The 226,562-nt window shown below is 59.3% G+C and carries 213 protein-coding genes, 8 tRNA genes, 3 rRNA genes and 3 pseudogenes (2 of these 227 cut by a window edge); 106 read left to right on the forward strand and 121 right to left on the reverse strand.

Translation table 11 applies throughout. The annotated features are described in order from the left end of the window. On the reverse strand, positions 1-339 hold the 5' portion of the coding sequence (locus JN756_RS03205) for an adenosine deaminase (protein ID WP_017849634.1). Its footprint begins 615 nt before the window's first position; the window shows 339 of its 954 coding nt (coding positions 1-339); the start codon lies at positions 337-339; its stop codon lies off the left edge, out of view. A gap of 192 nt (positions 340-531) precedes the next feature. Here JN756_RS03205 and JN756_RS03210 point away from each other — a divergent pair, with 192 nt between their 5' ends. Continuing rightward, the gene (locus JN756_RS03210; RefSeq protein WP_126589087.1) at positions 532-1,620 is read left to right on the forward strand and encodes a calcium:cation antiporter; all 1,089 of its coding nucleotides are present in this window, start codon (positions 532-534) and stop codon (positions 1,618-1,620) included. Between the two features lie 89 nt (positions 1,621-1,709). On the opposite strand, the gene JN756_RS03215 is transcribed toward JN756_RS03210, so the two are convergent. From JN756_RS03215 to JN756_RS03240, 6 genes are all read right to left on the reverse strand, one after another. Next, a complete protein-coding gene (locus tag JN756_RS03215) occupies positions 1,710-3,068 on the reverse strand; it encodes an 8-oxoguanine deaminase (RefSeq protein ID WP_017849632.1) in 1,359 nt (452 codons plus the stop codon). Between the two features lie 172 nt (positions 3,069-3,240). Continuing rightward, positions 3,241-3,927 carry an SDR family oxidoreductase gene (locus JN756_RS03220; protein ID WP_079442758.1) on the reverse strand — a complete coding sequence of 229 codons (687 nt, stop codon included), beginning with the start codon at positions 3,925-3,927 and terminating at the stop codon, positions 3,241-3,243. Positions 3,928-3,983: 56 nt separating this feature from the next. Continuing rightward, positions 3,984-4,565, reverse strand: coding sequence for an IMPACT family protein (locus JN756_RS03225; protein ID WP_017849630.1), 582 nt, complete (start codon positions 4,563-4,565; stop codon positions 3,984-3,986). A gap of 12 nt (positions 4,566-4,577) precedes the next feature. Further along, on the reverse strand, positions 4,578-5,237 hold the full coding sequence (locus JN756_RS03230) for a TetR/AcrR family transcriptional regulator (RefSeq protein WP_017849629.1): 660 nt from the start codon (positions 5,235-5,237) through the stop codon (positions 4,578-4,580). An 87-nt stretch (positions 5,238-5,324) separates the two neighbouring features. Continuing rightward, positions 5,325-6,716 carry a uracil-xanthine permease family protein gene (locus JN756_RS03235; RefSeq protein ID WP_046384831.1) on the reverse strand — a complete coding sequence of 464 codons (1,392 nt, stop codon included), beginning with the start codon at positions 6,714-6,716 and terminating at the stop codon, positions 5,325-5,327. Positions 6,717-6,804: 88 nt separating this feature from the next. Continuing rightward, a complete protein-coding gene (locus JN756_RS03240; RefSeq protein WP_017849627.1) occupies positions 6,805-7,725 on the reverse strand; it encodes a LysR family transcriptional regulator in 921 nt (306 codons plus the stop codon). A 125-nt stretch (positions 7,726-7,850) separates the two neighbouring features. On the opposite strand from JN756_RS03240, the gene aptA reads away from it, so the two are divergent. The 10 genes from aptA to JN756_RS03290 all read left to right on the forward strand — a co-directional run bounded on the left by aptA (position 7,851) and on the right by JN756_RS03290 (position 20,301). After that, positions 7,851-9,200, forward strand: a complete 1,350-nt coding sequence (gene aptA / locus JN756_RS03245) for an omega-aminotransferase AptA (protein ID WP_017849626.1) — start codon at positions 7,851-7,853, stop codon at positions 9,198-9,200. Positions 9,201-9,239: 39 nt separating this feature from the next. Next, positions 9,240-10,733, forward strand: a complete 1,494-nt coding sequence (locus JN756_RS03250) for a CoA-acylating methylmalonate-semialdehyde dehydrogenase (RefSeq protein WP_017849625.1) — start codon at positions 9,240-9,242, stop codon at positions 10,731-10,733. Positions 10,734-11,356: 623 nt separating this feature from the next. Beyond that, positions 11,357-12,893: ribosomal RNA gene (locus JN756_RS03255) — 16S ribosomal RNA — on the forward strand. Positions 12,894-12,975: 82 nt separating this feature from the next. After that, a tRNA-Ile gene (locus tag JN756_RS03260) sits at positions 12,976-13,052 on the forward strand. A gap of 27 nt (positions 13,053-13,079) precedes the next feature. Further along, positions 13,080-13,155, forward strand: a tRNA-Ala gene (locus JN756_RS03265). Between the two features lie 247 nt (positions 13,156-13,402). Next, positions 13,403-16,294, forward strand: a 23S ribosomal RNA gene (locus JN756_RS03270). A 156-nt stretch (positions 16,295-16,450) separates the two neighbouring features. Beyond that, positions 16,451-16,566: ribosomal RNA gene (gene rrf / locus JN756_RS03275) — 5S ribosomal RNA — on the forward strand. The 16S, 23S and 5S rRNA genes sit together here with 2 tRNA genes alongside, the layout of an rRNA operon. A gap of 169 nt (positions 16,567-16,735) precedes the next feature. After that, the gene (locus tag JN756_RS03280; RefSeq protein ID WP_017844516.1) at positions 16,736-17,395 is read left to right on the forward strand and encodes a paraquat-inducible protein A; all 660 of its coding nucleotides are present in this window, start codon (positions 16,736-16,738) and stop codon (positions 17,393-17,395) included. Next, positions 17,382-18,005: a paraquat-inducible protein A gene (locus JN756_RS03285; protein ID WP_046384829.1), complete on the forward strand. Its 624-nt coding sequence runs from the start codon at positions 17,382-17,384 to the stop codon at positions 18,003-18,005. Before JN756_RS03280 ends, JN756_RS03285 begins: the two co-directional genes overlap by 14 nt. Then, positions 17,998-20,301: a PqiB family protein gene (locus JN756_RS03290; RefSeq protein ID WP_057005632.1), complete on the forward strand. Its 2,304-nt coding sequence runs from the start codon at positions 17,998-18,000 to the stop codon at positions 20,299-20,301. Before JN756_RS03285 ends, JN756_RS03290 begins: the two co-directional genes overlap by 8 nt. A gap of 186 nt (positions 20,302-20,487) precedes the next feature. On the opposite strand, the gene mksF is transcribed toward JN756_RS03290, so the two are convergent. Genes mksF through mksB form a run of 3 tightly spaced genes read right to left on the reverse strand, consistent with a single transcriptional unit; the run spans position 20,488 to position 25,299 of the window. Beyond that, positions 20,488-23,328 (reverse strand): Mks condensin complex protein MksF, encoded by a 2,841-nt coding sequence (gene mksF, locus JN756_RS03295; protein ID WP_017844513.1) that lies wholly within the window; start codon positions 23,326-23,328, stop codon positions 20,488-20,490. Beyond that, positions 23,325-24,032, reverse strand: coding sequence for an Mks condensin complex protein MksE (gene mksE / locus JN756_RS03300; RefSeq protein ID WP_046384827.1), 708 nt, complete (start codon positions 24,030-24,032; stop codon positions 23,325-23,327). The genes mksF and mksE overlap by 4 nt, the downstream gene beginning before the upstream one ends. Next, the gene (gene mksB / locus JN756_RS03305; RefSeq protein WP_017844511.1) at positions 24,022-25,299 is read right to left on the reverse strand and encodes an Mks condensin complex protein MksB; all 1,278 of its coding nucleotides are present in this window, start codon (positions 25,297-25,299) and stop codon (positions 24,022-24,024) included. Before mksB ends, mksE begins: the two co-directional genes overlap by 11 nt. 187 nt (positions 25,300-25,486) lie before the next feature. Here mksB and JN756_RS03310 point away from each other — a divergent pair, with 187 nt between their 5' ends. Together JN756_RS03310 and rimI are read left to right on the forward strand one after the other, a co-directional pair. Beyond that, the gene (locus JN756_RS03310; protein WP_017844510.1) at positions 25,487-26,230 is read left to right on the forward strand and encodes a hypothetical protein; all 744 of its coding nucleotides are present in this window, start codon (positions 25,487-25,489) and stop codon (positions 26,228-26,230) included. Beyond that, positions 26,223-26,675 (forward strand): ribosomal protein S18-alanine N-acetyltransferase, encoded by a 453-nt coding sequence (gene rimI / locus JN756_RS03315; protein WP_046384825.1) that lies wholly within the window; start codon positions 26,223-26,225, stop codon positions 26,673-26,675. The genes JN756_RS03310 and rimI overlap by 8 nt, the downstream gene beginning before the upstream one ends. Before the next feature lie 53 nt (positions 26,676-26,728). Here the strand turns inward: rimI and JN756_RS03320 are convergent, their stop codons facing one another. Next, positions 26,729-27,103 (reverse strand): hypothetical protein, encoded by a 375-nt coding sequence (locus tag JN756_RS03320; RefSeq protein WP_046384824.1) that lies wholly within the window; start codon positions 27,101-27,103, stop codon positions 26,729-26,731. A 151-nt stretch (positions 27,104-27,254) separates the two neighbouring features. On the opposite strand from JN756_RS03320, the gene can reads away from it, so the two are divergent. Beyond that, complete coding sequence (gene can, locus JN756_RS03325) at positions 27,255-27,899, forward strand: carbonate dehydratase (protein WP_017844507.1); 645 nt, start codon at positions 27,255-27,257, stop codon at positions 27,897-27,899. Here can and JN756_RS03330 read toward each other — a convergent pair. From JN756_RS03330 to JN756_RS03345, 4 genes are all read right to left on the reverse strand, one after another. Next, positions 27,896-28,420, reverse strand: coding sequence for an SET domain-containing protein (locus JN756_RS03330; protein ID WP_201021771.1), 525 nt, complete (start codon positions 28,418-28,420; stop codon positions 27,896-27,898). The genes can and JN756_RS03330 overlap by 4 nt on opposite strands. Before the next feature lie 147 nt (positions 28,421-28,567). Further along, positions 28,568-29,737 (reverse strand): hypothetical protein, encoded by a 1,170-nt coding sequence (locus JN756_RS03335; protein ID WP_057005635.1) that lies wholly within the window; start codon positions 29,735-29,737, stop codon positions 28,568-28,570. 122 nt (positions 29,738-29,859) lie between these two features. Continuing rightward, on the reverse strand, positions 29,860-31,560 hold the full coding sequence (locus JN756_RS03340) for an acid phosphatase (RefSeq protein ID WP_017844504.1): 1,701 nt from the start codon (positions 31,558-31,560) through the stop codon (positions 29,860-29,862). Between the two features lie 141 nt (positions 31,561-31,701). Further along, positions 31,702-33,120 (reverse strand): short-chain fatty acid transporter, encoded by a 1,419-nt coding sequence (locus JN756_RS03345; protein WP_201021772.1) that lies wholly within the window; start codon positions 33,118-33,120, stop codon positions 31,702-31,704. Positions 33,121-33,305: 185 nt separating this feature from the next. Between JN756_RS03345 and JN756_RS03350 the strand changes: the two genes are divergently transcribed. The 7 genes from JN756_RS03350 to JN756_RS03380 all read left to right on the forward strand — a co-directional run bounded on the left by JN756_RS03350 (position 33,306) and on the right by JN756_RS03380 (position 42,978). Continuing rightward, positions 33,306-34,610, forward strand: coding sequence for an MFS transporter (locus JN756_RS03350; RefSeq protein WP_046384821.1), 1,305 nt, complete (start codon positions 33,306-33,308; stop codon positions 34,608-34,610). A 72-nt stretch (positions 34,611-34,682) separates the two neighbouring features. Then, complete coding sequence (locus tag JN756_RS03355; protein ID WP_046384820.1) at positions 34,683-35,819, forward strand: XRE family transcriptional regulator; 1,137 nt, start codon at positions 34,683-34,685, stop codon at positions 35,817-35,819. Continuing rightward, entirely contained in the window at positions 35,816-36,313 is a 498-nt protein-coding gene (locus JN756_RS03360; protein WP_017844499.1) for a DUF4411 family protein, read from the forward strand. The genes JN756_RS03355 and JN756_RS03360 overlap by 4 nt, the downstream gene beginning before the upstream one ends. Before the next feature lie 137 nt (positions 36,314-36,450). Continuing rightward, positions 36,451-37,356 (forward strand): cation diffusion facilitator family transporter, encoded by a 906-nt coding sequence (locus tag JN756_RS03365; protein WP_046384819.1) that lies wholly within the window; start codon positions 36,451-36,453, stop codon positions 37,354-37,356. Between the two features lie 109 nt (positions 37,357-37,465). Next, on the forward strand, positions 37,466-38,689 hold the full coding sequence (locus JN756_RS03370) for a TolC family protein (RefSeq protein WP_164886998.1): 1,224 nt from the start codon (positions 37,466-37,468) through the stop codon (positions 38,687-38,689). A 17-nt stretch (positions 38,690-38,706) separates the two neighbouring features. After that, the gene (locus tag JN756_RS03375) at positions 38,707-39,813 is read left to right on the forward strand and encodes an efflux RND transporter periplasmic adaptor subunit (RefSeq protein ID WP_201021773.1); all 1,107 of its coding nucleotides are present in this window, start codon (positions 38,707-38,709) and stop codon (positions 39,811-39,813) included. Positions 39,814-39,831: 18 nt separating this feature from the next. Then, positions 39,832-42,978, forward strand: a complete 3,147-nt coding sequence (locus tag JN756_RS03380; RefSeq protein WP_201021774.1) for a CusA/CzcA family heavy metal efflux RND transporter — start codon at positions 39,832-39,834, stop codon at positions 42,976-42,978. Here JN756_RS03380 and JN756_RS03385 read toward each other — a convergent pair. The 3 genes from JN756_RS03385 to JN756_RS03395 form a co-directional block, all read right to left on the reverse strand. Beyond that, on the reverse strand, positions 42,902-44,338 hold the full coding sequence (locus JN756_RS03385; RefSeq protein ID WP_046384815.1) for a heavy metal sensor histidine kinase: 1,437 nt from the start codon (positions 44,336-44,338) through the stop codon (positions 42,902-42,904). The genes JN756_RS03380 and JN756_RS03385 overlap by 77 nt on opposite strands. Then, a complete protein-coding gene (locus JN756_RS03390; RefSeq protein WP_046384814.1) occupies positions 44,335-45,009 on the reverse strand; it encodes a heavy metal response regulator transcription factor in 675 nt (224 codons plus the stop codon). The genes JN756_RS03385 and JN756_RS03390 overlap by 4 nt, the downstream gene beginning before the upstream one ends. A 343-nt stretch (positions 45,010-45,352) precedes the next feature. Next, on the reverse strand, positions 45,353-46,672 hold the full coding sequence (locus JN756_RS03395; RefSeq protein WP_177031396.1) for an OprD family porin: 1,320 nt from the start codon (positions 46,670-46,672) through the stop codon (positions 45,353-45,355). Between the two features lie 225 nt (positions 46,673-46,897). Here JN756_RS03395 and JN756_RS03400 point away from each other — a divergent pair, with 225 nt between their 5' ends. The 3 genes and pseudogenes from JN756_RS03400 to JN756_RS03410 all read left to right on the forward strand — a co-directional run bounded on the left by JN756_RS03400 (position 46,898) and on the right by JN756_RS03410 (position 48,185). Continuing rightward, a complete protein-coding gene (locus tag JN756_RS03400; RefSeq protein ID WP_126588931.1) occupies positions 46,898-47,230 on the forward strand; it encodes a DUF2790 domain-containing protein in 333 nt (110 codons plus the stop codon). Between the two features lie 157 nt (positions 47,231-47,387). Next, a pseudogene (locus tag JN756_RS03405) lies at positions 47,388-47,537 on the forward strand (chemotaxis protein); the annotation flags it as partial. 60 nt (positions 47,538-47,597) lie between these two features. Next, positions 47,598-48,185, forward strand: a complete 588-nt coding sequence (locus tag JN756_RS03410) for a flavin reductase family protein (protein ID WP_201021775.1) — start codon at positions 47,598-47,600, stop codon at positions 48,183-48,185. A 6-nt stretch (positions 48,186-48,191) separates the two neighbouring features. On the opposite strand, the gene JN756_RS03415 is transcribed toward JN756_RS03410, so the two are convergent. After that, positions 48,192-49,001 carry an AraC family transcriptional regulator gene (locus tag JN756_RS03415; RefSeq protein WP_201021776.1) on the reverse strand — a complete coding sequence of 270 codons (810 nt, stop codon included), beginning with the start codon at positions 48,999-49,001 and terminating at the stop codon, positions 48,192-48,194. Positions 49,002-49,141: 140 nt separating this feature from the next. On the opposite strand from JN756_RS03415, the gene JN756_RS03420 reads away from it, so the two are divergent. Both JN756_RS03420 and ddlA read left to right on the forward strand, forming a co-directional pair. Beyond that, positions 49,142-49,780, forward strand: a complete 639-nt coding sequence (locus JN756_RS03420; RefSeq protein ID WP_079442770.1) for a LysE family transporter — start codon at positions 49,142-49,144, stop codon at positions 49,778-49,780. A 44-nt stretch (positions 49,781-49,824) separates the two neighbouring features. Next, positions 49,825-50,919 carry a D-alanine--D-alanine ligase gene (gene ddlA / locus JN756_RS03425; protein WP_017844486.1) on the forward strand — a complete coding sequence of 365 codons (1,095 nt, stop codon included), beginning with the start codon at positions 49,825-49,827 and terminating at the stop codon, positions 50,917-50,919. A gap of 27 nt (positions 50,920-50,946) precedes the next feature. Here the strand turns inward: ddlA and JN756_RS03430 are convergent, their stop codons facing one another. The 10 genes from JN756_RS03430 to ssuD form a co-directional block, all read right to left on the reverse strand. After that, entirely contained in the window at positions 50,947-51,261 is a 315-nt protein-coding gene (locus JN756_RS03430; protein WP_046487461.1) for a helix-turn-helix domain-containing protein, read from the reverse strand. Further along, on the reverse strand, positions 51,248-51,490 hold the full coding sequence (locus JN756_RS03435) for a hypothetical protein (protein ID WP_236255074.1): 243 nt from the start codon (positions 51,488-51,490) through the stop codon (positions 51,248-51,250). Before JN756_RS03435 ends, JN756_RS03430 begins: the two co-directional genes overlap by 14 nt. 245 nt (positions 51,491-51,735) lie before the next feature. Further along, positions 51,736-52,458 carry a peptidoglycan editing factor PgeF gene (gene pgeF / locus JN756_RS03440; protein ID WP_057005643.1) on the reverse strand — a complete coding sequence of 241 codons (723 nt, stop codon included), beginning with the start codon at positions 52,456-52,458 and terminating at the stop codon, positions 51,736-51,738. A gap of 25 nt (positions 52,459-52,483) precedes the next feature. Then, positions 52,484-54,313, reverse strand: coding sequence for a gamma-glutamyltransferase (ggt, locus tag JN756_RS03445; protein ID WP_201021778.1), 1,830 nt, complete (start codon positions 54,311-54,313; stop codon positions 52,484-52,486). A 34-nt stretch (positions 54,314-54,347) separates the two neighbouring features. After that, positions 54,348-55,127 carry a PhzF family phenazine biosynthesis protein gene (locus JN756_RS03450; protein ID WP_108525196.1) on the reverse strand — a complete coding sequence of 260 codons (780 nt, stop codon included), beginning with the start codon at positions 55,125-55,127 and terminating at the stop codon, positions 54,348-54,350. 193 nt (positions 55,128-55,320) lie between these two features. Further along, positions 55,321-56,571: an acyl-CoA dehydrogenase family protein gene (locus JN756_RS03455; RefSeq protein WP_046384805.1), complete on the reverse strand. Its 1,251-nt coding sequence runs from the start codon at positions 56,569-56,571 to the stop codon at positions 55,321-55,323. Positions 56,572-56,602: 31 nt separating this feature from the next. Then, positions 56,603-58,030: an LLM class flavin-dependent oxidoreductase gene (locus JN756_RS03460; protein ID WP_126588926.1), complete on the reverse strand. Its 1,428-nt coding sequence runs from the start codon at positions 58,028-58,030 to the stop codon at positions 56,603-56,605. Positions 58,031-58,230: 200 nt separating this feature from the next. Beyond that, on the reverse strand, positions 58,231-59,403 hold the full coding sequence (locus JN756_RS03465) for an acyl-CoA dehydrogenase family protein (protein ID WP_057005646.1): 1,173 nt from the start codon (positions 59,401-59,403) through the stop codon (positions 58,231-58,233). Between the two features lie 78 nt (positions 59,404-59,481). After that, positions 59,482-60,327 (reverse strand): amidohydrolase family protein, encoded by an 846-nt coding sequence (locus tag JN756_RS03470; protein WP_201021779.1) that lies wholly within the window; start codon positions 60,325-60,327, stop codon positions 59,482-59,484. Next, entirely contained in the window at positions 60,324-61,469 is a 1,146-nt protein-coding gene (ssuD, locus tag JN756_RS03475; protein WP_108525204.1) for an FMNH2-dependent alkanesulfonate monooxygenase, read from the reverse strand. The genes JN756_RS03470 and ssuD overlap by 4 nt, the downstream gene beginning before the upstream one ends. A 433-nt stretch (positions 61,470-61,902) precedes the next feature. Here ssuD and JN756_RS03480 point away from each other — a divergent pair, with 433 nt between their 5' ends. The 6 genes from JN756_RS03480 (at position 61,903) to JN756_RS03505 (ending at position 68,860) form a co-directional block, all read left to right on the forward strand. Further along, positions 61,903-62,994, forward strand: a complete 1,092-nt coding sequence (locus JN756_RS03480) for an AMP-binding protein (protein WP_201021780.1) — start codon at positions 61,903-61,905, stop codon at positions 62,992-62,994. An 8-nt stretch (positions 62,995-63,002) separates the two neighbouring features. Beyond that, a complete protein-coding gene (locus tag JN756_RS03485) occupies positions 63,003-63,803 on the forward strand; it encodes an ABC transporter ATP-binding protein (RefSeq protein WP_201021781.1) in 801 nt (266 codons plus the stop codon). 2 nt (positions 63,804-63,805) lie between these two features. Then, positions 63,806-64,687, forward strand: coding sequence for a branched-chain amino acid ABC transporter permease (locus JN756_RS03490; RefSeq protein ID WP_201021782.1), 882 nt, complete (start codon positions 63,806-63,808; stop codon positions 64,685-64,687). 22 nt (positions 64,688-64,709) lie between these two features. Further along, positions 64,710-65,777, forward strand: a complete 1,068-nt coding sequence (locus JN756_RS03495; RefSeq protein WP_046384797.1) for a branched-chain amino acid ABC transporter permease — start codon at positions 64,710-64,712, stop codon at positions 65,775-65,777. 48 nt (positions 65,778-65,825) lie between these two features. Then, positions 65,826-67,157: an ABC transporter substrate-binding protein gene (locus JN756_RS03500; RefSeq protein WP_079442781.1), complete on the forward strand. Its 1,332-nt coding sequence runs from the start codon at positions 65,826-65,828 to the stop codon at positions 67,155-67,157. A gap of 350 nt (positions 67,158-67,507) precedes the next feature. After that, the gene (locus JN756_RS03505) at positions 67,508-68,860 is read left to right on the forward strand and encodes an OprD family porin (RefSeq protein ID WP_046384795.1); all 1,353 of its coding nucleotides are present in this window, start codon (positions 67,508-67,510) and stop codon (positions 68,858-68,860) included. A gap of 104 nt (positions 68,861-68,964) precedes the next feature. On the opposite strand, the gene JN756_RS32305 is transcribed toward JN756_RS03505, so the two are convergent. From JN756_RS32305 to JN756_RS03520, 4 genes and pseudogenes are all read right to left on the reverse strand, one after another. Further along, the gene (locus tag JN756_RS32305; RefSeq protein ID WP_390896568.1) at positions 68,965-69,759 is read right to left on the reverse strand and encodes a methyl-accepting chemotaxis protein; all 795 of its coding nucleotides are present in this window, start codon (positions 69,757-69,759) and stop codon (positions 68,965-68,967) included. A 63-nt stretch (positions 69,760-69,822) separates the two neighbouring features. Then, positions 69,823-70,839, reverse strand: a pseudogene (locus tag JN756_RS32310) (HAMP domain-containing protein); the annotation flags it as partial. A gap of 228 nt (positions 70,840-71,067) precedes the next feature. Further along, positions 71,068-72,222 (reverse strand): Fic family protein, encoded by a 1,155-nt coding sequence (locus JN756_RS03515; protein WP_108525214.1) that lies wholly within the window; start codon positions 72,220-72,222, stop codon positions 71,068-71,070. A 306-nt stretch (positions 72,223-72,528) separates the two neighbouring features. After that, complete coding sequence (locus JN756_RS03520; protein WP_017844477.1) at positions 72,529-73,047, reverse strand: carboxymuconolactone decarboxylase family protein; 519 nt, start codon at positions 73,045-73,047, stop codon at positions 72,529-72,531. Between the two features lie 129 nt (positions 73,048-73,176). Here JN756_RS03520 and JN756_RS03525 point away from each other — a divergent pair, with 129 nt between their 5' ends. After that, positions 73,177-74,001, forward strand: coding sequence for an AraC family transcriptional regulator (locus tag JN756_RS03525; RefSeq protein ID WP_201021783.1), 825 nt, complete (start codon positions 73,177-73,179; stop codon positions 73,999-74,001). Positions 74,002-74,065: 64 nt separating this feature from the next. Here the strand turns inward: JN756_RS03525 and JN756_RS03530 are convergent, their stop codons facing one another. Beyond that, positions 74,066-74,944 (reverse strand): LysR family transcriptional regulator, encoded by an 879-nt coding sequence (locus tag JN756_RS03530; RefSeq protein ID WP_201021784.1) that lies wholly within the window; start codon positions 74,942-74,944, stop codon positions 74,066-74,068. Positions 74,945-75,053: 109 nt separating this feature from the next. On the opposite strand from JN756_RS03530, the gene JN756_RS03535 reads away from it, so the two are divergent. Together JN756_RS03535 and JN756_RS03540 are read left to right on the forward strand one after the other, a co-directional pair. Beyond that, positions 75,054-76,055 (forward strand): zinc-dependent alcohol dehydrogenase family protein, encoded by a 1,002-nt coding sequence (locus JN756_RS03535; protein ID WP_201021785.1) that lies wholly within the window; start codon positions 75,054-75,056, stop codon positions 76,053-76,055. A 431-nt stretch (positions 76,056-76,486) separates the two neighbouring features. Further along, positions 76,487-77,428 (forward strand): DHH family phosphoesterase, encoded by a 942-nt coding sequence (locus JN756_RS03540; RefSeq protein WP_201021786.1) that lies wholly within the window; start codon positions 76,487-76,489, stop codon positions 77,426-77,428. 150 nt (positions 77,429-77,578) lie between these two features. Here the strand turns inward: JN756_RS03540 and JN756_RS03545 are convergent, their stop codons facing one another. The 6 genes from JN756_RS03545 to JN756_RS03570 all read right to left on the reverse strand — a co-directional run bounded on the left by JN756_RS03545 (position 77,579) and on the right by JN756_RS03570 (position 83,666). Beyond that, entirely contained in the window at positions 77,579-78,067 is a 489-nt protein-coding gene (locus tag JN756_RS03545; RefSeq protein ID WP_017844471.1) for a DUF8788 domain-containing protein, read from the reverse strand. A 15-nt stretch (positions 78,068-78,082) separates the two neighbouring features. Continuing rightward, positions 78,083-78,499 carry a DUF8788 domain-containing protein gene (locus JN756_RS03550; protein WP_017844470.1) on the reverse strand — a complete coding sequence of 139 codons (417 nt, stop codon included), beginning with the start codon at positions 78,497-78,499 and terminating at the stop codon, positions 78,083-78,085. Positions 78,500-79,038: 539 nt separating this feature from the next. Further along, positions 79,039-79,425: a hypothetical protein gene (locus tag JN756_RS03555; RefSeq protein WP_177030224.1), complete on the reverse strand. Its 387-nt coding sequence runs from the start codon at positions 79,423-79,425 to the stop codon at positions 79,039-79,041. Between the two features lie 253 nt (positions 79,426-79,678). Beyond that, positions 79,679-82,102, reverse strand: coding sequence for a TonB-dependent siderophore receptor (locus JN756_RS03560; protein ID WP_128191640.1), 2,424 nt, complete (start codon positions 82,100-82,102; stop codon positions 79,679-79,681). Positions 82,103-82,200: 98 nt separating this feature from the next. Then, positions 82,201-83,163: a FecR domain-containing protein gene (locus JN756_RS03565; protein ID WP_128191639.1), complete on the reverse strand. Its 963-nt coding sequence runs from the start codon at positions 83,161-83,163 to the stop codon at positions 82,201-82,203. Then, complete coding sequence (locus JN756_RS03570) at positions 83,160-83,666, reverse strand: sigma-70 family RNA polymerase sigma factor (RefSeq protein WP_010170977.1); 507 nt, start codon at positions 83,664-83,666, stop codon at positions 83,160-83,162. Before JN756_RS03570 ends, JN756_RS03565 begins: the two co-directional genes overlap by 4 nt. A gap of 361 nt (positions 83,667-84,027) precedes the next feature. Between JN756_RS03570 and JN756_RS03575 the strand changes: the two genes are divergently transcribed. Beyond that, positions 84,028-85,242, forward strand: a complete 1,215-nt coding sequence (locus JN756_RS03575; RefSeq protein WP_057005660.1) for an aldose 1-epimerase family protein — start codon at positions 84,028-84,030, stop codon at positions 85,240-85,242. Positions 85,243-85,251: 9 nt separating this feature from the next. Here the strand turns inward: JN756_RS03575 and JN756_RS32315 are convergent. After that, positions 85,252-85,370 (reverse strand): annotated as a pseudogene (locus JN756_RS32315) (magnesium chelatase subunit ChlI family protein); the annotation flags it as partial. A 122-nt stretch (positions 85,371-85,492) separates the two neighbouring features. Here JN756_RS32315 and JN756_RS03580 point away from each other — a divergent pair. Continuing rightward, positions 85,493-85,906, forward strand: a complete 414-nt coding sequence (locus JN756_RS03580; RefSeq protein ID WP_079442793.1) for a hypothetical protein — start codon at positions 85,493-85,495, stop codon at positions 85,904-85,906. Positions 85,907-86,059: 153 nt separating this feature from the next. Here JN756_RS03580 and JN756_RS03585 read toward each other — a convergent pair whose 3' ends face one another. Then, positions 86,060-86,959 (reverse strand): LysR family transcriptional regulator, encoded by a 900-nt coding sequence (locus tag JN756_RS03585; protein ID WP_057005666.1) that lies wholly within the window; start codon positions 86,957-86,959, stop codon positions 86,060-86,062. Between the two features lie 92 nt (positions 86,960-87,051). On the opposite strand from JN756_RS03585, the gene JN756_RS03590 reads away from it, so the two are divergent. Next, positions 87,052-88,062, forward strand: a complete 1,011-nt coding sequence (locus JN756_RS03590) for an aldo/keto reductase (RefSeq protein WP_057005667.1) — start codon at positions 87,052-87,054, stop codon at positions 88,060-88,062. A 162-nt stretch (positions 88,063-88,224) separates the two neighbouring features. Here the strand turns inward: JN756_RS03590 and JN756_RS03595 are convergent, their stop codons facing one another. Together JN756_RS03595 and JN756_RS03600 are read right to left on the reverse strand one after the other, a co-directional pair. Then, the gene (locus JN756_RS03595; protein WP_057005668.1) at positions 88,225-88,692 is read right to left on the reverse strand and encodes a DUF1203 domain-containing protein; all 468 of its coding nucleotides are present in this window, start codon (positions 88,690-88,692) and stop codon (positions 88,225-88,227) included. Positions 88,693-88,910: 218 nt separating this feature from the next. After that, positions 88,911-89,540 carry a LysE family translocator gene (locus tag JN756_RS03600; RefSeq protein ID WP_108525230.1) on the reverse strand — a complete coding sequence of 210 codons (630 nt, stop codon included), beginning with the start codon at positions 89,538-89,540 and terminating at the stop codon, positions 88,911-88,913. 211 nt (positions 89,541-89,751) lie between these two features. On the opposite strand from JN756_RS03600, the gene JN756_RS03605 reads away from it, so the two are divergent. Beyond that, on the forward strand, positions 89,752-90,270 hold the full coding sequence (locus JN756_RS03605; RefSeq protein ID WP_201021787.1) for a hypothetical protein: 519 nt from the start codon (positions 89,752-89,754) through the stop codon (positions 90,268-90,270). A 169-nt stretch (positions 90,271-90,439) separates the two neighbouring features. Here the strand turns inward: JN756_RS03605 and JN756_RS03610 are convergent, their stop codons facing one another. Beyond that, entirely contained in the window at positions 90,440-90,913 is a 474-nt protein-coding gene (locus JN756_RS03610; RefSeq protein WP_227778773.1) for a hypothetical protein, read from the reverse strand. Between the two features lie 553 nt (positions 90,914-91,466). Here JN756_RS03610 and sseB point away from each other — a divergent pair. The 3 genes from sseB to JN756_RS03625 all read left to right on the forward strand — a co-directional run bounded on the left by sseB (position 91,467) and on the right by JN756_RS03625 (position 93,236). Beyond that, positions 91,467-92,267: an enhanced serine sensitivity protein SseB gene (sseB, locus tag JN756_RS03615; RefSeq protein WP_079442799.1), complete on the forward strand. Its 801-nt coding sequence runs from the start codon at positions 91,467-91,469 to the stop codon at positions 92,265-92,267. Further along, positions 92,264-92,872, forward strand: coding sequence for a hypothetical protein (locus tag JN756_RS03620; protein WP_079442800.1), 609 nt, complete (start codon positions 92,264-92,266; stop codon positions 92,870-92,872). The genes sseB and JN756_RS03620 overlap by 4 nt, the downstream gene beginning before the upstream one ends. A 64-nt stretch (positions 92,873-92,936) precedes the next feature. Further along, a complete protein-coding gene (locus JN756_RS03625) occupies positions 92,937-93,236 on the forward strand; it encodes a hypothetical protein (protein ID WP_079442801.1) in 300 nt (99 codons plus the stop codon). A 449-nt stretch (positions 93,237-93,685) separates the two neighbouring features. Here JN756_RS03625 and JN756_RS03630 read toward each other — a convergent pair whose 3' ends face one another. The 4 genes from JN756_RS03630 to JN756_RS03645 form a co-directional block, all read right to left on the reverse strand. Continuing rightward, complete coding sequence (locus JN756_RS03630) at positions 93,686-93,976, reverse strand: hypothetical protein (RefSeq protein ID WP_079442802.1); 291 nt, start codon at positions 93,974-93,976, stop codon at positions 93,686-93,688. After that, a complete protein-coding gene (locus JN756_RS03635; protein ID WP_102618059.1) occupies positions 93,957-95,981 on the reverse strand; it encodes a phosphotransferase in 2,025 nt (674 codons plus the stop codon). The genes JN756_RS03630 and JN756_RS03635 overlap by 20 nt, the downstream gene beginning before the upstream one ends. A 780-nt stretch (positions 95,982-96,761) precedes the next feature. Next, positions 96,762-96,838 (reverse strand) — tRNA-Met (locus JN756_RS03640). 172 nt (positions 96,839-97,010) lie between these two features. Continuing rightward, on the reverse strand, positions 97,011-97,250 hold the full coding sequence (locus JN756_RS03645; RefSeq protein WP_201021788.1) for a hypothetical protein: 240 nt from the start codon (positions 97,248-97,250) through the stop codon (positions 97,011-97,013). Between the two features lie 410 nt (positions 97,251-97,660). Here JN756_RS03645 and JN756_RS03650 point away from each other — a divergent pair, with 410 nt between their 5' ends. After that, positions 97,661-98,857: an MFS transporter gene (locus JN756_RS03650; protein ID WP_046384781.1), complete on the forward strand. Its 1,197-nt coding sequence runs from the start codon at positions 97,661-97,663 to the stop codon at positions 98,855-98,857. 50 nt (positions 98,858-98,907) lie between these two features. Here the strand turns inward: JN756_RS03650 and JN756_RS03655 are convergent, their stop codons facing one another. Together JN756_RS03655 and JN756_RS03660 are read right to left on the reverse strand one after the other, a co-directional pair. Continuing rightward, entirely contained in the window at positions 98,908-99,459 is a 552-nt protein-coding gene (locus JN756_RS03655; RefSeq protein ID WP_026139726.1) for an RNA polymerase sigma factor, read from the reverse strand. Further along, complete coding sequence (locus JN756_RS03660; RefSeq protein WP_236255076.1) at positions 99,435-99,944, reverse strand: hypothetical protein; 510 nt, start codon at positions 99,942-99,944, stop codon at positions 99,435-99,437. Before JN756_RS03660 ends, JN756_RS03655 begins: the two co-directional genes overlap by 25 nt. Here JN756_RS03660 and JN756_RS03665 point away from each other — a divergent pair. From JN756_RS03665 to sctU, 11 genes are read left to right on the forward strand one after another with little or no spacing between them, the layout of a single operon-like run. After that, a complete protein-coding gene (locus JN756_RS03665; protein WP_231589991.1) occupies positions 99,918-100,781 on the forward strand; it encodes a TyeA family type III secretion system gatekeeper subunit in 864 nt (287 codons plus the stop codon). The two genes, JN756_RS03660 and JN756_RS03665, sit on opposite strands and share 27 nt — an antisense overlap. Continuing rightward, positions 100,778-102,871, forward strand: coding sequence for a type III secretion system export apparatus subunit SctV (gene sctV, locus JN756_RS03670; protein WP_017844429.1), 2,094 nt, complete (start codon positions 100,778-100,780; stop codon positions 102,869-102,871). The genes JN756_RS03665 and sctV overlap by 4 nt, the downstream gene beginning before the upstream one ends. Before the next feature lie 37 nt (positions 102,872-102,908). After that, on the forward strand, positions 102,909-103,811 hold the full coding sequence (locus JN756_RS03675; protein WP_128191615.1) for an FHA domain-containing protein: 903 nt from the start codon (positions 102,909-102,911) through the stop codon (positions 103,809-103,811). Beyond that, entirely contained in the window at positions 103,808-105,166 is a 1,359-nt protein-coding gene (locus JN756_RS03680) for a FliI/YscN family ATPase (RefSeq protein ID WP_046384778.1), read from the forward strand. The genes JN756_RS03675 and JN756_RS03680 overlap by 4 nt, the downstream gene beginning before the upstream one ends. Next, entirely contained in the window at positions 105,153-105,581 is a 429-nt protein-coding gene (gene sctO / locus JN756_RS03685; RefSeq protein WP_201021789.1) for a type III secretion system stalk subunit SctO, read from the forward strand. Before JN756_RS03680 ends, sctO begins: the two co-directional genes overlap by 14 nt. Next, positions 105,578-106,033 carry a type III secretion system HrpP C-terminal domain-containing protein gene (locus JN756_RS03690; RefSeq protein ID WP_046384776.1) on the forward strand — a complete coding sequence of 152 codons (456 nt, stop codon included), beginning with the start codon at positions 105,578-105,580 and terminating at the stop codon, positions 106,031-106,033. Before sctO ends, JN756_RS03690 begins: the two co-directional genes overlap by 4 nt. Beyond that, positions 106,030-107,043: a FliM/FliN family flagellar motor switch protein gene (locus JN756_RS03695; protein WP_126588919.1), complete on the forward strand. Its 1,014-nt coding sequence runs from the start codon at positions 106,030-106,032 to the stop codon at positions 107,041-107,043. Before JN756_RS03690 ends, JN756_RS03695 begins: the two co-directional genes overlap by 4 nt. Then, on the forward strand, positions 107,040-107,693 hold the full coding sequence (sctR, locus tag JN756_RS03700; protein ID WP_046384774.1) for a type III secretion system export apparatus subunit SctR: 654 nt from the start codon (positions 107,040-107,042) through the stop codon (positions 107,691-107,693). Before JN756_RS03695 ends, sctR begins: the two co-directional genes overlap by 4 nt. A 7-nt stretch (positions 107,694-107,700) precedes the next feature. Beyond that, positions 107,701-107,964 (forward strand): type III secretion system export apparatus subunit SctS, encoded by a 264-nt coding sequence (gene sctS, locus JN756_RS03705; protein WP_017844422.1) that lies wholly within the window; start codon positions 107,701-107,703, stop codon positions 107,962-107,964. Between the two features lie 9 nt (positions 107,965-107,973). Then, complete coding sequence (gene sctT, locus JN756_RS03710; RefSeq protein WP_017844421.1) at positions 107,974-108,762, forward strand: type III secretion system export apparatus subunit SctT; 789 nt, start codon at positions 107,974-107,976, stop codon at positions 108,760-108,762. After that, positions 108,759-109,856: a type III secretion system export apparatus subunit SctU gene (gene sctU / locus JN756_RS03715; protein ID WP_017844420.1), complete on the forward strand. Its 1,098-nt coding sequence runs from the start codon at positions 108,759-108,761 to the stop codon at positions 109,854-109,856. Before sctT ends, sctU begins: the two co-directional genes overlap by 4 nt. Here sctU and JN756_RS03720 read toward each other — a convergent pair whose 3' ends face one another. From JN756_RS03720 to JN756_RS03770, 11 genes are all read right to left on the reverse strand, one after another. Next, positions 109,857-110,228 (reverse strand): hypothetical protein, encoded by a 372-nt coding sequence (locus JN756_RS03720; RefSeq protein ID WP_017844419.1) that lies wholly within the window; start codon positions 110,226-110,228, stop codon positions 109,857-109,859. After that, positions 110,225-110,428 (reverse strand): HrpT family type III secretion system protein, encoded by a 204-nt coding sequence (hrpT, locus tag JN756_RS03725; protein ID WP_108525284.1) that lies wholly within the window; start codon positions 110,426-110,428, stop codon positions 110,225-110,227. Before hrpT ends, JN756_RS03720 begins: the two co-directional genes overlap by 4 nt. Beyond that, positions 110,425-112,566, reverse strand: a complete 2,142-nt coding sequence (gene sctC / locus JN756_RS03730) for a type III secretion system outer membrane ring subunit SctC (RefSeq protein WP_201021790.1) — start codon at positions 112,564-112,566, stop codon at positions 110,425-110,427. Before sctC ends, hrpT begins: the two co-directional genes overlap by 4 nt. A gap of 14 nt (positions 112,567-112,580) precedes the next feature. Next, positions 112,581-112,928, reverse strand: a complete 348-nt coding sequence (locus JN756_RS03735) for a type III secretion protein (RefSeq protein ID WP_250690868.1) — start codon at positions 112,926-112,928, stop codon at positions 112,581-112,583. A gap of 46 nt (positions 112,929-112,974) precedes the next feature. Beyond that, the gene (locus tag JN756_RS03740; protein WP_026139725.1) at positions 112,975-113,193 is read right to left on the reverse strand and encodes a hypothetical protein; all 219 of its coding nucleotides are present in this window, start codon (positions 113,191-113,193) and stop codon (positions 112,975-112,977) included. 86 nt (positions 113,194-113,279) lie between these two features. Further along, on the reverse strand, positions 113,280-113,876 hold the full coding sequence (gene sctL / locus JN756_RS03745) for a type III secretion system stator protein SctL (protein WP_201021791.1): 597 nt from the start codon (positions 113,874-113,876) through the stop codon (positions 113,280-113,282). A 2-nt stretch (positions 113,877-113,878) separates the two neighbouring features. Further along, positions 113,879-114,436 carry a hypothetical protein gene (locus tag JN756_RS03750; RefSeq protein ID WP_046488039.1) on the reverse strand — a complete coding sequence of 186 codons (558 nt, stop codon included), beginning with the start codon at positions 114,434-114,436 and terminating at the stop codon, positions 113,879-113,881. Continuing rightward, positions 114,429-115,235 (reverse strand): type III secretion system inner membrane ring lipoprotein SctJ, encoded by an 807-nt coding sequence (gene sctJ, locus JN756_RS03755; RefSeq protein ID WP_046384769.1) that lies wholly within the window; start codon positions 115,233-115,235, stop codon positions 114,429-114,431. The genes JN756_RS03750 and sctJ overlap by 8 nt, the downstream gene beginning before the upstream one ends. Before the next feature lie 6 nt (positions 115,236-115,241). Further along, the gene (locus tag JN756_RS03760; protein ID WP_232925850.1) at positions 115,242-115,604 is read right to left on the reverse strand and encodes a hypothetical protein; all 363 of its coding nucleotides are present in this window, start codon (positions 115,602-115,604) and stop codon (positions 115,242-115,244) included. A gap of 111 nt (positions 115,605-115,715) precedes the next feature. Then, complete coding sequence (locus JN756_RS03765; RefSeq protein WP_017844410.1) at positions 115,716-115,919, reverse strand: hypothetical protein; 204 nt, start codon at positions 115,917-115,919, stop codon at positions 115,716-115,718. 180 nt (positions 115,920-116,099) lie between these two features. Next, a complete protein-coding gene (locus tag JN756_RS03770; protein ID WP_017844409.1) occupies positions 116,100-117,026 on the reverse strand; it encodes a sigma 54-interacting transcriptional regulator in 927 nt (308 codons plus the stop codon). A 561-nt stretch (positions 117,027-117,587) separates the two neighbouring features. On the opposite strand from JN756_RS03770, the gene JN756_RS03775 reads away from it, so the two are divergent. The 7 genes from JN756_RS03775 to JN756_RS03805 all read left to right on the forward strand — a co-directional run bounded on the left by JN756_RS03775 (position 117,588) and on the right by JN756_RS03805 (position 125,888). Next, a complete protein-coding gene (locus JN756_RS03775; RefSeq protein WP_201021792.1) occupies positions 117,588-118,865 on the forward strand; it encodes a cystathionine gamma-synthase family protein in 1,278 nt (425 codons plus the stop codon). A 151-nt stretch (positions 118,866-119,016) separates the two neighbouring features. Next, on the forward strand, positions 119,017-120,447 hold the full coding sequence (locus JN756_RS03780; RefSeq protein WP_046384766.1) for an amino acid permease: 1,431 nt from the start codon (positions 119,017-119,019) through the stop codon (positions 120,445-120,447). A 51-nt stretch (positions 120,448-120,498) separates the two neighbouring features. Then, complete coding sequence (locus JN756_RS03785; RefSeq protein WP_046384765.1) at positions 120,499-121,389, forward strand: LysR substrate-binding domain-containing protein; 891 nt, start codon at positions 120,499-120,501, stop codon at positions 121,387-121,389. Between the two features lie 16 nt (positions 121,390-121,405). Then, positions 121,406-122,785, forward strand: a complete 1,380-nt coding sequence (gene thrC / locus JN756_RS03790) for a threonine synthase (RefSeq protein ID WP_046384764.1) — start codon at positions 121,406-121,408, stop codon at positions 122,783-122,785. 22 nt (positions 122,786-122,807) lie between these two features. After that, a complete protein-coding gene (locus tag JN756_RS03795) occupies positions 122,808-123,245 on the forward strand; it encodes an Lrp/AsnC family transcriptional regulator (RefSeq protein ID WP_046384763.1) in 438 nt (145 codons plus the stop codon). Between the two features lie 176 nt (positions 123,246-123,421). Continuing rightward, a complete protein-coding gene (locus JN756_RS03800) occupies positions 123,422-124,465 on the forward strand; it encodes a homoserine dehydrogenase (protein WP_046384762.1) in 1,044 nt (347 codons plus the stop codon). Positions 124,466-124,475: 10 nt separating this feature from the next. Beyond that, on the forward strand, positions 124,476-125,888 hold the full coding sequence (locus JN756_RS03805; RefSeq protein WP_046384761.1) for an aldehyde dehydrogenase family protein: 1,413 nt from the start codon (positions 124,476-124,478) through the stop codon (positions 125,886-125,888). 183 nt (positions 125,889-126,071) lie between these two features. On the opposite strand, the gene ychF is transcribed toward JN756_RS03805, so the two are convergent. From ychF to JN756_RS03845, 8 genes are all read right to left on the reverse strand, one after another. Beyond that, on the reverse strand, positions 126,072-127,172 hold the full coding sequence (gene ychF, locus JN756_RS03810; protein WP_046384760.1) for a redox-regulated ATPase YchF: 1,101 nt from the start codon (positions 127,170-127,172) through the stop codon (positions 126,072-126,074). 22 nt (positions 127,173-127,194) lie between these two features. Continuing rightward, positions 127,195-127,779, reverse strand: coding sequence for an aminoacyl-tRNA hydrolase (pth, locus tag JN756_RS03815; protein WP_017844407.1), 585 nt, complete (start codon positions 127,777-127,779; stop codon positions 127,195-127,197). Between the two features lie 166 nt (positions 127,780-127,945). Continuing rightward, complete coding sequence (locus JN756_RS03820; RefSeq protein ID WP_017844406.1) at positions 127,946-128,545, reverse strand: 50S ribosomal protein L25/general stress protein Ctc; 600 nt, start codon at positions 128,543-128,545, stop codon at positions 127,946-127,948. 138 nt (positions 128,546-128,683) lie between these two features. After that, on the reverse strand, positions 128,684-129,625 hold the full coding sequence (locus JN756_RS03825) for a ribose-phosphate pyrophosphokinase (protein WP_017844405.1): 942 nt from the start codon (positions 129,623-129,625) through the stop codon (positions 128,684-128,686). Between the two features lie 46 nt (positions 129,626-129,671). Beyond that, positions 129,672-129,746, reverse strand: a tRNA-Gln gene (locus JN756_RS03830). Between the two features lie 37 nt (positions 129,747-129,783). Further along, positions 129,784-130,587 (reverse strand): 4-(cytidine 5'-diphospho)-2-C-methyl-D-erythritol kinase, encoded by an 804-nt coding sequence (gene ispE, locus JN756_RS03835; protein WP_236255127.1) that lies wholly within the window; start codon positions 130,585-130,587, stop codon positions 129,784-129,786. 49 nt (positions 130,588-130,636) lie between these two features. Then, a complete protein-coding gene (gene lolB / locus JN756_RS03840; RefSeq protein ID WP_046488043.1) occupies positions 130,637-131,254 on the reverse strand; it encodes a lipoprotein insertase outer membrane protein LolB in 618 nt (205 codons plus the stop codon). 4 nt (positions 131,255-131,258) lie between these two features. Further along, on the reverse strand, positions 131,259-132,983 hold the full coding sequence (locus tag JN756_RS03845; RefSeq protein WP_201021794.1) for a tetratricopeptide repeat protein: 1,725 nt from the start codon (positions 132,981-132,983) through the stop codon (positions 131,259-131,261). Positions 132,984-133,165: 182 nt separating this feature from the next. Here JN756_RS03845 and hemA point away from each other — a divergent pair, with 182 nt between their 5' ends. The 6 genes from hemA (at position 133,166) to JN756_RS03875 (ending at position 138,533) form a co-directional block, all read left to right on the forward strand. Next, on the forward strand, positions 133,166-134,452 hold the full coding sequence (gene hemA, locus JN756_RS03850; RefSeq protein ID WP_017844401.1) for a glutamyl-tRNA reductase: 1,287 nt from the start codon (positions 133,166-133,168) through the stop codon (positions 134,450-134,452). Next, on the forward strand, positions 134,452-135,534 hold the full coding sequence (gene prfA / locus JN756_RS03855) for a peptide chain release factor 1 (RefSeq protein ID WP_017844400.1): 1,083 nt from the start codon (positions 134,452-134,454) through the stop codon (positions 135,532-135,534). The genes hemA and prfA overlap by 1 nt, the downstream gene beginning before the upstream one ends. After that, positions 135,535-136,365, forward strand: a complete 831-nt coding sequence (gene prmC, locus JN756_RS03860) for a peptide chain release factor N(5)-glutamine methyltransferase (protein WP_128191611.1) — start codon at positions 135,535-135,537, stop codon at positions 136,363-136,365. Continuing rightward, entirely contained in the window at positions 136,359-137,114 is a 756-nt protein-coding gene (locus JN756_RS03865) for a molybdopterin-synthase adenylyltransferase MoeB (protein ID WP_057005742.1), read from the forward strand. Before prmC ends, JN756_RS03865 begins: the two co-directional genes overlap by 7 nt. Then, positions 137,107-137,901, forward strand: a complete 795-nt coding sequence (gene murI, locus JN756_RS03870) for a glutamate racemase (RefSeq protein ID WP_201021795.1) — start codon at positions 137,107-137,109, stop codon at positions 137,899-137,901. Before JN756_RS03865 ends, murI begins: the two co-directional genes overlap by 8 nt. 113 nt (positions 137,902-138,014) lie before the next feature. Next, on the forward strand, positions 138,015-138,533 hold the full coding sequence (locus tag JN756_RS03875) for an acyloxyacyl hydrolase (RefSeq protein WP_046384755.1): 519 nt from the start codon (positions 138,015-138,017) through the stop codon (positions 138,531-138,533). 255 nt (positions 138,534-138,788) lie between these two features. Here JN756_RS03875 and JN756_RS03880 read toward each other — a convergent pair whose 3' ends face one another. The 11 genes from JN756_RS03880 to JN756_RS03930 all read right to left on the reverse strand — a co-directional run bounded on the left by JN756_RS03880 (position 138,789) and on the right by JN756_RS03930 (position 148,339). Beyond that, on the reverse strand, positions 138,789-139,094 hold the full coding sequence (locus JN756_RS03880; RefSeq protein WP_026139835.1) for a YkgJ family cysteine cluster protein: 306 nt from the start codon (positions 139,092-139,094) through the stop codon (positions 138,789-138,791). Positions 139,095-139,169: 75 nt separating this feature from the next. After that, positions 139,170-140,441, reverse strand: coding sequence for an SAM-dependent methyltransferase (locus JN756_RS03885; RefSeq protein WP_017845512.1), 1,272 nt, complete (start codon positions 140,439-140,441; stop codon positions 139,170-139,172). Next, positions 140,428-141,237: a DUF1365 domain-containing protein gene (locus tag JN756_RS03890; RefSeq protein ID WP_201021796.1), complete on the reverse strand. Its 810-nt coding sequence runs from the start codon at positions 141,235-141,237 to the stop codon at positions 140,428-140,430. The genes JN756_RS03885 and JN756_RS03890 overlap by 14 nt, the downstream gene beginning before the upstream one ends. Continuing rightward, positions 141,234-142,481: an NAD(P)/FAD-dependent oxidoreductase gene (locus JN756_RS03895; RefSeq protein ID WP_104903970.1), complete on the reverse strand. Its 1,248-nt coding sequence runs from the start codon at positions 142,479-142,481 to the stop codon at positions 141,234-141,236. Before JN756_RS03895 ends, JN756_RS03890 begins: the two co-directional genes overlap by 4 nt. Beyond that, complete coding sequence (locus JN756_RS03900; RefSeq protein ID WP_201021797.1) at positions 142,478-143,260, reverse strand: SDR family NAD(P)-dependent oxidoreductase; 783 nt, start codon at positions 143,258-143,260, stop codon at positions 142,478-142,480. Before JN756_RS03900 ends, JN756_RS03895 begins: the two co-directional genes overlap by 4 nt. Beyond that, a complete protein-coding gene (locus JN756_RS03905; RefSeq protein ID WP_057005763.1) occupies positions 143,257-143,679 on the reverse strand; it encodes a nuclear transport factor 2 family protein in 423 nt (140 codons plus the stop codon). Before JN756_RS03905 ends, JN756_RS03900 begins: the two co-directional genes overlap by 4 nt. Next, on the reverse strand, positions 143,672-145,117 hold the full coding sequence (gene phrB / locus JN756_RS03910; protein ID WP_057005762.1) for a deoxyribodipyrimidine photo-lyase: 1,446 nt from the start codon (positions 145,115-145,117) through the stop codon (positions 143,672-143,674). The genes JN756_RS03905 and phrB overlap by 8 nt, the downstream gene beginning before the upstream one ends. Then, entirely contained in the window at positions 145,118-146,047 is a 930-nt protein-coding gene (locus JN756_RS03915) for a MerR family transcriptional regulator (RefSeq protein ID WP_201021798.1), read from the reverse strand. It lies immediately after the preceding gene. Positions 146,048-146,062: 15 nt separating this feature from the next. Further along, positions 146,063-147,028, reverse strand: coding sequence for a YbgA family protein (locus JN756_RS03920; RefSeq protein WP_201021799.1), 966 nt, complete (start codon positions 147,026-147,028; stop codon positions 146,063-146,065). Between the two features lie 112 nt (positions 147,029-147,140). After that, positions 147,141-147,356, reverse strand: a complete 216-nt coding sequence (locus tag JN756_RS03925) for a TIGR02450 family Trp-rich protein (protein ID WP_169881239.1) — start codon at positions 147,354-147,356, stop codon at positions 147,141-147,143. Beyond that, positions 147,356-148,339, reverse strand: a complete 984-nt coding sequence (locus JN756_RS03930; protein ID WP_057005761.1) for an NAD(P)/FAD-dependent oxidoreductase — start codon at positions 148,337-148,339, stop codon at positions 147,356-147,358. Before JN756_RS03930 ends, JN756_RS03925 begins: the two co-directional genes overlap by 1 nt. Positions 148,340-148,550: 211 nt before the next feature. Here JN756_RS03930 and JN756_RS03935 point away from each other — a divergent pair, with 211 nt between their 5' ends. After that, positions 148,551-149,450: a TIGR01777 family oxidoreductase gene (locus tag JN756_RS03935; protein ID WP_201021800.1), complete on the forward strand. Its 900-nt coding sequence runs from the start codon at positions 148,551-148,553 to the stop codon at positions 149,448-149,450. 14 nt (positions 149,451-149,464) lie between these two features. Then, positions 149,465-150,490: a ferrochelatase gene (gene hemH, locus JN756_RS03940; RefSeq protein WP_079442826.1), complete on the forward strand. Its 1,026-nt coding sequence runs from the start codon at positions 149,465-149,467 to the stop codon at positions 150,488-150,490. A gap of 102 nt (positions 150,491-150,592) precedes the next feature. Here the strand turns inward: hemH and JN756_RS03945 are convergent, their stop codons facing one another. After that, positions 150,593-152,689 (reverse strand): TonB-dependent siderophore receptor, encoded by a 2,097-nt coding sequence (locus JN756_RS03945; RefSeq protein WP_201021801.1) that lies wholly within the window; start codon positions 152,687-152,689, stop codon positions 150,593-150,595. 114 nt (positions 152,690-152,803) lie between these two features. Continuing rightward, a complete protein-coding gene (algW, locus tag JN756_RS03950) occupies positions 152,804-153,958 on the reverse strand; it encodes a Do family serine endopeptidase AlgW (RefSeq protein ID WP_017845499.1) in 1,155 nt (384 codons plus the stop codon). A gap of 102 nt (positions 153,959-154,060) precedes the next feature. Between algW and JN756_RS03955 the strand changes: the two genes are divergently transcribed. From JN756_RS03955 to cysN, 3 genes are all read left to right on the forward strand, one after another. Continuing rightward, positions 154,061-154,819, forward strand: a complete 759-nt coding sequence (locus JN756_RS03955; RefSeq protein WP_128191605.1) for a Nif3-like dinuclear metal center hexameric protein — start codon at positions 154,061-154,063, stop codon at positions 154,817-154,819. A 180-nt stretch (positions 154,820-154,999) separates the two neighbouring features. After that, entirely contained in the window at positions 155,000-155,917 is a 918-nt protein-coding gene (gene cysD / locus JN756_RS03960) for a sulfate adenylyltransferase subunit CysD (protein ID WP_010565604.1), read from the forward strand. Between the two features lie 9 nt (positions 155,918-155,926). Next, on the forward strand, positions 155,927-157,825 hold the full coding sequence (cysN, locus tag JN756_RS03965; RefSeq protein WP_046488067.1) for a sulfate adenylyltransferase subunit CysN: 1,899 nt from the start codon (positions 155,927-155,929) through the stop codon (positions 157,823-157,825). A gap of 176 nt (positions 157,826-158,001) precedes the next feature. Here cysN and yihG read toward each other — a convergent pair whose 3' ends face one another. The 3 genes from yihG to JN756_RS03980 form a co-directional block, all read right to left on the reverse strand. Continuing rightward, positions 158,002-158,901 (reverse strand): 1-acylglycerol-3-phosphate O-acyltransferase, YihG family, encoded by a 900-nt coding sequence (gene yihG / locus JN756_RS03970; protein ID WP_046384745.1) that lies wholly within the window; start codon positions 158,899-158,901, stop codon positions 158,002-158,004. Continuing rightward, the gene (gene pta, locus JN756_RS03975) at positions 158,902-161,001 is read right to left on the reverse strand and encodes a phosphate acetyltransferase (RefSeq protein ID WP_046384744.1); all 2,100 of its coding nucleotides are present in this window, start codon (positions 160,999-161,001) and stop codon (positions 158,902-158,904) included. Positions 161,002-161,080: 79 nt separating this feature from the next. Next, on the reverse strand, positions 161,081-161,371 hold the full coding sequence (locus tag JN756_RS03980) for a DUF3565 domain-containing protein (RefSeq protein WP_046384743.1): 291 nt from the start codon (positions 161,369-161,371) through the stop codon (positions 161,081-161,083). Here JN756_RS03980 and JN756_RS03985 point away from each other — a divergent pair. Continuing rightward, positions 161,370-161,855: an FKBP-type peptidyl-prolyl cis-trans isomerase gene (locus JN756_RS03985; protein ID WP_017845493.1), complete on the forward strand. Its 486-nt coding sequence runs from the start codon at positions 161,370-161,372 to the stop codon at positions 161,853-161,855. The two genes, JN756_RS03980 and JN756_RS03985, sit on opposite strands and share 2 nt — an antisense overlap. 164 nt (positions 161,856-162,019) lie before the next feature. Here the strand turns inward: JN756_RS03985 and rpsT are convergent, their stop codons facing one another. Further along, a complete protein-coding gene (rpsT, locus tag JN756_RS03990) occupies positions 162,020-162,298 on the reverse strand; it encodes a 30S ribosomal protein S20 (protein WP_003215870.1) in 279 nt (92 codons plus the stop codon). A gap of 253 nt (positions 162,299-162,551) precedes the next feature. Between rpsT and murJ the strand changes: the two genes are divergently transcribed. The 6 genes from murJ (at position 162,552) to ispH (ending at position 170,027) form a co-directional block, all read left to right on the forward strand. Then, positions 162,552-164,090, forward strand: a complete 1,539-nt coding sequence (murJ, locus tag JN756_RS03995; RefSeq protein WP_169865178.1) for a murein biosynthesis integral membrane protein MurJ — start codon at positions 162,552-162,554, stop codon at positions 164,088-164,090. 120 nt (positions 164,091-164,210) lie between these two features. Further along, positions 164,211-165,149: a bifunctional riboflavin kinase/FAD synthetase gene (gene ribF / locus JN756_RS04000; protein ID WP_017845491.1), complete on the forward strand. Its 939-nt coding sequence runs from the start codon at positions 164,211-164,213 to the stop codon at positions 165,147-165,149. A gap of 14 nt (positions 165,150-165,163) precedes the next feature. After that, entirely contained in the window at positions 165,164-167,995 is a 2,832-nt protein-coding gene (gene ileS, locus JN756_RS04005; RefSeq protein ID WP_201021802.1) for an isoleucine--tRNA ligase, read from the forward strand. Next, complete coding sequence (lspA, locus tag JN756_RS04010) at positions 167,988-168,497, forward strand: signal peptidase II (protein WP_017845489.1); 510 nt, start codon at positions 167,988-167,990, stop codon at positions 168,495-168,497. Before ileS ends, lspA begins: the two co-directional genes overlap by 8 nt. Positions 168,498-168,504: 7 nt before the next feature. Beyond that, entirely contained in the window at positions 168,505-168,942 is a 438-nt protein-coding gene (fkpB, locus tag JN756_RS04015) for an FKBP-type peptidyl-prolyl cis-trans isomerase (protein WP_169850802.1), read from the forward strand. A gap of 137 nt (positions 168,943-169,079) precedes the next feature. Continuing rightward, on the forward strand, positions 169,080-170,027 hold the full coding sequence (ispH, locus tag JN756_RS04020; RefSeq protein ID WP_017845487.1) for a 4-hydroxy-3-methylbut-2-enyl diphosphate reductase: 948 nt from the start codon (positions 169,080-169,082) through the stop codon (positions 170,025-170,027). Here the strand turns inward: ispH and JN756_RS04025 are convergent. Next, on the reverse strand, positions 169,981-170,562 hold the full coding sequence (locus tag JN756_RS04025) for a GspH/FimT family pseudopilin (protein ID WP_201021803.1): 582 nt from the start codon (positions 170,560-170,562) through the stop codon (positions 169,981-169,983). The genes ispH and JN756_RS04025 overlap by 47 nt on opposite strands. Before the next feature lie 204 nt (positions 170,563-170,766). Between JN756_RS04025 and pilV the strand changes: the two genes are divergently transcribed. The 5 genes from pilV (at position 170,767) to thiO (ending at position 174,079) form a co-directional block, all read left to right on the forward strand. Then, entirely contained in the window at positions 170,767-171,252 is a 486-nt protein-coding gene (gene pilV / locus JN756_RS04030; protein WP_032804232.1) for a type IV pilus modification protein PilV, read from the forward strand. Next, on the forward strand, positions 171,249-171,956 hold the full coding sequence (locus tag JN756_RS04035; protein WP_046384737.1) for a PilW family protein: 708 nt from the start codon (positions 171,249-171,251) through the stop codon (positions 171,954-171,956). Before pilV ends, JN756_RS04035 begins: the two co-directional genes overlap by 4 nt. A gap of 46 nt (positions 171,957-172,002) precedes the next feature. Then, a complete protein-coding gene (locus tag JN756_RS04040; RefSeq protein WP_233098929.1) occupies positions 172,003-172,494 on the forward strand; it encodes a pilus assembly PilX family protein in 492 nt (163 codons plus the stop codon). Between the two features lie 11 nt (positions 172,495-172,505). Then, complete coding sequence (locus JN756_RS04045) at positions 172,506-172,907, forward strand: type IV pilin protein (protein ID WP_017845482.1); 402 nt, start codon at positions 172,506-172,508, stop codon at positions 172,905-172,907. Positions 172,908-172,969: 62 nt separating this feature from the next. Then, complete coding sequence (thiO, locus tag JN756_RS04050; protein WP_169865165.1) at positions 172,970-174,079, forward strand: glycine oxidase ThiO; 1,110 nt, start codon at positions 172,970-172,972, stop codon at positions 174,077-174,079. Here the strand turns inward: thiO and JN756_RS04055 are convergent. Both JN756_RS04055 and JN756_RS04060 read right to left on the reverse strand, forming a co-directional pair. Next, on the reverse strand, positions 174,066-174,299 hold the full coding sequence (locus JN756_RS04055) for a PP0621 family protein (protein WP_026139830.1): 234 nt from the start codon (positions 174,297-174,299) through the stop codon (positions 174,066-174,068). The two genes, thiO and JN756_RS04055, sit on opposite strands and share 14 nt — an antisense overlap. A gap of 125 nt (positions 174,300-174,424) precedes the next feature. Next, positions 174,425-175,450: an outer membrane protein assembly factor BamD gene (locus tag JN756_RS04060; protein ID WP_017845480.1), complete on the reverse strand. Its 1,026-nt coding sequence runs from the start codon at positions 175,448-175,450 to the stop codon at positions 174,425-174,427. Positions 175,451-175,599: 149 nt separating this feature from the next. Here JN756_RS04060 and rluD point away from each other — a divergent pair, with 149 nt between their 5' ends. The 7 genes from rluD (at position 175,600) to JN756_RS04095 (ending at position 180,793) form a co-directional block, all read left to right on the forward strand. After that, positions 175,600-176,562 carry a 23S rRNA pseudouridine(1911/1915/1917) synthase RluD gene (rluD, locus tag JN756_RS04065; protein ID WP_017845479.1) on the forward strand — a complete coding sequence of 321 codons (963 nt, stop codon included), beginning with the start codon at positions 175,600-175,602 and terminating at the stop codon, positions 176,560-176,562. After that, the gene (gene pgeF / locus JN756_RS04070) at positions 176,559-177,284 is read left to right on the forward strand and encodes a peptidoglycan editing factor PgeF (protein ID WP_017845478.1); all 726 of its coding nucleotides are present in this window, start codon (positions 176,559-176,561) and stop codon (positions 177,282-177,284) included. The genes rluD and pgeF (JN756_RS04070) overlap by 4 nt, the downstream gene beginning before the upstream one ends. A 131-nt stretch (positions 177,285-177,415) precedes the next feature. Then, positions 177,416-179,980, forward strand: coding sequence for an ATP-dependent chaperone ClpB (clpB, locus tag JN756_RS04075; protein WP_017845477.1), 2,565 nt, complete (start codon positions 177,416-177,418; stop codon positions 179,978-179,980). Positions 179,981-180,284: 304 nt separating this feature from the next. Then, positions 180,285-180,360 (forward strand) — tRNA-Asn (locus JN756_RS04080). A gap of 10 nt (positions 180,361-180,370) precedes the next feature. Further along, a tRNA-Pro gene (locus JN756_RS04085) sits at positions 180,371-180,447 on the forward strand. A gap of 5 nt (positions 180,448-180,452) precedes the next feature. Continuing rightward, positions 180,453-180,528: transfer RNA gene (locus JN756_RS04090), tRNA-Lys, on the forward strand. A 188-nt stretch (positions 180,529-180,716) separates the two neighbouring features. Further along, positions 180,717-180,793: transfer RNA gene (locus tag JN756_RS04095), tRNA-Pro, on the forward strand. Between the two features lie 172 nt (positions 180,794-180,965). On the opposite strand, the gene JN756_RS04100 is transcribed toward JN756_RS04095, so the two are convergent. Together JN756_RS04100 and mobH are read right to left on the reverse strand one after the other, a co-directional pair. After that, positions 180,966-182,294, reverse strand: coding sequence for a site-specific integrase (locus tag JN756_RS04100; protein WP_236255128.1), 1,329 nt, complete (start codon positions 182,292-182,294; stop codon positions 180,966-180,968). Then, a complete protein-coding gene (gene mobH, locus JN756_RS04105) occupies positions 182,294-184,180 on the reverse strand; it encodes a MobH family relaxase (protein ID WP_201021805.1) in 1,887 nt (628 codons plus the stop codon). The genes JN756_RS04100 and mobH overlap by 1 nt, the downstream gene beginning before the upstream one ends. Before the next feature lie 405 nt (positions 184,181-184,585). Here mobH and JN756_RS04110 point away from each other — a divergent pair, with 405 nt between their 5' ends. Further along, entirely contained in the window at positions 184,586-184,900 is a 315-nt protein-coding gene (locus JN756_RS04110; protein WP_201021806.1) for a hypothetical protein, read from the forward strand. Between the two features lie 29 nt (positions 184,901-184,929). On the opposite strand, the gene JN756_RS04115 is transcribed toward JN756_RS04110, so the two are convergent. The 6 genes from JN756_RS04115 to JN756_RS04140 form a co-directional block, all read right to left on the reverse strand. Beyond that, complete coding sequence (locus tag JN756_RS04115; RefSeq protein ID WP_201021807.1) at positions 184,930-186,447, reverse strand: conjugal transfer protein TraG N-terminal domain-containing protein; 1,518 nt, start codon at positions 186,445-186,447, stop codon at positions 184,930-184,932. After that, the gene (locus JN756_RS04120) at positions 186,444-186,824 is read right to left on the reverse strand and encodes a hypothetical protein (protein WP_201021808.1); all 381 of its coding nucleotides are present in this window, start codon (positions 186,822-186,824) and stop codon (positions 186,444-186,446) included. Before JN756_RS04120 ends, JN756_RS04115 begins: the two co-directional genes overlap by 4 nt. Before the next feature lie 10 nt (positions 186,825-186,834). After that, positions 186,835-188,196, reverse strand: a complete 1,362-nt coding sequence (locus JN756_RS04125) for an integrating conjugative element protein (protein ID WP_201021809.1) — start codon at positions 188,194-188,196, stop codon at positions 186,835-186,837. Between the two features lie 20 nt (positions 188,197-188,216). After that, positions 188,217-189,158 (reverse strand): TIGR03756 family integrating conjugative element protein, encoded by a 942-nt coding sequence (locus tag JN756_RS04130; protein ID WP_201021810.1) that lies wholly within the window; start codon positions 189,156-189,158, stop codon positions 188,217-188,219. After that, entirely contained in the window at positions 189,155-189,583 is a 429-nt protein-coding gene (locus JN756_RS04135; RefSeq protein WP_201021811.1) for a TIGR03757 family integrating conjugative element protein, read from the reverse strand. Before JN756_RS04135 ends, JN756_RS04130 begins: the two co-directional genes overlap by 4 nt. A gap of 602 nt (positions 189,584-190,185) precedes the next feature. After that, positions 190,186-191,376, reverse strand: a complete 1,191-nt coding sequence (locus JN756_RS04140) for an MFS transporter (protein WP_201021812.1) — start codon at positions 191,374-191,376, stop codon at positions 190,186-190,188. 261 nt (positions 191,377-191,637) lie between these two features. Between JN756_RS04140 and JN756_RS04145 the strand changes: the two genes are divergently transcribed. Continuing rightward, positions 191,638-191,841: a co-regulatory protein PtrA N-terminal domain-containing protein gene (locus tag JN756_RS04145; RefSeq protein ID WP_201021813.1), complete on the forward strand. Its 204-nt coding sequence runs from the start codon at positions 191,638-191,640 to the stop codon at positions 191,839-191,841. Between the two features lie 270 nt (positions 191,842-192,111). On the opposite strand, the gene JN756_RS04150 is transcribed toward JN756_RS04145, so the two are convergent. Beyond that, positions 192,112-192,816, reverse strand: a complete 705-nt coding sequence (locus tag JN756_RS04150) for a response regulator transcription factor (protein WP_201021814.1) — start codon at positions 192,814-192,816, stop codon at positions 192,112-192,114. Between the two features lie 146 nt (positions 192,817-192,962). On the opposite strand from JN756_RS04150, the gene JN756_RS04155 reads away from it, so the two are divergent. The 3 genes from JN756_RS04155 to JN756_RS04165 all read left to right on the forward strand — a co-directional run bounded on the left by JN756_RS04155 (position 192,963) and on the right by JN756_RS04165 (position 196,289). Continuing rightward, entirely contained in the window at positions 192,963-193,655 is a 693-nt protein-coding gene (locus JN756_RS04155; protein ID WP_017850090.1) for a response regulator transcription factor, read from the forward strand. After that, positions 193,633-195,000 carry a sensor histidine kinase gene (locus tag JN756_RS04160; RefSeq protein WP_250690869.1) on the forward strand — a complete coding sequence of 456 codons (1,368 nt, stop codon included), beginning with the start codon at positions 193,633-193,635 and terminating at the stop codon, positions 194,998-195,000. The genes JN756_RS04155 and JN756_RS04160 overlap by 23 nt, the downstream gene beginning before the upstream one ends. A gap of 503 nt (positions 195,001-195,503) precedes the next feature. Next, entirely contained in the window at positions 195,504-196,289 is a 786-nt protein-coding gene (locus JN756_RS04165) for a glycosyltransferase family protein (protein ID WP_201021815.1), read from the forward strand. A gap of 513 nt (positions 196,290-196,802) precedes the next feature. Here JN756_RS04165 and JN756_RS32180 read toward each other — a convergent pair. Further along, positions 196,803-196,997 (reverse strand): hypothetical protein, encoded by a 195-nt coding sequence (locus tag JN756_RS32180; RefSeq protein ID WP_201021816.1) that lies wholly within the window; start codon positions 196,995-196,997, stop codon positions 196,803-196,805. A 327-nt stretch (positions 196,998-197,324) separates the two neighbouring features. Here JN756_RS32180 and JN756_RS04175 point away from each other — a divergent pair, with 327 nt between their 5' ends. The 8 genes from JN756_RS04175 (at position 197,325) to JN756_RS04210 (ending at position 205,066) form a co-directional block, all read left to right on the forward strand. Next, positions 197,325-198,338, forward strand: coding sequence for an iron ABC transporter substrate-binding protein (locus tag JN756_RS04175; RefSeq protein ID WP_201021817.1), 1,014 nt, complete (start codon positions 197,325-197,327; stop codon positions 198,336-198,338). 18 nt (positions 198,339-198,356) lie between these two features. Beyond that, positions 198,357-199,931 carry an ABC transporter permease gene (locus JN756_RS04180; protein WP_082643911.1) on the forward strand — a complete coding sequence of 525 codons (1,575 nt, stop codon included), beginning with the start codon at positions 198,357-198,359 and terminating at the stop codon, positions 199,929-199,931. Continuing rightward, positions 199,928-200,995, forward strand: a complete 1,068-nt coding sequence (locus JN756_RS04185; RefSeq protein ID WP_057005915.1) for an ABC transporter ATP-binding protein — start codon at positions 199,928-199,930, stop codon at positions 200,993-200,995. Before JN756_RS04180 ends, JN756_RS04185 begins: the two co-directional genes overlap by 4 nt. Positions 200,996-201,052: 57 nt before the next feature. Beyond that, the gene (locus JN756_RS04190) at positions 201,053-201,817 is read left to right on the forward strand and encodes a COG4705 family protein (RefSeq protein ID WP_057005916.1); all 765 of its coding nucleotides are present in this window, start codon (positions 201,053-201,055) and stop codon (positions 201,815-201,817) included. 23 nt (positions 201,818-201,840) lie between these two features. Next, entirely contained in the window at positions 201,841-202,263 is a 423-nt protein-coding gene (locus tag JN756_RS04195; RefSeq protein ID WP_201021818.1) for a hypothetical protein, read from the forward strand. A gap of 79 nt (positions 202,264-202,342) precedes the next feature. After that, on the forward strand, positions 202,343-203,008 hold the full coding sequence (locus JN756_RS04200; RefSeq protein ID WP_057005918.1) for a response regulator transcription factor: 666 nt from the start codon (positions 202,343-202,345) through the stop codon (positions 203,006-203,008). Next, complete coding sequence (locus JN756_RS04205; protein WP_201021819.1) at positions 202,984-204,330, forward strand: ATP-binding protein; 1,347 nt, start codon at positions 202,984-202,986, stop codon at positions 204,328-204,330. Before JN756_RS04200 ends, JN756_RS04205 begins: the two co-directional genes overlap by 25 nt. 550 nt (positions 204,331-204,880) lie before the next feature. Beyond that, entirely contained in the window at positions 204,881-205,066 is a 186-nt protein-coding gene (locus JN756_RS04210; RefSeq protein WP_201021820.1) for a DUF3606 domain-containing protein, read from the forward strand. Between the two features lie 831 nt (positions 205,067-205,897). Here the strand turns inward: JN756_RS04210 and JN756_RS04215 are convergent. Beyond that, the gene (locus JN756_RS04215) at positions 205,898-206,563 is read right to left on the reverse strand and encodes a DsbA family protein (RefSeq protein ID WP_201021821.1); all 666 of its coding nucleotides are present in this window, start codon (positions 206,561-206,563) and stop codon (positions 205,898-205,900) included. Between the two features lie 342 nt (positions 206,564-206,905). Between JN756_RS04215 and JN756_RS04220 the strand changes: the two genes are divergently transcribed. Both JN756_RS04220 and JN756_RS04225 read left to right on the forward strand, forming a co-directional pair. Further along, complete coding sequence (locus JN756_RS04220) at positions 206,906-207,883, forward strand: IS5 family transposase (RefSeq protein WP_033902000.1); 978 nt, start codon at positions 206,906-206,908, stop codon at positions 207,881-207,883. 366 nt (positions 207,884-208,249) lie between these two features. After that, positions 208,250-209,020, forward strand: a complete 771-nt coding sequence (locus JN756_RS04225) for a hypothetical protein (RefSeq protein ID WP_201021822.1) — start codon at positions 208,250-208,252, stop codon at positions 209,018-209,020. A gap of 11 nt (positions 209,021-209,031) precedes the next feature. On the opposite strand, the gene JN756_RS04230 is transcribed toward JN756_RS04225, so the two are convergent. From JN756_RS04230 to JN756_RS04325, 20 genes are all read right to left on the reverse strand, one after another. Beyond that, positions 209,032-209,415, reverse strand: coding sequence for a hypothetical protein (locus tag JN756_RS04230; protein WP_201021823.1), 384 nt, complete (start codon positions 209,413-209,415; stop codon positions 209,032-209,034). 92 nt (positions 209,416-209,507) lie between these two features. After that, complete coding sequence (locus JN756_RS04235) at positions 209,508-209,807, reverse strand: hypothetical protein (protein WP_201021824.1); 300 nt, start codon at positions 209,805-209,807, stop codon at positions 209,508-209,510. Further along, entirely contained in the window at positions 209,804-212,614 is a 2,811-nt protein-coding gene (locus JN756_RS04240) for a conjugative transfer ATPase (protein ID WP_442966387.1), read from the reverse strand. Before JN756_RS04240 ends, JN756_RS04235 begins: the two co-directional genes overlap by 4 nt. A 155-nt stretch (positions 212,615-212,769) precedes the next feature. Next, the gene (locus tag JN756_RS04245) at positions 212,770-213,213 is read right to left on the reverse strand and encodes a TIGR03751 family conjugal transfer lipoprotein (RefSeq protein ID WP_201021826.1); all 444 of its coding nucleotides are present in this window, start codon (positions 213,211-213,213) and stop codon (positions 212,770-212,772) included. After that, positions 213,191-214,678, reverse strand: coding sequence for a TIGR03752 family integrating conjugative element protein (locus JN756_RS04250; RefSeq protein ID WP_201021827.1), 1,488 nt, complete (start codon positions 214,676-214,678; stop codon positions 213,191-213,193). Before JN756_RS04250 ends, JN756_RS04245 begins: the two co-directional genes overlap by 23 nt. Beyond that, the gene (locus tag JN756_RS04255) at positions 214,668-215,567 is read right to left on the reverse strand and encodes a TIGR03749 family integrating conjugative element protein (RefSeq protein WP_201021828.1); all 900 of its coding nucleotides are present in this window, start codon (positions 215,565-215,567) and stop codon (positions 214,668-214,670) included. The genes JN756_RS04250 and JN756_RS04255 overlap by 11 nt, the downstream gene beginning before the upstream one ends. Then, on the reverse strand, positions 215,567-216,220 hold the full coding sequence (locus JN756_RS04260) for a PFL_4703 family integrating conjugative element protein (RefSeq protein WP_201021829.1): 654 nt from the start codon (positions 216,218-216,220) through the stop codon (positions 215,567-215,569). Before JN756_RS04260 ends, JN756_RS04255 begins: the two co-directional genes overlap by 1 nt. Beyond that, positions 216,217-216,597, reverse strand: a complete 381-nt coding sequence (locus JN756_RS04265; RefSeq protein ID WP_201021830.1) for a TIGR03750 family conjugal transfer protein — start codon at positions 216,595-216,597, stop codon at positions 216,217-216,219. Before JN756_RS04265 ends, JN756_RS04260 begins: the two co-directional genes overlap by 4 nt. A 12-nt stretch (positions 216,598-216,609) precedes the next feature. Continuing rightward, on the reverse strand, positions 216,610-216,948 hold the full coding sequence (locus JN756_RS04270; RefSeq protein ID WP_201021831.1) for a TIGR03745 family integrating conjugative element membrane protein: 339 nt from the start codon (positions 216,946-216,948) through the stop codon (positions 216,610-216,612). 18 nt (positions 216,949-216,966) lie between these two features. After that, positions 216,967-217,206 carry a TIGR03758 family integrating conjugative element protein gene (locus tag JN756_RS04275; RefSeq protein WP_201021832.1) on the reverse strand — a complete coding sequence of 80 codons (240 nt, stop codon included), beginning with the start codon at positions 217,204-217,206 and terminating at the stop codon, positions 216,967-216,969. Next, a complete protein-coding gene (locus tag JN756_RS04280; protein ID WP_236255132.1) occupies positions 217,203-217,511 on the reverse strand; it encodes an integrative conjugative element protein, RAQPRD family in 309 nt (102 codons plus the stop codon). The genes JN756_RS04275 and JN756_RS04280 overlap by 4 nt, the downstream gene beginning before the upstream one ends. A 158-nt stretch (positions 217,512-217,669) precedes the next feature. Further along, on the reverse strand, positions 217,670-217,981 hold the full coding sequence (locus JN756_RS04285) for a hypothetical protein (RefSeq protein ID WP_201021834.1): 312 nt from the start codon (positions 217,979-217,981) through the stop codon (positions 217,670-217,672). A 75-nt stretch (positions 217,982-218,056) separates the two neighbouring features. Further along, positions 218,057-219,532: a UvrD-helicase domain-containing protein gene (locus JN756_RS04290; RefSeq protein ID WP_201021836.1), complete on the reverse strand. Its 1,476-nt coding sequence runs from the start codon at positions 219,530-219,532 to the stop codon at positions 218,057-218,059. 82 nt (positions 219,533-219,614) lie between these two features. Then, entirely contained in the window at positions 219,615-221,324 is a 1,710-nt protein-coding gene (ltrA, locus tag JN756_RS04295; protein WP_201021837.1) for a group II intron reverse transcriptase/maturase, read from the reverse strand. Positions 221,325-222,001: 677 nt separating this feature from the next. After that, complete coding sequence (locus JN756_RS04300; RefSeq protein ID WP_201021839.1) at positions 222,002-222,757, reverse strand: TIGR03747 family integrating conjugative element membrane protein; 756 nt, start codon at positions 222,755-222,757, stop codon at positions 222,002-222,004. Between the two features lie 18 nt (positions 222,758-222,775). Beyond that, positions 222,776-225,004 carry a type IV conjugative transfer system coupling protein TraD gene (traD, locus tag JN756_RS04305; RefSeq protein ID WP_201021840.1) on the reverse strand — a complete coding sequence of 743 codons (2,229 nt, stop codon included), beginning with the start codon at positions 225,002-225,004 and terminating at the stop codon, positions 222,776-222,778. A 12-nt stretch (positions 225,005-225,016) separates the two neighbouring features. Then, positions 225,017-225,259, reverse strand: coding sequence for a hypothetical protein (locus tag JN756_RS04310; protein ID WP_201021842.1), 243 nt, complete (start codon positions 225,257-225,259; stop codon positions 225,017-225,019). Between the two features lie 9 nt (positions 225,260-225,268). Then, the gene (locus JN756_RS04315; RefSeq protein ID WP_201021843.1) at positions 225,269-225,772 is read right to left on the reverse strand and encodes an integrating conjugative element protein; all 504 of its coding nucleotides are present in this window, start codon (positions 225,770-225,772) and stop codon (positions 225,269-225,271) included. Then, on the reverse strand, positions 225,769-226,326 hold the full coding sequence (locus tag JN756_RS04320) for a lytic transglycosylase domain-containing protein (protein WP_201021844.1): 558 nt from the start codon (positions 226,324-226,326) through the stop codon (positions 225,769-225,771). The genes JN756_RS04315 and JN756_RS04320 overlap by 4 nt, the downstream gene beginning before the upstream one ends. Then, positions 226,311-226,562, reverse strand: partial view of a TIGR03759 family integrating conjugative element protein gene (locus JN756_RS04325; RefSeq protein WP_201021846.1) — the final stretch only. It continues 537 nt past the right edge of the window; 252 of the gene's 789 nt are visible here — the last part of the coding sequence; its start codon lies off the right edge, out of view; the stop codon is at positions 226,311-226,313. Before JN756_RS04325 ends, JN756_RS04320 begins: the two co-directional genes overlap by 16 nt.

The following is a 226,562-nucleotide window of genomic DNA, read 5'->3' on the forward strand; positions in this document are numbered from 1 at the left end:
GAGCACCACTTCAAACGGCACGCCACGGTCGGTGTGGGTTTGCGGGTCGAAGAAGGGTTCGGTGTGGATCACGTTCTGCGCTTTGCAGCGCAGCAGGTAGGCCCAGGTCAGGTCGTAGAAATCCTGGGAGGTGCGCAGTACATCGGCGCCCTGGTAATACAGGTCGAGAAACTCTTGCAGGTTGTTGAAGGCGTAGGCCTTGCGCAGGGTGTCGACGTCGTTCCATGGCAGCGCAATCTTGTTGCGCTCGGCCAGGGCGAACAGCAGCTCAGGCTCCAGCGAGCCTTCCAGGTGCAGGTGCAGTTCAGCCTTGGGCAGGGCGTTGAGCCAATCGTACATGTCTAAAATCTCATCGGGTGCAATGGCGGCATTCTACAGGCCATGACTGAAATAATCGGCAAAACCTGACCAAGAGGAGAGTATTGGTTCTATTCGCGCAGGGGCGCTGCGAACTAAGATGTAACGAAACGTTAGCGATGTACTGCAGTCTGTACCCCGTCAATGACTGATTTGCCGCACAAAAGGCCCGCAATGCTCACCTCTCTCAAGCAAGAAAAATTCATGCTGCTGGCGCTGATCGCCGCCGTCGCCGCGTACCCGCTGGAGCACTGGATGCTCCACAACGGGCAAATGGTCGCGCTGCTGGCCGGCCTGGCGCTGATCGGCTTTATCGTGGTGGCGTCGATGCGCGTCGCTCACCATGCCGAGCAGTTGGCGGAAAAGGTCGGCGACCCCTACGGCACCATGATCCTGACCCTGGCCGCCGTGCTGGTGGAAGTGGTGATCCTGGCGATCATGATGAGCAACGAACCGTCGCCGACCCTGGTGCGCGACACCATCTACTCGGCGGTGATGCTCGATATCAACGGCATCCTCGGCCTGGCCGCGCTGATGGGGGGCATCAAGCACGGCGAACAGTCCTACAATGACGATTCGGCGCGCACCTACAGCGTGATGATCCTCACCGCCATGGGCGTGTCGATGGTGGTGCCGGAATTCATCCCCGAAGCGGACTGGAAAATTTACTCGGCCTTCACCATTGGCGCGATGGTGGTGCTCTACACCCTGTTCCTGCGCATGCAGGTGGGCCCGCACAGTTATTTCTTCAGCTACAGCTACCCGGAAAAACGCCGCAAGACGTTGCCGGAAGAACAGGCGCCGCCGGTGAACCTGGCATTTTCCATCGGTACGCTGGTGTTCGGGGTGATTGTGATTGGCGCGCTGGCCGAGGTGATGTCCAAGACCCTCGACCTGGGCCTGGAAGGCACGGGCGCACCGCCGGTGATGACGGCGATTGTGGTCGCGGCCATCTCGGCGGCACCGGAGATTCTGACCGCCTTGCGCGCCGCCCTGGCCAACCGCATGCAGTCGGTGGTGAACATTGCACTGGGCGCATCGTTGTCGACGGTGATCCTGACGGTGCCGGTGATGGAGGCGATGGCGCTCTACACCGGCCAGCCGTTCCAGATGGCGATGACGCCGGTGCAAAGCGTGATGGTGTTGATCACGCTGATCGTCAGTGCGATCAACCTCAACGATGGCGAAACCAACGCCATCGAAGGGATGACCCACTTTGTGTTGTTTGCGACCTTTATCATGTTGTCGCTGTTAGGGGTGTAGGCGTGAGCTTGCTCGCGAACAATCTGAGAGCGCCGTGTGAATCAGAACACCTGCGTTAGCGTTGACGTTTTTCGCGAGCGAGCTCGCTCCTACAAGGGATTGATCAGGTTACGGGCGGCCTGGCTGTGATCGGCAATCAAGCCTTTGAGGTCGAGGCCCTCGACCTGGCCGTCGATCACCCGCCATTGCCCGCCGATCATCACCCGGTCGGCCCGGTCGGCGCCGCACAACAGCAACGCCGAAATCGGATCGTGACTGCCGGAGAAGCGCAGTTCGTCCAGCTTGAACAGCGCCAGATCGGCCTGCTTTCCTACGGCTAACTCACCGATATCCGAACGACCGAGCAACTGCGCCGAGCCTTTGGTCGCCCAGCCCAGCACGCCTTGCGGGGTGATTTTTTCCGCGCCATAACGCAGGCGCTGGATGTACAGCGCCTGGCGGGCTTCGAGGATCATGTTCGACGCATCGTTGGAGGCCGAACCGTCCACGCCCAGGCCGATCGGGGCACCGGCGGCGAGCAGGTCCAGGGTCGGGCAGATGCCGGAGGCCAGGCGCATGTTCGAGCTTGGGCAATGGCAGATCCCGGTGCCGGCGGCGCCCAGGCGGGCGATTTCATCCGGGTTGAAGTGAATGCCGTGGGCCAGCCAGGTGCGCGGGCCGAGCCAGCCGACGCTGTCGAGGTAGTCCACGGTGCGTAGGCCGAAGCGTTGCAGGCAGAAGTCTTCCTCGTCGAGGGTTTCCGCCAGGTGCGTGTGCAGGCGCACGTCGAGGCTCGCGGCCAGTTCGGCGCTGGCTTGCATGATTTGCGGGGTGACGGAAAACGGCGAGCAGGGCGCCAGGGCGATCTGGATCTGCGCGCCGTCGCCGCGTTCGTGGTACTGGCGGATCAGGCGCTGGCTATCGTCCAGAATCACCGCGCCCTGTTGCACGGTTTGCTGCGGCGGCAAGCCACCGTCGGCTTCGCCCAGGCTCATGGAGCCGCGAGTGAGCATGGCGCGCATGCCCAGTTCGCGCACCACGTCGACTTGCACGTCGATGGCATGTTCCAGGCCGTCCGGGAAGAGGTAGTGGTGGTCTGCCGCCGTGGTGCAGCCCGAGAGCAGCAATTCCGCCAACGCGACTTTGCTGGCCAGGGCGAGTTTTTCCGGGGTCAGCCGCGCCCACACCGGGTACAGGGTCTTCAGCCACGGGAACAACGGCTGATTGACCACCGGCGCCCAGGCGCGAGTCAGGGTCTGGTAGAAGTGATGATGGGTATTGATCAGCCCCGGCAGGACCACATGTTCGCGGGCGTCGAACACCTGCGTACAGGGCTGTGCAGGCGCTTGCCCGATGCCCAGCAGTTCGCTGATCACACCGTCTTGCAGCACCAGGCCGCCACGGGCATCGAGGCCATTGGCAGTGAAAATCGCGAGGGGGTTTTTTAACCAGATACGGGTCGCAGGCATGGGCCGGCTCCTCTGAATGATGGGTTCAGGTTTGCCAGCTCAGTGTTGCCCTGTCTGCTGATCCAGGGTCGCCAGTGAAGGCGAGGTGGCTAGATTACGTGTAGTTCTAGATCCGGTCTACCGGTAGGAACGCGCTGCTTTCGAGAAGCGTGTTCCCACCTTTGATGGCGGCTTACCAGGGAATGGTATGGCCTCGGTAGTCCACGAAGTGGTGGCCGCCTTTGCCGGTGTAGGCATTTACCTGATCGAGCAGGCCGCGCACGCTGGTCTCGACGTCGATGAGTGCGTTTTCGCCGCCCATGTCGGTCTTCACCCAACCCGGGTGCAGGGAAAGCACGGTCATTTTTTGCTCGCCGAGTTGGGTGATGAAGCTGTTGGTCATCGAGTTGAGGGCGGCCTTGCTCGCCTTGTAGAGCGCCAGCTCGGAACCGTCAGGGATGGTCACGCTGCCCAGGACTGAACTCATGAACGCCAGCACGCCGGAATCTTTGCGGATCTGCCCGACAAAGCGCTGGGCCAGGTTGATCGGCGCCACGGCGTTGGTGAAGAACAACTGGCCGACTTCCGCCAGGGTGGCGTGGCCAGGTTCCTGGTTCGCCGGGCCCTTGACGCCGGCGTTGACGAACAGCAGGTCGAATGTCCGTTCCTTGAGGCGCTGGCTCAGGGCGATCACAGCTTGCTGATCGTCCATGTCGAGTTTCTCGATCTGTACCGGGCCCACGGCTTTCAGGGCGTCGGCCTTGTTCGGGTCACGCACGGTGGCGGTCACGTCCCAGCCATCCTTGAGCAATTGCTTGACCAGGCCAAGGCCCAGCCCGCGTGAGGCGCCGATGATCAGTGCGGTTTTTGGCGTAGACATGCAGAGCTTCCTTTGACGTCGCGGTTCAGGGCGTTCAGCGAACAACATTAGCAGTTTCAACGTTGCAGCAGGATACGCCCCCGGCTCAGGTCGGCAAGCTGGTTTTGCAGGGTGTCGATGTGTGCTTCGCCCAGGGCCAGTTGCAGCTCCACGCCGTTGGCGGTGAAGTGTTCCTCCAGTACCAGCCCGCCGAGTTCGGCGACCCGCAACTTGACCAGGTTCAGTTCGGAAAACCCGCAGTCGCAGCTCAACGGCACGCGGCTGATCAGCTCGATGCGCTCGGCGGTTTGCAGGCATTTGTTCGCGCCGCCGCCATACGCCCGCGCCAGCCCGCCGGTGCCCAGTTGGATGCCGCCGTACCAGCGAATCACCAGCACCACCACCTGATCGAAGCCCTGGGCCTCGATGGCGGCGAGGATCGGTCGCCCGGCGGTGCCGCCAGGTTCGCCGTCGTCGTTGCTGCGGTACTGGTCGGCGAGTTTCCAGGCCCAGCAATTGTGCGTGGCGTTCAGGTCGCTGTGCTGCTCGATGAACGCCTGGGCTTCTTGCGCGCTGGTGATCGGTGCGGCCAGGGTGATGAAGCGGCTTTTGCGAATTTCTTCGCGGAATTCGCAAAGGCCGGTGAGGGTGAAAGGCATAGGCGGTGTCGTCTAGAGGGCGGGCTTGATGCCACAGCCTTTGAGAATGATGTGGATCAGGTTGGTGCCGGCGTCTTCCATATCTTGTTTGGTCAACTTGGTGCGCCCGGTGACGCGGCAGATCTGGCTGGCGAAGTCGGCATAGTGCTGGGTGCTGCCCCACAGCAGGAAGATCAGGTGGACGGGGTCGATGGGGTCCATCTTGCCAGCATCGATCCAGGCCTGGAACACGGCCGCCCGGCCACTGAACCAGGCGCGGTAGTCCTGGCCGAAGTATTCGGTAAGGCATTCGCCGCCGCTGATGATCTCCATGGCGAAGATCCGCGAGGCCTGGGGCTGTCGTCGGGAAAACTCCATCTTGGTGCGGATGTAGCGGGTGAGGGCCACGGCCGGGTCGTCCTCGGCGGTCAGCGCGTTGAAGGTGCTGTCCCACAGTTCGAGGATATTGCTGAGCACCGCGACGTACAGGCCCATCTTGTTGGTGAAGTAGTAGTGCAAGTTGGCCTTCGGCAACCCGGCGCTGGCAGCGATGGTGTTCATGCTGGTGCCCTTGTAGCCGTGACGCGCGAACTCGTCTTCGGCCGCTTGAAGAATCGCTTGCTCGTTCTTTTGCCGAATGCGGCTGGCGGGCTTCCCGGCGTGGGTGCTGTGGGCAGGAACTTCGAGGCTCATGGAGGTTTCCGTGCTGATCGATAGAGACGATGTATGCACAGATAACCCACCCTCAAGCCTCAGACAAGTCCTGATGCAATAAAACCCTCAAAGCGGTTCCAGCGTATCGCCATGTGGCGCGCCGTTTGCTGCGGGGCTCGCTTTGGCTTCCGGCAGTAACAGGCACAATGCGATGGCGGTCAGCCCGCCGCTGGTGATGGCCGAGTCGAACAGGTTTTGCACCAGCGTCGGCATCAAGTGCAGTAGGTTCGGTTGGGCGGCAATGCCCAGGCCGACGCCGAACGAGGTGGCGATGATCAGCATGCTGCGTCGGTCCAGCGGCGCCTGGGCGAGAATACGCACGCCGGCCGCCGCCACGCTGCCGAACATCACCAGGGTCGCGCCGCCCAATACCGGTTTGGGGATTTGCTGCAGCACCGCGCCGATCGATGGAAACAAGCCGAGGCAAAACAGCACCACGCCGATGTACAGGCCGACATAGCGGCTGGCCACACCGGTGAGTTGGATCACGCCATTGTTCTGGGCGAACGTGGTGTTGGGGAACGCGCTGAAGGTGGCGGCGATCATGCAGCTCACCCCGTCGCCGAGTACGCCGCCCTTGAGCCGGTTTATATAAGACGGGCCGCTGATGGGCTGGCGGGCGATCATGCAGTTGGCGGTGAGGTCACCCACGGTTTCGATGCTGCTGATCAGATAAATCAGCGCGATGGGTAGGAAGGCGCTCCAGTCGAAGTTGAAACCATAACGAAACGGCATCGGCAGGCTGATCAACGGCAGGTCGGGCAGGGCCTGGGGCACCAGTTTGCCGCTGAACCAGGCCGCGAGGCTGCCGAGGGCCAGGCCGATGATGATCGCCGAGAGGCGTACCCAGGGTGTGTTCGAGCGGTTGAGCAGGATGATCGTCAACACCACGAACAGGCCCAGTGCCAGGTTGATGGGCGCGCCGAAATCGGCGGCATTGAACCCGCCGCCGAGGTCGGTGATACCCACTTTGATCAGGCTGATGCCGATCAGGGTAATCACGATGCCGGTGACCAGCGGCGTGATCACCCGGCGCAGTTGCCCGATAAAACGGCTCAGCACGATTTGTACGGCGGCGCCGAAAAAGCACACGCCGAAGATCATCGCCAGGATGTCTTCCGGGCTGCCGCCGCGTTGCTTGACCAGGAAGCCCGCCGACAGCACGGCGCCGAGAAACGCAAAGCTGGTGCCCTGCAGGCAGATCATGCCGGCGCCGATGCCAAACGGCCTACGCGCCTGGATGAAGGTGCCGACACCGGACACCATCAGCGCCATGCTGATCAGGTACGGCAGGTGAGCCGCCAGGCCCAGGGTCGAGCCGATGATCAGCGGCGGCGTGATGATGCCGACGAAGGCGGCCAATACATGTTGCAGGGCGGCCAGTAGGGCGGGCAGGGGTTTTGGGCGGTCGTTGAGGCCGTAGATCAGGTCGCTGGGGCTGGACGTTTCTGGTGGCATGGCGGGCAAACTCGAGTCGGACGGTTCTAGGTCCTAGTGCCCTTGCAAAAAGCTGTCCACTTGCTCAGCTTTTTGTGCGAGGCCCGAATTAGCGGGTTGCCGCCAGGCTGTCGAGGAAACTTTCCAGCACCAAATGAGGGCGCCGCCCCTTGCGCGTGACCGATGCCAGGCTTAAATCGTAAAAACGTGTAGCCGGTTTCAGCGCGCGTAGTCGGCCTTGTTGCACCCACAGGCTGGCGTAGTGATCGGGCAGGTAGCCGATGTAGCGGCCGGTGAGGATCAGGAACGCCATGCCTTCGCGGTCCGAAGCGCTGGCGGTGCAGTTGAGGGCCTGGTAGTGGGCCTGGATCTCGGCGGGCAGGCGGAAGGTGGGGGCGATCGCATCCTGGTCGTCGATGCGTCCATCCTCCAACTGCTTGTCGTCGGCATAGAACAGCGGGTGGCCGACGGCGCAGTAGAGCAGCGAGCGTTCGCTGTACAGCGCCTGGTATTCCAGGCCGGACAGCGCGCTGGCCTGGGGCACCACGCCGACATGCAGGCGGCCGTCGAGCACGCCTTGTTCCACTTCATTGGGGGCAATCATGCGGATCTGGATCTGCACGTCCGGGCCGCGTTCCTTCAATTGCGCCAGGGCATGGGTGATACGCATGTGGGGCAGGGTGACGAGGTTGTCGGTGAGGCCGATGATCAGTTCGCCGCGCAAATGCTGGTGCAGGCCGTTGACCTCGGTGCGAAAGCTTTCCAGGGCGCTCAAGAGTTGCAGTGCCGACTGATAGACCTCGCGGCCTTCCTCGGTCAGCGAGAATCCGGCACGCCCGCGCTGGCACAGGCGCAATCCCAGGCGTTGCTCCAGATCGCTCATTTGCTGGCTGATGGCCGAGCGGCCGATGCCGAGCACGGTCTCCGCCGCCGAGAAGCCGCCACACTCCACCACGCTGCGAAAGATGCGCAGCAGGCGAATATCGAAGTCGCTGACTTGGGCCAGGGGGTCGGGTCGACGAATGCTCATAGTTTAGTCGGGGCCTGACTGAAGGTTAGAAGAGTTGGATTTCACAGACTTTATCCCCGTGGCAATTTAGCTGCAAGAACGCTTTTCAATCCCGGCGCTGCTTTTTGCCTTGCGAGGTTTTGCTGATGAACATGTCCGAAAACGCCCCTTCGTCCCTGGCCAGCCAACTGAAGTTGGACGCTCACTGGATGCCTTACACCGCCAACCGTAACTTCCAGCGTGACCCTCGCCTGATCGTGGCCGCCGAAGGCAGCTGGTTGACCGATGACAAGGGCCGCAAGGTCTACGATTCGTTGTCGGGGCTGTGGACCTGCGGCGCCGGGCACACCCGCAAGGAAATCCAGGAAGCGGTCGCCAAGCAACTGGGCACGCTGGACTACTCGCCGGGCTTCCAATACGGTCATCCGCTGTCGTTTCAACTGGCGGAAAAAATCACCGACCTGACCCCGGGTAACCTCAACCATGTGTTCTTCACCGACTCCGGTTCCGAGTGCGCCGATACGGCGGTGAAGATGGTGCGTGCGTACTGGCGCCTAAAAGGCCAGTCTACCAAGACCAAGATGATCGGCCGCGCCCGTGGCTATCACGGGGTGAACATCGCCGGCACCAGCCTGGGCGGCGTCAACGGCAACCGTAAGATGTTTGGTCAGGCGATGATGGATGTTGACCATCTGCCTCACACCTTGCTGGCGAGCAATGCGTTCTCGCGCGGCATGCCGGAGCAGGGCGGTATTGCCCTGGCCGATGAACTGCTCAAGTTGATCGAGTTGCACGACGCGTCGAACATCGCTGCCGTTTTTGTCGAGCCGATGGCCGGCTCCGCTGGCGTGTTGGTTCCGCCACAGGGTTACCTCAAGCGTCTGCGTGAAATCTGCGACCAGCACAACATCCTGTTGGTGTTCGACGAAGTGATCACCGGTTTCGGCCGTACCGGCTCGATGTTCGGCGCCGACAGCTTCGGCGTGACCCCGGACCTGATGTGCATCGCCAAGCAAGTCACCAACGGTGCGATCCCGATGGGCGCGGTGATTGCCAGCAGCGAGATCTATCAGACCTTCATGAACCAGGCGACGCCGGAATACGCGGTGGAATTCCCCCACGGCTACACCTACTCGGCACATCCGGTAGCCTGCGCGGCTGGCCTGGCGGCATTGGACCTGCTGCAGAAGGAAAACCTGGTGCAGAGCGTAGCCGAAGTCGCTCCGCACTTTGAGAATGCGCTGCATGGTTTGAAGGGCAGCAAGAACGTGATCGACATCCGCAACTACGGTCTGGCCGGCGCGATCCAGATTGCCCCGCGTGACGGTGATGCCATCGTGCGTCCGTTCGAGGCTGGCATGGCCTTGTGGAAAGCCGGTTTCTACGTGCGTTTTGGCGGCGACACCCTGCAGTTCGGGCCAACCTTCAACAGCAAGCCGCAGGACCTGGATCGCCTGTTCGATGCCGTCGGCGAAGTGCTGAACAAGATCGACTGATTTCTCCTTCTATATAGAACAACTTTTCAGGAGCCCTGCATGAGCCTTATCCAGCATTTGATCGACGGCCAATTGGTCAGCGAATCCGGTCGCACTGCCGATGTGTACAACCCGTCCACCGGCCAGGTGATTCACCAGGTGCCGCTGGCCAGTCGCGAAACCATCCAGCGCGCGATCGACTCGGCCAAGGCCGCATTCCCGGCCTGGCGTAATACGCCAGCGGCCAGGCGTGCCCAGGTGATGTACCGTTTCAAGCAGTTGCTGGAGCAGAACGAAGCGCGCATCTCGCAGTTGATCAGCGAGGAGCACGGCAAGACCCTGGAAGACGCGGCGGGGGAATTGAAGCGTGGCATCGAGAACGTGGAGTATGCGTGCTCGGCGCCGGAAATTCTCAAGGGCGAGTACAGCCGCAATGTGGGGCCGAACATCGATGCCTGGTCGGATTTCCAGCCGTTGGGCGTAGTGGCCGGGATTACCCCGTTCAACTTCCCGGCGATGGTGCCGTTGTGGATGTACCCGCTGGCGATCGTCTGCGGCAACTGCTTTATCCTCAAACCGTCGGAGCGTGATCCGAGTTCGACGTTGCTGATCGCGCAATTGCTGCAGGAGGCCGGCCTGCCTAAGGGCGTGCTGAGCGTGGTGCATGGCGACAAGGGCGCGGTGGATGCGCTGATCGAGGCGCCGGAGGTCAAGGCCTTGAGCTTTGTGGGCTCGACGCCGATTGCCGAGTACATCTATGCCGAAGCGACCAAGCGCGGCAAACGCGTGCAAGCGCTGGGCGGCGCGAAGAACCATGCGGTGCTGATGCCGGATGCCGATCTGGATAATGCGGTCAGTGCCTTGATGGGCGCGGCCTACGGTTCCTGCGGCGAGCGTTGCATGGCGATCTCGGTGGCGGTGTGTGTGGGTGATCAGGTGGCGGATGCATTGATCGCCAAGTTGGTGCCGCAGGTCAAGGCGCTGAAGATTGGCGCGGGCACCTCGTGCGGCCTGGATATGGGGCCGCTGGTCACCGGCCAGGCGCGGGATAAGGTCAGCGGCTATATAGAAGACGGTGTGGCGGCGGGCGCTGAGCTGGTGGTCGATGGTCGTGGCTTGAGCGTTGCCGGGCATGAGCAGGGGTTCTTCCTCGGTGGCAGTTTGTTTGACCGCGTGACGCCGCAGATGCGTATCTATAAAGAAGAGATCTTCGGGCCGGTGTTGTGCGTGGTGCGGGTCAATAGCCTGGAAGCGGCGATGCAACTGATCAACGATCACGAGTATGGCAACGGCACATGCATCTTCACCCGTGACGGTGAAGCGGCGCGTCTGTTCTGTGACGAGATTGAAGTGGGCATGGTCGGTGTGAACGTTCCACTGCCGGTGCCGGTGGCCTACCACAGCTTTGGCGGCTGGAAGCGCTCGCTGTTTGGCGACTTGCATGCTTACGGGCCGGATGGCGTGCGTTTCTATACCCGGCGCAAGGCCATTACCCAGCGCTGGCCGCAACGGGCCAGTCATGAAGCGTCACAGTTTGCCTTCCCAAGCTTGTAAGACGCGTTGAAAGCCGGCCCCTTGGGGCCGGCTTTCGCGTTTTTGCGGCCTTTTTGACCGATATGACAGAATTGTGAAGAAAGGTGTTGACGGCAAATCCTGGATGTCTATAATTCGCCCCACTTCCGGCGCAGTCGAAGCGGAAAACTCCTTGGTAAACAAAGAGTTACGCAAGATTCGACAGCGACCTGCTTCAGTTCATCGAAGCCTGGAAGGAGTTGGTAGAGCAATGTTGTTTGGCTCTATTAACGTTTCGATCTTCTCGGTCGAAAGCGGAGAAAAAGAGGTGTTGACAGCAGCGTGTAACGCTGTAGAATTCGCCTCCCGCTAACGAGAGATCGGAAGCGCAAGTGGTTGAAGTTACAAAGGAAACTTTGAAAACTTCTGAAAATAATCACTTGACAGCAAATGAGGCTGCTGTAGAATGCGCGCCTCGGTTGAGACGAAAGATCTTAACCAACCGCTCTTTAACAACTGAATCAAGCAATTCGTGTGGGTGCTTGTGGAGTCAGACTGATAGTCAACAAGATTATCAGCATCACAAGTTACTCCGCGAGAAATCAAAGATGTAACCAACGATTGCTGAGCCAAGTTTAGGGTTTCTTAAAAACCCAAAGATGTTTGAACTGAAGAGTTTGATCATGGCTCAGATTGAACGCTGGCGGCAGGCCTAACACATGCAAGTCGAGCGGTAGAGAGAAGCTTGCTTCTCTTGAGAGCGGCGGACGGGTGAGTAATGCCTAGGAATCTGCCTGGTAGTGGGGGATAACGTTCGGAAACGGACGCTAATACCGCATACGTCCTACGGGAGAAAGCAGGGGACCTTCGGGCCTTGCGCTATCAGATGAGCCTAGGTCGGATTAGCTAGTTGGTGAGGTAATGGCTCACCAAGGCGACGATCCGTAACTGGTCTGAGAGGATGATCAGTCACACTGGAACTGAGACACGGTCCAGACTCCTACGGGAGGCAGCAGTGGGGAATATTGGACAATGGGCGAAAGCCTGATCCAGCCATGCCGCGTGTGTGAAGAAGGTCTTCGGATTGTAAAGCACTTTAAGTTGGGAGGAAGGGCAGTTACCTAATACGTGATTGTTTTGACGTTACCGACAGAATAAGCACCGGCTAACTCTGTGCCAGCAGCCGCGGTAATACAGAGGGTGCAAGCGTTAATCGGAATTACTGGGCGTAAAGCGCGCGTAGGTGGTTAGTTAAGTTGGATGTGAAATCCCCGGGCTCAACCTGGGAACTGCATTCAAAACTGACTGACTAGAGTATGGTAGAGGGTGGTGGAATTTCCTGTGTAGCGGTGAAATGCGTAGATATAGGAAGGAACACCAGTGGCGAAGGCGACCACCTGGACTGATACTGACACTGAGGTGCGAAAGCGTGGGGAGCAAACAGGATTAGATACCCTGGTAGTCCACGCCGTAAACGATGTCAACTAGCCGTTGGGAGCCTTGAGCTCTTAGTGGCGCAGCTAACGCATTAAGTTGACCGCCTGGGGAGTACGGCCGCAAGGTTAAAACTCAAATGAATTGACGGGGGCCCGCACAAGCGGTGGAGCATGTGGTTTAATTCGAAGCAACGCGAAGAACCTTACCAGGCCTTGACATCCAATGAACTTTCTAGAGATAGATTGGTGCCTTCGGGAACATTGAGACAGGTGCTGCATGGCTGTCGTCAGCTCGTGTCGTGAGATGTTGGGTTAAGTCCCGTAACGAGCGCAACCCTTGTCCTTAGTTACCAGCACGTAATGGTGGGCACTCTAAGGAGACTGCCGGTGACAAACCGGAGGAAGGTGGGGATGACGTCAAGTCATCATGGCCCTTACGGCCTGGGCTACACACGTGCTACAATGGTCGGTACAGAGGGTTGCCAAGCCGCGAGGTGGAGCTAATCCCAGAAAACCGATCGTAGTCCGGATCGCAGTCTGCAACTCGACTGCGTGAAGTCGGAATCGCTAGTAATCGCGAATCAGAATGTCGCGGTGAATACGTTCCCGGGCCTTGTACACACCGCCCGTCACACCATGGGAGTGGGTTGCACCAGAAGTAGCTAGTCTAACCTTCGGGGGGACGGTTACCACGGTGTGATTCATGACTGGGGTGAAGTCGTAACAAGGTAGCCGTAGGGGAACCTGCGGCTGGATCACCTCCTTAATCGACGACATCAGCTGCTCCATAAGTTCCCACACGAATTGCTTGATTCATTGAAGAAGACGATAAGAAGCAGCCCGAAATTGGGTCTGTAGCTCAGTTGGTTAGAGCGCACCCCTGATAAGGGTGAGGTCGGCAGTTCGAATCTGCCCAGACCCACCAATTTTGTGTGGGAACCTGTAGAAATACGGGGCCATAGCTCAGCTGGGAGAGCGCCTGCCTTGCACGCAGGAGGTCAACGGTTCGATCCCGTTTGGCTCCACCACTACTGCTTCTGAAGTTTGAAAGCTTAGAAATGAGCATTCCATCGTGATGATGGTGAATGTTGATTTCTAGTCTTTGATTAGATCGTTCTTTAAAAATTTGGGTATGTGATAGAAAGATAGACTGAACGTTACTTTCACTGGTAACGGATCAGGCTAAGGTAAAATTTGTGAGTTCTCTTAATTGAGAAATTCGAATTTTCGGCGAATGTCGTCTTCACAGTATAACCAGATTGCTTGGGGTTATATGGTCAAGTGAAGAAGCGCATACGGTGGATGCCTTGGCAGTCAGAGGCGATGAAAGACGTGGTAGCCTGCGAAAAGCTTCGGGGAGTCGGCAAACAGACTTTGATCCGGAGATCTCTGAATGGGGGAACCCAGCCATCATAAGATGGTTACCTTACACTGAATACATAGGTGTAAGGGGCGAACCAGGGGAACTGAAACATCTAAGTACCCTGAGGAAAAGAAATCAACCGAGATTCCCTTAGTAGTGGCGAGCGAACGGGGACTAGCCCTTAAGTGGCTTTGAGATTAGCGGAACGCTCTGGAAAGTGCGGCCATAGTGGGTGATAGCCCTGTACGCGAAAATCTCTTAGTCATGAAATCGAGTAGGACGGAGCACGAGAAACTTTGTCTGAATATGGGGGGACCATCCTCCAAGGCTAAATACTACTGACTGACCGATAGTGAACTAGTACCGTGAGGGAAAGGCGAAAAGAACCCCGGAGAGGGGAGTGAAATAGATCCTGAAACCGTATGCGTACAAGCAGTGGGAGCCTACTTTGTTAGGTGACTGCGTACCTTTTGTATAATGGGTCAGCGACTTATTTTCAGTGGCGAGCTTAACCGAATAGGGGAGGCGTAGCGAAAGCGAGTCTTAATAGGGCGTCTAGTCGCTGGGAATAGACCCGAAACCGGGCGATCTATCCATGGGCAGGTTGAAGGTTGGGTAACACTAACTGGAGGACCGAACCGACTACCGTTGAAAAGTTAGCGGATGACCTGTGGATCGGAGTGAAAGGCTAATCAAGCTCGGAGATAGCTGGTTCTCCTCGAAAGCTATTTAGGTAGCGCCTCATGTATCACTGTAGGGGGTAGAGCACTGTTTCGGCTAGGGGGTCATCCCGACTTACCAAACCGATGCAAACTCCGAATACCTACAAGTGCCGAGCATGGGAGACACACGGCGGGTGCTAACGTCCGTCGTGAAAAGGGAAACAACCCAGACCGTCAGCTAAGGTCCCAAAGTTATGGTTAAGTGGGAAACGATGTGGGAAGGCTTAGACAGCTAGGAGGTTGGCTTAGAAGCAGCCACCCTTTAAAGAAAGCGTAATAGCTCACTAGTCGAGTCGGCCTGCGCGGAAGATGTAACGGGGCTCAAACCATACACCGAAGCTACGGGTATCACGTAAGTGATGCGGTAGAGGAGCGTTCTGTAAGCCTGTGAAGGTGAGTTGAGAAGCTTGCTGGAGGTATCAGAAGTGCGAATGCTGACATGAGTAACGATAATGGGTGTGAAAAACACCCACGCCGAAAGACCAAGGTTTCCTGCGCAACGTTAATCGACGCAGGGTTAGTCGGTCCCTAAGGCGAGGCTGAAAAGCGTAGTCGATGGAAAACAGGTTAATATTCCTGTACTTCTGGTTATTGCGATGGAGGGACGGAGAAGGCTAGGCCAGCTTGGCGTTGGTTGTCCAAGTTTAAGGTGGTAGGCTGGAATCTTAGGTAAATCCGGGATTCTAAGGCCGAGAGCTGATGACGAGTCATCTTTTAGATGACGAAGTGGTTGATGCCATGCTTCCAAGAAAAGCTTCTAAGCTTCAGGTAACCAGGAACCGTACCCCAAACCGACACAGGTGGTTGGGTAGAGAATACCAAGGCGCTTGAGAGAACTCGGGTGAAGGAACTAGGCAAAATGGCACCGTAACTTCGGGAGAAGGTGCGCCGGTGAGGGTGAAGGACTTGCTCCGTAAGCTCATGCCGGTCGAAGATACCAGGCCGCTGCGACTGTTTATTAAAAACACAGCACTCTGCAAACACGAAAGTGGACGTATAGGGTGTGACGCCTGCCCGGTGCCGGAAGGTTAATTGATGGGGTTAGCTAACGCGAAGCTCTTGATCGAAGCCCCGGTAAACGGCGGCCGTAACTATAACGGTCCTAAGGTAGCGAAATTCCTTGTCGGGTAAGTTCCGACCTGCACGAATGGCGTAACGATGGCGGCGCTGTCTCCACCCGAGACTCAGTGAAATTGAAATCGCTGTGAAGATGCAGTGTATCCGCGGCTAGACGGAAAGACCCCGTGAACCTTTACTATAGCTTTGCACTGGACTTTGAATTTGCTTGTGTAGGATAGGTGGGAGGCTTTGAAGCGTGGACGCCAGTTCGCGTGGAGCCAACCTTGAAATACCACCCTGGCAACTTTGAGGTTCTAACTCAGGTCCGTTATCCGGATCGAGGACAGTGTATGGTGGGTAGTTTGACTGGGGCGGTCTCCTCCTAAAGAGTAACGGAGGAGTACGAAGGTGCGCTCAGACCGGTCGGAAATCGGTCGTAGAGTATAAAGGCAAAAGCGCGCTTGACTGCGAGACAGACACGTCGAGCAGGTACGAAAGTAGGTCTTAGTGATCCGGTGGTTCTGTATGGAAGGGCCATCGCTCAACGGATAAAAGGTACTCCGGGGATAACAGGCTGATACCGCCCAAGAGTTCATATCGACGGCGGTGTTTGGCACCTCGATGTCGGCTCATCACATCCTGGGGCTGAAGCCGGTCCCAAGGGTATGGCTGTTCGCCATTTAAAGTGGTACGCGAGCTGGGTTTAGAACGTCGTGAGACAGTTCGGTCCCTATCTGCCGTGGACGTTTGAGATTTGAGAGGGGCTGCTCCTAGTACGAGAGGACCGGAGTGGACGAACCTCTGGTGTTCCGGTTGTCACGCCAGTGGCATTGCCGGGTAGCTATGTTCGGAATAGATAACCGCTGAAAGCATCTAAGCGGGAAACTAGCCTCAAGATGAGATCTCACTGGGACCTTGAGTCCCCTGAAGGGCCGTCGAAGACTACGACGTTGATAGGTTGGGTGTGTAAGCGCTGTGAGGCGTTGAGCTAACCAATACTAATTGCCCGTGAGGCTTGACCATATAACACCCAAGCAATTTGCGAACTCGAAAGAGACCAGATTGCGGTGTGTGAAGACGAAACGAACCGAAAGTTCGACTCTTACAAAACACCGAAAACTATCACATACCCAATTTGCTGAAGCGAGGCCAACAGGTCACGACTCAGTACCCGAATTTCTTGACGACCATAGAGCATTGGAACCACCTGATCCCATCCCGAACTCAGCAGTGAAACGATGCATCGCCGATGGTAGTGTGGGGTTTCCCCATGTGAGAGTAGGTCATCGTCAAGATTAAATTCCAGAACCCCTGTTTGCTCGCGCAGACAGGGGTTTTGTTTTGGGCGGTCGGAAAGGGTCAAGTGGCTCGCCCCCCCTCGGTACTCGACAAAATTGCGCAGTTATTTCTGAACCAGACCACTAGAATAGGTACCTAACCTTTTTTAGCGTCCGAGCCCTATCTATGCCCGATCCGGTTGATGCCCCCAAGGTGTCGGATTTACCCCTGGACGACCTGGTGGCATGCCATGAGTGCGATTTATTGATGCGCAAACCTGTGCTCGCCCTCGGCGAAAAAGCCCAGTGCCCGCGCTGCGGTTACGAGCTGTACGCACATCGCCACAACGTCGTCGAACGAAGCCTGGCCTTAGTCTTGGCAGCGCTATTGTTGTACATCCCCGCGAACTTTTTGCCCATCATGCAGCTCAATCTACTCGGGCAGTCCTCGGAGGACACCGTGTGGACCGGCGTCGTCGGCCTGTTCGACACCGGCATGCGCGGCGTCGCTGCCGTCGTGTTCCTGTGCAGCATGGGTATTCCCCTGCTCAAGTTGCTCTGCCAATTGGCGGTGTTGCTCAGCATCCGCTGGAACATCGGTCGCAGTTACGGGCTGCTGCTCTACCGCATTTACCATCACCTGAGAGATTGGGGGATGTTGGAGGTGTACCTGATGGGCGTCCTGGTGGCGATCGTAAAGCTCGCCGACATGGCCTCCATCACGATTGGCCTGGGTCTGGTCTGCTTCGTCAGCCTATTAATGGTTCAGGTTCTGCTTGAGGTGGTGATGTCGCCCCACCAGATCTGGCAAGCACTGTCAGGAGAGGATGATCATGCGGGCGATTGATGCAGGCATTCTGATTTGTACCGAATGCCACGAATTGAACAAGCAAGAACCAGACACCGATGAGCAAACCTGCACCCGTTGCGGTGCGCTGGTCCATGCCCGTCGCCCCAACAGCCTGACGCGCACCTGGGCCTTGCTGATCACCGCTGCGATTCTCTATATCCCGGCCAACCTGTTACCGATTATGACCGTCAATTCCCTCGGCCAGGGCGATCCCAGTACCATCATGTCCGGCGTGATCCAACTGGTGCAGCACGGCATGTTCCCCATCGCCGCCGTGGTGTTCATCGCCAGCATCCTGGTGCCGACGTTCAAGCTCGTAGGTATTGGTCTGCTACTGTTCTCGGTGCAGCGTCACCAACCGCTGTCCGCGCAACAACGGATTATCATGTACCGCTTTATCGAATTCATCGGCCGCTGGTCCATGCTGGATATCTTCGTGATCGCCATCCTGGTGGCGGTTGTAAACTTTGGACGGCTTGCCAGTGTCGAGGCCAACCTCGGCGCGGCGGCGTTCGCCAGTGTGGTGATCTTGACGATGCTTGCCGCAGTAACTTTTGATCCCCGACTGATTTGGGATAACACGGAGTCGGACGACGACCATGAGTGATTTGCCTAAAGCTAAAACCCGCCCGGCTTCCAACTGGTCGGCTATTTGGGTACTGCCCCTGATCGCCCTGATCATCGGCGGTTGGTTGGGCTGGCGTGCCTATTCTCAGCAAGGCATCGAGATCCAGGTACGCTTCGAAAGCGGCGAAGGCATCCAGGTCAACAAGACCGAAGTAGTCTACAAAGGCATGCCCGTGGGCAAGGTCAAGACCCTGGCCCTGGACGACGAAGGCAACAATCGCGGGGTGATTGCCACCATCGAGATGAACAAGGACGTCGAGCAATACCTCAAGACCAACACGCGCTTCTGGCTGGTCAAACCCAGCGTCAGCCTCGCCGGCATCACCGGCCTGGAGACCCTTGTGTCGGGGAACTACATTGCCGCCAGCCCCGGCGACGGTGAGCCCACACGCAAATTCAAGGCGCTGTCCGAAGAACCGCCCTTGTCCGACGCCAAGCCAGGCCTGCACCTGACCATCAAGGCCGACCGCCTTGGCTCGCTCAACCGCGGCAGCCCGGTGTTCTACAAGCAGATCCAGGTCGGCCAGGTCAAAAGCTACCTGTTGTCCGAGGACCAGAGCACCGTCGAGATCAAGGTCTACATCGAACCGACCTACGCCAGCCTGGTGCGCAAACACACGCGTTTCTGGAACGCCAGCGGCATCAGCATCGACGCCAACCTCTCCGGCGTGAAGGTGCGCAGCGAATCGCTCTCCAGCATCGTCGCCGGCGGTATCGCCTTCGCCACCCCGGAGAATCGCAAGGACAGCCCGCCGACCGACTCGAGCCTGCCCTTCCGTCTGTATGAAGACTTCGACGCCGCCGCCGCCGGCATCAAGGTCAAGGTCAAACTCACCGACTTCGAAGGCCTGCAGGCCGGGCGCACCCCGGTGATGTACAAAGGCATCCAGGTCGGCAGCCTGAAAACCCTGAAGATCGACCCGGACCTGTCCAGCGCCAACGCCGAGCTGACCCTCGACCCATTGGCCGAAGACTACCTGGTACAGGACACCCAGTTCTGGGTGGTCAAGCCGTCGATTTCCCTGGCCGGTATCACTGGGCTCGAGGCGTTGGTCAAAGGTAACTACATCGCGGTTCGTCCCGGTGACAAAGGTTCTCCGCCCCAACGGGAATACGTGGCTCGAGCCAAGGCGCCGCCCTTGGACCTGCGTTCCCCTGGCCTGCACATGGTGCTGTTCACCGACAGCCTCGGCTCCTTGGATGTCGGCAGCCCGATCCTCTACAAGCAGGTCAAGGTCGGCTCGGTGCAGAGCTATCAGTTCTCGCGCAAGAACAAACAGCTGGTGATCGGCGTCCATATCGAGAAGGAGTACGCCAACCTGGTCAATGGTTCGACGCGTTTCTGGAACGCCAGCGGCGTGACCCTGACCGGCGGCCTCACCGGCGGTATCCAGGTGAAAAGCGAATCCCTGGCCAGCCTGATGTCCGGCGGTATCGCCTTTGAAACGCCGGAACCGAACGTGCCGCTGAAAAAACGTATCCCACGTTTCCGCCTGTTCGCCGATCGTGAAGCGGCCAATCAGAGTGGCACCCTGGTGACCATCAAAGTCGACCGCGCCGACGGCCTGCGCCCCGGCACCCCGGTGCGTTTCAAAGGCCTGGACGTCGGTAAGATCGAGAGCGTCGACCTCAGCGCCGATCTGCAATCGGTGCTGCTCGGTGCGCGCATCACCCAGGTGACGGATCGCATCGCACGCGTCGGCAGCCAGTTCTGGGTGGTCAAGCCGGAACTGGGCCTGATGAAAACCTCGAACCTGGAAACCCTGGTCACCGGCCAATACATCGAAGTGCTGCCCGCGCTGAAAAACGCCGGGCCGCAGAAGAGCTTCGTCGCGTTGGACCAGCCGCCCGAAGCCGTCCACCAGGAGGCAGGCCTGAGCCTGGTACTGAGTGCCGCACGCCGTGGTTCGCTCAAAGAAGGCGTGCCCGTCACTTACCGCGAAGTCACTGTGGGCAAAGTCACCGGCTACGAATTGGGCCAGACCGCTGACCGCGTGCTGATCCACATCCTGATCGAGCCCAAGTACGCGGCGTTGGTGCGCAGCGGCAGCCGCTTCTGGAACAGCAGCGGTTTTGGTCTCGACTTCGGCCTGTTCAAAGGCGCGACGGTACGCACCGAGTCCCTGGAAACCCTGGTTGCCGGCGGCATCGCCTTCGCCACGCCCGATGGCGAACGCATGGGCAGCGCCGCGCGGCCGCAGCAAACCTTCCCGCTGTTCGATAAGTTTGAGGATGAGTGGCTGACCTGGGCGCCTAAGATTCCGCTGGGCAAGTAGGCCGAGGCGCGGCTATCGCGGGCAAGCCCCCTCCCACAGATGAGCGCATTCCTACAGGATAAACGCGGTCACTTGTGGGAGGGGGCTTGCCCGCGATGAGGCCCTCAAAAACACCACCAAACCCCAGCCCACAAAAAAGGCCGCGATCCATAAGATCGCGGCCTTTTGGCATTTCACCGCCGAACGTCAGACCTCATCCAACTCCGGCTCATCCGCCTGCACCGTCACCGTTGCCTTCACCGCATCATGGCGCCGGATGTACTTCCAGTCCGCCTCATCGATGTAGATCCCGTTCGGCCCGCTGCCGCCTTCCAGGTCGATCGCCACCTGGGCCGACACCTGCGGCTTCACGCTCGCCAGGATCGGCACGAAGCCCAATTGCAGGCTGGTCTCCAGCAGCGCCGCCTGGTTCTTCTCATCGATGTCGGCCGCTTCGTCGAGGTAGTACGGCAAGCGCACGCGCCCGGCCTGGTCGCGGTCCATCAAGTGCAGCAACAAATACATGTTGGTCAGCGCCTTGATGGTCATGGTGGTGCCGTTGGACGCCGCGCCATCGATGTCGGTGTGAATCACCGGCTGGCCATGCACCTTGGTGATCTCGAACGCCAGTTCGAACAAGTCCTTGAGGCCCAACTGGTTGTGGTTGGCCGCCACCAGGCGCGCCAGGTATTCCTTGGCCTCTTCGTTCTTGTTGTCCTGCTCGGCGCTCTGGCTCAAGTCGAACACCGACAGGGTTTCGCCTTCTTCGTACTGACCGGCGCTGTGGATGATCTGGTCGATATGCTTGAGCGCTTCCTTGTTCGGTGCCAGCACGATGCGGAAACTCTGCAGGTTCGACACCTGGCGCTTGTTGATCTCACGGTTGAACAAGGCCAGTTGGTGTTCCAGGCTGTCGTAGTCGCTGCGGATATTGCGCAAGGTCCGTGCGATATCGGTGACCGCCGCGCGCCGTGCCTTGCCCAGGGTCAGGGCTTCGTCGGTACGGTGAGCATAGGCGTTGATCAGCAGTTGCAGGCGCCGCTCCACGTCATCCTCGCTGTCGAACTTGGCCACGCCCTTGAGGCGAACCTGGGCGTACAGCGCTTCGATCTGGCCATCAGCGCGCAGCAAGCCTTGCCAACTGTCCTGATAGTCATTGAGCAGCGGCAGCAGGTTGTCCATGGAATCGTCGACCGGGTCCATGAACGGCGTGCCGAACGGCAAGTCCGCCGGCAGCAACTGGCGACGGCGCAAAGCGTCATCCAGGGTGCGTTGCTTGGCTTCCATATCGCCGATCTGGCGACCGACCAGTTGCAGCTTGGCCGACAGTTGCTGGACACGTTCGGTGAACGCATCGCTGGAGCGTTTCAATTCATCCTGGGCGGCTTCCATCTGCGCCAGCTGTTCCAGCTTCTCGCCTTCTTCGGCGCTCAGGGTTTGCGCACGGCGGAAATCTTCCAGGGCCTTTTGCGCGTCCAGCACTTGCTGGTACAGCGCTTCGGTCTGGGTTTTACTCGCGGCGCGGTCAGAGGCCACCGCCTGCTGCGTCTTGAGCTGCTTGAGTTCTTTTTCCAGGCGCTCTTTCTGGTCGCGCAACGCCGCACGATCCGCCAGGGCCTGCAAGGCGGGCGGCTCGATGTGGGAGATGTCGATCGACAGCCCCGGCACTTCAAAGCGCTCACCCTTGAAACCATCGAGGATCAGTTCCAGGGATTTGACCCACTGGCCGTCCTCATCCAGCGTGATGCCATGTTCACCCAGCGGCAGGCTGAACAGCGAACTGTTGAACAGACGCATCAGGCGTTCGACATCTTGCTGTGAGAATTCTTCGCGCAGCTTGGCGTAGCTGTTGTTGTCTGCGTGATCGAGCTGTTGCTTGACCGACTTCAGGCGTTTTTCCAGCTCGCGCAGGCGCTCGTCCAAGTCTTCGGCGCTGAACTGACGTGACTGCGCCAGGGCGCCGGCGAGTTCATCGTGGGCATCCTTGGCCGCCAGCAGTTGCTGTTCCAGCACCCTGACATCATCGACCAGCGCAAAGCGATGCTTGAGCACCGACAGCTCGCCCAGCCAACGCTGGATACCGCTGATTTCGCGCTCCAGGCGCATCAGCTCCTGGGTGCCGCCACGTTGGTCGTGCTGCAACGCGTCCTGCTCGTTGCGGTAGTGCTCGGCCTGGATGGTCAGCTCTTCCTTGCGCGCACTGGCGTAGTCCGACCAGGTGCCCAGCAGCGAGTCCAACAGCGGCGACAGGCGATGCAATTTGCCGCGCAGGATGTCGCGTTGTTTCACGCCATTGGCCAGGGCCTCGACCAGCGGGCCGGCGGCGACCAGGGAGTTGTAGTCCTGCTCCATGCGTCGCACGTCGCGGAAGGCTTCTTCACACGCGGCGATGTAATCGACACTGCCGGAGCGCAGGCTGTGCTCAAACGCATCGAGGAACAATTGCTTGAGCTTGGCTGCGGTGATTTCGCGCATGTGCAGCAGGTTGATAAACAGCGCGCGGAAGGTCTTCAGGCTCTGTTCGCTGGTGGAACGCAGCGGGATCAGCGTCAGGTCCAGCGGGATCGACGTGTGGCCGCCGACCAGCAAACGACGTAGTTCATCGGGCTTGAGTTCGTAGGCTTTCAGGCCCTCGCGCTCCAGGTTGGTGAACAGCTCTTTCTGGCGCAGGCAGGTGTCGTTTTTCTGGTAGTGGGCCAGGTCGAGCTTACCGGCGTAGGCAAAGAACTGGTGACCGAAACCACCGCCCGGGCCGCGCCCGACCACGCCGATCACATGCGGGCCGTGGGGCAGGGAGACTTCCACGAGGATGTAGCTGGTGTCGGTGGCGAAGTAGAAGCGCCGCGATTGTTCCAGGGTGTACTTGCCGAAACTCATGTCCGACATGCGCGCCAGGATCGGGAACTGCAAGGCGTTGATCGATGCGGATTTACCCAGGTTGTTCGCGCCGTACACCGACAGCGGCTCTTCGAGCGGGAACAAACCGAGGCTGTAGCCGGCGGTATTCAATAGGGCGAAGCGGCGGATGCCGTAGCGTTCCTTGCTCATGCGTCGGTCTCCTGTTCTTCGGCAATGGCGCGGGCCAGGGCGTCTTCTTCGCTTTCGTCGGCAAAGTCGCTCAAGTCCAGCGGGTCATCGGTCTTCAGCAGTTTTTCATCGCTGTCTTCATCGATGAGCACCGGTGTCGGCAATGGCAGCACGCTGTGGATGCTGGCCGCGAGGTCGCGGTCCTGTTGCACCGACAGGCACACATCGAGGAAGCGATGCATCGGCGGCAGGAAGCGATAGATGCCGTTTTCTTCGCTGGCAAAACCCAGTTGGGTCATGCGGCGCATGATTTTCTCTTCGAGCTCTTCCTGGGTTTGCACTTCGGCCTGGATAAACAGGTCGCGGTATTTTTCCAGCAGCGACGGCAGTTCATCGCGGCCGAGGCTGCCGCCGTCGAGCACGGCAATCGGGTCGCGGCCTTGGTCGGCCAGGTGCTCGACGATGATGAAGGTGAACAGCGCCAGGCGCTGCGCGGTCTTGTTCACCTGCGCGCTGGCGATGGCCGAATCCGGCACGAAGTAATAGAAACCACGGGTATCGCACACCAGTTCAAAGCCCAGGGCCTTGAACAGCGTGCGGTACTGGTCCTGGAAATTCGACAGTTGCGCGTACAGCTCCGGGTCGCGGCGGCTGACGTGGTAACCCTTGAACAGCTCGCGAAAGATCGGCGCCAGCTGGGACAGTTCGGATAGATCAAGATGCATAAGGGGTGCTCGCAGAATTCTCGGCGGCGTCGGGCGTGGCCGGGAGCAGGGCGAATGAGCGCAGGCTGACCTGATGCTCGTGTGTGTGGTAATCGCGGCGTTCCAGGCGCTCGCGCTTGAAGCGTTTTTCGCGGGACAGGCGCGAGAACCAGTAGAGCAATTCGTCGGTGGCGCCGTCCGGTTCCTGTTCCAGCAGCCAGGTCATCAGGTCCGGCATCGGCAGCGCGTCTTCGCAGCGTTCGAGCATTTCCTTGACCGTGCGCGGTGCGCGCTGGGCTTCGCCTTTATGGGACTTGTGCGCCTTGGGGAAGCGCGCCGGTTTCGGCTCGAAGTTCGCCAGGGCGTACACGTAGGCCTCGACCTGGCTCGCGCTGCCGAGGAAGGTGCTTTGCGGCCGGGTGAACATCGGCATCGCGGCCTGCGGCACCGCGTCCAGGCCTTTACGGCGAATGGCCGACAGCGCCAGCGCGGCGCCACGGGTCACGGCGTTGTGCCGACGCGCTTCTTCACGCAGCGGCAGCAGCAGCTCGCGGGCGTGACGCAGGGTCAACTGGGCGCTGGTCTGCATTTCGAGGATGCGCGCGTGGGTGCGCAACAGCATGTCGTCGTCGACCAGATGGCCGAGGCGCTGCTGCTCGGTGAGCAGGCGCAGCAGCACGTTTTCGACCTTGCGCACGCCTTGTTCGAAGGCGCCGTCGGCGTTCACCAGTTGGATCATCGGTTCGACGTATTCGTCCCAGGTCGCCAGCACTTCGGCGTAGCGCTGACGCAACGGGATCTGCCGGTCGCTGGTCTTGGCGCGGTCGGCCACGGCGGCGAGGGCTTGTTCGTCGTTGGCGAGTTTTTTCAGCACGTCGCGCACGCGCATGTCGAGCAGGCGCAGTTGCCGGGCCAGGTCGTGGCCGTCACGGATGTCGAAGGCGTCCTGGATATAACCGGCCAGGCGCTCGAGGTGGCGCAGGTAGGCTTCGATTTCCAGGCACAGGCCAAGCCGGTGCTCCTTGCGAAGATAGGCGAGGAAGTCGTGGATCTGCGCATTGAGCTCGAAACGGTTCGGGCTCTTGGCGACAGGCACCAGGATATCCAGGCGAATCCACACGTCCAGCAGGCTGGTGATGTCCTGGGGCGTGCTGTCCAGTTGTTGGGCGGCCAGTTGTGCGCGCAGCTCGCCGAGGCTCAGGGTGCCTTGGTCGAAGTGTTCGCACAGTGGCTCAAGTAAGGCCCAGTGTTCGGCGAGGGCGCGCAGGACGCGCTTGGGTTCGATCATGGGAATGGCCGGCTGGTTGGCGATTAAAAGTCGCGATTGTACTGCATCAGGCGCGGGATTTATCCACAGCCGGTCAGTGCGCAGTGGGCGATTGTTACCGAACAGCGGTAGAATCCCCGCTCTTTACTTATCCACAAGTGGCCGAGCTGTGCTTATCGAGTCCCGACGTCGCGCTTACTTGACTGCCATGCAGGTGGTCAACTGGCTGCCCCGCACCGAACTGCCGTTTGCCGCCCCGTCGCGGCCCGAGCTGCTGCAGGCGCTCGAGCCCGATGACGGATTGGAAACGTCGGGCGAGGAGGCGGCTGCGCCCGTGGCGGTGGTCAAGCCTGAGCCGCCGACGCGGCCGGTGGTCGAACGCGCCAAGGTCGAGGTGCCACGCCCGTCGCCGATGGCCAAGCCGGCGGTGGCTGAAGAGGCGGCCCCGGTGGTCAAGGCGCCTGTTGTCCCACCGCCGCGGTTTGCCCTGCAATTGCTGCGGGCCGGGCGTTGCCTGTTGCTGGTCGAGCTGCCTACCGGCGAGCGCTTCCAGACCCGCGACCCGGCCTACATGCTGCTCAAGGACATGCTGCGCGCTGCCGGCCTGCCCGACAGCCCGCAAATCGTCGGCGACCCGGTGCGCTGGCCGTTGCTGGTGCGCGGCACCATGGACCAGGGCCCGGACGCCGCGCGGGATTTTGTGCAAGGTTTTGTGTCGGCACGCCTGGAAGACGAACCCTGCGTGTGCCTGTGGCTGATCGGCCTGCCCGCCGTGCGGTTTGCAGGCGAAGCCGATGCCGAAGTCTGGTACCGCGAGCTGCAGGTCGAAGGCCTGGGCTCGGTATGGGCCCTGCCGGGCCTGGAATTATTAATGGAAGAGCCACAGCGTAAGGCTGATGTCTGGCAAGCCATGCGCCGGCTGATGGCGCGCTGGAAAACAATCGATGAGTGAGGCTTTATCCTTCCGCCCGATGACCGAGGCCGACCTCGACGCCGTGCTGAAAATCGAATACGCGGCATACAGCCACCCCTGGACCCGCGGGATCTTTCTCGACGGGCTGGGCAAGTACCAGATCTGGCTGATGTTCGAAGGTGAGCAGCAAGTGGGCCACGGGGTGGTGCAGATCATCCTCGATGAAGCGCATTTGCTGAACATCACCGTCAAACCGGAAAACCAGGGCCGCGGTCTCGGCCTGGCGCTGCTCGAGCACCTGATGTCCCGCGCCTATGCCGCCAGCGCACGGGAATGTTTCCTCGAAGTGCGTGACAGCAATGCCGGCGCGTTCCGGCTGTATGAACGCTATGGCTTCAATGAAATCGGCCGTCGGCGCGATTACTACCCAGCCGTCGGCGGTCGCGAAGATGCGGTCGTGATGGCCTGCACCCTCGTCGACTGAACACGCAACCCATGTGGGAGCCAGCGCCCTCCCACATTTGGAACTACAGGGTGTCAGCGGTTGCCGTCGACAGGATCTCGCTCGGCCAATTCGGCCTCATCCAACCCGTTGCCGCCGCCGATGTCATCTTCATTCACGATGCTCAGGTCCCAATCGGCCTGTTCGCCTTCGCCTTCTTCCTGTGCATCCCGTGCGCCGTCCTCGCGGATCAGGTTCTCCGGGCTCATCTCGTCATCGGTCGTCTCGGCCTCGCCCACCCGTTTATCGCGCATCCGGTGTTTGCGCTCGACAAGCGGCAGTTCATCGCCGATTTGCGCCGTCGGCTCTTGATCGTCAAAGTCCAGCTCGCGCACCGAGCCCATGCGATCCTCATTGTCATCAATCGGTTCCGGCTGTGTAGCGCCGTATGGACGTCGTGATTCAGTCATGGCCAATCCTCATACTGTGGGGCTTATAGTGTGTGGACAGGCCTGGCGCACCAAGATTCAAGTCATCGCCTGCCGTCTATCTTTATTCCGGGCGTGACCCGGACGGGCGGTCGTCTGTCAAAGCTGCGCATCATTCCTGAGGCTTTCCCTGATGAACGAACTACAAGAGCTGCTTGATAACAACGAACGCTGGGCGGATGCGATCAAACAGGAAGATCCCGAATTCTTCGCCAAACTGGCCCGCCAGCAAGCACCGGAATACCTGTGGATCGGCTGTTCCGACGCCCGCGTACCGGCCAACGAAATCGTCGGCATGCTGCCGGGTGATCTGTTCGTACACCGTAATGTGGCCAACGTGGTGCTGCACACCGACCTTAACTGCCTGTCGGTGATTCAGTACGCCGTCGATGTGCTCAAGGTCAAACATATCCTGGTCACCGGCCACTATGGCTGCGGCGGTGTGCGGGCGTCGATGCAGGACCGTCAGTTCGGCCTGATCGACGGCTGGCTGCGCACCATTCGCGACCTCTACTACGAAAACCGCGATCTGCTGGCCAAGTTGCCGACTGAGGAAGAGCGCGTCGACCGCCTCTGCGAATTGAACGTGGTTCAGCAGGTGGCCAACGTCGGTCATACCAGCATCGTGCAAAACGCCTGGCACCGGGGGCAGAGCCTGTCGATCCACGGTTGCATCTACGGCATCAAGGATGGCCGCTGGAAGAGCTTGAACACCACCATCACTGGTTTTGAGCAGTTGCCGCCGCAGTATCGCTTGCGCCCGCTGGGTGAAGCCTAAGGGCGCTTGCGCTCGCGCCACAGGGTCATGAACGTCTGCCCTTCGGCGTTCAGTGGCTCCTGGCTGCCGGTGATCCAGCCCCGGCAGTTCAGCTCGCCGCATTGGCACGCGAACTGCCGGAACAGCGCGTCCTCGGTGCAGGCGTAATCCAGGGTCAACAGGGCGCCGGCCGCGATGGGCTGCACGGTCCAGAGCTCCAGGTAGGTGGTGTCCAAAAATACATTCGGGTTGCAGGAGTGGCGCAGCAGGCCGCAGAACCAACAGTCGTACAAGTGGATGCGCGGCGACAGTTGCAAGGTGTGCGGGCGTCGCTCGTTCACCGCGTAGCCGGAGACCTTGGCAATGCGTATGCGACTCTCAAAGGCGATGCGCGCCTTGACCCTGGCCCCGGCGCCGTCCCTGGCGTGGGTGACCTGGAAGTGTTTGGACGAAGGGTAGCCCTGCCCGACGAACAGTGTCTTGAACGGGTAAAGGCAGTCATTCACAGGGTTTACAGCCTTATCCATGGCGCGAGTTTTCATAACTCTCCTGGGTTGGGCTGCATCGACCTGCGGGTGGTGTCTGACTGCCAGTCTTGCAGCGGATGGGCCCGGATCAAGACTCGCTGAACATAACGCCGATTTCTACTGTCAACTTTGACAGTAGAAATCGGTTTTTTTTTTGCGTTTTTACAGCGCCGGGGCGCTGATCGTCGGGGTGGGCGCGGCGTCTTTCAGCTGTTTGAGCTGGGCTTTGATCGCGGACGTGGCGCATTTGGCGTTGGCCTGTTCCGGGGTCAGGTTGCGCACCGAGGTGTAGAACAATTCGCAGGTCTGTTCTTTACGCGTGACCTGCCAGGTGTTCATGCACGCCTTGAGCAGCACATTCGCATCGCTCGCCGGTTTCTGGCCCATTCCGGCTTGCCAGCAGGCGGCGCTCAAATCCTGGCCCATCACTTTCAAACCGGCCTCGTCGGCCTTCTGCTCGTTACCGTCATACGTGTCGGGGCTTGCCGCATACCAGATGTAACTGGGGTGGTTGGCGCCCAGGACCGAGACGGTTTTGCCGGGGATCGGGCTGATCTGCGCCAGGCCCAGCACACCCACGGTTTGCCCGTATTGTTGCTTGATCCAACTGCGCACCGGTGCGCCGAACGCGACCATCGGCAACGCACCTTTGGGCGGCAGGCTCAGTTCCTTGACCATGCGTGTCTGGTAGTCGGTGAAGTAGCTGTAGACGTTTTCCAGGTCTTTCCCGGCGTTGGACGGCGCGGCGATCGGGGCGATGTCGATGATGGTCTGGTAGGCCGGGGTTTCGGTGGCCGGAATGCCATTGTCGACGAGCAGGGCGGCCCAGCGGTCGGTGGTGGCCGATTCCAGGTAATCCTGGGCCTGGGTCAGTGAGTAATCTGGCGGAAAGTGCAGCAGTTCGATGCTTTTGCGGTTTTCCAGGGCCATGCCCAGCGGCAGGAACAAGTACCAGTTGTAAGCCCACTTGCCGTCGCTGTTAAGCCGGCTCGCGCCCTGGTAGGCCAGGTCGGCGGTAGCGAGCAAGCTCGTCAGCGGCTGGCCATAGTTGTCGGGCACGCCGCTGAAGGTCGCCGCGACCTGGCCGTCATGCTTTCTGACGCTGACCTTGGCGCGGCTGTAACCGTCGCGCTGCAGGCTCTGGTTGAGGTAGTGCTCGACGGTCTGCTCCAGCGTCCACGGCCGGAAGCAGATCACGTTGCAGTTATTGGGGTAAGCGAACAACTGGGTAACCCGTTGCGTGCTGCCCAGCGGTACGTCGATGTCGGCCTGTACGACCGCACTCGCGATCAGTGCGGCCAAGGTGAAGGACAACCTGGTCGGTTTAAACATAGATGATTCCTTGTCAGCGAGAGCCCGTCTGCGCGGGGTGAAAGCCCACCTCCACACAGTAGCGGCTGACCAGGAAAACCGCGTGCAAAATCGCTGGGCGTGTCGCTATTGGATAAGCCGTCCTACACCTCGAACTGCAACGCATTGCTCAAGTCGCCCATCGGTTTCTGGCCGCGGGCGATCATGGCGTCGTCGCGCCGCTTGAGCCCGTCCAATGTCTCCAACTGGAAGACGCGGGTGATCAGGCGCAGGATCGACGCGGTGTCGTACACCGTATGGTCCACCGTGCCTTTGCGCGCGAACGGCGACACCACCAGGGTCGGAACCCGTGTGCCAGGGCCCCAGCGGTCGCCTTTGGGCGGTGCCACGTGGTCCCACCAGCCGCCGTTTTCATCGACGGTCACCACCACCACCATGTTTTTCCACTGCGGGCTTTCCTGCAGCACCTTCAGGGCGCGGGTGATATGGCGGTCACCCGAGGCCACGTCGGCATAACCGGCGTGCATGTTGAGGTTGCCCTGGGGTTTGTAGAAGGTCACGGCGGGCAGCTTGCCCGCCTGCGCGTCGGCAAAGAACTTGTTGGTGCTCGACTCATCGCCCAGGCCCGCGTCGCGCAGGCGCTTGTCACGCTCCGCGCGGTTTTCCGGGCCCTGTTGCTTGAAGTAGTTGAACGGCTGGTGGTGGTACTGGAAGTTGGGGATCTTCGGAATGCCGCCCGAGTCCTTGAACTGTTCCAGCGTCGCTTGCCAGGCCCCGGCGTACCAGGCCCAGTCGATGTTCTTTTTCGACAGCTTGTCGCCGATGTGTTCGTGGGTCTGCGGCACCAGCACGTTGGGCAGGTCGGGCTTGGCGTAGTCCGGGTTTTGCGGGTCGCGAATCCAGGTCGGCCAGTAGGGCGGGGCCAGGGTGTTCACGGCGTAACCGTCCGGGGTCAGCGCGCTCGGGCCGAACTGCGGCGGGCCGCTCATGGCGCTGGCCGGGGATTTGTCCAGGGGCTTGAGGCGTGGGTCGGTGGGATCGTCGCTTTGCAGCGTGGCGATCTGCGCCTTGGCCACCGACTGCGCGGCGTTCGGATAAACCGGCGCGGTCGCGCTGATCAGGTATTGGTGGTTGAGGAACGAGCCGCCAAATGCGCCCTGGAAGAAGTTATCGCAGAGCACAAACTCCTTGGCCACGTCCCACAGGCGCAGGGAATAACGGCTCTGGGCGTAATGCCCCATCACCAGGCCGCCGGAATCGGCCCAGGCGACGAAATTGTCGTTCTTGCCGCCGTTGATCTGCATCTGGTTCTGGTAGAACACGTGCCACAAATCCCGGGTGACCAGGCTCAAGGGCAGGTCTTCGGCGTTCGGGCCCTTGAGGGCGAACGGGGCGTTGGGCAGGTTTTCCTGGAATTGCACTTCGCTGGGGTAGGTCACCCCGTCGACGCTTTGCGAGCCGACTTGCAACACACCACCCCACACCGGGGGCAGGGTGGTCAATACGCTGGCGTCGCGGTCGCGCTGCTGATAGTCGGCGGGAGACAACGCCGACAGCGGTTTCTCCAGACCGGGGAAATCGGCAAACAGGTTGTTGAAGCTGCGGTTTTCGGCGTAGATCACCACGACGGTTTTCACTTGGTCGTGTAATGCCTTATCCAACTCTTGCGGCGTGAGCGGCCGAGGCAGCGGTTTGCCCGGCGCGTCGCCGGGATTGCCGCAGGCACTCAAGGTCGCGCCCACCCCCAGCACCGCTGCGCCGCCGAGGAAGCGCCGCCGGCTGGTGTCTACCGGCGGTTGATCGATGGAATCGGGGGCCGGGCGGTCTTCGTGCTCGTCACTCATTGCGGGAGTCCTTGCTGGCGGTTTGTTGCAAGATATTTCGCCAGGACGGTAGCAGTGGAATGTGACGCAGGGAAGACAGCTTGAAGTTACACGCTTTAAGCGGAAAGCCTGGAGCTACAAACCTCAAGCTTGCCGCTGCGTTTAAGGCATCACCGGCGGCAAATACTTCAACGTCGTCCCCAACGCCCACAACAAAAACAACACCAACGGCGCGTGTACCAGCAACTGCACGAACGAAAACCCGATCAGATCCCGCGCCTTCAGCCCCAACACGCCCAGCAGCGGCAGCATATAAAACGGGTTGATCAAATTCGGCAGCGCCTCGGCCGCGTTGTAGATCTGCACGGCCCAGCCCAGGTGGTATTGCAGGTCAGTGGCCACTTGCATCACGTAGGGCGCTTCGATGATCCACTTGCCGCCGCCCGACGGGATGAAGAAACCCAGCACCGCCGAGTACACGCCCATCAACAGGGCATAGGTGTCGTGGGAGGCGATGGAGGTGAAGAAGGTCGAGATATGGTGAGCCAGGGTCTGGCCGTCGCCGCCCTTGACCACCGTCATCAGCGCGGCAATCGAGCCGTACAGCGGGAACTGGATCAGCACGCCGGTGGTGGTTGGCACCGCGCGGGCGACCGCGTCCAGAAAGCTGCGCGGGCGCCAGTGCAGCAGCGCACCGACCATGATGAACAGGAAGTTATAGGTGTTCAGCCCGGAAATCGCGCTGATCGCCGGTTTGGTCGAGAACTCGTGGAACAACCAACCCGCCGCCAGCACCGCCAGCAGGATCGTCAGCACCGGGCTGTGTTCCAGCCATTCGCCCGGGCGTGTCGGGGCCTGCGGCGTGGGCAGGTTGAAGGCCGGGTCGACCCCGCAGGCCTTGGCGTCACGGGCGCTGTTCGGGCCGGGCGCGGTGGCGTAGGCGATGATCAGCGAGACCACGATCAGCGCCAGCAGCAGCACGCCGGATTGCCACAGGAAGATGGTGTCGGTGAACGGGATCACCCCGGTGATCGACAGGATCGACGGCGGCAGACTGGCCGGGTTGGCCTGCAACTGCGCGGCCGACGACGACAGCCCCAGCGCCCATACCGCGCCGAGCCCCAGGTAGGCCGCGGCACCGGCAGCGCGGTAGTCCATGCGCAAGTTCGTGCGCCGCGCCAATGCGCGCACCAGCAAACCGCCGAACACCAGGGACAGTCCCCAGTTGAGCAACGAGGCAACCATGGAAATCAACGCCACCCAAGCCACGGCCGAGCGGCCGTTCTTCGGGATGCGCGCCAGGCGGTCGATCAGTTTCACCGCCGGTGGCGAACTGGCGACCACGTAACCGCCGATCACCACGAAGGCCATCTGCATGGTGAACGGGATCAGGCTCCAGAACCCATCGCCAAACGCCTTGGCGGCTTCGGTCGGCGCGGCGCCCATGCCCAGGGTCGCCACGGCGACAATGATCACGGCGAGGGCGGCAAACACCCAGGAGTCGGGAAACCAGCGTTCGGCGAAATTGGAGCAGCGCAGGGCAAATCGGGCATAGCGGCTTTCTTCGATAGCATCGGCCACGAGTCATTCCTCTTGTAATTGTTATGGTTTTGGCAGTTTTACGGCATGTTCCGCTACGGCCATTGATATGGGAATGCAGTTATCTTCATCGATCATTGAGGAAAACAAATATATCCGCCGCGATTGCCATCATCCGGCGCAGCTCATAACCTGCACGCCATTTTGTTTGTCTGCCGAGCCTCAACATGACTGCCACCTCGCTTGCCCAGGCGCAGCGTTTTTCCCGCTCCGACTACAAAACCCTGGGCCTGGCTGCCCTCGGCGGCGCCCTGGAAATCTACGACTTCATCATTTTCGTGTTTTTCGCGCTGACCCTCAGCCAACTGTTCTTCCCGCCGGAAATGCCCGAGTGGCTGCGCCTGCTGCAAAGTTTCGGGATCTTCGTCACCGGCTACCTCGCGCGCCCGCTGGGCGGCATCCTGATGGCGCACTTCGCCGATCACCTGGGGCGCAAGCGCGTGTTCAGCCTGAGCATCCTGATGATGGCCTTGCCCTGCCTGCTGATCGGGATCATGCCGACCTACGCGCAAATCGGCTATTTCGCACCGCTGATCCTGCTGGTGCTGCGCGTGCTGCAAGGTGCGGCGGTGGGCGGTGAAGTGCCCAGCGCCTGGACCTTTGTCGCTGAGCACGCGCCGCCCCATCACCGCGGTTACGCCTTGGGCTTCCTGCAGGCCGGCCTGACCTTCGGCTACCTGCTCGGCGCACTGACCGCCACGCTGCTGGCGCAAATCTTCACCCCGGCGGAGATCCTCGACTACGCCTGGCGCTTCCCCTTCCTGCTCGGCGGCGTCTTCGGCGTGATCGGCGTGTGGCTGCGCCGCTGGCTCAACGAAACCCCGGTATTCCTCGACATGCAGGCGCGCCGCCAAGCCGCCGCCGAACTGCCGCTGCGCACCGTATTGCGCGACCATCGCCGCGTGTTGCTGCCGGCGATGATCCTCACCTGCGTGCTCACCTCCGCCGTGGTGGTGCTGGTGGTCATCACCCCGACCATGATGCAGAAAACCTTCGGCATGACGCCCAGCCACACCTTCGCCCTGAGCGCGCTGGGCATTGTGTTCCTGAACATCGGTTGCGTACTTGCCGGCCTGCTGGTGGACCGCATCGGCGCCTGGCGCGCGGTGCTGGTCTACAGCCTGTTGCTGCCACTGGGGATCGCCGTGTTATACGCCAGCCTGATCGCCGGTGGCGTCTGGCTCGGCGCGGCATATGCCGTGGCAGGCTTGAGCTGCGGCGTGGTCGGCGCAGTGCCGTCGGTGATGGTCGGACTGTTCCCGGCGCCGGTGCGGGTGTCAGGCATTTCCTTCACCTACAACATTGCCTACGCGCTGTGGGCGAGCACCACGCCCTTGATGCTGATCGCACTGATGCCGACCAGCCCGTGGATTTGCGTGGGTTATTGCGTGGTGATGGGCGCGGTGGGGGTGGTGAGTGTGGTGCTGTTCAGCAAGCGCCACGCAGTGGATGCAGGCGCTCGCGGAGCCTAAGGGCCACCAATTGACGGGTATTGCGGCCGCTCCTATAGTCAGGTCCACCCCCCGATCAGCACATAGCCCTTCATGACCCAGACGGCCCTTATCAACCCCGCCATTCTGTCCTGGTCTCGCCAGCGGGCGGGGCTGTCTGAGGCTCAGGTCGCCAAGGGGCTTACGGTCAAGACGCAAAGGGTCATGGAGTGGGAGAGCGGCCGGAGCCTTCCCACCTTTAACCAGGCGCAAAAGTGGGCTGCCATCGCGCATGTTCCTTTTGGTTTTCTCTTTCTCCAGGCGCCTCCACAGGAGCATCTGCCACTTCCGGACCTGCGCACGGTAGGCGGCGAATTACCCGATAAACCCAGCCTGGATTTGATGGACACCGTCAGGGATGTGCTACGCAAACAGGCCTGGTACCTGGAGTATTTGCAGGATCACGAACGAGCGCCGCTTTCCTTTGTCGGGAGCTTCAACAGTCGCTCGCCGATCAAGGACGTCGTTGCCGATATCCGTCGTGTCCTGGGCGTAACCGATGCCCCGGCCCGTATGAGTTATGAAGACTATATGCGGGCATTGGTGAGTGGCGCGGAAGACGCCGGCATTCTCGTTATGCGCAGCGGTGTTGCCTTGGGCAATACCCGCAGGAAACTTGATGTCAGCGAGTTTCGAGGATTTGCGATCAGCAACGTGATGGCCCCCGTTGTGTTTATCAACAGTGCGGATGCACCCTCGGCACGGCTTTTTACCCTGGTGCATGAGCTTGCCCATCTCTGGATCGGCAGTACGGGCGTATCCGATGGGGGCAGTCAGGGGCCTGGTCAAGAAGAAGCCTTCTGCAATGCGGTGGCGGGCGAGTTTCTTGCGCCGGGAATCGCCTTCAGCGCGTACTGGGACAGCGATCTTTACTGGGAAGACAACCTGGCGCCTTTGGCGGGGCGCTTTCATGTCAGCACACTCGTCATTGCCCGCCGTGCGCGTGACCTTGGTTACATCAGCGGCGATCAATACGGCGCCTACTACCGACGGATCTTGCAGGCATATCGAGATAAGGACGGCGGTGGAGGGGACTACTACCGTACCGCTGCGACCAGGAACAGTACCCGGTTGAGCAAGGCTGTTCTGGCGCAAGCCCAGAGCGGTCAGATTTTGCTACGCGACGCGGGAAAACTGCTGGGTGTGCAGCCTGCCAAGTTGAAGACGTATGGAATGAAGCTCTCGGCATGAAGCATCTATTGGATTCGAATACGCTGATCGAGGCCAAAAATCGCTATTACGGGATGACGATTTGTCCGGGCTATTGGGCATGGATACTTCAACAACACCAGGCTTTGGAGATTGCCAGTATCGTACCGGTAAGGGACGAGCTGGCTAAAGGCAATGACGATCTGACCCAGTGGGTCAAGAGCAATGCCCAGCTCTTTGAAGACGCCAGCGATGAACGGACTCAAGTGGCATTTGGGTATATCGTCGCCAAAATTGCCGAGCAGGCGCCGCTGATGAAGGTTGGCGCGCTTGAGGAGTTTCTTGAAGGGGCAGACCCGTGGCTGATTGCCAAGGCGATGACGACGGGAGCGGTGGTTGTAACCCATGAAGTGTATAACCCCGATATCAAGCGTAAATACACCATTCCCAATGTGTGCTCACTGGTCGGCGTCTCTTATATGAATACGTTTGAGTTGCTCGGTAAGCTGGACGCACGTTTCGTTTTGCACCGCTGACCCATTGGGGCAAAGAGGTTTTGGTGTCATCAAAGGTAACCGCCTGCTGGCGTGCGGATGACAATTTTGTAACCCGTGCCAGCGTATTTAGCCGATAGCTCTATGATTCATCCAACCACACCCCACGAGGATGTTTCATGAGCGCAGGACACAACCACGCCCAGGTACGCGCCGGCCACGAACGGCAGTTGTGGATGGCCCTCGGGCTGACCAGCAGTTTCATGATTGCCGAGGTGATCGGTGCCTTTATCACCGGCAGCCTGGCGCTGTTGTCCGATGCCGCGCACATGATGACCGACGCCCTGGCCATGGCGATTTCCCTGGTGGCGATCCAGATCGCCAAGCGCCCCGCCGACCGCAAGCGCACGTTCGGCTATGCCCGCTTTGAAATCCTGGCGGCGGCGTTCAATGCCTTGCTGCTGTTTGCGGTGGCGTTCTACATCCTTTATGAGGCCTATCAACGCCTGCAGGCACCCGCCGAAATCCAGTCGACCGGCATGCTGGTGATCGCCGTGCTGGGGCTGCTCGTCAACCTGATCTCCATGCGCCTGCTCAGCGCCGGCAGCGGCGAAAGCCTGAATGTCAAAGGCGCGTACCTGGAGGTCTGGAGCGACATGCTCGGCTCTATCGGCGTGATCATCGCGGCCGTCGTGATCATGTTGACCGGCTGGGCTTGGGTCGACTCCGTGGTGGCGGCGGCGATTGGTTTCTGGGTGTTGCCGCGCACCTGGGTGCTGCTCAAGGACAGCATGAATGTGCTGCTGCAAGGCGTGCCCGACGGCGTCGATATCGACAGCGTGGAGCAGGCCATGCGTGGCGTGCCCGGCGTGAAGGACGTACACGACCTGCATATCTGGGCGCTCACCAGTGGCAAGAACGTGCTGAGCAGCCATCTGGTGGCGGATGCGATGCCGGGCACCGAACAGCAGGTCCTCGCTCAAGTGACGCAATTGCTGCATGAACAATTCGATATTTCCCACGTCACGCTGCAGGTCGAGGGCGAGGGTTTTCATCGTGACGGGCCCGAAGACGCCCATGCTTGAGCCTTGCTAACGGATTTGTAATGTTCGCCCCACCGCCCTGATAAGTACCGAAAGTTACAGTGCCCCGGCTTGGATTTATCCGCCATTTCATGGGCCTGGAACTCTCGTTATGCCAACTCGTGCAAGAACTCTACTGTGCTCGATCATCGTGTTGCTGGCGACGGCGCAAGGGGTCGGCGCCCAAACCCTGACCCTCGACGCCGCCCTGCAAACCGCCTTCGCCAACAACCCCGACCTGGCCGCCGCGCAATGGGAGATCGACATCGCCAGCGGCGGCCGCCAGCAGGCGGGGCTGATCCCCAACCCGGTGGCCTCGTGGGATGCCGAAGACACCCGCCGCGACACCCGCACCACCACGCTCAAGTTAAGCCAGACCCTGGAACTGGGCGGCAAGCGCGGCGCGCGCATCGAGCTGGCCACGCGTGGCCAGGACGTCGCGGCGCTGACCCTCGAACAGCGCCGCAACGGCTTGCGCGCCGAGGTGATCGACAGTTATTACGGCGCCCTTCGCGCCCAGGAGCGCCTCGACCTGGCGCAACGCTCCCTGGCGTTGGCCGAGCGCGGCCTGGTGATCGCCAATGGCCGCGTCAACGCCGGTAAATCGTCGCCAGTGGAAGCCACCCGCGCCCAGGTGCAGTTGTCGGAAATCCGCCTGGAACTCAACCGCGCCCAGATGGGTGTCAGCGATGCCTATCGCCGCCTGGCCGCCAGCACCGGCAGCGCCGCGCCCGACTTCGCCGCCGTCGCCACGCCAAGCAGCGTCCCGGCGACGTTGCCGCCCGCCGCGCAACTGCTGGCGCGTCTTGAGCAGACCGTCGAGCTGCGCCTGGCCGAACTGCAAATCCTGCAGAACGAAGCCAGCGTGGGCCTGGAAAAAGCCCAGCGCATCCCCGACCTCGATGTGTCGATTGGTAGCCAGTACGACGCCAGCGTGCGCGAGCGCGTGAATCTGGTGGGCGTGTCGATGCCGATCCCGCTGTTCAACCGCAACCAGGGCAACGTGCTCGCCGCCACCCGCCGCGCCGACCAGGCCCGTGACCTGCGCAACGCCGCCGAACTGCGCCTGCGCACCGAAACCCGCCAGGCCCTGGACCTGTGGCAAACCGCGAACACCGAAGTGCGCGCGTTCAACCAGCAGATCCTGCCCGCCGCCCAGAGCGCGGTGGACAGCGCCACCCGTGGCTTCGAAATGGGCAAGTTCAACTTCCTCGACGTCCTCGACGCCCAGCGCACCTTGATCGCTGCCCGCACCCAATACCTCACGGCGACCGCCCAGGCCACCGACGCCTGGGTACGCATCGAACGGATCTACGGCGACCTCGCCCGTTTCTGATTTTTTTGGAGTCCTCTATGCAGACTAAACATGGCGTGGCGCTAGCCCTTGTCCTGGGCCTGATGCTGTCCGGCCTGGCAAACGCCGAGGAAGAAGAAGGCACACTCGAACTCACCGAGCAGCAGATCGAGGCCGCCGGTATTCAACTGGCCCAGGCCCAGTCGCGGCCGATCAGCACGGTGCTGTCGTTGCCGGGTGAAGTGCGCTTCGATGAAGACCGCACGTCGCACATCGTGCCGCGTGCGGCGGGGGTGGTGGAGGCAGTGAAGGTCAACCTCGGCCAGACGGTCAAGCAAGGCGAGTTGCTGGCGGTGATCGCCAGCCAGCAGATTTCCGATCAGCGCAGCGAGCTGGCCGCCAGCCAGCGTCGCCTCGAACTGGCGCGCACCACCTTCCAGCGCGAGCGCCAACTGTGGCAGGACAAGATCTCCGCCGAGCAGGATTACCTGCTGGCGCGCCAGGCCTTGCAGGAAGCCGAAATCGCCCTGAACAACGCCCGCCAGAAGATGACCGCCCTCAGCGGCAGCGCCGTGCCGGCCGGCGGTAATCGCTATGAATTGCGCGCACCGTTCGCCGGCGTGGTGGTGGAGAAACACCTGGGCGTCGGCGAGGTGGTCAGCGAGACCAGCAACGCCTTCACCTTGTCGGACCTGTCGCAGGTGTGGGTCACGTTCGGCGTCTTTCCCAAGGACTTGAACAAGGTCCGCGTCGGCAAGCCGGTGAAAGTCAGCTCCACCGAAATGGGCACCGAAGTACTCGGTACCGTGGCCTATGTGGGCAACTTGCTGGGCGAGCAGACGCGCACCGCCACCGTGCGCGTGACCGTGCCCAACCCCGATGACGCCTGGCGCCCGGGGTTGTTCGTCGCCGTACAGATCGCCACCGACACCTACCAGGCCAAGGTCACCGTGCCCGAGGCCGCGATCCAGACCGTCGAGGACAAGCCCTCGGTGTTCGTTCGCACGGCGGACGGGTTCGTCACCCGCCATCTGGAACTGGGCGTCAGCGAAAACGGCTACGTCGAAGTGCGCCGGGGCCTCGACGCCGGGGCACAGGTGGCCACGGTTGGCAGCTTCATCCTCAAGTCCGAACTGGGCAAAGGCTCGGCCGAACACGCCCATTGATCCTGCGAGTGATTTCCCATGTTTGAGCGCCTTATCCAATTCGCCATCGAGCAGCGCATCATCGTGCTGTTGGCGGTGCTGTTGATGGCCGGTGTCGGCGTCGCCAGCTATCAGAAACTGCCCATCGACGCGGTGCCCGACATCACCAATGTGCAGGTGCAGATCAACTCGGCGGCACCCGGTTTTTCGCCGCTGGAAACCGAACAGCGCATCACCTTTCCCATCGAAACCGCGATGGCCGGGTTGCCGGGGTTGCAGCAGACCCGTTCGCTGTCGCGCTCCGGTTTGTCCCAGGTCACGGTGATCTTCAAGGACGGCACCGACCTGTTCTTTGCCCGCCAATTGGTCAACGAACGCCTGCAAGTCGCCCGTGAACAACTGCCCGTCGGCATCGAAACGGCGATGGGGCCGATTTCCACCGGTCTTGGGGAAATTTTCCTATGGACCGTGGAAGCCGAAGAGGGCGCGCGCAAGGACGACGGCACGCCCTACACGCCGACCGACCTGCGCGTGATCCAGGACTGGATCATCAAGCCGCAACTGCGCAACGTGCTCGGCGTGGCCGAGATCAACACCATCGGTGGTTATGCCAAGGAATACCAGATCGCCCCCGACCCCAAGCGCCTGGCGGCCTACAACCTGACCTTGAGCGATCTGGTCACCGCGCTGGAGCGCAACAACGCCAACGTCGGTGCCGGCTACATCGAGCGCAGCGGCGAGCAGTTGCTGATCCGCGCACCGGGGCAAGTGGCGTCGATCGACGATATCGCCAACATCGTCATCACCACCTCGGACGGCACGCCGATCCGCGTGCGCAATGTGGCCCAGGTCGAGATCGGCCGTGAGCTGCGTACCGGCGCCGCCACCGAAAACGGCCGTGAAGTGGTGCTGGGCACGGTGTTCATGTTGATCGGCGAAAACAGCCGCACTGTATCCCAGGCCGTGGCTGCGCGACTCGAACAGATCAACCGCTCGCTGCCCGAGGGCGTGGTCGCCGTGACCGTCTACGACCGCACCAACCTCGTCGAAAAAGCCATCGCCACCGTGAAGAAAAACCTCTTCGAAGGCGCGTTGCTGGTGGTCGCGGTGTTGTTCCTGTTCCTCGGCAACATCCGCGCGGCGCTGATCACCGCGATGGTGATCCCGCTGGCGATGCTGTTCACCTTTACCGGCATGTTCACCAACAAAGTCAGCGCCAACCTGATGAGCCTCGGCGCGCTGGACTTCGGCATCATCGTCGACGGCGCGGTAGTGATCGTCGAGAACGCGATCCGTCGCCTGGCCCATGCGCAACAGCGACACGGCCGCCTGTTGACCCGCAGCGAGCGCCTGCACGAAGTGTTCGCGGCGGCCAAGGAGGCGCGGCGCGCGCTGATCTTCGGGCAACTGATCATCATGGTGGTGTACCTGCCGATCTTCGCCCTCACCGGCGTGGCCGGGAAAATGTTCCACCCCATGGCCTTCACCGTGGTGATCGCCCTGTTCGGCGCGATGATCCTCTCGGTGACCTTTGTGCCGGCGGCGATTGCGCTGTTTGTCACCGGCAAGGTCAAGGAAGAAGAAAACCTGGTGATGCGCAGTGCGCGCCGGGTCTATGCGCCGGTGCTCGATGGGGTGATGGCGCGGCGCCCGCTGGTGTTCGGTTTGGCGCTGTTGACCATCGTCGCCTCGGGGCTGGTGGCCAGCCGCATGGGCAGCGAATTCATCCCCAGCCTCAGCGAAGGCGACTTCGCCCAGCAAGCCCTGCGCGTGCCCGGAACCAGCCTGACGCAGTCGGTGCAGATGCAACAGCAGTTGGAAAAAACCTTGATGGCCCAGGTGCCGGAAATCGAACGGGTCTTCGCCCGCACCGGCACTGCGGAGATTGCCTCCGACCCGATGCCACCGAACATTTCCGACAGCTACGTGATGCTCAAGCCCAAGGATCAGTGGCCTGATCCGCAGAAGTCCCGCGAAACGCTGATCGCCGATATCCAGCGCGCCAGTGCGATTGTGCCGGGCAGTGCGTATGAACTGTCGCAACCGATCCAACTGCGCTTCAACGAGCTGATTTCCGGGGTGCGCAGCGACGTGGCGGTGAAGGTGTTCGGCGACGACATGGCGGTGCTCAACGCCACCGCCGGGGAAATCGCCGAGACCTTGCAAGGCCTGAACGGCGCCTCGGAAGTGAAGGTCGAGCAGACCTCCGGCCTGCCGGTACTGACCATCAATATCGACCGCGACAAGGCCGCGCGGTTTGGCCTGAACGTCGGCGATGTGCAGGACACGATTGCCGTCGCAGTCGGTGGGCGCCAGGCCGGAACGTTGTACGAAGGTGACCGACGTTTCGACATGGTCGTGCGTTTGTCCGACGCATTGCGCACCGATATCGACGGCTTGTCGCGGCTGCTGATCCCGGTGCCGGCGCTGGCCGGTAACGCCTCCGGGCAACTGGGCTTTATCGCCTTGTCCCAGGTCGCCAGCCTCGACCTGGTGCTGGGCCCGAACCAGATCAGCCGCGAGAACGGCAAGCGCCTGGTGATTGTCAGCGCCAACGTGCGGGGGCGTGATATCGGCTCGTTTGTCCAAGAGGCCGAAGCCGCCATCGGCGCGCAGGTCAAAGTGCCGGTTGGCTACTGGACCACCTGGGGCGGGCAGTTCGAACAGTTGAAGGAGGCCTCCGACCGCCTGCGCATCGTGGTGCCGGTGGCGCTGCTGCTGGTGTTCGGGCTGTTGTTCATGATGTTCAACAACCTCAAGGACGGGCTGTTGGTGTTCACCGGGATTCCGTTCGCCTTGACCGGTGGGATCATGGCGCTGTGGCTGCGCGATATTCCGCTGTCGATCTCGGCCGGGGTGGGCTTTATCGCCTTGTCCGGCGTGGCGGTGCTCAACGGCCTGGTGATGATCGCGTTTATCCGCAACCTGCGCGAGGAAGGGCGCTCGCTGTCGATGGCCATCAACGAGGGCGCGCTGACCCGGCTGCGCCCGGTGTTGATGACGGCGCTGGTGGCCTCCCTCGGGTTTATCCCCATGGCCCTGGCCACGGGCACCGGCGCCGAGGTGCAGCGGCCGCTGGCGACGGTGGTGATCGGCGGGATCATTTCCTCTACGTTGCTGACCTTGCTGGTGCTGCCGGCGTTGTATCACTGGGCGCATCGCAAGGACGAGGAAACACCAGGCTGAAGCGCGTAAAACGCCCCGGCTGGCTGCTGACATCGGCGTGGCCCTGATGCAGGTGCATGATCGACTGCACGATGGCCAGCCCCAGGCCGGTGCCGCCCTCGGCGCGGGTACGGCTGCTGTCGGCGCGGTAGAAGCGTTCGAACAAGTGCGGCAGGTGGTGCGCTTCGATGCCGCGCCCGGGGTTGCCGACCGACAGCGATACACGCTGGCCGTAGGTTTCCACCAGCAACAACACGGTAGACGCGGTTGGCGTGTGGCGGATGGCATTGGACAGCAAGTTGGAGATGGCCCGCTGGATCATCAGGCGATCGCCCATCACCCAGGCGTCGCCGCGCAGGTTCAGGGTCACCTGCTTGTCCTCGGCGCTCAAGGCAAACAGCTCCATCACCCGCTGCGCTTCGTCACCCAACGACACCCGGGCAAACCCGGCCCGCGCCGCCGGATGGCTGACCTGGGCCAGAAACAGCATGTCGGAGACGATGCGCGACAGGCGTTCCATTTCCTCGACGCAGGATTCCAGGCCCGCTTGGTATTCCTGCGAAGGCCGCTCGCGGGACAACGTCACCTGCGCCTTGCCCATCAGGTTGGTCAACGGCGCGCGCAGTTCGTGGGCCAGGTCATCGGAGAACTGCGACAGTTGCCGCACACCGTCGTCCAGGCGGTGCAGCATGAAGTTGATGCCCTGGGCCAACTCGCCCAGCTCCTTGGGCAGGTTGTCCAGCGCCAGGCGATGGGTCAGGTCCTGGGTGCTGACCTGCGCCGCCACACGGCTGAACTGCTGCAACGGCGCCAGCCCGCGCTGCACCAGCCACCAGGCGCCCATGCCGATCAGGATCAGCAGCAGCGGCAGGGCGATCACCGTGGAGCGCAGGTAGGCACTGAGCAACGCTTCATCGTCGGAGCGGTCCAGCGAGAGCAGCACGCGCACGTTCTCGCCATTGCGCAGCGCCACCATGCGCGAGGCGCTGAGGATGCGGTTGCCATGCCCATCCACCCAGTTCAGGTAGGCCAGGGTCTTGCCGGCCGGTACGTCGAGCAACAACGGCTGCTGGGGTTTTGCGCCCACGCTGAGGAGCACCGGCGCATCGGCCTGGGTGCTCATGATGGTCAGGTAGATATTGTCGTGGCCCATCACCAGGTCCAGCAGCGAGTGGGGGCGGCTGCTGATGTCGCGGGGGGCGAGGCTCTGGCTCAGGCTGTGTTCCAACTGATCCAGCTTGTTTTCCAGGCCCTTGCGCGCGAGTTTGTCCAGCTCGTGGGTCAAGGCCAGGTAAGCCAGGGTCGCCAGCAGCACGACCAGTCCGGCGCCCATCAGGCTGACCGTCAGGCCCAGGCGCATCGACAGGCTGCTGGTCCTCATTGACGCGCCTCCAGCACGTAACCGACGCCGCGAATGGTGTGGATCAGCTTGACCTCGCTCTGGTCGTCGACCTTGCCGCGCAGGCGGCTGATGGAGACTTCGACGACGTTGGTGTCGCAGTCGAAGTTCATGTCCCACACCAGCGAGATGATTTGCGTGCGGGTCATCACCTCGCCGGCCTGGCGCATCAATACGTGCAGCAGGGCGAACTCCTTGGTGGTCAGGTCGATGCGTCGTGTGCCGCGGTAGGCGCGGTGGCGGCGCGGGTCCAGCTCCAGGTCGGCGACGCGCAACACGTCCGGCAACGGAATGTGCTCGCTGCGCCGCAACAGCGTGCGGACGCGGGCCAGCAGTTCGGGGAATTCGAAGGGTTTGACCAGGTAATCATCGGCGCCCATGTCCAGGCCCTTGATCTTGTCGGCCAGCCGGCCGCGGGCGGTCAGCATCATCACCCGCTGGTTGCCGTCGCGGCGCAGGTGTTCCAGCACTTCCCAACCGTCGGTGTTGGGCAGGTTCACGTCGAGGATCACCAGTTCATAGGTGTGTTGCCGGGCCAGGTGCAGGCCGTCGACGCCACTGGCGGCGCAATCGACGACATAGCCGCTTTCGGTCAGGCCCTGCTGCAAGTAATCGGCGGTTTTCTGCTCGTCCTCAACCACAAGGATACGCATGGGGATTTACCTTCAAAGGAAACGGAGAGGGGGCATGGCCTCATAGAGGCGCTGAATTTGGCTGTAGGAAAACTCTGAGCCGTGAAGTAGCTATAGGGTCAAGCCACGTCAGGTAGCTGCGACGATTCGCCGCTGTGCGAGTGAACAAAAAAACGCCCCAAGCGGGGCGTAAAAAGTTCATCTCCGTTCCAAAGGAGCTACACAAAAGCCGCAGAGATGAATAGTGCTCGATGCGCAGTATAAAAACTGCAACTTAACGCGAAGGTGAGGCCGATATTACAGTTCTGACAGATTTGAACCTGTGAAGAGATGTACTTCATCGGCAAGTAAATGTAAGCGTTGCTTAGAGCACCGCCAGTGGATATTCGATAATGACCCTTACTTCTTCCAGGTCCGACTCAAATGCACTTGAGCGCACGCTCGCCTGGCGCAGGCGCAGGGATAAGTCCTTCAGCGTGCCGGCCTGCACCACGTACTTGGCTTCGATATTGCGTTCCCAGCGGCGCTGATCGGTGAGCGGATTACCGGCGGCATCGCGGCGCATGTACACCGCGTTGGCGTTGCTGTAGTCGGCCCCGCTGCCTTTGGCGTAGCGGGTCATGAACGTCAGGCCGGGAATGCCGAAGGCCTGCATGTCCAGGTCGTAGCGCACCATCCATGAGCGTTCCTTGGGCGAGTTGAAGTCGCTGTACTGGATCGAGTTGTTGAGGAAGATCGAGTCCGACTGGCGCAGGTAATCGAAGTCGTCGTCGCCATTGTTGCGCTGGTGCGACACGGCAACGCTGTGGGCGCCGACTTTCACCCCGAGCCGGGCGCTCCAGATGTTGTTGTCGAATGTTCCCAGGCGCTTTTTGCCCTCGTCCACGGCCTTGTAGTAATTGACGTCGCCGAACAGCGAAACGTCTTCGGTGAGCGGGTAACTGGCGGTGCTGCCGACGTAGTATTGGTCCCAGGCGTCTTTCAGGCGGCTGCTGTACAGGCTGAAACCGAGGTGCTTGTTGAGTTGATAGTCACCGCCGAAATAGCCGATCCAGGGCGAGTCGACCGGGCCCGCATAAAACGTCGCGAAGCCTTTGTTCATGCCGCTTTCATTGGGCTGGCTCATGCCGCTCAAGCGTCCGCCCTGCAGGCTCAGGCCGGCGAGGCTGGTGTTTTGCACGGTGACGCCACGGAAACTTTCCGGCAATACACGGGAGTCGCCGTAGGCCACCACCGGCGTCAGCGGGAACACGTCGCCGGCCTTGATCACTGTGTCCAGCACGCGCAATTTCGCGGCGCCGCCGACCTTGCTGTAGCTGTCTTCGGGGCGGTTGTCGCGGTCCACCGGCAACATGCCGAACGAGCCTTTGCCGCCGCTGCGGCCGGTGCCCGAATCGAGTTTCACGCCGACCATGGCAAACGCATCCAGGCCAAAGCCCACGGTGCCTTGGGTGAAGCCGGATTCGAACTTGCCGATCAACCCCTGTGCCCAGGCTTCTGAATAGCCGTTGCCGGTCGGGCTGGATTGGCCTTTGCGATCATCGCGGTTGAAGTAAAAATTACGTGCCAGCACGTTCAGGCGGCTGCCTTCGATAAAACCGTCGGGCTGGTCTTCCACGGCCAGCGCTGCCAGGGGCAAGGCGGCGACGAGTGAGAGGGGAAGGGTGTAATAACGGATATGCATGTTTCGCTCCTCGGTATTGGCAGTGATCAGCTTCTTATGGAGGCGGGCGTTCTTATTGATTTGGCCCGGGCTGATAGTTGCAAACCGTGGATAACGGCTGTGTTGCGTGAACATTACAATTCTGGAACCTTAGTGCCACCTAACAAATACGTAATCTTCTGGTGAACATCGCGTCAGGGTTGTTTGGTTAGTCTCGACACTGAACTTTCAGTCGAGGAATGAACAATGAACTTTTATAAAACTGGCCTGGGTATATTGACGGCCATCCTGTCCTTCGGCGCATTGGCCGAAGGCGGCGGCGATCGCACGTTTGCGCTGATGATGGAGCGCAATGAACAAGCCATGACCGAATACGCGGCCAGAGAGGGCAAAGCGGCCCCGGTGGTGCAGACCTATCGCTATGGCATGACCCTGGACATCGCCAAGGTGGTCAACGTGACACCACCGATCCGCTCTTGCAGCCCCGTGCCCTCGCGCATGACCTACGAAGACACCAGCGGCAAGCTCAATACCCTGGAATATCAAGTGATGGGTATCTGCCGGAACAATGGCAGCTGACCGCTGTAAAAAAGAGTGACGCCGGGCATTGAAGCGCTCTTCAGAAAACGCCGGCCACACCGATGAAGGCCGGGTGGAATGGGCGAATGCCAACTTCCTGCAGGAACTGGCTTACTCGATGTCGCAACTGCAGGCGCGCGGCGAACACGTTGTCGGTGCGGTGCGCCTGATGAGTGACGGCCGCCAGCAAGCCGAGCAGGGCCTGGCCCTGGCGGCCGAAGCCGGCACGGTGATCGTGGACATCCAGGACGGCGCACAAAAGGTCGTCAGCGCAGTCGGACAGTTCGCCAACCAGCTCTCGAACTGACCCGTAGGGCTTGTGCTTGAGGTATCGTAGGTTTTTTCACGATTGAAGAGCCGATCCTCCATGAGCCCCGACCACTGCCGCCCCGTTCCGCTGTCCAAGGCCTACCGCTTGCTCAACCACGGCCCGACCGTGCTGGTCAGCGCCGCGCATGACGGTCAGCGCAACATCATGGCTGCCGCCTGGGCCATGCCGTTGGATTTCGAACCGCCGAAAGTCGCCGTCGTGCTGGACAAGGCCACCTGGACCCGGCAACTGCTGGAACGCGCCGGCACCTTCGTGCTGCAGGTGCCCTGCGCGGCCCAGGCCGATCTCGTACAGACGGTGGGCACTACCAGCGGCGCGGAACTCGACAAATTCGCCGCCTATGGCCTGCGCACCTTCAACGGTGAACACACTGAGGCGCCTTTGCTCGAAGGCTGCGTCGCCTGGTTGGAATGCCGCCTGTTGCCCGAACCGCACACCCAGCAGACCTACGACCTGTTCCTCGGCGAAGTGGTCGCGGCGTATGCCGACGAGCGCGTGTTCAGCGAAGGGCACTGGCACTTCGAAGGCGTTGATCAACTGCGCACCTTGCACCATGTAGCGGGCGGGCATTTCCTCACGATCGGCCAGCCGATTGACGGGCAGCAGCTGACGCCCGCCGGTTGAGCGCGTTCAGCGCCCGAGCATCTTCACCCAGCGCGCCGGCGGCATGCCGTAGGTGCTGTGAAATTGCCGGGTCATGTGGCTCTGGTCGGTGAAGCCGGCGATCATCGCTGCGTCCACCAGCGTTTTGCCCTGGGCCAGCAGGCTGCGTACCTGATCCAGCCGGCGCATGGTCAGGTAGCGGTAAGGGCTGGTGCCGAACAACAAACGAAAATCCCGCGACAAGGCCCAGCGGTCGCGGCCGGCGTGTTCGGCCATTTCATCCAGGGTGATGCTGCGGCCCAGGGCGCTGTGGATAAATTCCCGGGCGCGTTCGGCGGCGACGTAATCGAAGGTCTTGCGGGTGGTGATCGCTCCCGAGGCGTTGTTCAAGGCTTGGGCCAGGTCGAACAGGGCGTCCTGCTCCTGCAGCCGGTCGATCGGGCAGTCCAGGCTTTGCAGCAACACTTCGCTGGCGCGAAACAGCCACGGGTCGGTGGACACCCCGCCGGGGATAAACGGCAACGGCTTGCCGCCGAGGATCTGTTGGACCAGCGCCGGCTCCACATAGATCATGCGGTACTTGAAGCCTTCCTCGCTGCCGGCGCGGCCGTCATGGGTCTCGTCGGGATGAATCACCATGGTGGTGCCGGGCAGGCCATGGGTCATGCCGCCGCGATAATGAAAACTCTGCACGCCGAACAAGGTGCGACCGATGGCATAGGTGTCATGGCGATGCAGGTCGAACGCGATGCCGGCAAAGTACGCCTCGATACGGTCCAGGCCACTGGCATGCGGCGCGCGGTGGACCCAGTCGAGGGTGGGGGTGGGTTTACCCATGGTGACTTGTCACAAGAAGAGGTGGAAACACGTTAACCGAGTCTGAGGCCCTTGTCTGCCGGGGTCTTGTACGATTGTGCAGGGGGGCAGGCGAGGCCTATGATCGCTGTTCGTGCCCTGTGCTGATGGAGTTGCCCACCATGGATTTGCTCAACCCCGCCTACGTGACGCCCCTGATCTCGCTGGCCCTGCTGTGGACGGTGGCGGTGGTCACGCCCGGGCCCAATTTCTTCAACACCGCGCAACTGGCCGCCAGCTGTTCGCGCCGCCATGGTGTGGTGGCCTCGGCGGGTGTCGCGACTGGGACGATCCTGTGGGGGCTGGCCGGTGGGCTGGGCATAAAGTCGCTGTTTACCGCCGCCCCCATGCTGTACCTGGCGTTCAAGATCATCGGTGGCTGCTACCTGATCTACCTGGGGTTGAAGCTGTTCAAACGCTCGGCGCCGGCGATGGGGCAGAGCCGCTTGCCGGACGGGGCTAGGCGCTCGTTGTTTTCCGCCTGGCGCCTGGGGTTGCTGGGCAATCTGTCCAATCCCAAGGCCGCGCTGTTCGTCGCCACCATCTTCGCGTCCACCATGCCGCCGTCGCCATCGCCGATGCTGTTGACCCTGGCGGTGATCATCATGGCCACCTTGTCGTTCAGCTGGTATTCCAGCGTGGCCCTGGTGTTTTCCAGTGCGCGCATGGCCGACCTCTACAGCCGCTCGCGTAAATGGCTCGACCGTTTTGCCGGGAGTTGCTACATGCTGTTTGGTGCACATCTGGTAGCGAATCGCTGACCGCTTATGGTAAGAAGCCTTACTTTCAACAGTGAGGTTGGGTCATGAGCAAGGTGCGCGTAGGGATTATTTTTGGTGGCCGTTCGGCCGAGCACGAAGTCTCGCTGCAATCGGCGCGCAATATTGTCGATGCCCTCGACCGCTCGCGCTTCGAGCCGGTGCTGATCGGCATCGACAAGGCCGGTCACTGGCACCTTAACGACACCTCGAACTTCCTGATCAACCAGGAAAACCCGGCGCTGATCGCCCTCAACCAGTCCAACCGCGAACTGGCGGTGGTGCCGGGCAAGGCCAGCCAGCAAGTGGTGGAAACCGCCGGCAGCGGCCTGCTCGCGCATATCGATGTGATCTTCCCCATCGTCCACGGCACCCTCGGCGAGGACGGTTGCCTGCAAGGCCTGCTGCGCATGGCCGACCTGCCTTTCGTCGGCTCCGACGTGCTCGGCTCGGCGGTGTGCATGGACAAGGACATCAGCAAACGCTTGCTGCGCGACGCCGGCATTGCCGTCACGCCGTTTATCACCCTCAACCGCAACAACGCGGCGCGCACGTCGTTCGACATGGCGGTGGGCAAGCTCGGCCTGCCGATGTTCGTCAAACCCGCCAACCAAGGCTCTTCGGTGGGCGTGAGCAAAGTGAACGACGAGGCCGAATACCACGCCGCCGTCGAACTGGCCCTGGGTTTTGACGAGAAAGTGCTGGTGGAGTCCGCCGTCCACGGCCGCGAAATCGAATGCGCCGTGCTGGGCAACGAACATCCCATCGCCAGCGGTTGCGGCGAGATCGTGGTGAGCAGCGGCTTCTATTCCTACGACAGCAAGTACATCGACGACCAGGCGGCCCAAGTGGTAGTGCCGGCCGATATCAGCGTGCAAGCCAGCGAGCGGATTCGCCGCCTGGCCGTCGAAGCGTTCGAGGTGTTGGGGTGCGCAGGGTTGGCGCGGGTCGATGTGTTCCTCACCGAGGACGGCGAAGTGCTGATCAACGAAATCAACTCGTTGCCGGGTTTTACCCGGATCAGCATGTACCCCAAGCTGTGGCAGGCGGCGGGGATGAGCTACAGCGAGTTGGTCAGCCGCTTGATTGAACTGGCGTTGGAGCGGCATGCGGGGCGCAAGGGGTTGAAGATCAGCCGATAGTCATCGCCCGGCGCGTCAGTAACGCCATCAGGCGTTACTGAGGACTTCCCGGAAAACGTCCGGTCTTATAGCCGCAATATGCAGCAGCGAACGTGCTGCGCCGGAGGGGGAGCGACGCCCTTGTTCCCACTCTTGAAGGGTTCTTATCGACACCCCCAATAGCTCGGCAAATTTGGCTTGCGACAACCCAGTCTTACTTCTTGCGTCCGCGGCTTGAGTGATTTCAACCTGGTGGACTGCGCCGTAAAGCCCCGCTTTGACATCCTGAATGGCTGCCAGTAATTCTTCGCCGATAGTGCGCTTGGCGTCACGTTCCTTCAGCTGTTTCTCAGTGAGCGGCATGGTTCATGTCCTTCGCGATTTTGTACAGGATATGCGCTGGAATAGGCTCGGTAGCGCCCTTGCCGTAAATCAGCAGGGCTACTACTGCTCCACACGACAATTGTGTGGTGTAGATGATCCGCACTGATCCACTTTTACCTCGGCCTTCCAGGCTCCAGCGTACTTTGCGGCAGCCACCCGAGCCGGGAATTACGGTTCCGGCGTCAGGATGGCTGGCCAGAAACGCCATGAAAATCCCGCGCTCTTCTTCGGACCAATAATCAGGCCATAACCTGCTGAACAGCGGAGATTCTATGATCGTTAACACGCGAAATTCTACGTCCTTGACGTAGCCTCTGGCAAGAAAGGGCGGGCCAGAAAATCGCAGTAGTGGAGCCGCTGCTCAAGGGCGTTTTTACCGCAAAAAATGACATGGCACTTTGCGTCTCGCCTCAGGGAGAGGACATTCAAAAGAGGGCTGTAGGCCTTTGTTAATCAGCTTGTACGAGCAATCCACGAATACAACAACGTCTTCGCCTCTTGCGGTTGATGCGTGCGTCGGCGGTAGCTGGCAAACGTCGGTGATGTGCAGTAGGTACACACCTCACTCACTTCAATCTGCTCGCGCCGAATGCCCGCCGCTTGCAGCAGCATCAGCCCATACCCGCTCAAGTCAAACCATGCGCTGCCCGCTTGTCTCGCCTGGGGCGGTGCAATTTCCGGCGTCAGCAGCGGTGCCGGTTGCTCAGCGCTCCATGGCGCCTGGCGGTGTGGCCACAGGTGCCCTTGGTCCGACTGGAACTCGGCAATAAACGCCGCGCTCACCTCATAACAACAGGGCTTGATCGACGGCCCGATTGCCACCTGCAATTGATCGACAGCCACTCCTTCAGCGGCAAAGCGCTGCACGGCGCTGGCGATGATCCCGCGTTGCAGGCCCTTCCAGCCACCATGCACAGCGGCCACCCAGTCACCGTTGTTCGAGGCGAACAGAATGGGCAGGCAGTCGGCGGTGATCACCGCGATCGGGTGGTGATGGCGCGTCAACACGCCATCGGCTTCGACCGTATTGGCCACCCGATCTGCCTGCCATTCCATCACCGACGCACTGTGTATCTGCTTGCAGATGAATACCTCTTCCGGCCGCTGCGGGTCATTGATCGAACAAAAACCGTGGTCGACACCAGGAACGGAACCGAGATTGTTTGCCTTGCGCACTGTGCTGTTCTCCGTGCATTAACGATCAATCGCCCAACGCCTCTCCCTCCCGCCGAGGGTCGGCACCGCCGCTCAGCAGCACCTTGCCCTGCGCATCCCGCGTGCGAACGATGGCCTGGATGCCACTGGTCATCTCGATCTCGCTCAGCGCATGGCCCTTGTCCCTGAGCGCCTGTTTCAACGCCGGGCTGAACAGGCCGGTTTCCAGTTCGGTAGCGCCATTGCGGCTGCCGAAGTTGGGCAGGCTGATCGCGGCTTGCGGGTCGAGTTGCCAGTCGAGCATCGCCACCAGGGATTTGCTCACGTATTCGATGATCTGCGAGCCGCCCGGCGAACCCAGGGCGGCCAGCAACTCACCGCTGTGGCGGTCGAACACCAGGGTCGGCGCCATGGCCGAGCGCGGGCGTTTGCCGGGTTGCACGCGGTTGGCCACCGGCTGGCCGTTTTCTTCGGGAATGAACGAGAAGTCGGTCATCTGGTTGTTGAGCACAAAGCCCTGGACCATCAGGTGCGAGCCAAATGCGGACTCCACCGTGGTGGTCATCGACACGGCGCCACCCTGGTCATCCACCGCCACCACTTGTGAGGTGGAGATGCGCAGCGGCGAGCGGTCCGGGGCATACGCCACTTGAATGCCCGCCGGTTGGCCCGGCTGCGCGATGCCCAGGCTGCGTTCACCGATCAGCGCGGCGCGTCGGGCCAGGTAATCCGGGGCGACCAGGCCGGCGACCGGCACCGGCACAAAGTCGGCATCGGCCACATACAGGGCGCGGTCGGCAAAGGCCAGGCGCCCGGCCTCGGCGATCAGGTGAACCGCTTCGGGCGTGGGCTCAAGGCCGGCGGGGGAGGCGCTCTTGAGCGGCGTCATGGGCGCGATGGCCAGGCGCGGGTCGCGGGCTTGCAGGGCCTGCAACGTGCCGAGGATCTGCGCGATGGCAATCCCGCCCGACGACGGCGGCGGCATGCCACAGATTTTCCAGCGCTTGTAATCGGTACACAGCGGCGCGCGTTCCTTGGCCGCGTAGCCTGCAAGGTCGGCCTCGGACAGGCTGCCCGCGTTGCGGTGGCCCTGCACCTTGCGCGCAATCTCGTCGGCGATCGGGCCGTGGTACAGCGCGTCCGGGCCTTCCTCGGCGATGCGCTTGAACACGGCGGCCAGCGCCGGGTTTTTCAATAGGGTGCCGGTGGCTTTGGGCGTGCCATCGGCGTTCAGAAAGTAGGCCGCCATCTCCGGCGACTGTGGGATAAAACGGTCAGCGGCTATCAGGCTGTGCAAGCGCGGCGAGATGGCGAAGCCGTGTTCCGACAGCCGGATCGCCGGCTCGAACAACCGGGCCCAGGGCAGATGCCCGGTCTTTTTGTGCGCCAGCTCCAGCGCTCGCAACACCCCCGGGGTGCCCACCGAACGCCCGCCGATCTGCGCTGCGGTAAACGCCATCGGCTGCCCGTCGGGCTTGAGGAACAAGCGCTCGGTCGCCCCGGCCGGTGCGGTTTCCCGGCCGTCATACGCCTGCATGCGGTTCCCGTCCCACAGCATGATGAACGCGCCGCCGCCAATCCCCGACGACTGCGGCTCCACCAGCGTCAACACCGCCTGCATGGCAATCGCCGCGTCGATCGCCGAACCGCCCTGGCGCAACATCTCGCGCCCGGCTTCGGCCGCCAGCGGGTTGGCCGCCGCCGCCATATGCTGCGCGGCATGGCGCGGGCTGAGGTCGGTGCGATAGCCCGAGCCCAACTCCGGCGCCGCTGGCGGTTCGTTGACCGGGGAGTGGCAGGCCACCAGGGCCAGGGCTGCGGCAATGACCGTCAGGTGACGGCGGGCAATCGAAAACACGCGTTGAACTCCGTTCATTTTGCGAATGATCTGTCGTTCTTGGGGAGTGCGTTTACAGGTAGATCGAGCCCTGCATATACAGCACAGCCTTGCCGGAAATAATCACCCGGTCGCCCTTGAGGGCACAGCGCAACTGGCCCTTGCGCGTGCCGCCCTGTTCGGCGCTCAGGCTTGTCTTGCCCAGGCGCTCGGCCCAGAACGGCGCCAACGAGGTATGCGCCGAACCGGTGACCGGGTCTTCATTGACCCCCACATTCGGGCCGAACCAACGGGAAATGAAATCGAACCGCGCACTCTTGGCCGTCACCGCAATCCCGCGTTTGGGCAGGCCCTTGAGCCGGGCGAAATCCGGGGTGAGCGCGGCGACCTGGGCTTCGTCGTCGAGCAACACGATGTAGTCATCGGTGCCGAACACCTCGGCGCGTTCAATCCCCAGCGCGCTCAACATTCCGGCAGGCGGCTCGCACGCTTGTGGCGCTTTCGCCGGGAAATCCATCGCCAGTTCATCGCCCTCGCGGGTTACCCGGAGCTCGCCGCTGCGCGTTGCAAACCGCAGCACGTCAGGCGCATCCGCCAACGCATTGATCAACACCCACGCCGCTGCAAGCGTGGCATGGCCGCACAGGTCGACTTCGACGGTCGGGGTGAACCAGCGCAACTCATAAAAATCGTCACGCGGTACGAAGTAGGCGGTTTCGGACAGGTTGTTTTCGGCGGCGATGTTTTGCAGTTGCACGTCGCTCAGCCACTCGGTCAGCGGGCACACCGCAGCGGGGTTGCCGCCGAAAGGGTGTTGGCTGAAGGCGTCGACTTGGTAGATGTCCAGTTTCACCGTGGTGTACTCCATGTGCGAGGGGGAGGCTGGACACTAACAGCGGGCTGCGGGGAGCGTCAAAATACAGATGGGCTGTTTTTTTGCGCGCATGCACGAGGCCGCGAGGGACGCGGCGCAGCTTTTTCGGCGGCTCGGAAAAAAATGCCCCGACGGGCCGGGGCATTTCAGGTCGCGGTTTTACGTGCTGGCGCTATTTCGCCGCTTGGTTTTGCGGGCCGCCACTGCCGATCTGCCACACGTAGGGCGGTTCGGTGCCGTTGATTTCCCAATCACCGATGATCCGCTCTTTATAGATCAATGGATTATGCGAGGCCGCGGTGCGCGCATTGCGCCAGTGGCGGTCGAGTTGCAGGCTCGTGCGTGCGGCGGAAGCGCCCAGGGCGTTGAACAGGTCGCTGGTGGCGCGAAGCACCAGCTCGGCAATCACCACTTGCGCTTGGGCCGACTCCAGCTCCGCAGCGATGTTGGCCTCGCGTTCGACCTGTGCATCCTTGGCGAAGTGCGCCACGTAGGCGCGTTGCGACGCCGCGGCGGCACGCAGGGCGGCCGCTTCGGCGGTGTAGACCTGCGCCGAGGCTTTGCCGACCACCTGCTGCACCTGGGCATCGTCACGCACCGCTGCCGCATTGCCATGGCTGAACACCCGGGCGCGAACACGTACCTGTTGGGCCACCTCTCGCACGGCCGCCTGCCCCGACCCGACCAGGACAGCCAGCAGGGTCAGTTGGTAAAACGCCGTCTGGTATTTAAAGCGCGTCGAGAAGTCGATCAGGTGGTCGTCTTCGACCACTGCGTTTTCAAACACTGACGTGCCGCTGCCGGTGGTGCGCTGCCCAAAGCCATCCCAATCGTCGCTTTGCCGCACACCCGGTTGCTGCACGCGGACCGCCGCGATCACGTCGGCGCCGGTGTCGTCCCGTTGGGCGTACAGGTCGATCCAGTCGGCGAACAGGCTACCGGTGCTGTAGAACTTGGTGCCGTTGGCGACCCATTGCTCGCCCTGGCGGCTGATGCGGGTAATCACCTGGCCGATCTTCACGTCGCCGACTTCGGTCCAGGCATTGCCGACCAGTTCCCCGGCCACAAACCGCTCGAACCAGGCGTTCTGGGCGCTGAATGCCTGAGCGTTGAGGCGGTCTTCGACAAACGCAAAATGCCCGCGCAGGGCTTGTGTCACGTTGGAGTCGGCGGCCGCCAGTTCAATCAACAGTTGGAACAGTTGCGGCAGCGAGGCGCCGGCCCCGCCGAATTCGACCGGGACACGCACGGCGCCGAACCCGGCGTGCTTGAGCCATTGGATCGGTTCGAACGGCAGCGTGCGGCTGCGTTCGCGCTCGACCGCGCCTTCGGCAATCCGCGCAAAGATCGGCCGAAAACGCGCGGCGAGCGCTTCGTAATCGGTGCCGACAGACAATGTGTTCAGCGTGGTGAAACTGGACATAGGATGAATTCCTCTTCAGCGCAGTCAAGCGTCAAGTCAGGTCGGAGAATCTGGACGGTTTGGTGTGGTCGGTGGCGTTGGCGCCGGTTTTGAACGCTCCGCGATAACGCGCCGCCGGATGGTCATCGGCGGCATACGGCGAAGTGCCGTCGAGGAGGTTTTCGCGCAGGGTGTCGCCCTCATAGGCGGTGCGGACACGGCCCCGGCGTTGCAGCTCCGGAACGATGAACTCGACGAGGTCTTCGAAGGTGCCCGGGGTGATCGCATAGGCCAGGTTGAACCCGTCGATACCGCCGACGTCCACCCAGCGCTCCATCTCGTCGGCCACCGTTTTCGGGCCGCCCACCAGCACTGGGCCCAAGCCGCCGATGCTGCGGTGTTTGATGATGTCGCGCGGCGTCCACTTGCGGTCGGGGTCGGCGGTGGCGAGCAGTTCCAGCACCGAGCGGATGCTGTCGTTGTCGATCGCTTCCAGGGGTTGGTCCGGGTCGTATTCGGAGAAATCGATGCCGGTCCAGCCGCCGTAAAACGACAACATGCCTTCGCCGTTGGCATAGCTCAGGTAGTCGCGGTATTTGGCTTGCGCGGCTTCATCGCTTTCACCGGTGATCACCGTCAGCAGCGTGAACACCTTGACCGAGTCACGGCTGCGGCCGGCTGCCACGGCGCGGTTGCGGATGTCATCGGAGACCTCGCGCGCCTGTTCGGCGGTGGCCGGGCTGATGAACACCCCTTCGGCGTGCTTGGCGGCAAAGGCGCGGCCACGGCTGGAAGCGCCGGCCTGGAAAATCACCGGGGTGCGCTGTGGCGACGGCTCGGACAGATGAATGCCCGGCACATCGTAGTATTTGCCCTTGTGGCCGATCGGATGGACTTTGCTCGGGTCGGTAAAAACCCCGCGCTCGCGGTCACGCAGCACCGCGTCTTCATCCCAGGAGCCTTCCCACAGCTTGTAGGTCACGTCCAGAAACTCATCGGCGATGTCATAGCGTTCGTCGTGGGAAATCTGTTGCTTGAGGCCCAGGTTGACCGCCGCGCTGTTGAGGTACGAGGTCACCACGTTCCACGCCACGCGGCCTTTGGTCAGGTGGTCGAGGGTCGAGAACTTTCGCGCCAGGGCGTAAGGCTGTTCGTAGGTCAGCGCCGAGGTCACGCCAAAGCCCAAGTGCTTGGTGACGGTGGCCATGGCCGGCACTTGAAAGAACGGATCGTTGACCGGCACCTGGTCGGCGTCGAGCAGGGAGGTTTCCACCGAGCCGCGATAGATGTCATAGACGCCGACGACGTCGGCGATAAACACCGAGTCGAAATAGCCGCGCTCAAGCAGCTTGGCCAACTCGACCCAGTAATCGAGATCCTTGTATTTCCATGCCTGGCTGTCCGGGTGCCGCCAGGTGCCCGCGGCCTGATGACTCACGCAGGTCATTTCAAACGCATTGAGGATAATGCGGGAAGCCATAGTCGATTAACTCCAGTTGTCTTGATTCATGGGGCACGCAGGGCCGTTCACTCGTGGTTTGAGGGGGTGATTGCATGGTTCATGCCGAGTGCCAAAGGCCCGTAATGCCTGGGTTCTGTCGGTTCCTGGGGCTGGCGGCCTATCACTGGAGCAACACTTTGTTGTTCTGGTGAACGGTGGCGAACACCCGGCGCGTGTGGTCAGGAATAGAAACTCGGTGTCGGCGGTTTTTGCTTCAACGCCCATTCGCCGAGTTCGCGGATGCGGTAGTCCACCGGGTCGTGCAGGGTCTGGGTCCGCAGGTTGCGCCAGTAGCGGTCGAAGCGCCGCGAGGCGTGGGTGGCGCGGGCGCCTGTCACCTCAAACAGCCTCGAACTGAGGTCCAGGCCCACTCGCGTGGCGTGGACCTTGGCGCTGCCGATGGCCAGGGCCAGGTTCGCCCGTTCCTCGGCGCGCAGTTGTTCGCCACGGTTCCAGGCCTTGTCGAACAACGCATTGGCCCGTTCGGCCAGGGCGCGGACTGCCTCCAGGCCGGCCCAGAACTCGCCGTAGTGGGCCAGCACATACGGGTCGTCGACCGCCCGCTCGACCTCGGACTTGAACCAGGCGCGTGCTTCGTGGGTGGTGTAGTGCTGCGCCTGCTCAAAGGCGCCTTCGGCAATGCCGAGGAATAGGTTGACGAAGGTCAGTTGCGCCAACAGCGGTCGCAGCCCGGAAAACACCGTGCTCAGCGGGCCCGGGTCCAGCAGCAGTTCATCTGCGGCGACCCGCACGCGTTCGAAACGGGCGCTGCCGCTGTCGGTCTGGCGTTGGCCCATGTTGTTCCAGTCGTTGAGCAGGGTAATGCCGGCGCGGTCGGTGGGGATCGCGGCGATCAGCAGTTTGCCTGTGCCACTGTCCTCCAGCGCCGAGGCGATCAGGCGGTCGGAGTCGCTGGCCCCGGAACAGAAGCTTTTCATTCCGGTGAACTCGCGCCCGCCGTCCACACGCGTGGCCACGGTGCGGGTGTCCAGCGGGTTGAGCGCGTTGCCCCAGAACCAACGCTGGCGGACGGTCTGTTCCAGCCAGGGCTGCCACTGATCGGGCCGCGAGAACAGGCGCACGGTGGCGAGCATCAAGTGTTGGAAACCGAACACGTGGGCCATCGAACTGTCGACCTTGGCGAACTCGCGCACGATGTTCAGGGTGTCGCTCCAGCTGGCGCCGAGGCCGCCGAATTCATGGGGAATACTCAGGGTCAGCAGGCCGCTGTCGCGCAGGGCATCACGCTCGCGCTTGGGTGTGCCGCCGCGTTCGTCGCGCTCGACAGCTGTACTCGCCCAGTCGGCCGCCAGACGGCGGGCGACCTGCACAGGATCGTTGGGGGTGGTCACAGGGGAACTCCTTGCAATGGAAAACAACGCCGGGTCGGCCTGGGTGGCGGTCGGTCCCGGCGTGTGGCGCGACGTGTTCTACAACCCGAACAGGCGGGCGGCGTTGCCATAGAGGACGTTGTCGAGCACCTCGGGTCGCAACCCCAGGCGCAGGACATCCTCGATGGATTGGCGAATCGGGCGGAACGGATAGGACGAGCCGAACAGCAACTGCTCTGCCAGAAAGCCGTTGGCCGCTTGCACGTAGGCTTCGCTGCCGGGCTGGAACAGGTACATGTCCGGCACCAGGTAGATGTTCGGGTAGCGAAAGGCCACGCCGAGCGCTTGCTGCACGTTGGGCCAGTAGCCGTGGTAGCAGACGATCGCCAACTGCGGGAATGCCCGGGCGACCTTGGCCAGGCGTTCGGGGTTGTTGAAGGCGGGGTCCGGGGTGGTTGGCCCGCTCATCAGAAACAGCGGAATACCGCGTGCCTGCAAATGCTCGTAGATCGGCCAGTACAACGGGTCATCCGCCTGCCTGGCCGGTTCGCCAAACCCCGGCTCCAGGTCGATGCCGGCCAGGCCCAGCGCCGAGATGGCGCGCTCGATTTCGCCCAGTGCGCCGTCGATACCCTGCAGCGCCGGGTCGATGCTGGCGATGCCGAGCAGCTCAGCGTGGTCGCGCACGATGCTGTGAATCAGGTCGTTGGGCAGATGCTGGCCGGGGGTGTGCCGACCGACCACCACCGCCCGGCTCAACCCGGCGTCGCGCACTTCATCGAGAAACCCCTGGGGTGTGCGCGAACGGGCGAAGTGCTCGTCGTCGCCACGCGTGCCCACCCGCCGGTTCAGCCAGCGGGCAGTGGCGGTCTCGGCGCTGCCTGGGGTGGCGCCGAAAAAATCGTGCAGGTACGCCGGGCGGCAGCGCATATCAATCACGTTCATGCCGTGGCCTCTTCCTTGGCCGAGGTGTGGCCGGCGCGCACGTCGAACGCGCCGCCGGTGAGTACTTGGTCGCGGACCGTGACAGGCTGTTTGCCCAACAGCGGGAACACCAGTTCGGCAAAGCGGAAAGCCTCTTCCAGGTGCGGGTAGCCGGACAGTACAAAGCGGTCTACGCCGAGGTCGGCATATTCCTGCAGACGCTTGGCCACGGTCTGAGGGTCGCCCACCAGCGCCGTACCGGCGCCGCCGCGCACCAGGCCGACACCGGCCCACAGGTTGGGCGAAACCTCGAGTTTGTCGCGCTGTCCGCCATGCAAGGCGGCCATGCGGCGCTGACCTTCGGAGTCCATCTTGGCGTAGTTCTCTTGGGCGTCGGCGATCACATCGTCGTCGAGGTGGCTGATCAGCTCTTCGGCCGCCGCCCAGGCCTGCTCGTTGGTTTCACGCACGATCACATGCAGGCGCACGCCGAAATGCAGGGTGCGGCCATATTTTTTCGCGCGCTCGCGCACATCGGCGATCTTCGCGGCCACGGCCGCCGGCGGTTCGCCCCAGGTCAGGTAGGCGTCGACCTGTTGCGCCGCCAGCTCATGGGCGGCCGGGGACGACCCGCCAAAATACAGGGGCGGGTGCGGTTGCTGCACGGGTTTGAAGAAGTTCTGCGCGCCTTCGACGCGCACATGCTTACCGGTGAAATCCACCACCTCGCCACTGAGCAAGCGACGCCAAACGCTCAGGAATTCGCCGGCGGCTTCGTAGCGTTGGTCGTGGTCGAGGAAAATACCGTCGGCGGCCAACTCGGTGGCATCACCACCGGGCACCACGTTGAGTAACAGGCGGCCGTTGCTGGCCTGGTCCAGTGTGGCCGCTTGACGGGCCGACGCCGTGGGGTTGCCCAGCGAGGTGCGCAGCGCCACCAGCAACTTCAGGCGATGGGTGACCGGTACCAGGCTGGCGGCGGTAATCCATGGGTCCAGGCAACTGCTGCCGGTGGGAATCAACACCCCGTCATAGCCCAGGCTCTCGGCGGCGACCGCGATTTGCTGCATGTACTTATTGGTGGCCGGGCGGCCGCTGTCGGATCGGCCCAGGTAACGGGTGTCGCCGGAGGTGGGCAGAAACCAAAAAATATCAAGACTCATCAACATGCTCCTCGCTGCAAAAATAAGAAGCCCGCTGCCTTGGGTAAGGTAAGACGGCAGCAGGTTGTGCAACGCAGGGCCGGCACGGCTCTAGGGAGGCGCTTGTTGGAACAAGTCTGTGGCTGTGGCCGATGGTTCTGAAGGAGCAAGCATCGTACCAACCCATCAACTTATTGATTTGTAAGGCTATTGTTGTTTTTTTGCGAGACGCTGAGTGTCGCTGGAGGAGAGGAAGTGTTGAACCCCTGTTGCCTGGCAGACAGTTGTGCACAAAGCGGGAAGTGTTCGCAGGGCAACAGGTGTTAAGCAGGCTGTGCCGAATCAATACATGATTGTGCTCGAGGTTTTTATATAAGTGATTGATAAATAACGATTTAAACCTTGGCATGGAGACTGCAGAAGGGCCTGTATAGCACTCTGAAGGAGAGTCCCCATGGCCCAGACACTGCCGCTGGCGTTGTTACAGCAAGCCCAAACCCGAGGTTCGGCGATAGCTCTGCGCTACAAACGCCTGGGCATTTGGCACGCCCGCACTTGGAGCGAGTTGGCGCAGGAGGTCAGCCGCCTGGCGGCAGCCCTGCATCAGCGCGGGTTCAGTCGCCACGACGATTTACTGATCATCAGCCAGGCCCGTTCCGAAGCCTTGTTGCTGGCCCTGGCCGCGCAGTGGCTGGGCGGCAGCGTCACCCTGCTGGACCCCGAACGCGACAACCGCGCATTGCTGGCCCGGCTGCGCCCGAGCTTCGTGCTGGCCGAAACCCTGGAGGCGGTGCAACAGATCGGTCATGCCGATCGTGCGCCTCCGGTATTGCTGTTCCTCGACGGGCGCGGTCTGAATGCCGGTGACGGGAAGGGGTTGAGCGCTTACGCCGATTTGTCCGCTGGCGTGGCGGCGGAACCGCCGGCCTGCGCCACTGACTCCGCAGCCGTTGCCTTCGTGTTCCATGCCGATACGCACGGGCCTTCCCTGCGGTTGAGCCATGCGCAATTGCTGGGGGGCGCACGCAAGCTGGTGGCGCGCGAGCAACTGAGCGGCGCTGAAGAAGCCTTGGCCGCCCGCGTGTTCGCCGCCAGCGGTCAGGCGCGTTACCTGCTGGCGCCCTGGCTCTGCGCCGGGTTCTGCCTGAATTTCCCGGAAGCCATGGCCACGCGCGACACCGATCGCCGTGAATTGGGGCCAACCCTGGTGCTGGGCACGCGTGAGTCCTATGCCCGTCTGGAGCTGTGGGCCCGAGAGCGCCTGCCGTTGCCCGGCACGCTCGCGCATCGGGTGTACCGCTGGGCAATGACGCCGGATGCCCAGGGTTTGCGCCGCTGGCTCGGCTACTGGCTGGTCCGCAGACCCTTGCTCGATGTGTTGGGCATGAGCCGCCTGCGCGTGCCGTTGCTGGTCGGGCCCGCGCTGAGCCAAGAGAGCGCCGCTTTCTTTGGTGCTTTGGGCATCCATCCGGGCGCCTGGCAGGAACCTTCCGCCCGGCCGGAACGTGCCGAGGCTCACACCCACCTGATTTCTCACTCCGTCTGACGAGCCCCATGAGCGCAACCACTGAATCCGAATTACTGCGGCTCGATGACATCTCCCTGTCGTTCAAGGGCGTCAAGGCCATCACCTCCATCAGCTTCGCCGTGAAGGCCGGGGAAATCTGTGCATTGATCGGCCCCAACGGCGCGGGCAAAAGTTCGCTGCTCAATGTGATCAATGGTGTCTACCAGGCCCAGAGCGGCAGCATCACCTATGCCGGACAGGCCCGGCGGCGCATGCGCCCGCATCAGGCCGCCGAGCGCGGTATTGCGCGGACCTTTCAAAACATCGCGCTGTTCAAGGGCATGAGCGTGCTCGACAACGTGCTGACCGGCCGCAACCTCAAGCGCCGCAGCAGTTGGGTCGAGCAGATGCTGCGCCTGGGCCGTGCGCCTCGCGAGGACGACGAGCAGCGCCTTCACGCCGAACACATCATCGAGTTTCTGCGTATCCACCCCTGGCGCCATGTGCTGGTGGGCACGCTGCCTTACGGTTTGCAGAAACGCGTCGAGCTGGCCCGCGCCCTGGCTGCGCAGCCCCGGTTGCTGCTGCTGGATGAACCCATGGCCGGCATGAACGCTGAAGAGAAGGGCCAGATGAGCCAATTCATCCGCGACGTCAACCGCGAGTTCGGCACCACCGTGGTGTTGATCGAGCACGACATCGGGGTGGTCATGGGCTTGTGCGACCACGTGGTGGTGCTCGATTACGGCCGCAAAATCGGCGATGGCACGCCTGAGCAAGTGCGCGCCAACCCCGATGTGATCGCCGCTTACCTGGGCACGCGGCGTTCCCGTGCGGAGAGCCATTGAACATGCAATTTTTCTTCGAAGTGCTGATTGGCGGGCTGCTGGCGGGCGTCATGTACTCCCTGGTGGCGATTGGTTTTGTCCTGATCTACAAGGCCTCCGGGGTGTTCAATTTCGCCCAGGGGGCGATGGTGCTGTTCGCCGCGCTGACCTTTGTCAGCCTGCTCGAACGCGGCTTCCCGTTCGTGTGGGCCTTTGTCATCACCCTGGTGAGCATGGTGGTCCTGGCGCTGCTGATTGAAAAAATGGTGCTGCGGCCGTTGGTCAATCGCGCACCGATCATCCTGTTCATGGCCACGCTTGGGCTGTCCTACCTGATCGAAGGGTTTGCGCAGTTCCTGTGGGGCGCTCAGGTCCACGGCCTGGAGTTGGGCATCGCTGATGAGCCGTTGGAAATCCGCGGCATGCTGCTTTCGCAGTTCGACCTGTTCGCCGCCGGAACGGCCGCCACACTGGTGATCGCCCTGTCGCTGCTGTTCAACCGGACCCGCGTCGGTCTGTCGCTGCGCGCGGTTGCCGACGATCCGTTGGCGTCCCTGGCGATTGGCATCCGCCTGCCACGCATCTGGGCGCTGGTCTGGGCGGTGGCGGGTTTTGTCGGGCTGGTGGCCGGGTTGCTCTGGGGCGCTCGCCTCGGGGTGCAGTTCTCCTTGTCATTGGTGGTGCTCAAGGCCTTGCCGGTGTTGATCATCGGCGGTTTTTCCTCCATCGGCGGGGCGATTGTCGGCGGGCTGATCATCGGCGCGGCAGAAAAAGTCGCGGAGATTTACCTCGGCCCGATCATCGGCAGCGGCATCGAAAACTGGGTGCCTTATGTCCTCGCCTTGCTGTTTCTGTTGGTGCGGCCTGCCGGGTTGTTCGGCGAGCGGGCGATCGAACGGGTCTGATTTTCTTTCAAGGAATGCCTCCATGCTTTATCGAGAAGCCGGTCAACTGAGCACCTCTTATGCGATGGAACGGCGCACGTTCCGCTTGCGCCAGGACCGCGTGGGCTTGTGGCTGCTGTTGGGGTTTGCCTTCATTGCGGTGCCCTGGCTGGGCAATGACTATTGGTTCAGCGCGATTCTGCTGCCGCTGCTGGTGCTGTCCCTGGCGGGGCTGGGGCTGAACCTGTTGACCGGTTATGCCGGGCAGTTGTCCCTCGGGTCGGCGGCGTTCATGGCGGTGGGTGCGTTCGCGGCCTACAACCTGCAATTGCGCGTGCCGGGTTTGCCGTTGCTGGTGAGTTTCGCGCTGGGCGGGGTGATCGCTGCGCTGGTGGCCGTGGCCTTCGGGCTGCCGAGCCTGCGGATCAAGGGTTTTTACCTGCTGGTGGCGACCCTGGCCGCGCAGTTCGTGGTGGAGTGGGTGCTGACCCGGTTCAGTTGGTTCACCAACGACAACGCTTCCGGGGTCATCACCTCGCCACCGCTGCTGATCGCGGGGCTGGATTTCAGTTCGCCCCGTGGGCGTTATCTGTTGACCCTGACGGTGGTCGTGGTGCTGTTCTGGCTGGGCAAAAACCTGGTGCGCAGCGAGTTGGGCCGCAACTGGATGGCCGTGCGCGACATGGACACCGCAGCCTCTGTGATCGGCATCCGCCTGTTCAAGGCCAAGCTGCTGGCGTTTGCCATCAGTGGCTTCTACCTGGGGGTTGCCGGTTCGCTGTGGGCGTTTGCCTACCTGGGCACGGTGGAGCCCCACGGCTTCGATCTCAGCCGCTCGTTTCAAGTGCTCTTCATCATCATTATCGGCGGCCTGGGCAGTGTGCTCGGCAATGTCCTGGGCGCCGCTTTCATCGTGCTGTTCCCGATTCTGCTGGCCAACCTCTTCGGGCTGTTGCCCGGTGGGCTGATCGATTCCGGCCAGTTGGAAAACCTGCAGAAAATGCTCTTTGGCGCGTTGATCATCGCTTTTCTGATCAAGGAACCCGAGGGCCTGGCCCGACTGTGGCAACGCTTTCGCCAACGGGCGCGGATCTGGCCGCTGCGTTACTGATTGTTCTCATCCCTGACCCCCATCCTTCGTTCACGAGGAACTGCCTTCATGACTCACCGCACACCGCTGCGCCGCCTGCTATTGGGCCTGGCCTTGATCACCGCCGGGCTCAGTGCCGGCGCTCACGCCGACAACGAACAGTACTTCCCCTTGCAGAGCTATCGGGTCGGCCCCTACGCCGCCGGTGGCACCGGCTTCTTCGGCGGGTTTATCGACTACCTGCAATACATCAACGCAAAGGGTGGGGTGAACGGCGTCAAGCTGACCTGGAGCGAGTGCGAAACCGAGTATGTGGTGGAGAAGGGCGTCGAATGCTACGAGCGCCTCAAAGGCGGCCTCAACGGCGCGCCAGCCGCCGCGACCAACCCGCTGTCGGTGGGCATCGCCTACGCGACGCTGGACCGTTCGACGGCCGACAAATTGCCGCTGATCACCATCAACCACGGCCGCACCGATTCCACCGACGGTAGCGTGTTCCCTTACGTGTTCCCGCTGCAGCTCAACCCGTATTCGGAAGTCTCGGCAATCATCAACTACATCGGCACGCGCGAAGGTGGGGCGGACAAACTCAAAGGCAAGAAAATCGCCGTGCTGTACCACGGCTCGCCGTATGGCAAGGAAACCAATGGCGTCTTGGAAACCCTAGCGAAAAACGCTGGTTTCGAACTGACCCTGCTGGAAGTGCCGCACCCCGGCAACGAGCAGCAATCGCAGTGGCTCAATATCCGTCGCCTCAAGCCGGACTGGGTGATCCTGCGCGGTTGGGGGGTGATGAATCCGGTGGCGCTGAAGTCGGCGCAAAAGGTCGGTTACCCGGTGGATCACATCATCGGCAACATCTGGAGCAACTCGGAAGAGGACGTGGTGCCGGCAGGCGCGGCCGCCAAGGGCTTCATTTCCATCACCACGCACCCTTCCGGGACGGATTTCCCGGTGCTGCAGGGCATCAAGCAAAGCGTGGTGGACGCCGGCAAGGGCAACCTGGCCGATCCGAAGCGTTTCGGTACGGTGTACTACAACCTCGGTGTGGTGAACGGCATTCTCAACGTCGAAGCCGTGCGCCTTGCGCAGGCCAAATACGGCGCCAAGCCGTTGACCGGCGAGCAGGTGCGTTGGGGCTTCGAACACCTGAACCTCGACGATGCGCGGTTGCAGGCATTGGGCGCCAAGGGCCTGGTGCAACCGTTGAAGTTGTCGTGCGCCGATCATGAAGGCGGCGGCGCGGTGCGCTTTCAGCAATGGGACGGCCAGCGCTGGAACCTGATCAGCGACTGGGTCCAGGCCGACCGTGCGTTGCTGCGGCCGATCATCGAGGCTTCCGCGGCCCAGTACGCCAAGGAAAAAGGCATCAGCCCGCGCAATTGCAGCCAGGAGCAATAAGGTCCGTTAAGCCAGAGTCTGCAAGCCAACCCTCCCTTGTCGAGGGGGCGAGCGGGTCGTTGTTTTCTACGAACAGTCGATCCCCGCCTTGCGCGGCGTAACCCAAAGGAAAGGCCACAAGCCTTTCCTTTTTTTTGTATAGGCGACAGCACAAGTTCAACTTGTGCCAAGTGTTTGCAGTGCAACAGCGGACGCGCAAAGTGCGGATTAATACATGCGATAAATAGTGGATAACTTTATTTAACTAATTGAAATATAAGTATTTATTGTATTGGCATGATTTTCGGAATGTTAAGGCAGGATCAGCATTTTTTGCCGCCCTCCCTCCTTGACAGCTTGAAGAGAACAACATGCGTAAAGTAGCTGCTTTGTCTGCGTTTTTTGCCGTTACCGCGCCCGGTTATTCATGGGCCGCCAGTGATAAAAATGAAAATGGATTTATTGAAGATAGCCATTTGAACATTCTCAACCGGGACTTCTATTTCAGTCAGGATTTCCGTAATGGCAGCAGTGCAACCAACCCTCACACGGGGGCGCGCCAGAGCCGCCGGGCGGAATGGGCCCATTCGGTCATCGGGCGCTTCGAATCCGGCTTTACCCAGGGCCCCGTGGGGTTCGGGGTCGATGCTTACGGGCAGTTCGGGGTCAAGCTCGACGGCGGTGATGGCGTGGTGGGCAACGGTGTCGGCGGGCCGGGGTTGATTCCGCGCAAAGGCGATAACAACGGCGAGCCCAAGGATGAGTGGGGCAAGGCCGGTGGCGCGGTCAAGGTGCGGGCGTTCGATACGGTGGTCAAATACGGCGATGTGTCCCCGACCAGCCCGGTACTCCATGCCGGTGATATCCGCCTGTTGCCGCAAACCCTGACCGGTCTGATCTTCGACAACACCTCCATCGCCGGCTTGAAGATCGAGGGCGGCAAACTGACGGCGTCCAGCGATCGCAGCGGCGTCAACCATAGCGGTGATCTGGGCACGGTCTACGGTGGTCGCTTGACCGGGGCGGATAATGTGCAGTACATCGGTGCGGATTATCGCTTCAACGACAACTGGAGTTTCAAACTGCACACCAGCCGCCTGGATAACGTCTGGAACCAGTCCTTCGCCCGGGTCGACTTCAAGCAACGGCTGACCCCCACCATCACTTGGGATACGGGGCTCAATTACTACCGCACCCGTGACAGTGGCGACGCCCTGCTGGGTAAGATCGATAACGACAGCTGGAGCACGCACCTGGGGCTGAATGTCGGATTCAACCGTTTTCTGCTGGCCTACGAGCAAGTGCGCGGTGACTCGCCGTTCGACTATGTGTGGAACACCTACGACCTGGAACTCGACAACGCTTCCCAATGGTCAGACTTCAACAACCCCAACGAACGCTCTTGGCAGGCCAGTTATACCTATGACTTCGCCGGGTTAGGGCTGCCGGGGCTGAGCCTCACGGGCCGTTACCTGCGTGGTGACAACATTGATGGCACGCGAGCAACGGGCGGCTACACAGCGTTCAACAGCGTCAGTGACGGCAAGCACTGGGAGCGTGATTTCTGGGCGAGCTACATCGTTCAGAGCGGCCCGGCAAAGGACCTGAAGCTCCAAGTACTGCAAGCGACGCACCGGGTGGGAGGCGATTTCGGTAACTACGACGCCAACGTTGACGAGCTGCGGGTCATCGTCGAATACCCGCTGGATTTGCGCATGCTGTAACCGCGCCATCGGTGGCATGGCAGCAACAAAAAGCCCGCGCGAGGCGGGCTTCTTGGGGATTCATAGGCGGCCGTGGACGTCTATGGATCGGTGCCTGGAACCGGTCAGATACGGAAACTGCCCACCAGATGCTTCAAGCGTGCCGCCTGCTGTTCCAGGTCGGCGCAGGCGCGCAGGGTCGATTGCAGGTTTTCCACGCCTTCCTGATTGAGCGTGTTGATTTCGGTGATGTCCATGTTGATCGACTCCACCACCGAGGTCTGCTCCTCGGTGGCGGTGGCGACCGACTGGTTCATCCCATCGATCTCGCCGATGCGCTGGGTCACGCTGCTCAAGCGTTCGCCGACCTGGTTGGCGATCTCTACGCTGTCGAGGCTGTGGCGCTGGCTTTCGCCCATGGTGCTGACCGAATCCCGGGCGCCGACTTGCAGCTCCTCGATCATCGTTTGCACCTGTTGCGCCGACTCCTGGGTGCGGTGCGCCAGGTTGCGCACTTCATCGGCCACCACGGCAAACCCACGCCCGGCGTCACCCGCCCGGGCGGCTTCGATGGCCGCGTTGAGCGCCAGCAGGTTGGTTTGCTGGGAGATGCTGGTGATCACTTCGAGGATCTGCCCGATATTCACCGTTTTGCTGTTCAGCGACTCGATATTCGTACTCGAGGCGCTGAGCATTTCCGACAGCTGATTCATTGCACCGATGTTGCGCTCCACCACTTGCTGACCCTGCTCGGCCATCCCGCGCGCGTCGCTGGCCTGGTGCGAGGCCTCAGCCGCATTACGGGCTATTTCCTGAGCCGCGGCCCCCAGTTCGTTGATGGCGGCGGCCACACTGTTGGTTCGGCTAGCCTGTTCGTCGGAGTTGAGCATGGATGAGTTGGAGGCGCTGACCACGCGCATTGCCACTTCGTTGACGTGCTCAGTCGCCGACGAGACCTCTCGGATCGAGGTGTGAATACGTTCGACAAAACGGTTGAACGCATTGCCCAGCATGCCGAACTCGTCATGCGTGTGGATGACCAGGCGTTTGGTGAGGTCACCTTCGCCTTGGGCAATGTCCTCCATTGCGCGGGTCATCGCGTGCAGCGGTTGGAGCAATACGCGGATCAGCAGACTCAGCAGGACGATGATGATGACCACCGCAACGATGGTGGCAATCACCGCCGAATAGCGGAACTTGCTCAGCGTCGCGTAAGCCTTGTCTTTATCGATAGACAGGCCGATGTACCAGTTGGCCGAAGGGAGACCTTTGATCGGTGCGAAGGTCAGCAAGCGGGCTTGCCCGTTGAACTGGACCTCGGTCAGCTCGCCGGAAAGTTTCGGTGTGTGTGTAGGGTACAAATCCGAAAGCGACTTCATCACCAGCGCTTTGTCCGGATGGACCAGGATCTTGCCCTGATCGTTGACCAGGAAGGCATAGCCCATGCCGCCAAAGTTCAACGAGTTGATGATTTCCACCAGGCCATCCAGCGCCAGATCGCCGCCGACCACACCGATGTTGCTGGAAACCTTGCTGATGACACCAATGACCATCTTGTTGGTGGCCATATCGATATAAGGCTCAGTCAGCATGGCGCCGCTGGCGTTCATACCGTCCTTGTACCAAGCCCGGGAGCGCGGGTCATAGCCATCGGGCATCTTGGTGTTCGGACGAATACTGAAGCTGCCGTCGACCTTGCCTAGGTAGTCGGTGAGAAAACTTGAGGTCAGGACGCTTTCATCCATCAGCGTCTCGGCATTGGCAGGCTCCCTGGCAATGTTCTGCGCCAGGTTCGTCACCAGATTGATCCGCCCCTCCAGCAGGTTGCGAATATTGGTGGAGGTCGACTCACCCATTTCAGCCAAATAGTTTTCCAGGCTGGTGCGGGTGGCATTGCGTTGTAGATAGTCGTTGTACAGCGTGAACAGGGTGAAGGCGAGCATCACTATCAGCGACACGGCCAAAAGAATTTTATGACTGAAACGAAGGCTTTTATTCATGGCGTATTGAGTTCGCTAGGTCTTTTGCGGGGACTGTGGAAGCGTATCGGCTGGAGCCGAGTAAACCTTGAGATGCGAAGAGCCCGATTACTGCGACGGAGGAAGGTAAAGGGGCAAGGAGCGACCGCCAGAAACAACAAAGCCCGCAGGAGGCGGGCTTCTTGAGGGGCGTCATAGACTGCTGCACAGCGGCGGGGGATTTCCGCTCATTCGGTTTTTAATCGATGCTCAGGGTCTTTCCAGCGGCTCAGGTATGAAGCCTTGCTCCCTGAGGGACTTGATTACACCTCGAATGAGATAGTTGTTGGAAAAACCGATCGTGTACTGCCTCGCGCCGGCGTTCAGCGGTAGAAGCATCCCTTGGTCCACCAGCTTTTTGATCAGGTAAGTCCGTTGATTGCTCGACTGCTGTGGGAGTACGGCTGCTACATCTGCCGATTTTACGACCTTCAGTTTTATTGCGGCCAATAGCACTGCTTCCTCTGTCTCCGTGATCCATTTGCGTTCGCGTGCGAAGGCCACGGCAGGCACGAGTATGCATTTGGTCAGGTATGCGTAGTCTGTGAGGCGATCGACTTTCTCCAGCTCCTCACGAACCCCTTCCAGCACGTAGGTACACCACGCCTCCAGTCCGTCCTTTGTTCCTTTGTCGGCGGTGGCAAGCATTGCGTAATAGCGCTCACGATCGTTGCAGAATACGGCCGTAGGATTCAGGACACGGCCGCCGGCGTTGACGTTGAAACCATACTTGATCAGGAGTGCGTAGGTTAGCAGCCTGACCACGCGGCCATTGCCATTGCCGAATGGATGTATCCATCCAAATCTATGGTGAGCGAGCGCAACCTTCATGAGGTCGTATTTCGGGGGGGCTTCGTGATTCACGAATGCGACAAGTTCCTGCATATACGCTTGAACGTGGATGAAGTCAGGAGGCTGGTGATCAGACTGAGATATTCTGACCTCTCCACTGCGATAGGCTCCGGGCGTTTTGTCGCCCTCACGCACCAGATCGTCGACGGTCATCGCGTGCAGCTCTCGAATCATCTGCTCGGTCAGCGCTGCGCCGGGCGCCATGATCCGCTCAATGTAGTCCATCGCCTTTTCAATATTGGCCACCTCGCGCAACGGGTCCGTGTCCTGGGCCTTACCTTCGACCTTGCTGTCTATATAGTCCGCCAACGTCGTGTGGTTGCCTTCTATGCGGGCAGAACCGAGGCTTTCCAGTGCATGGAAAAGCGATTTGAGTTGGTAGAACACCTGCGGCGGCGTATCACCTTCAAGCCTTAGGCGACGCAGATGCTCCAGTTCGCTCAGTACATCGACAAGGTCCGAGTCAAAGGATGGATTGAGAAGCTCAAGGTCGTGATGGATAAATGTAGGCATATGGAAAGATATCTCAAGCCGGCCGAAAGCTTATCTTGAAAAAAATCGGGGAAGCTACCGTAATTAAGGGTGTTTGCTTAGAGTGCGCTAAACATTATCTTGAATTCAGGCTTAAGCTAACTCAAAAATGAACAATGATTAAGTGAGAAATCTCGATGGTTAGCGGAGGGCATGGCGAGGATGTGCTTTCGGCAGGTCTGAATGATGGGGCCTTTGAGCGTCATGAATCGCCGCCAGGCCTTCAAGGTCAGCAACAAGGGCTGACCTTGGTATTGCAGGTGCTGGAAACTGCTACGGAAATAGCCGTTAGTTTGACGATGGCGGGAAGTCGATATCGGTAGCGGCGATGTTGTTCAAATAGTTGGTCAGGGTTAACAGCGTGATCTGTGCCACCACCTCCACGATCTTGCTATCGGTAAGACCGGCGTTGTGCGCTGCGGTGATCTGGGCATCACTCAATTGTCCGCGGCTTTCGGTGATTTGATGCGCCAGAGCCGCGACCGCGCTGAGTGTGCCCATGCGTGCTTTGCCAACGGCCTCCTCGCTCAAGCCAGCCTTGGCCCCAAAGAATGCATGTGCGGCCACGCAGTAGTCGCAACCGTTGACCTCTGACGCAGCGAGGGCAACGACCTCACGCTCAACGGCACTCAGTGAGGTTTTACCCAAGGCCTGAGCGAGGCTCTGGTAACCACTCAATGCGGCCGGGGAGTGAGCCAGGGTTTTAAATACGTTGGGAATAAACCCAAGACCTTTTTGGATACCTTCAAGAGCAGCGCGCGAGCCAGCAGGGGCTTGGTCCAGCGAGAGAGCAGCGATACGAGTCATGGTAATTCTCCAGTAGATTGATTAGCCGGCTTGTCGATCAAGCCTGGTGTCAATATTAGAGAGGCAGACTTTCCTTTCGGATTCAGATCGTCGAACTTATGCAACAGATCGTCTAAATTTGAGCGAGCTATGGACCGATTATCGACACTGCTTAAACACTTCAATCTGCACGCGTCCACGTTTCACCAGGGTGGTTTTTGCGGAACAACCAACCTCTATGGGCAGGGCAGTTTCGGGCATGCACATTTACTGCGTTCGGGACGCCTGGCCCTAAGGGACAAGCGCGGCCAGCTCATTGAGTTGACGGAGCCCAGCCTGATTCTGGCGGTGCGCCCGCAGGAGCATCAGTTGCTGGCGATCGAAGCAGATGAAGCGGAGTTGGTCTGTGCAACCTTGCAATTTGATGGCGGGGCGAATAATCCCCTGACTCTGGCTTTACCGGACTTCATCATCAAGCCACTTCGTGAACTGCAGGGGCTGAGTGGCACCCTCGACTGGCTATTTGAAGAAGCCTTCGGCGACGAGTGTGGCCGTGATGTCATCCTCAACCGTCTGTTCGAGCTGATGGTGATTCAGCTGTTTCGCCACCTCATCGCTAGTCGTAGCATTGCGTCAGGGATGATGGCCGGATTGGCTAATGCTCAGCTGTCCCGCGCGCTTGTAGGCATCCACAACGAACCACAGCGCAATTGGTCCGTGGCGCAATTGGCGGATCGCTCAGGTATGTCACGCGCCAGCTTTGCTGCGCACTTTCGCGAGACGGTGGGTAGTACCCCAGCAGATTATCTGGCGAACTGGCGAATCAGCTTGACGCAGAAACGCCTGCGTGAAGGGCGCCCCATCGCGTTGATTGCCGATGAGGTTGGCTATGAAAGTCCGTCTGCGTTAGCCCGTACTTTTCGGCGCAAAGTTGGTGCAAGCCCGAAGGAATGGCTCCAGCACACTAGGGGATGACGTCTAACCGATTGGTGGCGCAATCGCAGGAATGATCACGGTCCTGGGCTCAGTGTGGAAACCCTCACAGGTGTGCCCGGAGAAAATCGATGAACGCCATCGTCCGCGCTGAATGTCGCCGCTCACGACTGAACACGGCGCTTACAGGCAGCGCGGTGTTCTGATAATCGTTGAGCACACTACGAACGTTGCCTTGTTCGACGTCAGCTGCGAACAGCCATTCTGGAGAAAGAGAAATGCCCAGGCCGCAGAGGACCATTTCACGGATGGCATCGCTGCTGTTGCTGGTGACGTTGCCTTTGATAGCCACATCGAACTCTCCTGCACCGTGCTTGAAGTGCCAGGTGTCATAGTGCTCCAGCAACGTGAAACCGATGCAGTTGTGGCCTGTCAGGTCATCGGGCTCGCGTGGCAGACCGTGTAGATCCAGATAGGCGGGCGCGGCATAGACCCGCCGCGTGCTGGTACCCAGAGACATTGCCACCAATCCCTCGCTCTTGACCGTCCCGATCCGGATCGCAAGGTCGATGTTTTCCTTGAGCAGGTCTTCATTGTAATCGCTCAGCCGCAGGTCAATCCGGACGTCGGGATAGCGCTGCAGAAAAGGCCCTACCAGCGGCGCTATGCACAACCTCCCGTAACTGACCGGTGCCGTTACTCTCAGGGGGCCTGCGATCTGCTCCTGGCCGCAGGCAAAGCTAAGCGTGGCGGTTTCGAGGTGGCCGAGAATTTCTTGGCAGTGGCTGTAGAAGCGTTGGCCCTGGTCGGTCAGGGCCAGGTGCCGGGTGCTGCGGGCGAACAATGGCCCGCCCAGATACTGTTCCAGTGCGCGGACTTGCTTGCTCACTGCCGGCTGCCCCATGTTCAGCTCTCGAGCTACCGCAGAAAACGACCCGCGCTCCACGACGCGTACAAAGATGTGCATGTTGTCGAACAGGTCCATCGGCAATTAGGCCTCTTTGTGGAATAAGTCATATGCAAATTCAGTTTCTTATCGGAACAATGAAAGCGCGGCAACCTGTAAGCGTCCATTCAATCATAGGGTTTGCGTCATGAATCACACCATGCTTGCCGCTATCGCCGAATCTGCCCAGGTCCCTCTGACCGTCCGCCACATCGCTCGCCCTGTTCCAGGTAAAGGGCAGGTCCTGATCAGGGTTCACGCCGCGGGGGTCAATCCTCTCGATACCAAGATCGCGATCGGCGCAGGCGCCCACGCCCGTCAAGAGCTGCCGGCAGTACTCGGCCTGGACCTCGCCGGAACGGTCATCGGACTGGGCGAGGTGGTTGAAGGCTTCACCCCTGGCCAGGAAGTCTTCGGTATGGCCGGCGGGATCGGCGGCGCCCAGGGCACTATGGCCGAGTACATTGCCGTGGATGCACGTCTGATCGCGTTAAAGCCGCACAGACTCGACATGCGTGAGGCGGCCGCATTGCCTTTGGTATTCATTACTGCGTGGGAAGGGTTGGTGGATCGCGCCAATGTCCGTGCAGGTCAACGTGTGCTGATTCATGGCGGCGCAGGCGGGGTCGGCCAAGTGGCTGTGCAACTGGCAAAGGCTCGCGGTGCCGAAGTCTATGCCACCGGTTCGGCGGCGAGTCTCGACTTCATTCGCTCACTGGGTGCAACGGCTATTGACTACCGTGCGCAGCGCGTAGATGACTATGTCGAGCAGCATACGGCGGGGGAAGGTTTCGACATCGTCTACGACACGGTGGGAGGCAGCACCCTGGATGCGGCGTTCAAGGCAGTGAAGCCTTATACCGGGCACGTACTGAGCTGCCTGGGTTGGGGGCAGCACAGCCTCGCGCCGCTGTCGTTTAAAAGCGCAACCTACTCGGGCGTATTTACTCTGACGCCGTTGCTCACAGGCAAGGGGCGCGAAAACCACGGGGCTATCCTGCGCGAGGCCGCCGCGCTGGCAAATGCCGGGCAACTGACGATCCGGATAGATCAGCAGCCATTTGGACTGAATGAAGTCAACGAAGCGTTTCGCCAGGTCGCGGAAGGTCGCGGCAAGGGCAAGACGGTAATCCATTTGGTGAGCGAATAGTCCCCAACGACTTCAACGGTGTGCAGCCCTCCGTGAATGGTTCATACCGCATTACGCACCCACATTCGCCGGTCTTAAAAATGCCTTTATTTTGTCATGTTCCTGCAATGAACCCATGCGAGTTTGGTTGCCGGAAAATAGGACGCAACCGAGTGTTTCAGTGCGCTAATACGCTGTTTTAAATATGGAAAATTGATTTTAATGTCGATGTTTTGTCAGCGCATGGATAAGTCTGAGAGTGGTGGGGGCGGGTGCAAAATCCCATCCAGTGTATTGACGAAGATTCTGTCGCAAGCAGCAGCGGCCACGCTGTGCATTTTCATCGACGAAGAACCGTGTCAATTGGCGTATGAGCGGTTTCTGGAGGGGATCGCCCAAGCGCTGAAGCGGCCTTCGACTGTCTCGACAACTCACGCTGTGGCCCACGTGTCATGAAGGTGGTGACCTCAGGCTCGGCCTACCTGGACATCGACGCGTATGCTTGTTGCATTGCGTACGCCGAGCTGTTGAATCTCCAGGGCGTTGATGCTCGGGCCGTCAGTAGCGCCCCGCTCAATGCCAGCATCTCCAAGACCGTGCTCGGATGGCAATCCTCTCTGGACGATTATCTGCCGAGGGCGGGTGATGAGTTCGTGTTGGTGGATGTCTCCGACTACCAACATTTCGACCCGGCGGTGGTGCTTGAACAGGTGGTGGAGGTCATTGACCATCACCCAGGCTTTGAAAACTATTGGGCGCAGAAGCTCGGATCTGCGGCGGACATCCTGCCGATCGGCGCAGCGGCGACTCTGATTTTTCAGCGTTGGGAGTCGGCAGAGCTGTTGCCGCTGATCAGCAAAAAAAGTGCGGTGTTGCTGGCCACGGCGATTCTGGACAACACCCTGAATTTCACCGGGCAGTTGACCACCCAATCGGATATTCGGGCTTATGAAGCCCTCGCACAGCGGGCGAAACTGGAAGCGGACTGGCCCGAGCGGTATTTCGCCGAGTGCCAAGCCACTATCGAGTCAGACCTGATTGGCGCATTGGCGGTGGATATGAAGCGGCTGAAAGCCGATAGCAACCTGCCGCAGGTTTTTGCGCAGATGGCGGTGTGGGATGCCAGTGCGCTGATCCGAACGCATCGTTCAACGATCGGTCACTGGTTGGCGGCGCAGGGGGGAGACTGGCTGTTGAACGTCATCAGCATCCGCGAGTGCAGAAGCTACTTTCTGGCTGAGCCCTTGGTCAGTCAACAAAAGTTGAGCCAATTGCTGTCGATCGAATGGCATGCCGGAATGGCTGTGCTTGAGCGCGCGCTGCTACGTAAGGAACTGTTGAAGCTGGGCTTGGAGCGCATCTCGGTTATGAGTAAACCCCCTCTGGTTTTGTAGCCACGCCGAAGGGCTGTTTCTGGCCGTTTTCTGCCTGCCGTAACTGCTTGAATCCACCGCCAAAAGACGTCATTCAAAGGTGTCTGGGAACTAGGGGCTATTAGGGGAAGGGGACGGAAGGAGCCACGCTCCTTCCGCGGGTTCAGCTAATCAGTTCGTACCAATGTAGGGGTCCCATTGGATGAAACGTGTCGATGGCCGAAGCCCTCCAGAGGTCACCTTGACCTGGATCTGGTAGGTGGTCTGAGACGATGCGTTGCGAGCCAGGCCCACCCAATAGTTACCCGCGGCACCGACTTGCATCGGGTAGCCATCGCTGCCGAACACACTGCCCTGGGAAATTTGGAAGCCGGTGATGGACACCGTGTCGCCAGCGTTCGGATCGATCGGAACCACCTCGAAGCCGAGGTAGTCCCCGATGTTGCAGTGGGTGCGCAGTTCCAGCGTTCCTTCGCCGCTGCTGTCATTGCTCAGACGATTGTCGAACATGTACACACCGGTGGAAATGTTCCCGCCACCAGTGCCGAGTACATATGCGGTATCGATGGCAATGGTGATTGCGGTTTGCGGATTGGCGATGCCGGCTAGCACCTGCGAATCAGCCGTCCACACCTGGGCAGTACTTTTTTGGCCACTCATTGTCGTGCTCCTTCCTTAGGCAGAGACAGTCACGCTGGGGTTGAGCTTCACGGTGATACCGGAGCCGCCCGCCACCTGTACGTTGAGGGATACCGGGTAGGACGCAGTACCTGCGTTCTGCACGGTGCCGGTGTACGCGCTCGCGTTATCCGAAGCGGTTTGCGGCTGGCCACTGAAGCCCCAGGCGCTCGAGTTACCGAAGGCGGCAATGGAGACCTGCGAGGTCGACTTGGGATTGATCAGGAACACTTGCCAGCAGACATTGCTGCCTTTGGACGCAGCAGTATTCAGGTTGGCGGTGCCTTCGTGGGTGGTGCCAGCAGAGATACGGTTATCGACCAGATAGACCCCAGCGGTGGAGCCATTGGTCACTGCATTGTCGTCGACCCAGATTTGCACCTGGACGTCACAACTGGTGGTAGGAATTGCCATGAGAGAACTCCTTGTAAGGTTTCGACGCAAGCGTCGGGCGTGCCCTATGTCGACCCCACACGCTTACCTGCAGGCGTGGTGCCGAACCACCTTGAGCCTTGTGGTCGCGAGGACCTTGGCAAAGCATCTCGGTCAGGCGAGTGGGAGGATAGACAAAGCAAATAAAGGCAACTTGCCATTACGCTATTGGCAGTAGAGCCATTCGAAATAACTGCCGCGACAGCAGCCTCAAATCGCCTTGGCGAAACCACGGAGTAAAAGGTTCTCGAGATTGCAGGCATGGCAACCTCAATGCCGAAACGGCTGGCGATGACCTTGCGCCCGCTCCTCGGCGGGTCAGTGCATGGCTGTCGAGGTTCTGGGTTAGTCACTGGGGATTGATGGCTAACTTCTGTCGGTCGCGACAGGTAGAAATCGGCCAATTGCTGCCCGTCACTAGCGGCAGAAATCGGCCAAAAGCAGCTCCTCAATTCAGGGGCGTTTTCGTCCGAAAAAACACCATTCGGAAATGTCTGAAAGAGGACGCGCAGGCACCTACCTCAAGGACGATGCAGCCCTGTCGCATCCCGCCAGTACAAGGTTTGTTCGAACTGAAAGCTAATAAGAAAGAAAGCCGAACACGACTGAGATATGGACTGAGCGATTTTATCCAGATCTTCCATAGCCGACTCCCCCTCTGGTTCGGGCCCTTTAATTCTGATGGTGCAACGCACAGCGACAGGGAAGTCGATACCCATTGTATTCTCAGCATAAATCGTAGGGTCATCGAGTACGTCACTGGTACTCAATTTAAGTCCCGAGGTAAATTCAGCGTATAGCCCATTTCCTGCGACCTCTATTTCCCAAGCACCGGCATTCGCAACTGCCTTGCTCAGCGTCGAAATTGTGAGCGTACTATCAGCTTCCAAGCACAGATCAAGACTCATGAATCCTCCCTTTTCCTTGGCTGCACACTTGCACCAAAATTTTTGAGTGCGATCTTCGCGACAGTGTATTTGGCTAGGGGTTTGAATGTCTGCTTTTGGCCGATAGCAGTCAGTTGTCAACACCCTCTATCAGCCGACGTTGTTGAAATATTGAGTACGAAAGCGGTTTTGTCTGGCAATTGCGCTTACTTGCCGATCCGGGCGCCAAGATGGCGCTTGCCAATCGATAATTTTCGCAAGCAAGCACAGCGCCTTACCAGTTGTAACTCACCGATCCGGTCACATTTCGGCGATACCCGTATTTGCAGCTGTCGCCCGTGTAACCGCACTGAGAGACATAGGTTTCGTCGGTCAGGTTGGACGCATTGAGCGACAGTTTCGCCCCGGCATAGGCTGAAGACAGCTTGCCAAGGTCGTAACTCAGGCTGGCGTCAAACAGCATGTAGTGGGGGATGCCTTCGCTATTTTGCGAGTCGATATAGCTCGGGCCGACGTAGCGTACCCCTCCTCCTATCGCCAAGCCCGATAGCGCACCGCTCTGAACGGTGTATTGCGACCACAGCGAGGCCAGTTGTTCAGGGGTATTGCCAGGTTGATTGCCTTTTTCACCGGCCGTATTGCTGCGGGTAATTTCAAGGTGTGAATAGCTGTAGTTGGCCATCAACTCCAGAGCATCGGACAGTTGCGCCTTGCTTTCCAGTTCGATACCGCGCGACTGGATCTCTCCGGTCGCCACCGAGAAACGATTGTTGCCGGGATCTGCCGTCAGTACGTTTTGCCGCGTCAGGTCGAACAGCGAGACAGTCACGTAGCTGTCACTCCCCTTGGGCTGGAATTTGATCCCGACTTCGTACTGGCGGCCAGTTTCGGGTTCGAAGGCACTGCCGTCACGCGCCACCGCCGTGATGTTAGGAAAAAACGACTCGGAATAGCTCGCGTAGGGTGCCACGCCGTTGTCTGCCAGGTACATCACACCGGTCCGCCACGTGAAGGCGTGATCGCGTTGCTTGAGGTCCGCCGCCGTATCGGTGGCGTAATGGATCGTTTTCGAACGTGCCCAGTCTTGACGACCACCCAGGTTGAACACCCAGTGCTCGTCAAATTTGAGCTGTTCCGAGAGATACACACCCGCCTGGTCAAGCTGACGACGCTGGTTGATGTCGTAAAAGGCGTCCAGGTCGCTGTAATCCTGGTGGTAGACCGGCGCATAGATATCCAGCGGATCAACCACGTTGCCACCCCCCAACTGATTGGTGCTGGCGTGTTGCAAATCGATACCGACCAACGTTGTGTGTTCGAAACGGCCGGCGTTCCACTGGGCTTGGAAATGGTTGTCGAGCAGCGCGTTCTTCACCTTTTCGTGGCCCAGATAACCGAAGCGGCCCACGGTGCGCTGGTCGTCATCCAGGCCGTATTGGTAAATCGTGCGTTGCTCCTGATAGGAGCGGCTGTAACGGGCGTTTTGGCGGAATGTCCAGATATCGTTGAGGTGATGCTCAAACTGATAACCCAGCGACCACTGTTCTACATCGTACTTGTCGAAGTCGGGGTCGCCGACAAAGCGATCCGTGGCAATCCGTCCGTAACGCGAGCTGTCGAGGGTGCCCACCCGTGGCAAGGCGTAGTAGCCCAGCACATTGCGGTCTTTTTGAAATGACGCCAGCACCGTCAGCGAGGTGTCTTCCGAGGGGCGCCAACTGATCGCCGGGGCGATGAATTGACGGTCATCACGGGCGTAGTCGATTTGCGTGCCACTCTCTCGCCACAGCCCGGTGAGGCGATAAGTCAGGACGCCATCGTCGGTAAGCGGGCCGCCGAAGTCCGCAGCCAATTGCTTGCGATCAAAACTGCCGGCCTGCATCACCAGTTCATGAAGCGGCTCATCGGTGGGGCGCTTGCTGATCACGTTGACCATGCCGCCCGGTGAGGTTTGACCATAGAGCACGGATGATGGCCCGCGCAGTACTTCCACGCGCTCCAGTCCATAGACTTCACCCACGGCACGGCTCTGGTTGGCAAAGCTGTACTGGCGCAGGCCATCACGGTAGATACCCCCGCCAGTCGTCGCGTCAAAGCCACGGATGCTGATCGTGTCGCGCCGGGTATCGACGCCATTGGCTTCACCATTGACCCCCGCCGTGTAGCGCAGCACCTGCCCGATGCTTTGTGGCTGCTGGGCGTCGATCTGCTTACGGGTGACCACACTGATCGATTGAGGCGTTTCCATGATCGACGTATCGGTCTTGTTGGCACTCATGGTTCGGCTGGCGACCAGGCCGTCGTTGTTGCCCAACGAGGTGTCGTACGCGGTGCCACTGATTGCGGTCGGTGCCAACTCCAGCACGTCGCTGTTGCCCGGTACCAGCAGCAGGCTACCGTCGTCCTGGCGCTCATAAGTCAGCCCCGAGCCGAGCAAGAGCTGCGCCAGGCCGGCCTCAGTACTGAAATCGCCTTGCAGCCCCCGGGTATTCTTGCCGGCCGTGAGCGTCGAGCTGCCCGCCATGGTAATCCCCGCCTGTGCGCCAAAACGCGACAGCGCAGCATCCAGGGGGCCTGCGTCGATGCTGTAATGCTGTGAACTGCCAGCGGCGAAAACCGGCAGGCTGCAAAGCGGTTGCACGCTGAGCAACAACAGCCCAAGCGTACGGGCACGCAGGGCGCGGGAAGGTGAAGTCATACGGGGCTCCTAAGGGGTGACGACCCACCTCTGGCGGGTGGGTGATCCCTATAGGCCAAGCGAGTTTGAAAAAACTATCGCGCAGCGAAAAAAATAATTCAGGCCGGTACGATCGAGACCCAATACCGAGTCATGCGCTCGATACGCACCGGCAGCGTGCGAGCTATCAGCGTCAGTGCCGCATCGGTGTCATCCAGCGAAAAACTGCCTGTGAGGCGTAACCCTGACACCTGCTCATGACTCCGCAAAATACCGGGACGGTAACGCGAGAGCTCGGCCACCAGCGTATCCAGGCGCAGGCGATTCGCTGGCAAAATTCCGCGCAGCCAAGCCTGGGTGACCAGCAGGTCGGCGCGGTTTGGCACGCCGATCCCGAAGCGGTCCACGCGTGCCTGCCATCCTGCCTCAAGCGAGGATGGCGCTTGTTGGCCCCGTGAGTGCACCTGCACCTGGCCTTCCAGCACGGTTACCTGCGTGCCTTGCTGATCATGGCGCACCTGCAAATGCGCTTCGCTACTCTGCAGGATCGCGTCCGGTGTGATTAGTTGCAGCGAGCGCGACTCTGCTCGCACGCGCAAGGCCAACTCACCCTCGATCATTTGGATGCGCCGCACCTGATCAGTGAAATCCAGGTTCACGGCACTGGCCGTGTTCAGCCACAGCGAGCTGCCATCAACCAGCGTCCACTGGTGACGCTCGCCCGTACCTGTACGGTGGTTCGCCAGTGCGGCGCGCACCGGCGTGGAACCCGCGCCTTGCCAGGCAACCCCGCCAACCGCACCAAGGACCAGCAGGCGCTTGAGTACCTGCCGACGTTTCTGCATGTCCGGTCCGGCCGACTCCAGTGCCCTACGCGCGGTGGCATCGCGCAAAAGATTCGCTCCAGGCTGTTGCAACAGCAGCAAGCTGGCGACACGTTGCCAAGCCTGTTCATGCTCATTGCTCGCCTCGCGCCAACGCTGCAATGCGTCCAGATCAGGCGCACTCATAAGCCCGGACTGCATCCTGACAAGCCAATCAATGGCGATATCGCGCACCTGCGGACTAATCTCGGCCCTCATTCGAAACGGCTCGCATAGCAAACACTGAATGCCTTGCCCATGGCTCGTTGCACTTGAGCCACGGTCAGCCCCAACTGCGCAGCGATCTGCGGATACGTGAGGCCGTCGAGCTGAGACATGAAGAAAATCTGCCGTATGCGCTCGGAGAGGCCAATCAGCAGCGAGTCAAGTTGCAACAAGGTTTCGATCACCAGATACCGGTCCTCGGGTGACGATTCCACCCCCTCGGGCCGAGCAGCCAACGCTGCAAGATAAGCCCGCTCAATCTCCTGACGGCGCCAGCGATTGACCAGCAGTCCATTGGCAATCGCCGCTAGAAACGCCATGGGCTGACGCAACTCGCGCACCTGCTGAGGGGCGCGCAGCACGCGGATGAACGTGTCGTGGGCCAAATCCTCGGCGTCGGCACTGTGCCCCAACCGCCGGTTCAGCCAGCCCCGTAGCCAGCCGTGATGATTCTCGTACAACTGTTCGACGGACGATGTTGGGCTGGCATCCTGCATGTAAGGCTCGCACTGCGCGAATGATAATACTTCTCATCCTATTGATCGAGCGGGTGGTTGTACAGTGTTTATCATGTTTGATGTGGTGGAATTCTCCGCCAATATTCCTGAATGCCTTTGAATTACCCTGACCGGGTTTATTCGAACGCGAGAATGTTATCCCTCCAACTCTATCGGTCGCTGCAAAATGTCCGCTCCTGGCCGATCGCTGCCTTTCGCGAAGAGCAACTTAGGGTCGATTTTAGCCGGTCACAGAAGGCAGAAATGGGCTATCAGCGACATTACCGTGTCGATCTTTTAGCTTGCTGAAACGTTTCATCACGTTTATAAAAATGGCACAACTCCAAGAAAGGCTGCCGCCATGACCCCGCTCAAACTTTTTGTTGCCATCAGCGCACTGTCCGCTGCCTCCCACGCCATGGCCTGGGATTACGTTCTGCTCGACACTGACAAAGCCGCCCAGAGCTGGCAGATCACCAGTCAGCAACTCGGAATAAAAACCGACAAACCCTTCAGCGTTACCTTGCGCACCTTGCACGGCGGTCGGCAGGAGGGCGTCAGCATCGTCGACATCGATAACGGCACGATGAAACTCTCGGTAGTGCCGACTCGCGGAATGAACGTCTTGCAGGCCTCGGTTGGCAATGTACGCATGGGCTGGGATTCGCCGGTCAAGGAAGTGGTCAATCCGTCTTTCATCGAACTCAATGGCCGCGGTGGTCTGGGCTGGTTGGAAGGTTTCAATGAGCTGGTCACCCGCTGCGGATACGAATGGGTCGGCCACCCCGGCGTCGACAACGGCGAACTGCTGACCCTGCACGGTCGGGCCGCCAACATTCCTGCGAATAAAGTCACGCTGCATATCGATGAAAAACCACCATACGCCATCACCCTGCGCGGCGAGCTGAAAGAGCAGGCGTTCAAGAAGGTCGACTTCTCGGTCGCGACCGAACTGGTCACCGAACCCGGCAGCGTCGTGTTCGCCCTCAACGACACCCTGACCAACAACGGCGACTATCCGAAGGAATACCAGGCGCTGTATCACAGCAACTTCAGCACCCCGTTCCTGGAGCAGGGCGCTCGTTTCGCCGCGCCGGTGAAACAGGTGTCGCCGTTCAACGACAAGGCCAAGGACGATCTCCCCGACTGGCAAACCTACCGCGCACCGACCAGGGACTACGACGAAACGGTGTACAACGTGGTGCCGTATGCCGATGCCAAGGGCGATACGTTGACCGTGTTGCATAACAAGGCCGGCAGCCTGGGCGTTTCGGTCGGCTTCAATACCCAGACACTGCCCGTGTTTTCCCTGTGGAAAAACACCGACACCCAAGGCCAGGGCTATGTCACGGGGCTGGAGCCGGGGACAAGTTTTTCCTACAACCGCCGTTATCAGCGGCCACTGAATCTGGTACCGACAATTGGGCCCAAGGAACACAAGCAGTTCCGCATCAGCTATAGCTTGTTGGCGGATAAGGCGGCGGTGGATAGAGCCTTGAAGCAGGTTAGCGAGATTCAGGATGGGCGGGAGACTGAGGTGCGGCAGACGCCGTTGGTTGATCTTACCAAGGGGTGACACGGGCTGGAGCATTGTCGGCCGATATTGCAGCCCCTCGGCCATGTGTTCGCGTCTGAGCCCGTCGGCTTGTTCAAGGTCCACCAGCAAGCGCGCGACCTTGAGCGGCGATGGGCTGCTCGCAACGATTCGGTCACTGTCTGCGGTTGGCCGATTTCTGCCCGTCACGAACGGCAGAAGTCGGCTAGAAGCGGTCATCGCGACGATGCAGTACGATGCATGCCTACCGGTAGATCATTAGGACTAACCCATGCAATTCCATGGTTTCGTGTTCGGGCATATCGAGGTTGAGATTCACAGCCGTGCCTACGATCTGCATAACTTCTACCAAGCCAGCGCCATCAGTTACGACATCTTGGATCGGTCGGTTGTAGTTAGCTTTACTCGACGGAGTGACTCTTGGGTGCCGACTGAAGAAGCACGCAAGATTACTATCAGCTTCCATGAGGTTGACTACTTTTCAGCGAGTGGGCGGGATGAAAACTCGGCTGACAGTGACGGTAATGTTCTTCATTCGATTGGAGCGGTGGAGTCCAGTGCTGAGACACAAACCTTCTACCTCACAGATAATATCCAACCAAATCATCACCTTGTCATGCGCTTCGAGTCTGGTCTGACATTACGAGTACAGGCCGTTGAAGCACGGTGCGAAATCGTTTTCTGACCGGCGCATAACTAGGGCCCGCAACGACCCATAACTGCCGCTGGCGACAGATAGAAATCGGCCAGAAGCTGCCTCTCTATAGCAAATGATCAGAACACCCTGTTCACAACCCCATGCTTCCAGACGGCGCCCACATGAACTGCCTTCGGTTTTTCATGGGTGCTGCGTTTCACGCACAAATTCGATCAGCGCCTGTAGCGCTGGCGGTACGTGACGCCGGCTGGAGTAATAGATAAAAAACCTGCTTGGCAGGGCTTTCCAATCTTCAAGAATTTCCTCCAGTTGCCCCTGAGCCATGTAGTCCCTGGCCATCTCCTCATACACATACGCGATCCCGGCACCGTCCTTCGCGGCTTGGATCATCAAGGTGTCATCTTCCAGTATCAACGGTCCTGCCACGGCCAGGCGCATGGGCTGGCCCTCGGCACGATATTCCCACTTGTACAGTTTGCCGCTTGGGAAGCGTCTGCCAATGCAGGCGTGTTCAAGCAGCCTTTGTGGCGTGTCCGGTGTCCCGTGCCTCCTGAGGTAACCGGGGGCAGCAACGGTGACAAATCCCTGCGGTGAGCCCACCGGGACGGCGATCATGTCACCGGCAAGGCTTTCGCCGAAGCGCACGCCTGCATCGAAGCCTTTGTCGATGATGTCGCTCAATCTATCGTCAGCCACCAGCTCCACGTTGACACGTGGGTAGGCGGCAGTGAATGGCGCCAACAGTGGCGCAATGACGAGGTGGGCTGCGGGTCGCGATACGTTCAATCGCAGCGTACCGGTGGGAACTTCTTGTTTGAAGGTCAGTTCATGCAGCCCTTTGGCGATCTCCGCCAACGCTGGAACCAGCGTAGCGAGCAGTTGATTGCCTGCTTCGGTGGGCGTCACGCTGCGAGTGGTACGGTTGAGCAGCCTGACCCCCAACCTGCCTTCCAAGGCACGCATGGCGTGACTCAGGGCCGATGCAGACACCCCTCGCTCGTCGGCCGCTTTGCGAAAGCTGTGATGGCGAGCCACTGCGGCGAAGGCGTCGAGTTCGGAAAGATCGCATGGGGTTTTCATGAATAGGGTTCAGTAGTTCAAACACGATTGGCTATCTTATCGTCGGTAACCTCCCCATGGATACTTTGCGCATCAATCGATGTGAGGTGTTTATGCAAAAGAATCGACTGGGTACGTCCGAGTTGTTGATTTCGCCAATTGGCATGGGCACTTGGGCCATTGCGGGGCAAGGGTGGGAGTTCAGCTGGGGGGCACAAGATGACCGAGATAGCCTGGCGGCATTGGAGTACGCGGTCGAGCGCGGCGTCAACTGGATCGACACAGCGGGGGTCTATGGACTCGGCCATGCCGAACGGTTGACGGGGCAATTGCTGCGTCAGGTGCCGGCTTCGCGTCGTCCATTGGTATTCACCAAAGGCAGTCTGGTGTGGGATCCCCAGACCCGTGAGATTTCTCATTCGCTCGCCCCCCAGTCACTGATGAAAGAGATCGAGGACAGCCTGCGTCGCTTGCAGGTCGATGTCATCGACCTCTATCAGATTCACTGGCCAGCGTTCCCGGCAGATGGGACCAGCGAAGGCATCGAGGAGGCGTTGGCGACTCTGGCCCAAGCCAAGGCGCAGGGCAAGATAAGGGCAATTGGCGTGTCAAACTTCGATGTTCCCCAGCTTGAGCGAGCCCGCTCGGTCACCGATATCGCCTCCCTTCAACCGCCGTATTCAGCTTTGATGCGTGATATCGAGGACCATATTCTGCCTTATTGCGCAACGGCGCAGGTCGGCGTGATTGCCTACTCGACTTTACAATCTGGCCTACTAACGGGAAGCATGACCCGCGAGCGGATTGCACAGCTGCCCGACGACGACTGGCGAAAATCGCGCAGCGCCGATTTCCAGGAACCTCGCCTCAGCAAGAATCTCGCTTTGGTAGAAGTGATGGCAAACATTGGTGCCAGGCATGGGGTCAGTGCGGCGGCCATCGCTATCGCTTGGGTGCTGCGTGATTCGGCAGTCTCCGGCGCGATAGTAGGCGCACGCCGGCCTGAACAGGTGAATGGATTGATCGATGCCATCAGCGTTCGTCTTGGCCAGGCTGAAATAGAAGAAATAAGCCACTATTTACCTGAAGGTATGGGTACGAACGTACCCAGCAGTGTGGCCTGAGCAAGCTGATGTCTGCCCGTTGATGTTCAGTGGCGTGTGATCTCTGGAGTCAGCGAGTGACTCTTGGAGATCATTCGGGTTGATAGCCCGCTATCGGCCAATACCGGCCAGTCGGTTACCGGCAGAGTCGACAGAAGGACGAGCCACCAAGACCTGTGTTGACTACGCCCGATCTATTCGCCCGGAGTAGCAACCCTGCTTGGCATTGTGAACGTGAATGTAACTAACCTCTGGATTGGCAAACATCCGGGTGACTACAGGTTCTATTGCTATTCCATCCGCTACGTCGGCGTCGAGCATCATCCCATCATCAGTGAAAGCGCGAAGTGATAGCAGGCGTATTCGCATAGACTCAGGTACCTGATCGACTGCGTCATAAGCTTGCGTGGCCCACTCCCGTATGAAGATCGCGTGTGAGGCGCGGTATGGCGTTTTGGCTGGCTGACAGACATGGTTGAGTAAAAGCACGCTCTGACCTAGCTCCGCATCTTTCATTTCGATACGGTCAGGAAACCCTGGGTTGCTGTCGACGATATAACGCTTCATCCCAAGAGATGCCAGCTCTTGGTCGGGCAATCCAAACAGTGACTGGAATGGCTCGGGGGAAAGGCCAGTTATACGGAACGCCATGGTCGAACTCCTATTGGTTTGGAGTCCTATCAGACTGGAAGTCGTACAGTACTTACTATCCGATTCTTGCTGCTTTATTCAAGCTGCCGCGACCGGCTGCTTCGGGCCGATTTCTGATTTTTGGCAGCGCTAGCGACCGGTCAAAACCTGACATCGGATCGATGTGCGCGGGCCTGGCGCGATGTTGAAACATGTGACGTCGGACGGACTTGGGGTCTTTAAACCGGTCGGTTTAGAAAGACCAAGCGTGCTGCCAGAGCAGCCATTACCGCAGCGAAGCCATAAGCGCCTAGGCGTTTGGAGATCAAGCCTTTGCGCAGGCGCGCATGAAGCCGTCCGGCGCAAAATCCGAGCAGGGAATGAAACACCAAAGCGATCAGCGCAAGCAGCACACCCAAGAACATCAATTGCAACGTGACGCTGCTGCTGCCTACGGTGACGAATTGCGGTAGGAATACCATGAAGAACAACAGCGCTTTTGGGTTTAACAGGCTATTGAGCGTGGCTCGGGTAAAGATTTTCCGCAATGAAGCCTGCGTAGGTTGAGTGTCAGTATCCGAAGGGGGAGCCTTCAATGCTTGCCAAGCCAGCCACATCAGATAGCAAGCACCTGCCCACCGCAGCAAGTCGAACGCCGGTGCCCAACTCATCACCAGCGCCCCTAGACCCGCGCTAACCAGGACGGTCATCAGCAAATCGGCCAGGGTTATTCCGAGTGCTGCCGCGAGGCCAGCTCGCCAGCCGTGGGCAACTGCGTGGCTGGTGACGATTGCCATGTTAGGGCCCGGCACAATAAGCAGCAGCAAGGCGGCAACAATGAACAGGTAGAGATTCGTAGCGTCTGGCATCGCGCAATACCTCCTTGGATGAGGAGCCATGCTAACCGGCAATGTTCAGGTAGAAGCAGATACAGCGGGGGGGTATTTGGGCGCTACAGTCTGGTGCACTACGCCCTGAATACTGATTGATACATCACCGAATACATTATCATCAGCCCCCCGTTTGGCAGCCCCAAGCCTCGGAATGGTCAGGGCACCTAATGAAATCAGGGAGAGATGGATGTACCTCAATCAAAAGTCCAGTCGCTGTATCTTGCTGGCGGGCGCGTTGGTAATTAGCGGTTGCACTTCGTTTTTGCAGGGCAAGCAGTATGTCGTTCCCGGCCCCGATGAGCCCTCCGCAACGGTTCGCATCAAGGCTGGAAATGGTGCGAGACTGGATGCCATGACGTTCAGCGACAATGGATGCTATGCGGGTTACACCATCTTGCCCTCTAACGGCGGCTACATCGAATCTCGGGTCGCCGTGAATAAGGAGCTGATCCTGACCTATGCGCAGGTCGCAGGAAGCAGCGTTTGTCAGATACCGTTCTCCTTCACGCCACAGAACGGCGCCAGCTATACCTTAATCCAAGGCTCCTGGAGTAAGCCCAAGTCAGGCATTCTTCCGATCTTCAACCACGACGAACATTTCTGCGGCGTAGGCGTCATCAAGAAAGTCGGCGACCAGGAGAGCATCGAACCCATTCAACAGCTGAAAATCAAGACTGGGTTCGCATGCCTGAAGTTCGTTAAGTAGAGATACCGCACGGCATCCGCTGCGAGTTGGTTGAACCATTTCGAGCGGATACCGCCCTTCCCGGACAACGATACCGATGACCGACTACTGTGCTGAAAGGTCAGCTTTCGGCCAAAAGCTGCCCGTGATGATCGGTAGCTTTCTACGAAAAAGGTCCGATCGAATCAAATCACTTTTTAACCGCTGCATCCCAGCATTCGGGATTAAGCGAGCATACGTTGTATTGCCGATCCATCAACGCCATGCGGTTGAGATGGGCATCAGTGGCGGCGTTCAGTGATTGCTCACTGGTGACCATGTAGCGCGCGGCTCTATCGCTCATGCGTGCACTCCATTGGCGCCGAATCTTTTCATCCAAGGCTTTTGGTGACGTGGCCATGGCTTGAAGTGTACCGTCGTCTACTCGGCTCAACTCGTCGCGGTAGGTTTCGATGTACTGGGTTCGTGCAGCGTCGTGCTGGTGATTTAGGTCGTACTGGAGCGCTTCCAAGTTTTGCTTGTAGAGGGTCCAGTAACCGTCAGGTAGCACGCCACCGTCTTTCTTTCGTAGCGCGGCAATACGCCCATCGTTGTCGTTATTGGCTCTGAGTACCGGCTTGAGCGACGAAATGATAACGGGGTCATTGCTGATAATTTGGTTCATCAACACAGTGCGTAAACTAGTCTGAGGCAGACTCTGGCCCAGGGGCTCCACGTGGATCGGCTCCGCAGGTTTCAGGGGAACAGGTTGGCTCACGCAACCTGTAACCAACAAGGCCAAAAAGAGGATCGACGAGAGAGGATGACGTAAAAACATAAGCTACCCATGAGCATGGCTGGTTAGAAAATCGAGCATAACACCCGCCAACCGATAGTGTCATTTTGACATCCCTTGAGCCCTGTCAACACTTCCTGTTACCGGAGTGCGAGCCCGACTCCACTTATACTGCCTGCCGCCGCAAAGTCAGGATGTCAGCTCGGGTCGGCTTCTGCCCGTCATGATAGACGTCTGTCGGCCAGAAGCTGCCCTTGGAGGCGAACTGCATTTGGCTCTTCATCCACCACTGATATGGAGGAACTATCCTTGGAAAACCGTTCAGGGTGACTCTCCGTATGCTCCAGATTTATTAGCCTGCTGTTCTTCCTGTTTTCACCGTCGCGTGAAAAACTGCGCGCTCTTTGCCGCTCACTTTTTGTCTGTTTTGATGGAACTGCCGATGGACATCATGGATACCAAGCAAGAAAACACCCTTGAAAAATCACTCAGGCTGGCAGCGGATGAACCGGCCCATCGACCTGACTTTTTCAAGACGCTGTTGAATTCCACTATCTACGTCCTTGGCACTGCCGGCACTGGCGAAGGGCAAGTCAACCTCGATGCTGGTAGCAACATCAGCATCGCGCATTGGCAAAAGCCTGACGGCTCCGCTGTCATCCCGTTTTTTTCTTCGTTGCAAACACTACAAATTTCCATAGATAGCGAAGAGTCCTACGTAGAGATCCCGGCCAGATCGCTGTTTGAAATCACACTGGGTACCCCTCTTTTCCTCAATCCAAAGTCTCCTTACGGGAAAGAGTTTTTCCCGGAGGAAGTGCGCCATCTGCTCTCCGACGAGATCGGCCAAAAGCCGATGCAGCGCACGGTCGAAAAAGACACCAAAGTGCTGCTCGGACAGCCGTCGCAATATCCGTCGAAGATGGTCAACTCGCTCACACAATTACTCGCCAAACATCGCAACGTAAAACGTGCATTTCTGGCATTGATGCATGACGCATCGTCTGATCAAAAGCCTCATCTGATCATTGGTATCGAAGCGGACGGAGATATTGAACTGGTCATGCGCGAAGCCGGTAACGTTGCCGGGGATACAGCTCCGGATGGCGACCCCGTTGACCTCTATCGCGTTCACGAAGGGGAATCAGGCCTTAACGATTACTTCCTCAAACAAACCACACCCTTCTATGAACGAAAGTCGGCAGGCTGGCTGCGTTCATTGTTCGGCTTGGGCAAAGCGTGACAGAGATCAACGCCGTGCTAACCGCCGAGCAGGCCTGCGAAATCGTGCTTGGCCTGTTTGACGGCGTCATGAGAGATGGCAAACCTGAGCGTTTTGTCATTCAGTCATGTGAGCTTTCCGCCAACGGTGATTACTGGGTTATTCGCAGCAACAGTGAGGATTACGTCGTCCACGGAATGACGGAGTTCTGCTACGTCGGTGTTAACGCGCACTTGATCAACGTCATGACGGGCGAGCGTGAGACAGTCGTCAGTTGCATGAGTGTCGATGAGTATCTGCAAGACAAATACGATCTGGAGGCAGTGTCGGGCAACCAGTATGTACTGACCCCGGCAATTGACCGAGGCGACAAACCGGCGCTGGTCAATTTGCGTCGAAAACTGCAGTGCACCTATCCGCAAACCCTTGCGTTGCTGACGGGCAAACAACGACTTTGGCTCACAGGTAAACGCAGGCTTCTTGAAGACGCGCAGCGACTGCTTCTCGAACAAGGCATAACCACCCAAATCGAGTTAGTGCTTGATGCCGGCGAAGCAGTCGCCATCGGCGTCGAAACCTGGCACATCGAAGCGGTGTTGAGGGCTGTGCGCGAGAGGTTGTGCTGAGCCGACGCCAAGGAGCAGTCATATAAAATGCAGTAACCCACCATCAATAGATACGGCCGACGCCATGCCCCAGCACACAAATCACCTATTTGCTTATGTAAGGAAAATCAGCAATTTCCGACCTGACGTTACCGCTATCGTGCTTTTCGGCCTGAAGGCCGAAGACGATGACCTGGTGTATCTGGAGATACGCTTTAAGGACTACGGAGAACTCCAAATTGAAGGCGACCACTTGATGCTTGGATTGGATGAGGCACTGGAAAGCGCCGAGTTCGAGTACGGTATTTTGCCAAATGATTGGCGAGTAATGAGCGAGGCGGAAACTCAGCGAATCCCATTCTTTGTCGGTGGAACATGCGTTTAGTGAGTTGACTGCTTTGGGTCGATGTCGGTCAATCATAACCGGCACAAATCGGCCAGAAGCGGACGACAACCTCATAAATAAACAAGGTAATCCCCCGGCTAGGCCGGTGCACTTCTTGAGATTTGATCGTGTGATGCTGTCATCGGGAACCTTCTGTCTCTACTAAGAGATAGGGTAAACCCAATCGAGCCTTGCTCACACGAAGTGGGACAATAAGTGTCACGTCGTCTTCATTCCGAAGAGGCGCAATAAGGCGAGTTGGCGAGGCAACGGGAATGGTCAAGATATAGGCGGAGAACTGAAATAAGTCCTAAATATGGAGCTTGTTTTTATAGCCAGAAGATACAAATCTTTAATTTTTACTTCAATGCCTCTGTTGGAATGGCGGCGCATCGCGCCGCGCTTTGTAACAAACCAGCTAACTTTGCAACAAGACAAATGTAGTGCCGTCAAGCCTTGTATTTTTCGTACTCTTCTAGATATAGCCGATCGGACTCGTCGCGAAATTGATTTCGCCTCCGATGCAAATCCATTAACTTGCTGCTAATGCTTCTGTAAATTATCTGGTGAGCTTGGTTTTTTAGATATTCTTCATTGTACTCATCAATTTCAAAATCGTCGGTAAGAGCTAGGTTGACGAGTGCTAATAAGACAGCTTTATCAATTTTATCAATGGTTTCGTAATTTCCTTCGATGTCTCGATAGTATCCTTGGCTTTTTTCAATTTTTAATATTTTCATATCCTGTCTTCCTTTCCATGTAGGCGGATTCGCCTGCTTCCAGAGAGTCCATGGTGACTTTAAAATTATTAATTTTTTTACCGTCGGTTGAGATTAATTCTCTGCTTGAAGGATGTCCAGAATATCTTCTGTATGTTATCTTTTCTTCTTCAAGTTCTTTGGCAGTATAAATTATGTAGTCGGCTTTGATGGACGCGCCTACGACGCTATTGTGCGTTACAATAACTACTGGCATGCTTTTGGATATTTCTTTGAGCATTTGATTGACTTCACTCTTTAGGAAGAGATTGTCAAATGAAGACTCTGGCTCGTCTATAAGCAGATAGTCAAAGTTTTGAGCATCCTTGATTTCTTGCAATAGTCTAAATTCAGAACGCTCTCCGCCAGAAACCTTGAAGCCATCCTTGTTCAAAATTTCATACTCAATGCATGCAAAGTATTTATAAAATTCTGAAGGAGTGAATGCTTCGTTTGCTTTCAGGCTGGAAAGGTATTTGGCCGGATGTGCGTAATCTCTGAATGCATCACTAAAAGCAACCTTTTGGCCGCTAACATTTTTGATTTCACCTGCACCTTGAAACGCACGTTGTTTACAGACGATCTTAAACCCTTGAAAGCTTTCTTGGTATATTGTTTTCTCTTCCTGAAGCAGCTTGGTGATTTCGTTAAACTTCAGAAGTTTCTTGTGCTCGAACATGACTCGATAAAGGTCAACATCTTTGATCTGAGTTGCTGAGGTCTTTAGTTGGAGCTTGCTTTTAACCTCGCGAACAATGTCATTTACCAAGCTTTTCTTTTTTCTCTCGTAGGCTTTGGACCACAAGATGACTATTAATTCGCAGGCGAGTGCCTTTAGGGCGCTTGTATCGATATACTTGTCTATGACGTCTCTAAATTCAATATTTTCTATCAGCTGCCTTACTGAGCCGACAAGTTCGGTGAGCGATGCGTGCTCATCTAAGTCGAATAAGGTTTCATTGAATAATGAAGCCCTGGAAAATGAATCAAATTTCTGTGCCTCTTCAGCCGACTTCATTAGAGTATCTAAGTAATCTGCGACTCGTCGTTTATTGGCTTCAGTGTCGATACTCAATACATCGTCTAATACGGTTTTGAAGGGAGCTAGGTGCTTGTCTGAAAAAATACTTTTCTTGCGCGTTACATCTGCATTGAATTCTTTTTCGTAGTTGGCATCGTCTCTTTGTACAAGAGAGAATTGAGGGATGTATTTTACATTTTCGCAGCTATTGTTTATCTGGGTTAAGGTTTCGGTTTTTCCCGAAGATCTAGCGCCAAGAATTACATTTAGGCCAGTTGAGAGGCATTGCCCATCCTCAAATACTTGGAAAATTGAATTTCCATCAAGCTCGGAAAGAGACACTTTGTTCCTGTCGCGCAAGGCAAACTTCAACGACTTTAATGATGTATCTCCGCAATCTATGTAAGTCTGCCTTGTTGGAAATTTAGTCATCCCCACGTAAAATCGCATGTCGCTGAAGATTACTGGTGTAAGTTCGGTCTCATCTTTTGACATGCGAACAAATTTTTTAGGACTGTCGACCTCACCTGCAGAAATAACATCCTTAAGTCTTTTAATAGTTTCTGCGTGAAGGCTTGGCTTCTTTTCGTAATGGGGGATTAGCAAATAATTGTTAAGATCACCAAAAATTCGCATCAAATCATCGACATTGATTGAGTCGCCGATTGCTACCACTTTCTTAGCTACTTCATTCGCCTTAAGTTGAAAGCCTTCAAGGTCATGGTTTTCTGAAATTAGAAGGAGGTGCCCGGCGTCTAAGTTTATCTCAATGCCGGGAAAGACAACGCAGTTTAGTGCCTCACAAATTTCATTAAACTGAGCAAGGTCAAAAATGTCATGATTCGTTATGGCGATAGCATCTAACTCTGCTAGCTCAACATATTCTTTAAGTTTCTCTAGTGAGAATTCGAAGTGTGAGTCGCTGATTGTGGAGATGGTATGCATATGGAGGTCAATTTTCTTCAATCTTCGCTCCTTAAATACAAAAAAATAAGCCAGCTTGGTTGAAATGCCTCAACCATCTAAAATTGAGGCACTTAATTCGATTGATTAAATAGCCTTGCAGCAAGTTTTGTTTTTTTTGGCAAAAAGCCACTACCTAGAAGCTAGGTGGGTGAGTGCTGGTTGTCTAGTAAAATTTTGAAAAAACGAATAATGCGTGAAGGGTGCGAATTCACTTTTGCCATGGATAAGGTGATTGGATGAAGCCAGATCTAAGTGACAGGCCTTCGAGAGTTCATTGCAAGGCTAGGAATATCGTTACCTGGGGAGGGGCGATGCTCGTCGGGGCAGGAATAACCGTCGGTGGCTACATCACGTAGCTGAGCAGATGGAGTCAAATCAATGCGTCGATGCCCGGACGGCTAAGCTCGATACCGAGGCGCTGCGTAAACACGACGAGCAGGTGCGACTAGGCAGTTTGCTAACCGTTCGAGCGTCGATGTCGAAACAGCGATAAGGGCACAGATTTATTTAATGTGTTCGCAAAGTCCGCTTCTGGCCGATTTCTGCCGGTCATGCCCACGAGTCGTGCTGGTCAAATCCGATGCAAATGACTGGTCCGGTCGAATGCAAATGGGTGGGCAAGTCCGTGCAATTACCCAACTCAGCAATGATCGCAGTTATTTTTGCAGCATGGCCGGATAGGCATAGACAGAGCTGAACAGCCAGAAACAAGAAAGCCCGCACGAGGCGGGCTTCTTGAGGTGATTCATAGACTGCTGTAGACGTCTATGGATCGGTACTTGGTGGCTACACAGGGACTTGAACCCCGGACCCCAGCATTATGAATGCTATGCTCTAACCAACTGAGCTATGTAGCCAAGTGGCGCGCATTATTCGCGGAGAACGACAAAGCGTCAAGCGTTTTTATTGAATTTTTATCTACGCTTTCAATTGTTTAACGAAAAGCCCTGGCTGGGCCGACGGGTGGCAGGGGGATTTGCAGGTCTTTATGGCACGCCCCGGTCTCCCACATTTGATCGGCGTTGGCTGTCAGGACGTGCGGGGCATGCAGTCGATGGAGCGGTCGATCACGGTCTTGGCCATTTCCAGCAGGTGCCACACGGCGTGGATCTTGGCGCGGTCGTGGGGGGGCAGGTGGTCGCAGCAGTCCAGCACGGTGGCCGAGGCGCTGTGGATCAGGTGGGCGATGTAGAGCTGGGCGTCTTCGAAGCTGAGGTGTTCGTTGACGGCGAGGCAGTCGCTAGGCGGATCGGGGAGTGCTTTGGTCATGGTGTAGCTCCTATTGAACGAGAGAGCGACCCCCCACGCTGCTAAACGAGGGGTGGTAGCTGTACGCGGGTTAGCAGACCGGTCAATAGGAAAACCAGCGCACCCGAAGGCGCCCCACGCACAGCCACCATAAGCGGTGACATGAACCATGCGTCTATTGAAACGGGCTGCTAAACCCGATCACTGATTCCAGTGACGGATCGAAGACTAGCCAGCGGTTTCCACAGGCACAAGGCGCCGGGGATTGTCTAGGAAACATCCTTCAAATTAAAGCGATCCACCCTGCTGGCCTTTTACAAAGCGTGACCGCTACAGTCGTTAGCTCCCTAACGGGATAGCCTTGCCATGGGCAAAAGTGGCACATTGTCGCACCTGCACCTGTGCATTCCCCCGCTGTACGGAACCCTCTTATGGCTCTTAGCAATTCCCCCGCCGCCGGGCAGACCAGCCCGCTGGTCATGCGGATCATCGGCGCGGTGGCGCTGGCGCATTTGATCAATGACTTGATCCAGTCGGTGCTGCCCTCGATCTACCCGATGCTCAAGGCCAGCTATGGCCTGACGTTCACCCAGGTCGGGCTGATTACCCTGACGTTTCAGCTCACCGCCTCGCTGTTGCAGCCGTGGGTGGGTTATTACACCGATCGGCATCCCCAGCCGTTTCTGTTGCCGTGCGGGATGGTCTGCACCCTCGTGGGGATTGTGATGATGTCCCAGGTCGGCAGCTTCCCGCTGATTTTGCTGGCGGCGGCGTTGATCGGGATCGGTTCGTCGACCTTTCACCCCGAGGCGTCCCGCGTGGCGCGGCTGGCGTCGGGTGGGCGCTATGGCCTGGCGCAGTCGACGTTCCAGGTCGGCGGCAACGCGGGCTCGGCGTTCGGCCCGTTGTTGGCGGCGGCGATCATCATTCCGTTCGGCCAGGGCAATGTGGCCTGGTTCGGCCTGTTCGCGGTTTTTGCGTTGGTGCTGCTGTATGCGATCAGCCGCTGGTATCGCACGCACTTGAACCTGTTCAAGCTCAAGGCCGGTCAGGCGGCGACGCATGGCTTGTCGAAACGGCGCGTGATGGCGGCGCTGGTGGTGCTCGGGCTGCTGGTGTTTTCCAAGTATTTCTACATGGCGAGCATCACCAGTTACTTCACGTTTTACCTGATCGAGAAGTTCGACCTGTCGGTGGCCAGCTCGCAGCTGCACCTGTTTCTGTTCCTCGGCGCGGTGGCGGCGGGCACGTTCTTTGGCGGGCCGATTGGCGACCGCATCGGGCGCAAGGCGGTGATCTGGTTTTCGATCCTCGGCGCGGCGCCGTTCACGTTGTTGATGCCCCATGTGGACCTGTTCTGGACCAGCGTGCTCAGCGTGATCATCGGCTTTGTACTGGCCTCGGCGTTCTCGGCGATTGTGGTGTACGCGCAGGAGTTGGTGCCGGGCAATGTGGGGATGATCGCCGGGGTGTTCTTCGGGCTGATGTTCGGGTTTGGCGGGATCGGGGCGGCGCTGCTGGGGCACCTGGCGGACAGTCACGGCATCGAGTACGTGTATCGCTTATGCGCGTTCTTGCCGTTGTTCGGGCTGCTGGCGATCTTGCTGCCGCGCACGAAAAAGGTCTGATACGGTTGGGCAGATATCCCTCTCGCCCAACGGTTGCCAGCTAGGCTGGACTACGGTTGCAACGGGTTGCGGGTGGCGCGCTTGAGGTGTTCGCGGGCCCGGGACAGGCGTGAACGCACGGTGCCGATGGGGATGTCCAGGGCGTCGGCGGTGTCCTGATAGCTGCCGTCGGTTTCCAGCGAGGCGTACAGGGTTTTGCGCATCTCGGTGGGCAGGTCCTTGATGGCGACCAGGGTTTTTTCCAGGCGACGGTTGACCTCGAACTCCCAATCCAGGTTCTGGCTGTCTTCCTGGCCGTGCCACAGCGCTTCATCGAATTCGCAATGCACCGGTTTGGCGTACATGCGCCGGAAGTGGTTGCGGATCAGGTTCTGCGCAATGCCGCACATCCACGTGCTAAGGGTTGCCTGGCCGCTGAAACGCTCCCTGCTGCGCCAGGCCTCCAGGTACGTCAACTGCAGAATATCGTCCGCATCTTCCGGGTTGAGTACGCGCTTGTGGATGAAGCGCCGGAGTTTTTTTTGCTGGTCGTCCGTCAGGTGGAGCATGAATTGAGGCGAGTCGCCAACAAAGTGAGCTAAAGCACCAATAGGGATATCCATGATTTTTTCCTCAGGGTGGGCGCGATCGAAATGGTTTCGATGGGAACCCCTTTAGCACCGGCTGTGCCAAACAGAAAAAAATCGCAACTGGTTGATTTATATAAATAAATATTTTTTGTTCTGAGGGTTTTGTGCGGTTTCTTGCAAAAGCCCAGGCGGGTTTGTGCCGGTAATTTCAAAACACTGCAGAGGGGAAATTTGTTGGAACCGTAAAGCCAGCGTTTGCCACATAGGGACACAATCTCTTTGTCCTGGCCTGCCCCATGAAAGTCGAATCGATCAACGATGTGCAACCGCTCCAACGCGTGGACCCACCCCGCGTCAGCCCTGAAAAAACAGCGGCCGCAGCGACGGGCTTCGATGAGGTTGCGCAGGTTTTCAACCAGGAAGTCGCGCTCAACAATCAAGCGTTGAACCGGCGCTCGATGGGCCTGGCCGTGCCTGCCGTCGAGCAGCTCGTGCGGCTCTATGATCAGCTTGGCCATCCGGCCCAGGAGACCATCGCGTCCATGGCGCGCCGGGTGCGTTCGCAACTGGCGCACAACGTCAGCGCGGACAAGTGGCTGGCGCTGACCGGCGGCGACCCGGCGCGGGCGTTCGTGGTGCTCAAGTATGTGGCCGCGCAAGCCGAAGCCCGCGCCGCCGACGTGGCCTTGGCGCAAGAGGCGATCGATCGGTTGCAGGTGCGCTACAGGGGCGAGATCCAGGCCGGCCTGAACATTGCCGCCGTGCTGGAGCAGGCCGCCGGCGACCCGCAAGAGCGTCAGGCCGTGCGTGGGCTGTATTACGCCAGTGTGGTCACGCGCCAATCCCTGACTTCGATGATGCAATCGTTGTTGGGGCTGTTCGGCGGGGACCGCTTCGCAGACGGCCTCAACGTGATGCGCCGGGCCCTGGCCGATGACATCGCCGCCCACTCGCCTTCGGTGCCCACGGCGCAGTTGCGCACGCTGCTGTTGGGGTTGCAAAGCTGCGCTCAGTTGGGCGGGGCGTTAGCCAATTGCCAGGCATTGCTGCAGCGCCTGAGCACCGATCAGGACTCGGTGAGTCTGTTGCAGCGCCTGTTGGGGTATACCGCCACGGGTGTCGATTCGGGCGAGGTATTGCGCCTGGCCGAAGACCTCGGTGGCGAGCTGGCGAGCGGCCAACTGGTGTCCCTCAACGCCCTGTACCCGGTGATCCAGCGCCTGCCGCAGACCTTGTGGCGTGACAACCGGGGGCGCCAGGAGGCGCTGCACAAATTCTTGTTGGTGATGGACGAGTTCGCGCGCGTGGAGCGGGGCAGCCCCCGCATTGCCGGCGAGTCGAGGGGGAACGCATGACGGTGCTGGCGACCATCAACGCTGCGTTGCTCAAGGTGGCGCGGCGTGCCGAAGTCTTGGGCGCGGTGGTGGTCATGGCCATTGTGTTCATCTTCATCGTGCCGTTGCCGACCTGGCTGGTGGATATTCTGATCGCGCTGAATATCTGTATTTCCTGCCTGTTGATCGTGCTGGCGCTGTACCTGCCCGGGCCGTTGGCGTTCTCTTCCTTTCCTTCGATTCTGCTGTTGACCACCATGTTTCGCCTGGCGCTGTCGATTGCCACCACGCGCTTGATCCTGTTGGAGCAGGACGCGGGCGATATCGTGGAAGCGTTCGGCAACTTCGTGGTGGGCGGCAACCTGGCGGTGGGGCTGGTGATTTTCATGATCCTCACGCTCGTCAACTTCCTGGTGATTACCAAGGGCTCGGAGCGGGTGGCCGAAGTGGCGGCGCGCTTCAGCCTCGACGCGATGCCGGGCAAGCAGATGTCCATCGACAGCGATCTGCGCGCCGGCTTGATCGACGGCGGCCAGGCCCGCGACAAGCGTGAACAACTGGGCCGCGAGAGCCAGTTGTTCGGCGCAATGGACGGCGCCATGAAGTTCGTCAAGGGCGATGCGATTGCCGGGCTGGTCATCGTGGTGATCAACCTGTTGGGCGGGTTTTCCACCGGCATGTTCCAGCACGGCATGAGCGCCGGCGATTCGATGGCGCTGTATTCGGTGCTGACCATCGGTGACGGCCTGATTGCGCAGATCCCTGCGCTGCTGATCTCCCTGACCGCCGGCATGATCATCACCCGTGCGGCGCCGGATGGGCGCAAGGGTGCCAATAACATGGGCGCGGAAATTGCCCGGCAGATGACCAGCGAGCCCAAGAGCTGGATGATCGCGTCGGTGGGCATGCTGGCTTTCGCCGCCTTGCCCGGCATGCCGACCGTGGTGTTCATCCTCATTTCGCTGATGACCGGCGCCCTCGGTTACTACCTGATGCGCCAACGCCAACGCGAGGAACAGCCCGAAGCCGAAGCCACCGAGGCGGTGCGCCCCGAGGACAACGGCGACGAGGATTTGCGTGGGTTCGACCCGTCGCGGCCCTACCTGTTGCAGTTCTCCCCGGTTCTGCAAGGCTCGCCAGAGGTCACGGAACTGATCCACGGGATCCGCCAGGCGCGCAACGCGATGGTGGCCCATATCGGTCTGACGCTGCCGCCGTTCGAGGTCGAACTCGATGCCTCGCTGGCCGACGATGAGATGCGTTTTTGCGTTCACGAAGTGCCGATGATCAAGGCGTCGGTGGTCACGCTCGTGGCGGTGGAGCGCAAGGCGCTGGCGTCCGAGCCGGCCCACGCGGTGCCGGGGTTGCCCGAGCGCGACGAGCAGGACTGGCTCTGGCTGCCGCCCGACGATCCGCTGCTGGATGACCCGCAGTTGGAACGCTTCAGCGCCACCAGCCTGATCATCGACCGCATGAAGCAGGCCATGATGCTCAGCGGCCCTCAGTTTCTCGGGATTCAGGAGAGCAAGGCGATCCTCGGCTGGCTTGAGCACAACCAGCCGGAGCTGGTGCAGGAGCTGCAACGGATCATGCCGCTGTCGCGCTTCTCGGCGGTGCTGCAGCGCCTCGCGGGCGAAGGCGTGCCGTTGCGTGCCGTGCGCCTGATCGTCGAGTCGCTGATCGAGTACGGCCAGCATGAACGTGAGCCGGACGCCTTGGCGGACTACGCGCGCATCGCCCTTAAATCGCAGATTTTCCACCAGTACAGCGAGGCGGACGGCCTGCATGCCTGGCTGTTGTCGCCGCAGACCGAAAACGTGCTGCGCGAGGCACTGCGCCAGACCCAGACCGGGGTGTTCTTCGCCCTCGATAACGACAGCAGCGCTTCGCTGATCAACCTGCTTAACCAAGCGTTTGCCGTGCGGCCCAAAAGCAAGCGCGTGATGTTGGTCGCCCAGGATCTGCGCAGTCCCTTGCGGACCTTGCTGTTGGAAGAGTTCAGCCATGTGCCGGTGCTGTCGTTTGCTGAGCTGGGAAGTGCATCGAAGGTCAAGGTGCTGGGGCGCTTTGACCTGGGCCAGGACGAACTGATGCGAGGAGCGGCAGCATGAGTGCAACGTACATACCCACGCCAGGGAGGGCTTGCTGATGTTTGAACTGCGCGTGTTGGAGGGTTTGAATCAGGGCGCTGCGTTGCCGTTGTTTGGCGAGCAGTGGAGCCTGGGTTGTCACACGGACGCCGACCTGCTGCTGACCGACGCCGGCGTGGTCGAGCATCATGCGCGGCTGCGGTTGATCGACGGGTTCTGGTCGGTGCAGGCGGAAGCCGGGCTGTTGCAAAGCAGCACCGGGCAGGCGCTGGCACAGATCGCCGACCTGGCGCTCAATACGCCTTTTTCGCTGGGCAGCATTCGCCTGTGCGTCGCCTTGGCCGACCAGCCTTGGCCCCGGGCGGCGGCCGCGCAGGTCACGCCAGCCGCCGAGCCGCGCCAGGAGGCGCCGCCCGCGCTGGTGTTGTCGTCCATCCCGCCGTTTCAGCAGAAGCGCCTGATCAGCCTGGTGCTGGTATGTGCGGTCATCATTGTAGCGGTCGGCATGGCGTCCACCGGCGAGCATGAGGCCCAGGCGTCGTTGATGCCCGTCGAGCCGCAAAAGCCCAACCTCGGTTCGCCGCTCGAGGTGCGTCAGCAGTTGCTCAAGATGCTCGGCGAGCGCGAGCTGGACCATCGCGTCGGCTTGCAGGTGATCAATGGGCAGATCGCCCTCAATGGCGATGTGTCCCAGGAAGAGGTCGAACTCGTGGCGCGCATGCTCAGCCGCTTTGCTGAACAGTTCGATACCGCCGTGCCGGTGATCAGTCGTGTGCGGGTACGTGACAGCATCCTGCCGTTCAAGATCTTGCAGATCGTCGGCGGGCCGAGCGGTCATGTGGTGTTGGAACACGGCGACCGTTTGTTCGTCGGCGATGAGGTGGATGGCCTGCGGCTGGTGCTGATCGACAACAGCAAGGTGGTGTTCGACGGCGCGCAACGCTATGAGGTGCGCTGGTGAGCGGCACGGTGCAGGAGCGTCTCGACGCGTGGCAATTGATTCAGTCCCAGGGCCTGGCCCGTTTCGCGCCGGTGTCGATGCGCGGGCGTATCCAGCGTGTCAACGGCATGCTGTTGCAGTGCCGGCTGCCCCAGGCGCGTATCGGTGATCTGTGCCAGGTCGAAAAAAAGCCTGGCGATTACATGCTGGCCGAAATCATCGGGTTCGATCAGCAGGATGCGGTGCTCAGTGCCCTGGGCAATCTGGAGGGGGTGCGCGTCGGCGCCGCGGTGGAGCGCCTGGGGGTGCCGCACCGGGTGCGGGTCAGCGACGAGCTGTTGGGCCAGGTGCTGGATGGTTTTGGTCGGCCGATTGCCGGCGAGGGCCCCAGTGCGTTCGTCGAGGCGGATACGCCCGACGCGACCACGGTGTTGTGCGAGGCGCCATTGCCCACGGAGCGCCCGCGCATCAGTCGCGCGTTGGCCACTGGCGTGCGCTCGATCGATGGCTTGCTGACGTTGGGCGAGGGCCAGCGTGTCGGGCTGTTCGCCGGCGCCGGTTGTGGCAAAACCACGTTGTTGGCCGAGATCGCCCGTAATGTGGAATGCGATGTGATTGTGTTCGGCCTGATCGGTGAACGGGGCCGCGAATTGCGCGAGTTCCTCGATCACGAACTGGATGACCAGTTGCGTGCCAAGGCCGTGCTGGTGTGCGCCACGTCCGACCGCTCCAGCATGGAGCGCGCGCGTGCCGCGTTCACGGCGACGGCGCTGGCCGAAGGTTTCCGGCGCAAGGGCAAGCGGGTGTTGTTGCTGATCGACTCGTTGACCCGTTTCGCCAGGGCCCAGCGTGAAATCGGCCTGGCCGCCGGCGAACCGTTGGGCCGCGGTGGTTTGCCGCCGTCGGTGTACAGCTTGTTGCCGCGCTTGGTGGAGCGCGCCGGGTTGACGCGCGAAGGCGTGATCACCGCGATCTACACCGTGCTGATCGAGCAGGACTCGATGAGCGATCCGGTGGCCGATGAAGTTCGCTCGCTGCTTGACGGCCATATCGTGCTGTCTCGCAAGCTGGCCGAGCGGGGCCACTACCCGGCTGTGGACGTGCTGGCCAGCCTTTCGCGAATTTTGAGCAACGTTGCCGAGCCTGGGCACATCCAGTCGGGCACGGCGTTGCGCCGCCTGTTGTCGGCTTACCAGCAGATCGAGTTGATGCTCAAGTTGGGCGAGTACCAGCCCGGCAACGATGCGCTGACCGATCTGGCCGTGGACAGCCGCCAGGCGGTGGATGACTTCCTGCGCCAGGACCTGCGTGAACCCTCGCCCATCGCCTCGACCCTGGATCACCTGATGGAGCTGACTGCCTATGTCCCTTTCTGAAGTATTGCCGAGTGACATCGACACCTTGCGGCGCTTGCGTCGATACCGTGCAGACCGCGCCGAGCGGGCGCTGCGCGAGGCCAAGCGGGCGCATCAAACGCTGGTCGCGCATATCCAGCAGGCCCAGGAGACGCTGGAGCAAACGCGCCATGAAGAGGCCCGGCAATGCGCGCAACTGTTGAGTGAACACCAGGGCCAGGTGGTGACCTTCAAGGCGCTGAAAACCTGGAGCGCCAAGGAGCAGCACTTGTCGGCCGGCACCCGCCGCGAAGAAAGCCAGTTGAAGACCCTGCAAGGGCAACGCGAAGAGCAGGCGGTGCAGGTCGGCAGTGCGCAAAAGCACGTGACCTTGTGTCTGCGTCAGGTGGAAAAAATCCAAGAACTCTCCCATTTACTCGCGCAGGAACCGCTATGAACCACGTTTCAGTCAACCCGTCTGAGCGCCAGTACCCGCTTGAGTTCTGGGGCGACCGTGTGCCGGCAATCGACGCGCTGGCGCCTTGGGAGCAACGGCTGTTTGCCCAGTTGTTGAATGATGACAGCGACGACGCGAGCCAATGGCAGTTCCTGGCCGGAATCAAGGCTTCGGGGGAAACCGCCAGGGTCGATGCGTTGAGCGAGCAATTGGTTTCGCGGATGGACGGCGTGTCGCAGTGGCCGCTGACGGCGGTCTTGTATTTGCCGCACCTGGGGCGGATCGACAGCAGCATCGGCCGAGAGCAGGGCGCCTGGAGGGTCGAGTTGCGCGCCGAGCGAGAGGGCACGACGCGCTGGCTCAGCGGGGTACGGCAACAGTTCGAGCAAAGGCTCGCCGCGAGCCTGGCACGGCCGGTCAGCGTGCATTTGGCACATACGGCGCTGGCATGATGATGCCCTCCCTGGTGTTACCCACGGTCAAGGGCGATGTGGCGGCGGCCCGGCAACGGTTGGGGCGCGGATTGCGCATGTCGTACCAGGTTGGCGAGCTGCGCGGAGAGTTGCGGCTGGAACCCGGGGCGGCCCCCATGGGCGTCCAGCCGCTCTGTTTCGAAACAGCCTGCGGCGTATTGGGGTTCAGTGAGCCGGGGCCGCAATTCAGCTTGCTGGGCGAATGCCCGGTGACGTTGGCGCAGGCGGGCAACGATCCGGACTCCTGGTTCTGGGCCCTGTTTCAACATCATTTGAGTGCCCAGGTGCGGGCGCTGTTGGGGCATCTGCGGCTATTGCCCTCTGCCCGGCCGTTGAACTTCGGTTGCCGGTTGTGCGTGACGCTCGGCGCTTCCCACGTGGTGGGCTATCTGTGGCTGTCGACCGAGAGCTTTCTGGCGTTGTGCGAGGCGGGGCCGTGGCGCCGCATGGCCAGCCCGATGCCGACGCGTTTTCAGTTGGCGCTGCCCGTGACGATCGGGCGCCTGCGCGTGCCCCTCAGCCAATTGCGCGGCCTGCGCGCCGGCGATGTGCTGATGTTCGAGCAGGTGTATTTCCAAGCCCATGGCAACGGCCATGTGCAGGTCGGCAGGCAGCGCCTGTGCGTGTTTATTGATGATGAATCCGGGCCTGTCTGCCTGACCCTTACTTCGATCGAGGAAGCGCCTTTGGAAGAGGATTTCGCAACACCGCCCTATGCAGGGCATGAAGACGACACGCCGGTGGTGGATGTCTTCGGGCATGAACCGTTCGACGAACTGAGCATGGCGCTCAATGTGCGATGCGGCACGCTCAACCTGACCCTCGGCGAGCTGCGCAACCTGGCGCCCGGTGCGGTGCTGGGCATTTCCGGGTATGCGCCGGGCATGGCCGGGTTGTATTACGGCGACCGCCCGCTGGGCGTGGGGCAATTGGTGGAGGTGGACGGTCGCCTGGGGTTGCAGATGTCTCGTGTGATTTTTTCCCGATGAGTTTTCAAGGCGTAGACCCGATTGTCCTGGCCGTGTTCGTGGGGGCCTTGTCGTTGATGCCCATGCTGTTGATCGTCTGCACCGCGTTCTTGAAGATCGTGATTGTGCTGATGATCACCCGCAACGCGATCGGTGTGCAGCAGGTGCCGCCCAGCATGGCCATCAACGGCATCGCATTGGCGGCGACGCTGTTCATCATGGCGCCGGTGGGCTATGAGATCGCGGAGGTCGTCAAGGTATCGCCCCTGGACTTGAGCAACGTGAGCACGCTGCAACAAACCGGGCTTGAGGCGGTGCAGCCGTTGCGGACGTTCATGGTGCGTAACAGTGACCCGGACATCCTCACCCACCTGCTGGAAAACACCGCGCGCATGTGGCCGCCGGCCATGGCGCAGGAGGTCCAGCGCGAAGACCTGATCCTGCTGATCCCGGCGTATGTGTTGTCGCAGTTGCAGGCGGGGTTCGAGATCGGCTTCTTGATCTACATCCCCTTTATCGTGATCGACCTGATTGTCTCCAACCTGCTGCTGGCGCTGGGGATGCAAATGGTCTCGCCCATGACCATTTCCCTGCCGCTCAAATTACTGCTGTTTGTGATGGTGTCCGGCTGGTCGCGGCTGCTGGACAGCCTGTTCCTTTCCTATCTCTGAGCTGCCTATGGAACCGATCGTACTGTTCAAACAGGGCATGCTGCTGGTGGTGGTGCTGACGGCGCCGCCGCTGATTGTCGCGGTGATCGTGGGCGTCCTGACGTCACTGATCCAGGCGCTGATGCAGATACAAGACCAGACGCTGCCTTTCGGCGTCAAGCTGGTCGCCGTTGGCGTCACGTTGGTGGTGACCGGGCGTTGGATTGGCCTGGAGTTGGTCCAGTTGATCAACCTGACGTTCGACATGATCGCCCGTTCGGCCTTGAATTGAGGCGTGCCCATGCTGCTCTATCTTGATTTACTGCCAAGCCTGCTGATTGGCATGGCACGCATCTACCCCTGCGCTTTTCTGGTCGCGGCGTTCTGTTTCCAGCACATTCGCGGCATGCCCAGGCACGCCGTGGTGATGGTCATGGCGTTGATGCCTGCGCCGGGTATTCATGCGGCGCTGATGGGGCAGGAACTCTCCGCGATGATGTTGGGCGCATTGGTGCTCAAAGAGGCGATCCTGGGCGTTTTGCTGGGGGTGTTGCTGTCGATGCCGTTCTGGATGTTCGAGTCGGTCGGGGCGCTGTTGGACAACCAGCGCGGGGCTTTGGCCGGCGGTCAACTCAACCCGTCGCTGGGCCCCGACGCCACGCCGATCGGGCATTTGTTCAAGCAACTGGCGATTTTTTTATTGATGGCCAGCCTGGGCCTGGGCGCGCTGACCCAGGTGATCTGGGACAGCTACCTGATCTGGCCGCCGACCGTGTGGTTTCCGTTGCCGGCGGCCAATGGCCTCAGTGTGTTTGTCGAGTTGGTCGGCGACACCTTCACTCACATGATGCTGTACGCCGCGCCCTTTATCGCCGTACTGCTGTTGCTCGAGTTCGGCGTGGCACTGTTGGGGATCTACAGCCCGCAACTGCAGGTGAGTACGCTGGCCCCGCCGATCAAATGCCTGGCCGGCATCGGTATTCTGCTGCTGTATTTCGCCCTGCTGCAGGACTTGATCGTCGGGCGCATGGCGCTGCTGAGTGACCTCAAGCATTCCCTGGGCCTGCTGTTCAAGGGGCCTTTTACATGAGTGACTCAGGGGAAAAGAAACACCCCGCCAGTGCCAAGAAACTGCGTGACCAGCGCAAGAAAGGCCAAGTCGCGCAGAGCCAGGACGTGGGTAAGTTGCTGGTACTGACGGCCTTGAGCGAGATCGCCTTGTTCACGGCCGACACCAGCATGCAGCGCTTCCAGCAGATGATCGCACTGCCGCTGGCGCGCATAGGGCAACCCTTTGCGCGCGCCCTGGAAGAAGTGCTGACGGAGGCGCTGGTGTTGTTTTTCTCCTTCGGCCTGCTGATGGTCGGGGTCGCGATCGGGGTGAAACTGATTAGCAGTTGGATGCAGTTCGGCTTGCTGTTCGCCCCCGAATCCCTGAAGTTGGACTTCAACCGGCTGAACCCGCTCACCCAGCTCAAGCAGATGTTCTCCGCCCAATCCCTCATGAACTTGTTGATGGGCATCGGCAAGTCATTGCTCCTGGGCTTGATACTGTACGTGGTGATTGGCCCGTCGCTGGGCGCCCTGATTAACCTTGCCAACAGCGATCTGCAAAGCTACATCCTCGCGCTGATCACACTCTTTCGGCACTTGTTGCATGCGTGTCTGGGGGTGCTGCTGGTGCTGGCGCTTATCGACCTGACGTTGCAGAAGTACTTTTTTGCCAAGCGCATGCGTATGACTCAGGTCGAGGTGGTCAAAGAGTACAAAGACATGGAGGGCGATCCCCACGTCAAGGGCCAGCGGCGCTCGTTGGCCTATCAATTGGCCCAGGAAGAACCCAAGGTCAAGCTGCCCAAGCTGGAGGAGTCGGACATGCTGGTGGTCAACCCGACGCACTTTGCCGTCGCGTTGTATTACCGCCCCGGCCAAACGCCGCTGCCGAAACTGGTGGCCAAGGGCACGGACGCGAATGCGCGTAAGCTGATTGATCGAGCCAAGGCGGCGGATGTCCCGGTGATTCAATGCGTATGGTTGGCCCGCACGCTGTACGAGGCAAAACTGGGGGCGGGCATTCCGCGCGAGACCTTGCACGCGGTGGCGTTGATCTACCGTACCTTGCGCGACCTCGACGATGAGGCCAAGCGTGAAACCCTCGAGTTGCCGGAGCTGGAGCAGCGCTGATCAGCGGTTGGCGAAACCATCCAAGGCGTCGAGGTCGGCCAGCGACAGCATTCGGCTGAGGACTTGATCCACGGCCTGAAGCTCGGCGGGCAGGGCGTGCCAGATCACCAGTGCGCCCTGGGCATCGAGGTAGATATAGCAGCCATCAAATACCACTGCCTGATCGAAGCGGCGTTCCAGCACGCGTTGCAGTTGCCCGGCTTGCAAGGCCGCCTGGCTGATGTGCAATGCCAACCCCGGGCGGGCGTTGGCGTGCCGTGTGTGCAGGGCGATGCCCAGGCACAACGGCAGGTGAGCGGCATCGCCGCTCACCAGGCTATCGAAGAATGCCTGCCGATGCCGCTCATCGTCCGGCACCCTCCCGGCGTTCATCGTTCCAGCGACACCGTTTGATAGTCCGAACGCTCCCCGGCCGGGCCGGGTTCGACGCGCATGTGCGGCGGCCACCAGATCACCAATTTATCGCTGGTCGATTGTGGGCGTGAGCAGGAGTCCCCTTTGCAGGTCGGGGTGCAACCGCTGATGAACAACGCGGCAATCATCAGGGTGGCGCACAACAGTCTTGGCTTCATGGCGTGGTCTTCCGGGTTGGCGTGAGCAGGGACGGGCGCGGCACACTCAGGTGTTCATCCTTCACCACCGGGCGCATGGCGATGAACACTTCGGCTTCTTCGCCCGGCTTGAGCCAGGCGCGTGGCCAGACGGTGACCGCCAGGGTCTCGGAGTTGCTGCATTCTTTTTCATCGATGCGGACATTGCGCTTGTACTGATTGCGCAGCACCACCACTGCCACGTTGAACTGCGGGCCGGCATACCACTGGCTGCGCTCGGTATTGAGCGCCAATAGCTCGCGAGGGGTACACAACGTGTTCAACGCCAGCGGCATCGGTGCGGCCTTGAAGGCTTTGGGCACTTGCCCGCTGACCAGATGCGCCAGGATGCTGGTGATGTCGCTGCGGTTGATCACCGGCTGATGTGGGGCCAAGCGCCGTGCCAGGGGTTTGAGTGCGGCCTGCAACTCGCTCTGGTCGGCCTGCGGCAAGTAACGTGATGGGTCGGACTGATCGCCGATCACGCGCGGGGTGAGAATGAACAAACGTTCGCGCCGGTTGTTCTGGCGTTCCGTCGAAGAGAACAGCGCTTTGCCCAGCAACGGAATGTCCCCCAGCAAGGGGATCTTGTTTTGCTTGTCCGCGCTGTTCGTTACATGGAAACCGCCCACCACCAGGGAGCGTTTTTCCGCCATGACGGCCTGGGTGCTGACCTTGCCTCGACGCACATCGGGGCCGATGCGTTCGGGGTTGGACTCGTCGAAGTTACCGTCTTCGATGTCCACCGCCAGGTGGATCTGATGGCCACCGCGGCTGGTGATGACGCGAGGCACGACCTGGAAACTGGTGCCGACGGTGATCGGCAGGATGGTCGCGTTCTCGCTGCCGGCCGTCAGGTACTGGGTGCGGTTGAAGTCGATCACCGCCGGTTGGTTTTCCAGGGTGAGCACCGATGGGTTGGAGACCATGGTTGCCAGCCCGCGCGCTTCCAGGGCGCGCACGTCGGCGTAAAAGCGGTCGCGGTTTTCGATCGACAATTGTGATGAGGTGCCGGGCGCCATGTTGACCCCGCCGCGGAAGCGACTGTTTTGAAAGCCCCAGTTGACGCCGAACTCACGTAATTGGGTGCGTTCGATGTCGAGGATGATGGCGTCGATTTCCACCAGTTTGCGCGCCACGTCGAGCTGACTGATCAGCTCGCGGTACATCCCCTGACGCTCCGGCAGGTCATAGATCAGAATCGCGTTGTTGCGCACATCGGCCTCGACGCGGATTCGGCTGGGGTTGACCGGCGCCCGCGACGTCAGCGCTATGCCGGCGTCCACCGGCCCGGTTGGCGCGGGTGTGCCGAGCATCTGCCCCAGCAGCGGGTTGCTCAGGCGCGGGAACGCCGGCATCAGGGGCGCGGGCTGGGACTGCGCGGGGGAGCGCTGAGTCATGCCGGTGAGCATCGCGGGATTGCGTGGGTCGAGCAGCCCGCGCAGCATGGTAGCCACGCCGGGGATGGTGATTCTTTCGTTGCGGTATTCCATTTGGCGGTCCGCGGCGTTGGCGAACTTGAGCGGATAGCTCAACACGCTCTGCTTTTCGTCCGGTGAACGGCGCTGGCTGCTGAACTGCTTGATCTGTTCGATATAGCGCCGGGGGCCGGAGACCAGGACGACACCGTCCTCCGGCAATTCGCCCCAGCCGAAACGACTGTCGAGCAGGCCGATATCGGTCAGCGCCTGCTTGAGGTCGGCAATGGTTTCGGACGACACCTCCAGGCGTGCGGACTCTTGCTGGTCGAGGGTGCTGATGTGCAGGGTGTTGTTGTAGAGATACCACTGGAAGCGGTGTTCAACGCCCAGCCTGTCGAGCAGCGACTGCGGGGTATTGGCGCGTATCTTGCCGTTGACGTTGCCCTCCAGCAGGCCCTCGATCTGGAGTTGGGTGCCGAAGGTCTGGGCAAAATCTTCCAGGACTTCACGTAACGGCTTGTGCTGGGCTTCATAGGCGTATGCCGTGTTCTTCCATTCGGCGGGGATGGCGGCGAGGGCGCCTGGCGCCGGGGCCAGCAAGCAGGTCAGGGCGATCAGGCACCGCCAATCGGCGCGTCTGGATGAAGTTTCGGGCGGGTCAATGCGCAAGCTGTCGCGCTTGTGGATCTTGTTATGCATAGAAGCTTCTCTGATTAGTACAGCAACGAACGTAGGGAGGTGGGGTTGCGTCGAGGCGCCGATCTGTGGAGGCGCGCGACGGTGGCGCGCCAGGTATCGCGTTGGTTGAGCAGGGACTCGAGGCAGAGCTGCAGCTGCTGTTCGTCGTGCTTGTCATGCAGGCAATGCATCAGCCAGAGCGCGCCACTGGCCGGCGCCTGGGCGAGAGCGCCTGGAAAGTGTTCCAGGCTGACCTCGCCCAGTCGCAGCCAGCTCAGCAGCAATGATTTGTCCGGGCGAAGTGGCGTCAACTGGACACTGAGCAACAGGCTGTTCGAACAATGACGCAGGATAATTTCGTCATTGTTTTCGAATAACCTCAATTCTCCGGAGCCGCGTTTCAAACACTCGGCCAGCAGCGCGTTCAAGTTACTGACCGCTATCCAGGCCTGACTTCAGGAGCATATGTTTGACGCGGGCATGCTCATTGAAGACGTATTCGGAAGTTCGATGCTTGGCGACAAGATCGAAAAAAAAGGCAAGGTCTTCTTCAGACCCGGAATTGGTTTCTGCGGCGAGGTTGAGGTCACGTTTAACCTCCCTTGCGTCGTTTAAAAGCCGATTGCTGTAACCGTCGTAATAGTTCATGGATTCACTCCGTTGGGATGTTCTCCTTTTTGGTTTGTATTTCGAATTGGTTCCATGTGCGGCAATTTTTATTTCATGAAGTGTGTTTAAAACCCGTTGTCTGAAGGGCTGTCATCGGGCTTCATGAAAATATTGATCAAGGACGTCCAGTCAATCCGGAAGTCCCCTTCTTCGGTGGTCAATATGAGCGATTGCAGTTTGATCGTATCGTCGGCGCGCAGTGTCCAGTGCGTGCTGCCGCGGTTGGTCAGGCATGCCCGCACCGCCTCCAATTCGAGCGGGTGGCAAACCAATGTTGCCTTCACCGCTGGCACATGGCTCGCCAGTAATTGCTTGATCAGGGCGGCCATGCGTTGGGGGTCGGGGGTGTCTTCTAGCAGCAGGTGAATGGCCTGGTTGGCGATCGAGGTGGCGTATTGTTCAAGGCTGTCGCACAGGGCCTGACGCTCGATTTCCCAGCGTTTGAGTTGTGCATTGGCACGTTGCCATACTTCAACGCTGACTTTTTCCAGCAGCGCTTCACGTTGGGTGTGTGCCGTCTTCAGCAACTGCCTGGCCTCGGCTTTTGCCTGGTCCACCACATTGCTGGCCTGGGTATAGCTCGCCAGTGTTTCGCAAGAGATCAGGCTCCCCGGCAGGGGCGGCGCGCCCCCGGGCGAGCTGATTTTATATCGGCATAACATCGTTAATCTCCGTGCCCCTCTGAGGCGGCAGCGCTACTGTTCCTGTTCATCGCGCCAATGCGCCACGCCACCGCATGCCAAAGGGTATCGAGGCGGCTATGGGAGTCGCCGAGCGACAGGGCTTTTTCGTCCAGATCCAAAATGCGCCGGCGCGCAAAACGCAACCGGATGCGCTGCCAGGTGGCCGGCGTGACCCAGGCGCGGAGCAATTGCAGCGGGTCATTATCGGGTTGCACCATATCCAGGGGCAGGGCCTTGGCCAGCCTGTTGCACCATTGCCGATGGTTGTCATCGAGTGCGGTGGCATAGGCGGGACGGCAGATGCCGTCAATCAGGGCGAGCCCCAGGTCGAGTTGATCCGTGGGGGCGAGTGCCAGTTGCAGGAGTGCGGGGTCGGGCATTGGCGGCAGGCAAGGGGCAACGCCATAAGGCGTGCCCGTGACGACCTGCCGGCTGCGGTGCAGCTCATTCAGCGCGGCGTGTTGAACGGGGGCTTTCCAGTCTTCGTGGGCACACAACCAGGGCGCGGACCACCATTGGGCCCATGAGAGATTACTCATTGCGGGCCTGGACAGGCGCATCCGGGGATGGGCCGTCTGACAGCGCGTCTGCGGCTCTTTGTGTGCGTTTATGCCAGAACATGCCCGCCGCGATCATCAGCGCCAGGGCGATCAGCCCGAATGTCACACTGGCCCGCCAAAAACCGATGTCATCTCCCGGAACCAGGAACGGCCCGAAGTAAGCCAACCGTTGCTGCTCTAAGTAAGCGGTTGCCGGCACGAAGACGACCGTCAGTTTTTGCGGGTTTTCCACCGCGGCGGTCATCCCCGGAATACTGCTTGCAACCATCCTGCGCACCCGGGCCCTGATATTGTCGGGGTCGAGTCGCGGGTCATGCTTGATGAACACCGAGGCGGAGGCGGGTTGTACCGGTTCCCCCGGAGCGACGCGCTCGGGCAGCACCACGTGTACGCGAGCCACGATGACGCCATCAATGTTCGACAGCGTGGTCTCCAGCTCCTGGGACAGGGCATAGATGTAGCGTGCTCGTTCTTCAAGCGGCGTGGAAATAACCCCCTCTTTGCGAAAGGTGTCGCCCAGCGTCGCGCGCGCGACCCGCGGGAGGCCGGCGGCCTCCAGCGTTCGCACAGCGCGGCCGATATCGGTTGAGTTGACCACCACCACAACGCCATCTTTCGCGGGAACCTTGGTGGCGCGGATATGTTTGTCCGCCAGTTCCGCAACGACCTCATTGGCCTCTTGTTCGGTTAACTGACGATGAAGTTCGACACGGTCACTGCAGGCATTGAGCAAGAATGAGAGCGACAGGATTACTAGGATAAGCCACGGGCGAGTCATGTTGGCCTACTGGAGGTTGCTGATTTTATCGATGCACTGCGCGGTTTTACCGACGCTCTTCGACAACATATGCGTCAGCAGGAGTGCGTCGGAAAGTTGCCCCGGGTATTTTCGCGCCTCTTCCAGTTTGTTCTTGCTGCTTAATGCCCGCAGGCTTTTGGTCATACGCTCAGTCATGGAATTGAGCTTGCCTGCGGCTTCGGAAAGCACATTCGGTGGCAGCGCATGATCGACCGCGGTATTCGCAACTGGGGAAGGCATGAGCGTTGAGTTGAAAAAGCTGACATCGGTGGCCGAGTGGGAGGCCTCCTGTATGCCCGAGGTGCCAGGGAGTTGATTGATTTCAGTCGTGCGGATGCTGCCTATCATCATGTTGCCCTGTCAGATAAGGGTTAGAAGATGAGCGTGTATATGACAACGCTCGTGGCGGTATGGCCTTCCCGGCATCGACTGTCGAGAAGGCCAGCAAGCGTTCAGCTATTACAGGCGGAGCATGTCAGCGGCTGCTTTAATACCGTTGGTATTAGCGTTCTCTGCTGCTTTATATGCGTTTTTTACGCCATCTTTGCGCTTCTTTGATTCTACAGCCTCCATACCAGCATCTGCCTCATCAGCAGACATATTGTTGGCGTCACCGCCACCATAGGAGGCGCCAGAATACGAGCCAATCGAACCGATAGTCATGTTGTTTTCTCCGTGCTTAACGTTAGTTTCACTGGAGTCAGCGATACATCAAAAGACGCTGTTGCACACCTGTATCGCTGTTCCATGACTTATGTGGCTAAACGGATTCATGCGTTCCATATGTTGCGGGAAGGTATGTTTCAAAAGATGTTATTGCGTTAACAGGGGCGGCACCCTGTTTCAGTTGAGTGATATTCCCAAATGCTTTATTCGGTGGTACAGCGTTCGCTTGGCGACGCCTAAAGCGATTGCCACACTGTCCACACAGTGGTCGTGTTGACGAAGCGATTCTTCAATCAACGATTTCTCCATCTGTTGCAATCGTGTCTTCAGGTTCAATTCAAGTTCATGTCGGTTGATCACCGCGGTGGATAACGGCGGCAGGCCCAACACGAATCGCTTGGCCGTCGAGCGCAGTTCGCGCACGTTGCCCTTCCACGGGTGGCACAGCAGTTGTTGCAATAACTGCTTGCTGGGGGGCGACGGCGCGGCGAGCCGGAAGTGATCGGCCTCTTGCTCAATCATGTCCAGGAACAAGGGAATGATCCGCTCTCGCCGATCCCGTAAGGCTGGAAGGTGGATATTGACCACATTCAGACGGAAGTAGAGGTCGCGTCGGAAAGTGCCTTGCTCGACCATTTCGTGCAAGGCGTGCTGGGCCGAGGCGATCACACGCATGTCTACCGGGATAAATCGTGTAGACCCCAGGCGTTCGACCCCGCGTGATTCCAGTACACGTAACAGCTTGGCTTGCAGCGACAGCGGCATGCTGTCGATTTCGTCGAGGTATAGGGTGCCCAGATGGGCGGCTTCGACAAACCCCGCGCGCGATTGCATGGCGCCCGTGTAGGCGCCGCTGTTGACACCGAACAGTTGGCTTTCGGCCAGGGTTTCCGGGATGGCGGCACAGTTAACTGCAACGAAGTTTCCTTTGCGACGAGACAGCTGATGGATGCGTTGCGCCAACGTATCTTTACCTGTGCCGGTTTCTCCCAAGAGGAGAATATCGATATCGAGAACGGCCGTATTGTTCACGGTCGTTTCGATGGCCGGGCAATCGCTAAAGGTCATGTCCGTTATAAGAACGTTTTCGCAGAGCGTCGACATCGTGTTGTGCTCCGATACTGTTGCCACTTCAGGGAGGGCAATTAACCTATGGGCCGGCACGCAGTTAAACAGGAAAGCTTAGTGTTGTCATGATGCGCTGCTTGAGCTGTAGAGTCGCTCGGGTATTTGAATCGCAAGAACTATGAAGGTGCAAGTGCTGCTCGTGGTAGTTGCCCGTGGTTAGTGTAAGATAAATCTTAGAGTGATGAAGAATAGTTGGGAAGTTTGATGGGGATGCAGTTATGTTGCGGTGTGTGTTCTAGAATTCTCGTTATTTTATAATGTGTGGCGATGTTTCACTATCTTGATGCGTCGCCCTTTTATTGTTCGGCTTCTACCGCAATCAACGTTTGCACGTTAAATGAGCCGGCTAGACAACCCGCTGCCCGCACAAAAAACCACCAGGGCTGGACCCCCTCACCCCGCACATGGATAGCCATTAAAAAAAACAGCCCTTTGGCACCGATAACATCGTTTCTCGGGCGCACGGGTTTTCAATATATTGGCCGCCAGATCCGATTAATGATTCAACATTCACCACTCTCAGTGCGAGTAGTCTTAATGAACAATAAACCTGACAGCACAAGGCTTGAAAATGCCGGAGCGGGGACCCGGGCGGTCTGGGGTGGGGAGCAAGTCAGGCACCCCTACAATGCCACTCAAACACCTATCGTGGTCAGTGCCGCTTACGGTTACGACGACATCGACGTCTGGTACGACGTTGCTCAGGGCAATGCTCCGGGCTTTATCTACAGCCGCATGAGCAACCCGACGGTCGAGACCCTCGAAGCCAAAATCCGCGAGTTGGAACATGCTGAGTCCGCCGTGGCCTTCAGCAGTGGCATGGCGGCGATCAGCAGTGTGCTTTACACCTTCCTGGCCCACGGCAATCGTGTGGTGTCCACTAAGGACAGCTATGGCGGAACCAACAAGATTTTCGAAGAGTTCCTGCCGCGCATGGGCGTCGAGGTGACCTTGTGCGAGACGTTCGATCACGAGGAGATCGAGCGTGAAATCGCCAAAGGCTGCCAGTTGGTGTACCTGGAAACACCGACCAACCCGACCCTGAAAATCCTCGATATCCAGCGTCTGGTGGCTGCGGCCAAGCGCGTCGGTGCCGTGGTGGTGGCGGACAACACCTTTGCCACGCCGCTGAATCAAAACCCACTGGCGCTGGGCGTGGACGTGGTCATCCACAGCGCGACCAAGTTCCTCAGTGGTCATGGCGATGTGCTCGGCGGCCTGGTATGCGGCAGCGAATCGTTGATGGCCAAGGTTCGTCATTACCGGGAAATCAACGGTGCGACGCTCGATCCCTTCTCGGCCTACATGATCATCCGCGGCATGAAAACGCTGGTGCTGCGCCTGCGTCAGCAGCAACACAGTGCCCGTGCCCTGGCAGAGTTCCTCTGCACCGAACCGTTGGTGGCGTCGGTGAATTATCCCGGCTTGACCAGCCACCCGAACCACGCTGTGGCGTGTGCGCAAATGTCCGGTTTCGGTGCCATCGTCAGTTTTGTCCTGGTCGGTGGCATGGACACGGTCAAGGTGCTGTTGCCGCGCCTGCGCTTTGCTCACTGCGCGGGCAATCTGGGCGCGGTGGAAACCATTTACGGTCCGGCGCGGACCACCAGCCATGTGGAGAACACGCTGGAGGAGCGTCTGGCCCTGGGTATCTCCGAAGGGCTGGTACGCGTCTCCGTCGGCATCGAAGACACCGATGATTTGCTCGACGATCTGCAGCAGGCGTTTGCCTTTGTCAGGCATTCACGGGATGAACAGCTACCAGCAAGCAAACAGCCCTCAATCAATGAAACATGCACTGAGGTAGCCAGTTGAAGTTTTAACGTTACTCCCTCACGACAGGGCCGTTAGTGAGGCGTTCATGAAGCGGAATAATAATAAAACCCAGTGGCGACATTTTTTGACTCTGCCCAGTAACTCCGCGCAGACGTTAATGCGTGCCCCGCCAACTTTCATGAGAACAACCATGTCCATACAAGAACAGCAAATCAACCCGCGTGCCAGTTTCAAACAGGAAATGCAGACGCGCCATATTGTCATGTTGGCATTGGGCGGCGTGATTGGTACCGGGCTGTTTCTCACGTCCGGATACACCGTTAACCAGGCCGGTCCGTTAGGTGCGGTCATTGCTTACATCATCGGCGCCCTCATGGTCTACATGGTCATGATGTGCCTGGGCGAGTTGGCGGTGCAGATGCCGGAAACCGGCTCCTTCAGCACCTACGCCACGCGCTTTCTTGGCCCAGGTACCGGCTACACCGTGGCCTGGCTGTATTGGCTGACGTGGACCGTGGCCATCGGCTCGGAATTCACCGCCGCCGGTATTCTTATGGTGCGCTGGTTCCCGGACACGCCGGTGTGGATCTGGAGTGCGCTGTTCGCTGGCGTGGTGTTCCTGACCAACGTGATCTCGGTGCGTTTGTTTGCCGAGACCGAGTTCTGGTTGTCCTTGATCAAAGTAGTGACGGTGGTGGTGTTCCTGATAATCGGCGGCGGGGCGATTCTCGGCCTGTTGCATATCGATCAGGCGCACAGTGCCGGCCTGGGTAACTTCACCCGCGAGGGCTTGTTCCCCACCGGTTTCATGTCGATTGCCATGACCCTGTTGGCGGTGTCCTTCGCCTTCTCCGGTACGGAGTTGATCGGTATCGCTGCCGGTGAAACCAAGGACCCTCAGCGCAATGTGCCGCGGGCCATTCGCACTACCGTGTTGCGTCTGGCGATCTTTTTCGTCGGCACCATTTTCGTCCTGGCGACGCTGTTGCCCCGCGAGCAGGCCGGTTTGGTGGAGAGTCCGTTCGTCACTGTATTTACCTACATCGGCATTCCTTACTCCGCCGACATCATGAACTTCGTGATCATCACGGCGCTGTTGTCTGCGGCCAACTCCGGGTTGTACGCCGCTTCGCGGATGCTCTGGACCTTAAGCGATCAGGGACACCTGCCTAAGCAGTTCTCTAACCTGACCCGCACGGGGACGCCGTTGAATGCCATCGTATTGAGCATGTTCGGCGGCGGTGCCTCGTTGCTCAGTAGTGTGTTTGCCGCTGACACCGTCTATCTGGCGCTGGTGTCGATTTCCGGGCTGGCGGTAGTGGTGGTGTGGATGAGCATCGCCGCGAGCCAGATCGCATTCCGCCGTCACTATGTGGCCAATGGCGGTGATGTCCGCGACCTCAAGTTCCGCGTCCGGGGTTATCCGTGGGTACCTCTGGGAGCGCTGGCCTGCTGCAGCCTGGCCTGCGTCGGGATCGCTTTCGACCCCGAGCAGCGGGTGGCGCTGTACTTCGGTTTGCCATTCATCGCCTGGTGCTACTTCGTGTATTACATTACCCGCAAGAGCCGCGAGCGACGCTTGTCGCTTGCCCCCTTGGCACAACCGTCCGATGCATTCTAGGCAGGGTGGGCAAGCGTGCTCGGTGCGGGGGGCGTCAATGAGGTCCAGACCATGAAGCAAAAGCCGTTACCCCCATTGAACTGGCTGCGGGCATTCGAGGTGTCTGCCCGCTGTCTGAACTTTACCCACGCCGCCGAGGAACTGTTTTTGACCCAGGGCGCGGTCAGCCAGCAGATCCGCCAATTGGAAAGCCATCTGGGGGTGGCGCTGTTCAAGCGCTTGCCCCGTGGCTTGGGGCTGACCGAGGAAGGCCAAGCCTATCTGCCGGTGGTGCAGGATGCGATCACTCGGCTGGCGGTGGGGACCAACGAGATTTTTGGCCAACACAAACGCCGACCGATCAAGGTGCGTGGCAGCCTGGCGTTTTTCGTACATTGGCTGGCGCCCAAATTGGTCGACTTTCGTCAGGCTCATCCCCATGTCTACATCCGCTATATCAGCAACATTTGGGTCAAGGAGCTGGATGGCGAAGACGATATGGAAATTCGTTGGGGTCATGGTCAATGGCCCGGCCTGGTCTCGCAACGCCTGACCTGGGACACCTTGTTTCCGGTCTGCTCGCCCGCCCTGATGGCGCGCTCGCCGCTGAAGGTCGCGGCCGACGTGGCTCACCATCCGTTGCTGCACGTTCTGGGTTACGAAGAGGGCTGGGGTTACTGGTTGAACATGGTCGGAGCGGACACCGTCGATTCGTCGACCGGCATGCAGTTCGACACGCTGATCTGCACGTTGCGCATGGCCGAGTTGGGGCAGGGGATTGCCCTGGCCCGCTCCTCAATGGTCGACGAGATGCTCCAGGACGGGCGTCTGGTTGAACCCTTCGCCCAGCGCATCGAAGCCAGCGAATCGTTTTATCTGGTACGCGGTTCGGGGGCCGACCAGCATCCCGACGCGGTCATGTTTTCTACCTGGCTGGTCGAGCAGGCACATCGTTACAAATGAATGGCCGGAGTCAACCATGCACTATGTGAGTACGCGAAGTTCGGCCATGCAGGTCGATTTCGAAAAGGTCGTGTTATCCGGTATTGCCGAGGACGGCGGACTGTTCGTGCCCTTCGAGTTGCCGCTGTTCGAACCCCAGGACATGGCCAATTGGTCGATCTTGCCGTATGACGAACTGGCCTATCGGGTCATGAGTCCGTTTGTGGGTGGGGCCATCCCTGAGGTGGATCTCAAGCGCATGCTCAAAGAGGCGAGCAGCCGCTTCAGTCATCGCTCCGTGGCGCCCTTGCATCAGGTCGACCGCAACGAGTGGGTGCTGGAGCTGTTCCACGGACCTACCCGTTCCTCGAAGGATTTTGCCGCCCAGTTGCAGGCGCAGTTGGTGCAGTATTTTCTGCACAAACGCCAGCGACGCGCGGTGGTGCTCGGGGCTACCAACGGTGATACCGGGCTGGCGGCCATCGAGGCGTTCAAGCACTGTAACGACACCGTCGTGGTGGTGCTCTATCCGGCATCCGGCGTACCACAGAATCAGTTGCAGCATCTGCAGGCGGTGGCTCACCCGAATGTCCACACGTTCGCGGTCAACGGTAGCTTCGATGAGTGCCAGACCATCGTGAACCGGCTGTTCCGGCAGTGGCCATGCACGCAGCACGAGGCAGTCAGTTTCAACTCCAGCAACTGGGTCAGTGTGTTGGCGCAACTGGTGTTTTATTTCCACGCCGTGCTGCAACTGGGAGGCGCTCAGCGTCTGATTGGTTTCAGCGTGCCCGCCGCGAGTTTTGCCGAGGTATATGCCGGTTACATTGCGCAGAAAATGGGCCTGCCGATCACCCAGATGATCGTTGCGACCAATCAGAACGACGCATTGCATCAGTTGTTTCTGAAAAACCACTACTCCAGGTTGCGAACCAACAAGACGTTGTCGCCGGCCATGGACCTGTCGATTTTTTCCAACCTTGAACGTTTCCTCTGGGAGCTCTACGGGCATGACGATCAGGCGGTGAGCGCGCTGATGGCAGCGTTCGAATCCAGCGGCGAGATGACCATCGCCAACGAGTTCTGGTTGCAGGCGCGGATGATCATCGACTCCTACGCGGTCAGCGATGACGAAACCCTGCAGGAAATGACCTCGCTGTACCGTGACACCGGTTACGTCATTGATCCTCACACCGCCACCGGCGTCCTGGCAGCTCGACTGTACCGCCGCAGCCTGGTCGCGCCGATGGTCACCCTGGGGGAAATCTCACCGGCCAAATCTACCGTGCTGCTCGGCGAACTGGGGATCGGTGCGCCGGCGCAACACAGCCCGCTCGCGGAGCAGGGATCGGCACAGCATTACCGGATTCAACCGGACGACCTCGACACCATCCATCAGCTGCTCGGCGCGCTGTGACGGCGTTGCCGCAGGAGGTCAAGTGAAGCGCATTCTGGACCCGCTCGATGAACGTATCATCGCTGAGCTGCGGCTCAATGCCCGGGCGGCCCACGCCGAGCTGGCGACCAAGGTCAATCTGTCGCGCAATGCCGTGCGCCAACGGATCGAACGGCTCGAGCGCGACGGTGCGATACAGGGGTATACGGTGCGAACGGGGGAGGGGCGACAAGCCTCTTCGAGCATCAATGCGGTGATTTTTGTCTATCGCTACGACCGCATGCGCGGCGCGGATGTGCTGCAGGCTTTGCGGGCAATACCGGAAGTCATCGAGTGCGATGTCATGAGCGGCGAGTTCGACCTGATGCTGCGCGTCGGCGCTGCGAGCCCGGAGCGGGTGCATAAGGTCTGGAATGAAATCTCCGCGCTGCCGGGCGTGGAAAACACGGTGACTTCATTCGTTTTATCGTCTGTTGTCTAGCCGGTTTTTTGTTGTGAAAAAGTCAACTTCGGTTGGCTTTTTTTATGCCCGGACGCTTTGCCCAGGCACTGGTCAAAACGCCCATGAAATAGAGCAAATTGGCATATTTCACTGCCTAGGACGTGTCCCTAATCTAGTGCCCAACAACCCATCACCCAGATCAAGGACAATAAAAAATGACTGAATACAAACTGGCGCTGGTCGGCTTCGGTGGTGTCAACCGGGCGCTGGCTCAGCTGATTGCCGAGCGTAACGACAGTTGGAAAAACGAACTGGGTTTTACCCTGAAAATCGTCGGCGTCACTGATCTGTTCCTCGGTTCGGTGATCGGTCGCGACGGGTTGGATGCCGCGTTGCTGGCCAATCTTCCAGCGGTCAAGGGCGCTTTCGCGCAACTGCCGGGGGGCGAAGCCGTAGCCCTCAACGAAGCGGTGATCAAGGCGTCCGGTGCGGACATCATTGCCGAAGCGACCTTTACCAACCCGGTGGATGGTGAGCCGGCTACTTCGTTCTGCCGCTGGGCGCTGGAGAACGGCAAACATGTGGTCACCACCAACAAGGGACCGATTGCCCTGCACGGTGGCGAGCTGAAAGACCTGGCCCAGCGCAATAACGTCGTCTTTGAATACGAAGGTTCGGTGATGAGCGGCACACCGGTGATCCGCCTGGCCAGGCAGTTGCTGGCGGGCAGTTCGGTTGTCGGTTTCGAGGGGATTCTCAACGGCACGTCCAACTTCGTCCTGACCCGCATGGAAGGCGGCCTGGGTTTCGCCGAGGCGGTCAGTGAGGCACAGGCATTGGGGTATGCCGAAGCCGACCCAACGGCGGACGTCGAGGGGCATGATGTACGTCTGAAGGTGGTGATTCTGGCCAACGAGCTGCTGGACGCCAAGCTGAACGTCAACGATGTCAGTTGCAGCGGTATTTCCTCACTTGGCCTTGGCGACATCGAAAAAGCCCGGCAGGACGGAGCACGCTGGAGGCTTATCGGCGCGGCCACGCGTCATGCCGATGGTTCGGTCAGTGCCAGTGTCGAGCCGCGCCTGTTGAACCATGATCATCCGCTGGCCGGTATCTGCGGCGCCACCAATGCCGTGTCGTTCGCCACCGATTTGCTCGGCGCTGTGACGGTTTCGGGGCCGGGAGCTGGGCGCACGGAAACAGCGTTTGCGTTGCTGTCGGACATCATCAGCATCCATCAGTCTGTTGCGCACAACTAGGAGAACGCCTGTGAAACTATCGAGTCTTGCGCTGGCTGCCGTGGCGCCGCACATCGAAGTCTTCAACCCCTTTGACGGGACTGTTATCGGGACCGTAGCGGATGTTTGTGCATCGCAGGTGCCGCAGTTGCTGGTGCAGGGTCGCAGCGGTGCACAAGCCTGCGCCGAACTACCGCGTCATCGTCGGGCACGCATTCTCGAACAGGCCGCCTTGCACATCGAACGCGATGCCCCGGCATTTGCCCGGCTGATTGTCGACGAAGCCGGCAAGACCCTCAAACAGGCGGAAAAAGAGGTCAAACGCTGCGTCAACACCCTCAAGCTTTCTGCCGAAGAGGCCAGGCGCAATGCCGGGGAAGTGGTGCCTTTCGATGCCTATGAGGGCTCCGAGTCGCGCCAGGGCTGGTTCTCCCGCGAGCCGCTGGGCCTGATCGTCGCGATCACCCCGTACAACGATCCATTGAATCTGGTGGCGCACAAGCTCGGTCCGGCCATTGCCGGCGGCAACGCGGTGATTCTCAAACCGTCTGAGCTGGCGCCGTTGTCGGCCATCAAATTGGTCTCGTGTCTGGTTAAGGCCGGGTTGCCCGAGTCGGTGGTCACCGTCGCCACCGGCGGCGCGGAACTGGGCAAGGCCTTGGTCGCCTCCCGTGAGGTGCGGATGATTTCCTTTACTGGCGGCTTCGTCACCGGCGAGCAGATTGCCCGCACGGCCGGCCTGAAGAAGCTCGCCATGGACTTGGGCGGCAATGCGCCGGTGATCGTCATGGCGGACTGCAACCTTGCGGCCGCCGTCGACAGTTGCCTGTCCGGGGCTTTCTGGGCGGCGGGACAGAACTGCATCGGCACTCAGCGCCTGCTGATCCAGGCGTCGATCTACGCGCGTTTTCGCGAGCACTTTGTCAGCCTGGCGCAGAAACTGGTGACCGGAGACCCATTGCTTGCCAGCACCGACATCGGCCCGATGATTACCCCCCAAGCGGCGCAGAAGGCCGAGCAAGTGGTAAACGAAGCGTTGGAGGAGGGCGCCAGGTTACTTTGCGGCCACCGGCGCGAGGGCTCGTGCTACGCCGCGACCGTGCTGGAAAATGTCGATCATGCCAGTCGCCTGTGGCGCAACGAAGTGTTTGCCCCAGTGGTCGTGTTGCAGCCTTTCGAAACCTTCGATGAGGCCATCTCGTTGGCCAATGAACCCGATTACAGCCTGCACGCGGGTATCTTCACCAATGATCTGGCGACGGCGATGAGTGCGGCGCGGCGGATCGAGGCGGGTGGCGTGATGATCAACGATTCGTCCGACTATCGTTTCGATGCCATGCCGTTTGGCGGCTCCAAGTACGGCAGCCTCGGCCGGGAAGGGGTGCGCTTTGCCTATGAGGAAATGACCCAGCCCAAGGTGGTGTGTCTGAACACCCTGGGTTAAGCGATTCAAGGCAAATTAAATCAGGTCGTTTGGCATTGGGAAGGTCTGGTCACCCGCCCAATGCCTTTTTCTAGCGTTAGCCATGCATTTATTGCCGAGAGTTCAGATCGAATGGCTCGCATGCCTTCAAAGCGCCCACAAAAAAGCCGCGAATAAACGCGGCTTCTTTGATTCCGACAACGCTTACACGTTGAAACGGAAGTGCATCACATCGCCGTCCTTGACGATATATTCCTTACCTTCCAGGCGCCATTTACCGGCTTCCTTGGCACCGGCTTCACCCTTGTACTGGATGAAGTCGTTGTAGGCGATCACTTCGGCGCGGATAAAGCCTTTTTCGAAGTCGGTGTGGATCACGCCGGCGGCCTGTGGCGCGGTGGCGCCGACCTTGACGGTCCAGGCGCGGACTTCTTCGACACCGGCGGTGAAGTAGGTCTGCAGGTTGAGCATTTCGTAACCGGCGCGGATCACGCGATTCAGGCCAGGCTCTTCCAGGCCCAGAGCCTCGAGGAACATGTCTTTTTCTTCGCCGTCATCGAGCTCGGCGATTTCCGCTTCGATCTTGTTGCACACCGGAACCACGATCGCGCCTTCTTCGTCGGCGATGGCCTTGACCACGTCGAGCAGCGGGTTGTTCTCGAAGCCGTCTTCGGCGACGTTGGCGATGTACATCACCGGCTTGGTGGTCAGCAGGTGGAAGCCCTTGACCGCGGCCTTCTCGTCAGCACCCATGGTCTTCATCAGGCTGCGTGCCGGCTTGCCCAGGGTGAAGTGGGCGATCAGCTGCTCCAGCAGGCCTTTCTGGACCACGGCGTCCTTGTCGCCACCCTTGGCGTTACGCGCGACTTTCTGCAGTTGCTTCTCGCAGCTGTCGAGGTCGGCGAAGATCAGTTCCAGGTCGATGATCTCGATGTCGCGTTTCGGGTCGACGCTGTTGGAAACGTGAATCACGTTCTCGTCTTCAAAGCAGCGGACCACGTGGGCGATGGCATCGGTTTCGCGGATGTTGGCCAGGAACTTGTTGCCCAGGCCTTCACCTTTCGACGCACCGGCCACCAGGCCGGCGATGTCGACGAATTCCATGGTGGTCGGCAGGATGCGCTTGGGGTTGACGATCACGGCCAGGGCGTCCAGGCGTGGGTCCGGCATCGGCACGATACCGCTGTTGGGTTCGATGGTGCAGAAGGGGAAGTTCTCCGCCGCAATACCGGACTTGGTCAGCGCGTTGAACAGGGTGGATTTGCCGACGTTGGGCAGGCCGACGATGCCGCAATTGAATCCCATGGTGTTTCCCCTCGGAAAAGAGTCAGGCCTTCTGGCTGTGCAGGTTTTTCATCGCGCGGTTCCATTCCCCGGCGAGGATATCCGGCAGCACGCCGAGGGCAAAGTCGATGCAGGCATCGAGTTTTTCCTGTTCGGCGCGTGGCGCACGACCCAGGACGAAATTTGAAACCATACTGGCAACGCCTGGGTGGCCAATGCCGAGCCGCAGACGGTAAAAGGTATTCTGATTGCCCAGCTGCGCGATGATGTCGCGCAGGCCATTGTGCCCGCCATGCCCGCCGCCTTGCTTGAGCTTGGCAACGCCGGGTGGCAGGTCCAGTTCGTCATGGGCCACCAGGATTTCTTCGGGTTTGATCCGGAAGAACCCCGCAAGCGCCGCGACAGCCTGGCCGCTGCGGTTCATGTAGGTGGTGGGAATCAACAGACGAACATCCTGACCCTGATGCGAAAAGCGTCCGGTCAGGCCGAAATACTTGCGATCGGCCACCAGGTTTACACCTTGGGCGTGGGCGATGCGCTCAACAAAAAGGGCCCCCGCGTTATGCCGGGTCTGTTCGTATTCTGCGCCTGGATTTCCCAGGCCAACGATCAGTTTAATGGCAGTCACGACAGGGGCCCTTCCTTTGGAGTTGTGGATAACAATGCCGACCTGAGTGCGGCGAAAGTGGACGACAAGGGATCATTTACTCAAGAGTAAACGTCGCGTTATCGCCCGCTTTCTCGCTACGTTTCGGTCCGCGATGTTTCCTCAAGCTCCGGCAATACAGAGTGAATTACTCTGCAGCGCCTTCTTCAGCTTCTGGAGCAACGCGTGGAGCGTGAACGTTGGCAACCGCTTTGTCATCACCGTGAACCAGTGCGACAAACTCAACGCCTTTAGGGGCTTTGAGGTCGGACAGGTGCAGGATTTCGCCGATTTCCAGAGCCGACAGGTCGACTTCGATGAACTCAGGCAGGTCTTTCGGCAGGCAGGTCACTTCGATCTCGGCAACAACGTGCGAAACTTCGCCGCCTTTTTTGATCGGAGCTTCTTCACCAACAAAGTGCACAGGCACGACGGCGGTCAGTTTCTGGCCGGCAACGACGCGAACGAAGTCAGCGTGCAGCACGTGGCCTTTAGCTGGGTGACGTTGCAGGGCCTTGATGATGACGTTCTGCTTGGTGCCGCCGACGTTCAGCGAAATGATGTGGCTGTAGGCCGCATCGTTTTCCAGCAGTTTGGCAACTTCTTTGGCCAGCATGCTGATGGACTCAGGGGCTTTGTCGCCACCGTAAACTACAGCTGGAACCAGGCTTGCGAGACGACGCAGGCGGCGGCTCGCACCTTTCCCCAGGTCGGAACGCACTTCAGCATTCAGAATAAATTCGTTCATGTTGTATCTCCAAAATAACCACATTCGCCCCAGCGTTTGCGACCAGCGCTAAAGGCGATATGGGCAAAAAAGCCCCGCCCCGACAATATGCCGGGGCGGGGCGCTTTTCGTCAGTGAGGTGATCCGAAGGTTTGACCCTTAACGGAACATCGCGCTGATCGATTCTTCGTTGCTGATGCGGCGAACCGCTTCGGCAACTACCGGTGCGATATCCAGTTGGCGGATACGCGGACAGGCTTGAGCTGCAGCGGACAACGGGATGGTGTTGGTCACCACCAGTTCGTCCAGCATTGAGTTCTCGATGTTCTCGATCGCTCGGCCCGACAGCACAGGGTGTGTGCAGTAGGCGAAGACTTTTGCCGCACCGTGCTCTTTCAAGGCTTTCGCCGCGTGGCACAGGGTGCCGGCGGTGTCGACCATGTCATCAACCAGAATACAGGTACGCCCTTCGACATCACCGATGATATGCATCACTTCAGAGTGATTGGCTTTCTCGCGGCGTTTGTCGATGATCCCGAGATCAACGCCCAGGGATTTGGCGACAGCCCGTGCACGCACGACGCCACCAATGTCCGGGGACACGATCATCAGGTTTTCAAAGCGCTGGTCTTCGATGTCATCCACCAATACGGGGGAGCCGTAGATGTTATCTACCGGAATATCGAAGAACCCCTGGATTTGGTCAGCGTGCAGGTCAACCGTGAGAACACGGTCGATGCCTACCACGGTGAGCATGTCAGCCACGACTTTCGCGCTGATAGCTACACGTGCGGAACGCGGACGGCGATCCTGACGGGCATAACCAAAGTAAGGGATTACAGCTGTGATTCGAGTCGCTGAGGAGCGGCGGAAGGCATCAGCCATCACGACGAGTTCCATCAGGTTATCGTTGGTCGGAGCGCAGGTCGGCTGGATAATGAAGACGTCTTTACCGCGGACGTTTTCATTGATCTCGGCGGTAATTTCGCCGTCGGAGAATTTACCGACAGAGATGTCACCGAGAGGGATATGCAGCTGACGAACAACACGTCGAGCCAGATCGGGGTTGGCGTTCCCCGTAAAGACCATCATCTTGGACACGCGCAGTACCTAGAGGCTGAGGGTAACCTGGATGAGTAAAGGAAAATGGCAGGGGCGGCTGGATTCGAACCAACGCATGGCAGGATCAAAACCTGCTGCCTTACCGCTTGGCGACGCCCCTGTATCTGTTGCAACGAGTACCCAGTACTCGGTTCCTTTTAGAGCAGACTTTGCAGCTTGCGATGCAACATCGAAACGTTGCTTCCTTTCGCTACAAACCCTGTAAGGGTCTCTGTAAGAAGGGCCGAGACTTTATCAGCTTCAGCTTTGTTTGGGAAGCCCCCAAACACACAACTTCCAGTGCCGGTTAATTTTGCTTCGGTAAATTTACCTAACAAATTCAAAGCGTTACGTACTTCTGGATAACGCCTTGCTACAACCGGTAAGCAGTCATTTCGACTGTTTCCCTTGGGAACGGGGCGCACTTTAATGGGAGGAGAGTTACGTGTCAACAGTGGATCTGAAAAAATTTCTGCTGTACTTACAGATACTTGCGGGACAAGCACGACATACCAAGGCTCTTCGGGGTTTTCCGGGGTGAGTTTTTCTCCCACGCCCTCGGCAAAAGCCGCGTGCCCACGCACGAAAACCGGGACGTCGGCGCCCAGTGTCAGGCCCAGTGCGGCCAAGCGATCGAGGTCCCAGCCGAGCTTCCACAAGTGGTTCAGGCCCAGCAGTGTGGTCGCGGCATTCGAGCTGCCGCCACCGATGCCGCCGCCCATGGGCAGGATTTTATCGATCCAGATGTCGATGCCCAGGGCGCAACCCGATTGCGCCTGAAGTTTTTTCGCGGCCTTCACGATCAGGTTGCTGTCGTGGGGCACCCCTTCGAATTCGGTGTGCAGTCGGATCACGCCATCGTCGCGCACGGCGAATGTCAGTTCATCGCCGTAGTCGAGAAATTGAAACAGCGTCTGCAACTCGTGGTAGCCGTCGTCGCGGCGTCCCAGGATGTGCAGCATCAGATTGAGTTTGGCCGGGGAGGGCAGGGTCAGTTTCTCTACGGTCACGTTATTGCCCCAGCTTGCGTGGTTGCCAGTCCTTGATCACCAGCGTGATATCAAGGTCGGTGCCGTGCAGTTTGATCCGCTCGGGCAGCCAATAACCGCTCTGTTGCACGTAGCTCAGGTATTCGACCTGCCAGCCGTCCTGCTCCAGGGAGGCCAGGCGGCTGTCGCCATTGAGGCTCAGGCGGCTTTTGCTGTCGGGGGCGGGCAAGCCGCGTACCCACCAGACCAGATGCGACACCGGTAGTTTCCAGCCGATCTGCTCTTCCAGCAGCGCCTCCGGGGAGACGGCTTCGTAGCGACCCTGGTTGGCCACTTCGAGGCTGACTTGCCCCGGTCGGCCGGTCAGGCGGGCGGCGCCGCGCCCCAATGGGCCGGACAGGCGGATATCGTAGTAGTCCTGGCGTTGCAGCCAGAACAAGGTGCCGCTGCCGGAATCTTTCGGCGCGCGTACTCCGACTTTTCCTTCGATCTGCCAGCCATCGATGCTGCTGAGCTGGGCCTTGTGCTGTTTCCATTGCGCCGGGTTGCCCTGGCCCTCAACGGACTCGCGGGCACCGAAGCCCGCGCAACCGGCGAGCAAGGCGATGAAGCTGAAAACGATAAAGTGGCGCAAGAACATAAACTTAAAGGGTCTCGGAACCGGTCAGGCGCTTGATGGTGCCGCGCAGGATGGGGCTTTCGGGTTGTTCCTTGAGGAACTTTTCCCAGATTTGTCGGGCTTCGCGCTGTTTGCCATTGGCCCAGAGCACTTCGCCCAGGTGGGCGGCGACTTCCTGGTCGGGGAAGCGCTCCAGCGCCTGGCGCAGCAGGCGCTCAGCCTCGTCCAGGTTGCCCAGGCGGTAGTTCACCCAGCCCAGGCTGTCGAGTACGGCCGGGTCTTCCGGGTTGAGCTTGTGGGCCTGTTCGATCAGCACCTTGGCTTCGGCGTAACGCGTGGTGCGGTCGGACAGGGTGTAGCCCAGGGCATTGAGCGCCATGGCGTTGTCCGGGTCGCGCTTGATGATCAGGCGCAGGTCTTTTTCCATCTGCGCCAGGTCATTGCGTTTTTCCGCCTGCATCGCACGGGTGTAGAGCAGGTTCAGGTCGTCGGGGTATTGCAGCAAGGCTTGTTGCAAGACTTTCCAGGCGCGCTCGGCCTGATTGTTGGCCGACAAGGTTTCGGCCTGGATCAGGTACAGCTGGATCGCGTAGTCCGGTTCCGCCTCGCGCGCCGCGACCAGGCGTTTTTCCGCCTCGTCGGTGCGCCCGTTGCTCATCAGAATGTCGGCCTGGCGCAACTGGGCGGGCAGGTAGTCGTTGCCGGGGCCGACCTTGGCGTATTCGAGCAGGGCGGCCTGGGGGTCGTTGTTTTCTTCGGCGATGCGGCCGAGGTTCAGGTGCGCCGAGTCCACATGGCTTTCGCGCTCGATCAACTCTTCCAGATAGCCCTTGGCCTCGTCCCAGGCCTTGGCTTCCAGGCACACCAGCGCCAGGGAGTAGCGCAATTCGTCATCGTCCGGGTATTGCTGGACCAGGTTGGCGAACTGCACTTTGGCGTCCTCCATGCGGTCCTGCTCCACCAGCGTGCGCGCGTAAGTCAGGCGCAGGCGCTTGTCGTCCGGGTACTTCTTGATGCTTTTTTCCAGCAGCGGAATCGCTTCCTTGCCGCGATTGAGGTTCTGCAACAGGCGTGCGCGCAGCAGGATCGGCGCGATCTCGCCTTCTTCCGGCGGGTTCTGTTCCAGCAGCTTCAGCGCGGCTTCGGCTTCGTCGTCCTGTTGCAGCAGCAAGGCCTTGCCGAACACGAGCTGGCTGTTCTTCGGGTGTTTTTGCAGCAGGCGGTCGAAACTCTTCATCAGCCCGTTGCGCGTGTCCTGGTCGGTATCGGCCGCCGACAGCGCAAGAAAGTCGAAATGCGTGTCGCCCTTGCCCTGCAGGACTTTCTCCATATAGGTCATGGAGTCGTCGTAGCGCCCCGAGCGCGCCAATTGAATGGCTGCCGCCCGTTGTGCCTCCAGGTCGTCCGGCGCGTTTTTCGCCCAGATCAGCGAGGTGTCCAGCGCAGCCTGGTCGGCCCCCAGGTACTCGGCGATGCGAAACGCCCGCTCCGAGATGCCCGGATCTTGCGTATTGATGGCCTGGGTCACGTAATTATCCAGCGCAATATCGAAACGATTGCGCTGGCCGGCCAGTTCTGCGGTCAGCAGGCTGTACACCGTATCTTCAGTGAACGAGGAGTAAACCTTGGGCTTTTCAGGGGCTGGGGTGCTCTCTTCCACCGGCGGTGTACCGTCGGTCGACACGGGGGCCATGGACTGGCAGCCGTTGAGGAAGACAAAAGCGAGGAGCAACGCGGAGGATCTATTCATATAGGAAGAGGACGACTAACCTGCGGTCGGATCATCATGACACAAGCCTTCGGCCAAACATAACCGAGTCTCAGTGGATGCCTTTATAGGCACAACGTATAGGGACAATAGACGACGGTGGTTGTTCTGAATCTATCGAAGTAGGACAATTGTCGGCTTCCCGACATCATCAGCGATATTGAATGGCCTTCCTCGCACTCGGTATTAACCACAAGACTGCCTCCGTAGACGTGCGCGAGCGCGTGGCGTTTACGCCTGAGCAGTTGGTTGAGGCCTTGCAGCAGCTCTGCCGACTCACCGACAGCCGCGAAGCTGCGATCCTTTCCACCTGCAATCGCAGCGAGCTTTATATAGAGCAGGAGCATCTTTCAGCGGATGTCGTGCTGCGCTGGCTGGCCGATTACCACCATTTGGACTTCAATGACCTGCGCGCGAGCGCTTATGTGCATGAGGACGATGCGGCAGTTCGTCACATGATGCGTGTGGCGTCCGGTCTCGATTCGCTGGTCCTGGGCGAGCCGCAGATCCTCGGCCAGATGAAATCCGCCTACGCCGTGGCGCGTGAGGCTGGCACCGTGGGGCCGCTGCTGGGGCGCCTGTTCCAGGCCACGTTCAATTCCGCCAAGCAGGTACGCACCGACACCGCCATCGGGGAAAACCCGGTGTCCGTGGCGTTTGCCGCCGTCAGCCTAGCCAAACAGATTTTCAGCGACTTGCAGCGCAGCCAGGCCTTGCTGATCGGTGCCGGCGAGACCATCACCCTGGTCGCCCGTCACCTGCACGACCTCGGCGTGAAGCGTATCGTGGTGGCCAACCGCACCCTGGAGCGTGCCAGCATCCTCGCCGAACAGTTCGGCGCCCACGCCGTGCTGCTGGCCGATATCCCGGCCGAGCTGGTGCGCAGCGACATCGTCATCAGTTCCACCGCCAGCCAGTTGCCGATCCTGGGTAAAGGCGCGGTAGAAAGCGCGCTGAAGCTGCGCAAGCACAAGCCGATCTTCATGGTGGATATTGCCGTTCCCCGGGATATCGAGCCTGAAGTCGGCGAGTTGGACGACGTTTACCTGTATAGCGTCGACGATCTGCACGAAGTGGTCGCCGAAAACCTCAAGAGCCGTCAGGGCGCAGCCCAGGCCGCCGAGGAAATGGTCAGCGTCGGCGCCGAAGACTTCATGGTGCGCCTGCGCGAACTGGCGGCGGTGGACGTGCTCAAGGCGTATCGTCAGCAGGGCGAACGCCTGCGCGACGAGGAGTTGAGCAAGGCCCAGCGCTTACTGGCCAATGGCGGCAACGCCGAAGACGTGCTGATGCAACTGGCCCGCGGCTTGACCAACAAGTTGCTGCACGCTCCCAGCGTACAACTGAAAAAACTCACTGCCGAAGGCCGCCTCGATGCGCTGGCCATGGCGCAGGAACTCTTTGCCCTCGGTGAGGGCGCGTCAGATAGCTCTTCGGATAAAAAACCGTAATGAAAGCGTCACTGCTCAACAAACTGGACGTGCTCCAGGACCGTTTCGAAGAACTGACTGCGTTGCTCGGCGACGGCGAGGTCATCTCCGATCAGGCCAAGTTCCGCGCTTATTCCAAGGAATACGCCGAAGTTGAGCCCATTGTGCTCACCTATCAGAACCTGTTGAAAGTACAGGCCGACCTGGAGGGCGCCCAGGCCCTGCTCAAGGACAGCGACCCGGACATGCGTGAAATGGCCGTGGAAGAAGTCCGTGAAGCCAAAGACAAACTGGCCGAGCTCGAAGGCGACCTGCAACGCATGCTGCTGCCCAAGGACCCCAACGACGGGCGCAACGTCTTCCTCGAAATCCGCGCCGGCACCGGCGGCGACGAGGCGGCGATTTTCTCCGGCGACCTGTTCCGCATGTACTCGCGTTATGCCGAGCGGCGTGGTTGGCGCGTCGAGATCCTGTCCGAGAACGAAGGCGAACACGGCGGCTATAAAGAAGTCATCGCCCGCGTCGAAGGCGACAACGTGTACGGCAAGCTGAAATTCGAGTCCGGCGCGCACCGCGTGCAACGGGTGCCGGCCACCGAATCCCAAGGCCGTATCCACACCTCGGCGTGTACCGTGGCGGTGTTGCCCGAGCCGGACGAGCAGGAAGCCATCGAGATCAACCCGGCGGACCTGCGCGTCGACACCTACCGTTCATCCGGTGCCGGTGGTCAGCACATCAACAAGACCGACTCGGCGATCCGCATCACGCACTTGCCGTCGGGCATCGTGGTTGAATGCCAGGAAGAGCGTTCGCAGCACAAGAACCGGGCGCGGGCCATGTCCTGGCTGTCGGCCAAGCTGAATGACCAGCAGACCAGCGCCGCCGCCAACGCGATTGCCAGTGAACGCAAACTGCTGGTGGGCTCGGGCGACCGTTCCGAGCGCATCCGCACCTACAACTTTGCCCAGGGCCGGGTCACCGACCACCGGGTCAACCTCACGCTCTACTCCCTGGACGAGATTCTCGCCGGTGGCATCGACGCGGTGATCGAGCCGTTGCTCGTCGAATACCAGGCCGACCAATTGGCGGCGATAGGTGAATAAATGACCATCATCGCCAGCCTGCTCCGCGCCGCCGACCTGCCCGACTCGCCCACCGCACGCCTGGACGTGGAGCTGTTGCTCGCGGCTGCCCTGGGCAAGTCCCGCAGCTACCTGCACACCTGGCCGGAAAAAATCGTCAGCAGCGAAGCCGCGCTGACCTTCGCCGATTACCTGCAACGCCGCCGCGCCGGTGAGCCGGTGGCCTACATCCTCGGCCAGCAAGGTTTCTGGAAGCTGGACCTGGAAGTCGCGCCCCACACGCTGATCCCGCGCCCGGACACCGAACTGCTGGTCGAGGCGGCCCTGGAATTGTTGCCCGCCACGCCGGCCAAGGTGCTCGACCTCGGCACCGGCAGCGGCGCCATCGCCCTGGCCCTGGCCAGCGAGCGCCCGGCCTGGCACATCACCGCCGTCGACCGCGTACTCGAAGCCGTGGCCCTGGCCGAACGCAATCGCCAGCGCCTGAACCTGCACAATGCCACTGTGCTCAACAGTCATTGGTTCAGCGCGTTGCAAGGCCACACCTACGACCTGATCATCAGCAACCCGCCCTACATCGCCGCCAACGATCCGCACCTGGCGGCTGGCGACGTGCGTTTTGAGCCGGCCAGCGCGCTGGTGGCGGGCCATGATGGGTTGGACGACCTGCGGCTGATCATCGCCGAGGCGCCGGCCCACCTCAACGCGGGCGGTTGGTTGTTGCTGGAACACGGTTACGACCAGGCCGCGGCGGTGCGTGACCTGCTGCTGAGTCAGGGCTTTGAAGGCGTCCACAGCCGCATCGACCTCGGCGGCCACGAACGCATCAGCCTGGGGCGCCGGCCATGCTGAGCGACCAGGAGCTGTTGCGCTATAGCCGACAGATTCTGTTGAAACAGGTCGACATCGACGGCCAATTGCGCCTGAAAAACGGTCGCGCCTTGATCGTCGGCCTCGGCGGCCTGGGCGCGCCCGTGGCGCTGTACCTGGCGGCGGCCGGGGTCGGCGAGTTGCATCTGGCGGATTTCGACACCGTCGACCTGACCAACCTGCAACGCCAGATCATCCATGACACGGACAGTGTCGGCCTGAGCAAGGTCGATTCGGCCATCCGCCGTCTGACCGCGCTCAACCCCGAGGTCAAACTGCTCACCCATCGCACTGCGCTGGATGCCGACTCCCTGGCCGCGGCAGTGGCGGCGGTGGATGTGGTGCTCGATTGCAGCGACAATTTTTCCACCCGCGAAGCGGTCAACGCCGCCTGCGTGGCCGCCGGCAAGCCGTTGGTCAGCGGCGCGGCGATCCGCCTGGATGGGCAACTGTCGGTATTTGACCCGCGGCGCGCCGACAGCCCGTGCTACCACTGTTTATACGGGCACGGCAGCGACACCGAACTGACCTGCAGCGAAGCCGGCGTGGTCGGCCCGCTGGTCGGTCTGGTCGGCAGCCTGCAGGCCCTGGAAGCATTGAAGTTGCTCGCCGGTTTCGGTGAGCCCCTGGTCGGACGCTTGTTGCTGATCGATGCCTTGACCACGCGTTTCCGTGAGTTGCGCGTCAAGCGCGATCCCGGTTGCAGTGTGTGTGGGGCGCAGCATGGTTAAGGATGCACCGATCGGTGTGTTCGACTCCGGTATCGGCGGGTTGACGGTGCTCGAGGAAATCCAGCAACTGTTGCCCCATGAGTCGCTGCTGTACGTCGCCGATTGCGGGTACATCCCCTACGGCGAGAAAACGCCGGCCTTTATTTGCGAGCGTTTACACCGGGTTGCAGAGTTTTTCCGCGAGCGCGGCGCCAAAGCCTTGGTGATTGCCTGCAACACAGCGACCGTTGCTGCCGTGGCCGACTTGCGCAAGAGCTACCCCGACTGGCCGCTGGTGGGGATGGAACCCGCCGTCAAACCCGCCACCGCTGCGACCCGCAGTGGCGTGGTCGGCGTACTCGCCACCACCGGCACCCTGCAGAGCGCCAAGTTCGCCGCGTTGCTCGACCGTTTCGCCACCGATGTGCGGGTGATCACCCGGCCGTGCCCAGGCCTGGTGGAACTGATTGAAACCGGCGACCTGGGCAACCCGGCCCTGCGCCAGTTGTTGCAAAGCTATGTCGAACCGTTGCTCAGCGCCGGCTGCGACACCATCATCCTCGGTTGCACCCACTACCCCTTCCTCAAGCCGCTCCTGGCGCAGATGCTGCCCCCCGGCATCAGCCTGATCGACACCGGCGCCGCCGTGGCCCGCCAACTCAAGCGCCTGCTCGGCGAACGCGATCTGCTGGCCGCCGGCACTCCGGGCCCTGCCCAGTTCTGGACCAGCGGCGATGTGTGTCATCTAAGAAATATCCTACCGACACTATGGAAACATCCCGGAGTTGTGAGAAGCTTCGGCTCGTGAAAATTTCGTCAAAATTCGCCGTTAGACGCTGAATTTCTGACAGTGAGTCGGCTTCTATAAGCGAGATTTCCCTGTGTAAAAACCTATAACTTCGTTCGGAAAGGATGTTTCTTATGAAGCGCTTGTTCTGTTTGGCCGCGATTGCGGCCGTTGTGGTGGGACACTCTTTTTCGGCGCAGGCCGCCGGCCTTGAGTTTGGCCTGGGGGCCACCGGTGATTCGACGCTCACCTATCGATTGGGGCTGACGTCGGATTGGGATAAGAGCTGGATGCAGAGCGACGTCGGTCGCCTGACCGGCTATTGGAGTGGTGCATACACCTATTGGGAAGGTGATCACCGTGCAGGCGCGAGCAGCCTGTCGTTCTCCCCGGTATTTGTGTATGAGTTCGCCGGGGAATCGGTAAAACCTTACATCGAGGCCGGGATCGGGGTGGCGGCATTCTCCCGCACGCGGTTGGAAGACAACAACCTCGGCCAGGCCTTCCAGTTCGAAGACCGTCTGGGTTTCGGTTTGCGCTTTAACGGCGGGCATGAAGTGGGCATTCGTGCCATGCACTACTCCAACGCCGGGCTCAGCGACCATAACGACGGCATCGAAAACTACTCGTTGCACTACACGATGCCGCTGTAACTTCAGAACCCTGCAAAACCCTGTGGGAGGGGGCAAGCCCCCTCCCACATTGAGATATTTGTCGGCCTGAGATCAGCGGTAAGCGGTCGCAATCCGTTCGCGTTCGGTGGCATCGAAAACTACTCGTTGCCCTGCAAAACCCTGTGGGAGGGGGCTTGCCCCCGATAGCGCAGTGTCAGTCGCAGAATTTGCCAACTGACCCACTGCTATCGGGGGCAAGCCCCCTCCCACATTGAGATATTCGTCGGCCTGAGATCAGCGGTAAGCGGTCGCAATCCCTTCGCGTTCGGTCAGGCATTCCGGCGCGCCCATCTCGAATTCCCGGCAGATCAGCGGCCGACGCGTATAAATCGTACACATCATCGTGTCCCGGTCCAGCGCCGCGCACCAGCCGTCGTCCAGGCGCAGCATGACTTCGCCGCCCCAATCGTCGGTGTCGATATAGCGCTCGGGCACGCCCGTGTCGGTGATCAGCATGACTTCCAGCTGGCAGCAGCAGGCCGCGCACGTCGAGCAGGTGACGGCGGGGGTGGTGATTTGGGTGTGGGGGATGTTGGTCATAGGTACGCAGTGTAAGGCAAGCGGGTGACACAGGTGTGAAAGGGCTGACAGACGTTAGCGTACCCGGCGCATTGGTTAAGCACTGAAACGCCCAAGCAACGGCGGGTTGATGGCTGCCGGCTTGGCCAGCAGCAACTGCGCGGTGCCGATGGTGCGCTCCATAAAGCCGCCTTCGCAGTAGCACAGGTAAAACTCCCACAACCGCAGGAAGTATTCGTCGTAGCCCAATTCCATGAGACGGCCGTGAGCGCGGCGAAAGTTCTCATGCCACAAGCGCAGGGTTCGCGCGTAATGCAGGCCGAAATCTTCCATGTGCAGCAGGTTCATGTCGGTGTCGCGGCTGATGATCTGCAGCATGTTCTGCACACAGGGCAGGGCGCCGCCGGGGAAGATATAGCGCTGGATGAAGTCGACGCTGTTCTTGGCCTGTTCAAAGCGTTGCTCACGGATGGTGATGGCTTGCAGCAGCATCAGCCCATCGCTCTTGAGCAGGCGCGCGCACTGTTTGAAGTAGGTCGGCAGGAAGCGATGGCCCACCGCTTCGATCATTTCGATGGACACCAGCTTGTCGTATTGGCCGCTCAGGTCGCGGTAGTCCTGCAACAGCAGCGTCACTTGGTCTTGCAGCCCCATGGCGGCGATGCGTTGCTGGGTGTAGACAAACTGTTCCCTGGACAAGGTCGTGGTGGTGACTTTGCAGCCATAGTGCCGCGCCGCGTACAACGCCATGCTACCCCAGCCGGTGCCGATCTCCAGCAGATGGTCGGTGGGTTTAAGCGCGAGTTTCTGGCAGATGCGTTCCAGCTTGTTCAGTTGCGCCTGTTCCAGGGTGTCTTCGGCGCTCAGGAACTGCGCCGCTGAATACATCATGGTCGGGTCGAGGAATTCTTCGAACAGGTCGTTGCCCAGGTCATAGTGGGCGGCGATGTTCTTCTGCGAACCCTTGCGCGTATTGCGGTTGAGCCAATGCAAGCCTTGGGTGAACGGCCGCGCCAGCTTGGCCAGGCCGCCCTCCAGCGCGTCGAGCACCTCCAGGTTGCTGACCATCACACGCACCACGGCGGTCAGGTCCGGGCTGCTCCAATAACCGTGGATAAACGCTTCGCCCGCACCGATCGAGCCGTTGGCCGCCACCAGGCCCCACACCGCCGAATCGAGGATCTGGATCTCGCCCAGCAGATGCGCTTCGCGGGCGCCGAACACTTGGCGTTCGCCGTCTTCGATCAGCACCAGTTGGCCGTGGCGCAATTGACTGAGTTGCCGCAGCACGGCTTTGCGCAGCAGTGCGGTGGTCACGCCGTTGACGTTCAGGCGGTTGGCCTTGACCGATAAGCTAGGGGATTTCATGGCGGCGATCCTTGGTGTACCCGACGGCGGTGCGAGAGGCGCCATCGGCGGCCTGATGGGGAAAAATCGGTGTGCGTTTGAGCAACAGGCGCAGGGCCTGCCAATAGATCGCCAGGCAGGTCTTGGCGGTCATCCACGGAAAGCGCCACAGATAGCGGTGCAGGCTGGCGCGGCTGAGGGCTTCGCGCTGCAGGCTCAAGGTGGCGTCGAAGACTTTCCGATCGCCCTGCCAGTCGGCCATGTGGACCCCAAGCCTGGCGGCGGGCGGGCTGAAGCTCATGCGGTATTCCAGGTCGGGCGGCAGGAACGGCGATACATGAAACGCCTTGGCCACGGCGAAGTGCTGATGCTCGTCGGCGCCCAGCGCCAGGGCCGGCAGCACGTAGTGATAGCGCTCGCGCCATGGGGTGTTGGTCACTTCACACAGGATCGCGGCCAATTGTCCGTCGGCCTCGAAGCAGTAGAAGAAACTCACCGGGTTAAACGCCAGGCCCCAACTGCGGGCCTGAGTCAGTAGGCAGATAGCGCCCTGGGGTGTACGCCCCAGCGCCTTGCCGACGTGCTGGCGCACGGCATCGCTCAGGCTCATGCCGTGGCGGGTGAATTCACGCAGGTAATCCTGCTGGCGAAAGCCGAAGGCGGCCAGGCGACCTGCGCCGGCCAGGGGCGACAGCCCGAGCACTGCGTCCTGTTCGCTCAAGTCCAGGTACAGCAAGCCGATGCGGTAGCGAAAGGCGTGGGCCCTGGGCGCAAACCGGCGATGGGCGATCCAGCCGCTGTACAAGGCGCTGTTCACAGGGCTTCTCCAAACGCCTGGGCCACGCGCAAGGCGCTGATCACGCCGTCTTCATGGAAGCCGTTGGCCCAATAGGCGCCGCAATAATAGGTATGCTGCGCACCGCTCAACTCTTCCCAACGCGCTTGCGCAGCCACGGCCGCCAGGCTGTATTGCGGGTGGGCATAGGTGTAGCGGGCGAGGATCTTCAGCGGGTTGATCATCGATGTCTGGTTGAGGCTGACGCAAAAGGTCGTGGCGCTGTCGATGCCTTGCAGGATGTTCATGTCATAGGTCACCGCCGCCTGGCTCTGTGCATTGCCGCTGAGCCGGTAGTTCCAGCTGGCCCAGGCCAGTTTGCGGTCTGGCAGCAGGCGCGTGTCGGTGTGCAGCACCACGTCATTGTCGGCGTAGGGCAGGGCGCCGAGGATCTGCTGCTCGGCACTGCTCGGCTCGCCCAGCAGGGCCAGCGCCTGGTCGCTGTGGCAGGCGAACACCACTTTGTCGAAGGTTTCGGTGCCCGCGGCGCTGTGGATCGTCACGCCCTGTGCATCGCGCTCGACCCGATGCACGGGGCAATCGAGGCGAATCCGTTCACGAAAGCCGCGGGTCAGCGGTTCGATGTAGCGGCTTGAGCCGCCCTCGATCACGCACCATTGCGGGCGGTTGCTCACCGACAGCAAGCCGTGGTTCTTGAAGAAGCGCACAAAGAACTGCAAGGGGAAACCGAGCATGTCCGCCAGGGACATCGACCAGATCGCAGCGCCCATCGGCACGATGTAATGCCGGATGAATCGCGGGCCGTAGCCGCCGGCGTCGAGGTAGTCACCCAGGGTCATGTCGGCACTGATGCGTTGCGCTTGCAGGTCCGCCGGCGCCTCGCGGTTGAAGCGCAGAATATCGCGCAACATGCCCCAGAACCCCGGCGACAACAGATTGCGCCGCTGCGCAAACAGGCTGTTGAGGTTATTGCCGTTGTACTCGAACCCGCTGCGGCGGTCGCACACCGAAAAGCTCATCTCGGTGGGTTTGAACTTCACGCCGACCTGACCCAGCAGGCGGATGAAGTTGGGGTAGGTCCAGTCGTTGAATACGATAAAACCGGTGTCCACCGCATAGCTTTTACCCTCGACGGTGACGTTGACCGTGTGGGTATGCCCGCCGATGCGATCGCCCGCTTCGAACAGGGTGATGTCGTGGCGACGGCTGAGCAGGTAGGCGCTGGTCAGCCCGGCAATGCCGCTGCCGATAATCGCGATCTTCACAGGTCGTCCTTTTTTGGCGGCGGGCTGCGCAGCATGCGTTTGCCGATGATCAGTTGCGCGCGATTCGGCAGTTTCGACAACGGCCACAGGGTGGCGATGAACATCGCCGGGAAGGCGATTTCCAGTGGGCGTTTGTCCAGCTTGGCGAAGATATGCCGGGCCGCCTTGTCGGCAGACCAGGCCAGGGGCATCGGGAAGTCATTGCGCTCGGTCAGCGGGGTGTCGACAAAGCCCGGGCTGATCACGGTGACGTCGATGTTTTCCGGCGACAGGCTGATGCGCAGGGATTCGAACAGGTAGCGCAAACCGGCCTTGGACGCGCCATAGGCTTCGGCGCGCGGCATCGGCAGGTAGGTCACGGCGCTGGCCACGCCCACCAGGTGCGGTGCGCGCCCGGCGCGCAACAGTGGCAGTGCGGCTTCGATGCAATAACTGCTGGCGAGCAGGTTGGTGCGTACCACGTATTCGACGATCGACGCGTCGAATTGCTTGGCATCGACATATTCACAGGTGCCGGCATTGAGGATCACGGTGTCCAGCGACCCCCAGACCTGGGCGATGTGTTCGCCGATTTCGCGCACGGTCTGGCTGTTGGTCAAGTCGCCCGCCACGACCAGCACTTGGCCGGGAAAGCGTTGGGCGAGCGCTTGCAGCGGGCCTTTGGAGCGCGAACTGAGGGCCACGTGGGCGCCGCTGTTGAGCAGCTCCACGGCTAGGGAGGCGCCGATGCCACTGCTGGCGCCGGTCAGCCAATAACGACGGGGCGGTGTGAGGTTCATCCGACTCTCCTTTTCAGCCAACTGATCACACGGCCGAACACCGGCAAGTGTTCGTAAAGCATTGCGCCGGCATCGAAATAATCCCGATGGCGGTACACCTTGTCGCGCCACATCAGGTGCGAGCAACCTTCCACTCGGATCACCTTGCCCTTGGCCAGGCGCGGGTGGCAAAAGCTCATTTTCCAGCGCAGGTAACCTTCGCCTTCGGCCACCTGGTCGAAGCCGTGGAAGTCGAAGCGCAACTGGCTGACATTACCGTACAACTGCGCGAAATAGTGGTGCAGCGGCGTGAGCCCCTGGACTTCGTGCAGCGGGTCGGTGAAGACGATGTCCTTGCTGTACAGGCTGTCGAGCAGGTGCAGGTTGTGCTTGTCCAGAGTGGCGAAGGCCTGGGCGAAGCGGCGCAGGAAGTCACTCATGTTCGGCTCCGACGGCCTGGCGCGACGGCAGGCTGCGGAATGCCGCCAATGCACGTTCGCGGGAGTGTTTCAGGTCGACGATCGAGCGCGGGTAGTCGGCCACGCCGAACAGGCCGCCAGCGGCCTGCGGGTCGTGTACGTCGTTTTTATTCAGCGTCGCCAGTTGCGGCAGCCAGTGCTTGATGAATACGCCGTCGCGGTCGAATTTCTGCGACTGGCTCAGCGGGCTGAAAATCCGGAAATACGGCGCCGAATCAGTGCCGGTGGAGGCGCTCCACTGCCAGCCGCCATTGTTGGCTGCCAGGTCGCCGTCGATCAGGTGGCGCATGAAAAAGCGCTCGCCTTCGCGCCAGTCGATCAGCAGGTTCTTGGTCAGGAACATCGCCACCACCATGCGCAGGCGGTTGTGCATCCAGCCGGTTTCCAGCAGTTGGCGCATGGCCGCGTCGATGATCGGCAAACCGGTGCGCGCCTGCTGCCAGGCTGCGAGGTCGTTGGGCGCGTCGCGCCAGGCCACCGCCTCGGTTTCGGGGCGGAAGGCGCGGTGACGGGACACCCGCGGGTAGCCCACCAGGATGTGCTTGTAGAACTCACGCCAGAGCAGTTCGTTGACCCAGGTGATCGTGCCGATATCGCCGCTTTCGAACTCGCCCTGGTTGCGCTGCAGCGCGGCATGCAGGCACTGGCGCGGCGAAACCACGCCCGCCGCGAGGTACGCCGACAGCTGGCTGGTGCCGGGCTTGGCCGGGAAGTCGCGCTCATCCTTGTAATAGCTGATCTGCTGCGCGGCGAATGCGTCGAGGCGGCGGCGCGCTTCGTCTTCACCGGCGGGCCAGAGGGCGCGCAGCGTTTCGCTCGGCGTTTCGAAACCGTCGACCTGTTGCGGTACCGGGTCGCTGGTCAGCGCGAGGGCCGCTTGAGCCTTGGGCGTGGCCACCCGGCGCGGCAGGGCGCTGTGCAGGCGGGCGTAGCACACCTTGCGGAACTGGCTGAACACCTGGAAGTAGGTGCCGGTCTTGGTCAGTACGCTGCCGGGCTGGAAAAACAATTGGTCGAGGTAACGGTGGAAGCTCACGCCGTCGGCTTCCAAAGCCTTGGCCACCGCCGCATCGCGACGGCTTTCGTGGATGCCGTATTCCTCGTTGACGTGGACCGACTCGACCGATAGCTCGCGGCACAGTTGGCCGAGTACGGCGGGCGCCTGGTCCCAGGTCGCGGCGCGGCGGATCAGCAAGGGAATATTCAGCGCGCCGAGGGCCTGGCTCAAGTGCTGCAGGTTGCGCAGCCAGAAGTCGACTTTGCACGGTGCATCATCGTGGGCCAGCCATTGCTGCGGGGTGATCAGGTACACGGCCGCCACCGGGCCGCGCTGGCTCGCGGCGGTCAGGGCGGTGTTGTCATGCAGGCGCAGGTCGGTGCGCAGCCAGATCAAGTGCATTTAAACAAGTCCCTGCTGGATCAGTATCTGGTGAGCCGACAACGGGTTTTCGGCGACGAACAATTCAGGGGTGTCGCCGGCTAATGCCGTCAGCTCGGCCTGGTGGATGCATACCGTTGGTCCGACGATCAACTTTGGGCAAGCGATGCCGCCCAGAAGTTTTGCGAGTGCCGACAAATGGAGCGCCTGGCTGGAATACAGCAGCACCGCCCGCGGTTGCAGGTGTTCCACGGCCAGCGCCAGTTCACCGGTCGGCAGCGGCCAGTCGAAGACTTCCACCGGGCAGTCGGCGCTGCTGGCCAGCCAGGCGCTGAGCCACAGGTGCGGTGCCAGGGGCAGGTCGGAATGATTCACCAGCAGCAGCGGTGCGCCGTGCAACTGGCGATTGTTGTGATAGATCCGCGCGCCGAACTTGCTGCGCAACCAGGACAGGAAGAACACCCGTTCCATCTGCGCGCCGAATTGGCCCTGCCAGCGTTGCTCCAGTTCGCGGAGCAGCGGCAGCAGCAGTTGTTCGCACAGGGTGCGCGGCGGGTAGAGCGCCATGGCCTGGTTGAAGGCATCGTCGACCCGGCGTTCGGCCAGCGCGCTGATGGCCTGCACCAGGGTCTGGCGCAGGGTGTGCCATTCGTTTTCGACGGCGTCGGGAGCGACGTGCGCGGAGTCGATCAGGTTTTTCACCTGGCTGACCGGCACGCCGCGATTGAGCCAGGTGAGGATGGTGTGGATGCGTTGCACATGGTCGTGGCTGAACAGCCGGTGACCCTTGGGCGTGCGCTGCGGCACGATCAGGCCATAGCGGCGCTCCCAGGCGCGCAGGGTCACGGCGTTGACGCCGGTCTGGCGCGCCACTTCACGGATCGGCAGCCAGCCGTCTTCGAGGGCTTGGGCGATATCTTCGCCGGGTTCGTCTTGCAAGGCTGTGGTCATGAGGTTTTTCATGGTTCAGATCGCATTGCGCAGGCTGAGATTTTCCGGGTGTGGCTGCAAGTAAGCCTGCTGCGCGATGTAGCGGTCCGGGTGGAGGCGAAAGTGGTGCTTGAGCAAGGTCAGCGGCACCACCAGCGGCACGATGCCTTGGCGGTATTGGCCGATCACGGTTTGCATTTCCTGTTTGTCGTCGGCGCTGATGGCCTGCTTGAGGTAACCGCTGATGTGTTGCAGCACATTGGTGTGGGTGCCGCGGGTGGCGCACTTTCTCAGGCCGCTCATCAGCGCGCTGAAATAGCCGCTGCCCAATGCGTCGAGGTCCTCGCCCTTGGCCATGCCGCCGAGCAGGTTGCCGAGGCTTTTGTAATGCGCCGGGCTGTGGGCCATCAGCAGGTATTTGTAGCGCGCGTGAAAGGCCAGCAGGCGATGGCGGCTCAGGCCTTCGCCGAGCAATTGTTGCCAGCTGGCGTAGACGAAGACGCGGGTCAGGAAGTTTTCCCGCAGCACCGGGTCATTCAGGCGGCCGTCTTCTTCCACAGGCAGGTTGGGGTGGCGCGCGCAAAAGGCTTGGGCATAGATGCCACGCCCGCCGCCGTCCACCGGTGCGCCGTTTTCACGGTAGACCTTGACCCGTTCCAGGCCGCAGGACGGCGATTTCTGCATGAAGATATAGCCGCACAGGTCGCTGTGCTCGGCGGCCATTTTTTCGCCGTATTCACCCAGCGGCGCGGTGACGTTCAGCTCGCGATGCACGCTGCCGACGGCTTGAGGGGACGCGGCATCGCCCACCAGGCGAATGGTCTCCCGGGGAATGCCCAGGCCGATCGCCACTTCCGGGCACAACGGCACAAAGTCGAAGTACGCGGCGAGCACCTCGCTGCAGAGTTGCGATTGCTTGTGGCCGCCGTTGAAACGGACGTTCTCGCCCAGCAGGCAGGCGCTGATGCCAATCTTCGGCTTGAAGGACGGGGTGCTGGACATGGGCAAACCTCTGCAAGATTCCTGTACAAGCGTAAAAGCATGTACAGCTAAATCTCATCATAGGTTTGATGCTGTACAAGTCAAATGGTTTGTACAAGTATTTGTGCGAGGGCTATTTCCAGCCGATTCGCCAGTCCTCGGCGCTTTGCAGGGTTTGCCAGGGCAGGCGTGCACCGCGCCGGGTCATGACGGCTTGCAGCTCGATGTCGAGCACGTTGCCTTCTTCATCACAAAACAGTTCGGTGACCAGGAAGTGTTTTTCCTTGTTGCGCGGGTGTGCTGCTGTCCACTTCGACAGCAGCAATTTAGCGGGGTTTATGCGGTTCATTACAGGTGCTCGATCAAGCGTCGCGCGGCTTCCTGGCCACTGAGCCAGGCGCCTTCCACGCGGCCCGACAGGCACCAGTCGCCACAGACGTACAAGCCCAGGTCGGCGTCGGCCAGCACGCCGAATTCATGGGCGCTGGACGGTCGTGCGTAGAGCCAGCGGTGCGCCAGGCTGAACGAAGGCGCGGGCATGGCGCTGTGCAGCAGTTCGGCGAAGGCGCCGTGCAGGTGTTCGATCACTGCTTCTTTGGGCAGGTCCAGATGTTCTTTGCTCCAGGCGCTGGTGGCGTGCAGCACCCAGGTGTCGAGGACGGTGTCGCGCCCCGGTTTGCTGCGGTTGCGGGCCAGCCAGTCGAGGGCGCTGTCTTGCACGAAGCAGCCTTCCATCGGGGTTTCCAGCGGCTTGTCGAAGGCCAGCGCGATGGCCCAGGTCGGGTCCATCTTCACGCCGGCGGCGGCACTTGCCAGCTTCGGTGCGGCGGCCAGCAGGGCGGTCGCTTGCGGGGCGGGCGTGGCGATGATGACGTGGCTGAACGGACCATGGTTGCCGCCGTCGGCGTCCAGCAGGTTCCAGTGCCGTTTGCCTTGGAACACTTCGGTGATACGGCAGCTGAACTGCACCGGCAGGTCGTCGAGCAGGGCGCGGGTGATGGCGCTCATGCGCGGCGTGCCGACCCAGCGGATCTGTTCATCGGGGGAGGGCGTGAGTTCGCCGGACTTGAAGTTATACAGCTGCGGCTTCCATTGCTCGGCCCAGCCATTGCTTTGCCAGCGCTGCACTTCGTTGACGAAGCGGCGGTCGCGGGCGGTGAAGTACTGCGCGCCCATGTCCAGTGCGCCGGCGTCGCTGCGCTTGCTGGACATGCGGCCACCACTGCCGCGGCTTTTATCGAAGAGTTGTACAACATGCCCGGCGTCTCGTAACGCTCGGGCGGCGGAGAGACCGGCGATGCCGGTGCCGATGATCGCGATGGGGACAGTCATGGGAGGCCTCGTTTTACCGTTGGGTACAGACTACGCCGACACCAATAGCTGTACAATATTGTTTTTTGGTATAAGTTTTGGCGTACCTGATCGTTTGGCGTGACCTATGGTTAAAGCTGAGGCTTAAATCAATGTCACGCCCGATTGCAAATGATCCCTGCTTATAAAATAGACCAGTGATCGGTGGCGAACGTTACATGAGGAAGATCCCATGCATATTTTGCTGACCGGCGGTACCGGCCTGATCGGCCGTCAACTCTGCCAACATTGGCTGGCGCAAGGGCATCGCCTGACGGTGTGGAGCCGTCGCCCTGAACAGGTCGCCCGGTTATGTGGCGATGCGGTGCGCGGTGTCGCCAGCCTGCAAGAGGTTATCGGCCCGGTGGACGCGGTCATTAATCTGGCCGGCGCGCCGATCGCCGATCGCCCCTGGACGCATAAACGCAAGGCGCTGCTGTGGAGCAGCCGCATCAGTCTGACCGAAACCCTGCTGGTGTGGCTGGAAGGCCTGGTGGAGAAACCGGCGGTGTTGATTTCCGGTTCTGCCGTGGGCTGGTACGGCGACGGCGGCGAGCGCGAACTGACCGAAGCCAGCGGCCCGGTGCAGGACGATTTCCCCAGCCAGTTGTGCGTCGCCTGGGAAGAAACCGCCCAGCGCGCCGAAGCCCTGGGCATTCGCGTGGTGCTGGTGCGTACCGGGCTGGTGCTGGCGGCCGAGGGCGGCTTTTTGTCGCGGCTGTTGCTGCCGTTCAAGCTGGCACTGGGCGGGCCGATTGGGAATGGCCGGCAGTGGATGCCGTGGGTGCATATCCACGATCAAATCGCGCTGATAGATTTTCTTCTGCACCAGCACGACGCCCGCGGTCCCTATAATGCCTGCGCGCCGCACCCGGTGCGTAACCGCGAGTTTGCCAAGACGTTGGGCCAGGTGCTGCACCGCCCGGCGTTCATGCCCATGCCGGCCTTCGTGTTGAAGGTGGGGTTGGGCGAGTTGTCCGGTTTGTTGCTGGGCGGCCAGAAAGCTTTGCCCGAACGCCTGTTGGCGGCCGGTTTCACTTTCCAGTTCACTGAGTTGAAGGCGGCCTTGGACGACTTGTCCAGCCGCCTCTAGAGATAGGATGTTGCATGACGGATCACGCGTTGTTACTGGTCAACCTGGGGTCACCGGCGTCTACTTCGGTGGCCGATGTGCGCAGCTACCTCAATCAGTTCCTGATGGACCCTTACGTGATCGACCTGCCGTGGCCGGTGCGGCGCTTGCTGGTGTCGCTGATCCTGATCAAGCGTCCCGAACAGTCGGCCCATGCCTATGCCTCGATCTGGTGGGAGGAAGGCTCTCCGCTGGTGGTGCTCAGCCAGCGCCTGCAGCAGAAAATGATTGCGCAGTGGACCCAGGGTCCGGTGGAGCTGGCGATGCGTTATGGCGAGCCGTCCCTTGAAACGACCCTGACGCGCCTGGCCGCCCAGGGCGTTCAGAAAATCACCCTGGCGCCGTTGTACCCGCAGTTCGCCGACAGCACCGTGACCACGGTGATTGAAGAAGCTCAGCGGGTGGTGCGCGACAAGAAGCTCAAGGTGCAGTTCTCGATCCTGCAACCGTTCTATGATCAGCCGGAGTACCTCGATGCGTTGGCGGCGAGCGTGCGGCCTTACGTGGCGCAGGAGTACGACCACCTGCTCCTGAGTTTCCACGGCCTGCCCGAGCGCCATCTGACCAAGCTCGACCCTACCGGCGCGCATTGCTTCAAGGATGCCGATTGCTGCCGCAACGCTTCGCCGCAGGTGCTTGCCACGTGTTACCGCGCGCAGTGCTTCAGCGTCGCCCGCAATTTTGCCGAGCGCATGGGGCTGCCGGACGGCAAATGGTCGGTGGCATTCCAGTCGCGCCTGGGCCGGGCGAAGTGGATCGAACCCTACACCGAGGCACGCCTGGAAGCGTTGGCCCAGCAAGGCGTGAAAAAGCTGCTGGTGATGTGCCCGGCGTTCGTGGCCGACTGCATCGAGACGCTGGAAGAGATCGGCGACCGTGGCCGGGAGCAATTCCGCGCAGCGGGCGGCGAGGAGTTGGTGCTGGTGCCGTGCTTGAATGACAGCGAGCAGTGGGCGGTGGCGCTTAACACCCTGTGCGAGCGGGCCCCCGTGGCACTGTAATGTGGGAAGGGGCTTGCTCCCGATAGCGGTTTGCCAGTCACTGGGTGAGGTGACTGTTGTAGCGCTATCGGGGGCAAGCCCCCTCCCACAGGTTTGACCGTGTTACAGGTTGAGGGTCAGGCTGACCGTGAAGTTGCGCGGTTCACCGGGGCTGACCCAATAGTTGCTGTAGGCGCGTTCGTAGTACTTTTCATCAAACAGGTTGTTAAGGTTCAGGCCCACGGTGACGTTGTCGGTGGCTTTGTAATGCGCCAGCAGGTCCACGGTGTGATAAGCGGGCAGTTCGAAACTGCCGCCGGCTTCACCGGAGCGATCACCGACATAGGTGAACGCCGCGCCCACGTCTGAACCGCGCAACGTGCCGTCCTGGAATTCATACACGCCCAACAGGCTGCCGCTGCGCTTGGCCACGCCGAGAATGCGGCTGCCGGTGGGGATGGCTTTATCGCCCTTGGTCACTTCGGCATCGATGTAGGCGAACGCGCCGATCACGCGCACCGCCTCGCTCAGTTGCCCGCTCAGTTGCAGGTCAAACCCTTGGCTGCGTGCCTTGCCCATGGCGCGTTGGGTGTCGGTGGCCGGGTCCACGGCCAGCACGTTTTCCTTCTCGATGTGGAACGCGGCGAGGGTGGCGCTGAGGCGCTCGTCGAACAGCTCGCTCTTGATCCCCACTTCATACCCCACACCCTCTTCAGGCTTGAAGGATTTGCCGCCAGCGTCCAGGCCGTTGTTCGGCTTGAATGAGGTCGAGGCGTTGGCGAACACCCCGACTTCAGGCGTGAGCTGGTAGAGCAGGCCGGCGCGCTGGGTCAGGGCGTCGTGGGTCTGGCGGCTCTTGGCGTGATGACGGGTGAAGTCGTCGGTGTGTTGCTCGAAGTGCTCGAAGCGCGCGCCGAGCATGCCGCGCAGGCGTTCGGTGAAGACGATCTGGTCTTGCAGGTTCAGTGCCTGGCTTTTTACCTGTTCGGAGAAGTCAGTGCCGGAGCGCTCGCCATTGGGTTTGGGCTGGCCGTAGACCGGGTTGTAGATGTCGATCGCGTAGGGGCTGCCGGCGATGGCGGTCACGCGTTCCTTCTTGCGGTAGTCCTCGTACTCGGTGCCGATCAGCAACTCGTGTTGCCAACGACCGATGTCGAACAGACCGCGCAGTTCCAGTTGGGTGATGCTGTCGTGCCAACCCATGGAGCGTTCGCGGTAGCGGCGGTTGACGGTGTGGCCGTCGCTGTTCAGCGCGCGGTTTTCCGAAGCGTCGCCCCACAGGCTGCCTTGTTTGTAATGGCTGGCCAGGCGCAGGGCCCACGTGTCGTTGAGGTGATGTTCGAGGGTGGCCTGGAGGCGGTTGTTGTGGTTGTTGATGTCGCCGTCGTTGGGCTCGCCGAGGAAGGTGGAGCGCGACATGCCGCGCGGCGCGACGATGCCGCGGTCGAAGGTGGAGCGGTGGCGCACGAATTCGCTTTCCACCAGCAGGTGCGTGTCGGGGGCCAGTTGCCAACTGAAGGACGGCGCGACGAACACCCGCTTGGCGTCTACGTGATCGCGGAAACTATGGTTGTCTTCCACCGCCAGGTTGACCCGTGTCAGCAGTTGCCCTTCGCTGTCGAGCGGGGTGTTCACGTCCAGCGCGGTGCGATAGCGGTCCCAACTGCCGGCGCTGGTTTGCAGGGTGGTGAACGCGTCGGGCTGGGGTTTCTTGGTGACGATATTCACCGTGCCGCCGGGATCGCCGCGCCCGTACAGGCTGGCGGCGGGGCCTTTGAGCACTTCGATGCGTTCGAGATTGGCGGCGTCCGGCGTGCTCGGGTAACCGCGGTTGGCGCTGAAGCCGTCCTGGTAGAACTCCGACGTGGTGAAGCCGCGCACGCTGTATTCGTAGAAGGTGAGGCCGCCGAAGTTGTTCTGCTTGGAGACGCCGCCGGCAAATTCCAGGGCGCGTTCCACGTCGGTGCTGCCCAGGTCCTTGAGCACGTTGGCGGGAATCACGCTGATGGATTGCGGGATGTCGCGCAGCGCGGTGTCGGTCTTGGTTGCGCTGGCGGAGCGGGTGGCGCGATAGCCGTTGACCGGGCCGGTGGCGGATTCGTAGGCGTCGGTGGTGACGCTGATGGCGTCCAGTTCAATGCGGGTGTCTTCGGCGCAGGCGGGGTCCAGCAGCAAACCCAAGGCCAGGCCAGCCAAGGGGGGAAACGTGCGAGGCGACATGATAGAGCGTTCCAATGGCGATATTGAAACAATATAACATGTCATTATGTAAGCGGTTCGGTTCTGAAATATGTGCTTACAGGTGCCCGCGAACGGGCACCCGGAGGGCGCGGGTTATTCCTCTTCCGTCACCGGCGCGGGCGGTGGGCGCAGGCCGATTTCCGCCGTCAGGTTGAGCTCTTTACCGTTGCGCATCACCTGGATCGTGACCTTGTCGGTCGGCTTGATCCGCGCCACTTGGTTCATCGACTTGCGGCCATCACCGGCCGGTTCGCCGTCGATGCTGAGGATCACATCGCCCAGTTGCAGGCCGGCCTTTTGCGCCGGGCCGTCGCGGAAGATCCCGGCGACCACGATGCCCGGGCGCCCGGTCAGGCCAAACGACTCGGCCAGTTCCTTGCTCAGCGGCTGCACTTCGATCCCCAGCCAGCCACGGATCACCTGGCCGTGCTCGATGATCGACTTCATCACTTCCATCGCCAGCTTGACCGGGATCGCGAAACCGATGCCCTGGGAGCCGCCGGACTTGGAGAAAATCGCCGTGTTGATGCCGGTCAGGTTGCCGTTGGCATCCACCAGCGCGCCGCCGGAGTTGCCCGGGTTGATCGCGGCGTCGGTCTGGATGAAGTCTTCGTAGCTGTTGAGGCCCAACTGGTTACGCCCGGTGGCGCTGATGATGCCCATGGTGACCGTCTGGCCGACGCCGAACGGGTTGCCGATGGCCAGCGCGACATCGCCGACCCGCAGCCCTTCGGAGCGGCCGATGGTGATCGCGGGCAGGTTTTTCAGGTCGATCTTCAGCACCGCGAGGTCGGTTTCCGGGTCGCTGCCGACCACGCGGGCCAGGGTTTCGCGGCCGTCGCGCAGGGCTACCACAATCTGGTCGGCACCGGTGGTCACGTGGTTGTTGGTGAGGATGTAGCCTTCCGGGCTCATGATCACCCCGGACCCCAGGCTGGATTCCATGCGTCGCTGCTTGGGGCTGTTGTCGCCGAAATAGCGGCGGAACTGCGGGTCTTCGAACAGCGGGTGCGCCGGCTTGTTGACGACCTTGGTGGTGTACAGGTTGACCACCGCAGGGGCGGCGATGACCACGGCGTCGGCGTAGGTCACCGGGCCTTGCACCATCGTATTGGTTTGCGGGGCCTGTTGCAGGTTCACATCAAGGCTCGGTAAGCCCACCCACTGGGGGTAACGCTGAATAATCATCATCGCGATCAGCACGCCAGCCAGCAATGGCCATCCAAAAAAACGCAGTGCCTTGAGCATCAAGTAAGTCCTGACAGGTTGCAGGGGGCGGGGGAGCGCCCATAATGTCGCGCATTATACGAGGCTGCGAGCGCCTCGGAACGGGATATTTAGGAGTCTTTTATGGCCGTTGCTTTGAGCACCCTCGTCGAGGAAGCGGACCGCTACCTTGGCAGCGCAAAAATTGCCGATTACTGCCCCAACGGCCTGCAGGTCGAGGGGCGCCCGCAGGTGATGCGTATCGTCAGCGGCGTCACCGCCAGCCAGGCATTGCTCGACGCCGCCGTCGAAGCCCAGGCCGACCTGGTGCTGGTCCACCACGGTTATTTCTGGAAGGGCGAGAACCCGTGCATCACCGGCATGAAGCAGCGCCGCCTGAAGACCCTGCTCAAGCACGACATCAGCCTGCTGGCCTACCACCTGCCGCTGGACCTGCACGCCGAGGTCGGCAACAACGTACAGCTTGCTCGGCAGTTGGACATCACCGTCGAAGGCCCGCTGGACCCGGCCGACCTCAAGATCGTCGGGCTGGTCGGCTCTCTCGCCGAGCCGCTGTCGCCGCGTGACTTCGCCCGCCGCGTGCAGAGCGTGTTGGGGCGCGAGCCGCTGCTGATCGAAGGCAGCGAGATGATCCGCCGCGTCGGCTGGTGTACCGGCGGTGGCCAGGGTTACATCGACCAGGCGATTGCGGCCGGCGTCGACCTGTACCTGAGCGGCGAAGCCTCCGAACAGACCTTCCACAGCGCCCGCGAAAACGACATCAGCTTTATCGCCGCCGGCCATCACGCCACTGAGCGTTACGGTGTGCAGGCGTTGGGCGATTACCTGGCGCGGCGTTTCGCCCTGGAGCATTTGTTCATCGATTGTCCCAACCCGATCTAACGCACACCACCCTCCCACATTTGGGAGGGTTCGGCCGCCCATCGCCGCCAAACCTCGGGGCATATCCATATACCGTTTCGATCTAGTCGGCGCCCTGAATAGAAGCAGGTGCTGTGCTAGCATGCCTCGCTCGAACACGGCCCGCTGGCCGTCCATAAGATCGTTTTTCCGTGAGTAGCCATGGTCGACAAACTGACGCATCTGAAACAGCTGGAGGCGGAAAGCATCCACATCATCCGCGAGGTCGCCGCCGAGTTCGACAACCCGGTGATGCTCTACTCGATCGGTAAAGACTCCGCCGTGATGCTGCACCTGGCACGCAAGGCCTTCTTCCCGGGCAAGCTGCCGTTCCCGGTGATGCACGTCGACACCCAGTGGAAATTCCAGGAGATGTACACGTTCCGCGACCGCATGGTTGAAGAACTGGGCCTGGACCTGATCACCCACGTCAACCCGGACGGTGTGGCGCAGGGCATCAACCCGTTCACCCACGGCAGCGCCAAGCACACCGACATCATGAAGACCGAAGGCCTCAAGCAGGCCCTGGACAAGTATGGTTTCGACGCAGCCTTCGGCGGTGCCCGTCGCGATGAAGAGAAATCCCGTGCCAAAGAGCGCGTGTACTCGTTCCGCGACAGCAAGCACCGCTGGGACCCGAAAAACCAGCGTCCGGAGCTGTGGAACGTCTATAACGGCAACGTCAACAAGGGCGAGTCGATCCGTGTGTTCCCGCTGTCCAACTGGACCGAACTGGACATCTGGCAGTACATCTACCTGGAAGGCATCCCGATCGTGCCGCTGTACTTCGCCGCCGAGCGCGATGTGATCGAGAAGAACGGCACGTTGATCATGATCGACGACGACCGCATCCTCGAGCACCTGTCCGACGAAGACAAAGCCCGCATCGTCAAAAAGAAAGTCCGTTTCCGTACCCTTGGCTGCTACCCGTTGACGGGCGCGGTGGAGTCCGAAGCGGAGACGCTGACGGACATCATTCAGGAAATGCTCCTGACGCGAACTTCCGAGCGCCAGGGCCGGGTCATCGACCACGATGGTGCCGGCTCGATGGAAGATAAAAAACGTCAAGGCTATTTCTAAGGGGTTGTCATGTCGCATCAATCTGATTTGATCAGCGAGGACATCCTCGCCTACCTGGGCCAGCACGAGCGCAAGGAAATGTTGCGCTTCCTGACCTGCGGCAACGTCGACGACGGCAAGAGCACCCTGATCGGGCGCCTGCTGCACGACTCCAAGATGATCTACGAAGATCACCTGGAAGCCATCACCCGCGATTCGAAGAAGGTCGGCACCACCGGTGACGACATCGACCTGGCTCTGCTGGTCGACGGCCTGCAGGCCGAGCGCGAGCAAGGCATCACCATCGATGTCGCCTACCGCTACTTCTCCACCGCCAAGCGTAAATTCATCATCGCCGACACCCCCGGCCATGAGCAGTACACCCGCAACATGGCCACCGGTGCGTCCACCTGTGACCTGGCGATCATCCTGGTCGACGCGCGCTACGGCGTGCAGACCCAGACCCGTCGCCACAGCTTCATAGCCTCGTTGCTGGGCATCAAGCACATCGTGGTCGCCATCAACAAGATGGACCTCAACGGTTTCGACGAAGGCGTATTCGAGCAGATCAAGGCCGACTACCTGAAGTTCGCCGACGGTATCGCCTTCAAGCCGAGCACCATGGCGTTCGTGCCGATGTCGGCGCTCAAGGGCGACAACGTGGTGAACAAGAGCGAGCGTTCGCCGTGGTACACCGGCCAGTCGCTGATGGAGATCCTCGAGACCGTCGAGATCGCCAACGACCGCAACTACACCGACCTGCGTTTCCCGGTGCAGTACGTCAACCGTCCGAACCTGAACTTCCGCGGTTTCGCCGGCACCCTGGCCAGCGGCATCGTCCACAAGGGCGACGAAGTCGTGGTGCTGCCGTCGGGCAAGAGCAGCCGCGTCAAATCCATCGTCACCTTCGACGGTGAACTGGAACACGCCGGTCCCGGCCAGGCCGTGACCCTGACCATGGAAGACGAGATCGACATCTCCCGTGGCGACCTGCTGGTGCATGCCGACAACGTGCCGCAAGTGACCGACGCCTTCGACGCCATGCTGGTGTGGATGGCCGAAGAGCCGATGCTGCCGGGCAAGAAATACGACATCAAGCGCGCCACCAGCTACGTGCCGGGTTCCATCACCAGCATCGTGCATCGCGTGGACGTGAACACCCTGGCCGAAGGCCCGGCGAGTTCGCTGCAGTTGAACGAAATCGGCCGGGTCAAGGTCAGCCTCGACGCCGCCATCGCCCTGGACGGTTACGCGAGCAACCGCACCACCGGCGCGTTCATCGTCATCGACCGCTTGACCAATGGCACCGTGGCCGCGGGCATGATCATCGCGCCGCCGGTCAGCCACGGCAGCGCCGCGCAGCACGGCAAGTTGGCCCATGTGGCCACCGAAGAGCGCGCCCAGCGCTTCGGCCAGCAGCCGGCCACCGTGTTGTTCAGCGGCTTGTCGGGCGCCGGCAAAAGCACCCTGGCCTATGCGGTTGAACGCAAGTTGTTCGACATGGGCCGCGCGGTGTTTGTACTGGATGGCCAGAACCTGCGCCACGACCTGAACAAAGGCTTGCCGCAGGATCGCGTCGGGCGTACCGAGAACTGGCGTCGTGCGGCTCACGTCGCACGCCAGTTCAACGAAGCCGGCCTGCTGACCCTGGCCGCGTTCGTTGCGCCGGATGCCGAAGGGCGTGAACAGGCCAAGGCACTGATCGGTGCCGACCGCTTGCTGACGGTCTACGTGCAGGCTTCGCCGCTGGTGTGCGCCGAGCGCGATCCACAAGGCTTGTACGCGGCCGGTGGGGATAACATCCCTGGCGAGTCCTTCCCCTACGACGTGCCGTTGAATGCCGATCTGGTGATCGACACCCAGGCCCTGTCGCTGGAAGACAGCGTCAAGCAAGTGCTGGAGCTGTTGCGTCAGCGCGGCGCGATCTAAACCTCGCCGCTACAAAAAAGCCCGCCACCGAGTGATCGGTGGCGGGCTTTTTCACATCCTCAAGATCGGGCTCGGTCAAATGTGGGAGGGGGCTTGCCCTCGATTGCAGAGTGTCAGTCAGAGCATCGGGTGACTGAACCACCGCTATCGGGGGCAAGCCCCCTCCCACCTTTTGATCAGTGGCGGCCTGGGTAGTCGGTGTGCAACTGTTTCAGCAGCGCATCCTTGTCTTCCCACAACCGGTTGATCCAGGCCTGGAACGCCAGCCGATACTCGCTATCCTGCTCATAATTCTTGCCAATGAACTCGGCCGGAATCTGCACCTCTTCGAACTGCACCACCACGTCCTGCACATTCCCACACAACAAGTCCCAGTAGCCTGGGCGCCCGGCGGGGTAGTGGATGGTCACATTGACCAATGACTTGAGCTGCTCACCCATGGCATCCAGCACAAACGCGATACCGCCAGCCTTGGGCTTGAGCAGGTAGCGAAACGGCGACTTCTGCTGCGCATGCTTGCCGACGGTAAACCGCGTGCCTTCGGCAAAGTTGAAAATGCCCACAGGGTTGGCGCGAAACTTAGCGCAGGTCTTGCGGGTGGTTTCCAGGTCCTTGCCTTTCTTCTCCGGGTGTTTTTCCAGGTAGGCCTTGGAGTAGCGCTTCATGAACGGAAAGCCCAACGCCCACCAGGCCAGGCCAATCACCGGCACCCAGATCAGTTCCTGCTTGAGAAAGAACTTCAGCGGGCGAATGCGGCGATTGAGCACGTATTGCAGGACCATGATGTCGACCCAGCTCTGGTGGTTGCTGGTCACCAGATAAGAGTGCTGGTAGTCCAGCCCTTCCAGGCCTTTGAGGTGCCAGCGGGTGCGCCGTACCAGGTTCATCCACGCCTTGTTGTTGCTGATCCAGGCTTCATGGGTGTGGTTCATCAGCCATTCGCTGAAACGTTTGGCGAACGGCAGGGCCTTGAACAGTGCGACGATGAACAGGAACGAACACAGCAGGATCGTGTTCAGCGCCAGCAGCAACGACGCGATTACCCCGCGCACGGCGGCAGGTAGAAAATCCAGCATTTAGATATCCATAGGTCGGTTGGCGGCTTGAATCGCGGTCAGGGCGATGGTGTACACAATGTCGTCGACCTGGGCGCCGCGCGGCAGGTCGTTCACCGGTTTGCGCAGGCCCTGGAGCATCGGCCCGAGGCTGACGCAATCGGCGCTGCGTTGTACCGCCTTGTGGGTGGTGTTGCCGGTGTTCAGGTCGGGGAACACGAAGACCGTGGCCTTGCCCGCCACCAGGCTGTTGGGCGCCAGTTGCCGGGCGACGGTTTCGTTGGCGGCGGCATCGTATTGCAACGGGCCGTCGATCAGCAGCGAACTTTGCTGTTCATGGGCGAGCAGGGTGGCTTCGCGGACCTTTTCCACCTCTTCGCCGCTGGCCGACTCACCGCTGGAATAGCTGATCATCGCCACCCGCGGGGTGATACCGAACGCGGCCGCCGAATCGGCGCTCTGCAGGGCGATTTCCGCCAGTTCGGCGGCGCTCGGGTGCGGGTTCATCACGCAGTCGCCGTACACCAGCACCTGTTCGGGGAACAGCATGAAGAACACCGACGACACCAGGGTGCAGCCCGGCGCGGTCTTGATCAGTTGCAGGGCCGGGCGGATGGTGTTCGCGGTGGAGTGGATAACGCCGGAGACCAGGCCGTCGACTTCATCCAGGGCGAGCATCATGGTCGCGATCACCACGGTGTCTTCGAGCTGCTGTTCGGCCATCGGCGCGTTGAGGCTTTTGCTTTTGCGCAACGCGACCATCGGTTCGACATAACGCTCGCGGATCAGGTCCGGGTCGAGAATCTCCAGGCCTTCGGGCAATTCGATGCCCTGGGCGCGGGCGACCGCTTCGACGTCCGCCGGCTTGGCCAGCAACACGCAGCGGGCAATGCCGCGGGCCTGGCAGATCGCGGCGGCTTGCACGGTCAACGGCTCGCTGCCTTCGGGCAGGACGATGCGCTTGTTGGCGGCCTGGGCGCGTTGGATCAACTGGTAGCGGAACACTGCCGGCGACAGGCGCATCTCCCGTGGCGTGCCGCAGCGTTGGTGCAGCCAGCGCGCATCGAGGTGGCTGGCGACGAAATCGGTGATGATCTCGGCGCGCTCACGGTCATCGATGGGGATTTCCTTGTTCAGGTTGTTGAGCAGGTTCGCTGTCTCATAGGAACCGGTACTCACCGACAGCACCGGCAACCCGGCCTGGAACGCGCCTCGGCAGAGGTCCATGATGCGCGGGTCGGGCAGGGTGTCGCTGGTCAGCAGCAGGCCGGCCAGGGGCACGCCGTTGATCGCCGCCAGGCTGACGGCGAGGATGATGTCGTCGCGGTCACCCGGTGTCACCACCAGCACGCCCGGCTTGAGCAGTTCCACGGTGTTGCGCATGGTGCGGGCGCAGATGATGATCTTGGTCATGCGCCGGGTTTCGTAATCCCCGGCGTTGAGGATCTGCGCGCTCATCAGGTCGGCGACGTCACGGGTGCGCGGCGCGTTGAGTTCGGGCTGGAAAGGAATGCAGCCGAGCAGGCGGAAATCCCCGCTGCGCAGCAACGGCGAATGCTCCTTGAGGCGCGCCGAGAAGGCCTCCATGCTTTCATCGGTGCGTACCTTGTTGAGGATCACGCCGAGCACTTTCGGGTCCTTCGGGCCGCCGAACAGTTGGGCCTGCAGCTCCACGCGGCCGGAGAGCTCGGTGAGCACTTCGTTTTCCGGCGCCGAGACCAGGATCACTTCCGCATCCAGGCTCTTGGCCAGGTGCAGGTTGACCCGCGCCGCATAGCTGGCGCTGCGGGTCGGCACCATGCCTTCGACGATCAGCACGTCCTTGCCCACGGCGGCCTGCTGATACAGGGTGATGATTTCTTCGAGCAACTCGTCGAGCTGGCCGTCGCCGAGCATCCGCTCGACATGGGCCAGGCCCAGGGGCTGCGGCGGTTTGAGGCCGTGGGTGCGCGCCACCAGTTCGGTGGAGCGTTCGGGGCCGGTGTCGCCGGGGTGCGGCTGGGCAATCGGTTTGAAGAAGCCGACTTTCAACCCGGCACGTTCAAGGGTGCGGACCAGCCCAAGGCTGATAGAGGTCAGACCCACACCAAAATCGGTGGGCGCGATAAAAAAAGTCTGCATGCGAATTCTCTGGAGGTGCATGGCTTCGGTGGCGCTCTATGGTTGAGTGCCTACCGGGAATCAGGCGCCAAGGTTATCGTTATTCGCGCTCCTGCGCACACCAGCCGCAGGCAAAGGGCTGGCCTATTTTTTCCAGGCGGCGTGCGGGGTCGAGCACCCAGGCGCGCGATTGCCAGGGCGGCTGGTGGCGCAGGTGCTGGGTGTGGCCGCAGGACAGCTCGGCAACCCAGTGCCGGTCGTCGTCCTGGTGGAATCCGATGATGACGACGGCCGTTGATTGGTCCCGTCCGTCCGGGTTCTGTTCGCTTTCGGGCAAATCCTTGTTTAGACTTGTCCGTTCTTCATTCTTATGCAAAAGGTCTCGCCCCATGACGATCGCCGCTAACAAGGCTGTCTCCATCGACTATACCCTGACCAACGACGCTGGTGAGGTCATCGACAGCTCAGCCGGCGGCGCGCCGCTGGTCTACCTGCAAGGCGCAGGCAACATTATCCCGGGCCTGGAAAACGCCCTGGTCGGCAAGAGCGTCGGTGATGAACTGACCGTTGTCGTAGAGCCTGAAAATGCTTACGGCGAATACTCCGCCGAACTGGTCAGCACCCTGAGCCGCAGCATGTTCGAAGGTGTCGACGAACTGGAAGTGGGCATGCAGTTCCACGCTTCCGCGCCGGACGGCCAAATGCAGATCGTCACCATCCGTGATCTGGACGGCGACGACGTCACTGTCGACGGTAACCACCCTCTGGCAGGCCAGCGCCTGAACTTCCAAGTGAAGATCGTTGCCATCCGCGACGCTTCCCAGGAAGAAGTCGCTCACGGCCACGTCCACGGTGAAGGCGGTCATCACCATTGATCGATGTTTTGATCAGGTGGTAGCAAAAACGCCCCGACTGGTTCGGGGCGTTTTTTTGTGCGTGCAATAAAGATGTATGGCGCCCAAACAAAAATGCCCCGGACCTTTCGGTACGGGGCATTTCTTAACTGTTACGCAGGTAAACCTGCGTGGCAGTTTATCGCTTAGGCTGCAGCAGCAAGGTTCAGAGCCTTGATGTGGCCGTTCAGGCGACCTTTATGGCGAGCAGCTTTGTTCTTGTGGATGATGCCTTTATCGGCCATACGGTCGATAACTGGCACAGCCAGAACGTAAGCAGCTTGAGCTTTTTCAGCGTCTTTTGCGTCAATGGCCTTAACTACATTCTTGATGTAGGTACGAACCATGGAACGCAGGCTGGCGTTGTGGCTGCGACGCTTCTCAGCCTGTTTTGCACGTTTTTTGGCGGAAGGTGTGTTGGCCACCGTCGAGCTCCTCGAAAGACTTTTTAGGAAATAGCAAACAAAATAGGCCGCGAATCATGCCGATGAGTTGATGGGTTGTCAAGGGCGGTTGATGCGAACTGCTGAGTGGTCGATCTGAAGAGGCGGGTGATTTATTTCCGGCGCTTGACCTGTAAACTCGCGAGCTTTGGCGCTGTGCTGTTGCAGGCGCGCAGTATCGCATAAGTAGGCGCGTAGTTCGCCTGCTCTTTATCTATAGGCGCAAACTCTTTCAATGAATCTGCTCAAATCGTTGGCTGCCGTCAGCTCAATCACGATGATTTCCCGGGTATTGGGGTTTGTGCGTGACACCTTGTTGGCACGCATTTTCGGCGCCAGCATGGCCACGGATGCGTTCTTCATTGCCTTTAAACTGCCCAACCTGTTGCGGCGGATCTTCGCCGAGGGCGCGTTTTCCCAGGCGTTCGTGCCGATTCTGGCGGAATACAAGACGCAGCAGGGCGAGGAGGCGACCCGCACATTCATTGCCTATGTCTCGGGCTTGCTGACCCTGGTGCTGATGCTGGTGACTGTGATCGGCATGCTCGCCGCGCCGTGGGTGATCTGGGCCACGGCGCCCGGTTTTGCCAATACGCCGGAAAAATTCGCGCTGACCACTGATCTGCTGCGGGTGACTTTCCCCTACATATTGCTGATTTCCCTGTCATCCCTGGCTGGCGCCATCCTCAATACCTGGAACCGTTTCTCGGTGCCGGCGTTCGTGCCGACCCTGCTTAACGTCAGCATGATTATTTTCGCGCTGTTCCTCACGCCTTACTTCGATCCACCGGTCATGGCCCTGGGCTGGGCCGTCCTGGCCGGCGGCCTGGCGCAATTGCTCTACCAACTGCCGCACCTGAAAAAGATCGGCATGCTCGTGTTGCCGCGCCTGAACCTCAAGGACACCGGCGTCTGGCGCGTGATGCGCAATATGCTGCCAGCGATCCTCGGGGTGTCGGTCAGCCAGATTTCCCTGATCATCAACACCGCGTTCGCCTCATTGCTGGTGTCCGGTTCGGTGTCGTGGATGTACTACGCCGATCGCTTGATGGAGCTGCCGTCCGGCGTCCTCGGCGTGGCCCTGGGCACGATTCTGCTGCCGACGCTGGCGCGTACTTACGCGAGCAAGGACCGCCATGAATACTCGCGCATTCTCGATTGGGGCCTGCGCCTGTGCTTCGTGCTGGTGTTGCCGTGCTCGCTGGCCCTGGGAATCCTCGCCGAGCCACTGACGGTGTCGTTGTTCCAGTACGGGCAATTCGGCGCGCACGATGCCTTGATGACTCAGCACGCGCTGATCGCTTACTCGGTCGGTCTGCTTGGGATTATCGTGATCAAAGTGCTGGCGCCGGGGTTCTACGCCCAGCAAAACATCCGCACGCCGGTGAAGATCGCGATCTTCACGCTGATCGTCACGCAACTGCTCAACCTGGTGTTCATCGGTCCGCTGGCGCATGCCGGCCTGGCCCTGGCCATCAGCGCCGGTGCCTGTATCAATGCCGGCCTGCTGTTTTACCAACTGCGCAAACAGCAGATGTTCCAGCCGCAGCCTGGCTGGGGCATGTTTGCCCTCAAGCTGCTGGTGGCGGTGGCGATGATGTCGGCGGTATTGCTGGGTCTGATGCACTTCATGCCGGCCTGGGATCAAGGCCATATGCTCGAGCGTTTCTTGCGCCTGGGCGTGCTGGTGGTGGCGGGCGTGGTGGTGTACTTCGGGATGTTGCTGCTGCAAGGTTTCCGCCTGCGGGATTTCAATCGCAAGGCGCTGGGTTAGCGAGTTTGCCGCGATAAAACCGGTGTTTTATCGATTCCATCCATTTTGCCCTGCGCTGTTGCCTGTGATCCGGGGCCGGGTGTGGTTATAATCGACCACTTTATGAGCAAGAAGCGCGTTATGCAGCTGGTTCGAGGTCTCCACAACCTGCGCCCCCAGCATCGGGGCTGCGTCGCCACTATTGGCAACTTTGACGGTGTACACCGTGGCCACCAGGCTATCCTGGCCCGGCTGCGCGAGCGTGCGGTCGAGTTGGGCGTGCCCAGCTGCGTGGTGATTTTTGAGCCACAGCCGCGGGAATTCTTTACCCCGGAAACCGCGCCAGCGCGCCTGGCCCGCTTGCGCGACAAGCTGCAACTGTTGGCCGAGGAGGGCGTGGACCGTGTGCTGTGCCTGGCCTTCAACCAGCGTTTGCGCAGCCTCAGCGCCGCCGAGTTCGTCGACCGTATCCTGGTGGATGGCTTGGGCGTACAGCACCTGGAGGTCGGCGACGACTTCCGTTTCGGCTGTGATCGGGTCGGCGATTTCGATTTTCTGCAGCACGCCGGCGTAACCCAGGGTTTTACCGTCGAAGCCGCGCAAACCGTCGAACTGGACGGCCTGCGCGTGAGCAGTACCCAGGTGCGTAATGCCCTGGCCGCTGCCGACTTCGCCTTGGCCGAGCGTTTGCTCGGTCGCCCGTTCCGCATTGCCGGGCGGGTATTGCACGGCCAGAAGCTGGCGCGCCAACTGGGCACGCCAACCGCCAACGTGCAGCTCAAGCGCCGTCGTGTGCCGCTGACCGGGGTTTACCTGGTGAGCGTCGACATCGACGGCCAATCGTGGCCGGGAGTCGCCAATATAGGCGTCAGGCCCACGGTTGCAGGTGATGGCAAGGCCCACCTGGAAGTTCACCTTTTGGATTTTGCCGGTGATCTGTATGACCGGCGTTTGACGGTGGTTTTCCACCAAAAGCTGCGTGAAGAGCAGCGTTTCGCCTCCCTCGAGGCGTTGAAAACGGCGATCAATGCGGATGTCGCCGCCGCCCGTGCCCTAGCCGCACCTAGCGCCCATCGCTAACCGAAGAGCCTTAAATGACCGACTATAAAGCCACGCTAAACCTTCCGGACACCGCCTTCCCAATGAAGGCCGGCCTGCCACAGCGCGAACCGCAGATCCTGCAGCGCTGGGACAGTATTGGCCTGTACGGAAAGTTGCGCGAAATTGGCAAGGATCGTCCGAAATTCGTCCTGCACGACGGCCCTCCTTATGCCAACGGCACGATTCACATCGGTCATGCGCTGAACAAGATTCTCAAGGACATGATCGTCCGCTCGAAGACCCTTTCGGGCTTCGACGCGCCGTATGTCCCGGGTTGGGATTGCCACGGCCTGCCGATCGAACACAAAGTCGAAGTGACCCACGGCAAGAACCTGGGCGCCGATAAAACCCGCGAACTGTGCCGTGCCTACGCCACCGAGCAGATCGAAGGGCAGAAGTCCGAGTTCATCCGCCTGGGTGTCCTGGGTGACTGGGCCAATCCCTACAAGACCATGGACTTCAAGAACGAGGCCGGTGAAATCCGCGCCTTGGCCGAAATCGTCAAGGGCGGTTTCGTGTTCAAGGGCCTCAAGCCCGTGAACTGGTGCTTCGACTGCGGTTCGGCCCTGGCTGAAGCGGAAGTCGAGTACGAAGACAAGAAGTCCTCGACCATCGACGTGGCCTTCCCGATCGCCGACGACGCCAAGCTGGCCGCGGCCTTTGGCCTGGCAAGCCTGGCCAAGCCAGCCGCCATCGTGATCTGGACCACCACCCCGTGGACCATCCCCGCCAACCAGGCGCTGAACGTCCACCCGGAATTCACCTACGCCCTGGTGGATGTCGGTGATCGCCTGCTGGTGCTGGCCGAAGAGATGGTCGAAGCCTGCCTGGCGCGTTACGCGCTGGAAGGTTCGGTGATCGCCACCACCACCGGTTCCGCGCTGGAACTGATCAACTTCCGTCACCCGTTCTACGACCGCCTGTCGCCGGTGTACCTGGCTGACTACGTTGAACTGGGCGCCGGCACCGGCATCGTTCACTCCGCGCCTGCTTACGGCGTAGACGACTTCGTGACCTGCAAGGCCTACGGCATGGTCAACGACGACATCTTGAACCCGGTGCAGAGCAACGGTGTTTATGCGCCGTCCCTGGAATTCTTCGGTGGCCAGTTCATCTTCAAGGCCAACCAGCCGATCATCGACAAGCTGTCGGAAGTCGGCGCGCTGCTGCACACCGAGACCATCAAGCACAGCTACATGCACTGCTGGCGCCACAAGACCCCGCTGATCTACCGCGCCACTGCGCAGTGGTTCATCGGCATGGATAAAGAACCGGTCAGCGGCGACACCTTGCGCAACCGCGCGATCAAAGCCATCGAAGACACCAAGTTCGTCCCGGCCTGGGGCCAGGCGCGCCTGCACTCGATGATCGCCAACCGTCCGGACTGGTGCATCTCCCGCCAGCGCAACTGGGGCGTGCCGATCCCGTTCTTCCTCAACAAGGAAAGCGGCGAGCTGCACCCGCGTACCGTCGAGCTGATGGAAGTCGTGGCCCAGCGCGTTGAGCAGGAAGGCATCGAGGCCTGGTTCAAGCTGGACGCCGCCGAGCTGTTGGGCGACGAAGCGCCGCTGTACGACAAGATCAGCGACACCCTCGACGTGTGGTTCGACTCCGGCACCACCCATTGGCACGTGCTGCGCGGTTCGCACCCGATGGGGCATGCGGCCGGCCCGCGCGCCGACCTGTACCTGGAAGGTTCGGACCAGCACCGTGGCTGGTTCCACTCGTCGCTTTTGACCGGTTGCGCCATCGACGACCACGCACCGTACCGCGAACTGCTGACCCACGGTTTCACCGTCGACGAAAACGGCCGCAAGATGTCCAAGTCCCTGGGCAACGTGATCGCGCCGCAAAAGGTCAACGACACCCTGGGCGCCGATATCATGCGTCTGTGGGTGGCCTCGACCGATTATTCGGGCGAGATGGCCGTGTCGGAGCAGATCCTGCAGCGTAGCGCCGATGCCTACCGCCGTATCCGCAATACCGCACGCTTCATGCTGTCGAACCTGACCGGTTTCAACCCGGCCACCGACATCCTGCCGGCCGAGGACATGCTCGCCCTGGACCGTTGGGCCGTGGACCGTACCCTGTTGCTGCAGCGCGAGTTGCAAGAGCACTACGGCGAATACCGCTTCTGGAACGTCTACTCGAAGATCCACAACTTCTGCGTGCAGGAGCTGGGCGGTTTCTACCTCGACATCATCAAGGATCGCCAGTACACCACCGGCGTCAACAGCAAGGCGCGCCGCTCGGCGCAGACCGCGCTGTACCACATCTCCGAAGCGCTGGTGCGCTGGATCGCACCGATCCTGGCCTTCACCGCCGACGAACTGTGGGAATACCTGCCGGGCGAGCGCAACGAATCGGTGATGCTCAACACTTGGTACGAAGGCCTGACCGAACTGCCGGCCGACTTCGAACTGGGCCGCGAGTACTGGGACGGCGTGATGGCGGTGAAAGTGGCCGTGAACAAGGAGCTGGAAGTGCAGCGCGCGGCCAAGGCCGTCGGTGGCAACCTGCAAGCCGAAGTCACCCTGTTTGCCGAGGAAGGCCTGAGCGCCGACCTGGCCAAGCTGAGCAACGAACTGCGCTTCGTGCTGATCACCTCCACCGCGAGCCTGGCGCCATTCGCCCTGGCCCCGGCGGATGCCGTGGCCACCGAAGTGCCTGGCCTGAAGCTCAAAGTCGTCAAGTCGGCCTTCCCCAAGTGCGCCCGTTGCTGGCACTGCCGTGAAGATGTCGGCGTGAACCCTGAGCATCCGGAAATCTGCGGTCGTTGCGTCGACAACATCAGCGGTGCCGGCGAGGTTCGTCACTATGCCTAACGCCAGTCGTTTCGGACGTCTTGGCTGGCTCGTATTGAGCGTGCTGGTCCTGGTCATCGACCAGGTCAGCAAGGCTCACTTCGAGGGCTCCCTGGAGATGTTCCAGCAGATCGTGGTGATCCCGGATTACTTCAGCTGGACGCTGGCCTATAACACCGGCGCGGCGTTCAGCTTCCTGGCCGATGGCGGCGGCTGGCAGCGCTGGTTGTTCGCCCTGATCGCCGTGGTGGTCAGTGCGGTGCTGGTGGTCTGGCTCAAGCGCCTGGGGCGCGATGACACCTGGCTGGCCATCGCCTTGGCGCTGGTGCTGGGTGGCGCGCTGGGCAACCTGTACGACCGCATCGCCCTGGGCCATGTGATCGACTTCATTCTGGTGCATTGGCAGAACCGCTGGTACTTCCCCGCGTTCAATTTTGCCGACAGCGCCATCACCGTCGGTGCAATCATGCTGGCACTCGATATGTTCAAAAGTAAGAAAACCGGAGAGACCGTTCATGACTGATCAGGTATTGGCTGAACAACGCATCGGCCAGAACACGGAAGTCACCTTGCATTTCGCATTGCGCCTGGAGAATGGCGACACGGTCGACAGCACGTTCGACAAATCCCCGGCGACCTTCAAGGTGGGCGATGGCAACCTGCTGCCGGGTTTTGAAGCGGCCTTGTTCGGCTTCAAGGCCGGCGACAAGCGCACCCTGCAGATCCTGCCGGAAAACGCCTTTGGCCAGCCCAACCCGCAAAACGTACAGATCATCCCGCGTTCGCAGTTCCAGGACATGGAACTGTCGGAAGGCCTGCTGGTGATCTTCAACGATGCGGCGAACACCGAGCTGCCGGGTGTGGTCAAAGCCTTCGATGACGCGCAAGTGACCATCGACTTCAACCACCCGTTGGCCGGTAAAACCTTGACGTTTGACGTAGAAATCTTCGACGTTAAAGCGCTCTAACTGACAGAACCGGCTCCTGCGGGCGCTGGCTTGTGTGGGAGCTGGCTTGCCTGCGATGGCATCACCTCGGTGTACCTGATACACCGAGTCGACCGCATCGCAGGCAAGCCAGCTCCCACAAAGACACGAGGCACAGCATGCAAATCAAACTCGCCAACCCCCGTGGCTTCTGCGCCGGCGTGGACCGCGCGATCGAAATCGTCAACCGTGCCCTGGAAGTCTTCGGGCCGCCGATTTATGTGCGCCATGAAGTCGTCCACAACAAATTCGTGGTCGAAGACTTGCGCGCTCGCGGCGCCATCTTTGTCGAAGAGCTCGACCAGGTGCCGGACGACGTTATCGTTATCTTCAGCGCCCACGGCGTATCCCAGGCGGTGCGGACCGAAGCAGCAGGCCGCGGCCTGAAAGTGTTCGATGCCACCTGCCCATTGGTTACCAAGGTGCATATCGAAGTCGCGCGCTACAGCCGCGATGGCCGTGAATGCATCCTGATCGGCCACGCCGGCCACCCGGAAGTCGAAGGCACCATGGGCCAGTACGATGGCAGCAACGGTGGCGCAATCTACCTGGTGGAAGACGAAAAAGACGTCGCCAACCTGCAGGTACGCAACCCTGAGCGTTTGGCCTTCGTCACCCAGACCACGTTGTCGATGGACGACACCAGCCGAGTGATCGATGCCTTGCGCACACGCTTCCCGGCAATTGGCGGCCCACGCAAGGACGACATCTGCTACGCCACGCAAAACCGCCAGGACGCAGTCAAGCAACTGGCCGATGAATGTGATGTGGTGCTGGTTGTCGGCAGCCCTAACAGCTCCAACTCCAACCGCCTGCGTGAACTGGCTGAACGCATGGCCACGCCGGCGTACCTGATCGACGGCGCCGAGGACATGCAGCGCAGCTGGTTCGACGGCGTCGAGCGCATCGGCATCACTGCGGGCGCCTCGGCACCGGAAGTGCTGGTGCGCGGTGTGATCCAGCAGTTGCAGGCCTGGGGCGCCACCGGTGCCGATGAGTTGGCCGGTCGTGAGGAGAACATCACTTTCTCCATGCCCAAGGAGCTGCGGGTGCGTTCGCTGCTCTGAGTCCCAGGGTGTTGAGCGAGCCCCGGCATAATGCCTGCTCGGTTTTATCCCGGCGCAGGCTGATGCGTCCGCTGGGGGCCAGCACCACTTGAAACAGGCTTTGTGCCTGATCCGTGGCGCATACATGCACGGTGCCGGCACGAAAGCCCCCGCCGGCAAAGACCGGCTCGCCCAGCCCGCTGAAGCGTACCTGGCTCCTGACCGGGCCATTGCCCACGATCGGTACGCGCCCATTGTCCTGATGCTCCAGCAGTACGGGATTATCGTCGTCCAGATGGCCTCGCCCGTTCAGGTCCACGATCACCCGCCAGCCCCTGCTCCAATCGTCGTCCAAGGCATGAATGACTACCGCCCGGTTGCGTGCGATGGCTTCGCTGCGCGCATAGCGCAGGCCGCCAACCAGAGACTGGGCCGCACTTTGTCGCTGCTGGGATTCCAGCAGCCCCTTGAAACTGGGGACCGCCAGCTGCGTGAGGATGCCGCTCAGGATCAGCCCGAGCAGTAGTTCGATCAGGGTGAAGCCTCGTTGTGTCATGTGCGGTCCCTCCGTGGACGCGATGAATATTCAGGTGGCATGCCTAGGTATAGCGCTCCGGTCGTGGCGTTGAGTGCTGGCCTTTATGTCCAAAGTATTTCCCTTTGTTCCGGGAGCGGCACAGGCCGAAAACCGCCGCTAGTCTTGGGCCGCACAGCAGGTTTTTCCTGCTTTTTCCGGCCTTTGACAGGGATGACGACGGTAATGCTTGCTTGCTCGACTGCTTTGTTTCGACCGGTGACTTCCCGCCACCAAACCGGCATGACCCTGATCGAGGTGGTGGTGGCGGTGCTGATTCTGGTGATCGGCCTGCTGGGCGCTGCGGTGGTCCAGCTCAATGCGCTCAAGTACACCGACAGTACGCGGATGACCAGCCAGGCCAGCTTCATCGCCTACGACATGCTGGACCGCATTCGCGCCAATGCTGGCGCCGACTATTCGTGGGTGCGAACCGAGCGCGCACCACTGTTCACGTCGACGGGCAGCGTGCGCGACCTCGACCTGCACGATTTCGAGGCCAATATCATCGGTTTCGCCGGCGACAGCGGCAGTGGCTCGGTGCTCGTTCGTGCCGATGAGGTGACCGTGAGCATCAGTTGGGATGATGCCAGGGGGGCAAAAAAAGCCGGGGCGAGGGAAACGCTCACACTCACCAGCCGCATCGCCGATGAATCGCAGGTGTCGCAATGAATCGGCGGGTGCGGGGTTTCAGTGTGTTGGAGCTGCTGCTGGCGTTGACGCTCGGGTTGGTGCTGAGCCTTGGGTTCAGCCAAATCGCCATCAGCGCTCGAACCACCGATGCCAGCCAGCAGGCCGCCATGCTGCTGCAGGATGATGCGCGGTTTGCGCTTGGCAAGCTGATTCAGGACATTCGCCTGGCGGGCATGTTCGGTTGCCTGGCTACGGCATCGATCGAAGGTGCGCCGTTGGCTTTCGATCGACCAATCAGCTGGAGTGCCACGGGTGACGCAAGGTCGCTGACGCTGGTCAGCGCTGAGGTCGGCGAGGACGGCGGCGCGCCGGATTGGACCGTATTGTCCGACTGCTCCGGCTCTGCCCACGCTTATGCCGGTACGCCACCACCCGCCGTGCCGGGGCAGATACGCTTTGCGATACGCCAGCTCACCTACACCTTCGAGGCTGGCCAGCTGAAAGTCAGTACCCCGTCAGCCCCGGCCAAGGCGGTGCTGGTGGACAACGTGCAGGCGTTCGAGATCAGTTTCGGCGTGGCAGCCAAGCCTGACTCGACGCCGGTGGTGGGGTATGACCCCGGCCCGGCCGACAATTCGCTGATACGCAGTGTACGCATCCGTTTGACGCTGCAAGACCCGGACGGGTTGGTGAAGGCGCAAACCTGGAGCGTGGTTGCAGCGCTGCGCAACCGGCTGGGGTAGGGCGACCATGGCAGGGTTTCGTGTTGTTGAACGACGGCAGGTGGGCATGGTGCTGCTGATCAGCCTGGTATTCCTGTTGTTGTTATCGCTGATCGCATTGTCTTCGATGCAGGGTGCGGTGTCCCAGCAGAAGGTCGTTGGCAGTGTCTGGCATCGCAACCAGTCGCTGCAAAGTGCCGAAAGTGGCCTGAGGCTGGGGGAGGCGGCCGTGCGGCGGGCAGGCGCCGCGTGGCCTGTGTGCGCGTCGATCATCACCTGTGCGCCGCCGCGCGAGTCGTCTTCGGTGATAGCTCCCGGAACCGATCCCGTTTCGAGGGTGAACTGGGCCGCCATGGACGGCGGTCTTTACGCGGTTCAAGCGCTCGGGCCTGTCGTGGGGCTGGCTCATTTGCCTGCGCAGATGCCGGCAATGCTCTATCGGGTTACGGCGGTGGGGCTCCGTGGCCAATCGCGCACGGTGCTGGAGGCCATGTATGCGCGGGTGGACGAGGGAGGGCGCTCGCGGTTTCAGCGAGTGATGTGGCGACAACTTTACTGAGGAGCGGCGCAATGGGCATGGATAGCCAGGGTTTTACATTGATTGAGTTACTGACTGCCGTGGCGATCGTCGCGGTGCTGGCCGGTGTCGTTTATCCGGCGTATGTCGGCCATGTGAACAAGGCCTATCGCGCGGAAATTGTCGTGCTGTTGACCGAGCAAGCTCAGTCTCTGGAGCGGTATTACACGAGCAATGGCAGTTTTATTGATGCAAGCGGCGTCAGCGTCGGCAATGATCGCTATAGAATCACGGCTGCGCTGAACCCTCAGGATTTCAGCCTGCTGGCCACACCAGGCGTCGACTCTGTCATGGCAGGCGACGCTTGCGGGGCATTCAGCCTGACCAGTAGCGGTGCGCGGACCAACCCCGGAGCGGCCCCAGGCATGTCACGCAAGACATGCTGGGGGCAGTGATGGGTGTACTCCATGAGTGGGCGCCGAGTGCGCTTTTCCCTTTTTATCGGCTGGATCAAATGATGGCTAAGCAACAGCGAGTGGTGGTGGTCGGTGGCGGAGTAATCGGCTTGTTGACGGCGTTCAACCTGGCGACCCAGGGCCTGGCAGTCGTACTGCTGGAGCGCTCGGGGCTCGGGCAGGAGTCCTCGTGGGCAGGCGGCGGCATTGTCTCGCCACTGTACCCGTGGCGCTACAGCCCGGCAGTCACGGCTTTGGCTCATTGGTCCCAGGACTTTTATCCACAGCTGGCCGAGCGCTTGTTTGCCGATACCGGCGTTGATCCGGAGGTCCACACCACCGGGCTCTACTGGCTGGACCTGGAGGATGAAGCCGACGCATTGGCCTGGGCCGCCCGTGAAGGACGACCATTGAGCAAGGTGGATGTGTCGGTCGCCCATGATGCGGTTCCGGTGCTGGGCGGTGGTTACTCCCAGGCGATCTACATGGCGAATGTGGCGAATGTGCGCAACCCGCGCCTGATCAAATCCCTCAAGGCGGCGCTGCTGGCGCTCCCAGGCGTGAGGATTCATGAACAGTGCGAAGTTGACGGCTTTGTGTTGGACGGCGACAACGTCGTCGGCGTGAATACGCCTGCCGGGCCGGTGCTCGGTGATCAGGTCGTGCTTGCGGCGGGGGCCTGGAGTGGGCAGTTGCTGGACAAGCTGGGCCTGTCGCTGCCGGTTGAGCCGGTCAAAGGCCAGATGATTTTGTACAAATGCGCCTCGGACTTTCTGTCGAGCATGGTCCTGGCCAACGGACGTTATGCGATCCCGCGGCGTGACGGGCACATTCTGATTGGCAGTACCCTGGAACATGAAGGGTTCGACAAGACGCCGACCGGATCGGCGCTGGAGAGCCTGAAGGCTTCGGCCGTGGAGTTGATTCCCGCCCTGGCGGATGCCGAGGTGGTTGGCCATTGGGCGGGCCTGCGGCCAGGCTCGCCGGAAGGTATTCCCTACATCGGTCCTGTCCCCGGTTTCAACGGGCTGTGGCTCAATTGCGGGCATTACCGCAACGGCCTCGTGCTGGCGCCGGCGTCGTGCCAGTTATTCGCCGATTTGTTGCTGGGGCACACGCCGATCATCGACCCTGCGCCCTACGCGCCCGCAGGTCGGATCAACGTTGGATAGCTTTCGGCCCTTGCTCCAGATGCGCCTGGGTGCAATACCATTCTTGCCGTGAGCTCAGTGCTCGGTCCTGCGGCAGATGTACGCCGCAGTGAGCGCAGCGCACCATTGGCGTTGCGTCGGGTTCGCCGGAGCGTTGTTGTTTGACGGCCGGGTTTTTGAATTTGCGCCAGAACCATACCGCGGCAGCAATGACGGCAATCCAGAACAGTAGACGAACCATGATGGGCAGTTTCTCGACAAGGAATGCGCCAGTTTAGCCAAGGACGTGGCAGGCGCACAGCGCAATAACGCTTGCGCATAAAAAAGGGAGCCCCGAGGGCTCCCTTTTTACGTTGCGTCGGATGATCAGTCGAACACACCGAAGGTCATGTAGCTGAACCACGAGCGGTCCTGGTTGTTGCCCAGGGCTTGCGGCGCTTGTTCTTCGATCACATCGCCATTTTCATCATGGGGCTTGAGGTCCGCAGGGATGGCTTCCTTGGCGTCCTGGAACTGTTTCATCACGTCCTGGTTGGCGCGGGTTTCACCCGGCGGCAGCGGTGGACGCGACTCGATCAGGCCCAGGGTGTACTTGCTCAGCCACGAACGGTTGTCCGCTTCGGCAACCTGAGGCACGAACTGGCCGTCTTTCAGGCTTGGGTGATCCGGGTAGTTGAGCTTCAGGGTTTCCAGGCTGGTGGCCGCCAGGGCGTCCAGGTGCAGGCGCTGGTAGGCCTCGGTCATCACCGCCAGGCCGTCACCCACGGAAGGGGTTTCCTGAAAGTTTTCCACGACATAGCGACCACGGTTGGCGGCTGCCACGTAAGCCTGACGGGTCAGGTAGTAGTGGGCCACGTGGATTTCGTAGGAGGCCAGCAGGTTACGCAGGTAGATCATGCGCTGCTTGGCGTCCGGCGCGTAGCGGCTGTTGGGATAGCGGCTGGTCAGCTGGGCGAACTCGTTGTAGGAGTCGCGGGCAGCGCCCGGGTCACGCTTGGTCATGTCCAGCGGCAGGAAGCGCGCCAGCAGGCCAACGTCCTGGTCGAACGAGGTCAGGCCCTTGAGGTAGTAGGCATAGTCGACGTTCGGGTGCTGCGGGTGCAGGCGGATAAAACGCTCGGCGGCGGACTTGGCGGCTTCCGGCTCGGCGTTCTTGTAGTTGGCGTAGATCAGCTCGAGCTGGGCCTGGTCGGCGTAGCGCCCGAACGGATAGCGCGACTCCAGGGCCTTCAGCTTGGCTGTGGCACTGGTGTAGCTATTATTGTCCAAGTCTTTTTGAGCTTGTTGATACAGCTCGACTTCGCTCAGGTTTTCGTCGACGACTTCCTTTGTTGACGAGCAAGCAGCAGTCATGGCGAGGATGGCGATCAGCAGCAGGTGTTTCACTTGCATGGCGGCTTGCGTCCCTATGACGGCCGCTGTCTTGGGCGGGGCCGTCCTGTTATGATGAGCGCCCCGTTGAAAGCATCGGGGCAAAAGACGCCGTATTTAACCACAAGCGCGCAGCCGAAACCAAAGGCTGTGCCACGCCTAGTCTGAGCATGTCCGATAAAATTGAACTTCGCGCAGAGGTGCCGTCCGAATTGGGCGGCCAACGCCTCGATCAAGTCGCCGCACAATTATTCGCTGAGCACTCGCGCTCGCGCCTTTCCGCCTGGATCAAAGACGGCCGCCTGACTGTGGATGGAGCGGTTATCCGCCCGCGAGACATAGTCCATGGCGGTGCGATTCTTGAGCTGACTGCCGAGCAGGAAGCCCAGGGAGAATGGATCGCCCAGGACATCGAGCTGGACATCGTCTATGAAGACGACGACATCCTGGTCATCAACAAACCCGCAGGCCTGGTGGTTCACCCGGCGGCCGGGCACGCTGATGGCACCTTGCTCAATGCTCTGTTGCACCATGTGCCGGACATCATCAATGTCCCGCGCTGCGGCATCGTACACCGCCTGGACAAGGACACGACCGGCTTGATGGTGGTGGCCAAGACCATTCAGGCCCAGACGCAGCTGGTTACACAGTTGCAGAGCCGCAGCGTCAGCCGGATCTACGAGTGCATCGTGATCGGCGTCGTGGTGGCGGGTGGCAAGATCAATGCGCCTATCGGTCGTCACGGCCAGCAGCGCCAGCGTATGGCGGTGATGGAAGGCGGCAAGCAGGCCGTCAGCCACTACCGTGTGCTGGAGCGTTTCCGGTCCCACACCCATGTGCGGGTCAAGCTGGAAACCGGCCGTACCCACCAGATTCGTGTACACATGGCGCACATCAACTTCCCGTTGGTCGGAGATCCGGCCTACGGCGGTCGCTTCCGTATTCCGCCGGCGGCCAGTGTCACCATGGTTGAATCGCTGAAGTCCTTCCCGCGTCAGGCGCTGCATGCGCGGTTCCTGGAGCTGGATCATCCGACGAGCGGTAAGCGGATGAGCTGGGAATCGCCTCTGCCGGACGATCTGGTCTGGTTGCTGTCGCTGCTCAGGCAGGATCGCGAGGCATTTATCGGATGAGTGACTGGCTGATTCCTGACTGGCCCGCGCCGGCTCAGGTCAAGGCCTGCGTCACCACCCGTGCGGGCGGCGTCAGCCTGGCGCCGTTCGACAGCCTCAACCTGGGCGATCACGTCGAGGACAGCCCCGAGGCTGTGCTTGAAAATCGCCGTCGCCTCACCGAAGTCTTTCATGTCCGGCCGGCCTGGCTCCGCCAGGTCCACGGCGTGAACGTGGTCGAGGCCGACCCCGAGCGCATTGCCGAAGCCGACGGCAGTTGGACCAGCACGCCGGGCATCGCCTGCACCTCCATGACCGCCGATTGCCTGCCTGCGTTGTTCTGCAACCGCGCCGGCACACGCGTCGCCGCCGCTCACGCGGGTTGGCGTGGCTTGGCCGCGGGCGTGCTGGAGGCCACCGCCGAAAGCCTGCAAGCCGAGCCTGCCGACATATTGGTCTGGCTGGGCCCGGCCATTGGCCCGCAAGCCTTCGAAGTCGGCCCGGAAGTGCGGGAAGCGTTCGTGCAGCAACTGCCGGGCACCGCCCAGGCCTTTGTGCCCAGTCGCAACCCCGGCAAGTTCATGGCCGACATCTACCAGCTGGCCCGTTTGCGCCTGGCTGCCCGCGGTATCACTGCCGTTTACGGTGGCGGGTTCTGCACCGTGAACGATCCGCGCTTCTTTTCTTTCCGCCGCAGTCCACGCACGGGTCGGTTCGCCTCCCTTATTTGGTTGGAGCGCTAGACTCTTCTGATCTACGTCAACTGTCCGACGCTTGAATCTCCCAGAATCGACCACATCTATAGGGCTATCTGGCAGGTTTCTTCATTCAGGATGTGTTTGTAGCTCCGGCCTGCTCAAAAGGAAGGTGACTAATGCGTATTGATCGTTTAACCAGCAAACTGCAATTGGCCTTATCGGACTCCCAGTCCCTGGCAGTCGGCCTCGACCACCCGGCCATTGAGCCTGCGCACTTGATGCAGGCGCTCCTGGAACAGCAAGGTGGTTCTATCAAGCCCTTGCTGATGCAGGTGGGCTTCGACGTCAACAGCCTGCGCAAAGAGTTGAGCAAAGAGCTCGACCAACTGCCGAAAATCCAGAATCCTACGGGCGACGTGAATATGTCCCAGGACCTGGCGCGCCTGCTCAATCAAGCGGACCGCCTGGCTCAGCAGAAGGGCGACCAGTTCATCTCCAGCGAGCTGGTGCTGCTCGCCGCCATGGACGAAAACAGCAAGCTCGGCAAATTGTTGCTGGGCCAGGGCGTCAGCAAAAAAGCCCTGGAAAACGCCATCAACAACCTGCGTGGCGGCGAAGCGGTGAACGACCCCAACCACGAGGAGTCGCGCCAGGCCCTGGATAAATACACTGTCGACCTGACCAAGCGCGCCGAAGAAGGCAAGCTGGACCCGGTGATCGGCCGTGACGACGAGATTCGTCGCACCATCCAGGTCCTGCAGCGCCGTACCAAGAACAACCCGGTGCTGATCGGTGAGCCTGGCGTGGGTAAAACCGCGATTGCCGAGGGCCTGGCCCAGCGCATCATCAACGGTGAAGTGCCTGACGGCCTCAAGGGCAAGCGCCTGCTGTCCCTGGACATGGGGTCGCTGATCGCTGGCGCCAAATTCCGCGGCGAGTTCGAAGAGCGTCTCAAATCCCTGCTTAACGAGCTGTCGAAGCAGGAAGGGCAGATCATTCTGTTTATCGACGAGTTGCACACCATGGTCGGCGCCGGTAAAGGCGAAGGCTCGATGGACGCCGGCAACATGCTCAAGCCTGCCTTGGCGCGGGGTGAGTTGCACTGCGTGGGTGCCACCACGCTCAACGAATACCGCCAGTACATCGAGAAGGATGCAGCCCTTGAGCGGCGCTTCCAGAAAGTGCTGGTGGAAGAGCCGAGCGAAGAAGACACCATCGCGATCCTGCGGGGCCTGAAAGAACGCTATGAGGTCCACCACAAGGTAGCGATCACTGACGGCGCGATCATTGCGGCGGCGAAATTGAGCCATCGCTATATCACCGACCGGCAGTTGCCCGACAAGGCCATCGACCTGATCGACGAAGCGGCCAGCCGTATCCGCATGGAGATTGACTCCAAGCCGGAAGTGCTCGACCGTCTGGATCGGCGCCTGATTCAACTGAAAGTCGAATCCCAGGCACTGAAAAAAGAAGAGGACGAAGCGGCGAAAAAACGTCTGGAAAAACTTCAGGAAGAAATCCTCCGCTTGGAGCGCGAGTACTCGGACCTCGAGGAAATCTGGAACGCGGAAAAAGCTGAAGTACAGGGTTCGGCACAGATCCAGCAAAAGATCGAGCAGTCGCGCCAGGAGCTGGAAACCGCACGCCGTAAGGGCGACCTGAACCGCATGGCCGAGTTGCAGTACGGGGTGATCCCGGACCTGGAGCGCAGCCTGCAGATGGTCGACCAGCATGGTCACAGCGAGAACCAATTGCTGCGCAGCAAGGTGACCGAGGAAGAAATTGCCGAAGTTGTCTCGAAGTGGACCGGTATCCCCGTGTCGAAAATGCTCGAAGGCGAGCGCGACAAGCTGATGAAGATGGAAAGCCTGTTGCACCAGCGCGTCATCGGCCAGGAAGAGGCGGTGGTGGCGGTGTCCAACGCGGTACGGCGTTCCCGTGCCGGGTTGTCCGACCCGAATCGCCCAAGTGGCTCGTTCATGTTCCTCGGCCCTACCGGTGTGGGTAAGACCGAGTTGTGCAAGGCCTTGGCCGAGTTCCTCTTCGACACCGAAGAAGCCATGGTGCGGATCGATATGTCCGAGTTCATGGAGAAACATTCCGTGGCTCGCCTGATCGGGGCGCCACCGGGCTACGTAGGCTACGAGGAAGGCGGTTACCTGACCGAAGCGGTACGGCGCAAGCCTTACTCGGTGATCCTGCTGGATGAGGTCGAGAAGGCCCACCCGGACGTGTTCAACATCTTGCTGCAGGTGCTGGAAGATGGCCGGCTGACGGACAGCCACGGGCGTACTGTGGATTTCCGCAACACGGTGATCGTGATGACCTCCAACCTGGGGTCGGTGCAGATCCAGGAACTGGTGGGCGATCGTGAAGCCCAGCGCGCAGCGGTGATGGATGCGCTGACCACGCACTTCCGCCCGGAATTCATCAACCGGGTCGATGAAGTGGTGATCTTCGAGCCTTTGGCACGGGATCAGATCGCGGGCATCACCGAGATCCAGTTGGGCCGCCTGCGCAGCCGTCTGGCCGAGCGCGAGCTGGCGCTGGAGCTGAGCCCCGAGGCGTTGGACAAGCTGATCGCGGTCGGTTACGACCCGGTGTATGGCGCACGGCCGTTGAAGCGTGCGATCCAGCGCTGGATCGAAAACCCGCTGGCCCAGCTGATTCTGTCGGGCAGCTTTATGCCGGGCACCAGCGTCAAGGCCACGGTGGAAAACGACGAAATCGTCTTCCACTGAGTTCGGTCGGTCGGGCTATAAAGAGAGGGCCTCGCGTTGCGAGGCCTTTTTTTTCGATAGGGCGTTGAACTGTAAGGCAAAGGCTTGTAAAGTGCGCCCCGCAGCAACGTCAGCCCACGGGTTTCTTCTCCCCAAGAAGAAATCAGAAAGAAGCGCAAATCATTGTCTTAAAAGCAATTTAAAGGGTTGACAGGGGTTTTTAAGATTGTAGAATAGCGCGCCTCAGAGACGCGAACGTAGCGATACGGACGCATCGAAGAGAAGGTTACACCGCAGTAAAAGTTGTACATTTGAAATGTGTAGTTCCGTGATAGCTCAGTCGGTAGAGCAAATGACTGTTAATCATTGGGTCCCAGGTTCGAGTCCTGGTCACGGAGCCAATTTCAAAACCGGGGTATAGCGCAGTCCGGTAGCGCGCCTGCTTTGGGAGCAGGATGTCAGGAGTTCGAATCCCCTTACCCCGACCATTTTTGGGTCGTTAGCTCAGTTGGTAGAGCAGTTGGCTTTTAACCAATTGGTCGTAGGTTCGAATCCCACACGACCCACCATTTTTGAGACCAGTTAGCGCTGGACTCAAATCTTAGAATCAGAGGTTCAAGCTCTGATAGAGGCGGTTTTACGGTTTTGGAAAGTGTTACAGCACTTAGATATCGCCGTAGACATGCAGCCGTCTGAGGCGAACAGTAGTTTCGGTTCGTCATGATGTCAATGTGCATCGGTTCTCCGTTGCACATACCGGGGTATAGCGCAGTCCGGTAGCGCGCCTGCTTTGGGAGCAGGATGTCAGGAGTTCGAATCCCCTTACCCCGACCATTTTTCAAGAAAAAAGGCGCCTTTTTGGCGCCTTTTTTCGTTTGTGGATCAGATAGATGCCTCTAACACACAATCCCAGGACCGATTTCTCAGAAAATTATTTTGCAGGCACGCGAAAGCCTCTGGTTAGCCAGAGCTTGCTATAACGGTGTGCTTTGACTCAGGTCTGGTGCTACGGAGATGCTCGGGAGAACGATGTGATTCCCATCGATCGCTCAGTTGAGGTGCTTTTCCTGAATCTGCCGACGCCTAGTCCGCTAGCCATTAGCGTTAACACTAGATTCTGATCTATTTGATCTGTCTGTCCATCCGTGGCTGATGTCACAGAGCCGCGATGTAGTTGCGCAGATGCAAACTCTAGAGCTTTCTGCAGTACGCTAGGACCTGTTGATCTGCTAGGCCTATCACTATTGACCTCTGCGATAGGCCGTTGTTGTGGGGGCTGCAACTTCTTAGGTTTCGGATGGGCTCTTTCTGGCGATGGCAGTCTAGTTTGAGCGGGTGGGAACGTAGTGATTGAAGTCGGAGTTGTGCCGCTTGGGTCAACTCGTCTAACACGGCTTAAAGCACCCTGAGCCAGGCTTCTCTCGTGCAGAACCGCACGCATGTGGCCATAGTCGACTTCGATGTAATTCATCGTCGTTGCAATATTTGAGTGGTTCAGCAGACTCTTTGTGAGATGGATATTTCGCTCTGGTTGTTTCATCAAGTCCGTTGCGAGGGTGTGCCTAAAGCGGTGAGGAGTCATCCGCACCCGCACTTTATCGGTGAGCTTGCGGTACATCGACTCGACCTGGTCGATGTTCATTTCCTTGCCGTGATAGTGCCGGGAGAATCGGTTGACGTTAAATAGTTGATCGTCAGGTGAAAGACCTATCTTCTCTGCTTCTCCTAGTATTCTGCAAAGGTGCGGCGCGAGCCCCTCCATGATGGGGAGAAAAAACTCTCGGTGGGTTTTTTCTGTTTCACCGCGCACTAGGATCATTTGTCTGTCCCAGTCAATATCCTTGTAGCGTAGGCATAGCAAGGCATTCAAACGAATACCGGTGTAATAAAACATCTCGAAAACTGCGAGCCAGAACCAGGCAGGTGTTATTGGGCTACGCTCTTGAGTGCAGCGCTCTTGCCCAACAAGAGATGTGAGCCAGTTACGTGCTCGTTGTATGGCTTCTCCATTGATTGTCTTACTGGCTCGTTTGGGTGGAATCACGCTGGTTTTTCTGAATGGATTGATCGTGGTGTGGGTCGTCAGGCCGTGCTCTATGGCATAGCCCCAAACAGTACGAAGATGATTCGAGTAGGTGTTCCAGCTTCGTTTGGATAATCCATTCTCAAGAATCTTCTTTCTCCATGTTAGTACTGCACGATGATCAATCTCCTCAATCGGGGTTGTTCGGAAATGCTTGATTAATGCTTTGGTCGATGCACGATAGATCTTCGCACTAGCATCGCGAAGATCGTGGGCAAATATATACTCCTCTGTTAACTTCAAAGGCGTGATCATTCCGGTGATTCCAATAATTCCGATTTCAGAGACAGGCTTACGTTGTCAAAGGGAGCCTCTGAGAAAATCGTGAGCGGGTCTATAAGTAAGTACCCCTTGAGCTGCTTAGTTTTTCGAGGTCCAACAACGTCGCATGTCCAAATATTAAGGTGTTTCGCAGTTTTTTTATGAAGCTTCAGCTTTTCGAAACTCCGCTGAACCATCTGCCAAGCATTCACCTGCTGTGCTTTAGCCTGCTGTTCAATGTGAGGAAACTCCAGAACATAGCGTTTGAATATTCCCGGCGTTACCAACATCGCGGTCCCCGCCACCGTATGAACCTGTGCTTTAGCGTCATTTATGATAATGCTGCGGGATGCGATGCCATTTTTGAGCCATTCAACAAATTCCCTACCAAACTCAGTGTTATTCCTAGGCATCGGAGCTACTTCTTTAGCAATTGCGAGAGTCGTATCCCCTTCATTCGAGCTGAGTGAAGCCTGAGTATCATCCAATTGAAGGAGGGCGGTGAGTGCCGCTGATGCTTGGTTGTTTTTGTTGTTTTCTAGTGGCTCATTGATATTACCAAGGAGGGCCAATAGCTCGTCAAATTCTGCCGGGTTGCTCGAAGGAGGTTGCGAGACTTCAAAAGGGGGGACTTCTGGCGGTGCCAAAGCGGTTGTGATCGCGCTAGATTCAACGTCTGAAGGCAATACTCCCGCTGGTGTTGTCATGTTATTTTTCGCCGGAGAGTTTTCTACCGGATCGCCCGCTTCAACTTCTAAAGTGCCTGTATAGGCTGGGGGCCGGTCGTTTGGGTCATTCCAAATCAGCGCAGGGGAGAGCTTGAGCAGGGTGAAGGTGTTTCGCCAACCGCGGCCGTTGTCGATCGTAGCCCTCCAAACTGCCTTGTCCTGGGCATTGGTCTGGATAACCCCCTGATCCTGCAGCATGTTGAAGAACGGCGCATTGGAGCTGGGGACACCCTCGACGCCTTGGGTTAGCAAATAGGCGCGTAGTTGATCGGCGATAGGCTTGCTGACCAGCCACAAGGCATCTTGCGTCAGCCAACCATCTGCAGGTCCATCAGGCTGATTCAGCTTGAATGTGTCACGTACCAGATAACGCAAACCGTCCGCCAATTGCCGCTGCAAGGACTGTTTTGGCGCGGACAGTGCGCGGGCAGGATTGCCGCCGAGCTCCTGGGCTACGGACGCCTGGTCGGCCTTGACTACGATCTCGCCCAGAATGCCGGCGTGTTCGTACTGCCCGGCCAAGATGAAGATCAATTGCGACCACACTTCACGGAAGTCACTGAGCCAGTCCAAAATCTCTGGGGTGAGGATCTGGGCGTAAATCAGTGCGGCAGCGGCTCCATGTAGCTGGTAGTTGCGTCCTTTCACGTAGCGAAAGCGGTAAGGACGGTTAATTGGGCCATGCCAGGGGTGCCAGGTTTTGCCCCCCTCCAATTCGATATGCACGTCGACGGCGATCTTGCCGAGGTCGTGTATCAGAGCGCCATAAGCAGCCGCGGCAGTCCATGCTTCAGCCTGTGCCGACTGAGACTCTGGTGGTGCGCCTATAGGGAGCAGGTATGTCTGTCGAATCTTCAAGGCATAGGCGACGATTTCAAGCCCGTGATCCAACATACCGCCAGGGTGTGCATGGTGGTGGTTTTGCGAGGCAGGGAGCTGCTGGACCAACTCCGCGTAGCGCTCAAGTGGAAGCCGATAGAGTTCTGCAAATTGTGAGCGGGATAACGATGCTCGCTGCCAGATATTCTCCAGCAGTTTTTGACGACGTGGCGATGCCAGCAGTGTTTGGCTGGAGGCCGGCTGCAAGAAGCCGTTAGGAGAGGGGCCTTGGGCGGGTAGCGCTTTTTTGCGACGGAAAATAGAGAACATCGCTTGCTCCATAATTGACTTATGGGGCGGGCTTTTCGCCTATCCGAGGTGCGCTGAACAAGGTAAAAGTAACATTAGTGGTCGCAGGTATTTCTTTGGCTACTTGCCACCTTTTGCCGTTGCGGTGATGAATGGTCTCCAGGAGTGACGTATTCGTGCCGTGCAGCCTTTTGCTTTTCCCCGCTGACGGCGGCCCTTTCGGGTAGGGCTTTTACCCTTATGAACCATTCCATTCGCTCTTGCAGACCCTTTTACCTTTTGGGCCATTTTCTGCGTTGAAAAGCTGGGCGTATGGGCGGGGAGCCGAGGCTGTGGTGCATCAGAAGGGCTTGCAGCAGAGAAAAATCAGGACTATAAATAATGTCAAAGCGCCTCTAGTTGTTGAGGCATTCGAGGATGAGCATCATGACCACACACGCCACTCAGGGAGTCGCAAGCCGCTTGGGCTATGCCTTGGGTGTTATCGTGCGCGCCGTTTGGTTCAGCCAGAACCGCACACTGCGTTGGGTCAAACGTCTGGCCTTAATCGCAGTGGCGGTGTGTTTCTCGTCTTCACTGCTGACTGGTTTTTTGATGGGCGTGATTAGCATTGTGCTTATTATGCTGGTCCTGGCAAAGTCTGCAGACGAAGGTGCTGGTAGTGGTAATACCCGTCTCTGGGATAGAAACGGTCCGCAGAGTCTATGGCACCATGAAGATGAAAGCCGGAAGTGGCAATGAGTGCTTGAGGTATTGTCTACCTCAAGTATTTATTTAGTGATTTTGCTTTCCGCTGCATGACCTACTTTTTCTCCTGCTCCTCGAACGGCAAGTGTTCCACTGGTTAGCCCTTCTAACGCCTTCCCTGCACTAATCCCCGCCCAGCCCAAAGCCCCTACCCAGAAAACGGGCAGGATTATAAACATTGCTCCCATCACGAAGTTCAAGATCGCATCCTGAGCCGTAGCGTTAAGTCCCATCACGGGGTCAAACGACAGATGCGGTGAGCCTGAGCCATACAACGCATCCAAGATTGTGGTATCGATCCACCTGGCCAGTTGAAACCAGAAGTCGACGAAGATCAGTGCAAAAAACACTACCGTCAACGTCATGGCAACCTGCAACTGATAGGCGCCGACAATCAGTACCAGCGGTATGCAAATCACCATGGCCATCTTCAAGAATGCCATCACCATCGGCAATGCCTGACGAACCATGTCCATAGCTGGGAAATAGGCCATTGACCCTAATGCAACGCCTAGAGTCCCAGCAGCCCGGGCGGCTCCATTCCATACGGTTCCGTTGATTTGTCCACCGTAGTCCGTATAAACGTCCCCTTTCACTTGGTTCGACGGTGAGACCAGTTGTCGAACAAGAGAGTCGGTTACGTCTTCTGGTGACAACCACTTGGCCCATCCGAGCATCCTGGTTATCAGGTCTGGCGATACTTGAGCCTTGATGCGATCCCGCAGCCCCACTCCGCTATCGGACCACCATTGCTTGCAGGTTGGGTATCCGCCGCCGCCGCTCACTTGCGGTAAGGTCACATCGCGGATTGCGTTGTACGGCCAAGAGGCTCTTGGTGTTTTGGAGTAGTCGGTGTCGTAGTAGCCCGAGCTGTTCAGCAAAAAGTGCGATCCGATCCAACTTAGATCCTCCAAGAACTTTGGATCCTCGGCTTTCGCGCCCAGATCAGGTTGACGCATGAAGAGTCGTGCGCGGGAGGGGCCATAGCAGTCATGGGTGAAGTCACCGATTTCCTGAGCCAGTAATGGGTTATTGATCTTGGTGTTGTTCACATCCATACGAACTTGCCGCAAATCGGTTCCGCAAGGAATTGCGGCCACCGCGCCGCTGGTCAATCCTTTCGACAACGAATGCATAAAGGCCCACCACATGGGCATTTGTGCGCTCTTTCCTGCCAGTGAACTGAATGTTGTGTTCCAGCCTGTATCGGATGGTTTAGGTAAGTTGTACTGACACTGCTGAGCTCTGCTTTGATCAAATGCCAGGGTATCAAAGCTCACATTGACGGCTGGGACAGCGAAGAATGCGACCACTACATAGCCAACGTAGATATTGGTTTCGATACGGGCCAGTGAGAGGACGCCTTTGTTACCTTCATCAGCACCTTCTCCACGAACTTTGAGCCATTCCTTAATAACAATAATGCAGAAGGGCAGGGCAAATAGCCCTGTATCTGAAATCATCGCCCAAATACCATTGTTGATGATCCATCCGACCAGTGTCAGATAGTATTCCAAATAATCATTGGTATAGAGCGTCATTGGATGCCTCCAGCCTGTGACACCGCTTTGCTCACCTCAACCATCAGAACCAATATCACTACCATTACTTCGATCTTGAAAAAGCCTCTACGCTGCTTGGTACGTTCTGATTGTGGTAATCGATACTTGAGCTTGAGCCAGGCGTAGGCCATTGCCGTATAAAGCATCAATCGCCAGCAGAGAAGCAGCCAGTAATTGTCGGTGCGCCAGGCTTGCCATTGCTCGGCGCTGTCGAACACGCGCATCAATACGCTGCTGAGGAGGACTGCGACGGCCGTATTGGCGAGCAACACGGCCAGAGCGATTAGGATGGCCCTGCCCGTTCGACGAACCACCGAGCGGTTGGAGGCATTGCTAGACCTTCGTGTATCGATCATGGCCTACTCCTCACTGTTTGTTCTTGGCGGGCGACTGCAACTGCTCCAATCGATCCGTTTCAGGTGCCCCCTGAAACACGCCCCGGGAATCTTCGGCCCGCGCTTTCCCGCGCTCGATGATGGTCAGGGGCGAGTTCTTCGCGAGCTGCTGACGCATATCCAGCTCCATTTTCAGATTGCCAATCTCCTGCTGCAGCGAGGAGCTCTGCTGACTGACTGCCTGGACGGCAAGGTCATTAGCTGCGACGTTTGGTTCCCGACTACCTGCCATCAACGTGCGCTGCAGGGTCAGGGCTTTCTCCAGCACATCGGACAGCGCGACTTCGGAGGCAAGCCTGCGAGCGAGCACGTCCTGATCACGCTCGTCCTTGAGGGCTGCTACAACGCCTCGGGTGATTGGCAGCGAGTTGCTGCTTGCAGCTTCCAGGTTCTCGACCGACAGGCTTTTGCCCCCGTTCAGTAGCTCCTGCAGAGCCTTCAGCTTGGTGTCGTAAGTTTCCTGAATCAGCGGCGTGAGTCCTACCCCTGCGGCCGTAACCGTTTTAGGGCAGCTGTCACAGGTCTGTTGTTGCTGTTCCCCCAGCACGCGATTGGCGAAGGTCGTGGCCTCTTGTGGTGATGACCAAACATTGCAAACCATGCCATTGTTGCAGTTGTCCTTACTGATCGATGAGGTGTCGACGGCGGCACGTTTGTTCAGTAAGTTGTAGCCCGCTTTAGTGACGTCCCCCACGATACGAATAGGCTTCTGACCGGAACCTCCTGCTCGATCACCCCCAACCCAGGTGACGCCATCGTTGCCACCTTTTTTTTCGACTTGCTCCACAGCCGATACTGCGTCCGTATTGGAAGTCAGTGCTTGGCTCATTGCCTGACCCTCAGCAAGCTTGCCCCAACCCATCTGGTTGCCCGCGATATCGGCCATCTTTTCGCCAATGGCGCGGCATGTACCTTTGGATCGGTCAAAGTCGAGTCGAGCCTGCAAAATGCCGTTGGTGATGAGGTTGTATAGGGCAGGGTTAGCACGTTGAAGAATCAATGCCGGCAGTGATGCTACGGCGCTGGTGGCGTTGCGTACCACCGAGCTCATGATGTTCTGGAAACCGGAGGTAGCTCCATTCAACTGGTTTTCTAGGGTGTTGCTCAGGCTCATATTTCCGCAGATCAGATTGTTGTTCCAACCGCCACCCACTGAAATGCTGTCCATGTTGCCTGCGCTACCCATAGTGACCGCGCTGCCGCCGCCGATGCTATACAGCACGTTGTCCCCAATGACGCTTCCGGAGGACGAGACGTTGATTGGCTCAGCAGAAAACGCTAACGCACTGCCGAAGCAGTACGTGAGTCCGATCGCTAAAGTGGTGAGTTTCATGTTGTGCTCCGATCGCTGTTTCATTGGAAGTCCGTGCTGCCGAGGAAGGTCTGCCCACGACGTTGGCAGCATGAATACGGGCGCCAGAGCGCCCAGGCGTACCCGCCATCCTGCGCATCGACGTTTGGGCCGATGGTGGGAAAGGTTGCGCAAGTCGGGTTGAGGACTGGGGTAAGCTCTTGCCACTTGCCTGTGGTGGCGTCACCTTCGTGTAGCGGCCCTGCAGGCCAGTAGCCGGGGTAGGGAAGGGCGAGCATCGGCAAGTAGACATGTGCCTGGCCTGGGCGGGTGACCACGTCGCCAGCACGCTGCGCAATGACTGCGCCGGTCTTGTAATCATCGGTCTGGTTGAGAAAACCGCTGCGTGGATAAATATTCCCCCAGCTACTCGCGGTGAGCAGGCTACCGACTTCGCGCATCCCTGGAATGAGTGCTTCGGGGTACACAGATTCGGGTACGCCATATCGCCAGGCAATGGGATCAAGAGTGCTAAGGAAGTAAGGCACAAGCGGTAATGTTGCTCCTTTGCAGACATAGCCCGAGGCGCTGGCGAACTGACTCAACGTCGCGCCACCAGGATGGCCAATGACATCGGCTTCCTTGAACTTGATGATGTTGTTTTCAGCGACGTGGTTGGTGGTGCCGTCGTTGCCTGCCTGAGCCATCGCGTTGGGTGTGCCAAGGGGTGACATCTCTATCCACGGATTTGCCCCCGTATTTGCGTATGCTGAAACCACGGCGTCTGGCACGTAGTGACGAACCTTGGTCGAGGTTTTGACTTTGCAGCCGAAAGGAGTACAGAGCAGCCAATAGCAAATGCCGACCACTTTGTACTCCAGGCAGTCGGGCGATAGGGTCGAGGCAATGATCGCTGCGGAGTTGATTGCGGCCGATGCGCTGAAGGACAAACTGAACGTGATGGCCAGCGAGAATGACCTGATCGGAAAACGTGAGTGCCTCATCGTGACAGGCTCCGTGCTCGATCAATCAGCGTGACGGCTTTAGTGACGTCCGGCTCGCCGTAGACGACGTAGCGACGGTCAACGACCACGGCTGGGAGTTTTTCGACACCCAGGCTCCAGGCGTCCGTGACCCCTTGCTGGGCTAGAGCGAGATCGTTTTGCAGGTGCCTACCTGCAGGGCTGGCTAGGTAGCGTTGAATCGTTGCTTCTGCCTGGCGCGGATCAGCGGGCAGCTCGCGTGACAGTTGTTCTTCAAGACGTTGCTGATCATCTAGAAGAATGATGCGAGTGCCAGAGGGCGCCAACACCGGATGGGCCTGATTGGTAATGACCCAGGTTTCTGCTTGGGCAGCAGCGGGCAAGAGCACTAGCAGTGGCACCAGCCAGTGCCGCTGTTCGCTGAGGCGGGTAAGGATCTGGAGCATGGCACCGTACCTGAAGTGAATTCAAGTACAGGAAACCGGATCGTGACGATGGGGGCAGTAGGAAATAGGATTTAGGGGTAAGCGGTATTTCGGTCTTACAGTGTGTTGTGTATGTCCAGTGAAAACTCAAACGACCCTGATCCGTTCGATGCTCCTGATCTGCTTCCTTGGCCTGATGGCGGCATGCGATGGTGGCGAAAAACTTTCTACCGCCGAAAGTGCTGAACACGGCCACTCACACGAGTAACACCCTGCACAGATAAAGTTACATTTGCGAAGTTATCGAAAGGCTGGCATTTGGATCGGCGTGGCCGGCACTTCTTGGGTTGTCCAATCCAGTGAGTTAAACCGGCCACGTTGAGCCAAAGGGACTACTCGTCGCCGAATGTTAGACACTGATACTTGCCGAAGGCTTTGATATCTATCGTAGCCATGCAACCGATACGGAGCGCTATGCTGCCGTGGAGCAAACCCGAACCTTGGCCACCACCTATTTTGGTAGGCTTCAGGTTGGCAGACACCGCCAGCGCGGCATAACGATCTGACGGACGAGACGAATAAGCCCCTAATGTTCCAGTGAGCAGATGATCTGAACTGAGGAGTTATTGATTTTTCAGTAACAGCAAGAGCAGAGCTGTTGCTGCAAGCAATGCCCCCACGAGGAAGGTGCTGTCTGATCCAATGCTTTGCCATAGCCAGCCCGCAAGAACACTAGCGATCAGCATACATACGCCACTGACCAAATTGAAAATACCGAAGGCGGTGCCCTTGAGTTTTCCAGGCGCTTTATCGGCTACCAGCGAGGCAAGAATGCCTTGGCTGAATCCCATATGAAGCCCCCACAATGCAACGCCCAGCATCATCGTGATGGCAGAGCTGGACTGAGCAAGCACCAGATCCGCTAGGATGAGTAATCCCATCCCCACAACGAGCAGTTTCGTACGGCTGATACGATCAGATAGCCAACCGGCAGGATAAGCAGACAAGGTATAGAAAAGTGCCATTACCACCATCACCAGTGGAGTCCAGGTGGCCGAAAAGCCTAACTGTTGGGCCCGTAATACCAGAAACGCTTCACTGAACCGGGCTAGTGTAAATACCCCGCCAATGACAACAACCCACCAATACCCAGACGAGAAGTCGAGCAAGGCTCTCCAATGAATCGGAGAGCGAAATTTGCGTTCGCTGGGGGCGTGTACGGGCTCTTTTACTCCTGTGACAATTAGAGTCACCGCTATTGCTGCAGGAATCACTGCAACCCACAGTACAAGCTGTATATCTGCGAGCCACAACATCAGCAATATGGCCAGAGCGGGGCCAAGAACGGCTCCTACGGTATCCATCGATTGTCTTAACCCAAAGCAGGCGCCCCGGATCTCTGGTGGCGAAACATCTGCGACCAGTGCATCTCGCGGTGCGCCACGAATCCCTTTACCGATACGATCCAGAAAGCGAGCAGTGAAGACCACCTCAACCGAGTGAGCCAAAGGGAAAAGCGGCTTGGTCAGGGCGGCCAAACCATATCCAAGTAGCATTAGTCCTTTGCGTCGCCCTATAAAGTCGCTGATGGCGCCAGAGAATATTTTGGCGAACATGGCGGTCGACTCGGCAATCCCCTCTATCACCCCTACAGTCAATGCACTCGCTCCCAACGTGGTGACTAAAAACACAGGCAGCAAACTGTGTACCAGCTCAGACGATAGATCCATGAACAAACTAACAAAGCCCAACGCCCAGATCGTGCGCGGAATCCGAAGACGCTCAACATTTGTATTAGGACTATCGCTGCTCATATTTTCATCCTGTACTCGTCGGTGCCGCAGAGAGGTATGGAAAGGCAGCGCCCCTTCTACGTGATTATCTCACTCGCGTGGACTGCAGATAGTGGTAGGAAGAAATGGTGCCCAAGATATGGAGGTTACACGGGACACACCTAGGCATCTGCCTGTCAAAAAATTCATTTTGCGGGGATGAGCGTGAAATGCAGCCAGCTTTAGTATTAGCCCAAGCCAGCAAGCATTGTGATGGCTAAACCTAAACACTGGAGATTTGCCATGAAAACCCTAAAAGCTCTTTTGATCGTAACCTTGATGAGTGCCTCTGTAGCTGCGATGGCAGAAGGCGGTGGCGATAAAGTAATGGCGCAGATGGAGGCCGCAAGAGCGTCTGCAATGACAACCTACCAAAAGTCTGAACACGCAACCGCCGTTGCCAGCAATCACAAAGCGGCGTCCAACGATGTCGCACGTTCGAATTGATAGGACGTTCTACTCATCAAATTCATTAGCAGCCGACTACTCGAACATGCGCTTTAAGTGCCATGAAGTGCAGTCGGGAAAACTGCCGAAAGGACGCATAACCAGAGTCGCTTACTCGCCGTGTGGCAGTAGGACTAATCCTTTAAAACGGTCAAAACGACCTGCTCGGGTTGCGGGGTACACCGACAATCCGAGTAATTGGTCGGCAGCACAAAAGCTGCTCTAATGATACGCAAGAATTTCACCACCCAGCTGCTTCGATTCGGGTTACTATCGAGCAGGAGCTTCAGATAAGTTTGTCGATACGTTGAGGCAATAGCCTGCGCCAGGAATGGTAGCAATTAGCGAAATTCCAAATCCATCATCTAACTTTCGACGTAGGCGATAAATATGTTTATCGATAACGTTGTCGTTTGGATCGAATTCATAGTCCCACGCACTCTCAAGTAGCATCAAGCGAGTAACAACCTCACCACAATGTTTCATGAGTTTTTCTAGAATCAAGGTTTCGCGGTGAGCGAGGGATATCGTTCGCCCCATCCATGTTACCTGCCGAGCTGCAGAGTCAAGGCACAGTTCGCCAACACACAAGGTACTCGCCTTACCAGGCTGCTGATCTCTAGGTCGCAATAACCCTTCCAGTCGCGCCAATACTTCAACAAAGGCATAGGGCTTCGTCAAGTAGTCGTCGCAACCCGCCTCAAGCCCCTCAACTCGTTGCTGGGTCGAGGCTAAGGCGCTGAGCATCAATACTGGCGTCTGCATTCCCTCCCTGCGTAACTCTCGAACCAACGACAAACCGTCCATACCAGGTAGGCATCGATCAACGATCAAAGCGTCATAGATACCCTCAAGCGCCATCGCGAGCCCGTCATGACCTTCTGCACTGGCATCGACGACATGTCCGCTCTCTCCGAGTCCTCGCACTAGGTATGAAGCGGTACGGGCATCATCCTCAATGACTAAAATACGCACTCAAACCTCGCAAAGACTTAAATAAACTTTTTTTCATTTTGTCGGAAGCTCAGTGTATAGACTGACTCGGCACACTATGCCATCAAAGGGGTCGTTTGATTTACATCGGCCTATTAATTTCAAACCAGGAGCTCAGCGCGACGCCTATGACCCACGTACTGGTTATCGAGGATGATCCCGTCACCTCGCGGGAGATCGAGGCAGCCCTTCAAGACCACGGCTTTGACGTGACCCTGGTAAACAATGGTCGTGAAGGTTTGTTAGCGGCCATTAGCGATACCTTCGACATCATTGTTCTTGATCGCATGCTACCTGGAGCGCTTGACGGCCTAGGTATGCTTACCGCATTGCGTGCTTCTGGCATCACCACACCGGTTCTGATTCTCAGTGCGCTAAGCGCTTTAGATGAGCGGGTTCGAGGCCTTCGCGCAGGAGGCGATGACTATTTGACCAAGCCGTTCGAGTTCATTGAGCTGACTGCTCGACTAGATGCTCTGAATCGCCGAAGGGCACCACCTTCCGCAGCAAATCGAGACAGTCGATTGCGCATTGGGAATCTGGAAATTGACCTACTACGACGCTCAGTGCGCCGAGGCGAAAGACAGATTGACTTATTACCTCGTGAATACGCGTTACTAGAGTATCTCGCTCAACATGCCGGGCAAGTCGTCACGCGAACCATGCTCTTCGAAGCTGTCTGGAATTATAGTTATGACGACCGCACCAATGTGATAGATGTTCATATTGGTCGTCTGCGTCATAAGATTGATGGCGAGGGCGATTCTCCAATGCTCCAAACCATTCGGGGGGCTGGTTATGTCCTACGTTCGCCTGAGTGAGATTCCACGCACCATCAGCTTTCGAACAGCCCTTATGTTCCTGGCATTATTTGGGTGCTCGTTTTTTGCGTTATTTGGTTATATTTATTGGCAGACTACCGGATATTTGATCTCAGAGGTGGATACTGCACTGCATCGAGAGGTAGACCGCCAAAGCGCCCAAGAGCCTGCGCTACGACGTACAGAAATACTTAAACATACGGAGCAAGACCCCGAAGGGCGGCTCCCATATACGCTATTCGATTCTGCAGGTACAACGATTGCGGGGGCGCTATCAACCCTGCCTACGTTCAGTGCATACGATAAGCCTGCGGAATTTATCTGGGATAAAACTAACGGTCATGACCGACCTATCCGCTACCTTGTTCACAAACTGGATGATGGAAACACTCTTCTGATCGGCCAGGATATTCATGACATTCGTGAATTCGACGAACTCCTGGTCAATGCTCTGATTTCAGGCGGCTCACTACTTATAGTAGTTGGGCTACTAGGAGCTATTGCATTAGGCGTATCTGCTCGCCGCCGTTTAGACGTACTTAGCCGCTCCATAAAAATAATTGTGGAGGGCGATCTCAGTGGGCGTTTACCTACACGGGGAAATAATGATGATATTGATCGTATCGCCGGTGTGGTAAACGGTATGTTGGATGCACTTGAACGGCTAATGAGTGAGGTCAAAGGTGTATGCGATGATATTGCTCATGACTTGCGAACACCGCTGACTCGCTTGATTGCTGGATTGGAACGTGCACAGCGGCGTAGCTTGACGCAAAAAGAGTACGCCAGCGCTATCGATACAGCCATAGAGGATGCTAAGGGGCTAATGCAAACCTTCCGGGCACTGCTGCGCATTTCAGAAATAGAAGGCAGTGCGAGACGCAGTAATTTTACCCTTGTTGGTTTCAATCAAATCTGCGCTGATGCAGTTGAGCTCTTTGAACCTCTCGCTGATGAGCGTGGTATGAATCTAGAGTTCAAGCCGTGCGAGGGAGTCGATACAGTAATGGGGGATTCGCAGTTACTGTTTGATGCGGTTTGCAACCTCATCGATAATGCCATCAAGTTTTCACCGGACGGAAGTGACGTTGAAGTAACAGTCTCGGCAGATTCTAACAACTGTGGAATCAGTATCCGTGACCATGGGCCCGGAATACCGGAGGAGGAACGGGAAGCGGTTTTCCGTAGACTCTATCGCTCAGAGTCCAGCCGTCATACGCCAGGAAATGGCCTGGGCTTAAGTATGGTTTCAGCTGTGGCACGTTTACATGAGATGTCCCTACAGGTGCACGATGCCCGGCCTGGATGCCGGGTGGACTTGATAGGTAAAGCACAAAACGCTTGAGACCTCGGATCCATATCTAAAGAGTTTGTAAATCGGCGGGCAATCTGTTCGATTGCTTGCCTGCCTCTTGGCTCAACTGATGTCCCTGTATTTGGATCCCCCGCTATGCACGTTAGCGGTCTCTGACCTGCCTTCGTTTCAGAGATAGACCCTGAATTTTTTTCGCCTACCAATAGGGTGCGACGATTGTTGTGGGAACAACCGCCTCTCATAGCGAACCTGTCAAGAAATTCATCTGCAAGGGAACTGAGTTATAAGCTCCCAGGCACAAAATAAATAAAGAATAAATGCCCTAAAGCAAAACAGCTAGGCATTGGGTTCTCAATACGGAAAAAGTTCTGCAATAAGAAGTATTGTCTTTTTATGGCAGTTGAATTGTGTGCATCCAATGTAAAAGCTTCAGGATTGGACGAGCATATTTTTTCGAAGGACAGGGCGCCGGGCGGCTTCGCTGGTTGCTGCCCGCTATAACGAAGGCAATCAAATTCGAGAGTTAGTTATCTATGAAAGATCACCACCCAGAAAAGGCAAACTACAGCATCGCTTTGGTTAACTACAAGTCGCTTGAGCTGACCAAGAAATGCCTCCAGCTCCTGCAAGATGTCGCGCAAGAAACAGGTATTTCTGTTTACGTGGTGGACAATGACTCCAGAGATTCAAGCACAGAGTATCTTCGAACTTTAAATTGGATCAATTTGATTGAGCGAAAAGCAGAGCATCCTGAGGCAGGAAATATTGCGCATGGCCGAGCTCTTGATCTCGCTTTAGGTTTCGTTGAGACGGAGTATGTATTTCTTTTGCATACCGACACTTTTATTTATGATCTTGACGTTTTTAACATGATGCTCGCGCAATGCGCCGAGCAACAAGAGGTAGCAGCCGTTGGATGCCTGGAGCAGCTGAATAGAGGCTTCTTTCGCTCGGTCTGGAGAATATCGTCACGATTTTTTAAACATTACACCAGGCGTAGTCTCAAAGCGCTTGGAATAAAATCAAGGGAGCCGAAACCATATAGAGAAAGACATCTAAAAAGCTTTTGCACCCTATGGAATGTAAGATTGATCAAAAAGCACGGCTTGCATTTTCAAATGGACGAACGCAATCCAGGCTATGAGCTTCAGGATAGGATGGCAGCGTTGGATTATAAAATTAGATTCATATCGCCTCGGAAAATATTTCGCTATCTAGACCACATTCAAAGTGGAACGATCTCCTCACTAGGCGGCTATGCCAGCAACCACAGAAGAGTCAGGATGTACAACCAGATTACACAAGGTTTAAAACTTTAAAACGCGGCGACACAGCTGTACCCGCTCAACCTCAGAAAAATTCCACTATCTAACTTCGCCTTTACATAAGCTCAGCGCATATCAAAAGAGGCTGTGCTTCACCATTGGTGACACTTTCCATAGCCAGAGGTTGGCCTCTCTTCTGGGCAAGCCATCTGCCCAGAAGATTTGTGGCAGCCCTTCGATTACTACGCGGGGGCTATTCGACGAGTAGGTAATCAGGCAGTATTTAATAGAAGGGTCATGCGGACTGAAGTTAATACGATCAACGGTAGCCAGGAGATATCTCTGTAAGAACAAGCGTCACGTAGGTAGCCAAGACACCCTACCCAACCCCGACAGCTCTCACCGATGCTCTTGGAGGTAAGGAGGAGAAGAGGGCGTCGCGCTGCCGATGCCTAACGAGTTGTACCCCAGCAGGCTTTGCAGTAGGTCATAGTCGTTGACACCTGGGTGCCAGCGGCGTTTATCCAGCTCCCGGCGAATCGCTTCGGCATAGCGCACCAACCAGACCTATTCCAGCGAACAGCTCAGGCTGTAGGCATCGGGCACAATCACCAACTGCCCCAGGCTCACCAGCCTATGGCGCAGGTGGCGGTTCAACACATCAAAATGATCAGAATGTTGCGGGCTGATGCCAATGCCCATCAAGCGGGATTTCAAGCTGTGGTAGTCGGTGGTGCGGTCGTTGATATAGCCCTGCGCCATGCCCTGAGTCCCTGAATGCAATGAAGATGGCTTCGGAATATATGCAAGCGAATACGCCTCGGACATCAGCTCGGAGGGTTTGAATTACATTTGGGAAGTTGCCTACAGCCAAGAGAATAAGCGCCGACAGAATAGCCACCTCCCATAGTTCTAACCGCGTCGCCTGATAAGCCCAATCACATTTGTTAACCGTTTATTTGACGTTTTTTTCTCATTCACGGCTCTAAATTCGCCGCGCTTCAACATGCAAATGATTCCTATTGGTCGAGTCTCAATGGACCACCCACGGGCTTCCCGTGCATCCATAAAAACCGGAGCATTCAACGTATGGCTTCCCGTCTACCGTCTTTCCTCACTAAAGCCCTGCTCGCCACCGCATTGGTGGGCGCCGGGCAAGTGTATGCCGCCGAAACACCCGGCATCGTGGTGTACAACGCCCAGCACGAAAGCCTGACCAAGGCCTGGGTTGAGGGCTTCACCCAGGAAACCGGGATTCCGGTAACCATCCGCAATGGCGACGACACCGAGATGGGCAACCAGCTCGTGCAGGAAGGTGCAGCCTCGCCGGCCGACGTGTTCCTCACCGAAAACTCCCCGGCCATGGTGCTGGTGGACAATGCCGGGCTGTTCGCGCCAGTAGCACCGAGCACGTTGGAACAAGTCGACGCCGCGTACCGCCCGGCCCACGGCAAGTGGCTGGGCATCGCCGCACGTTCGACGGTGTTTGTGTACAACCCGAGCAAACTCAAAGAAGCCGACCTGCCAAAGTCCTTGCTTGATTTGTCCACGCCAAGCTGGAAAGGCCGTTGGGCTGCCTCACCGGCCGGTGCCGACTTCCAGGCCATCGTCGCCGCCGTGCTGGAGCTCAAGGGCGAGGCCGCGACCCTCGACTGGCTCAAGGCAATGAAAGCCAACGCGAGCATCTACCGTGGCAACAGCGCCGTGCTCAAAGCCGTCAACGCCGGCCAGGTCGACAGCGGCGTGATTTATCACTATTACAGCTTCGTCGACCAATCCAAGACCGGCGAAAACAGCAAAAACACTCAACTGCACTACTTCAAGCACCAGGATCCGGGCGCGTTTGTGAGCATTTCCGGTGGTGGTGTATTGGCTTCCAGCAAGCACAAGGAACAGGCCCAGGCCTTCCTGAAGTGGATCACCGGCAAAGACGGCCAGGCGGTCCTCAAGGACGGTAATTCGTTCGAATACGCGGTCGGCCAGAACGCCACATCCAACCCCAAGCTGACCCCACTGGCGCAATTGGACGCACCTAAGGTCGACGCGTCGAAGCTCAACAGCAAAAAGGCTGTCGAGCTGATGACCCAAGCCGGACTGCTCTGATTGCTGCCTGAATCGTCGATCCCCGGCATCGCCCACGCGCAGCCACGCAAACGCCCCCACGGACTGTTCAAAAGCCGTGGGGGCACGTGGATCACCAGTTTGTCGGTCCTGGTTTCGTTGTTGGCGTTGCTGCCGATTGCGTTTGTGATCGGCGTGTCCTGGCAAATCGGCTGGGCACAGATCGAAGCGTTGGTGTGGCGCCCACGCGTCGGTGAACTGCTGGTCAACACCGTGTTGCTGGTCCTGTTCACCCTGCCGTTGTGCGTGGCGCTGGGCATTGCACTGGCGTGGTTGACCGAGCGCAGCAATCTGCCGGGGCGCCGCGCCTGGTCGTTGTTGGCGGTCGCGCCGCTGGCGGTGCCGGCGTTTGTACACAGTTACGCGTGGGTCAGCCTGGTGCCGTCGATCCACGGCTTACCGGCCGGTGTGCTGGTGTCAGTGATTGCCTATTTCCCCTTTCTGTACCTGCCGGTGGCGGCGACCCTGCGCCGGCTTGATCCTGCGATTGAAGACGTGGCCGAATCCCTGGGCCTCAAGCCCTGGGCGGTGTTCTGGCGGGTGGTGTTGCCCCAGTTGCGCCTGGCGATCTGCGGCGGCGCGCTGCTGGTCGGCCTGCATCTGCTGGCCGAATACGGCCTGTACGCGATGATCCGCTTCGACACCTTCACCACGGCGATTTTCGATCAGTTCAAATCCACCTTTAATGGCCCGGCGGCGAATATGCTGGCGGCCGTGTTAGCCCTGTGTTGCCTGGCGATGCTCACCGCTGAGGCCTCGGCACGTGGCCATGCACGCTATGCGCGGGTCGGTTCCGGCAGCGCCCGTGAGCAGCGCATCGTCAGGCTGAGCCCCCTCCTCACCGTGCTCGCCCTCGGTTTGCAAGCCGTGACCTGTGTGTTGGCCCTGGGCGTGCCGCTGTTCACCCTGGGCAAATGGTTGATCGCCGGGGGCCGCGAGGTCTGGCAATTCAGCGAGTTGCTGCCGGCGCTGGAACAAACCGTACTGTTGGGTATTGCCGGCGCCGTGCTGACCACCTGCGCGGCGGTGCCGATCGCCTGGCTGTCGATTCGCGCACCGGGCCGCTTGCAGCGCATCCTGGAAAGCTGCAACTACATCACCAGTTCGTTACCCGGCATTGTCGTGGCACTGGCGCTGGTCACGGTGACCATCCACTTTGCCCGGCCGATCTACCAGACCACGATCACCGTGCTGCTCGCCTACCTGCTGATGTTCCTGCCACGGGCGCTGGTCAGCCTGCGGGCGGGTATCGCCCAGGCCCCGGTGGAGCTGGAAAACATGGCGCGCAGCCTGGGCCGCTCGCCGGGCCGGGCACTGTGGCTGATCACAATGCGCCTGGCGGCGCCAGCTGCCGCAGCGGGCGCGGCGCTGGTGTTCCTCGCGATCACCAACGAACTGACCGCCACCCTGTTGCTGGCGCCGAACGGTACGCGCACCCTGGCCACCGGGTTCTGGGCGATGACCAGCGAAATCGACTACGCCGCAGCGGCGCCCTACGCGTTGATCATGATTCTGCTCTCACTGCCGTTGACCGGCCTCCTCTACCACCAATCCAAACGCACGGCCGGCCGATGAACGCCCTCGAACTCACCGCACTCTGCAAAACCTTCGGCACCCAACAGGCCTTGGCCGACGTCAGCCTGGCGGTGCCCAACGGCAGCCGCATGGTGATCGTCGGGCCTTCCGGCTCCGGCAAGACCACCTTGCTGCGGATGATTGCTGGCTTCGAGTTTCCCGACAGCGGCAGCCTGACCCTGAACGGCCAGGTGCTGGTTGACGCCACCCACGCCGTACCAGCGCACCAACGCCAGATCGGCTATGTGCCGCAGGACGGCGCGCTGTTCCCGCACATGACCGTGGCCGACAACATCGGTTTCGGGCTGGCGGCCAAACATACCTCGCGACACGCACGCATCGCCGAACTGATGGACAGCGTGGCCCTCGACGCCAACATGGCCCGGCGTTGGCCCCACGAGCTGTCGGGCGGCCAGCAGCAACGGGTGGCGCTGGCGCGGGCGTTGGCTCAACAGCCCCGGTTGATGCTGCTGGATGAGCCGTTTTCCGCGCTGGACACCGGCCTGCGCTCGGCCATGCGCAAGATGGTCGCGCGGTTGTTGAGCGACGCGGGCATCACCACGATCCTGGTCACCCATGATCAAAGCGAGGCGCTGTCGTTCGCCGACCAGTTGGCGGTGATGCGCCAGGGGCGCCTGGTGCAGTCGGGCCGTCCAATGGACTTGTACCAGTACCCCGCCGATGAGCAGACCGCGTTGTTTCTCGGTGAAGCCGTGGTCATGCCCGCCAGGATCGAAGCCGGTTGGGCCCACTGCGCACTGGGTCGCGTGCCGGTCGACAGCCAGGCCAACCAAGGTACGACACGGATCATGCTGCGTCCGGAGCAACTGCTGCTGAGTAGCACCGAGGGTTCCGGCTGCCGCGGCGTGGTCACCGAACGCGAATTCGGCGGCAATACCTGCACCCTGACCGTGGCGTTGCAAGCGGATGAGGACGTGCCCGGCCAAGCCATCCCGGTGCGCAGCTCGGGCCTGCAAGCGCCAAACGTGGGGAGCGTGGTACACCTCACCACGGTGGGCCTGGCCCATGTGCTGAAAAAAACCGCGGCCCTCAGTCTCAGCTAAGTGTCGGGGCCTACCTTCTCTCCTGCGCCCACCGCGCAGTCGAGAAGAGGTAACCCGATGAATGCCACAGCAGCCCGTTGGCTGAACAAAGTACCCGAGGTGACGCTGTCATTCTGGGTGATCAAAATCCTGTCCACCACCGTGGGCGAAACCGGCGCGGATTACCTCGCCGTCGATGCCGGCTTCGGCGCTGGCTGGACCAGCTTCGGCATGGCCGTGCTGCTGGGGTGCGCGTTGTTCTGGCAGCTGCGCACCAAGGCCTACACCCCGTGGATCTACTGGTTGACCGTGGTGCTGGTGAGCATCGTGGGCACGCAGATCACCGACATCCTCACCGACAAACTCGACGTGAGCCTGTACACCAGCACGGCGATTTTCTCGGTGCTGCTGGGTCTCAACTTCATAGCCTGGTTCCGTACCGAACGCAGCCTGTCGATCCGCGCCATCGTCACCCCGCGCCGTGAATGGTTCTACTGGACCACGGTGCTCTGCACCTTTGCCCTCGGCACCGCCGCCGGCGACCTGGCCACCGAAGCGCTGGGCCTGGGCTTTACCCTCGGAGCCGTGATCTTCGCCGGCCTGATCGCCGCCGCCCTGCTGGCCTGGCGCCTGGGCGTCAACAGCGTGCTGACCTTCTGGATCGCCTACATCCTCACCCGGCCGTTCGGCGCCTCCCTCGGCGACCTGCTGACCCAAGCCAAGACCTATGGTGGCCTGGGCATGGGCGCCAGTTGGACCAGCGCACTGTTCCTCTGCGTCATTGTCCTGCTGGTCGCCGTGGCGCAATTAAGCGTCGGCAACCGCAAAACCATCGCCCAATAAAGACTCAACTCAAGGAACCCCTCATGCGCCCCGTGCAAAACCTGATCCGCCGCGTCGCCATCGTTTCAGCGATCTTCATGCTGAGCATCGCCACCGGCTGCTCCAAACCCGCCGATAAGCCCAAGGACAGCACCGGCCCAGCGACCAGCCAACACCAGGCATCGAAACTGGGCGATCTGTCCGAATTCCGAAACATCGCGGTGGACGTATCGGCCCTCGTCGCCAAGAACGACCTGCCTGCCGCCAAAGCCCGGATCAAAGACCTGGAAACCAGCTGGGACGCAGCCGAAGCCGGGATCAAGCCCCGCGCCGCCAGTGACTGGCATGTGCTGGATAAAGCCATCGACCGCGCGCTGGATGCCTTGCGCGCAGGCAGCCCGAACCAGGCCGACTGCAAAGCCTCGATGGACGACATGCTCAAGGCCTTTGACTCGATGAAAGGCTAAGACCAGACAAACATCGGCCCAGGTGCTTCAATACACACGCGACGACACTCTCGTCGCGTCGGTTTTTTAGGGAAGCGACATGCGGATACTGCTGGTCGAAGACGACCCCATGATTGGCGATGCGATCCAGCGTGCGCTCAGCGACGCAAGCTACGCCGCCGACTGGGTCAAGAACGGCCTCACGGCCCTGGCTGCCCTCGACACCCACTCCTACGACCTGGTGCTGTTGGACCTCGGCCTGCCCGGCAAGGACGGCCTGCAAGTGCTGGACATCATCCGCGCCGGCAACAACCCGGTGCCGCTGCTGATCATCACCGCCCGTGACAGCCTCGATGACCGCCTGCGCGGCCTCGATGGCGGTGCCGACGACTACGTACTCAAGCCTTTCGACATGCCCGAACTGCTCGCCCGCATGCGCGCCGTGCTGCGCCGCAAAGGCGGCAGCGCCTCGTCGTTGCTCGGCAACGGCGTGGTATCGCTGGACCTGCTCTCCAAAGAAGCCAGCACCGAAGCGCTGCATGGCGTGGCCCTTTCCAGCCGTGAATTTGCGCTGTTGCAGGCGTTGCTGATCCGCCCGGGAGCCATCCTGTCGCGCAGCGAATTGGAAGACCGTCTGTACGGCTGGGGTAATGAGGTCGAAAGCAACGCCATCGAGTTCTTGATTCACGCCTTGCGGCGCAAGTTGGGAAGTCACGTGATCAAGAACGTCAGGGGCATGGGATGGATGGTTTCAAAAAACGTTTGAGTGAGTCGGTGCAACTGCGCCTGTCGGTGACGCTGTCCCTGGCGATTCTGTTGGTGGCGCTGCTGGCCAGTGTATTTGCCTTCGTCTCGGCGTTCGAGGAAGCCCACGAACAACAGGACGCCACCTTGCGCCAGGTGGCCATGCTGTTCGACCGCCAGCAGATGACGCTGCACTACCCCCAGGGCCAGGCCATTGACGACGATGAAGAATCGCGGGTGATCATCCAGCACCTGGGTGATGGCCGCCACGCCACGGGCAACAACGACGAGGCGTTGCCACTGCCGTTTCCCACCACGCTCGCCGATGGCCTCGCCACGGTTGAAGTGGCCGGCGAAGCCTTTCGTGTGCTGGTGCACACCACCTCCCACGGCGAGCGCATTGCCGTGGCCCAGGAACAGGACGTCCGCGACAAGGACGCCCGCGAAAGCGCCTGGCGCAGCCTGTTGCCGTTCCTGATCCTGTTCCCCGTGCTGTTACTGGTGGTGGGCGACTTGGTGCGCAAACTGTTTCGTCCCATCGGCATGCTGGCCGCCGAAATCGACCAGCGCGCCGAACAAGAACTGCACCCGATTGATGAGCAGCACCTGCCGACGGAAGTGCGTCCGTTCGTGGTCGCCATCAATCGACTGTTGGCCCGCGTTGGCCAGTCCATGGACAGCCAGCGCCGCTTTGTAGCCGATGCCGCCCATGAGCTGCGCTCGCCGATGACCGCCTTGTCCCTGCAAGCGGAACGCCTTGCGGACACTGACTTGTCACCCGCCAGCCGCGAGCGTTTTTTGCCGTTATCCCGGGGCATCGAGCGCGGCCGCAAACTCATCGACCAACTGTTGGCGCTGGCGGCGGCACAGTCGCCGTCAGTGCGGGTACAGGACCCTCTCTCGGTGCATGGCATCTATCGACAGGTACTCGAAGACTTATTGCCCCTGGCCGAGCGCAAGCAGATCGATATCGGTGTCGACAGCACCGAGGACGTACAGGTGGTGTTCAACGCGCTGGACCTGTTCACCCTGGTGAAAAACCTGGTGGACAATGCCATTCGCTATACCCCGGAGGGCGGGCGCATAGACCTCTCGGTGACCCAGACCCCAGGCGCCGTACTGCTGCACATCAAGGACTCCGGCCCCGGCATTGCCACAGAGGAACAGGCGCGGGTGTTCGACCCCTTCTACCGAAGCCTGGGCACCGACGAGGCCGGCTCCGGGCTGGGCCTGTCGATCGTCAAGGCGATTGCCGAGCGCAGCGGCGCACGGGTGCAGTTGTCGTTCAGCGATACCCAAGCGCAACGTGGCCTGTGCGTGACGGTTTGGCTGCAAGCGCTGTAAGCACCTGCGCCGAACAAAGACAATCTTCCGTCCACAAGCACATTTCAAAAATGCCAGGGTTTGAGGGCGCACTTGGGAATCAAAAGAGGTAATTCTCGATAATCAGCGCGATGAATACGATCCATGCCATCGCCAACATACTAGTAACAGCAATCCATCGCTCGCCCATGACTTCGATTCCGTTATGTACATCTGTTTAGTGGAGAGTAGCTAGGTCCCTAATTAGGTGTCTGTAGGAAATTGACCATGGGGCCTAGGATAATCAGTTGCGTCTCGATTTATGCAGCAGGACATGATAGCCATGAATATTGGGTGATCACTTCCAAAGTTCGTAATTTCCCAATCGGCTTCAGGTCCTGGCGATTTCAATTTTCACCATCATGTAGCCGATTCCCAAACGATGTTCTGTCCGTACGATCAACTTCACCGATCGCCAGGATCAAAGACGACCGATCAAAGACTTTTAAAAGTAGCTCAGAAAACCTCAGCGCTCTTCGTGTGCACAGACTACACTGACAGAGCACTCTTGAATTCTGACAAGGAAAGTCCAATGAAAAAGCAAAAGTCTGTGGCTAACACCGACGCACTAATAATCAACATAAACGACGGTTTCGAGCTAAGTTTTTGGGCCGTGAAGTTCGGGGTAACTAAAGATGAGATCAGGGCTGCCGTCCGCCAAGCGGGGAATTCACTTACGGCAGTAAAGCGCCATTTCGCTCTCTCCCAACACGCCTGACCATCCAAGACTAAGATCGATAGACGTGAATGCGCCTCTAAACAGACTTTAGTTGCGCATCAGCAATGCCACTCACTAGCACAGTGAGGACTCTGCGTTACCAAGACGACAGACAGCACCGAAACAAACTCAGCGTTATCAGCTAAGTATGACCTATCACGCTCAGGAACAGCGGCAAGCTGTGGCGTCCGTGATGTTCTGAGTATCGAGAGAAAACGTGCTCGCTACGTTGGCCAAAGGAAATGTTCTTTTGCACCAACATAAGGCACCAGTCCCATGGGACTATTTTTCGGACGCCAAAAACCACAAACCCCTGAATTTCCCTAGGAAAATCATGGGCTTGTTTTTTTTAGTTTGGCGGTGAAAAAGAGATTCGAACCCGCATCACTTCAGACGCACACCGAATCCCGTACAGCACCCACGCAATGACCGGTTTTGGCCGATTCTGTTGAAAAAGTCGGTCTGCCCAAACTGCTTGATCATCGACTGGTGAAAACGCCTTTTTTGCACGCTGCTACGTAAAATCCGAGCCCGGAAGCCTCTGCCAAAAGTAAAGATTTCAATCTCGGACGCGTACTTTTCTGATGCGCCAACCATGGCAGACTGTTTTCAACAGAATCGACCGTTCTCTGCCGATCGTCTCGCTGGCACTCACTGATTGTGTCTTCGAGGCACAGCCTGTGAGCGACAATAGGGCCAGCGCGGACGCGGCCAAAGTAATGCGAGCTTTCAGCATGGTTCGTTCCTTCATTACACTCCGGCCAACCCGGTGTGCTCCTACTGACCTAGCCCTGCACAATGGCGAGGCGTGGGTGAACCTGGGCGGCTGATTCATTGAACAGTCGACTTTTTCAGGGGCTGTTGTTGTTTTTTTTGAGCTAGCCAATCAATGGCCGACAGCAAAGTCACACCATCAGCGGGACCTTCAAGTTTTATTGTTCTACCCGTCATGTTGTCTTTGATTATCACAGTGGGCGTTGCGGTAATCCCAGTTCTGCTCGCTTCTTTTGCTTGTTGGGTAATGTTCATGGCGCTCTGTTTGTCATTTACCGCACAGGCCACCAGGTCTTGGTAATCAACTCCATCGACATCCAGATGACCAGTGAAACCCTGACCGTTGCTGCGGGTGCGTTCAAAGGTCTGGTCGATGGTTTGCCAGAAAGCGATTGCACCACCTAGCTTTCCCGCGCATTCGGCGAGCCTTGCTTCATGTACAGCGGCCGCACCGTGAAAATCCAATGGCAGGTGGTGCCACTGCAGGTTTACATCCTTTTGTTGCTGTACCCATGCCTTTAGTATCGGCGTATACGTCTTGCAGTAGGGGCATTCCAGGTCCGCAAACTCTGTCACAGTCCAACGAGCATCGGGTGAGCCGTATACCCAAGGACCTGTGTGATTAGTTGTTTTCATCTCGTTTCGCAGGAGTGCAAAACAGGCCAGCGATACGCCAGCCAAAAGACACCCAAGAATTACCCGTCGTTTGCGAGGAGGTGTCATACCCGAGCCTCTGCTAACTCCGATGACAGAACGGGTTCACAAACCTCTAAGGTTTGTAGGGGGGCCTCCAGGCGGATGACGTGCTCACCTTGGCCTGTCGGCTTCGGATATTGACTGTCAATGATTAGCATCAACTCCAGCCCTGGTGCGAGCTGGGGGCGGTAGTTTTTAAGTGCAGAGAGGGCCATGAGGCAGTACCTGATAGAGAACGGAGGTACAGAAGAAGCGATTGAGGGCACGACGTCATCAGGAAATCATTACTGGGTAGCTAAGGAAACTCTGAAAAAGACTTCCAAATCTGGTGAGATACGGCTGTCCCACGAACTGAACGGTTGAGCCCCGATGAAGCAAATGTCTTTCGCTGATGCCGAGTACGCAGGCAAACGTAAGCAGACCCGCCGTGAGCGTTTCCTGATTGAGATGGATCAGGTCGTGCCCTGGAAAGGCCTGATTGCGTTGATCGAGCCGCATTATCCGAAGGGTGAAGGCGGTCGTCCGGCGTATCCGTTGATGGCCATGCTGCGGGTTCATCTGATGCAAAACTGGTTCGGCTACAGCGATCCGGCGATGGAAGAGTCCCTCTACGAAACCACGATTCTGCGCCAGTTTGCCGGGCTGCATTTGGATCGGATTCCGGATGAAACCACGATCCTCAACTTCCGCCGGCTGTTGGAAAAACATGAGCTGGCCGGTGGGATTTTGCAGGTCATCAACGGCTATTTGGGCGACCGAGGTTTGCTGCTGCGTCAGGGAACTGTGGTCGATGCGACGATCATTCATGCGCCCAGTTCGACCAAGAACAAGGACGGTAAACGCGACCCCGAAATGCACCAGACAAAGAAAGGAAATCAGTACTATTTCGGGATGAAATCGCACATCGGTGTCGATGTTGAATCCGGTCTGGTACATAGCGTGGTGGGCACGGCGGCGAATGTGGCGGACGTGACTCAGGTCGATCAGTTGCTGCATGGCGAGGAAACTTACGTCTCTGGCGATGCCGGTTACACCGGCGTGGAGAAGCGTGCGGAGCATCAACATCGCCAGATGATCTGGTCGATCGCAGCGCGCCCCAGCAGCTATAAGAAGCATGCAAAAAAGAGCCTGATCGGTCGCATGCGCCGCAAAATCGAATACGCGAAAGCTCAAGTCCGGGCCAAGGTTGAGCATCCATTCAGGGTGATCAAGCGCCAGTTTGGTTATACGAAAGTCCGCTTCCGAGGCTTGGTGAAAAACACCGCGCAGCAGACCACACTGTTTGCCTTATCGAACCTGTGGATGATGCGAAAACGACTGTTGAATGCAGGCGAGGTGCGCCTGTGATGTGGACAATGAGCCCTGAAAAGGTGCTATTCCGCAAAAAACAGTGAACTGACAGGAGGAAAGGTCTGATTTTCGATTAAGTCGGTGTTTTTTGAACCTCAGACAGCGAGGCCGTTAAAAACGGCTGCTTACTTCAGACCTTCCCTAAGTATTTGTTTTTAAACCGACGACAGTCCTCGGAGATTTTGGGCTACGACTTATCGAGCAGGCGCCAGTACTGAATCGTTTTTGGCTGCGCTCAAAAGCTTGATCAGTATGGGAGGTGACGATCGAGGACAACGATATTATTCAGAAACCGCCAGATGTAGGTGTTTTAGGGGCGGAACAGTTTATATTGCCGTTTTAGTCACGTGCATGGGCTCACACATGGCAGCAAGAGGTTGTATTTCGGGGCGTGAATATTCTGTAGAGAATATTTTTGACGATGCAATTTACCCTCGCATGAAGGAAGAACCATTGCTGAATGCACAGGACGAACTGGTCGTGCCTGTGAGAAAAGCTGGCGCACCGCATTTTCGCCGCATGGGTAAAGCTTCTTTTGGTAAGCGAATCGGGCGGACTGAAAATAATCCGACTCATAACGAATGCGTTCGTGCACTTCACGAACAATTATCTGATGCCGACGTGGCAAGGGTCTCGATTTCAACCTATCTCTTTTCAGACGGTGCACGTGAAGAACAGGTCATTTTTTCTACGCTTCCTGGAAGCGATTACCGGTGGTTCATGGAGGCTAACGCGAGGATTGCGTTCGAGAATGACACTTACATTCAGCCAGATCTCGGTGGTAGAGACGCCAGTCGTTTTTTTCCAAGAGCTAGTTGTCCCAATATTATTATCGAAGTAATTCGTACTCACGAGCCCGATGAGGAGACTTTTAAACGCCTTTACGAGTTATCTCGGACCAACACACTCGTAGTTTTTTACGTCATCGGAGAGGGCAGCCGAGGCGGTAAATTGAATAATTTTCGTAGGAACGGCGCAGAGTTAACACTCCGTGTTTCCCACTACCTTATCGCTGGCCAGCCTTACTTGAATGGAGTAGCAGTTAAAGCCCTCGGCGAAGACGAAACGCTAGGGCATTGGCACAAATATCTAACAAATAGCTACTTCAAAAAGGCGAAAGAGTCCGCGTCATGACCACGGTCAGATCATGTCAAAGGCTTCAATATTGATAAGGCGTTGTTAATTATGCCCGCTATCTCCTTTTGTCGTTGGTCTTTCCCTAGCCAGTACCCACGTCGCTCAGCTAAAGACATGACTAATTCAATGTTCTTACTCTCGATAGCTACCTTGAGGTAGTTATCTACAAGCTGACCATAATAAGTGAATAGAATTTTTTCTGAAGCAGAGATTGCCTCTGATTCGCTTCTGTACGTCCCAAGGCCTGATAAGTTCTCGATTTGAAACGACCAGTCGTCACTGCAAATAAAGTCGGGGTGTTGGTATTCGGCCGCTTTCTTGGCGAAATCGACTGTTCGCCCTATATCGATGAAGGGGAATCGAGGGTGTTTTTTTATTGAGGACGAATGCATTTTCTGCTCCTGTTGAAAAAATTGCTCAACCCTTGAATTGATCCTCAACAGTCGAGAAAAAACTGGAGTTGCTCATCGTTTTCTATAGCGCATCAGGTTTGAGGTTCAGCCACAGACTTCGAAGATAGAAGCGCTTGCTTACGCAAGGCTCCAAGAAGCGCGCTTTCAGCGCTCTCGGGTTGTGGGTGCTGTCGAAGCCAGTCGGCTAATACCGTTTGAAGCTGTGACTCGATGTCTCGACGATCCACCGCACGTACCAAGACCTGCTGCAGCTCCTCGATCAGTACGGGAGCACAAACCTCTAGGGTCTGCAGAGCCTCTTCCCCTGGCTGTTCAAGCAACTGGGTCAAACTTTCAATCAGGTTCTGGGTCAGGGAATTCAATGCTCTCATGCTTGGCGCTCCAAGGCCGTAACTTGCTCGGGGAAAGTGATGATGTGCGGTTCGATACCGCGATGACGGTCTAATGTTGCAGCGACTTCAATGGCGGCATCGAGTTCGTTGCAGCCTTTGGCTTGCATGATGTCGAAGCGTTGTTTTTTCTCCTCTGGCTCTGTCATGGCTAGGGCCAGGTATAAACTGGGGGGCACCGCCCGGAACAACATCTCCATGCTTTTGGACAGCACCACGCCTTCGGTGAATTTGCCGCTTTCTTTACGCGCTGACAGCATCATCGACTTTTGCGCCGGGGTCAGTTCACGAAAACGTGCGATTTTCTCCACCTCGTCCGGGGGCATGTTCAAGCACATCCACCATTCGATCATGTTGAGCAAAGCCGATGCCTCCGGCGGCACGTCGTCGACGTTTTGGGTAGCCATCCAGAACCAGGCCCCGAGTTTTCGCCACATTTTGGTGATCTTGACGGAGTAGGGGGATAGCAGCGGCACCTTCAACTGGATGTGGCCTTCATCGGTGAAGAAGACCAGAGGGCGGCCTTTGAATTGGTCGCGTTCTGCGATGTTATTCACTGTGTTGAGCAGGGAAATGTAGGAGATGGCCATCTGTGCGCTGTACCCTTCTCGGGCGTAGGTGGCCAGGTCAACAATGGTGATGTCCGCCTCTGGCCAGGGCGTACCTGGCCGGTTGAACATATCGCCTTCGGTGCCCATGCAGAACATGGATAAGGCTTCCGCCATCTCCAGAAAGCGTGCGCTTCGAGCTGCCGGGATACCCGGCTCTAGTCCCGTTTCTCGCAAGGCTTCGCGGATATCTTCGGGAAGCACGATTCGTTGTTCGACCATACATTTTTTCGCTGCGTTGAGAATGCACTGGCGGATGGCGCTACGGTCAGCCCGTGTAAGGCGGGCGTCTTCTTTTTCTTCACCACCGGTGATCATCAACCTGGCCGTAATTTCCATCTCGCCCAGGATGTCGCGTTGTTCATCCTCGGTCTGGCTAGCAAGGTGCTCGTCCGAGGCCTCAAGATCATCAGCCTTGAGGATCTTCACGTTATGGCTGGGCTCGATGAGTTTTACTGCATCAGCAAACGGGGCCAGGCTGACGCCAGATCCAGGGGCCAATCGAACACGGTTTACCGTCAACCCCAGCTTGCTGGCGAAGTCACCTAGCAAGCCAAAGCTATTACCGGCTTCAACAATGAACAGACGTGGCCGGTAGACTGCAATGAGTTGGGTGAGAAGGCTGGTAGCGCTGGCTGACTTACCTGAACCGGTAGGACCAAAAATGAAAAGATGCGCGTTCATCTGACGGTCCAGCTTGTTCAGTGGATCGAAGGTTATAGGCGCTCCCCCACGGTTAAATAGTGTGATACCCGGATGTCCGGTTCCGGTCGACCTTCCCCAGACGGGTGCCAGATTTGCAATATGCTGAGCGAACGTCAGTTGCGCGTACCACTCCAGTGCCTTGCGTGCGTTGGGATCGAAGTTGCCAGGCAGCCATCTGAGGTATGAGTTGAGCGGTGCAACTTCATCCCGAGGTTCCACGGGTTCCATGCCAGCACCCAGTAATGCACTGCTGAGTTGCAAACTGCGTTCCTGTAGCTGTGCATCGTCTTTCCCACGCAAGAAAAACGCTACGCTACCTCGGTACAACTTGTGCTTGCGGCCGAGTAGCTGGCGGGCTGTGGCGACGTCCTCACGGGTAAGGATCGATGCCTGAGTGTCTCCAACAGCCTTTCGCGACAGCTGCTCCAGATGCCCTTCGAGAATGTCCTGCGGTGTGATCACGAGGGTGATACAGAGAATGGTGTCTTCTGGCATTTTGTCGAAAAGCGCGTTGAGAGCATCACCGCCCTTGCGTGTTTCACCAGTCAGATGACCCGTCATTGGAGCGTCGCGCAGACGATCGAGCATCACCACACGGTGCGGAAGGCCATCGAAGTACCACAAGCCTTTCTCGACGTTTGACTGCGGTTCGCGGTAACACAAGTTCTGCGAGAAGTCGGTTCCGCTGGCCAGCGGTAAATCGCCCTCCTCCGCGGCCGGGACCTGTTTGCATACAAGGTCATAGAAACGTCGAATATCAGCATCGGCTGGGCCGAGATGATCTGGGCGTGGGTTGAACCAATGAATCAACCAATGACGAATGGCGTGGCCATCCATGCGATGCGTTTTAATGCCGGCGTTCGCCAGGCCACCCACTAGGCGATCACAAATGATTTTAAGGTAAGGGCCAGGGGCTTGGCCGCGCACGTCTGCTTGCGCACCCTGGGTGCGGCGGTACACCACCAGGCGTACGCGACGTTGCTGGCCCCTCCAGGGGAGTTGGCTAACCTTGGTGTCTTCAAAAAGCCCGCCGGGTTTGGAAATAGCTTCCAAGTGCTGCTTCATTAACTGCAAGTAAAGCTCGGTGAAGGCGCTACCTCGTGCGCGAGGCTGAATGTAGTCGTGCAATTGCTGCAGGTAATTGTCCCAGCTGGTTTCGTCTTGGGCGTAGAGCTGGACTACCCAAGGGGAGGTTTCCAGCTCGTCAAACGAGTCCTGCAGAGCGTTTTCCAGAGCATCCCGGGCTTTACGCAACCACTCCGGATCTCGACCTTCTGTGCCGATCGGGGTCAGTTCAAAGAAAGCAGCACGCGACACTCCGTCCTCCAGCAACATGGCTTTTTCGCCAGGTAGGTAGTCGACCCAGGGTAAGAGGTCAACGAATGAGGGGTTCACCTCATACATGCGGTCGACGTCAGCAGTTGTGGCTGGCTTTTTCTTGGGATTACGCCAGTCGCTCGGTGACGGAATACCCATGGCGGCTAGACGTTCGTAATAGCGTTCCGTCGCAGCCTCAAAAGTCTCGGTTGCTGATGGCTTTGCCTCGATAGACTCGGTCCCGATGGATAAGAGGTCAGGCTCGACACGGTCGGATGCACTACGTGCTTTGAAGAGTCGTTCAAAGAGCCTCATCAATATGCCTCCGTGCGTTCGCCAGGCATGGCGTACTGTACGCGCTGATAAAGGGGAAACACGGTGGTGTAGCCTGGGATCGGTGCTGGATCAGAGCCCGCCAGGTGGGGAAACACATACATGACCAGATCCGGATTGGGCAGGCGTTTGAACTGGCTGTAGATCTCGTTTTGAGCCGTGCGCGTGAATTTAGCATTGTCGTCCAGTGCCTCCGCCTGATTGGGTTGCAAAGGTCTGCGTAGGTCCTGACGGGCATCGAGCAACTGACGGCTGCTCGTGCTGCTGCTTGAACCACTGGATCCTTGATCCCAAACGTCCATCATCGTGCTGTCCCCATGGGGGAGCAGTTCGTCCTTGTTGGTGGAGCAGCCAGCCCCAAGAAGTGCGATCACCAGGTAGGTCCCAATTATCAAGGCATGATTAATCAAGCGCAGTCGAGGCATGACGGGCTCCTGAGCGATAGTCGACCTTGCGGCCATTGAGTTCGTAGTCGATGGTCAGCTGTTGGTCCAGGTGTACGGCGACTTTGGCACCGGGTTGCACGTACACCGCAGCGAAGGCTTGGCCGTAAAGTTTGTTTACCCAACTGGAGACATCGTTGACACCCTGGCCAATGATTTTGCCCATGGCCTCACTTCCAGACATCCCAACGGTGCCCACGGTGCCGGTCTGGGTATTCACGAATGAGCTGCTGTTACCATTCGACTTAATTAGGGACGCGGCGCCGGCGCCGGCAGCGGTAATAAGCACCTGAGAACCGATGTATTGCGATGCGTTGCTTTTCCGATCACCACTGATGCAGGGAATGCCATAAGCATCGCTGATCCAGCCCAGACCTCCCTGGATGGCGGTTTGGTTGCCATTGTTCTGGTTGTTGGTTTGACTGCCATTTGTTTCTTCTTGCGGTTGTGGCAGCGTGCGAACAGTGCCGTCGTTGAAGACAAAGGTCAGGCTTTTGATCTGCCCGCGAACGCAGGACAGGGTCCAATCTCCGGAGGCCGTTCCGCTGGCCACCGCGCCTGCAACATCGGGCAGGTCAATACCGTTAGCCGTGAGATTGTCTGGGCCGATTAGTACCTTGAAGGGATAGGGGTCATTGACCGTGCCGTCGATGGGCACCCTGCCAATCAGCGCGGACATGGCTACGGAGCCCATTAATGTCGAGTTCTGCGGCAGGGTGTAGACCTTGTGCACCTGTTTGCGGGCCTCCTGCGGCGAGATTTCGTTGGCGACGGTTTGGGCTCCCGTGCGCAGCGCATTTTGACCTCGGTCCACGGACTCGCCAAAGGACGTCGGAAAGTTGAACCCACTGGCTGTTTGATTTGAGCCAGCAGCGATGGGTTTGCCGTTGATGTCGACTGGCGTCGCGTCCTGTGGCTCTATCCAAACTACGTCCGCCCCAGGTGCGCCTTTGAAGCTTTGACCGTCCCCTGGCTGAACGCCGAATCCGATCGGCAGATCCGATCCAGACTGATTGCCACTGCCCGATTTGCTGCTCAGGGTATTGTATTGCTGCTGCAGCGTATCCAGGATTGTTTGGCTCTGCTGTTGCGACTCTTGCTTCAGCGTTTGCTGAACATTTTGCAATTTGCTGTCGACGTTAAGATCGATGGACTGCAGGCGTTTTTGCAGCTCAATGTTCTGTTGCTTGAGCTCGTCATTTGTCTTCAGTGCATTGGAGACTTGGTCTTTGAGCTGGCGGCTTTCCGCAACAATGGTCCGCAATGTGTCGCTGGGTGTATCACCATCAACCCCCAGTTTTTTTGCTTCACCCGCACTGAGTTCAAGAACTCCAGGTTCTTGAGCCTGTTGCTTGCCATTGCCTCCACTTACCATCTTGACCACAACAAAGATTGCCAGGATCGAGAACGGGATCACCAAGAATTTAATCAGGGGATTATTCTTCATGGCGACCTCCCTTTGGATCGATCTGGCTCACGGCTGCCGGCAACAACGACTCGGCTAGACCATGGCCACGGGTTACCAGGTAGACCGTTGTGGTGTCGCTGGCATCCCCCTTGGCGCCCAGGTACGGATGCTGGAAGGTAGCGCTTACAAAATCGCCCATTAAGTCCCGAGGGTCCAAGCTAAGGTGCTGGGTGCTCGTGTTGCGGAGCTTCACCGCCGTCACCCAGTAGTCGTCCAGTCGCCACGATCCCAGTTCGGACGCTTCGACCGTTAACGTCGGCAGGAGCGTGGTTAGGTCAGCATCTCGCTTGAGATTCACCTGGGCAATGCCTACTACAGGCTCAACTGTGCGCAGGGGGGCATATAACATCTGGGCGGCATAGCGTGTGAGGACCACTGGCAATGGCGTTTCACGTCGCGGCGCTGGTGGGTCTTCCTCTACGTCCTGTGTGGTGGCTTGTACCGTGGGAGCCAAAGCGTGGCTGCTCGTAGGTTTGGAGTTCACTTGCCCGTATCGTATTGAAGGATTCTCGCCGGCAACGATCTTTGCCGGCTCGAATGCAACCTGATTTGGTTTCCCTGGGGTTGCGATGATATCCACCAGCATAATCTCGCCGGAGCTCATGTTCTGCAGCTGCAAGCGGCTTGGTTCGATCGGCTCTTTGGCCAACAAATAGAGCGCGCCGCCCGTGCTCTGTACGCGCAGTTTGTCGACCAGGTTACGAGGCACACCGACTCGAACATTCTGGTCAACAAAGACAATGCGTTCCTGGCCGACGATCAAGGGAAGCGCCAACGGAATTCGGTCCCACCGAAGTATTTCAACCGCGTTGGTCAGCCCGCTGAAGCTGAGAGCCAGTAGACCGAAAAATAGCAGTCGACGAGCCATCATTTGCCCCCAGATTTGATAGTGTCTACGGTGACCTCAATACGTTGAGGGTTGCCGCTGTAGCAGTCCCAAGCGAGGCCGAAGGGGTTTTTTTCGGGGTCGATATCCGAGCGGATGATGTGCAGAGGGTAGCGGGCCAATGCTCTTTTCACGCGCTCGCCGCCGTAATGCTCATCGGCAGTAATATCTAGGTTGACGGTCCAGTCGTTGATGCTGTTCTGCTCGATATGTTGCTCGGACTTATCGTCAATGCCTCTTCCGGGGATCTCAAAAACACCCCGTTCACGTTTGCGCAACTCGCCACTGTTGCGCCGTAGCTCAAAATCCTTCTGTAAATAGGCTTTGCAGCTGGGCGTCAGGTAACCCCCTAGGCGAGTGATGTTGTCCTGATAGTCGGTTTCACCGTCAACGGGCCAGCGGTTCATCTGTTGGAAGATATACAGCCCAAAGGCATACACAGACTCTGGTGGGATGTCCCACCACTGACGGGTACTGCCCGAGCGAAGGTCTGGCGGCACGTGGATGGTCAAGTCGCGCGGCGCGCTCTGCCAGCCATAAGCCATGTAGAGACCCAGGATAATCAGCAGGCCGATCACAAGGCGCAGGCTGTTTATATGGGCCAGTTGTGCATCAACTTTCTTCCGATAGGTCATTTAACCTCCGTTCTACGGCAAGTCCATGCACCAGTGCGCGTGATCAGATGGACTTTGTTCCAGGTCGGAAAATATCGAGCGATGCTCAACTGCATCTGGCGGTACAGCCAGGTGTCTGGTCGACCGCGTTTCCAGCGGCGCAAAAATCGGCTTGCAAGCGTGAGCCCGAGAACCGCGCAAAGCATGGCGGCGGCGATGATCAGCGCCCATATCTGGGTCAGAATCGCCGCTGGGATGCCGAGGACAAGCCCTGCTGCGATACTGATGCCCAGCGTTGCCCACATTTCGTCAGCGGTAAGACCGCCCATGATCACGGGCTGATTGTTCAGCCGCACTGGAAGGAATATCAGGGTTCCATCGTCAGAGAGTTCTGTCATGGCCTAGGCTCGTTAAAGAATATTGGTTGCCTTGGTGACCAGAAATATGGCGACACCTAGGATGGCGACGCCCACAGCGGCCGTTGCACCGAGGTCCATCCATTTCTTTTTGCCGTGCTGGATCTCGTGGTAGGTGCCAAAGGCGTGCCAGGCCACCCCGCTGAAAATGACGGCGCAGATGATGAGGCCGAGCAGAGAAAATCCGTCGAAGGCATAGTTCTGCATTGTCTGCATCAAGTTAGAGCCTTCACCACGAGTGGGAGGTTGAGACTGGGGCAGTGCCGCCATGGCCAACTGAGGAAGCGTAAGAATGCCGATCAGCAAGCGGCGTGGCTGTAGGCGCGAGGTCATGATGAATCTCCGATAAAGTCAACTGAGAACAAACGTGGTCAAGATCATGCAAAGCAGCAGGATGCGAACAACCGAGGTCGATGCGATCGTGCGGTCAAGGTTTCCGGTGGCCCATCCTCGGTAGCAGCTCCAGAGAGCCCATGCGCCCCACAAAAATATGATGGCCACCGCAAAGCCAATGAAGAACAGGTTGCTAGACGAAGCAGGGAACCCCGCAGCCGCCTGAAAGGCAGACGCCTGAGCGCCGCTCATGCTCATGGCTTGCGTCCTTCCTTTGTGTATTGGCCCGAAAGCTCAACAGTATCCCGAGGCTGGGCTCGGCTTGGGGTCAGGTAACTCTCAAGGCCGTGGCGAATTCGAGCGATATCACCTGCCAACCGCTGATAATCGAAGAAGTAACGCTTGCCTGGTTCGTCGGCTACTTGGGCGCTCCGGCGCGCCGTGTCCTCCAGAGCATTTAACTGACGGATCATCACGTCCAGGTTGGCCTGTTCGGAGGCGGAAGCGGCTGCTGACTGAGAAGCGGGCAGGCCGCATCCTAAAAGTCCGATGAGGGCTGGCAAAGCAAGTCGGCGAGTGAGTGCAGTGCGGCGCGGGTACTGAGTCACGGCTGGGCTCTGGTAATTCCTGATGCCATCAGCTTGCCGTTTTCATCAACGCGCGCGCCGCAAGAAAACCATATTCAGAGCTTGAAGGATTTCTTCAGGTGGTACTGACACCATCAATCACTGGAGATGTGGCGTTTGAAGAAAAGCAGATAGCCCGTGGGCAAGGCGATGCCGTAGGCCCAGCCCTGGGCATTTTGATTGCCGATTTTGACCTCGCCCCTCACTACTGGTTGAACGCTGACCAGCTCCCAGCCCTCTTGGCCAAGTTGAGTAAGGCGTTGTGAATTCCCGGAACTCTGTAGAAACCCCTGAATATCTGGCTCAGTCGTAGGTTCTTCGGATTTGAAAATCAGGAGTTTTTTTGTTCGGATGATGTAGTCCAGCGGTGCGAACTCGGTATGGTATTCAAATTTCTGACGGATCATGGCGACGTCCTCAGTGTGCGGAGCCACTAGGGTTTCAGTTCTCTGCGCGTGCCAGCAATCTGAAATAGTTTGTTGCTAAGCAGGCGATTTCTGAGGTTGGGTTGGAGACGTCCGAGCATCGACATAGCGCTGCATGATAGAAATGACCATTGAGTTCAACGCCAAAATTTTCATTCCTCGCGTCACAGCCACATAAAACAAATTCAACTCGTCATCTCGACGTCCACGGTCAATATCAGGCGACAGCGGATCAGCGCTGAAGTCGTCATACAGGCTGACAAAGTCCCATTCCAGCCCCTTGGCCTTATGCCCTGTCGTTAGCGTGATCGTGGCATCCAACTCATTGTCGACTGATCGAGCGCGTAGTGTCTGGATCCGCTCAGGCAAGTCCGGATAGGCTGCAATGATTTTGATTGAGCGCAGCATCTCCGTGTCTTGGCTCACCTCGGCAATTTCCACGTACTGTGAAAAGTCTCGGTAATCCCGCAATAGCTTGCGGTTCTGGACCTCTTTATTGCGGTTGCGGCTGAACATGTACAGGTCTTCCAGGTCGCGCAGCGAGTAGCTGTCGATTCCTCCTACCCAGAAGATCTTGGGTTTGATCGCGACCAAGAATAGGGCATTCTCGATAACGCCAGTAACGGTGCGATGTATAAACGTGCGATGCGGTAGATCTTCAGGCAGAGCCCGTTTAACCAGGGTGTTGGGACCTAACCCCTGCAGCTTTCGTGTCTCCCCCTTGTAGAAGAGGATGATGTTGGCCACGTGAGCGACCGCAGGGCCGAAACGAAAGCTCTGGGTCAAGTAATGACGTTCGGCACCGGCCATCCAATCGCTGTTGAGCGCATCCTCGGCTCCGCGGAAGCGATAGATCTGCTGATGGGGATCGCCGACTGTCACCTTGCGGATCCGTTGTGTTTTTACCAAGTCGGCAATAACCGGGTTCACGTCTTGTCCATCATCCAGAAGGATGGCGTTAAATCGTTCGCTCAGGTCAGGCTTACTCAGTTGATACAGCTTCAGGTAACCGTCGTGTGTAATCGAAATGCCGGTGTCTTGCAGATCGATCATCCGTTTCCAGACGATCCTTGCCATGCTCAGAGCATTGTTCAAGAACCGTTCCTGTGCGCTGGTGAGCATTCGTTGTTCCTGGAACCTGGGGAAATGCCCCCGGCCCAGCTCGTCGTCGGCGCTGGCCATGAAGTTGTTCAGCGTACTGAGGACGTCTCGTACCAGCTCCCAATCCTGGGTATTGATGGCCCTGGCAATATCAGTGAGTCGCAAATTGTTGGTTTGTTTAGCGGCGTACTGACTGCCGTAGACCGCGTAGGCAAGACCATGTGCTGTCTTGCAAACCACATTGCGAGGGAAGCGGCCCTTGGCCGCGAGCTCGACGGATTTGTTGTAGCAGAGGTACAGCATTTTCACCGAGGTGTGATGGGTGGCGTAGCCAACCAGTGTTGTGGTTTTGCCTGTGCCGGCAAAGGCCTGGACCAGCAGCTTGTCAGCTGTTGAATGGATAATGGGCTGCTGTTCTTGAGTCCATTGCATGGAGGGCTCGTCGGGTAGCCCCAGATCATTGCTGATCCAGGGCCCCCTAAGAACCGTACGTGCGACTTTCACCGCATACGGCTCAAGCCTTTTCTAGATCCGCATCGCGGGCCGGCTTGCTGACGGAAACTCCGAGTTTATGGACTTGGTTGTGGCACTCCGGATGCAGAAGTACTCGATTGTTCGTCAAGTTCCTGCCGCCTCGAGTGAGAGGGTGGAGATGGTGATCCTGCCATCCTGTCTGGAGTGTGATGGGGTGTCGACAGTGGGCACACTGACCTCGCTGTTGCTGGTATAGGCGGGCCACTTCACGTCGGTAATGCAACGAGCGCATCATCCGTCGTGTTCGAAGCATTTCGCCTTCCTGCTCCCATGCTGGATCAAACGGGTTGTATTCGCCCTTGATCTTCGCATGTCGCTGGATTGCTGTGGCGGACAACGGCTCAAGTCTTACGTATTCCAGTTGAGCCGAAGCCGTGTTGCGTTGAGCATACGCAAACTCCCACTGTCGGGCACCCAGAGTATGGAAATAGCGTTTCCGAACCCAATAAGCGCCTTTCTTCGGATGTCTGCGTCTTGCCCAGCGCCACAGCAAATACCAAATTTTCGCGTCCAGGTTATGGAATGTTGCCTTGGCAACGACAGGTTGGTGGTATTGCGCCCATCCCCTCAATACTGGCCTGAGCTGGTGGATCAGATGATCCTGGCTACCCCCGTGGTGACGTTGGATTATGTCCTGCACCTTGCTGTAGAACGCACTAACATTCTTCTGGCTCGGTTTGATCAGGAGCTTTTCGCCATATTTGCGGAAGCTCCATCCCAGGAAATCGAATCCTCTGTCAATCGATACGATTCGGGTCTTTTCTTGGGCAAGCGTTAGGCCGCGAACGGCCAAGAACTGCTCCACCCAAGGCTTGACTTCATCTTCCAGCACCTCTGGAGAGGCAGCGGTGATGACGAAGTCATCCGCGTATCGAACCACGTTGACCTTGAGTCGAGTAGCTCGCGTGATGCCCAAATGTTTCTTGAGCTGCGTCTCTAGTCCATCCAAGGTTAGGTTGGCCAGCGTAGGGGAGATGACCCCTCCTTGGGGAGTCCCTTCCGAGGTTCCTTGCAGCGTCCCTTTGTGCACGATCCCCGCACGCAACCACTTGCTCAGGACGTCCCTATCCATTGGTACATGGCGCAACAGCCATTCGTGGTTGATATGATCGAAACAGCCTCTGATGTCAGCCTCAAGTACCCAGCGCGACGACCGCTTCCGACAGAGGCAGCAATAAAGCTGTCCCATGGCATCCGCTGTTGAGCGCTCTGGCCGGAAACCATAACTGTTGGGGTCACCAACAGTTTCCGATACTGGAGACAATGCTAAGAGGTAGAGCGCTTGCATGGCACGATCCCGCATGGTTGGAATACCCAGGGGGCGTTGCTTACCATTCGTTTTGGGGATATAGACCCGCCGAAGTGGCGAAGCACGGTATCCCCGTCGCTCTAGATCATGTGCGGCCTTCCACTTCGACTCAGGTGTGGTCCAGCGCTTACCATCCACTCCGGCCGTTTTGTTTCCTCGATTTTCCGTCACGCGCCGTACCGCCAGAAATCTGGCTGAGAACGAGCGTGTCAGCATCCGTTGGAGAGCTCGCACTTTCCGCCAGTTACCGTTTTTACAAGCCTTCGCAATTCGAATCTGCATCGCCCGCACCGTCCGCTGGGTACGACACCAGTCAATCTGGTGCCAACCTTGAGGGCGGTGGGAAAGCGCAGACATCGGTTTTTCTCGATGCTCTACCATGCTGCTTTCCTCTCCGAGGATTAGGGTTATCTCAGCCTGCATGCGATGAAAGACCAGGTGGAAGTCTGCTCGCTTTCGCGCCGGATGATGTTCCAACCCGTATCCCAGCCATTACAGCTAGGCTTTCGCTTTCTCCACCATCCCATACCCGCATCACCAACAGCGCACCTTGCGGCTTGCTTGCCCCGAGGGCAGCGATACGGGCTTACCACGTTCCTTGACTGTCACACGACTGGGTTAGGATCTGTTTGTCCGCCGGTGGCCTTCTTGACGACGTCCCCCCACTCTAAACGGGGAAAACCGGCCACTTACCGTTTGGTCAATGCCTATCAGCAGTTTTGGCACCTCAAAATTAACGACGTTTATCCACAGTTCACTTCCGTTATCCATACCAGCCAGCCTAGCGCCTCACCCCGACTCTGCTTCGAGGATCGCCACCACCATCTCGCGGTGATGAAGGACACCTTACGGTGGGCTACATTCCAGAAGAGCTTCAAACAAGTCCGTTACCAGAAATGCCTGTCTTCTTGGGCTACTGCTGGTCGTACAGCAGGTCAACTCCGCCGATAAAATTGCTATCGGACGTTTGACAATGACAGTCAAAGCTTTTAGCTTATCTTCTTCGAATATCTCCTATTTTGTTGATATATAAAGAAAAATAAGCATTCGTGTCGCACCTAAAGGTATTTTTTGAAGCTGGAGACAGTGATGCAGACGGACACGCCCAATAACACTGCGCATGGCAATAGAATCAAAAGAGGGCTGACGCTGATGGGAATGGCCAGGTAGACCGTCCAGGGCACGATGGTCAGGGGAATGATCGTCCCTCGGGCTTTGTGATACAGGTAGCTGGACTCCCGGCCGGAGCCGAATTTACGCAGATCACGCCTCACCAGGCCGTCGACGAGTCCGGTGAACGCGGCCAGTGCAAACAGTGGGAGTGTCAGTGTCAGGATGACCATCCGCACACAGAAGGTCAGCACGGTATACAGCGCAGCCAAGCCGTAGTCCTGGAACTTGATCATGACTCGGCCGAGCTCGTAGCGGAGATTGAAGGTGCCTGCTTGTTGTTGTGATATGGATCGGGCGTACTGGGTCAGTGCATTGATGTTGTCCTGCAGGCCGGTTTTCACCATCAGCCAGTCATACACGGTTTCTGCCAGCCAGGTGGCTGTGCGTCCCGGTTCTTTGATCACAACGCTTTGTAGCAAGTCTTGGGATAGCCAGCTCAGTTCATGCTGGAACATCTGCTGGGCATGTTTCCAGCCAGCATCAGGCCAGAACACGTACATGCATATCCATTCAACGATGACGGCGCCCAGCAGGGAGCCGAACATCACCCCTAGGAAGTGAAAGGGAGCCGAGAACAGCATGCCCAGGAAGGTTTTTTGACCTTCCTGCTGTTGCTGGGCTTTTTCCGCGATATCGGCCATGGCCTTGTTCCTTCAGGCTTATGCGACTTTCTCGTCGGTGGCCAACTTGCGGAAATCATTGACCAGATCATCTGGAAGCGATTCGCCTAATGCTTCATATCCCGGCGCTTGCCACCAATCGCTGCTCGTTCCGGATCCTTTGCGCATACCTTCAACCAATGCCTGAAGATCCTTGGGCATGACTTCATCGGGATCGCTCGCCGGCAACGGCATACGAATCTTCCACAGGTTGCCGCCCTCGATCAGGGCAAAGCATTGCCCCTTGGGCAGCGCAACGACGTGCGCCGGTTCGATCATCGGCACGCTGACGCTTTGGATCTGGTCGTGGGTATTGGACGTGAAAGCGGTCTTGCCATTGATCGCATCATTGGCACTGCTGGCCGGCGTACTGGTGAACACCTGGACCTTGGGCAACTGGTTGGTCAACAGCTCGGCGGTGGCGGTTTCACGAACACGCAACATGAATAGGTTGTTGAAGTTACCGATGACTTGGCCAGCTTTTGCGCGGTTACCAATTTTGGCCTCGATGTCGCTCATGGTCTGGGTGTAGGCCGTAACCTGCATGCCGGCGCCGCCGCCTTTGTTGATCATCGGAATGAACTCATCGCCCATCAGTTCGTTGAACTCGTCGGCGTGCACGTTAATCGCCACCTTGCCACCGCTTGCCCCGGGTAAACCGTCATCGATGCCGAATTTGTAGATGTGGCCTGCGACTGACACCAGATCGCTGAACATGGAGTTGCCCACCGCCGCAGCCACCTCTGTATCGGACAAGGCATCCAGACCGACATAGACCACCGCCCGCTTGCGGATGACCTGCATCCAGTCAAAGATTGGTCGTGGATCCTCAAGGTCCATGTAGTCTGGAGACAGCAGCTCTGCAATGCGCCCCGTGGTCAGTTTTTCCAGCAGTGGTAGCAGGCTGGCCACAATCTTGTCGAAATAGGTTTTGTCATAACGTACTGCTGATCGCAGGCCCTCCATCACAGGATCGGAGATGCGTTGCTGAGTGAGGTACATGTCCAGGGCCACCACGCGCAGCGGTCGATCCTTCATAGCAAAACTGAGGTTTTTACGATCGATCTTGCCTTCGACTTCGACGATGGTTTGCCAGGCCTTGGGATCATGCTCGGCAAAGTACTTCTGTGCGTACTCGATGAAGAGCGCATCGATGTTGGTCACATGCTTGAGTATCTGCTCATAGTCTGGCCTGCGTCCGAGGGCGACCAAGGCGCGTGCGATGATGTTGACGAAACGCCAGGCGAACTCGCGGAACGCGGCCGAGTTGCCTTCTCCTGATAGTTGACCGGCAATCCGGGTCGCCACCTCAGAGATCCGACCAAATCGGCCAACGGCGTTGTAACGAGCGGAGTGGTCGGGCCAGCCCAAATGGAATATGTAAAACTCATCCAGTCGGCCGGCACGCTTGCACTCGATATACATGCGTTTCAGGAGGTCGGCATCGCCTTTGGGGTCGAAGACAATCACCACCTCGCGATCAAGGTTCATCTCATCAATTTTATCTACGCGGCGCTGGCTCCGATGAACAGGCTGAACACGTCGACCCATCTGAACGCGCCGCCGGGGCTGTCTGCGGGTGCGTCTGATGTCTTGGGTGATAAACAGTTCTGCCAGACGGGTCTTGCCCACCCGTGTAGTCCCCAGTACCAGGGAGTGCCCAACCCGCTCACCCAATGGCAAGCTGACGTCAGCTTCGTTTGGCTCAATACCATGTAAGCGCGGTAGGCCACCTACGGGTGGCAGCGGACGTGCTGGATTAAGCGCGACATCCCAAGAGGTGGCTTTGGCCAGCAGCTTGAGTGGGAAGGGAGCGAATTCCAATCGTTCCTCAACCCGCCGTGCCCAGTTGTAGATCAAGGTAGGCTCGACGTACTCGGCATATTTGGGGAGGTAAGTGTCCATCAAGCGCTGGGTATGTTTCTGAGTCCAGCGAAAGCCTTTGCCTATAAACAGCCGCTCCTTGCTCACCGGAATTTCTTTGCTGGTCATGGTGTAGTGGGGGAGACGCCGGACATTGCGTCGGTAGCGCAATACCATCAGTGCCTGTTTCAGGCGAACAACCCCAAGACCTAAAAAGCCAGCAGCGGCAACCACTCCAAATAAAGGCGTCAGTGCAAACGCCCAGGGCGCGAAAATACAAAGCAGCGCTGCTGCAGCACAAACCCAGACCGTGTAAAGCTCGACGGCAGGACGAAGCAATGACTCGATAGTGAAGGGGCTGGCCATGGTTGCGTGCCTTTAAAGCTTATTGAGTATTAAGGGGAACTGCTCGTCCAGCTCCTGTTTCACCAGTGCTAGCTCATGTGCCGGTATTCGGTCGGCTAGCTTCTCGCGCATAGCGATGGCGTCACCCTTTTCTGTGGACGTCACACGGCCGCCATAAAGCCAAACCACGTAGGTCACTTGCTCCAAAATCAGCTGGCAAGTTCGCGGATCTTCCGGTTGTCTGATCACCACGGTGAGTGACTGAGGCGGTGGCATCCCTGTCTCCTACTGCTGAATGGCTGTTGCAGTAATGAGCAGTGGGTAGTGTTTGATTCCAAGGCGCTGCGCCAGGTCATTTGACGGTGCTGGGACCATCTGCAGGTCGCCTGCCCATCGTTGCACCTCGGCAAATCGCTCGGCACTGGCCACGTTCACTACCAGACCTACCGCCTGCAACTGCTGCAGTTGCTCACGGCGTTGAGTCAGCCAGGCTCTGGACATTTCATCGTCACCCACCAGGAAAAGAGGTTGTAAGCCTGGCGCGTTTATTACCCGGCCCTGCTCTTGGCCGGGGACAAGCTGGTCTGAGCGCACGGGAAAAGACCCATGGCCACGTACCCCCATAGTTTCGATTGGTGTGGATTGCGCGGTAGGTTCAGGTGCTAAGTCTTGGTAGTAGGGCAGGGCGGATACACCGCCCCGGTCTTCAACCACAATCAACGAGCTTGCGTTCACCACAATTGGGGTGGCCAAGCACAGCAAAAGCACGAAACTCAACAGTCCATTCATGGGTTGTTCGCCATCAGGTTGATGCCGGTGACCCGGCTAAGATGTTTGGCAAATGCGCGGCGGTAGCGGGCAGCGGGTTCGCCCCCGGCCGGGCGGTGGTAACGGCCAGCGGCCGTGATCCAATCTCCGCCTTTGGCTTTTTGCTCGGCCAGGATCTGAGCCGTAACCGAAAGGTTTTTGTACGGATCCAGCCCTTCGCAGGGGGAGCTGTAACGGTGACCATTGGCACCGATATTGGTTTGCCCTAGGCCGACGTCGACCCGATTGGGGCCAGCGGTCTGAATCGCAAGCATCAGTGCCCTGCATGCATCGCTACGGGTCGCAAAGCGGTAACCGGCGCCGGCGACATTCAATGTCCAGGGCCAGGGCACGATCTGGCCACGCAGTCGCGTACCGCTCTCCTGCAGTGCGACCGAATAGAGCACCTCGGATGGAACGCCGGCAGGCACCGCAATTAACTGATAGGCCGGTGGCGGGACCTCGGCACTGTTAGCCATTGCCGCGGCAATTAGAAGAAAGCCAGCCAGCGTTTCGCGAACTACTGACGTTGCCATTGCCCATTCACCTCGCGCACTACAGCTGGTAGATCGCCGCCGAGTCCAAGGCCGAGCCAGCGGCCGGCGTCGTGATTCAGTGTGATCTGCCGGTTTCGAACGCTGGCTGGTTCAACACCCGCCAGAATGGCCCACCGGCGAATCTTCTCGTCATCACCTTGGCTTCCGACGAAGTACAGGTCAAAGGCTTGTTTCTGGGTCTGTAGATCTCTCACGCGAACGATGCACGCGCTGCA

The sequence above is a fragment of the Pseudomonas sp. Y39-6 genome (genome assembly GCF_023651955.1).
In the GTDB taxonomy this organism is placed as follows: Bacteria; Pseudomonadota; Gammaproteobacteria; order Pseudomonadales; family Pseudomonadaceae; genus Aquipseudomonas; species Aquipseudomonas veronii.

Excerpts from the sequence above, each read along its gene's own strand:
- JN756_RS03320 (WP_046384824.1), bottom strand. The coding sequence starts at position 27,103 with ATGACTGAATCACGACGTCCATACGGCGCTACACAGCCGGAACCGATT.
- JN756_RS03340 (WP_017844504.1), bottom strand. The coding sequence starts at position 31,560 with ATGAGTGACGAGCACGAAGACCGCCCGGCCCCCGATTCCATCGATCAA.
- thrC (WP_046384764.1), top strand. The coding sequence starts at position 121,406 with ATGCACTATGTGAGTACGCGAAGTTCGGCCATGCAGGTCGATTTCGAA.
- JN756_RS03880 (WP_026139835.1), bottom strand. The coding sequence starts at position 139,094 with ATGACCAACATCCCCCACACCCAAATCACCACCCCCGCCGTCACCTGC.
- JN756_RS03250 (WP_017849625.1), top strand. The coding sequence starts at position 9,240 with ATGAGCCTTATCCAGCATTTGATCGACGGCCAATTGGTCAGCGAATCC.
- murJ (WP_169865178.1), top strand. The coding sequence starts at position 162,552 with ATGAATCTGCTCAAATCGTTGGCTGCCGTCAGCTCAATCACGATGATT.
- JN756_RS03920 (WP_201021799.1), bottom strand. The coding sequence starts at position 147,028 with ATGTCCAGCACCCCGTCCTTCAAGCCGAAGATTGGCATCAGCGCCTGC.
- JN756_RS03945 (WP_201021801.1), bottom strand. The coding sequence starts at position 152,689 with ATGTCGCCTCGCACGTTTCCCCCCTTGGCTGGCCTGGCCTTGGGTTTG.
- JN756_RS03630 (WP_079442802.1), bottom strand. The coding sequence starts at position 93,976 with ATGAAAATATTAAAAATTGAAAAAAGCCAAGGATACTATCGAGACATC.
- JN756_RS03545 (WP_017844471.1), bottom strand. The coding sequence starts at position 78,067 with ATGAGTGGCCAAAAAAGTACTGCCCAGGTGTGGACGGCTGATTCGCAG.
- ispH (WP_017845487.1), top strand. The coding sequence starts at position 169,080 with ATGCAAATCAAACTCGCCAACCCCCGTGGCTTCTGCGCCGGCGTGGAC.
- JN756_RS04175 (WP_201021817.1), top strand. The coding sequence starts at position 197,325 with ATGGCTTCCCGTCTACCGTCTTTCCTCACTAAAGCCCTGCTCGCCACC.
- JN756_RS03330 (WP_201021771.1), bottom strand. The coding sequence starts at position 28,420 with ATGAAAACTCGCGCCATGGATAAGGCTGTAAACCCTGTGAATGACTGC.
- JN756_RS03210 (WP_126589087.1), top strand. The coding sequence starts at position 532 with ATGCTCACCTCTCTCAAGCAAGAAAAATTCATGCTGCTGGCGCTGATC.
- JN756_RS03395 (WP_177031396.1), bottom strand. The coding sequence starts at position 46,672 with ATGCATATCCGTTATTACACCCTTCCCCTCTCACTCGTCGCCGCCTTG.
- JN756_RS04190 (WP_057005916.1), top strand. The coding sequence starts at position 201,053 with ATGAATGCCACAGCAGCCCGTTGGCTGAACAAAGTACCCGAGGTGACG.
- JN756_RS04185 (WP_057005915.1), top strand. The coding sequence starts at position 199,928 with ATGAACGCCCTCGAACTCACCGCACTCTGCAAAACCTTCGGCACCCAA.
- lspA (WP_017845489.1), top strand. The coding sequence starts at position 167,988 with ATGCCTAACGCCAGTCGTTTCGGACGTCTTGGCTGGCTCGTATTGAGC.
- JN756_RS04220 (WP_033902000.1), top strand. The coding sequence starts at position 206,906 with ATGAAGCAAATGTCTTTCGCTGATGCCGAGTACGCAGGCAAACGTAAG.
- JN756_RS04055 (WP_026139830.1), bottom strand. The coding sequence starts at position 174,299 with ATGGTTCGTCTACTGTTCTGGATTGCCGTCATTGCTGCCGCGGTATGG.
- JN756_RS04165 (WP_201021815.1), top strand. The coding sequence starts at position 195,504 with ATGAAAGATCACCACCCAGAAAAGGCAAACTACAGCATCGCTTTGGTT.
- JN756_RS03350 (WP_046384821.1), top strand. The coding sequence starts at position 33,306 with ATGACTGCCACCTCGCTTGCCCAGGCGCAGCGTTTTTCCCGCTCCGAC.
- JN756_RS03490 (WP_201021782.1), top strand. The coding sequence starts at position 63,806 with ATGCAATTTTTCTTCGAAGTGCTGATTGGCGGGCTGCTGGCGGGCGTC.
- JN756_RS03360 (WP_017844499.1), top strand. The coding sequence starts at position 35,816 with ATGAAGCATCTATTGGATTCGAATACGCTGATCGAGGCCAAAAATCGC.
- sseB (WP_079442799.1), top strand. The coding sequence starts at position 91,467 with ATGGACATCATGGATACCAAGCAAGAAAACACCCTTGAAAAATCACTC.
- JN756_RS03310 (WP_017844510.1), top strand. The coding sequence starts at position 25,487 with ATGCAGGTGGTCAACTGGCTGCCCCGCACCGAACTGCCGTTTGCCGCC.
- sctL (WP_201021791.1), bottom strand. The coding sequence starts at position 113,876 with ATGTTATGCCGATATAAAATCAGCTCGCCCGGGGGCGCGCCGCCCCTG.
- JN756_RS03435 (WP_236255074.1), bottom strand. The coding sequence starts at position 51,490 with ATGGCGTTTCTGGCCAGCCATCCTGACGCCGGAACCGTAATTCCCGGC.
- JN756_RS03530 (WP_201021784.1), bottom strand. The coding sequence starts at position 74,944 with ATGGACCTGTTCGACAACATGCACATCTTTGTACGCGTCGTGGAGCGC.
- JN756_RS04240 (WP_442966387.1), bottom strand. The coding sequence starts at position 212,614 with ATGGGTATTCCGTCACCGAGCGACTGGCGTAATCCCAAGAAAAAGCCA.
- JN756_RS03560 (WP_128191640.1), bottom strand. The coding sequence starts at position 82,102 with ATGACTTCACCTTCCCGCGCCCTGCGTGCCCGTACGCTTGGGCTGTTG.
- JN756_RS04265 (WP_201021830.1), bottom strand. The coding sequence starts at position 216,597 with ATGACAGAACTCTCTGACGATGGAACCCTGATATTCCTTCCAGTGCGG.
- JN756_RS03290 (WP_057005632.1), top strand. The coding sequence starts at position 17,998 with ATGAGTGATTTGCCTAAAGCTAAAACCCGCCCGGCTTCCAACTGGTCG.
- JN756_RS03885 (WP_017845512.1), bottom strand. The coding sequence starts at position 140,441 with ATGAAATCCCCTAGCTTATCGGTCAAGGCCAACCGCCTGAACGTCAAC.
- phrB (WP_057005762.1), bottom strand. The coding sequence starts at position 145,117 with ATGCACTTGATCTGGCTGCGCACCGACCTGCGCCTGCATGACAACACC.
- JN756_RS04140 (WP_201021812.1), bottom strand. The coding sequence starts at position 191,376 with ATGAGCAGCGATAGTCCTAATACAAATGTTGAGCGTCTTCGGATTCCG.
- mksE (WP_046384827.1), bottom strand. The coding sequence starts at position 24,032 with ATGCATCTTGATCTATCCGAACTGTCCCAGCTGGCGCCGATCTTTCGC.
- prfA (WP_017844400.1), top strand. The coding sequence starts at position 134,452 with ATGAAAGCGTCACTGCTCAACAAACTGGACGTGCTCCAGGACCGTTTC.
- JN756_RS03215 (WP_017849632.1), bottom strand. The coding sequence starts at position 3,068 with ATGCCTGCGACCCGTATCTGGTTAAAAAACCCCCTCGCGATTTTCACT.
- JN756_RS04195 (WP_201021818.1), top strand. The coding sequence starts at position 201,841 with ATGCGCCCCGTGCAAAACCTGATCCGCCGCGTCGCCATCGTTTCAGCG.
- JN756_RS03430 (WP_046487461.1), bottom strand. The coding sequence starts at position 51,261 with ATGCCGCTCACTGAGAAACAGCTGAAGGAACGTGACGCCAAGCGCACT.
- JN756_RS03225 (WP_017849630.1), bottom strand. The coding sequence starts at position 4,565 with ATGCCTTTCACCCTCACCGGCCTTTGCGAATTCCGCGAAGAAATTCGC.
- lolB (WP_046488043.1), bottom strand. The coding sequence starts at position 131,254 with ATGTTCTTGCGCCACTTTATCGTTTTCAGCTTCATCGCCTTGCTCGCC.
- JN756_RS03655 (WP_026139726.1), bottom strand. The coding sequence starts at position 99,459 with ATGGATATCCCTATTGGTGCTTTAGCTCACTTTGTTGGCGACTCGCCT.
- JN756_RS03955 (WP_128191605.1), top strand. The coding sequence starts at position 154,061 with ATGGCCGTTGCTTTGAGCACCCTCGTCGAGGAAGCGGACCGCTACCTT.
- JN756_RS04315 (WP_201021843.1), bottom strand. The coding sequence starts at position 225,772 with ATGAATGGACTGTTGAGTTTCGTGCTTTTGCTGTGCTTGGCCACCCCA.
- pta (WP_046384744.1), bottom strand. The coding sequence starts at position 161,001 with ATGCAGACTTTTTTTATCGCGCCCACCGATTTTGGTGTGGGTCTGACC.
- JN756_RS03230 (WP_017849629.1), bottom strand. The coding sequence starts at position 5,237 with ATGAGCCTCGAAGTTCCTGCCCACAGCACCCACGCCGGGAAGCCCGCC.
- JN756_RS04230 (WP_201021823.1), bottom strand. The coding sequence starts at position 209,415 with ATGCATTCGTCCTCAATAAAAAAACACCCTCGATTCCCCTTCATCGAT.
- JN756_RS03480 (WP_201021780.1), top strand. The coding sequence starts at position 61,903 with ATGGCCCAGACACTGCCGCTGGCGTTGTTACAGCAAGCCCAAACCCGA.
- ispE (WP_236255127.1), bottom strand. The coding sequence starts at position 130,587 with ATGCTGCACATCCTGGGACGCCGCGACGACGGCTACCACGAGTTGCAG.
- JN756_RS04275 (WP_201021832.1), bottom strand. The coding sequence starts at position 217,206 with ATGAGCATGAGCGGCGCTCAGGCGTCTGCCTTTCAGGCGGCTGCGGGG.
- JN756_RS03375 (WP_201021773.1), top strand. The coding sequence starts at position 38,707 with ATGCAGACTAAACATGGCGTGGCGCTAGCCCTTGTCCTGGGCCTGATG.
- thiO (WP_169865165.1), top strand. The coding sequence starts at position 172,970 with ATGGCTAAGCAACAGCGAGTGGTGGTGGTCGGTGGCGGAGTAATCGGC.
- JN756_RS04025 (WP_201021803.1), bottom strand. The coding sequence starts at position 170,562 with ATGACACAACGAGGCTTCACCCTGATCGAACTACTGCTCGGGCTGATC.
- JN756_RS03365 (WP_046384819.1), top strand. The coding sequence starts at position 36,451 with ATGAGCGCAGGACACAACCACGCCCAGGTACGCGCCGGCCACGAACGG.
- mksB (WP_017844511.1), bottom strand. The coding sequence starts at position 25,299 with ATGATCGAACCCAAGCGCGTCCTGCGCGCCCTCGCCGAACACTGGGCC.
- JN756_RS03750 (WP_046488039.1), bottom strand. The coding sequence starts at position 114,436 with ATGAGTAATCTCTCATGGGCCCAATGGTGGTCCGCGCCCTGGTTGTGT.
- JN756_RS32180 (WP_201021816.1), bottom strand. The coding sequence starts at position 196,997 with ATGGCGCAGGGCTATATCAACGACCGCACCACCGACTACCACAGCTTG.
- JN756_RS03540 (WP_201021786.1), top strand. The coding sequence starts at position 76,487 with ATGAAGGTGGTGACCTCAGGCTCGGCCTACCTGGACATCGACGCGTAT.
- JN756_RS03570 (WP_010170977.1), bottom strand. The coding sequence starts at position 83,666 with ATGCAGGATGCCAGCCCAACATCGTCCGTCGAACAGTTGTACGAGAAT.
- JN756_RS03785 (WP_046384765.1), top strand. The coding sequence starts at position 120,499 with ATGAAGCAAAAGCCGTTACCCCCATTGAACTGGCTGCGGGCATTCGAG.
- sctO (WP_201021789.1), top strand. The coding sequence starts at position 105,153 with ATGTCCCTTTCTGAAGTATTGCCGAGTGACATCGACACCTTGCGGCGC.
- JN756_RS04130 (WP_201021810.1), bottom strand. The coding sequence starts at position 189,158 with ATGAGGCACTCACGTTTTCCGATCAGGTCATTCTCGCTGGCCATCACG.
- JN756_RS03760 (WP_232925850.1), bottom strand. The coding sequence starts at position 115,604 with ATGATAGGCAGCATCCGCACGACTGAAATCAATCAACTCCCTGGCACC.
- JN756_RS03575 (WP_057005660.1), top strand. The coding sequence starts at position 84,028 with ATGACCCCGCTCAAACTTTTTGTTGCCATCAGCGCACTGTCCGCTGCC.
- JN756_RS04200 (WP_057005918.1), top strand. The coding sequence starts at position 202,343 with ATGCGGATACTGCTGGTCGAAGACGACCCCATGATTGGCGATGCGATC.
- hemH (WP_079442826.1), top strand. The coding sequence starts at position 149,465 with ATGACGGATCACGCGTTGTTACTGGTCAACCTGGGGTCACCGGCGTCT.
- JN756_RS03515 (WP_108525214.1), bottom strand. The coding sequence starts at position 72,222 with ATGCCTACATTTATCCATCACGACCTTGAGCTTCTCAATCCATCCTTT.
- JN756_RS03500 (WP_079442781.1), top strand. The coding sequence starts at position 65,826 with ATGACTCACCGCACACCGCTGCGCCGCCTGCTATTGGGCCTGGCCTTG.
- JN756_RS03525 (WP_201021783.1), top strand. The coding sequence starts at position 73,177 with ATGGACCGATTATCGACACTGCTTAAACACTTCAATCTGCACGCGTCC.
- JN756_RS04135 (WP_201021811.1), bottom strand. The coding sequence starts at position 189,583 with ATGCTCCAGATCCTTACCCGCCTCAGCGAACAGCGGCACTGGCTGGTG.
- JN756_RS03980 (WP_046384743.1), bottom strand. The coding sequence starts at position 161,371 with ATGGGGCGAGACCTTTTGCATAAGAATGAAGAACGGACAAGTCTAAAC.
- JN756_RS03505 (WP_046384795.1), top strand. The coding sequence starts at position 67,508 with ATGCGTAAAGTAGCTGCTTTGTCTGCGTTTTTTGCCGTTACCGCGCCC.
- JN756_RS04125 (WP_201021809.1), bottom strand. The coding sequence starts at position 188,196 with ATGAAACTCACCACTTTAGCGATCGGACTCACGTACTGCTTCGGCAGT.
- JN756_RS03285 (WP_046384829.1), top strand. The coding sequence starts at position 17,382 with ATGCGGGCGATTGATGCAGGCATTCTGATTTGTACCGAATGCCACGAA.
- sctR (WP_046384774.1), top strand. The coding sequence starts at position 107,040 with ATGAGTTTTCAAGGCGTAGACCCGATTGTCCTGGCCGTGTTCGTGGGG.
- traD (WP_201021840.1), bottom strand. The coding sequence starts at position 225,004 with ATGGCCAGCCCCTTCACTATCGAGTCATTGCTTCGTCCTGCCGTCGAG.
- JN756_RS03625 (WP_079442801.1), top strand. The coding sequence starts at position 92,937 with ATGCCCCAGCACACAAATCACCTATTTGCTTATGTAAGGAAAATCAGC.
- ychF (WP_046384760.1), bottom strand. The coding sequence starts at position 127,172 with ATGGGATTCAATTGCGGCATCGTCGGCCTGCCCAACGTCGGCAAATCC.
- JN756_RS04285 (WP_201021834.1), bottom strand. The coding sequence starts at position 217,981 with ATGATCCGTCAGAAATTTGAATACCATACCGAGTTCGCACCGCTGGAC.
- sctT (WP_017844421.1), top strand. The coding sequence starts at position 107,974 with ATGCTGCTCTATCTTGATTTACTGCCAAGCCTGCTGATTGGCATGGCA.
- can (WP_017844507.1), top strand. The coding sequence starts at position 27,255 with ATGAACGAACTACAAGAGCTGCTTGATAACAACGAACGCTGGGCGGAT.
- JN756_RS03645 (WP_201021788.1), bottom strand. The coding sequence starts at position 97,250 with ATGACCAAAGCACTCCCCGATCCGCCTAGCGACTGCCTCGCCGTCAAC.
- JN756_RS32305 (WP_390896568.1), bottom strand. The coding sequence starts at position 69,759 with ATGCGCGTGGTCAGCGCCTCCAACTCATCCATGCTCAACTCCGACGAA.
- JN756_RS04160 (WP_250690869.1), top strand. The coding sequence starts at position 193,633 with ATGTCCTACGTTCGCCTGAGTGAGATTCCACGCACCATCAGCTTTCGA.
- JN756_RS03595 (WP_057005668.1), bottom strand. The coding sequence starts at position 88,692 with ATGGCGTTCCGTATAACTGGCCTTTCCCCCGAGCCATTCCAGTCACTG.
- JN756_RS03900 (WP_201021797.1), bottom strand. The coding sequence starts at position 143,260 with ATGAACCTCACACCGCCCCGTCGTTATTGGCTGACCGGCGCCAGCAGT.
- murI (WP_201021795.1), top strand. The coding sequence starts at position 137,107 with ATGGTTAAGGATGCACCGATCGGTGTGTTCGACTCCGGTATCGGCGGG.
- JN756_RS03610 (WP_227778773.1), bottom strand. The coding sequence starts at position 90,913 with ATGAACCAAATTATCAGCAATGACCCCGTTATCATTTCGTCGCTCAAG.
- JN756_RS03385 (WP_046384815.1), bottom strand. The coding sequence starts at position 44,338 with ATGAGGACCAGCAGCCTGTCGATGCGCCTGGGCCTGACGGTCAGCCTG.
- JN756_RS03935 (WP_201021800.1), top strand. The coding sequence starts at position 148,551 with ATGCATATTTTGCTGACCGGCGGTACCGGCCTGATCGGCCGTCAACTC.
- JN756_RS03580 (WP_079442793.1), top strand. The coding sequence starts at position 85,493 with ATGCAATTCCATGGTTTCGTGTTCGGGCATATCGAGGTTGAGATTCAC.
- ssuD (WP_108525204.1), bottom strand. The coding sequence starts at position 61,469 with ATGAGTCTTGATATTTTTTGGTTTCTGCCCACCTCCGGCGACACCCGT.
- JN756_RS03400 (WP_126588931.1), top strand. The coding sequence starts at position 46,898 with ATGAACTTTTATAAAACTGGCCTGGGTATATTGACGGCCATCCTGTCC.
- JN756_RS04145 (WP_201021813.1), top strand. The coding sequence starts at position 191,638 with ATGAAAACCCTAAAAGCTCTTTTGATCGTAACCTTGATGAGTGCCTCT.
- JN756_RS03240 (WP_017849627.1), bottom strand. The coding sequence starts at position 7,725 with ATGAGCATTCGTCGACCCGACCCCCTGGCCCAAGTCAGCGACTTCGAT.
- JN756_RS03415 (WP_201021776.1), bottom strand. The coding sequence starts at position 49,001 with ATGGGTAAACCCACCCCCACCCTCGACTGGGTCCACCGCGCGCCGCAT.
- JN756_RS03355 (WP_046384820.1), top strand. The coding sequence starts at position 34,683 with ATGACCCAGACGGCCCTTATCAACCCCGCCATTCTGTCCTGGTCTCGC.
- JN756_RS03235 (WP_046384831.1), bottom strand. The coding sequence starts at position 6,716 with ATGCCACCAGAAACGTCCAGCCCCAGCGACCTGATCTACGGCCTCAAC.
- JN756_RS03765 (WP_017844410.1), bottom strand. The coding sequence starts at position 115,919 with ATGACTATCGGTTCGATTGGCTCGTATTCTGGCGCCTCCTATGGTGGC.
- JN756_RS04155 (WP_017850090.1), top strand. The coding sequence starts at position 192,963 with ATGACCCACGTACTGGTTATCGAGGATGATCCCGTCACCTCGCGGGAG.
- JN756_RS03495 (WP_046384797.1), top strand. The coding sequence starts at position 64,710 with ATGCTTTATCGAGAAGCCGGTCAACTGAGCACCTCTTATGCGATGGAA.
- pilV (WP_032804232.1), top strand. The coding sequence starts at position 170,767 with ATGCTTGCTTGCTCGACTGCTTTGTTTCGACCGGTGACTTCCCGCCAC.
- JN756_RS03605 (WP_201021787.1), top strand. The coding sequence starts at position 89,752 with ATGTACCTCAATCAAAAGTCCAGTCGCTGTATCTTGCTGGCGGGCGCG.
- JN756_RS03780 (WP_046384766.1), top strand. The coding sequence starts at position 119,017 with ATGTCCATACAAGAACAGCAAATCAACCCGCGTGCCAGTTTCAAACAG.
- JN756_RS03800 (WP_046384762.1), top strand. The coding sequence starts at position 123,422 with ATGACTGAATACAAACTGGCGCTGGTCGGCTTCGGTGGTGTCAACCGG.
- JN756_RS04205 (WP_201021819.1), top strand. The coding sequence starts at position 202,984 with ATGGATGGTTTCAAAAAACGTTTGAGTGAGTCGGTGCAACTGCGCCTG.
- JN756_RS03520 (WP_017844477.1), bottom strand. The coding sequence starts at position 73,047 with ATGACTCGTATCGCTGCTCTCTCGCTGGACCAAGCCCCTGCTGGCTCG.
- JN756_RS04250 (WP_201021827.1), bottom strand. The coding sequence starts at position 214,678 with ATGAAGAATAATCCCCTGATTAAATTCTTGGTGATCCCGTTCTCGATC.
- sctS (WP_017844422.1), top strand. The coding sequence starts at position 107,701 with ATGGAACCGATCGTACTGTTCAAACAGGGCATGCTGCTGGTGGTGGTG.
- JN756_RS03380 (WP_201021774.1), top strand. The coding sequence starts at position 39,832 with ATGTTTGAGCGCCTTATCCAATTCGCCATCGAGCAGCGCATCATCGTG.
- JN756_RS03600 (WP_108525230.1), bottom strand. The coding sequence starts at position 89,540 with ATGCCAGACGCTACGAATCTCTACCTGTTCATTGTTGCCGCCTTGCTG.
- JN756_RS03420 (WP_079442770.1), top strand. The coding sequence starts at position 49,142 with ATGGATTTGCTCAACCCCGCCTACGTGACGCCCCTGATCTCGCTGGCC.
- JN756_RS03390 (WP_046384814.1), bottom strand. The coding sequence starts at position 45,009 with ATGCGTATCCTTGTGGTTGAGGACGAGCAGAAAACCGCCGATTACTTG.
- JN756_RS04040 (WP_233098929.1), top strand. The coding sequence starts at position 172,003 with ATGGTGCTGCTGATCAGCCTGGTATTCCTGTTGTTGTTATCGCTGATC.
- JN756_RS03455 (WP_046384805.1), bottom strand. The coding sequence starts at position 56,571 with ATGTCCAGTTTCACCACGCTGAACACATTGTCTGTCGGCACCGATTAC.
- JN756_RS04215 (WP_201021821.1), bottom strand. The coding sequence starts at position 206,563 with ATGACACCTCCTCGCAAACGACGGGTAATTCTTGGGTGTCTTTTGGCT.
- JN756_RS03925 (WP_169881239.1), bottom strand. The coding sequence starts at position 147,356 with ATGAACCGCATAAACCCCGCTAAATTGCTGCTGTCGAAGTGGACAGCA.
- sctU (WP_017844420.1), top strand. The coding sequence starts at position 108,759 with ATGAGTGACTCAGGGGAAAAGAAACACCCCGCCAGTGCCAAGAAACTG.
- ggt (WP_201021778.1), bottom strand. The coding sequence starts at position 54,313 with ATGAACGGAGTTCAACGCGTGTTTTCGATTGCCCGCCGTCACCTGACG.
- JN756_RS04120 (WP_201021808.1), bottom strand. The coding sequence starts at position 186,824 with ATGATCGATACACGAAGGTCTAGCAATGCCTCCAACCGCTCGGTGGTT.
- sctJ (WP_046384769.1), bottom strand. The coding sequence starts at position 115,235 with ATGACTCGCCCGTGGCTTATCCTAGTAATCCTGTCGCTCTCATTCTTG.
- ileS (WP_201021802.1), top strand. The coding sequence starts at position 165,164 with ATGACCGACTATAAAGCCACGCTAAACCTTCCGGACACCGCCTTCCCA.
- JN756_RS03985 (WP_017845493.1), top strand. The coding sequence starts at position 161,370 with ATGACGATCGCCGCTAACAAGGCTGTCTCCATCGACTATACCCTGACC.
- mobH (WP_201021805.1), bottom strand. The coding sequence starts at position 184,180 with ATGTTCTCTATTTTCCGTCGCAAAAAAGCGCTACCCGCCCAAGGCCCC.
- JN756_RS03915 (WP_201021798.1), bottom strand. The coding sequence starts at position 146,047 with ATGACCACAGCCTTGCAAGACGAACCCGGCGAAGATATCGCCCAAGCC.
- JN756_RS03335 (WP_057005635.1), bottom strand. The coding sequence starts at position 29,737 with ATGTTTAAACCGACCAGGTTGTCCTTCACCTTGGCCGCACTGATCGCG.
- JN756_RS03590 (WP_057005667.1), top strand. The coding sequence starts at position 87,052 with ATGCAAAAGAATCGACTGGGTACGTCCGAGTTGTTGATTTCGCCAATT.
- hrpT (WP_108525284.1), bottom strand. The coding sequence starts at position 110,428 with ATGAAGCCAAGACTGTTGTGCGCCACCCTGATGATTGCCGCGTTGTTC.
- JN756_RS04310 (WP_201021842.1), bottom strand. The coding sequence starts at position 225,259 with ATGCCACCGCCTCAGTCACTCACCGTGGTGATCAGACAACCGGAAGAT.
- JN756_RS04210 (WP_201021820.1), top strand. The coding sequence starts at position 204,881 with ATGAAAAAGCAAAAGTCTGTGGCTAACACCGACGCACTAATAATCAAC.
- JN756_RS03410 (WP_201021775.1), top strand. The coding sequence starts at position 47,598 with ATGAGCCCCGACCACTGCCGCCCCGTTCCGCTGTCCAAGGCCTACCGC.
- JN756_RS03485 (WP_201021781.1), top strand. The coding sequence starts at position 63,003 with ATGAGCGCAACCACTGAATCCGAATTACTGCGGCTCGATGACATCTCC.
- JN756_RS03280 (WP_017844516.1), top strand. The coding sequence starts at position 16,736 with ATGCCCGATCCGGTTGATGCCCCCAAGGTGTCGGATTTACCCCTGGAC.
- JN756_RS03585 (WP_057005666.1), bottom strand. The coding sequence starts at position 86,959 with ATGAAAACCCCATGCGATCTTTCCGAACTCGACGCCTTCGCCGCAGTG.
- JN756_RS03565 (WP_128191639.1), bottom strand. The coding sequence starts at position 83,163 with ATGAGGGCCGAGATTAGTCCGCAGGTGCGCGATATCGCCATTGATTGG.
- rluD (WP_017845479.1), top strand. The coding sequence starts at position 175,600 with ATGTCCGATAAAATTGAACTTCGCGCAGAGGTGCCGTCCGAATTGGGC.
- ribF (WP_017845491.1), top strand. The coding sequence starts at position 164,211 with ATGCAGCTGGTTCGAGGTCTCCACAACCTGCGCCCCCAGCATCGGGGC.
- JN756_RS04270 (WP_201021831.1), bottom strand. The coding sequence starts at position 216,948 with ATGACCTCGCGCCTACAGCCACGCCGCTTGCTGATCGGCATTCTTACG.
- JN756_RS03820 (WP_017844406.1), bottom strand. The coding sequence starts at position 128,545 with ATGAACGAATTTATTCTGAATGCTGAAGTGCGTTCCGACCTGGGGAAA.
- JN756_RS04110 (WP_201021806.1), top strand. The coding sequence starts at position 184,586 with ATGACCACACACGCCACTCAGGGAGTCGCAAGCCGCTTGGGCTATGCC.
- JN756_RS04035 (WP_046384737.1), top strand. The coding sequence starts at position 171,249 with ATGAATCGGCGGGTGCGGGGTTTCAGTGTGTTGGAGCTGCTGCTGGCG.
- JN756_RS04255 (WP_201021828.1), bottom strand. The coding sequence starts at position 215,567 with ATGGCTCGTCGACTGCTATTTTTCGGTCTACTGGCTCTCAGCTTCAGC.
- ddlA (WP_017844486.1), top strand. The coding sequence starts at position 49,825 with ATGAGCAAGGTGCGCGTAGGGATTATTTTTGGTGGCCGTTCGGCCGAG.
- JN756_RS03720 (WP_017844419.1), bottom strand. The coding sequence starts at position 110,228 with ATGAACGCCGGGAGGGTGCCGGACGATGAGCGGCATCGGCAGGCATTC.
- sctV (WP_017844429.1), top strand. The coding sequence starts at position 100,778 with ATGACGGTGCTGGCGACCATCAACGCTGCGTTGCTCAAGGTGGCGCGG.
- JN756_RS03370 (WP_164886998.1), top strand. The coding sequence starts at position 37,466 with ATGCCAACTCGTGCAAGAACTCTACTGTGCTCGATCATCGTGTTGCTG.
- JN756_RS03740 (WP_026139725.1), bottom strand. The coding sequence starts at position 113,193 with ATGAACTATTACGACGGTTACAGCAATCGGCTTTTAAACGACGCAAGG.
- JN756_RS03930 (WP_057005761.1), bottom strand. The coding sequence starts at position 148,339 with ATGACTGTCCCCATCGCGATCATCGGCACCGGCATCGCCGGTCTCTCC.
- JN756_RS03865 (WP_057005742.1), top strand. The coding sequence starts at position 136,359 with ATGCTGAGCGACCAGGAGCTGTTGCGCTATAGCCGACAGATTCTGTTG.
- JN756_RS03845 (WP_201021794.1), bottom strand. The coding sequence starts at position 132,983 with ATGAATAGATCCTCCGCGTTGCTCCTCGCTTTTGTCTTCCTCAACGGC.
- JN756_RS04260 (WP_201021829.1), bottom strand. The coding sequence starts at position 216,220 with ATGACCTATCGGAAGAAAGTTGATGCACAACTGGCCCATATAAACAGC.
- aptA (WP_017849626.1), top strand. The coding sequence starts at position 7,851 with ATGAACATGTCCGAAAACGCCCCTTCGTCCCTGGCCAGCCAACTGAAG.
- JN756_RS03675 (WP_128191615.1), top strand. The coding sequence starts at position 102,909 with ATGTTTGAACTGCGCGTGTTGGAGGGTTTGAATCAGGGCGCTGCGTTG.
- JN756_RS04300 (WP_201021839.1), bottom strand. The coding sequence starts at position 222,757 with ATGGCCGATATCGCGGAAAAAGCCCAGCAACAGCAGGAAGGTCAAAAA.
- mksF (WP_017844513.1), bottom strand. The coding sequence starts at position 23,328 with ATGAGCAAGGAACGCTACGGCATCCGCCGCTTCGCCCTATTGAATACC.
- JN756_RS04320 (WP_201021844.1), bottom strand. The coding sequence starts at position 226,326 with ATGGCAACGTCAGTAGTTCGCGAAACGCTGGCTGGCTTTCTTCTAATT.
- prmC (WP_128191611.1), top strand. The coding sequence starts at position 135,535 with ATGACCATCATCGCCAGCCTGCTCCGCGCCGCCGACCTGCCCGACTCG.
- JN756_RS03905 (WP_057005763.1), bottom strand. The coding sequence starts at position 143,679 with ATGAGTGACTTCCTGCGCCGCTTCGCCCAGGCCTTCGCCACTCTGGAC.
- cysD (WP_010565604.1), top strand. The coding sequence starts at position 155,000 with ATGGTCGACAAACTGACGCATCTGAAACAGCTGGAGGCGGAAAGCATC.
- JN756_RS03650 (WP_046384781.1), top strand. The coding sequence starts at position 97,661 with ATGGCTCTTAGCAATTCCCCCGCCGCCGGGCAGACCAGCCCGCTGGTC.
- sctC (WP_201021790.1), bottom strand. The coding sequence starts at position 112,566 with ATGCATAACAAGATCCACAAGCGCGACAGCTTGCGCATTGACCCGCCC.
- hemA (WP_017844401.1), top strand. The coding sequence starts at position 133,166 with ATGGCCTTCCTCGCACTCGGTATTAACCACAAGACTGCCTCCGTAGAC.
- JN756_RS03690 (WP_046384776.1), top strand. The coding sequence starts at position 105,578 with ATGAACCACGTTTCAGTCAACCCGTCTGAGCGCCAGTACCCGCTTGAG.
- JN756_RS04115 (WP_201021807.1), bottom strand. The coding sequence starts at position 186,447 with ATGACGCTCTATACCAATGATTATTTGGAATACTATCTGACACTGGTC.
- clpB (WP_017845477.1), top strand. The coding sequence starts at position 177,416 with ATGCGTATTGATCGTTTAACCAGCAAACTGCAATTGGCCTTATCGGAC.
- JN756_RS04235 (WP_201021824.1), bottom strand. The coding sequence starts at position 209,807 with ATGAGAGCATTGAATTCCCTGACCCAGAACCTGATTGAAAGTTTGACC.
- JN756_RS04045 (WP_017845482.1), top strand. The coding sequence starts at position 172,506 with ATGGGCATGGATAGCCAGGGTTTTACATTGATTGAGTTACTGACTGCC.
- ltrA (WP_201021837.1), bottom strand. The coding sequence starts at position 221,324 with ATGGTAGAGCATCGAGAAAAACCGATGTCTGCGCTTTCCCACCGCCCT.
- JN756_RS04245 (WP_201021826.1), bottom strand. The coding sequence starts at position 213,213 with ATGCCTCGACTGCGCTTGATTAATCATGCCTTGATAATTGGGACCTAC.
- JN756_RS04225 (WP_201021822.1), top strand. The coding sequence starts at position 208,250 with ATGGCAGCAAGAGGTTGTATTTCGGGGCGTGAATATTCTGTAGAGAAT.
- JN756_RS03660 (WP_236255076.1), bottom strand. The coding sequence starts at position 99,944 with ATGGCCAAGCTGATCATAGAGCCGCACGAGCTGCTCGACGGCAGGCAC.
- JN756_RS03695 (WP_126588919.1), top strand. The coding sequence starts at position 106,030 with ATGATGATGCCCTCCCTGGTGTTACCCACGGTCAAGGGCGATGTGGCG.
- JN756_RS04290 (WP_201021836.1), bottom strand. The coding sequence starts at position 219,532 with ATGCAATGGACTCAAGAACAGCAGCCCATTATCCATTCAACAGCTGAC.
- JN756_RS03555 (WP_177030224.1), bottom strand. The coding sequence starts at position 79,425 with ATGAGTCTTGATCTGTGCTTGGAAGCTGATAGTACGCTCACAATTTCG.
- cysN (WP_046488067.1), top strand. The coding sequence starts at position 155,927 with ATGTCGCATCAATCTGATTTGATCAGCGAGGACATCCTCGCCTACCTG.
- rimI (WP_046384825.1), top strand. The coding sequence starts at position 26,223 with ATGAGTGAGGCTTTATCCTTCCGCCCGATGACCGAGGCCGACCTCGAC.
- JN756_RS03220 (WP_079442758.1), bottom strand. The coding sequence starts at position 3,927 with ATGTCTACGCCAAAAACCGCACTGATCATCGGCGCCTCACGCGGGCTG.
- JN756_RS03470 (WP_201021779.1), bottom strand. The coding sequence starts at position 60,327 with ATGAACGTGATTGATATGCGCTGCCGCCCGGCGTACCTGCACGATTTT.
- pgeF (WP_017845478.1), top strand. The coding sequence starts at position 176,559 with ATGAGTGACTGGCTGATTCCTGACTGGCCCGCGCCGGCTCAGGTCAAG.
- JN756_RS03770 (WP_017844409.1), bottom strand. The coding sequence starts at position 117,026 with ATGTCGACGCTCTGCGAAAACGTTCTTATAACGGACATGACCTTTAGC.
- JN756_RS03535 (WP_201021785.1), top strand. The coding sequence starts at position 75,054 with ATGAATCACACCATGCTTGCCGCTATCGCCGAATCTGCCCAGGTCCCT.
- JN756_RS03875 (WP_046384755.1), top strand. The coding sequence starts at position 138,015 with ATGAAGCGCTTGTTCTGTTTGGCCGCGATTGCGGCCGTTGTGGTGGGA.
- JN756_RS03550 (WP_017844470.1), bottom strand. The coding sequence starts at position 78,499 with ATGGCAATTCCTACCACCAGTTGTGACGTCCAGGTGCAAATCTGGGTC.
- JN756_RS04060 (WP_017845480.1), bottom strand. The coding sequence starts at position 175,450 with ATGCAAGTGAAACACCTGCTGCTGATCGCCATCCTCGCCATGACTGCT.
- yihG (WP_046384745.1), bottom strand. The coding sequence starts at position 158,901 with ATGCTGGATTTTCTACCTGCCGCCGTGCGCGGGGTAATCGCGTCGTTG.
- JN756_RS03775 (WP_201021792.1), top strand. The coding sequence starts at position 117,588 with ATGAACAATAAACCTGACAGCACAAGGCTTGAAAATGCCGGAGCGGGG.
- JN756_RS03460 (WP_126588926.1), bottom strand. The coding sequence starts at position 58,030 with ATGGCTTCCCGCATTATCCTCAATGCGTTTGAAATGACCTGCGTGAGT.
- algW (WP_017845499.1), bottom strand. The coding sequence starts at position 153,958 with ATGCTCAAGGCACTGCGTTTTTTTGGATGGCCATTGCTGGCTGGCGTG.